Here is a 230686-nt window from a genome sequence, read left to right as displayed (position 1 = left end):
CAGGGCAAAGGCCTTATCGCTTTCGACGCCTAAACGGCGGCGCAATCGCTCAATGAACGCCTTGTGGGTATCGAATGCCTCGCTCGGTGCCAGGGCCTTGGACAGCGAGGACACGGTGAAGCGGCGCGGGCCGTGGTTTTCCAGCTCCGCAATATTGACCTTGCCTTCGCACAACAGATAGTGCTTGGAGACCTGTCCTTCCAGGCCGGCATCGGGCAGATCGAAGACCGCGCCGGCTGTAACGGTGTTGCCCATGCCATCGTCGTAGCTGAGCACAATGGCGCTCCACGTCGCGCCGGGGCGCTGGTAGACAGTGCCGGCGCTGGTTTTGAACTTGCGCCCGCGCATGTAGGAGAACGTGGTGCGGCGGTCTTCGCGGGTCGCCGCGTCATTGGCCGATTCGTTCAGGCGGGGCGTTGCAAAGAATACGTGGCCCATCGCATCGAACAAGGTGGATTTGCCCACGCCCGGATGGCCGGTGACCAAGGTGCCGGCGCGGTCCACGGCCAGATCATGCAAGCCGTGGAAGGTTCCCCAGTTAACTATTTGTACCCGGCTCAGACGATGCTGGCCTGGGTTGAGTGCCCCGCCCAGCGGGAGAGTCATTTCAATGCTCATCGGTTACTCCTGCACCAACTCGGGGGTCTGCTCTGCGAGGTCATCAGCTTCTTCGGCTCCCAGGCTGAAAGCTGGATCATTAGCGTCGATTGCCGCGATGTAGCGTGGTATGTCCTGGATATTGGTGATCGGCAGCGCCATCGCCAGGGCCGGGGAAATGCGGAACTCGTTCTCCAGCTCGGTGCCGGTGAGCAAGCGCAAAGCCTGCAGGCGGGTTACCGCAGCATCGCAGGATTCGGCAAAGCGCTTGTCATCGCGGTCTGAGGTCTGGCGGTGCTCGGCCAGGATCTCGTGCATGCCCGCCCGCGAAATTACGGCATCGCTGCCGCTGCCTGAATGCTGTTCGAGCAACAGCCGCAGCCGCAGGGCGAGCAGGGTTTCATCACGCTTCAGCGGACGGCGCGGAGCGATAGGAGAGGTGTGGACCTGTTCAATCTGGACGGGGGCAAGCATGGCGATCTTGCGGTCCATGTCCAGCTGCAGTGCCAAGAAGATCTCGGAGAAGTAATCGCTGATGCTCTGCTGCTGGTCCAGCAGCAGCTGCCAAGCCGAGGCATCGATGGACCCATCAAGGTACGGGCCACGCAACAACCGGACCAGCAGCTGGCGCAGCGGCAGCGGGAACTTCCCGGTGTCGCCCTCGAACAATGGTTCGGTGATCGGTGCGGCGTATGAATCGCTCTTGGTCATAGCGGCTCCTTCGTAAAGCTTAACGCGGGCAGGATTGCGGTTCGCATCGAACCATCGAGTTGCTGGAAATGGATGCTGAGCAGATCGCTCTCGTTCAGCGATTCGCCATTGGTGCGCCCGATTTCCACGAGGGCACGAATGGAATTCAAGTGCCGCTGCTCGGCATCCAAGGATTCGAAGACTTCATCCAACCGGATCGAGCCGGAACTGGACTGGCCCAGATGCCGGGTGATCGATGCACGCAGCAATGGCATGTCCGCCTGGGGCGTCGAGGGATTTCGTACAATGTCGGCTTCGCTGAATTCTGGCGCTTGAGCCAGCGGAGGCGGAGCCACATGCTCGGATGGGTCGTAGATTCCAAGACCGGAAAGGGTGACGAACTGCGGAGCGAAGAGCTCCATCGGGGCCAAGCCGCTGCGGGGTTTCAGGCTCATGGACTTGCTGATCGCCAGTTCAGCTTCGCGGACCGCTTGGCGCAATAGCTCGGCCTGCTTGTAGTCCTCGGACTGCACGAATGCGTGCAGGGATTCAGAGAGCTTGCCATAGGAGGCATGGACTTCAGCTGCCTGGCGGCGCAATTCACGCAACAGGTTAGTGAGGATCTGGCGTTCGGGCGTTTCCAGATCATCTACGAAGTCGCGGTCCAGGACTTCGGCCAAGGCGGCGCGGAAACGCTGCTGCGCTTCCGGGGAGTTCAGGAATTCAGTGAATCCGCTGAAGGTTTCGCCTTCGGCAGTGGAACGCAACTGACGGTCAGCTTCAAGAACCTGGCCCACAGCTACGCCCTTGGCTGTGGAGGCATCCAGAATGCCTTCACGCAATGAATGGAGCATATCCTGGACGCCGTCGCGCATGCGTCGGAAATCTGCTGGCAAACTCGATGCCAGATCGAGTACGGAACGGGTTGCCGACAACGCGGTCGTGCGAGAAAGCACCGCCGGGTCATCCCCGCTGCGCAGCTGGTCGATTTGGGCTTGGCGCAGCGCGATCTGGGATTCGAGGGCACGGATACGTGCTTCGGGGTCTGGATCGGTTTCGTGGGCCAGCGATTCCAGGGAAGAAAGCAACGTGTTCAGGCGCGACGAGTTCAAATGCGAATCGTCGGTGGAAAAATCCGCCAGGTAGCGCAGGGTGCGCAGGGTCTGCGCACTGGGTTCATACACGAAGCGCCCATCAATCAGCGGACGAGCCAGAATTCCCTGCTTGACCCATGTCTCGGCGAAATCCTGGGCCGAATACGAGGCGGGAATCTGGTCATCGCTCTTGCGCGCTTGCTTCAGGAAGGAATCCAAGGAGGCATGGAAAAGTTCCAATGCGATCCGTGAACGGTCTGCGGTGAACTCTGCGCGGATGAAGGCCACAGCCCACGGCTGGGCGGTCAGAAGCCGATACGCTGCCGAGCTTTTGAACTGCTGGGACTGAAGCCACAAACTATTCGCGCGGTGCGAGGGCTGCATGTACTTCCTTGATCTTTGGGACGCCTAACCAATCAATTCTAAATCATTGGACTCCTTCCAAAATGTGAGCTCCCTAAAAGCTGAATGTTAGACATCGCTCAAGTTCGGTAATTCATCATGAAAGGGTGTTGCCTCCAGCGCTACCTGTGTAGGGTCGAAATAACCAGATGACAACTCGTTTTCTTCCGGCCTGGCGGGCACGGTGGAGGTCACGGAGGTCGCAGCCATTGAAGAATCTACGATTGGTGATTTCGCTCGGGTTGGCGCTGGGCCTTGCCGGGTGCAGTGCTGCACAGGAGCCGCCAACGGCGGCCCCGGATCCTGCTGCCGTTGAAAAGGCTGAGCAGGAAGAAGCACGAGTGGACGGCGTGAGAGCCGAGATCAACCGGCTAGCTGACGGATACGACTATGACGCGGCGATTAAACTCGCCAAGAATGACAGCGCCGAACAGCTGAACCAGATGGCCAGCGGCCTAGAGGAAGAGAAAGGGCAGGTTTCAGCTTGGGAAGAGCCGAAGAACATACCTCACCTGTTCTTCCACTCGCTGATTGTCGATCCCGGCAGGGCCTTTGACGAAGGCAGCAGTTCGCAGGGGTACGCCGACTACATGGTGACCCAAAAGGAATTTGCAGCCATCCTCGACGAGCTGTATGCGCGTGATTATGTCCTGGTCAACCCGGAAGATTTCGCCTCGCTCGACGACCAGGGGCAGATGGAGTATCGGGATATCATGCTGCCCCAGGGCAAGAAGCCAGTGGTGCTGTCCCTCGATGACCTGAGCTATTACGAATACATGGAAGGTGATGGCTTCGCCAGCAAGCTGGTGCTGGATAAGGACGGCAAGGTCCGCAACGAATACGTCGATGCGGAGGGCAAAACGCAGGTTGGCGCTTTTGACGTCACCACGATGGTCGATGACTTCGTAGCTGAACATCCCGATTTCACGTATCGGGACGCTCGCGGCCTGATCGCAATGACCGGATACAACGGCGCATTCGGCTACCGCACCTCTGCCAGCCAGTATCCCCAGAGCAAGACTCTGGAAGCTGACCAGAAGAAGGCGGCGGAGATCGCAGAAGCGATGAAGAACAGCGGTTGGGTTTTCGCGTCCCATTCGTGGGGGCACATTGCCACGGGGACGGTCAGCATGGATCGGCTCAAGCGGGACACCAAACTGTGGAAAGCCGAAATGGAACCGATCGTGGGAAAAACCGGGCACTACATCTATCCTTTTGGATCGGATATTGCCCGGACCCAGCGCTACGCGGGGGACCGGTACCAGTTCTTCAAGGACCAGGGGTTCGATTACTTCTACGGTGTTGACGGTACGACTCGCACATGGATGCAGCAGGGTGATGAGTACCAGCGGCAGATGCGCATCAATGTGGATAGGTTGCAGTTCGCCAAGGAACTGCGCGGTGACCGGCCAGTCTTGGGAAGTTTCTTCAAAGTCGAGGATGTGATTGACCCGGCGCGCGAATGACCGGGCCAATCCAACATCAAGCTACAAAGCCATGAAGGCACCGAGCTGCGAGAGCGCCGATGGGTTGGAAGGCAGATAATCGGTGAGCCTTTCGCTGCGCACGATGATGGCCTTCCATTGGCCGCGGGAAATCGCAACGTTGATGCGATTGCGGTTAAGCAGGAATTCGATGCCACGCGATGCATCGGTGGCGCTGGAACATGCCATGGTCATCAGCACAACTGGTGCTTCCTGTCCCTGGAACTTGTCAACCGTTCCCACCTTGACCGCCGATAGGCCTTCAGCTTCGAGGACATCGCGCACCAGATTTACCTGGGCATTGTAGGCAGCAACTACCAGGATGTCAGCGGCGCCCAATGGACGGGCAGGCATGCCTGCCCCCGGACTCCACATCATCCCCAGATGCTCGCGGACCAATCGGACAATAGCCCCGGCTTCTTCGGCGCTGCTGACCGTATTGCCTCGATGTTCAACGAACACCGTCTCGACCCCGGCCGGTGTGCCTTCGAGCTGCCGCAACCCGGCGGCGTCTGCCGAGAACAGCTGGTGGTCATAGCTCAATGCCGAAACCTTGGCGCAAAGCGCTGGATGCATTCGCCATGAAGCGGCCAGGAAGTACCCTAATTCGGCTGGCAGCACTGGTTCGCCGCCGGAAAGCCAGCCGAGCGCCGATTCGTCCACCGGCTGAGGATGAGTGCCCTGGGTGACCTGGGGCAACTGCTGGGGATCACCGAGCAGCAGCAAATTGCGGGCTGCTCGTGAAACCGCCAAGGTATTGGCCAGTGAGAACTGCCCGGCCTCATCGATCACCAGCAAATCCAGGCTATCCGCGGGGACTTTCGAACCGGTCAGCGTCCAGGCAGTACCTCCAATGAGCCCGCCGCCCGATGCGTGGAGAACTTCAGCCAGGGAATCCTTGGACGTGCCGGCCCAGGGGACCGGATCATCGTGCTTGACTTCCTTGGCTACTGCCTCGGGATCGACCCCGGCCTCCACCGCTTTCCGCAGGACGTTTTCAACTACTGCATGGGACTGGGCAACCACGCCAATCTTCCATCCGTAATCAACGAGTTCACGGATCACATGCGAAGCGACGAAGGTCTTGCCGGTCCCCGGAGGGCCTTGTACCGCAAGATAGGAATTATCAAGATCCTTCAACGTCTCGACCACGGCAGGATAGATCTGCGCCTGTCCATCAACCAGGGCTGGATCCACCGGTGCCGCAAGGGTTTTCAGGCGTGGCGGAATCCGCCGCAGGATGTCGATGCCCGGCCGTTCCGGAAGCACCGGTACGGTGGAGCCCACCCGCTGGGCGATCTCCTTGAGCGCTGCATCGATGCTCATCGTCGCCAACGGCTTATCCGGAGCCAATGCGCATGGATGGGCACCGTAGGCAGGGATCTTGCCGCTGGTTTTCTCCGCAATGGTAATCCAGCCCGGACCGAGCTCGACTACGGTGGCGTTGAATGCGCCGCCGCGCACGGAGTCGTCAACGTCCATGCCTTCAGGCAACGGAGCATCAAACATGGCGAACACTGATGAGCCGGGGGAGAGCAGGGATCCTTCCGCCAGGGTCCCCTGCAATTTCGTCACGCGCGTAGAGGTGCGCGCCCGAGGGGTGGCCTTATGCCAATCCTCGAGTACTTCCGCAGCGTCCACAATGAACACTCCCCGGGCGTCGCTCCAATCATCCATTGGCGCGGACAAGCGGTCGAAGTGTTCCCACCAGAACTGCTTCTTTTCACGACGGTTGTAACCGGTCGCAGCGGCGACCATCGCGATCGCGCGGTCATCGTTGCTCAGCGCGTGGGCGTGGGGAAGCTGCGCAAGGTAGTTTTGCAGCCGAAGCTCTTCGGCGGTGGGCTCGTATTCGTCTGCGGCCGGGCCTGGCTCAGGCATATCCGGCAGGGTGCCAGGCGCCTCATCGCTGAGCGAAAGCAGCCAATCCCGCAAGCGCAAAGTGGAAAGGCAGTCGTACTCGTTGTAATCGGCAATGGACTCGAGGATCGCTTCAGCGGCCCCGTCATTCTTCGAATCCCGCGCCAGCATGTACTGGGCATAGGCGACCACCGATGCTCCGGCATCGGTGACGTCCCCGGAGCGAAGGTGCTCTCCCATGTACAACGGTTCAAGCTTCTTGATGGAGTATGAGCGGGTGGAAACCACCAGGGCATTGCGCACGGTCTCGTAGAGATCGACAAGCAGGTTCTCACGCAGCCACTGGTCGACTTCGTCCTCACCGGCAATGTGCACCTGCGAGAGCTTGCGCAGGGCAGTTTTCTCATAGGGCGCATAGTGGTAGACCTTCATGCGCGGGAACCGCTGGCGGCGTTCTTCGACATAGGCAATGAAGTCCAGGAAGGCTTGGCGTTCTTCGGCGCGGCTATGCGCCCAGAAGGGCTTGAACACCGGTACCCCGGTGTCATATTCGATGACGCCGAAGAGGTATTCCAGGCCCCAGGAGCCGTCGGAAGGTTCCTGGTAGAGCGGGTCGCCCTCGAAATCGAAGAAGATGTCGCCTTGATCAGGTCGCGGCAGCGAAGAGATCGGGCCTTCGTTCTTCACCCGGTAGGAGACGCCGTGGACCATGCCATCGCTCTGGGCCAGCCCCAGCTGCATTCTGGCCTGCTCCGCGGCACGATGCAGCGAGGTGCCGGGTTCAGCCTCTAGCTCGGCGAGCTGGTCAATGGTGTAAATGCCGCGAGCGCGAAGTTTTTCTCGCTGCACCATGGACATGCCAGCGACCAATAGAAGGTCGCGGGTTTCTTGGGCCTGCTCTTCGCAAAAATCGCAACGGCCGCATAAGCGCAGTTCATCGGAGTTCCACCGAACTGGCTGGTTCGCCGCACGGTGTTCCTGCACCATCTCCACGAATCGTTCACGCTGGGCCCGGAAAACTGGCAGCACTTCGTCAACCCGATGCACCGAATGCGTCCCGTCTCCGAGGACCAGCGTTGCCGAGGTGGACACGGGGAACCCTTCTGCCAGCATCTGATCCGCGTAGGCTGCGATCTGGAGCAGGGCACTGACCCTTGCATGGCGGGCGAGCTTGGTATCCCATACGGCCCAGGTGCCGTCCTCCTGGCGGACCAGGAAGTCGGCAAAGCCAATGAAAGCCCCATCGAAGAAGGTGGCCTGGAAAATGACATCGGCGCCGTTGCGAAGCACGTGCATGGTCGCTTCGTGGGCTGCCCGAAGACCGGCCGCAGACATCTGCGGGCGATCAGTGAATTGCTTGACGCCGGTTCCCGTCGCCGGGTCGTATTCGCCGTAGGCAGCTATCAGGTCTTTGAGGACGTTCTGCTCATGGGCGTCGCCGAGCACCGCTGTTCGTTCCAGCATCTCGTCTCGTGCCTTGTCAGGCTTGGGACGCAGGCCGAGTTTCACGTCCAACAGGTACAAGGACTGGTAATTGCAGTCAACAGAGACGGACAGGTCACTCGCTGAGAAAATGAACTGATTATCTAGAAAGAACACGGGGCCTGGGCCTTTCGTTGACTTGGTTCCTACCTAGTCAACGTAGCACCAGACCCCGACAGATTCGCTGATGCCGCTTAGGACAGCTCGTCTTTGTTCTTCTTGGGGCCGCCAAGAACGAGCGAGAGAATGGCAACGCCGGCAGTCACCGAGTTCACCGCTGGCCACGCACCGATTTTCTTGGCCAGCGGATGCGAAGCGCCGAAGCCTCCGAGATAGGCGCTGATCAAGGCAATGGCTTTAGCGGTTCCAGCATCTTTCTTCCAAAGCAGGAAGGCGCCGGCACCTGCAGCACCGAGCACAACGGCAGCCAGCGGGCGCTTCTTGGTGGCACGACCGGTAGCGTAGCCGCCCACTAAACCGGTGGTGGCCAAGGCGGTTGAAACGATGCGAGACATGAGACTCCTCCAGATATACGGCACAGTGTTCCGCTTTGCAGACTATGCCCGTCACCTGTGATGTTTCCCAGAAAGTCGGGAAATGCACTCGCCGGTCACTTTGTGGCCGGTGGGGCTTGCAAGAATGAGTAATACCGAACGCCGATGAGGAGCAGGAATGAATCTAGATATTGCCCAGGCCTGGGAGCGGCTCTCGCAGCCGGTGAACGTGGCCTTGAACCAGTGGCAGTGGCTGATCGTTGCGTTCTTGATCCTGCTATTGGTGGTCCCTCGTCCGGTCTGGCGGATCACCGGCTTGTACTCCACGCTGATTCATGAGCTCGGCCATATCATCGCGGCCTTATTCACGGGCAGATACGTGGCTGGCTTGCGGCTGGGCTGGGATCATTCCGGAGAAGTGCGGAGCATTGGACGGGGCAAGATTTCTGTCATCATCGCCGGGATTTTCGGGTACCCCGCACCGATATGGGTTTCAGCTTTGATGCTGTGGGGCATATCCACGGGCTATTCCGGGCGGGCGTTCGGCATCTACGCGTTGCTGTTCCTGCTGGCGCTGATCTTTGTCCGAAATTGGCCGGCCTTTATTGTGTGCACTATTAGTGCACTCGTGGCATTGGCAGTAGTCTTCTTTGCGCCGGTCGAAGCGTACCTGTACCTGGCTTTGCTTATCGCCGGGTTCTTGCTGCTGGCTGGCCTAAAAGACTTCGTCAAGCTTCTTTCGGTACATGTTTGGAGACGCCACGATATCGCCCAGTCCGATGCGTACCTGATCGCCGAGGCTACCCGGACCTTCGCCTCATTGTGGGTTGTGGTGATTCTTGTTCTGGGTTCCGGCGGCCTGTGGTGGGCACTGCAGAGCTTATCGGGACTATTCTGAGCCCCTGCGCAGATCGCGTTTGGTTTTCATGCGGCTAGCGGTCCAGGCCGCCACGGCAACCAGCCCCATGGGGAGCAGCTTCGTCTTGCGCTTAGGCTTCGTGGATGGATCCCTCTCCATATCTTGCAGCGGGTCGCCACCGTGCTTGATACGGATTTCCTGGGCCTGGACGAGATCCTTGTATGTTGCCAATTCCTGCTTGGCTACCAAAGTGTCATCACGCAGTGGAAGAAGTACGTCATCTATGGCAGGCATGCCCGTGCGAAGCTGGCGGAGGCGGATGAATTCGATATCCACCAAGGCTCCGAGGAGCAAAGCGATGTTGCTGATCCAGCAAGCAAGAATCAAGATGATCACGCCGCCAATGGTTCCGTAGGTGGCGGAGTAGCTGGCGAACTGCGAAACATAAATACTGAAACCGAATACCGACAGTCCCAGGATCACCAGAGCTGTCAGTGTGCCGGGCGAGAACCAGCGGAATTTCGTTGGCTTGACGTTGGGGGTGAAGTAGTAAAGCAAGGCTAGAACCAGGAGCAGCATAATGAGCATCAATGGCGGCTTGGCGATATTCAGCACGAGCACAAAGCTGTCGCCCATGCCAATAATATTGCCGATTCCGCGGGCGACGGAGCCAGAAGCGAGCAGCAGCACCAGGGTCACGACGGCAACCAGCATGATCAGCACCGTAATCAGGAACATCTGAGGACGGCGCTTCCACTGGGGGCGGCCTTCCGGTGCCCCGTACAGCCGGTTCAACGCGCGGCTGAATGCCGTGACGTATCCAGATGTACTCCACAGCGCGCCGAGTGAACCGGCCAGGATTGCCCAGAACGTTCCGCTAGCTTGGGATGCCAAGCCAGCGAGCAACTGTTCGGCCGTGTCGAGCAATTGCTGGGAGTCGCTACTTGCAGATTGTCCGTTCGGGGCGAGGCTCTGCTCTAGCAGCTCCATGATCCATTTGGTGCCGCTTTCGCTGGCACCGGCCAAAGACAGGAGCGAGATCAATGCCAGTAATCCGGGGAACATGGCAAGAACCATGAAATAGGACAGGGAAGCTGCAACGTCTAGTCCATCGTTGCGAAAGAATTCCCGCAGGGCCCGGGGGTAGCAGGTCAAGGATTCCATGAATCGGTCTTTGCTTGTGCTGCCTTGTACTGGCATTGAGTTCCCCTGTCTGACTGATGAAATCAAACCTACAGCGCTGGCTTCTTGAAACAAATTACCTCAGGGCAATTCAGCTGTCCTGTCGCTTGAACGTCGCGGTGTGTCCATCGCCCGGGAGGCCTTGCAGGTGGCAGCGAGGAAAAGGCCGTCTGCCGGAGAAAAATTGCCCCTTCGGATTGCCCGACGCCTTGGGTTTAGGACGCAGCTTTTCCAGCTTTGGCGAAAGCGGAATGCAACCTTGAAGGGAGCTGGGCACGGCCCAGAAATGAATTGCAAGCTATATCACAGCGAACTGGATAATCTCCACTTTTGGAAAGTAACATTTTCGTTGCTTGATATGGGGATCATGGTGATTTTCTGACCCGATTAAAAATTTTTTTCTGGCCAATTGACCTGTATTTACGGGGTTTCTGACCGTTTCCTGAGTTGCGAGGGTGGTGGGTTGGTGCGTTATGGTCATTCATAACGTTTCGATAACACTCGCAGTGTTATGGGGAAACAGGTACTGCCGGGACTTCCAAACCACTCACCAGGGCAGTATTTAATCAAAGTCGAAATGCGACGCTGAGTGGTGCACGAGGATGGTCTAGGAAGACCTGAGCGCGGGAAGAGCAACTGGAGAATCATGATCCAGCAGAAGACCAAGAACTTGATCCGCCGCGGTGGAGCCTCGCTGGCCGCCGTTGCAGTTGCCGGCACCGCAATCGTTGCAGCTTCCGCACCAGCTAATGCCGCAGGCACCTGGGACAAGCTGGCTCAGTGCGAGTCCGGTGGCAACTGGTCCATCAACACCGGCAATGGCTACTACGGTGGCCTGCAGTTCTCGCTGTCCACTTGGAAGGCGTTTGGCGGTTCGGGCATGCCTCACCAGGCTTCGAAGGCCGAGCAGATTCGCGTTGCAACCAAGGTCCAGGCATCCCAGGGTTGGGGCGCATGGCCAGCATGTACCGCAAAGCTGGGCATTAGCGGTTCCCCTTCGGGTTCCGCGACTCCTCAGAAGCAGGCTCCTCAGCAGCAGGCAGCACCAAAGCAGCAGGCCGCTCCTAAGCAGCAGGCGGCCCCAAAGCAGCAGGCAGCACCTAAGCAGCAGGCAGCTCCGGTCCAGAAGCAGGCTCCCAAGCAGCAGGCAGCTCCAAAGCACGCTGCTCCAGCTCCAAAGGCACCAGTGTTCAACATTGACGTGACCGATTCGGGCAAGGACTACACCGTCAAGTCCGGCGATACCTTGGCTAAGGTTGCCGACCAGCTTGGCGTCAAGGACTGGCGTGGCCTGTTCGTCTTGAATGACGACCAGCTGAGCAACCCAGACCTGATCATGGTCGGGCAGACCCTGAACGTTCCAGCGAACTAATTCCGCAGAGCTTCAGATAACCCGTGTCGCGTATTTTTTACGCGACGCGGGTTTTCCGTTTTCCAACTGCCTGCATCGAAGTGGTGATTTTCCGGGTATAGGCTGAGGTTCATGCTGCATTCCGAAGATGAGCGCGTGGCCGAAGGCCATATCCTGGGTTCGGGGTTCACCACGCACCGATTGCTCGAGACGGCAGGTGATTGCCCTGTTACTGGGCCCGCGGTTTGGTGGGCTGGTCCTTTGAACGCGGAGAAGCTCGCAGCTCGATCCGTTGGCTTGGTATGTTCCGCCCTTAATGATCTTGCCGCTGCCTCACCATGGCTCGCCACGGCGACGCCGGATATCGCAGCTGCCTTCGCGTCCTCTGCCCACTTGCGCATCGCGGGGCAGAAACCACAAGGTTTTGCGCGATATTCGGGATTCTACCGAACGGCCGACGGCTGGATCAGAACCCACGCGAATTACCCTCACCATGAACGCTCGCTCCACTCTGCATTGGGAACATCTTCGGGGATTGACATCGCCGACGCAGTGGCAAGCCTTTGTGCCCACGATGCCCAAGAACGCATTATTGCCGCTGGTGGAATAGCCGCGCAGGTGCGATCCCGTCAACAGTGGCTCAGCTCGGCAGAGGGCCAAGCGGCCGGCAGCGGGCACTGGGCTCAATTCCGCATGCGCCCAACAGGTTCGGCTCCGGTCTGGAAATTTGACCCGCGTGCAGCAATGCCCCTTCGAGGGTTGAAGGTTCTGGACCTCACACGGGTCATCGCTGGCCCCACCGCAACCAGGACGTTGGCAGTACTTGGCGCCCAGGTCTTGCGCGTGGACGGACCGCTGCTCCCCGAATTGCCTTGGCAATATGTTGATACCGGATTCGGCAAGCGCAGCACGCTGCTGGATTTGAAAAACGCAGCAGGGCAGGCGCGGATCCACGAACTGCTGCAGGATGCTGATGCCGTCCTCTTGGGCTATCGCCCCGGGGCTTTGGCCAAGGCAGGGCTTGGCGGGGATGAATTAGCCCAGCGGTACCCGCAGCTCGTTGTTGCTGAATTAGGTGCGTGGGGCTTCGAAGGACCCTGGGCCCAACGGCACGGGTTCGACAGTATCGTGCAAGCTGCCACCGGCATCTCGGAGGCTTACCGTGGTAACGGGCAATCACCGGGCGCATTGCCGGTGCAGGCTTTGGACCACGCCACTGGCTACGGGCTCGCTGCTGCCGTCATCGCTTTGGTTCGGGCGCGCAGTGTCCAAGGGCGTACCGGGTCGGTGCGATTCTCCTTGGCTCGGACCGCTCATGCGCTGTTCGCCTTCGACGCCCCGCAACAACCCGTTCAATTCGACGGTGGCGTGCGGCTGAAGCGGGTGGATAGTACTTTCGGCACCCTTGACTATGTCCCGCCGCCCTTCAGTATGGCAGGCCAGGCGCTGGACTACCCTGGTCCGCCTGCTCCGTATGGAGAAGATGAACCAGTCTGGAACTAGGAAGCCAGAAGCGAGCGTGCGAAGAGCGAGGCTGGTTCCTGGAATGCGCTGGACAGTGCCAAGAAGCGTTCCCTGCTTTCATCGCCAGGCCAGTGGGCGGGCAGCATGAACTCCGGCAAGCCGGGGTCAAGGTAGGGAAGAGCACGCCATGAATCGACCATCGTGACATACCCCCGATAAGCGCTGGACGGAGCAATGTCGCTGGAATCCAGGGAAGCGGTGCTCTCCAGGAACGCTCGATGCAACGTGCCCAGGCGCTCAAGATCCCACCACTGCCCGGCAGCCTGCTGCGGTGGTCCGGGGAAGTATGGTTTCTGGGCGGTAAAAAGCGTCGCGTGTTCCCTGGCTCCCAGGGCACTGAGCACCGCCGAGACTTCCTCTCGCAGGTACTCGGGGAAAATCCATAATCCGGAGCCGAGCATGCCGCCGCCAAGCTGCAAGAAATGCTTGCGTACCTGGTGGCGCAAGGAGCGCAAGGTCTCTGGCAGGGAGTAGGCCACCAGGCACCAGGGGTCACTGCCTGACATTTGGCGCGGGGTGAATATTCTTCTGGTGCCACGCTCGAACATCTGTTGCGCCGCGCTCGGAACGCGCAAGGTGGAAGATTGCGCTGCTTCCAGCACTTCCCGGTCAATCAGTCGGGAGATGGCGGTTTGCGCCGCAGGGACCGAGACTCCGGCAGCATGTGCCAGTTCCACTATTCGGGTGCGCGCCACCGGAGTTTTCTCATGCCGTATATAAAGGCCGGTAATCGTGCGGATAATCGATGTGGCGCTTCCGCATCTCGCCTCGAAGTCATCGAGGCTCAGAGCCGTGAGGGAGGTGCTACTTGCCAATTTCGGTACGCACCGCGAACAGCTCTGGGAAAAAGGTCAGGTCCAGGGCGCGCTTGAGGAAGTCAACGCCCGAGGAGCCACCGGTGCCGCGCTTGAATCCGATGGTGCGCTGGACAACGCGCATGTGGCGGAAGCGCCATGCCTGGAAGTTGTCCTCGACGTCTACCAGGTCCTCGCAGGCTTGGTAGAAGCCCCAGCGGGTGTCCTCGGACTCGTAGATATCCTTGAATATTGGCACCAGTGCCTCCTGGAATGCCCAAGGCTTGGTGAAGTCCCGTGAAAGCACGTCTTCGGGAATGTCGTAACCGTGGCGGGACAGGGCGGCCAGGAACACATCGTAGAGACCTGGCTCGTGAAGCAGTTTGGACAGTAGCTCGTGGGCCTTTGGATCTGCCTCGTGGACCTTGAGCATGCCTTCATGCTTGTTGCCCAGAATGAACTCCACGGCGCGGTACTGGAAGGACTGGAAACCGGAGGAGGAGCCGAGGAAGTCGCGGAACTGTGCATATTCGCGCGGCGTCAAGGTCGCCAGGACCGACCACTGCTCGGTCAGGGTCTTCTGGATGTGCTTTACACGGGCAAGGCATTTCAGGGCCTTGCCGAAGTCATCGAGGCCCAGCAGGCGGCGTGCTTCGAGGAGTTCATGGAGCATGAGCTTGAGCCACAGTTCGCTGGTCTGGTGCTGGATGATGAAGAGCATTTCATCGTGGTGCTCGGGAACGCTGACCGGATGCTGCGCTGACAGGATGCGTTCCAGATCAAGGTAGCCGCCGTAGGACATCGTGTTTTTGAAGTCAGTGCGGACGCCATCTTCAATCGCGCGCTGATTCTCGGTCTGTGGCTTCGGAGTGCTCATATGCAGATATTATCAATAAGATTGCGACCGTCACAATAGTGAAAAACCGAATTGAGCCGACGAGGCGAAAAGATCTGCCGATGCCGGGAATACGTCCGGCGCCCCCGCTGTTGATACATGCATACGCATATAAATAGTGAAAGGCAAGAACAGTGAGCAAGTCAGTAGTCGTCATCAGCGGTGGGCTGGGAACCCCATCGAGCTCCTCGCTGCTGGGCCAGCAAATCGGAGAGAATATTGCCGCGCAGCTAGCTGCCGCCGGCGTGCAAGCCGACGTGAGCAATATCGAACTGCGTGAGCATGCTGGTGAAATCACTAATAATATGCTGACCGGTTTCGCCGCCCCGGGCCTGCAAAAAGTTATCGACGCAGTGGTGAATGCCGACGTGCTCGTTGCCGTCACCCCGGTCTTCACGGCCTCGGTCTCAGGCCTCTTCAAGTCCTTCCTCGATATCCTGGACCCTAAATCGCTCAACGGCAAACCGGTCGTGCTCGCTGCCACCGCGGGAACCCAGCGGCACCAGCTCGCGGTTGACTACGCCATGCGTCCGATCTTCTCCTACCTCAGGGCGCACATCATGCCGACAACGGTTTTCGCGGCTTCGGAAGACTTCGGGGGACATTGGTTGACCGGCACGCTGGCAGATCGCGCTCGCCGGGTTGCGCGAGAAGTCGTCCTGGCGCTGTCCCTGAACGAAGGGGAATTCTCCGCTGATGCGGATTTGGGGGATACCCGTTCCATCGCTCCCTCGGTCAGCGAATTCGCCGACCCCGATGATGAACTCTCCTCACTGCCCTTCGAAGCGTTGCTGGCAAACCTCAAATCCGGATCCTGAGTCGGCCGTTCCGCCAGGTTGCGCCCACGGCCATGCACCCGCACCGGGGCTCATGGCGGTGGGCCAAATCTTTTGCGAAAAGGAGCCCGAAGGACCACGAAAAGTCGAGCAGAATGTTAGTACGATGTGCCTTCAATCTCGAACCTCGGTACGATCAAGAACCGTGAGCTAAGTCATCTCTTCGAGATGGCGGCAGCCCCAAGAGGTTTGAACAGTAGTGAAAGGTGTAGCCGTCGATGCTATCCGAGGAAACAATCACGGCCATTGCCGATGAGCTGGTCCAGGCCGGCGAGACGCGGACTCCCGTGCCGCGTCTGACCGCACGCTATCCAGAAATGACGGTAGAAGATTCCTACCGGGTCCAGAACCTGTGGCGCCAGCGCTCCGAAGCCGCTGGCCGCGTGCTGTTCGGCCGCAAGATCGGGCTGACCTCCCGCGCCATGCAGATGGCTACCGGAATCACCGAGCCTGACTACGGAATCATCTTCGATGACATGGTCTACGACTCCGGCGCGAAGCTGAAGTGGGAAGACTTCACCGGTGCCCGCGTAGAGATGGAGCTGGCCTTCAAGCTCAAGAAGGACATCGAAGGCCCGAGGGCGAACATTTTCGATGTGCTCGAAGCTACCGAATACGTCATCCCCGCTTTGGAAATCCTCGATGCCCGCGTGGAGATGGAAGGCCGCACCATTGTGGATACCATCAGCGACAACGCCGCCATGGGTGCCATGGTGATCGGCGGCAACCCGGTCAAGCCGGAGAACATCGATTTGCGTTGGGTCTCCGGGATCTTGTTCAAGAACCAGACCGTCGAAGAAACCGGTGTCGCAGCCGGTGTGCTGAACCACCCTGCCGCTGGCGTGTACTGGCTCGCCAACAAGATTGCCCCGCACGGCGACAAGCTCAAGGCCGGGGAAATCATCCTGGCCGGATCCTTCACCCGCCCGATGTGGGTCAATGCAGGGGATACCGTCTTTGCCGATTACGGACCGCTAGGAACTGTGACATGTCATTTCGAGTAGAAGCGGATCCGTCGCTGAAGGATGCGCTCAAGGACGCCGACCACTCGTTGGCAGGCATCTGGGTCTGTTCAGCTTCCCCGCTGATCGCTGAAATCTGCGCAGGTGCAGGGTTCGATTGGTTGTTCATCGATGGCGAGCATTCGCCCAACGACCTGCAGAACATTTTGGCCCAGCTGCAGGCCGTGCGCAGCTACCCGGTCGTTCCAGTGGTCCGCCCTGCGGTCAACGATCCGGTGGCGATCAAGCAGTTCCTGGACCTGGGCGTGCAGTCGCTGATCATCCCGATGGTCAATGATGCCCAGCAAGCCGCCGCTGCCGTCGCCTCCTGCCAGTACCCGCCCAAGGGCGTACGCGGTGTCGGTTCCGCCCTGGCCCGCTCGGCTCGCTGGAACCGCATCCCCGAGTACCTGACCCGCGCTGATGAGACCATCACCATCATGGTTCAAATCGAAGCGGATGAAGCGGTGCGGAACGTCGAGGAAATCGTTGCCACCGAAGGTGTTGACGGGATTTTCATCGGTCCATCGGACCTGGCCGCCTCCATGGGCGTCATCGGACAGCAGAGCCACCCGGACGTGGTCGCTGCGGTGATCAAGTCCATCAATGCCGCCAAGGCCGCAGGCAAGTATGCCGGGGTCAACGCCTTCGACCAGAAGAGCGCCCGCGAATACATGGCCGCCGGCGCGGATTACGTCGGCGTGGGTGCCGACGTGGCACTGCTGGCGCGTGCCACCGAAGCACTGGCTGCAAGCTTCAATTCCGAGGCCCAAAGCGCTGCTCCGGACAGCTATTAGCCCAGTGTTCTAGGCAACCCTTCAGGTCATCATTGCGCGTCGATCGAGGCCGGTCGGCGCCAATGATGGCAACATTGAAGATGATGAGCCGCGAAAAGAAACCCATGAAGGCAGTGATGTTGCGCCTGCGCAACGGCTGGCCAATGCCCCTGGCGTTGCAGGGGGTCTTCGAGATACTGCAATCCGTGGTCTTTTGCCTTGCCCTGATCACCCTGCCGCTGGTCGCCGTCTATTTCAGCGGAGGCTTCCTCGAAGACTCGTTTGAGGCCATCTTGCAGTTCGGCGGCCTCATTTGGCTGCTTATCCACGGCGTGCCGGTGGAGATCCTGAATCTCGGCCCCGAAGCTGACCCCAGTTCAGTGACCGGATGGGTCACGCTGATCCCGTTGGGACTATCGCTGTTGCCGTTCTTGTTCTGCTTGCGTGCAGGACGGCGCATCGCTCGCGCTTCCTACACCGACCAGCTCTGGCAAGGGCTGCTCGGCGCCTTCGTGGCCTACGGGGCCATCGGTACCGGTATCGGGTTCCTCGCCAATAACGCGCATGCGCGGGTCAATATCATCGCGGCGACCTTCATTCCGCTGATCATCGCGCTCGTGGGCCTGATCATTGGCGCGCGGCGCGAAGCAGGCTCCTGGGCTCGCCTTTTCGGTGTCGATACGGCCGCCTATATCCAGCGGATCTCACCGCATCGCCGCTGGGCCGGATCCTACGTATGGCATGTGATCGTGGCCGGGTTCCTCGGCTATGTCGCTGCCGTGGGAATCTCCGGATTGCTGCTGGCCATCAACCTGGGCGTGCACTGGACCGACGTCGCCAACGTGTCGCAGGAGCTGCGCCCCGGCCCGATCGGCTCGGCCGCGCTGACCACGGTGCAGTTGTCCTTCATCCCGAACGCAGTGTTCTGGGTCTTGTCCTGGATCAGCGGCGGCGGTTTCAGCATCGGTACCGGCAGCACCCTGTCCACCTTGGAAACCACGGTGGGTCCGCTGCCGTCGATTCCGATGCTGGCTTCACTTCCTTCAGGCGAGATGGCCCATCAATGGCTGTTCCTGCTGATTCCCGTGGCCGCGGGCATCGTGGCCGGCTGGTACTTCTTGCGTGTGGGCGAGAACCACCTCGAAGACTGGTTTGCCCGTCGCATTCCGTTCAATGCCCTGTCGCTGGCGGCATCGACCGCGTCCTTGGCGGTCTTCACCGGCATTGTCTGCGGGCTGCTGAGCCTGATCGGTTCCTGGCTGTCATCCGGCTCCCTGGCCATTGGGCGACTGGTTGAGATCGGCCCGAACATGTGGGCGACCGCAGGTGCCTTGGCACTGCAAATCGGTGTGGGCACCGCGATCGGCTACTTGATTGCCCCGCTGTTCGAGACCGACCCGGTACTCGAAGGCTAGAGGCTTGCCGCTGTTGGCCTAGGTCAGGCTGGCCAGGACCAGCGGATCGCCATCGGGGCGGTTGATGATGATCGTCCCCAGCGCACTGGCAGTCGACTCCTCCATCACCAGCAGCACCGAATCATTCTCGGCAACTACCTGGATATCCTCGGCTTCAAGTTCGGGATGCTCGGCGCGAAGCTCGGAGATGGAGTTCTCCACCGTCACGTCGCTGATGCCAGCCGGCATCAGGTAGGTGACGGTCTTGAAGCTGTTTTCGCCGCCATCGACCTTGAGCGGAATACCGTTCTGGACCACATAATCCATCGTCGGGCAGGTGGTCCCGGCGATCTCGTAATCGCCATCTTCTTCCACGGGCTTGGGAACGGCGATCATGCACAGCTGGCCTTCGCTGCCTACTGCGACGTAGTGCCTGCCGAAGTCCGAGGTGGCCAGCAGGTGGCGGGTTTCCGCGTCGTAGGACTCGGTATCCTCAAAGCCTTCAGGAAGCTTGTCTTCATCATCCTGCGTTTGCACCAGAAGCGGCATGTATTCTTCAGCCGATGGGACTGGAGCAGCGGATTCACCGGTCTGCGGAATCCCGGCAGAACACGCAGTCAAGGACAGCAGCCCGGTGAAAGCCAGTGCAGAAATTTTCCCGAAATATGCCTTGGGCATGACTGCCTGGCTCCTTATGTAGAACTGTTTTCGCGCGTACGCCAAGAAGTCTAGCCAAAGGGCAGTGCACCTGCCATTTGGCCCCTTCGTTTGTGTCGGGCGCGCCTAGCTGGTCTGCGGAGCCAGATCCCACAGATGATGCATGACGTCATGCCAGGCATACTGATTCAGCGTTTCAATGGTAAACGCGGCACCGTTCGAGCGCAGGCCGCGGCGGGAATACTGCGCCGGGTCGATGCTCGACAGCTTCGCGGCGTAGCGGGCGGCGCTTTCGCGCAACAGCTCGGCGACCTGCCCTGCAGGCAGCGAATTGTAGTTTCCCTCATCGGCGGCCCGGTCCTGGTCCCAGTTGGGGAACGTCGGGTCATCGTGCTCAAGCATCAGGTCCAGGCGCCCGGTCATCACCTGCAGCATTTCGGCGACGTGGGCCACGTACTCCTGGTCGCTCCAGCGGGCAGGGTTCGTGCGGGTCTGCGCATCGGGGCGCGCGAGCACCTCGATGTAGCGGTCCACGCACACCGGAAGCTGGGTCATGGCATCGCCGGGCGAGATGCCGCGCACATCGACGGCGCACTGCGCGCATACCGTCTCCAGGACAACGGTCCAGTCCTTGTCGTCGGGAACTATCTGGCTCATCAGCATCTCCACTTCGAATGGAACTCTCAAGGCCAGTCTAGGGCCGGCGCGCGACAACGGTGCCGGGAAAAGGCCTGCGGATCGAAACGCCATGCAACATTGCGTCCGGGATGAAGCGCCGGACCCGGCGAACCGTAGAATTGAATTCATGCGCATTGTGGTTTTGGTTTCAGGTACCGGTTCTAATCTCCAGGCAGTCATCGACGCAGTGGCCGACGGCCAGCTGGACAATGTCGAGATTGCGGCCGTGGGAGCGGATAAGCACGGCACCTACGGCGTGCAGCGTTCGGCTGAAGCCGGAATCGAAACGTTCGTCGTGAACTTCAAGGACTACGCGGATCGCGGCGAATGGAACCATGCGCTCACCGGAAAGTGCTTGTCCTACGCCCCGGACTATGTTGTCTCCTCCGGTTTCATGCGCATCGTCGGCGAGGAATTCATCAACGCCTTCGACGGCACCTACATCAACACCCACCCTGCGCTGCTGCCGTCCTTCCCCGGCGCCCACGGCGTGCGCGATGCGCTGGCCTACGGCGTGAAGGTCACCGGCTGCACCGTGCACATTGCCGATGCCGGGGTTGATACCGGTCCGATCCTGCGCCAGGAAGCCGTGCCGATTGAAGAGCACGACACCGAGGAATCGCTGCATGAGCGCATCAAGCTCGTCGAGCGCCGCCTGCTCATTGCCACGCTCGCCGATCTCGCCAAGGGAAAATAGGGCGCTGCCCACCGCGTAAAATTGGTGGGGAGATGACTGAACCTACGCCGCTGCCTTTGCAGGCACCAGAAACCGAACTGTTTACCGAAGCAGAACTATCCGCCGCTTTGAAGGTCCTGTCGGTGGTGCACCAGCTGGATCCCGAGGATGAACGGCACATTGCCGTGCGCAGGGCCACCAGCAACATGTTCAAGGCGGCCAAGCGCTACCGCAAGTCCCAAAAGCGTGCCGAGATCAGTGCCGCGGACAGGGCCGTGATCGAGCGCACCGCCACCGGCTCGCCGCAACGGCTGGATGACGAAACCCTCGGCCTGGACCTGAGCAGTTCAACCGGAAGCGCAAGCGCCGGGGAATTCCGCAAGCCGCGCGGCTGCTACATCTGCAAGCAGCGCTACACCACCGTGGATGCCTTCCACCATTATCTCTGCCCTGACTGCGCCGCACAGGGACGCGAACGCAGGGAGGCGCGCGCGGACCTGAGCGGCAAGCGCGCCTTGCTGACCGGCGGGCGAGCCAAAATCGGCATGCACATCGCGCTGCGGCTGCTGCGCGATGGAGCCCACACCACCATCACCACGCGTTTTCCCAAGGACGCCGCACGGCGCTTCGCGGCACTGGAGGACAGCGCCGAATGGATGCACCGGCTGCGCATTGCCGGCATCGACTTGCGCGACCCGGCACAGGTCATCTCCCTGGCCGACCGCGTCGCTGCCGAAGGTCCGCTCGATATCCTGATCAACAACGCCGCGCAGACCGTGCGGCGCACGGCCAACTCCTACCAGCATCTGGTCGAATCCGAGCAGCAGCCCCTGGCCGCGCAGTTGCTGCCTGGCAACGGGGGACCGGAGCTGTGGGGCGAAGCGAACCCGCCCTCCGAGCATCCCAAGGCCCTGGCCAGTGCCTTCCGCCTGGAAGAATCAGCACTGCTGGCCCCTGCGGTATCGGAAAGCTACGATGCGCAGCAGCTGGCAGATCTGGCCATGCGGGCCGGCTCCGCATCGCTGGAACGAATCGCAGCGGGAACCGCAATCGATGCCGGGGGCTTGATCCCGGACGTGGTGACGGAGAATTCCTGGACGCAGATTCTGGGTGATGTTGATGCCCTGGAAATGCTCGAAGTGCAGCTGTGCAATGTCACCGCCCCGTTCCTGCTCGCTTCGCGGCTGCGCCCGGCCTTGGCCGCCAGCGGGGCCCGGCGCAAGTACATCGTGAACGTCTCGGCGATGGAAGGCCAGTTCTCCCGCCGCTACAAGGGGGCCGGGCACCCGCACACCAATATGGCCAAGGCCTCGCTGAACATGCTCACCCGCACCAGCGCGGAAGAGATGCTGAAGACCGACCGGATCCTCATGAGCGCGGTGGACACCGGGTGGATCACCGATGAGCGCCCGCATGATGCGAAGGTCCGGAAAGTTGCCGACGGATGGCACGCCCCCTTGGACCTGATTGATGGCGCGGCCCGGGTGTACCAGCCGATCGTTGACGGGGAACGCGGCATTGACCTGTATGGCTGCTTCCTCAAGGACTATGAGCCATCACCATGGTAGGGATCGGCGGAAATCCTCCCCGGCTAGGACGCCAAGCCCGGTGATACCAACGGCCAGGGCGTAGGCGGGGTCTGGTATGCGGTTGCTCCGGACGGGAGACTGATCCAGTGATTCCAGCAAGCCAGGACCGTGGATTGCAGCGGGGCTGGACCTTCGCACGCCATGGCGTGCGAAGGGCCAGCCCCGGAACCCGCGGTTACCTGGCCAGGGCGAAGCGCAGGGTGCGCACTTCGAAAGCGCCCAGCTTCAGCGGCACTGCACCATCGGAAAGCTCGATGGCCTGCCCCGCCAGCTCATCTTCCAGCAGGCTCGCGGTGGCTGCAGACAAGGCCTGCGCGTTGACCAACAGGCTGCCGCTGGCGCGGCGCCCCAGGGATTCATAGACGCGCACCACCAAATCGCCGGAGTGGTCCGCAGCCAGCTTCACGCTGGAAAACACCAGGCCTTCGCCGGTAACCGATACCAGCGGGTCCACGCCGTGGGCGCCTTGGACGACGCGCTCTGCGCTGTTGAGCAAGGCGCCGGCTTCTGTTGCCATGGCCACGTCCGCGCCGATGACCAAACCGTAGCGGTGGGCCTGCCGGCCCTGGTCGGTTTCAGGATCCGGGAAGCGCGGGGCGCGCAGCAATGACAGGCGCATGGTTGTCGTGACGGCCGCGTCCTTGGCATCGCGGGTGACATCGAATCCGTAGATGGAATCATTGACCAGTGCCGCGCCGAAGCCGGGTTCCTCGGCCAGCACGAAGCGATGCATGGAAGTTTCGAACTTCGCCGCTTCCCAGCTGGTATTCACGTGGGTAACGCGCTTGTGGTAGCCGAACTGGGTTTCGGCAATTGCATGCTCGGCACGGATATCCAGCGGGAAGGCGACCTTGAGGAATTTCTCTGCCTCATGCCAATCGGTACTCTGCGAGATCTGCACGGTCCGCGAGCCTGGCGCCAGCGATAGTTCCTGGACCAGCGTGGATTTGGAGAAGCTGCGGGCAATCGTGATGACCTGGCTGCCGTCCTCGCGCGATGACAGCTCCAGGCTATCGAGCTCGCGCAGGTCGGTGACCTGGTTGCGGTAGTACTTGTCCACGTCCCAGGCATCCCACATGTTCGGGAAGTCCTGGTGCAATTGCAGCAGGTTCGCTTCCTGGCCCTCGGCGATAGTTTCACGGCCGGTAGCCAGATCCACCGCGGAGGCAATCAGGCCCTGGGCATTGACCGCCACCCGGATGACCGAGTTATCCAGGATGTAGCCGCCATCGGCTGCCGTTGCCCGGACCGCGGAAACAGGAACGGCTTCCACTTCCCTGGCCTGGCCGAAGGCCAGGTCATTGCGCGTGAACGCCGCACCGTTGAATGCAATAGGGGTGGAGCCCTCGCCAGCCAGCTGCTGCTGGGCGGCGCGGATCAGCGACTCGGCCTGCTCGATGACCTGGGCGTAGCGTGCCACCACTTCGCGGTGCACCCAGGCGATGGAGGTGCCGGGCAGGATGTCATGGAACTGGTGGAGCAGCACGGTTTCCCACAGTTCGTCGAGCTGCTCGTACGGGTATTCGGCCCCGGTGCGGATGGCTGCGGTAGCTGCCCACAGTTCGGCCTCGACCAGCAGCTGCTCGGTGCGGCGGTTGCCGGCCTTGGTCTGGTGCTGGCTGGTCAGCGTGGCGCGGTGCAGCTCCAGGTAGAGCTCTCCCACCCATACCGGAGGGTTGGGCAGCTCGGCCTTGGCCCGGTCGAAGAAGTCGTTCGGGTGTTCCCACCGGACTTTCGCACTGCCTTCCAGGTTGGCCAGGCGCTTGGCTTTGCCGGTCATTTCCCGGGTGGTGCCGCCGCCGCCATCGCCCCAGCCGACCGGTGCGATGGAGTTGTTGGCAAGCCGGGCTTCGCGGAACTGGCGCGAGGCCTTGGCGACTTCCTCCCCGGAGAGCTGCGAGTTGTAGGTGTCCATCGACGGGAAGTGGCTGAACACGCGCGAGCCGTCGATGCCTTCCCAATCGAAGGTGTGGTGCGGGAATTTGTTCTGCTGGTTCCAGGAGATCTTCTGGGTGAAGAACCATTCGAAGCCGGCCCGGCGCATCAGCTGGGGCAGGGCAGGGGAGTATCCGAAGGAATCGGGCAGCCATACGCCCTTTGAAGCGATGCCGAATTCGTCGCGGAAGAACTTCTGGCCGTAGAGAAACTGGCGGACCAGCGATTCGCCCGAGGGCATCACGGTATCGGACTCGACCCACATGCCGCCCAGAGGCAGGAAGCGACCATCGGCAACGGCCTTCTTCACCCGATCCCAGACCTCGGGGCGATGGGTCTTGAGCCACTTGTACTGCTGGGCGCTGGACATGCCGTAGAGGAATTCTTCCTCGTCGCCCAGCAGCTCCACCATCGAGGAGCAGGTGCGGGAGACCTTGCGGATGGTTTCGCGCAGCGGCCACAGCCAGGCCGAGTCGATATGCGAGTGGCCAATCGCGGAAATCTGGTGCGCGCTGTGCTCGGCTGGGGCGGCCAGGACCGCTGCCAGCTCCTTGCGGGCGGCCTGCGCGGTCTCGGTAATCCGCTGCAGGTCGAGCACGTCCAACGCGTTGTCCATGGCCTGCAGGATCTGCATCTTGCGCGGGCCGGCCGGCAGCTGCTCTTGCAGATCCAGCAGCACTTCCAGATCCAGCGACAACTCGTGTACTACGGATTCAAAGACCGCCAGGTCCATGCGGCGGGTGGTGTACAGCCGGCGCGAAGACGAGGTAAGGATATCGCCCTGCTCGGTGGGGAGGAACGGGTGGTAGTCCAGCAGCACCGGGTTGGATGCCGCTTCCAGGTACAAGTCGATGACCTCATCGCCTTCGGCCTGACCGGCAATGGGCACCCACTGGTTGCGCGGGTTGATCGCCTTGATGGTGATGCCATCGGGCCGGTAAACCAGGCCCTCGCACTGGAAGCCGGTCATGTTGACGTCAAAGCCCAGATCAATCACGGCTTCCACCCGGCGTCCGGCCCAATGCGCCGGAACCTGGCCCTGCAGATGGAACCATGTGGTGCCCCAGGCCGCGCCCCACGGGGTACCAACCTCTGTGGGCTGGTAGTCCAGTGCAAGGCCCTGCGCAGGAGCTATCGGCTCTCCCGGCAATTCGTGCCAGGAGAGCGTCAATGGCATGGTTTCCGAATATATCGCGGGAAGGATACGTTCGGTCAGAACGCGGCGGACGCGTCCGGTGGTCAGGGAAATGTCGTCGTGCATGAGGGCCTTCCGTTTGTGCGCTCAGCGGAAAATGAGCTCCCCTGCCAGACTACCGAAAAAATAGATGCTGAGTTGGTGCAACTCGCGATCCCCGGTGGAGCGGGGTACTCAGGGGATACCGTCCTCGCCACCCGTAACGTCCTCGGTGAGAACATCGCGAACGAAGTCGCCACCGAGCGGTTCTGGATTCCACCGTTCCAAGGCCCACGTTCCGCCGATGCCCAATTCCAGCAAGGAGCCACCGGTATTCTCGATATGCAGCTCTGCGGCATCGGCAGGCGCCATCTTCGTAGCCCATGCGCTGAAGACGCGAATGGCGGCGCCATGGCTGAATACCGCGACCGTGCCGGAGTAGTCCTGTGCCCGGGCGATGGTTTCCAGGGCCTTGGAATATCGTTCAAGGAAGTCGTAGCCGTTCGGCCCGCCGGGCCTCTTCTGCTCCCAGTTGCCATGCATCCACGAATGCAGGCACATGCCGTAGGCATAGCGTGAGGCCTCGTCGGCCTGCATCTCCAAGGTCCCGGCTGAAATCTCCTCGAGGCCGTCAATGACCTGCAGCTTCTGTCCGGTGGATTCGCTCAATGGCTGGGCCGTCAGCTGCGTGCGGTTCAGCGTCGAGGCATAGATGGACTGCAGCTGCCCGCCACTGAATGCCTGCGGCAGGGCACGAGCCTGGCAATGCCCCAGCGGAGTGAGGCTGGCATCCGGGTAAGCGGTATCAAGCTGCCCGGCAACATTCGATGGGGTTTGTCCGTGCCTGATGAGCTGAAAACGCATATCCGAGGATTCCTTGGCCTTGAGGTTCTAGATCCTAGGGATAGCACGGTTTCTGGAAATGCGGAATGGCTGGGCGCGGGCGCGGGGAGCAAACTTTTCGTTCTGGAAAGTTGATTTCCGCTTCGTCAGAGCATTGCCTGTCCGCTATCGTGAAATCGTCAGGTGGCAAGTCGTGCGCCAGAATTTCCTTCAGATCGGATTCCACTCATGCGTTCAGATGCTCTTCGGCGACGTGAGAACATCCTTCGAGCAGCTCGTGAATTATTTGCAGAACACGGCGCCCAGATTGCGATGGAAACTATTGCAGAGGCCAGCGGAGTGGGCATCGGCACACTGTATCGAAACTTTGCTGACCGGAATGCGCTGGTTGAAGAAGTCACCCTCGGCACGCTTGGGGATATCCGAATCGCTTCCCAATCAGCGGTTCAGCGGCTTGAAGACGGTGACACGGACGCTTGGGAAGTTCTGCTTGGTACGCTGGTCCAGCAGAATCTCGGGGCACTGAGCGAAGCGCTCGGGCTGCAATTACCACAGAAGATCAGCCCCCGCATTCTGGAGGTCCAGGCAGAGGCCGGCCAGTCCCTGAACTCCGCCTTGGACTTGGCCAAAAACGCGAATTTGGTCCGCAAAGACGTAACGGAGATAGAACTGATTGCCACCATCGGGGCCATGACCCGTCCACTGCCGCGGGCCTTCAGCAAGAGCCAGCCTGGTTTGGAGGACCGCATCGTGCAGATCATGCGCGATGGCTTGCGCCCGCAGACTACGCAGGACTAGCAAATGCCAGCACCAGAAGGTGCTGGCATTCGCCGCTGGCCGATGATCCTTAATCCAAACTCATGCCGCGGGTTTCTGGAGCGAATCGCGCCATGAAGACGACGGCGACCAGCACCAGCGCAGTCGCGCCGGCAAAGAGCCAGCCCAGCCCGACCACTGGCCACAGGGCCGCGAAGAGCAGGGGACCGAAGCCGGCGGCAAAGCGGGACATGGTCGAGGCCCAGCCGAAACCGCTGGCGCGCAATTCGGTGGGGTACAGCTCGGAAACGTAGGCATACAGCACCGGAATAGCGACCTGGACCACCACGCCAAAGACCAGCACCCAGGCAATCGCGGTCGCTGGGATATGCAGGTTCTGGGCTACGATCACAAGCACGATGCCTGAGATTGGCGCGGAGATCGCCAGCAGCCATTTACGGCCAACCCGCTCCACCAGCAATGCTGCCAGAACAACGCCCACCAGCCCCATCAGGGCCATCACCGCGGTAGCGAAGAACGACGCTGACTGGGCCATTCCGGCCTCGGTCAGAATCGATGGCAACCAGGTCAAGGCCAGGTAGTAGACCAGCAAAATGGTCATGAACAGCAGCCAGCTGGTGGCGGTGATCTTCCAGGAGTACCGCCACAGCGAGGCGACCTGCTCCCACCAGCGCGGAGCCTTTTCCAATTCCACAGGTGCAATTACGTACTCGCGCGCAGTGGCCCCGGTGCGTTCCACGAGCTGGTCGATGACCGCACGGGCCTCGGCATCGCGGCCCTTGGCTGCCAAGAACAGCGGGGATTCGGGCATGGAGCGCCGTACCAGGTACACCATGAACGCGGGCAGGATCATGACTGCCAGGATCAGCCGCCAATTATCGGCGGTGGCCATCACCCACCCCGAAACGAAGAAGGACAGTGCCGCGCCCACCGGCCACCAGCCATCCATGGCGGTGAGCACGCGTCCGCGCAGCTTGGCAGGGGTGAACTCGCCGACGAGCGCATAGTCCACCGGGATGCAGCCTCCCAGGCCGACGCCGGCCAGGAAGCGGAAGGCGACGAAGAAGCCGAAATTCGGAGACAGCGCGCCGAGGATGGTGAATAGCGAGAACATCAGAAGCGTCAGGCTGAAGGCGTTCTTGCGTCCATAGCGGTCGGCGATCCCGCCCCAGAGGAAGGCGCCCAGGGCCATGCCCACCAGATTGGAAGTGCCCAGCAAGGCCGCGGTGGGACGGTCAAGCCCCCACTCTTCGGCGACCAATGGAATCAACGCGCCGTTGAGGGTCACGTCCCAGGCATCGAACATGAAGCCGAGTCCGCCGATAATGAAAATGGTGCCCTGCACCTTCCATTTGAACGGCAGCTCTTGCACGATCGATGTGCCAGAAGGCAGGGGTGCGGAAGACACAGTGGTGCACCTTTCGGTGTGCGAGCAGAAATGGTTTGTACCGCGTGAAGCATAGCCGAAAACCAGGTTCCAGGTGTAGCTCTCTACGCTTCTTCTCCCGCCACGTCAAGGCCTGTTGTCTGCGCCGGCAAGGGGGTAATCTCTGGACATGGGAGTAGATTGGACCGCTCTCGAAGAGGCTATACGGGTGACTGCCCTTCGACACGCAGCGGAAGTGATAGCTGGACACCCCGACCAGGACTTCTATGCCATTGCCTTGCATGGAGTCAGCACCGAGGAAAGCGAAAGCATCGCCATGCCGTTGCTGGCCTTGAACTCGGTGCAGGCCCTGGAGCGAGATCGCCTCACGGAGTCTCGCGAGCAATTGGTGGAACGCGGTGAAGACGCCGATGAGCCTGCCGATTACGAAGACCGTCCCGATGCCGACGGCGATGGAAGCCTTGAACCTGAAACCGTCACATTGGAAGACGATTCGCTGCTGATCACGGATTCCGGTGATGAAGACGAAGACCAGCCGGATGACGAGGATTCCGACGGGGAAGATCTCGACGACGTCTTGGCGTCCTTGGAAGCGGATCTGGAAGACAGCGACGAGGAGAGCTTCTACTCGGATAAGTGGGAACCCAGCGATTGGCACTGGTCATCCATTGATTTATGCGAAGATCCCGCGGCCACGCTATGGTCCGAGGCGATGACCGGACTGGCAGCGCGTGATGGCTGGGAACCTACCATCAAGCGCTACTATCACACGCTGGTTGCGGTAGCCCGGTCGTTGCGCGAAGAGTTGGGCGAACGGACCAAGGCAGATCTCGTGGCCTATGTCGCAGATGAAGAACATGCAGAAAAACTTCTGCAGCTTTGCCTGACTGACAAGCAGCTTTCTTCATATTTCCCGCACCTTTCCTCATTGCCGGAAGGGGCTTGACACGAACTGAAATTCCGGTGCCTTCCTTGGTTAGAATGAAGGCGGTGGCCTCTGCGCTGCCCGCCCCATTCATTCTCACCGCCGGGAGAAAAATTTCGTGAGTAAGACCGTGCTGGACAAAGTCGCTATCCGTCGCGCACTGATTTCCGTCTACGACAAGACCGGCTTGGAGGAGCTGGCCGCTGGACTGCACGCCGCAGGCGTGCAGCTGGTATCCACCGGTTCCACGGCCAAGAAGATCGCTGCCGCTGGAATTCCCGTGACCGAGGTCGAGCAGGTGACCGGTTCTCCTGAGATGCTCGATGGCCGCGTCAAGACCTTGCACCCGCGCATCCACGGCGGCATCCTTGCGGACCGCCGCGTCACCGAGCACATGGACACCCTCTCCTCGATGGATATCGAGCAGATCGACCTGGTGGTGGTGAACCTGTACCCCTTCGTGCAGACCGTCGCCTCGGGTGCCTCGCAGGATGAAGTTGTCGAGCAGATCGACATCGGGGGCCCAGCCATGGTCCGCTCGGCAGCGAAGAACCACGCCGCCGTTTCCATTGTGGTTGATCCAGTTTTCTACCCGCAGGTCATCTCCGCAGCAGCCGAGGGCGGCTTCGATCTGAAGACCCGCCAGCGCCTGGCCGCCAAGGCCTACGCTCACACCGCAGCCTACGACACCGCGGTAGCCTCGTGGACCGCAAGCCAGTTCCTGGATGAGGACGGCGACGGCGTCATCGACTGGCCAGCCTACGCAGGCGTGGCCCTGCAGCGTGCCGATGTGCTGCGCTACGGCGAAAACCCGCACCAGCAGGCAGCGCTCTACGTTGACGAAGCCGCTCCAGCCGGCATCGCCCAGGCTGATCAGCTGCACGGCAAGCCAATGAGCTACAACAACTACGTGGACGCAGATGCAGCACTGCGTGCCGCCTACGACTTCGAGAAGCCGGCTGTGGCCGTGGTCAAGCACGCCAACCCTTGCGGTGTGGCCGTCGCCTCGGATGACGCGGCAGATCCAATCGCTGACGCGCACCGCAAGGCCCACGCTACCGACCCGGTGTCCGCATTCGGCGGCGTCATCGCCGCCAACCGCACGGTCACCAAGGAAATGGCAGAAACCGTCAAGGGCATCTTCACCGAGGTAGTTATTGCCCCGGACTTCGAGGCCGAAGCGGTGCAGATCCTCTCGGCCAAGAAGAACATCCGCCTGCTGGCCCTGCCCGAAGGCTACGGCCGGAACAAGAACGAGTTCCGCCAGGTAAGCGGTGGCATGCTGGTCCAGGCCGGCGACAAGATCGACGCCGAGGGCGACAACCCGGGGAACTGGACCCTTGCTGCCGGCGAAGCCGCTGACGCTGCTACCTTGGCAGATCTGGAATTCGCCTGGAGCGCCGTGCGCGCTGCCAAGTCCAACGCGATTCTGCTGGCCAAGAATGGTGCAGCAACGGGCATCGGCATGGGCCAGGTCAACCGCATCGACTCCTGCAAGCTGGCCGTGGAACGTGCCAACACACTGGGCGTGAAGGTCGAGTCCGGCGCGGATGCAGCCGGTGGCGCTGAGAACGCTGACGCGGCTGCTTCGGAACAGCGTGCCGTGGGCTCCGTGGCCGCTTCGGATGCGTTCTTCCCCTTCGCCGACGGCCTGCAGATCCTGATCGATGCCGGCGTGAAGGCTGTCGTCCAGCCCGGTGGTTCGGTGCGCGATGAGGAAGTCATCGCGGCAGCGAACGAAGCCGGTATCACGATGTACTTCACCGGTGCACGCCACTTCTTCCACTAAACCCGATTAGTGTCCCGCGGCCGCGGTCCCGGCGAATTATCGCTGTGACCGCGGCCGTGGTGTTTTAAGTGCCGAATCAAGATGGAACCTTCCGGTTGCGCTGACGCGAGCCACTTGATGGAAAAAATTTTCGAGGAGTCCAGTGGGCTGCTGGGCCTCGAGTATATTTAGGGAATTTGCTAGTCAGCGCTCAGCACCAAAACGAATAAATGGTGATTTGCAATGGGATCGGAGGAGGCCTGCAAAGTAAATTGTTCAACAACCTGTTGCCAGAGTTGTTCAACAACCTGTAAAGTCTTGTCCATCACATTGACCTTGTGACGGTTGTCACCACTATCGCATTGGAACGTCATCATGGCACTTCCTGAGTCAACATCCCAAAGCAGCAAGGCGCGGCGCACGGCGCTCCTAGGCGCCATGTTCCTGATGGCCACCAGCGCCATTGGACCGGGCTTCATTACCCAGACCACAGAATTCACGGTCCAAATCGGCGCGGCCTTCGCCTTCGCCATTGTCGTCTCCATCCTTGTGGACATCGCGGTCCAGCTGAACGTCTGGCGCGTGATCGGGGTATCCGGAATGCGTGCCCAGGAACTGGGCAACAAAGTCGTCCCTGGCATCGGTTGGGTACTGGCCGCACTGGTATTCATCGGCGGCATGGTCTTCAACATCGGCAATATCGCCGGCACTGGCCTGGGCCTGAACGCCATGCTGGGTGTTGATGCCAAAATTGGCGGCGCCATCTCCGCGGCCATTGCCATCCTGGTCTTCTTGTCCAAGAAGGCCGGCATGGCATTGGACCGCATTGTGGTGATGCTCGGAGCCGTCATGATCCTGCTGATGCTGTACGTGGCAATTGTCGCCGCCCCACCAGTGGGCGATGCGATCCGCAACGTGGTGCTCCCCGAGAAGATCGATTTCCTGATCATCACCACCCTGATCGGCGGCACCGTTGGCGGCTACATCACCTACGCCGGCGCCCACCGCATGATCGATTCGGGCACATCGGGCGTGGAGCATGTCAAGTCGATCTCCAACATCTCGACCCTGGCAATCATCGTCACCGGTGTCATGCGCGTGCTGCTCTTCCTGGCGATCCTCGGCGTTGTGGCTGGCGGCGTAGCGCTGACCAGCGACAACAAGGCTGCCGAAGCTTTCGGCCACGCCGCCGGCCCCATCGGCATCCGTGCTTTCGGTATCATCCTCTGGGCTGCCGCGCTGACCAGTGTGATCGGTGCCGCCTACACTTCGGTTTCCTTCATCACCAAGCGCACCACCCCGGAGCGCACCCGCAACCTGATCACCGTGGCTTTCATCGTGGTCTGCGGGATCATCTACCTGTTCCTGGGCAAGGCGCCGGCAACCCTGCTGATCTTCGCCGGAGCCTTCAACGGTCTGATCCTTCCTGTGGGCTTCGCAGTACTGCTCTGGGTCGCATGGCGCCGCCGCGACCTGATGAACGGATACAACTACCCCAAGGCCCTGCTGGTCATCGGTGCCTTGACCTGGCTGCTCAGCGTCTACCTCGGCTGGAACTCGATTTCGGGTCTGGCAGCCCTCTGGAACGGCTAGGAGCCAAGCAATCATGAAGGACCTGAAGAGTCTCGGACATTCCGAACGTGCGGCGATGGCCCCAAGCGAAGCTCGCGAATTGTTCCGTGCCGGGCAGGTGCTGCCTACCGCCGGGATCAGCGCTGGATATGCGCAGGCAAATCTGATCATCGTTCCCCAGGAGCTGGCCTTCGATGTGCTGCTCTTTGCCCAGCGCAACCCCAAGTCCTGCCCGATCCTCGGTGTCCTGGAGGCGGGGCAAACCAGCAATGAATTGCTGGCAGGCGGAGATATCCGCACCGACGTGCCGAAGTACATGGTTTACGAAAACGGGGTCAAGGTGGATGAGCCCACCGACCTGTCAGAGTACTGGCGGGATGATCTGGTGACCTTCATTGTCGGCTGCTCGTTCACCTTCGAGAGCGCACTGATGGAAAGCGGCATTTCCATCGCGCATATCGACCAGGGCGTGAACGTGCCAATGTACAAGACCAATATCCGCTCGCAGTCGGCCGGAGCGATGTCCGGTCCGATGGTGGTCTCCATGCGTCCGATTCCTGCCTCGCAGGTTGCCGACGCGGTACGCATTACCTCGCGCTATCCAGCTGTGCACGGGGCTCCAGTGCATATCGGGAACCCCCAAGAGCTGGGCATCAAGGATTTGGGCGCACCGGACTTCGGCGATGCAGTGCAGATCCCGGAAGGGACGATTCCGGTGTTCTGGGCCTGTGGCGTCACGCCGCAGGCAGCAGTGATGGAGTCCCGCCCGGCCTTGGCCATCGGCCACGCACCGGGGCACATGCTCATTACGGATATCAGGGATTCCAAATACCAGGTTCCCTAGCCCATAGACCGAACGAGGCGGCCTCACCCCAAGGGGGGGCCGCCAAGTTCCCGCCAGGGCCTTTGGCCCTGGATCGAACGCGGTGGCCTTCCCCCAAGAGGCCGCCGCGTTCCCATGTCTAAAGGCTTTGCCGCTGAACCCAGGCCTGGACTTCGGCAAGCAGTACCTGCTTGGATTCTTCATCCAGGAATGCGGATTCAAAGGAATTCCTTGCCAGCGTAGCCAGCTGCCCGGTGCTGAAGTTGAAGCTTGCCATGAGCGAGGCAAAATTGGCATCCATGTATCCGCCGAAGTAGGCAGGATCATCGGAATGCACCGAAACCTTCAAGCCCTTTTCGAGCATCTGCGGCAATGGATGATCGGCCATGGTGTCCACCGCACGCAAACGGATGTTTGATAGCGGGCAGACAGTCAAAGGCATCTGCTCGTCGACCAAGCGCTGAACCAGCGTCGGATCGTCCAGGCAACGGATGCCGTGGTCCACGCGCTCAACCTCCAACAAGTCCAGCGCTTGCCAAATGTAGTCAGCAGGGCCTTCCTCGCCCGCATGGGCAACGACGTGCAGGCCGTGGGCGCGGGCATAGGCAAAGACTTCCTGGAACAGCTCGGGCGGGAAACCCACCTCCGAGGAATCCAGGCCGATGCCATCGATATCGTGCTTCTCGGCGACCAGCACCTTCATCAAGTCCATCGCTTCTTCCGCTGGGGCATGGCGCCAGAAGCACGCGATGAGCTTGTGGGAGATCCCCCAGCGTTCTGCGCCCTCGGCCAGGCCGGAACGGATGCCGGCGATGACCTCGCCCAGGCCCAGTCCGCGCTGGATGTGAGCCTGCGGATCGAAGAACAATTCCACATGGCGCACGCCGGAGTCATGGGCGCGCTGCAGGTAGGCCACGGTGATTTCGCGGAAGTCTTCAGCAGTGCGCAAGACCGCCATATTCGCATAGAACAGGTCGAGGAAGGACTGCAGATTGCTGAACTGGTACTTGGCACGCAACTGGTCAACGGAGGCATAGGGCAGCTCAGCACCGTTTTTTGCCGCCAGCGCCATGATCATTTCTGGCTCCAGCGTTCCCTCAAGGTGGATGTGCAATTCGGCTACAGGCAATTTCACGGGTGGTGCGACCTTCCAAGCAGGGGACGAGGGCCTAGGCCGTGATGAAACGGCGGTGGCGCGCAATGGTTTCGTTAAACCATACGTTGGCTATCTATGTGCTTGCTTGGCTTGTCCGTGCGTCGAGGAAACCCGCAGGGCGCTGGGCTTGCGGCTGCCCGCACCGGTGTGCAGGCGGCGGCGAATGCATCAAGGATCCGGAAAAACCGGTGATCGCAGTGGAAATTCCGCGGGGCAAGCCCGGATTTGGCCTCTGCGGCATCCGTGGAAGACAAGGGTGCGCAACCCGATGAGGCATGCGTTGGAGGCTGGCATTTGCCGCAGAGCAGTGAGGAATGCACGGCGCGGATGAGATGGAAGTCGCAAGTGGATTGGGCCGAGTCCCTGCTCCATGCCTACTCCGGGCGTTGGGCGATGTGGCTGAGCAATTCAGCTTCAGCGGTGTCGAGATAGCCGCGCAGGGTCTGGGCGGCTTCCAGGCGCTCTCCGGCGCGAAGCATGGCCAGCAGATTCGCATTGCGTTCTACGTAGTGCGAATGGAAATCCGGGGCGTCGCTCATGGCGTGGAAGACCAGGCGCATACGAGCCAGCACGCGGCTCATCAGCTCCTGGAGCAGTTCGCTATCGGAGGAGGCCACCAGCTGCTTGTGGAAAGCCTGATTGGCATTGGCCATCCGCGGCACGTCGCCGGCAGCCAGACCTGTGCGAGCCTCCTCGATGATTTTGCCCAACCGGTCCAGATCAATGTCTTGGCCCCATGCCAGGCATGCAGGCTCGACCGTGCGGCGCACCGCATAGATTTCCCGCACATCATCAGCATCCGGAGAAGCCACGAAAACGCCCCGGTTGGGGATCCGGGTGATGATCAGCTCGCTATTGAGCAGGGTGAAGCTCTCGCGCAAGGTATTGCGCGAAAGCCCCAACGATTCAGCCAGGGCCTGCTCGGAAAGCTTGTCACCGGGCAATAGCTCGCCTTCGGCAATGCGGCGGCGCAGCTCATTGGCAGCCCAGAGCCCGCTGTGCGCGTGTGGGGCCTTGGCTGGATGCGAGGTGCTGCTGGTGGCTTTCATGCTTCCAATTTATCCCAACTGGCCTGCGGCTACGGATTCCATGGCCTGGACGCTAGCCGATGGTGCCCAAGGTGTCGCCGCGGCGTACGGCTGAGCCTGCGCTCAAGTCCGCTGCACGGAAGATGCCGTCACGGTGCGCGGTGATGGTGGATTCCATTTTCATCGCCTCGACGATGGCAATGCTCTGCCCTTCGGCGACTGCACTGCCATCTTCAGCAGCGAAGCGGACGAGATTCCCGTCCATGGTGCTGCGTATCGCGGCGGCATCGACCTCGCCGGCAGCATCATCCTGGGTGGCGGCGGCGGTGCCGGCTCCCGGGGTATTGCGCAACGCGTTGGTCAGTGCAGCGGGAAGACCCAGCTGGACGGCCTTGCCGTCGAGCTCAATGGTGATGGTTTCACGGCTGGTATCGCGCTGGTCCAGATCCATCTCGTCGCTGGCCTCCACCTCGTTGAGGAACTCGTCCTCGATCCACGTGGTGTAGACGCCCAGGGATTCGCCGTTGAATGCTTCGTGCTCGATGACGGCGCGGTGGAATGGCAGGACCGTGGGTACACCGGCAATGCTGATTTCTTCCAGTGCCAGGCGGGCACGGCGCAACGCCTGGTTCCGGTCGGCCCCGCGCACAATCAGCTTGGCGATCATCGAGTCGTAGAACGGCGGAATGACCGAGCCGCTGCGCACGCCCGAGTCCACGCGCACGCCGGCGCCGGTTGGCGCTTCGAACCGCTCCACGGTGCCGGGCGCAGGCAGGAAGCCGCGAGCCGGGTCCTCGGCATTGATGCGGAATTCGATGGCATGGCCGGTGGCCTGGGGGTCCTCGGTAATGGACAACGGCAGGCCATCGGCAATGCGGAACTGCTCGGCCACCAGATCGACGCCGGAAGTCTCCTCGGTGATCGGGTGCTCCACCTGCAAACGGGTATTGACCTCCAAGAAGGAGATCAGACCGTCCTGGGCCACCAGGTATTCCACGGTGCCGGCCCCGACATATCCGGCTTCCTTGCAGATCGCCTTCGCGGACTCGTGGATCCTGGTCCGCTGCTCATCGGTCAAGAACGGGGCAGGCGCCTCTTCCACCAGCTTCTGGTGGCGGCGCTGCAAGGAGCAGTCGCGGGTGCCGACGACCACCACATTGCCGTGGGTATCGGCCAGCACCTGGGCCTCGACGTGGCGCGGCTTGGCCAGGAAACGTTCCACGAAGCATTCGCCACGGCCAAAGGCGACGGTGGCTTCGCGGGTGGCGGACTCGAAAGCATCGGAGATCTCATCGAGCGAGTAGGCGATCTTGATGCCGCGGCCACCGCCGCCGAAGGCCGCCTTGATGGCGACCGGCACGCCGTACTCTTCAGCGAAGGCCCGCACCTCGCCGGCGTCCGCCGCCGGGCCGTCGGTGCCCGGGGCCAGCGGCGCACCTGCGCGCACCGCGATCTGCCGGGCCGTGACCTTGTTGCCCAGTGCCTCGATGGCCGCGGGGGGCGGACCAATCCAGCTCATGCCGGCTTCGATGACGGCGGCGGCGAAGTTCGCGTTCTCCGAGAGGAAACCGTAGCCGGGGTGCACCGCATCGGCGCCGCAGCGCTTGGCAATCTCGATGATCTTCTCGATATCCAGGTAGGTGTCCGCGCCGGTGGAACCATGCAGCGGGTACGCTTCATCTGCGCGGCGCACGTGCAGGGCGTCGGCATCCGGGTCCGAGTAGATGGCTACCGACGAAATATTTGCGTCGGTGGCCGCCCGGGCAATGCGGACCGCGATTTCGCCTCGGTTGGCGATGAGAACTTTTTTCATGGCAATTCCTTAGGCGTCTGATGCCGCGTGGCCGGCAGCGGGATGGAGTTCGAATCGAATTCTGCTTCCGGGCGGAAGCTGCGCGGCTGCGCTGAGGTCTTCGGCAATGACGGTGGCGATCACCGGATAGCCGCCGGTGACCGGGTGATCTGCGAGGAACAGCACCGGCAGGCCGGAGGGCGGCACCTGCAAGGATCCGCGGGCTACGCCTTCACTGGCCAGTTCCCCGGAGCGGACGCGCTGCAGCGGCTGCTGCCCGGTATCCAGGCGTACACCCACGCGGTTGGATTCGCTGGTGACATCCCAAATCTGGGCGGCCAGCTGGTCCAGGCCCGCCTGGCCAAACCAATCGGCACGCGGACCGGGCATGGCGCGCAGCGTGTACACGCCGTTATCGTCGGGGACCGGCAGGGTGCTCGGTTCGCTGTTGCCAACGATGTGGCCCAGCTGCGGGCTGTTCACCGGCAGCATGCCGCCGGCTTGCAGAGGCTGGGGACCGACGCCGGAGAGGGTGTCGGTGGACAGCGAGCCGAGGACCGGTTCCTGCTCGATGGTGCCGCGCACCGCAAGGTAGCTGCGCAGTCCGCGGCCGGCGGGTTCAACCTCCAGGCGCTCGCCGTGCAGCAGCGCGAACGGTGCATTGGCCGCGGCCTGGCGCGGGGTGCGGACCTGGTCGTCTTCGGCCGGGGTGATCCAGAGTTCTGCTTCGGCGCCGGTAAGCGCCAACACCTGGTCTTGCTCGGCTTCAACGGTGATGCGGCTGCCGAGGTTCTCGATCACGGCCTGGCCTGGTTGGTTGCCCACCAGGCGGTTGGCCTGGTGGAAGGCGGCCGGGTCTGCGGCTCCTGCGACGCCAACTCCGAGGTTGCCGTAGCCGATGCGTCCGGCATCCTGGAGCAGGGACTGCAGGCCGGCGTCGATGATTTTCAGGCCACCGGCAAGTGCCTGCTCTGATGCTTCGTCTTGTGCGGCGGGTGCCTGGCTCACCGATATTTTCCGGGTGGCCCGGACGAACTGCACGGTATCCTGCGGCCGGATCAATGCAGGATTTTCGCGCTGCAAATGCCACATTTGCAGATCGGTATGCCCAATCAGCTGCCAGCCTCCTGGGGATTGGCGCGGATAGACGGCCGAGTACTCACCGGCGAGCGCCACCGCTCCGGCGGGCACCTTGGTGCGCGGGGAGTCTCTGCGCGGGACATTCAAGTCCTGGTTTTCGCCGAGCAGATAGGCGAAGCCGGGAGCGAATCCGCCAAATACTGCACGCCACCTCTGGCTGGTGTGCGTATTGATTACAGCCTCGGTGCTCAGCCCGGTCAGCTCGGCCACGGCGGCGAGGTCTTCGCCATCGTAATTCACTGGTACTTCAACCAGCTTGCCCGCAGCGTGGAGTGCAGAGGCTACTTCAAGTTCTGGCAGTGCTGCCATGGCCCGTTCGGCGCTCTGCGCGGAATCGAATTTCAGCAGTACCGTTTGCGCGGCGGCCAAGAGGTCGCGCTGTCCGGACAGGGGAGAGGTTTCCAAGGCGGCGTTGAGCGCCAAGACAGCATCGAGCGAGTCCAGGTCGATGAGCAGATCATGGGAACCTGCCCGGTGAATGGCGCGGATGCTCACGCGAAGCTCCGGATCTGCACGCCGGCATGTTCCAGTCCTGCGCGCACGGCGCTGGCCATGGCCACTGCACCGGCAGTATCGCCGTGCAGGCAGATGCTTTCGGCTTCCATCTTGATGGTGCTGCCGTCCACGGCAACAATGGTGCCTTCGGTGGCCAGACGGACCATGTTCTCGGTGACCTGGGCGGGGTCGTGCAATACGGCGTTGGATTCGCGGCGGGAGACCAAGGTGCCCTCGGGGGTGTAGTTGCGGTCGGCGAAGGCTTCTGCGACGCCGCGCAGGCCCGCGGCTTCGGCCTTTTGCAGGGCGACAGAACCTGGCAGCAGCAGGACCGGCAGGTCGGTGCCGAAGGCCTTGATGGCATCGATGACGGCCTGGGCATGCACCTGGTGGTGCACGATGGTGTTGTACAGGGCGCCGTGCGGCTTGACGTACTTGATTTCGCTGCCTGCGGCGCGTGCCAGGGCTTGCAGGGCTCCTAGCTGGTAGAGGATGTCATCGGCCAATTCGGTGGCCGAGCAGTCCAGGAAGCGGCGGCCGAAACCGGCCAGGTCGCGGTAGCCCACATGGGCTCCGATGGTGACGTTGGCGCTGACCGCATCGCGGCAGGTCTGGGCGATGGTGCTGGGGTCTCCAGCGTGGAACCCGCAAGCTACATTGGCCGAAGACACGGAGGTGAAGATGGCGGCGTCGTCGCCCATCGTCCAGTTGCCGAACGACTCGCCTACGTCTGAATTCAGGTCTATGTATGGCATTGTGATCCCCGTCTCGTGAAAACCTCTTGGTAAAAGAATGCCCCACTTTCGGTAATTGTTCAACAATCTTGGCAAGGTTTTTGAGCATCGCTTCCCGGAATTCCGCTGGAGTGGTGCTCCCATCTGTCATCTGATCAGGCATTTTGCACGTGGAATAGCAAAGCCCGAGGCCAGGAATCCTTGCGGAATCCTGGCCTCGGGCAGGTCTTGTGGCTGGCGGTGCGGCTACTGGCCTTCTTCGCCGTCGGAATCTTCATGCCCGAACGGAATAGGCGCGTTCTGGGCCGCATCCGGATCAGGGACAGTAGTGTTCTTGCCCTCTGGGTCCGGAGTCTGAGCTGGACCTGTGGTTTCGTCGTGGTTTTCGGTTCCCATGGTTATTTCCCTTCATCCGTGCCTTGCTTGATTGCCAGCTATCGGGTGCTGGTTCACATAGCCTAGCCGTGAATCGTGGCGAAAAGCGGTGCGATCAGGGAATTACCATGTTCGCCCGCCGTGGAATCCTGGCACGCTGGCGATCCCCGCGGTCTTGCCCGGCCGCTAGGACAGTCCGATGGCGTTGCCGTGCTCGTCGACATCCATGTGCAGGGCCGCTGGCACCCGCGGAAGTCCCGGCATCGTGGTGAGCGCCCCGGTGATGGCCACGATGAATCCGGCACCGGTCTTGGGGATCAGCTCGCGGACCTGCACGGTGAAGCCGCTGGCGGCGCCTAGCAGCTGCGGGTCATCGGAGAAGGAGTACTGGGTTTTGGCGATGCAGACCGGCAGGTGGGACCAGCCATTGTCGTGGATCTGCTGGAGCATCCGCCGGGCCTTGGGGGAGTACTCGACGCCTTCGCCCCCGTAGACGCCGCGCACCAGGGCCAGGATCTTGTCCTCGACCGGCTGCTGCAGCTCGTACAGCGGGGCAAAATTGCCCGGTTCCCCGATGGTCCGCAGCACCATGGCGGCCAGCTCGCCTGCTCCGGAGCCGCCCTGGCCCCAGACATCGGCGATGGCGCAGGCAATGCCCTGCTGTTTTGCCCAGCCGGTGACCGCTTCCAGCTCGGCGTCGGTGTCCGTGGTGAAGCGGTTGATGCCGATCACCGGCTGGATGCCGAACTTCGTGATGATCGAGGCGTGGCGTTCCAGGTTTGGCAGCCCTGCCCGCACGGCCGCGACGTTTTCTTCCCCCAGCTCCTCCTTGGGGACCGAACCATGCATCTTCAGTGCGCGGACGGTGGCAACGATCACCACCGTGTCCGGCGGGCACCCGGCGTAGCGGGCCTTGATGTCGATGAATTTCTCGGCGCCCAGATCGGTGCCGAAGCCGGCTTCGGTCACCACCACGTCGGCCAGTGCGCGGGCGGTGTTGGTGGCGATGGCCGAGTTGCAGCCGTGGGCGATGTTGGCAAAGGGCCCGCCGTGGATGAGCGCGGGAGTGCCCCCGATGCTCTGCACCAGGTTGGGCTTGATGGCTTCCTTGAGCAGCAGCGCCATCGCACCCGCCGCGCCCAGGTCATCGGCGGTGACCGGGGCCTTGGCATAGGTGTATCCGACGGTGATCCTGCCCAGCCGGGCGCGCAGGTCCGCCAGCCCGGTGGCCAGGCAGAAAACAGCCATGACCTCGGAGGCAGCGGTGATTTCGAAGCCTGTTTCGCGGGGCACCCCGTTGGCGGTACCGCCCAGGCCGATCACCACGTGGCGCAATGCGCGGTCGTTCATGTCCAGCACCCGCTTGAAGGTGATGGATCGCGGGTCGATGCCCAGCTCGTTGCCCTGCTGCAGGTAGTTGTCGAGCATGGCCATGAGCAGGTTGTTCGCACTGGTGATGGCGTGGAAATCCCCGGTGAAATGCAGATTGATCTCGTCCATGGGCAGCACCTGGGATTGGCCTCCGCCCGTGGCTCCGCCCTTCATCCCGAAGCTCGGGCCGACCGACGGCTCGCGCAGCGCGATGATGGTCTTGGTCCCGGTGGCAGCCAGCGCGTCGCCCAGGCCCACCACCATGGTGGATTTGCCTTCCCCTGCCGGCGTCGGGGACATGCCGCTGACCAGGACAACTTTTCCGGGCCGGCTTCCGTTGGCCGGCAGCAGGGCAGGATCAATTTTGGCCTTGTACTTGCCGTAGGGCTCCAGCGCGTCCTGCGGGATTCCGGCCGCCTCGGCAATCCGGGAGATCGGCCTGAGCACTGCCCGCGAGGCAATGGCCAGATCGCTCATATCGGTTTCCGGCACTGCTGCCATGTTGCCTCCCCTATTTGGCTGCCCGGTGACCCGGGGATGAGGAAGACCAAGGCTCCTGGTTTTCCCTGATTGGCCTTCAAGCTATCACCTTGCAGGCGAGGCGAGAAGGCTGCACCGGGCAGAACATGGATCGGTGTCTACCCGAGCCGGGCCTGGCGAAGTGGTAACAATACCTGTTCCACATTTCACGGAGAAGGTGCCCCTCTATTGAAGCCAGCGATTCTCAGCTCCGAAACGGCACAGAACCAGCTGTGAGGCGTCATTGCAAGCAATCTTGATAGGCGTCGGATGGTCAACACGATGAGCGCTTGGTTAGGACGTTTGCCGCGCTCACGTTCCCGGACATAGTGTTTCCGGATTGTCGGATCCAAGCGGAATGATGCAGTGAAGAGTGGTGAAGCGATAACGTGATTCGAGGATCAACTGAAAACCTTACGACTGAGCTGCCATGAACTATTAGAGCACGTTGCTCTCCGGACGAGTCGAAGTAGACGAGAGCCTTTTCGGGGCCCCCGCCCCGGTCGTACAGGACGTGGTGCGTCCGGAAAGACTCTGGTGGCGGGTGCTATTGAGATTTCAGATGATGGGTGGGGCCGAGCCTGACTGGCAATTATCCCTGATGCTTCGTCGGCATCGCTGCGCAAGTTCATCACCGCGAATGTTGATACAACATAGTGAACAGTGCGGGTTTGCGACGAGGCAGCCTGGAATTCGAGTAGTGCGGGCAACGATAATTCATTGCCGATGGGAGAGCATCACTGGAAATCTTCAGACGTTCGGATCCGTGCGGTTGCCGCTGAGCTCGGCGGTGCCGGCGGAAGGTTTAGCTGTCAGCGCTGCGGGACCAATGCTGCATGAGTCTTTGCTGGGCTTGCTGTTCGCTCAATCCTGAAATCTCTTGTGTGGACAGATGAAGTTGTTCTACGAGCGCAGCTTCCATCCACTCGGGCAAGACAGATCCCCGTGCGGGTTCAGGTTGAGCTTCAACGGATTCGTAGAGCCGTCCCATCTGGACAATGACGTCTTTGAGCGATTGAATCTTCGGGTCATCGCCCATGCGTGCGACCCGTGAGGTGAGCTCATCGTAAACCTCGCCATCCGAACGAGCTCCAACAGCCCAGACCTCAGAAATATCAAGAATTGGGCGGCCGGACGCGTCTTCGGTAATGCGCCATACGATTCTCCAGTCGCGATCGCCAACGACTAACTTGCGGAAACCGACTAGCGCACCGAGCAAGGGCTCGCCAGCCTCAGGAGATTTTTCGAGCAGCAGCATCTTCTTGAAAACGGATCGCACGATCTGCGGATCCTTTTTGTGAAGACGATGTAGGTCAGATACTGCGTCTTCAGTTAGCTGGACGATGCACAGGCGGTCTTGAGGCTGATTCACGAATTATCAGACTGGGCTTCTTCGACATTTTCCGCCTCAAGTTCTGCGCGGTTCAAATTGAAGAATTCCATCGCTTGGTCGAGCGTCGTGCGCACGCCGCTATCAGTGGCAAAGCGTGCCATCACCAGCGCAGCATCGCGAAGAGTGTCCCGGTCATGACGCAGCTGAGCGATTTCCTTGGCGGAAACGACTTCGGCCACGACCTTGCCATGGCGCGACAAAGGGGTATCCCGGCCCTCTTCGGCGGCGGCGACAAGCGCAGAGAGCCCCGCGCGTGATGCTTCGGTGATGCTCAAAGTAGTCATATGAAAACTATATAGATTTCTACCTAGATTTTCTAGTTTGCCTTCCGTGCCTCGTTAAAGCAAAAGCTGGGTCGCCACCCTTGGTAGCGACCCAGCTTGAGAGAGCGGAGTATCCGTTAGCTTGAATGCTTCCGTTCAAGGAACTGATGACGCAACGAATTCACGGACTGGAGGGCTTGGCTTTCGTCGGTTCCAATGTTTTCTTCGACCCATGAGTAGTAGCGGTAAGCTTCATCCAGGATTCCCGGAATAAAGTCGTCGGGATCAACAATGTTTGTTTGGCGATTAACAGTGAAAAGTGTAGATCGTCCTTTCACTTCCAGTCGAAGGGGCACTGGCTGGCCAGGAAACAGCCTTTCAGCTGACCCTTTCTCCATGAACTCTTCTACCAGTTCAAGGAGCTCAAACCAGATTCCTGTAACTTCATCCCACAGGTCACCCGAGATCAAATCGATCCCGTAGTAAGACAGAGAAAGAAAACCTTCACTGCCGTAGGGATTTTCTTTGAGTCGATTCCGCCACATCTCGGCAGCCCGTTCGGGTTCCTGAAACATGCTTACCAAGTAGTTTTCGGGATTAGCGACGAAATCCTCGATATCCGTGACCGTGTGCGGAACCAGAATGTATGGTTCGCTATGTACGGCTTGTTCTTTCATCTCACCTTGATTCTTATCGCGGGTAGAATTGGACAACTCGGCCTCTGTCAATGACCATCTTGTACTTCACGTTGTTATAGGTTCCTTCGAGCTGTATTCGCTTGTTGGTTCCACCGCTTTTCAGTTTACTTTGGTTCTGCTTCATGGCGCCATGAACCAGATTTCGTACATCGCTGATTGACATCTTCGGATTGAAAAATGTTTGGCTACTCTTAGAAGAACCATCCCAATATTTTGGATGATGCCGCTGAAGAATATGCTTCATTCCGCTCTTATCAAGTTTGAACGTATGTGAACCCGTTCTGTAAGAAAGGGTCTTGAAGGAAGACAACGCGTTGACAACTCGTGAAGCGGGAGCCTTAGCGTACTTGACGGTTTTGGAGCCTACCTTGATTACGATGCTGGTAACCCTGATAGCGATAATAATTGCTGGGATCCAAAACGGATCAGCTACGACTGGGTATTCATGGTCTTCCCCAATGTCTACTTTTTGGACCAAGTCACCATCGTGAAGCTCATACCAAGTTCTGACTGTTTCGCCACTTGCATCAACTGCCCATGCAGGTTCAAATCGACTGGTCAGGAAGGATTCGTTTTCATCGGGGAAAGATTGAAAGACGTCTACTCCGCCATCTTGGGCAATCTCAGCGAATGACCCTTCCGGTAGCCCCAGTTCATACCGGAACTCATGAGGCGCATCGGCATCGTGAATAATTGTCTGTGCACGTATAGCTCCATCGTCATGAGTCTGCAGTGCAAGATCTATTTCATCATCGCTGAATACAGCAGTGCCATCGTCGAGCATTTGCACATCACTTGGCGCACTCTCAATGGGTAGTCCGAAGCTGAACTCTCGTTCCACATTCTCTGCGCCAATTGCAAGCGATTTACCTTCTTCAGTTGCTTGGACGAATACCGCGCCCTCGCCGGTGCCGAACTCCAGAACTTCAGAGTTCAGCGTCGGTTCAACTAAATTGGCTTCAGTTTCTCCCGCTGCCGCTAAAGCATCCGACAGGAGCTCTTGTGTCGTTACTTGGCTCGGCTCGGAGGGGTCCGCGAGGCTGGCTGACGATGCAGTTACAGAGACTGCGCAGGCGATGGCTATCGCCGATAGGAGCCGAGAACGAGTCCGGCGGAACAAAGTGCTATTCATTTTCTTCTTTCCTATGCGCCAGGTGAATACCGGGTGCATGGTTGTGGCATGCCTAGGAATATCCAGCGACTTTGCATTCAAGTCAGATGCAAATGCATCCAGGGCAGCACTCCGGACACGGGATTGTCCGAAAGTCCCTACTCAGCCCAGTATGAGTCGCTATAATAAATAGTAATGGTTTAAACCCGATGCAGTGGGGTTTTTTGTGAGAAGGAGAGAGCTTTCGCTTAAAGGGTGCACTTGCCTACCGGGAAATAGGGCTGTTCGCTGGAAAGTTGGTCTCGGCAGATCCGACAGTTGAGTGAGAATTCAGCTGCTATTGGGATAAATGAGTTGGAAAACGATCAATGACCTGCCGCTGCTCGCTAATGAACGGCGCGGAATCGGGCGGCGTCCGTGGCAGTATGCACCCAGGTGTGCAAAGAATGTGGCCGTCGAGTGTCGGTAGCAGATTATGACGTATGTGGTATCGGGTTCCCTTTCCGGTGCCCAGTAGAAGCGCCTAGGCAACTGTGTGCTTCCCAACATGAATCGCGGACCAGGCGGTTTCCTGGCCAGCCTTGCGTTTGGGGAACTTATGACGTCGTCGTAGCCATGCAACTGCCCAGAACCCAACGGGCAAGGAAGCGGCCTGCAGTCCGAGGTGCCTCCAAGGACAAGTGAAGCCCGAGCGGAGGAATTCCTCCGCTCGGGCTGATCGCAGTCTTATCCGTGCTGCCTGCCGCTCTTCTGGATACCAGCGCCCGCGCGATTTCAGACCTTCCTGGCGTGCTGCGCCGGGGGTAGTGCGTTAGTGATTGGCGTTAGGCTTTTCGCCCTTGATCATGAAGGCGAAGACGATCCCGATCGTGGCCAGCACGGCGCCGACGATGAACGAGATATGCGCGCCAGAGAACAAGGCCTCGGCCAGCTCGGACCCGGCGTCCAGCTGGACCTTTGACAGCAGCGACATCACGGTCACGAAGACCGTGGTGCCGATGGCGCCGCCCAGCTGCTGCGCGGTATTGAAGATTGCCGAACCGTGGCCGAACAGGCGCGGATCCACCGAAGCCATCGCGGAGGACATCAGACCGGTCATCAGCAGGGCCAGTCCGATGGAGAAGATGATGTGGCAGAGCATGAACATCCACAATTCGGTCTGCGCGGTCACGGTCGTGTACATCCACTGACCGGCGGCCAGGAACACGGCGCCGGGGATCAGGACCGGGCGCGGGCCGCGCTTGTCGTAGATCCGCCCGAAAATCGGCGAGGCGATGGCCTGTGCCAGCCCGCCGGGAAGCAGCATGATGCCGATCTGCAGCGAGTCGATGCCTTGCCCGGATTCCAGCAGGATCGGCACGATCATCAGCGAACCGAGCAGGGTGCCGAAGGCAATCATGATCATCGCGATCGCGAAGCTGAAGCTGCGCGAGGCAAACGGGGTCAGGTTCAGCAGTTCGCGGCCGCTGGCGGCCAGCTTGACCTGGCGAATGATGAACAGTGCCAGGGCCACCAGGCCGATGGCGAAGCTGGCGATCATCATCGTGGCGTTATCCGCGGCATGCTCGATGCTGGAAATGCCGTACACCAGGAACCCGAAGGCCAAGGCGGATAGCAGGACCGAAGCGGAATCCACCTTGATCTTGCGTGCACTGGAAGGGATCTTGAAGAAGATGGCGCCCAGTACCAGGACCGCCACGGCGATTGGCAGCATCAGGATGAAGATGTAGTGCCAGCCCAAGGCGTGCACGATGGCCCCCGAGGCGGTAGGCCCGATAGCCGGGCCGACGCCGATGACGATCGAGTTCAGGCCCATGATGGTGCCGCGCTGGTGGACGGGCACCAGCGTCAAGGTGGTGGTCATCAGCAAGGGCAGGACGATGGCCGTGCCGACGGCCTGGATAACGCGTGCCAGCAGCAAGAAGCCGAAGCTCGGCGCCAGCACCGCGATGACGGTGCCGAGGATGAAGCTGATGATGGCGAAGAAGAACAGCGACCGGTGCGCGAAGCGCTGCAGCAGGAAGCCGGTGGTGGGGATGACTACCGACAGGGTCAGCAGGAATCCGGTGGTGAGCCACTGGCCGGTGGACGCCGAAATGCCCATGTCCTGCATGATGCCGGGCAGCGCTACCGTGAGCACGGTCTCGTTCAGGATCATCATGAACGCGGCCAGGGCCAGCGAGGCGATGATGCCTGTCAGGGTTCTGGCGGAGAGCTGCCCGGCGGGCGCCGCGCCTGGTTTGGCGCTGGTTCTAGCGGAATCTGTAGTCACGAAGTCTTCTTCCTATGGGGTGTCAACCGCTAAATACTGTCACACTCTGCCACTTTTTCGTAAGCGAATCTGTCAGACTGTGACAGGAAACAATTTCGGCGGACGCGGCCTGCACAGCGCAGGCGGCCGTAGAGCAGTGGAGGGCGCCATGGGGATTCGCGAGGAACGCAAAGCGGCAACGATCCAGTCCATCCGGGCAGCAACCCTGGACCTGGTGGAACTCCATGGCCTGGATTCGGTGACCGTGGGGCAGATCGCTGCCCGGGCCGGCATCTCCGAGCGAACCTTCTTCCGCTACTGCGAATCCAGGGAAGCGGCCATGGTGCCGGCACAGCATGAATTGATCGAAGCCGTGACCGAATGCGACATCGCTGACGGATCCACGAGCGCGCAGATTTTCCGGCTGCTGGCCAACGAATGCCGCCGGATCCTTGTTGCCGAAATCCGCGGCAATGAATACCGCCGCATTTCCCGGTTGATTGCCATGGAGCCGAAATTGCTGTTGGCCATCAGCCGGCAAGATCAAGCCTTCTGCGCCGCCACGGCCCAGGAGCTGCGGCGCCGGGGGCTGCTGCCAGCCTTGCCCGCGTTGATGGTTGGCGAGGCCTTGGCCGCCGCCTGGCGCGTGGCATGGCAGAGCTTCGGCCAGGCCGAGCGAGCCGGGGAGCCTGCGGATCCGGTCGAGCTCTTCGATGCTGCCATGGCAAATCTCAAAGCGCTGGCCGGCGGAATAGCCGAATAACGAATAACTCTCTTGAGTTATCGCCGATTAACTTAAATGTGACGAACTGCTTGCGCGCTGTCCAGCCCGGCATTTCGGTGAATATCAGGGATTGCCGCGCGTATTTCCCGCTGCCGTAAAGTGTGGTGCAGGGCAAAATCAGGTAGATTTGGAACGTTGAGTTCAGGGCGGTAACACCGCTTCCGCACGACGTTCAGGGAGACGCCACACCTATGGCAAAGATTATTTACACCCACACCGACGAAGCGCCAATGCTGGCGACCCACTCGTTCCTGCCAATCGTGGAGGCCTTCGCGTCGACTGCTGGTGTGGAACTTGAGACCCGCGATATCTCGCTGGCAGGTCGCATCATCGCTACCTTCCCGGACTATGTCACCGAGGAACAGCGTATCGGTGACGCTCTGGCGGAACTTGGCGATCTGGCCAAGTCCCCAGAGGCAAACATCATCAAGCTGCCAAACATCTCGGCTTCGATCCCGCAGCTGAAGGCTGCCATCGCCGAGCTGCAGGCTGCCGGCTACGCATTGCCTGACTACCCGGACAACCCGACCTCGGATGAAGAGACCGATGTCCGCGCTCGCTACGACAAGATCAAGGGTTCGGCCGTGAACCCAGTGCTGCGCGAGGGCAACTCGGACCGCCGTGCACCACTGAGCGTGAAGAACTACGCTCGCAAGTACCCTCACTCCATGGGAGCATGGGCTGCGGATTCGAAGACCAACGTGGCCACCATGGGCGTCGACGACTTCGCTGCCAACGAGAAGTCCGTAGTCATCGACGCGGACAAGAAGATCTCCATCCGCTTCGTGGGCGAAGACGGCGAAGTCAAGGTCTTGAAGAAGCCTTTCGATGTGCTGGCCGGCGAAGTTATCGACGGCACCGTCATGCACGCCGCGGCCCTGTCCGAGTTCCTGAAGAACTCCGTGGCCCGCGCCAAGGAAGAGGGCGTGCTGTTCTCGGCTCACCTGAAGGCCACCATGATGAAGGTCTCCGACCCGATCATCTTCGGCCACGTGGTGAAGGCCTACTTCTCCGAGCTGTTCGACACCTATGGCGACGAGCTGGCAGCTGCTGGCCTGAACCCGAACAACGGCCTGGCAGCCATCCTCGGCGGCCTGGACGAACTGTCCGACGAGGTTCGCGCCGGCGTGGAGAAGCTGATCGCCAAGGGCCTGGAAGAAGGCCCGGCAGTTGCCATGGTCGATTCCGACAAGGGCATCACCAACCTGCATGTTCCATCGGACGTGATTGTTGACGCTTCGATGCCGGCAATGATCCGCCTGGGCGGCAAGATGTGGGATGCCAAGGGCAACACCGCAGACACCCTGGCTGTTCTTCCGGATTCCTCCTACGCAGGCATCTACCAGGTCGTCATCGACGACTGCCGTGCCAACGGCGCGTTCGACCCGACCACCATGGGCACCGTGCCAAACGTTGGCCTGATGGCTCAGAAGGCCGAGGAGTACGGTTCCCACGACAAGACCTTCGAACTGGCTGCTAACGGCCACGTGCAGATCGTCGACGCGAACGACACCGTGCTGATCGAGCACCAGGTCTTCGCCGGTGACATCTGGCGTGCCTGCCAGGCCAAGGATGTTGCCATCCGCGACTGGGTCAAGCTGGCCGTGAACCGCGCTCGAGCTTCGCAGACTCCTGCGGTCTTCTGGCTCGATGAGAAGCGCGCACACGACGCCGTGCTGATCACCAAGGTCACCGAATACCTGAAGGAACTGGACACCGATGGCCTGACCATTGAGATCCTGTCCCCGGTTGAGGCTACCCAGTACACCATCGATCGCATCCGCAAGGGCGAGGACACCATCTCGGTGACCGGCAACGTGCTGCGCGACTACCTGACCGACCTGTTCCCGATCCTGGAACTGGGCACTTCGGCCAAGATGCTCTCGATCGTTCCGCTGCTGGCTGGCGGCGGCCTGTTCGAGACCGGTGCCGGCGGTTCGGCTCCGAAGCACGTGCAGCAGCTGGTGAACGAAAACCACCTGCGCTGGGACTCGCTGGGCGAGTTCATGGCTCTGGGTGCTTCCTTCGAGCACCTGGCTGTCAACAACGACAACGCTCGCGCCCAGGTGCTGGCAGACACCCTGGATGCCGCAACCGGTACCTTCCTGCTGGAAGACAAGTCGCCTAAGCGCAAGGTTGGCGAGCTGGACAACCGTGGCAGCCACTTCTACCTGGCCAAGTTCTGGGCTGAAGAATTGGCCAAGCAGGACAAGGACGCTCAGCTTGCGCAGGCCTTCTCCGCAGTTGCCAAGGCACTGGGCGAGAACGAAGAAGCCATTGTTGCCGAGCTGGCTGCCGTACAGGGCCAGGCCGTGGATATCGCTGGTTACTACCGACCAGACGAAGCCAAGACCGCCGCTGTAATGCGTCCAAGCGCAACGCTGAACAAGGCTCTGGAACTGCTGACCAAGTAGTCCCTGCAGCTAAGCAGTTGGCCCCAATCCTCGCTGAGGATTGGGGTCAACTGCTTTAACGCGCGATGGAGCTACAGATACCAAGCATCGAGATTGCCTGAATTCGGCGAAGACCCGCGGCCGTGAATTTCTCGTTGGTTGTTCCACTAGCGCGGCAATAACGGGAAGATCATTTTCCGGGTACCTTGCGATTTTCTCCGGTACTTACGGAAATCTCTGTTGACGATGCTGGCCAGATTAATGCCGTTTCAGGACATTGCCTGGGCTAGTAAAGGAGTCGAACGATTGCAAGAGGTCGGGCGGCAGGTCGGCATCCGTGTACTAAGTAGCAGTAGCTAGTTCGGCAGTCAAGAATTTTCAGGTAAATCGTTCATTGCTTCTGTGTAAAAAGTTTCTAATATTCTCTAAATTTGCTCTTGTCAGAACCATGTTGAGTTAGTGTTATACGTGTCGGAACGAGTCACTCGTACCAACGCGAAATATAGATAAGACGAGAATGAATGAGGTAATTTGATGTTGAGCGAACTTCTTGCAACCTTGGTAGAACTTATCCGCAGCCTGGGTCTCTAACCTTCAGACCTCGGTCATTGAATCGATGCCATTGATCGCCGCTCGTGAAAATGAGTGGCGATCAATGAATTTAACACGGCAGATAAAATGCCTTGCTTGAACGGATAGGCCGGATCGGGAGTTCGGCTTGAGTCCTGCATTCCCAAGGGATCCTTTTGGAAAAAGAATCCATCATTCAACTAATTTCGTGCTGCACGACTTCCTGGCCTACCCGTTCCCGGTCCTGGAATTGGGCACCTCGGCCAAGATGCTGACGAGCGTTCCGCTGCTGGCGACTCCGCTCCGAACCACGTGCAGCACCTGGCATCCGAGAACCACCTGCGCTGGGATTCGCTGGGCGAGAACTAGCAGGGCATTGTGTTCGAGCACGCCGAGGCCCAGAGCCAGGCTATGGTCACCACCGGCTGCTACCGTCCGGAGGAGGCTAAGCTTCGGCCGTGATGCGCCCGGGCCGCCACGCTGAACAAGGCTCTGGAACGGCTGACCAAGTAGTCCGCAGCGTACTGCAATTCATGCGCCGAATCCTTGGGTAGGTTGCCTGAACTTTTACTCCGGAACCGCAAAGCTTCGCGGTGCCCGCACTAAAAAGATCGAGCCCGCCGGAATCCGGGCTCTTCGAAGGCCGGGGTCCATGGCGGGCCGCTGACCGGGCCCGGGGCTAAATCGTAGGTACCAGCCGATAGGATCGCCTCACATCACCAAAACAGGCAGGAGGAATCCCAATGCTGGTGTCAGTTCCACGGCCGCAGATGCCCATTGCGCTTGAATCGGATGGCGTGCGGAGATTGGCCGGCGCACAGCGGCAGCCGCAGCCATCGCGGCTGATCGCCGTTCTCGAACGTTCAGCGTTCATTCGAGATGCCCACGGGAAGAAGCAGCAGTACGTTCCATTTGCGGAGCGGATTGTCGAGGAAAAGCACCTCGCCCAGCGAAGCACGCACGGCCTCCACTTCGATTTTGCGCTGACCTTGTGCGATTTCGTGAACCGTCCATTGCTGACTCTCACGGGTACTGCTGTCAACGGGGAATTAAACCAGGCCATCCTGCAGGCTATTGCGGAGTTCTCCGGTACCTGCAAAATCTCGCAGCCGTCATCGATCGACCTGTTGGTCCCGGACTATGACGACCTCGGAATGGCAGAATTATCGATGAATCCCGTTTTCTGCCTCAATCCGTCGTGGCAATTCGGCCTGGATCTGGGCGTTGCCAACGAGGCCAATAGCCAGGCGCTGGCCCCGCTGGTACAGAACTACACGGCGAACCTTCCAGTCATCGCCTATACAGACGGTTCGGTGCCGCGGAACAGGAAGTTCCGCAGCGCAGGAGCGATGGTGACCTCGCAAGGCCATTGGGCCTGCGCAATTTCGCCGAAGCACTACGTCCAGGACACCCTGCTGGCAGAAACCACAGGCGCCCTGCTGGCGCTGACCCACGCCCCGCTCGATTCGGACCTGACCATTTTCAGCGACAGCCGTTCCCTGGTGAAAGCGGTCAATGATCTTGTGCAAGGACGGCAGCGCACTGTGAAGGCGCATCATGAGTTGCGCGAGAGTCTTGAACTTCGTACCGGGCGCACCCGAGCCCGCTGGGTTCGAGGCCACGATGGAAATCGGCACAACGAAGCGGCCAACCGGATGGCCATCCTGATGTCGCGGCATTTCAGCGCCCGGATCAATCCGCAACTGACACAGTCAATGATGACAAGGATCGTGTTCGAGGAGCTGTCTCAGCAGGCTCTCGCGGCATGAAACATGCCGCGATTTGTGGCCGGGTGCTGCACCGAGCCGGCGGGCTATCCCGCCGGCTCGGTGCCGCACCCGGCCGCTACAGCCCGCGGCCGGCCTCCCAGAGATTGTCCGAGGTACCGGTGAGCAGCGAATTCAGCGAGACGGCTTGGGCATCGGTGAAGGAAGCAATGTAATCGACGATGGCCCGGGCTTGGCCCAGCCGTTGGATTTCATGCGGGCCGGACTGCGAGAACAGCTCTGGGGTGCTCTCGCGCAGCTGGCGGTATTCCTCGGTGGTAGCTTCCACCGAGTCCAGCAACCGCCGCGGTGCACGACCGGCATCCTCCGGGTCGTTGAGCCAGGTGTTGAAGCCTTCTGCCAGGGAACGGATAATTCGCGTTTGCCCGCGCTGGTAGACCGCCAGATCTGAACGGTCCAAGACGAAGCGGGCATGGACAAACTTGAGAACCACGACGTCATGCCACGCTTCATCGCTCAAGCGGATATGGCCGCTGCGCACATTAGGCGTGCGTTCAACGGTGATGGATTCCTGCAACCGGTCAATCCATCGCCGCGTGAAGGCGGTAACCGCGCGGTCTGCCTGCAGGCCGCCGTCGTAGGGAACCGCGAGCAAGCCATCGACGAGGTCATGGCCGACCCGTTGCACCGAGGCGCGGAATGCTTCGGGATTGGCAATCCAGGGATCCTTGGCAAGGACATGGCGCCACGTAATTTCCAGTGCATGGCCCGGCTGCCGTTGGTCCAGTTCTGGAGCCTTCAGGGCTTGGAAGCGGACGGAGCTGTCCAGCCACGCTCGCAGTTCAGCGGAGACGCTGGTGTATTGCAGAATACCGGCTCGATAGAAATCATCGAGGTCATGAACCGCGTAGGCGATATCGTCTGCGATATCCATAACCGAGCTTTCCAGTGTCTGCTGGTATTTTCCGATGCCCGGGAAGACCGAAAGGACATCGTCCATTTCCACGGCCTCGATATCGTAGGCCGAATACTTCATGGCGCCAGTAGCCGGATTCGCACCGACGCCGCGGGGGAGCAGCTCCGGAGCGACCGGGCCTTGGCTGCGCCATTCATTGCGCGTCCAGGGGTATTTGAGCACTGCCGCGCGAACCGCGCGAGTCAGGTTCATGCCACGCGGTGTGGCATCGCAGCTATCGAGGGCGGTGAGGATCCGGAAGGTCTGCGCATTCCCTTCGAATCCATCAGGAAGCCCCAAGGTATCGCGGGCAACCCGGTCGAGTTCCTGCTCTCCCAGATGGCCGAAGGGCGGGTGGCCCAGATCGTGGGCCGCTGCCGCCGCCTGGACGACTACCGGGTCGCACCCTCCCAAATCGGAGATAAGTCGCCTAGTCGGTTCGTCACTTCTTCTGAGGCTGATCGCGATGGAACGCGCCACAGCGGAAACCTTGAGCGAATGGGTCAGGCGGTTGTGGACCAGGGTCCCTGAACCCGCCTGTGGAATCACCTGCGTCACCGAGGACAAGCGGGAGAAATATGGGGAGAAGCGGATGCGCTCAATATCAATGCGGAAGTCATCTTCACCGGTGCGATTCCGCTCGACGATAGCGCGGTCGCGGCCGCCGGTTTGATGCGTCTGTGCTCTAGTTTCCATCGTATGAACTAGCCTAGGCGAAAGGCCGCGAGATACCACGGGATTGTCATGCGAGTTCTTTAGCGGAACTGCCTCTACCACCAATCCTATCCGCAGGTTCCTACTGAAATAAGGCGCCTAATGAGGGCAATAAGATCAGCGAACGAGATTCAGTGGTGTCTGACCCGAAGAAAGCAACTGAACCTGTCGAGTTGCTAGTTCTGAAACCATTTCCACGAACTGTCCTGTATCACCAGCCATATGCGGGGTGATGATGCATCCCGGGGCGTTCCACAGCGCGTGGCCAACCGGCAGCGGTTCTGGGTCGGTAACGTCCAATGCAGCACGCAGTCGCCCGGTCTCCAGCTCTTTAATCAGAGCTGCCGTGGCAATGATTGGTCCTCGCCCAACATTGACCAATAGAGCACCGTCGCGCATCCGATCCATGAACTCCTTGCCAATCAGTCCTTGGGTTTGGGGCGTATGGGGCAAGGCGCAGATGACTATTTCCGCTGAGGGCAATAGCTGATGCACGTTTTCAATGGAGACAACGTCGATCCCGCCGTTGATGGTGCGCGCTGTGCTGGCAACTACCGTGATCTTTGCAGGCTTGAATGGCTTGAGTCGTTCGATGATGGCTGTGCCCACGCCTCCAACGCCAAGTACTACAACATTCGATCCGTGCAGTGATGAGGTCCAAAGCCGCGACCAGGATTCTTCCGTCTGGAGCTGATAAGCCCTGGGAAGTTCGCGCAGTGAAGCAAGAATCAATGCCAGGCAATGCTCCGCAGTTGAGTCTTCAACCGCGCCCTTGGAGTTTGAGAGCGCCACATCCTCGGGCAAATGATCCAGCACCCATTCGTAGCCGATGGATAGCAAATGGACGTGCTTCAATCCAGCAATTCTGCCCACCCTCATTCGGTGCGATGGATCCAGCGGTCGCTCGGTAACGAGCACATCAGCCGCTGGAGGCTCGCCATCGTTGATATTCCACAAGACGGGTTCGACCCCGGGAATCTGCATGCTGTCGACCAAGCTCTGCCACGGAACTAATACACGCAAACCTTGAGTCCAATCGTGAGATGAGATATTGCCGGGGTTGCCCGGGCTTTGAATTCCACCGTACCAAGGCGCTGGATAAAATGATCAGTTCCGCGTCCAACCTGATTTAGAAGGCAGATCATTTCACGGAATCATTTTCCTGAGAACTTGGCCCTGCGTCTAAACTGGCGATATGACTCAGGGTGTGAAGAAAACACGGCAGGCCGGACTGGGAATGACGACAGGAGCAATGTTCATCGCGTGGACCTTGGGCCTTGTCGGTGTAGTCATGCTGATTCTTGGAGGGGCCACTGCAGCCGCGCTAGTCATTCTTGCGGCAGCGATTCTGCAAGCAGGCGCCATGATCGCCGAAGCGATTTACCGCTCCAGAAGCTAGCGCTCAGCAGCACCATCCGCGTAGTGCCATACCGGAGCAAGGATCAGCCTTCTGGACCCTGCTCAAGTTCTGCAACGAACCGTGCCAAGCGGGCAGTCCTCGTTTTCTCTGTCCGGGCAATCATCAACTGATGCAGGATGTGATAGCGCGGTTGGGATTTCAAAGCCGCAAAATTCGTGGCCGCCACGGTCGAGTGATCCAGCGCTTCTTGCAGATCCGGAGGAACCTGGGCGGTGGCCTGGCCCTGGTAGGCACGCTCCCGCCGTCCATCTTCCTTGGCCTTCTGGATTTCCGCGAAGCCCCGTGGCCGCATGCGTCCTTGATCAATCAATTCCTGGGCGAATTCAGTGTTCTTCTGGGACCATGCAGAGTTCTTCCGGCGGGGAGTGTAGCGCTGGAGGAAGGTCGTGTCATCGCGCTTGCGGCGGATGGCATCGATCCATCCGCTGCAGAGCGCCTCGGGCAATGCTTGTGCGACAGCGAGCGAGGTTGGAGAAGTTATTCCCTTCTTTGCCACTACCAGCCAAACGCCATCGCTGGTTTCTTCGTGTTCGTCGAGCCAAGCGCGCCAAGCGGTGGCATCAGGAAGAATCAAAGCATCTTGTGGATCCATGGAACCTATCCTGCACCTCGTTGCCCATAGTTGCTAGAGCCTGGACTCGCCGTCGGGATGGTGCCTGCCATTGCTTGCCCGAAGCACGGCGGGCCGTGGCTGGAGACCGTGGAGCAATTTCCTGCTCCGGAACATCATGAAATGACATGCCACGGATCATGGCGAAGAGCGCGGTCAGCCGTCGGCCGGCCATAGCGTTGAGGGCTCGAGTGCGGCATTTTTCCAGCACCAGTTTGTGTCCGCAGTCCTGGTCATCGCCAAGCCCAGCATCAATGCCGGGAGGCTAAGTGGAGCTTGCCACACCATGGCTGTGCGCCAGCGCGACAGCTTGGGCGCGGGAGCTGACGCCCATCTTCTTGAAGAGATTGCGCACGTGGAATTTCACCGTGTTCTCGCTGATCCCCAGCGCTTGTGAAATAGCCCGGTTGCGCTGCCCCGCTGCCAGAAGCTGCAGGACCTCGAATTCCCGGCCGCCCAGGCTCCATTCGGCGATGTCCGCCGCGTCTGACGGCGGGGCGTCCAGCGGGAGCCTCACCGAGACTTCCGTGCCCCATCCGCCCATGACCTCGATCTCGATCAGCCCGTTCAACGCCTCCACGCGCCGCACGAGGCGGTCCAAGGCCGCCGCGGAGGGATCGATGCCGCCGCGTGCATCGTCGCGGACGTTGATCAGCAAATTCTCACCGTCGCAGTCCCACTGCACCCGGATCCGCTGGATGTCTTCCTGCTCCATCATCGCCAAGGCCAGGCCGCGCACGATGGCCCGGGCGGCATGAGCCACCTCTCCGGGCAACGCCCTGCCGTTCTTGGGCGGCTCGACGAATTGCAGGTCCACGCCGCTCAAAGTGGTCAACGGGCGCAGGTCATCGCGCAAGCGGGTGAAAGCCGAAGCAACCGGTTCCTCCACGATGCTATTGGTGCGGTCATCCACGGTCTTGAGCCCAACCAGGGTCTTGGCCGCAAGGTCGATGGCGGCAACGCGCGCGGCCGCATCGTCCAATTGCGTGGAGCGCAAGGTCGCCAGCAGGATATCGAGGCTCGTCGCATACTGTTCCACCAGCTCGCCGGTCACCCGGACACGCTCTGCCGAGACCGCGCGCGATTCGCGCAGATAGGACGGAGGGGCATCGGCCACCTTCTCGCGGATCCGGTTGGCGGCCAGATTCCACAGGTATTCGACCAACTCGGGCTGGCCACCGGCGGGGCGGGGCTCGATGAGCACTAGCAACGCATTGCTGGGCGGGTAGCGCAGGGCAAGGATCTCCCGCGGAGCTCCGCCGATCTCGGCACGCTCGCTCCAGCGGTTCTCACCGGGATGGGAACCGCGGATCCGATCCAGTTCCGCTATGCCCACCAGATCTGTGATGCGTTGGTCGCCGGCAAGCTTCCTGGGCCTATCGGTGCACTCCTCGGTGAAAATGGCCAGGGCCGCGCAACGGATTTCCGGAGCCAGGGCATCACGCAGGCGAACGGCGATCTGCGGCAGCGCAGCCGTGGCCAGCCGCGCGATCGATTCGAGCACCCCTGGTGCCGGTGCGGCAGCTTGCAGGCCAGGGGCGATAGAGGAGTCCAGAATGCTCATGCAGGCCAGTGTATCGCAGCTCGGGGGACCAGCTACTATCCGAAAGGATAGGTTCAACTGCCTGTAAATGGCGTAGCGGCCACCCCTTTCTGGCCGGAGAATTGACTTATGCCCATCAAAGCCTATCCGGTCCGCCGGGAGGCGCTATCGAAAGGAATGGCATGAACACCATGGCTGAACCCCTCGCCGAAGGGATATCCCCGCAGGATGTGCTGGACACCATGGACCTGGTCCACTCGGAGATCGAGGCAACCGTGCGGGGCGTGAAGCCGCGGCAGGTCATCGAGCTCGCAGCGCAGCTGCGCGCGGCACCTAGGGTGTTCGTCGCCGGCGCCGGGCGCAGCGGGCTGGCCTTGCGCATGGCGGCGATGCGCCTGATGCATCTGGGCCTGGCCGTGCACGTCGCCGGGGATGCCACCACGCCGGCCATCGCCGAGGGGGACCTGCTGCTCGTGGCCTCCGGATCCGGAACCACCGCAGGCGTGGTCCAGAGCGTCCGCACCGCCCAGCGGGTCGGTGCCCGGATCGCGGCCATCACCACCGATCCATCCAGCCCCATCGGGTCGGCCGCCCACGTTCTCGTAGAAGTCCCGGCCGCCGGGAAAACGGACCACGGATCGTCCATCACCCGCCAATACTCCGGCAGCCTGTTCGAGCAGGCGCTGTTCCTGATCACCGAAATCGTGTTCCACACGCTCTGGAGCGCGGATGATGCCACCGCGCAGCAGCTGTGGCAGCGCCACGCGAATTTGGAGTAGGCCGGCGCTTTGGCGCCAATACCAACCCACCACCAATAACCCCTGAAAGGGACCATCATGAAAATCCAAGTTGCCATCGATCTGCTCAGCACCGCCGAAGCCCTGGAGCTGGCTGGAAAAGTCGCCCCGTATGTGGACATCATCGAGCTGGGCACCCCGCTGATCAAGGCCGAAGGGCTGTCGGTGATCACCGCCATCAAGCAGGCCCACCCGGACAAGACGGTCTTCGCGGATATGAAGACCATGGACGCCGGGGAACTGGAAGCGGATATCGCTTTCGCCGCTGGCGCGGATCTGGTTTCCATCCTCGGAGCCGCCGATAATTCCACGATCGCCGGCGCGGTCAAGGCCGCCACCGAGCGCGGCAAGGGCATCGTCGTGGATCTGATCGGCATCGCTGACAAGCCAGCCCGGGCCCGCGAAGTTGCTGCGTTGGGCGTCCAGTTCGTCGAATTCCATGCTGGCCTGGATGAGCAGGCGCAGCCGGGCTACGACCTGGATGTGCTGCTGAGCGCTGGCACGGCATCCCAGGTGCCGTTCTCGGTGGCTGGCGGCGTCAGCATCAGCACGATCGCCGACGTCCAGAAGTCCGGCGCGCAGGTAGCCGTGGCCGGCGGCGCCATCTACTCCGCCGCCGACCCGGCACTGGCAGCCAAGGAACTGCAGGCCGCACTGGTCTAGACGCGGTTCCCCTTGGGGTCGTGAACCCGATCGGACCGAGTAAGTGCACTGATCCTGGTGTGGGGTCGACGATGCACATAATGGTGAGGCCAGGCGCCGCAAGCTGCGGCCCTGGCTTCATTGCTGCCGTGAGGGTGGCATAGGCCTATTCTTGCGCCGGTGTCTGTCTGAACTGTTCGACTTTCCCAGGGGCCTTGGCCGGTACGGTTTGGTGCGGCGTTGCTTCGCGTCTGAACCCGGCATCTGGGCGCACACTGCGGTAATGGCAATGTCCGCCCTAGCGAAGAAACCGCGGGCTCGTTCCCAGAGGCCAGCCGCGGTTTCCTTCAGTATTTGTGGGATTGAATATCCGGATCATGTTCAGAAATTTTTGAACGCTTCAGAAACCTGACTCAGATTGACGCAGAGAAAGTGCTCCCTCGGTAGGCCATTGACAACCCAAACTTGTTTTCGGATTTTGGCGCCGACCATGGCACGGCTGCTGGGTTTCCAATGCGCCGACAGCCACCAGGGCTAGGCAGGCGCACAGGGCCACATAGGTGTCGGCAAGCTTCATGGACGTCCACGCGCGGATCACGATGGCGAAAATGCCAAGGGTCAGTGCCCCGCGGTTCCGGGTCCGCCGGGTGTGAAGACCAAAAACCGCTGGAATGATCCAGCACATCCGACGTTTGCACGGCTTTCCCGGCTTCGACAGTGCCGGGGCGCTCGCCGGTTTGCGGTAGCAGACCACGGTCATTTCAATCTGTATGCCGCCCCGCGGATGGATGTAATGCGTTCGGTGCCGATTTCATTGCGCGGGGTGCGCATGGAGACGTCCACCACGTTGGAAGCCGGGCCGAGGTCCATCAACAGTGGGACGAACAGAATGGCACGGTTGTGGGAGCCGTAGGAAAACAAGCTAAGGAGCCTCTGCTAACCCCGGGTCTTGACACTATGTCAATTCGTGATTTGGCTGGCAAGTTCTTCACCGTGCGCAAAATCTATGACCTGATTTATTGCCAGCTCTGAGACCAGCGAGATGAACTGTCCAGTGTCTCCGGCCATGTGCGGAGTGATGATGCAATTCGGTGCGCTCCATAATGCGTGGTTTGCCGGCAGTGGCTCGGGGTCGGTGACATCCAAGGCGGCGTGCAGCCTGCCGGCTTGCAGCTCCGGCAACAGGGCATCTGTGTCGACGATGGGCCCGTGTCCCACATTGACCAGCAGTGCTCCGCCCTTCATAGCTGAGAGGAATTCGGCATCGATAAGCTGCTCGGTTTCTGGGGTATGCGGCAGGGCAACAATCACCACATCGGCAGTTGGAAGAAAAGCCCAGAGCCGGTCGAGAGAATAAATGGGGTGGCCTTGCCCATGGACCCGTTCGGTACGGGCAAAAGACGTCAGCTCGGCAGATTTGAAGGGCAGAAGCCGCGAACGGATTTCGCTACTTACTCCACCAGCCCCGAGAAGCGCTACCTTTGACCCGTGCAGCGAGCTGGTCCATGTCCTGATCCATTGCCGCTCACGCTGCTGCTGGCCGACTTGCGGCAGCTGGCGCAGGGATGCGAGGACCAGAGCGAGGCAGTGTTCTGCGGTGGCATCTTCCACAGCGCCCTTGGAATTGGTCAGTGACACTTGTGCAGGAGGATGCTCCAGAACCCACTCGTAGCCGATGGAGAGCAGGTGGACATGCTTCAGCCCCTTGATGCGGGAGACCCTTGAACGCAGCTCAGGATTGCTCGGACGTTCGGTAACCAGGACGTCGGCCGGTGGGGCGTCATGGGGGTCATCATCGATGTGCCAGAGGATCGGTTCGATTCCCGGAAGCTGTAGCCGGTCGACAAGATCCTGCCAGGGGAGCAATACACGTAATGCCATAAGACGAATGTCCTTTCGGGTGCTATGACTATTGTGTCCGTGGGCTGGTAGCGATGAAAAATTTGGTGACCGGCCCATTGCTCCGCATCAGTTATTCCAGATTGCAGATCAAATAACTCGTAGACTGAACGCATGACTCACAAAGGGATTGTCGGAACAACCATACTAATGGGGCTTGGATGGACGGTGTTTGCCCTTGGCCTTGTCGCGCTATTCTTCGACCCGCTGGTCGGCGCGCTGTTGGCGATCGCCGGCGCGGTACAGGTCAGTGGCGGCATGATCACCGAGGCGCTGAATAGGAAGCGGGACGCTTTCGAGGTACTGCAAAACAGCAGGGAAGAAGAATCGCCTGCAACCAATTCGTAGCTGCCGGCCGCGCTCTACCGCTACCGAGAGCACATCAGAGGCATGTGGCAGGCTGGCGAATCACTGATTAGAAGCTGCTGGCTTACGGCGTTGGGGCCAACGGGATCGGCAGCAGCCTTCTGACCGGGGCAGCAGATCGTCGCTTTCCTGTGAGCTAGACCTTTGATCTTTGTATGCGAAATGGTTGTGATGAGTTTCCTAGGCCGGTTTCTTCTTGCTTAGCCCTCGCGCTTTTGGTTGCAGTAAAGATCTAGGGAGAATCTCGCTTGTTCACCTTAGTCTGATGTGTCGGACAGCTGCCGAACGAATTTCTCCAGTCTTGCCGACCGGGTCTTGTCAGTCTTGGCGATCATTAGCTGGTGCAGAATGTGATAGCGCGGCTGGGACTTCAGCGCTTCGAAAGCGGCTTTGGCAATCGGGATCGCGTCTAGAGCGCGCTGTAGGTCTTCGGGCACTTGGGCTGTGGCCTGTCCTTGGTACGCGCGGTCCCACCTGCCATCGGCTTGGGCCTTATCGATTTCCGCTTGCCCGCGAGGGCGCATCCTGCCTTGCACGATTAGTTTTTGGACGAACTGCGTATTCTTTTCGGACCAGACTGAGGCCTTGCGCCGAGGCGTGTATCGCTGCAGGAATGTTGTTTCGTCGCGGCTTCGGCGTTGGCCGTCAATCCACCCACTGCACAATGCTTCCTGCAGAGCATCTGCAACCATCAGCGAGGTCGGCTCGAGGGTGCCCTTTTTGGCTACGAGCAGCCACACTCCATCGCTGGTTTCTTCGTTTTCAGCAAGCCAAGCACGCCATGCGGCAACATCTTTGAGGATTAACGGGTTGTCATAGTCCATGGCAACTATTGTGCTGGTCATGAGCGCTTAGCGCGAGGGGGACTCTTGACGAATCCTGATAAGTCTTCGTCGAGAACAACCGCACGAACTTGCAGTTTTGCTCTGATGTTGATTTCGTCGGTGAACGCACTACTTTTCGTCCTCCAGCACATCGAAACCTGCCTACAGTGCCGTATCGGCTCACTCGAAGGCTCTGGTTCCGACGGAACGTTGCTGGCTGGAATTTCCTCAGACGACTATGCCCCACTGACCGGTTCTAGTCATCCAGTATCTGACCCATCTGCTTGACGGTGTTCCGTACTGACGAACGGTCGCTGATGACCAACCCCGGACAGGAGGATATTCAAAGTCTGTTCTAGCCGCTGCACTTCGCGCAGGTCCTTGAACCACACGGCCATGATCAATTCGTGCTGTCCCACGGTTTGGGAGACCAGCCGAACCACCGGCAGGTTTTCAAGCCTTCTTCCGACGTCTTCGAGCCTGGCGGCTGAGACGCGCATGAGATGCACGCCCTCACCGGCCAACTGGGCAGCGAACGCTCCATGCCGGTGAGCCGGATCAGCACCCCTCCGTGTTGCATCATGGCCGTGCGTTCCCGGACATACCGGGGGTCTCGTCCAGTTCCGTGACGAACGTTGTCGGGCTGGCTCTGCCGTAGCAGTTCTGCAGCTCCAGCATTCGCCGCTCAAGCTCGGGGTGGCATGTTGCGTTGACCGGCCCTTGACAAGCAACTGCAGGTTCACAATTTCTGCACTTCCCTGTGCGTCAAAAGCACGCACTTGCCAGGACCGCCCGTCGATCAGCGTACGGGCGATGGGGCGGCTGCGCACCGAAGCACCGCAGGTGTCCTCGGCAGTTTTTCGAGCAAGTAGTGTCCCCCCGCATGCTGGTCCCTTGCGGCGACGGTGGCGACGACGTCCCGCCCATTGGCCATGAGATTGTTTAGCGAGGCGACGGATATGGAAGTGTATTTCTGTGATCCACACAGTCCTTGGCAGCGCGGATCTAATGAGATGGCAAGCGGCTAAGAACTAAAGTTTTCAGTCATGACCACACGACTGACAAAGCACTCTCTAATCGTTCTTGAACTTCGTCTTGCCGGTTCCTTTGGACTTTTTCCATATTAAATTCGACATGCCTAACGTACCTAACGCGGTCATCCCACGGGTTGCGTTATTCATGTTGACACCAAAGCCCGTGCCCTTCGCGCTGCTTCGTCCGCCCGACTGCAAGAACTCTACGCTTACGTTTTCACTACGACATTTAATGCACTTCAAGAGAAGTCTCCATGATATATATTCTCCATAAATGCGAATGGAACTTCCCTTTTCCTCGAAAGCTCATTCTGTCGAAATTATAGTGTTTTCTGCGGCCGAATACGTTTCATCAGAACCGTCACCTGCCCGGGAAGTGTTCGGAGTCCGCACCTTTCTTTCCCGAAATGCAACGAAAGTAGCGTTCCTAGCATGTTGACGAGTTAACTATTTGAATAGTAGCATAATTGATATGACAGCGATTGATGTAGTAAGGATCAAGATAGCCAAGGAGCAGCCGGCCGTGGAAGGGGATGCCCGTGAACTCATTGGGTATCGTGACGGTTTGAGCGCAGATGAACTTTGGGAACGTGGGCGTGAAGCGTGGCGTTTGCGCGCAGAGAAAGTTCTGGCCTGCGATCACCTCGTAATCGCTCACCAGGGCATCGTTCGAATGGTCGGGACGATTGAAGGCGTTCGAAAAATAGAGGGAAGAGGCGATCGACTGGGGATCATTGGAACGCCTAGTCCCGACCACCCACTAATTGGACAACCAGACCCCCTCGACAACACCTCACAGAATCCAATTTCATACGGACGAATTCACCTCGACGACCAATAAGAAAGCTAAATTCACCGTGAAAAGCAGCTACGAACTCATCACCAAAGCACAAAACATCGGCCGCTACGCAGCCGATCTTGCCCACGACGTCAGTGCCGCTGACCTCTCACCAACAACACACCACCCCGGCGACGACACCGGCAGAGTAGTCCTGGAAGCCTTCCGAAAATTCGGCGCCAATTCAGTACGCGACGTGGTGGAAGCCTACCAAAGCGGCTACAACAACAAAGCAGCAGACCTCGGCGACCCCGTAGTACGCATGATCCAAATCAAAAACGGAATACACTACGCCCTGCCGGGCGCAACAGACGAAGAGATCCAAGCAATCAAAGACCAGCTATAAACTAACGGCAACGGACAACGACCGCACCGCCGCACAAGAAGATTCCCATGTACGTTTTCAAAGTCACAGCCACCATCGCAATGGCTACCATGTTGGGCATCTTCGCCGTATGCCATCTAAGTAACCGAAATCGATGGAATCTTCCAAACGTAGCGAGATTCCCGGAGTCTCGTGGCGTTGGAGGGCTTATTCTGCACCTTCTTGAATGTACTGGATAAGTAGCCGCTCGGTAACAAGGGTTGCAGCTTCCCCGGAGATTCTCGACATACCTCGCTGTAGGTGCGCTGTGTTGAACCCAGTATCTTTCTGCAGATTATTAATGAACGGGAGGAATAGCGGGGTGGAATTTTCTAACTGAACAACCATTGGCACAACTGCAGTAAAACGTTCAGTACCTCCTATCCAAGGGGCATCAGCTTTGGTTAGGGGTCTTCGTGGTTGACCTGTTACGACCCCGTATCCGATGTATCCTTTTCTGCCAATCCAGAACAAGAGATGATCTCCTGGGACACACTTTGGCATCCCTCTCGTATACCCCCATAAGCCATACTCTTTGCACAGGCTCCAATTGCGGGGCTCTTTTGGAGAGATTGTGCATAGGTACCAGTCCATTACGTCGAATCCCTCGTGTAGATACTAGCCCGCGTTAGGGGGCATCCAAGTCAATCACTCAACTATACCGAGGATTCCTAGCGCTCGTTTCACTCACCTTTATTGTCCCAAATAGATGGGTAGAATGGTTAGCATGATTAACCCAGTCGAACCGCGGCAGTATGCCGATATCGCTAATGATCCATGGCCGGACTGGAACCGTGAATTTGAAGCAGTGAGTACAGGACGCGAACGGGTCGGATACTTACAAGGCGATTCTCTGCAAGTATTGTCCGGTCTCCCCAAAGAGTCTGTTGACATGATAATTACGTCGCCTCCATATTGGGGGCAACGGAAATATGACTCAGAGGGCATAGGCGCAGAAAAGTCACCAGCAGAATTCATTGAAAATTTGCTGAAAGTCACTCAAGAGTTGCATCGTGTGCTGAAGTCAAATGGGTCGTTTTGGCTCAATATAGGTGATAGTTACCAGAAGAAAGCACTTACTGGTGTCCCGTGGCGACTTGCAATCAAGATGATTGATGAGCAGGGATGGATATTGCGCAACGAAGTGGTTTGGAACAAGCTGAAAGGTGGAATGGACCAATCCAAAGATCGACTTGCCAATACCCATGAACTCATTTTCCACTTTGTGAAGAAGTCTCAAGGTTATTACTATGATGTCGATTCAATTCGGACAACTGCGCGTGAAGCAAAGGTAGTCAATGGGGCGGTGGTGTCAGCTACCGGTGTCTCTGGAATTCGGTACAGGCGACAGATCGAGCTATCTACAGTGCTCACGGAGGAGGAAAAGCGTAAAGCCAACCTGGCACTTGAAAACATGCTTAAGGATGTCGCTGAAGGGCGTTATTCCGACTTTCGCATGGTCATACGCGGTCAGCAACGCGTGACTCATTCTGACCAGATCAAGGTTTCAGGAAGAGCCAAAGAACTGGTTGAAAAAGGATACTATTTTTTACGGTATCACCCTAAGGGTACCAAGCCATCAGACGTGTGGGATATTCTTCCGGAGGACACACAAGCGCGGGGAGCGGGTCACTTTGCCGTATATCCGGAAGAGCTGTGTTACATCCCTATCCTTGCTACATGTCCACCCGACGGGATAGTGCTAGACCCATTCTGCGGAACTGGAACAACTATGGTTGCGGCATCGCGTCTTGAACGTCGATCTGTTGGCATCGATATATCAGCGAACTATTTGAGTTTGGCGCAGGAGCGGATTGGCGTGACGCTGTGGTAGCAATTCCTCCACGCACTGTGATTGAACTATTTGGCCGTGACGCAACAGACCAAGATCAAAAATGGGAATCTGTCATTAACGACCAGGAATGCCCCTTCACACACAAACGGTGCTACAAGGTTCGCAAATCTGAGCCTGAAATTTCGATTGGTACATGCACGGTCAGTTTTGGTAAGCCTCCGTCTCCGATCATGATTTGTCCGTCTCGTCTCCTGGATAGAGGGCAAATATTTATGGATTGTATGCATCTGTTAACTTTGCACGAGCCAGGAAACGAGCTTCATCTGATCCCTGAGGTTAAGATTCCTGGAGGGAATGTTGACTACTTCCTTGCTTCAACCAAAAATGGCAAGGTTGTAGATTTTGTTGGCATTGAGCTGCAAACACTCGACACTACTGGCTCAGTTTGGCCTGAGCGGCAGCGAGTAGTGGAGCGCCTCGGAATTAAAACTGATGACCCTGCTGTAACGCTTAACAAAGCGTTCGGTATGAATTGGAAGATGACTGCGAAAACAATTCTCGTGCAGATGCATCACAAGGCATCAACTTTCGAGCACGTAAACCGAAAATTGGTGCTCGTTATCCAGAATGAATTTCTTGATTACATGCGAAAGGAATTCAAATTTGATCACTTCCACGAGCCAACGAGTATATCTGACACCGTTCATATGCATGCGTATGGTCTAAAAGATCCAGTAGATGGACATCGCGCACTTGGGCTTGCTTCTCGCATTAGTACTGATGTCAGTGGTATAGGGGCGGCATTGGACGTTCAGGCCGAGACTAGAGTGGAGTTCCAAGCAATTGTCTCAGCACTTGAAGCAAAAATTTCGGACAGTACAAGATTCTCGCCATTCAGTGCTACTGAAGCGGTTCAGAATGCGTCTCCCGATGCCGCTGAATAGGTGGCCAACTTTGTTGAGTCCTATGACAGATCATTTAGCCCGATGCTTGGCTTCTAAAACATTGACGCACTGCGTAGTTGTTTTTTTGGGCTAGACCGTAAGTTTTGTTCGCAGGGTAGAGCCCTGTGGAGGCATGGATGTTCATTGATTTTCGGACAACAGCTCAGAGATTCAATATCGGTCGTTTTTGGGGTGAAGAAAACCGCCGTTCGAGCAATCGCGCGAACGGCGGTTTTTCAACGTTTTCGGTTTCCCGAAACTCTGAACCGAAATCTCGTGGCCCGGAGCAGGGATCATAGTGTTTTCGGGAAGAGTCCTTGAGTTGCGCTATGGCTTGAAGAGGCGCATTTCGATGCAGTCGGAGCGTTCTGCTTCCGGTAGGTGTTCCATGACGATATTGATGAGTTCTAGGTAGTCTTTGTACTCCGATGGAGTCCACCAGGCTTTGTTGGGCCAGCCTATGGATGTTGCGACTTTCTTGTCTAGAATGAGGTGGCGCATTTTCTGGCTATCTGTGGGGCCGGCTGCGAAGTACAAGAGCTTGGTGAAGAAGGCTGGGCCGAGATATTTGAGCCTGTATTGGTCGCTTGTCCAGAAGGATCGGTAGGCTTCTTCTGCTTCGACATTCGGGTCTTGGGCGAGCATGATTCCGCCGAGCAGTTTTTCTCCAACGTCTGGTTCGCTCAATGTTGGAATTCGACGGTAGATATCTCGGGCCTTGGTGCCCGCGCCCCATGAGCAGACCGCGACGTAGAAGTTGATCGCATCTTGTGCAGTTTTCACTTTGTTACCCAGAGTGAATAGGTCGCCTCGGCTCAGGGTGAGTCGACCTTTGCTGTCCTTTTCTCCGCTTTGGAGAATGGAAGGAATATCCGGCATGATTTCGTTCCACCGGTTCAGCCAGTGCCGAGGGTAGAACCGAATAGCGTGGATCTCGACCTCTGAGGCAGTGGGTATTCCTTTGCCGTTGTGTAGGAGGTCTACGACTTCGGCGGTGGTCTTTCTTGTTCCGGGCAAGATCCAGCTCCAGTCGTGGAAAGGTTGTATCGTATGCTGCTCAGCGTAGTCTATTGCTCCGACGAGTGACCTAGGCTCTAGAGCGATATGTAAGGGGAATAAAGGCTATAACCCTTGTCGAGCACCGGTTGGTTGTGGAAGCTCTTTGATCCGTCGGTACAGGGTTGCTCGGGACACCCCCAAGTCTTTCGCAACTTGTGTTGCCGGTTCGCCGGCCTGAATAAGTTTCGCTGCAGTGCGGGTTTGGGAATCGGTGAATGTGGAGCGCCGACCGCCGAGGTCGCCGCCGGTGGAACGGTGTTTGGTCACGGAGTCGGTGATGCGTTCGCGTTTGATCTCCAACTACATTTGCGCCAGGGCGGCCATGACGGTTGCCGAATAGGGCGAAATGGTACGCCCGTTCCAGCGACTTGGTGTGAAATCTCGTGACTTCGTAGACACTGAAACTCACTACTTCGTGGACACTGGATCTCAATACTTTGTATGTCCTGTCTCATCACTTTGTGGACACACGAACTCATGACTTCGTGCACAGCATGTCTCAACAGTTCATGGACAAATCAAAACCGCTTTCTGGCACTGTCATGAACATGACAAGTGCCCTTCCGCCACGCGTGCGATCCATGATCATCAACTTCGATCCCACACAACCAGATGCCCTGAGCATCAGCGAATTCTGCAAGACCCAGAAAATCTCCCGAAGCATTTTCTACCGCCTACGACGTAGAGCTGTTAGCGAATCGGCTGCAGCTCTCCACCCGCAATCCAGAGCACCGAGAGAGCCAGCCAGGAAATACGGCCCAGAAGTGATCAACGAGCTGGTGAAGATCCGCCAGAAACTCAAAAAGGATGGTTGGGACTACGGTCCCAAAACCATTCATTACGAAGCAACGATCAACGAAGACACTTTCCCAGGCGGCAAGATACCGTCGGTTGCCACGATAGGCCGATTGCTGGCCGGCGTCGGCCACGTGGACCGCAACCCCCGCAAGCGACCAAAATCTTCCTATGTTCCCTTCGCAAGGTCAACGGCCATGGCCCTGTGGCAACTTGATGCTTTTGAATACCGCACCGCCAAAAATCAGCTCATCACCGTGTATCAACTCATCGATGATGCCAGCAGATTCGATGTGGGCTCCCAAGCTTTCCAACGCCACGAAAACAGCCAAGATGCTCAAGAAGTACTCGTGCGAGCCATCGCGGAGTACGGTGCACCACAAGAAGTTCTTAGTGATAATTCCAAAGCATTCAACCAGTTACGTAGCGGGACATTCGGTTCAGTAGAAATGTTTCTCGCATCCAAGGGAAGCATGCCGACCACTGGGCTTCCAGGACGGCCTACGACTCAGGGGAGAACGAACGTTCACACCGGACGTTGCAACGTTTCTTGACGGCGAACAAGCCACAGGATCTGGCCGATGTGCAGAGGCTGCTCAAACGCTATCGTGAGCATTACAACAAACGCAGACCGCATCAATCCTTGAACCAAGCGACCCCACAGGCTGCTTGGGAGCTGCTGGAGCATACGCCAGCGACCGAACCGATTCACTTATCAATGTTGGAGGCGAAAGCCGCCGAATATCTCAGTAAACGTCGATTAGCCCAGTCTTCGGTCAGCAGGTTGGATGTGGTGGTGTCGAAGTCGGGTGAAATCATGAAAAGCCCTCATGACGCATCGGATCCAGTGCCCCTCTTGGAATCAAATCAGATGCTTGTGGAAGTGACGAAGGAAAACCGAAGAACGTTCTACCAGGGGTTCCACATTTCGTTGCCCACATCGTTTGCTCACCGCCAGTTCGTCAGGACGATTACGGACACAGAATTTTTATTGTCGGACCCTGAGACGAGTGAAGTTGTCATGTCGTTCCCGTTACCGATGGTGGCCTTGAAAGTTGAGGGGAAGTTCGTTTCATCGTATTCAATCAGAGGTATTCAGATGACTCTGACGACTCGTCAATGGGAGAAGAAAGCTGAGCAGTATCGTGCTGTCATCCAAGCTCGTGAGGATCAAATGCCGGCGTTCTTTGACCACCAGTAGAAGTGGGACAGCTACCAACCGTTCCGGCCTGTTGGTAGCTGTGTACAAAGTATTGAGATCCAGTGTCCACGAAGTAGTGAGTTTCAGTGTCTACGAAGTCACGAGATTTCACACCTTCTTGCAAGAACAGAAGTACCCGGAAGCGCTATTCGGCAGCGCACGGCTTTGTCGTCGGTTATTGGAGTCTATTTGATCACTGATACCAGTGATGGACGCCTATACGTAGGCAAAGCTGACGGTGCGGAGAATATCAGCCAACGAAGGGGTGTCTCCGCGTCCAACGGACACGGCGGTAACGTCGAACGGGCAGAACGCCTTGAAAAGAGAACAGCACGTGCAATGACTTGCTAAAGACGGATATTGGAGAGCGACAATCACCTGTATCTGTCCAACTTGATATTACCGTTTCGTGAACGGTCATAGATGGCCAGAGGGCCCACTTCGATGTTTCGAGTATTTAACTCACGGGCGAAGGCGCTTTATATGACCAGTATTTCGTGAGGGGTGCCCTTCTGGAACCATGATTGATGAGGCAGGAAAGGGGAGTTGGCCGCGTAGGGGCCTAACCTTGACTCCTGCATGGATAGCAGTCAGCGGACGCCCGTTGAATTCTTCGGGAGAATAAGTGGATATGGCTTCATCTAATCCTGAGAGGTCGGGTTCTACAGCTGGTGGCTCGGCTAGGGTTAGTGATTCTTCATCAGGGTTGTAGAGGTACCACCTGTGACGGCCGCCTGGGTGGAACGCCACCACTGCAACAGCTTCGCGCGGCGCACGCTTTGGCCACAAACGCTCATCGAGTCGTCGAAGCTCGGCACGAATTTCTGACCAAAAGAGGACGAGATGTCCTGTTCGTTCACGGAGGTCCTCGGCCTCCCATAACCCCGTGCGTTCAGCTAGCACCTCGGTGATTCGGTAGAAAGCAGTTAAACCCTCAATCCACGCCAGCGATGCGAGTTCAAGATCCGGTCCTGTCCGATGTATTTGCCTTCCATCAATGATTCGAGTGACTCCTGACATGGCCCCGCTAGATCCATGAATTACTGACGAGAGGATTCGATAACCGTCGTACCCATCTTCAGCGTCATATAGCTTAGCTCGATTGAAAAGAGAACCTTGGGCCCACTGTCGAGAAAATTCATTACCGTATTTATCAAGTGCTACAGCCGCTTTATTGCGGGTCGACTCAGCAAGCTTATCTAGACGTTTTCGCTCTCTCTTTTGTTCTCTGTCCGATAACAATTCAAGGGCCCCACGGTGTTCGGCCACTCTTTTTTGAGTAATGTATTTGTGGTAGGTGTAGCGATCAGGCGTGTTTACCGTCGAATCACAGACATCGTGGAAATTGATTAGGTGTTCAAATAGAGCGCGGGCGGAGTACGCGGCAGAGCGGCCGTCCAAGGCGTAGGCTCGGGTAACGAGCGACACGATATCATTTACCGCAGCGGTGAGGATCAATTTTTGAGCGTGATTTTCAAGCTCTGAGTAGATTGAGACAACAAGATGGCTTACCGCAGAGGGGAAATCTAGTACCTCATTGAGCATCGCTTCGGGAAGCCCATCAAGTTTTCCTGCAGCAGTAAACATATCCGGCATTTCGCGGCCCGTTTTATCAGCCGTCGTCCAATCCTGCTTAGGGATTCCGAAGCTTTCTCCTGATGCGTTTTTACGCTTCTGACGTTGCTTGGAGTTCTGACTCATATATGCACTGTCCTTTCGTATATTCTCTTTACTGACACTATTTCCATAGTATCGTTGCCACCTTGTTTCTAGCGCAGTGAAAGAGATGGTCGGAGGAACATACTGAGACTCGGCGTTAATTGGACATGACTGATACCAGTCTGGAAACTAGGCGCAAAAGGATAACTTGCATTCGGACGCAACGCAGTGGAATGAGTTTTGATTCCGAAGAAGACGCCAAGATTCGTACTCGTTGCTAATGCGAACTCTGCCTATGGAATTCTTTCTAATACTGTGTGGCAGAGATTTACCAGGCCTACTGACGTCTTTATCATCAACAGCTAAGACTCATCGATGGTGAATCGTTGGTCCTTGAGTGTTTGATAATCGGGTTACCGGGAAATCCGTCTGACGTCACGATACGTCGGATTCGTGGGTAGCCGGGAGTCCTCGCAGCTATTTCCGCTCCCGTACTTTTGTATCGTTATTGTCCAATGCTAGGTGAAGTTGTGAGTAATCTAATCGCTTCCATGGCAAATGGTGAAGTTTCAGATACGCATCGCATTGTTTCTCAACTACTTTTTGGCGTAGTGCTATCCTGAGTGGAGGCCGGCAGGCTGGCGATGCCTTCAACGCTTGGGCCAATGGTTTGGTTCGGAAACAATACTGTCTTTGACGTGCCATCTCTAGCTGAGCAATTGTGGCTTATGCGAATTAACAACAGCTAAATTTGCTCTACCGGATAGAATCCTGTGCCTGTTAGGACGGACCCACTTGCGATTCATCGATAAGCAAATCGATCTCTCGTGCTACCCGTGACGCGGTTCGAATGTATTCTAAGGCCGACTCCAGGCTGATGTCCCCTACCCCATGCGCAGCAGCATTTCGAAGTGTTGCCAGTTCCCTCACTGCGCTTTTCAATTGATTTGGTGCACCGCTGTCTCTCTGGAAAGCCCAGATCGCACTCTTGCGAAATTCATTCCATTCTGTAGTCCTGAGGTACCTTCTGACTTTCTGCTCTACTTCAAGGAAGGCGTCAATAACGCCTGCAGCTGGCTTTAACTTCGCGAGCTGCGTGGGGATGTCGTCTTGTGGTTGGGTAGTGATGAGTGCGGTATGACCAAAATTATCGACTTCCTTAGATAAATCTTCGACAGCCGAAGTGCTCCAAGACGCTTCAATCAATGGTGTCTTGAGGCGCTCCATATTTGGCATACGATCTTTAATGGAATCTAGGATACTCGCGACCCCTTTGCGGAATACTAAAAGTAAAAAAGCGAGGGTCACAGGCCAAGCAAGCGAAGCAACTAAAGAAGAAATGAGAACGAATAGATCAGGCCAGAGGGCAGGCGATAATGATGGTATCGGAATGAATATCACATGTAGAGCTTAGAATAATTCCGATTTATATGCATTTGTCGAATTCTCTGATCCATTTCAGTAGTAAAAGTGTCATTATTGTCGCCCATATTGGAGCTAGTCGTAGACTGTTGCAAGTCTCGTATTTTGTGACGAGTACTCAGACTGACGACCTATTTGCAGCGTATTGAGTTGGGGTTTCGGAATCTGACGCACTTTATCGCACGCTCGCCACTGGAAGAAGGTGGGTTTGGAGGGCATCTGAACTCTGAATCCTTAAGATCCCATAAACCCCTGTTCAATATGTCAACTAGGTCAATACTGCTCGGATGCCGTACTTGGTGTGGCATCTGTTAGTTACGGGCTCGTTAGCATACGCGCACGGGGCATCGAATTGTATGAAATAGTGCTGAATATCGTGCCGCCATTAGGAGGTCTGCTGTTTCGAACACTGTTCGTTCTCATAACTGATGCTCTTTCCCTATGGGCGTGAACAGACTGCCGTCCCATGCGGTTTAACGCCACCGGCAAAGTAGCCATCGAGTAAAACCTCATAGGAACATTAGCCTTGCGATCTAGCTCAGAGCGCGAGCTTGGAATGCTCATCGAGCTGATACCAGGCACGGTTGTGATAGACCAAACCGTCGCTGGGCTGGCCAGGTTCGCTGTCGCGTTCAATGTGCGACTGGAGCGCCCGGGCCACAAAAACCGTGGACGTGCCAGCCTGGACTCGCTCAATGGCCTCGCAACGAACCCAGGCCCGGACGCCATCAAATACCGGTTCGCCGGTGCTCAGCCTTGACCACGTTTGCTTCTGTGCGAAGCGATCGATGCCACTGGTTGCCCCTAATTTAGCCACCTCGATGTCATGCGCATCCAAACTGTGAACGACAAGAGAATTTGCTCGGGTGAGCACTTTGGCCGCCGAGGATAAGGCAGAAATCGAGAAGACGAGCAATGGCGGATCAACGCTGATCGATGCCACGGACGTTGCCGTGAGGGCAACAGGGCCGTCTCCGGCATCAGCGGTAATCAGGCTGACGCCGCCGGGGTGCCCGCGGAAGATCGCTTTGAAGTCTTCCGCGGGCAACGAAGGTGTCGCCGATTCTGTCACTTCAGACGCGGGCACCAACAAGCTCCTCGCGCAGGATGTCAGCCCCTGCGCTGAGTGCGCTGAGCTTGGCCAGGGCAACGTCGCGACGGAATGGAGCCATGCCGCAGTTGGTGCTGGCGATCAGCTTGTCCGCATCCACAAATTCGAGTGCGTTGCGCAGGGTCTGCGCCACTTCCTCGGGAGTCTCCACAGCATTATTGGCCACGTCGATAGCTCCGAGCATCACTCGCTTGCCGCGCACCAATTCGACGACCTCTAGCGGGACCTTCGAGTGGTGGGACTCCAGCGAAACAGTGTCGATGGAGGAAGCCTGCAACAGCGGGAAGGACTTCTCATAGTGGCGCCACTGGGCTCCGAGGGTGGCCTTCCAGTCATTGTTCGCCTTGATGCCGTAGCCGAAGCAGATGTGAACAACTGTCTCGGCTTTGAGCCCCTGGCAGGCGCGCTCCAGTGCGGCGATGCCCCAGTCGGCCACTTCGTCGAAGAAGACGTTGAAGGCAGGTTCGTCGAACTGGATGACGTCCACCCCGGCGGCTTCCAGCTCGCGGGCTTCTTGGTTCAGGATGGTCGCGAATTCCCAAGCCAGCTTTTCGCGGCTGCGGTAGTGCGCGTCGTACAAGGTATCAACCATGGTCATCGGGCCAGGTAGGGTCCACTTGATCTGCTTGTCGGTGCAGGAACGGAGGAACTTCGCGTCTTGGACAAAGACCGGCTTTTCACGTTCAACGGCACCGACGACGGTGGGGACACTGGCGTCGTAGCGGTTGCGGATGCGCACGGTCTCGCGTTTTTCGAAGTCGACGCCGCTCAGGTGCTCAATGAAGGTCGTGACAAAGTGCTGTCGGGACTGCTCGCCATCGGAAATGATGTCGATGCCGCGCTGAGTCTGTTCAAGAACCGCAGCACGCATGGCGTCCTGTTGGCCTTCGCGCAATTGCGCGCCTTCAAGCTTCCATGGTGACCAGAGCTTTTCAGGCTCGGCAAGCCATGAAGGCTTGGGCAGGCTGCCGACAATTGACGTGGGGATAAGCGGGGAAGTCATGGGATATCTTTCGGGATCTTAGGCGACAGGAGCCGGGTAGGAAGAAGACCACTGAGCGAGCAGCTCGCGATTCGGAATAATGAAATGCTCTTCGGTGAACTTCCCTTGGATCTTGCCTAGCTGGGTTCGTTCTTCGCGGTCATAAAAAACGCGGGTGGGGGAGAAATCCTGGGCGCCGAGACTCGGGTGGTACACAGCAGGCGCTCCTGAGTTGGCGTTGTAGATCTCGGGGCGGTAGATCTTCTGGAAGGTCTCCATGGTGCTGATCAGGCTGATCAGCTGCAGATTGGTGTAGTCGTTGAGCAGGTCACCGCGGAAGTAGAACGCCAGCGGTGCCACGGCACCTGGCGGCATGAAGTAGCGGACGCTCAAGCCCATTTTCCCGAAGTACGCATCGGTCAATGAATTTTCGTCCTGCTGGTATTCCAAACCGAGCACTGGATGGCTGTTGCCGGTGCGGAAATAGGTCTTGGAAGTCGAGACGCTGATGCAGATCACCGGCAGCTGGGCAAAACGTTCACGGTATGCCTGTGAGTTCAAAAAATGTTGGAAGAGCTGTCCATGGAGATCACCAAAATCTTCTGGCAGCACCGGAGCTCCGCTGTCATTACATGAGGCTGGAAGCACTACGCTGAAGTCGTAATCGCGGACATAAGAAGAAAAATTATTGCCGACTATTCCCTGGGTTCGAGTGCCTAGTAGTTTATCCACGATCGTGGTTTCAAGGACTTCTAAAAGGGGAAACTTCTGGTAGTTATTATCGGCAGTGAAATGCACATTGGCAGAAATGATTTCCAATTCCAGCGCATAGCGGTCTCCCTGGGGATTGTCCCAGTGAACCAGGGAATTGAAGCGGCGGTTGATCATTGTTAAAGCATTGTTCAGGTTCTCTTCGCGGCGCTCTCCACGCGCCAAATTGGCGAAGTTCGTGGTGGTGCGCGAATTTGTCGAAGGGGAGTAATTCTCGTCGAATTTAGTGGTGCTAATGCTGAAGGTCAACGCGTCTGCCATGATGGCCAATCTGTTTCTGAGGGGACCGTGGTGGGCCGAGGGGAAGTCGTTGCGTCAATCATGCAGGGTGATTCTTGATATCAGGTAACTCGATATAACTATGGATTGATATAGACTCTGGCTATGGTTCAGGGAACAAATGGCTTGACGCTGCAGCAGCTGCGCTATTTCGTGGCGGTAGCCTCCGAGGGGTCCATCTCGGCTGCCGCCGACTTGATTTACGTCGCGCAGCCCAGCATGTCGGCGGCGATGAAGGAGCTCGAATCGCGGGTGGGGCGCACCTTGCTGGTGCGCTCGGCCAGGGGAGTGACGCTCACCGCCGAAGGCGCAGAATTCCTGGGCTACGCCCGGCAGGTGCTCGAGCAGGTGGAGCTTCTTGAGCACCGCTACCTCGGCCGCCCTTCCGCCAGACGACTGCTGGGCGTCTCGACCCAGCACTACTCCTTTGCGGTGGATGCGTTTGTCCGGATGGTGCAGGCCAGTGGAGCCGAGGAATACCAGTTTTCGCTGCGCGAGACCCGCACCGAGCAGATCATCGAGGACGTGCGCACGCTGCGCAGCGACATCGGGATCCTGTACCGCAACGACTTCAACCGGAAGGTCATCGACAAGCTGCTGCGCGAATCGCGGCTGGTCTTCCACCCGCTGTTCCTGGCCGATCCGCACATTTTCATCTCGCGCAGCAACCCGCTGGCCACCCGTGACCAGGTCACCCTCGAAGACCTCGAAAACCTGCCCCGGCTGACCTTCGATCAAGGCGCGAACAACTCGTTCTACTTCGCCGAGGAAGTGCTCTCCACACGCTCCAGCCAGCGGGAAATCCAAGTCTCGGACCGTGCGACCATCTTCAACCTGATGATCGGCCTGGGAGGGTACACGATCTCCACCGGCATCATCAGCGACGAGCTGGATCCATCCATCGTTGCCATCCCGCTGGACATCGACGAGCGCATCGAGATCGGCTGGATCGATCACGCCGCGATCCCGCTCACCGACCAGGCTCAGCGCTACCTGCAAGAAGTCCGCGCAGTGGTGGCCAGCTTCGGGGTGGAAGTGCTCGGCTGAGCCGCCAACAGCGTAACCCCCGGTCATCGAGTGCCGCTCCATCGTCATAAACTTCCGGGAAAACCTTGAAAGTCTCGGGGTTTTTCTCATTTTGGTGCGTCATAAAGTGGCGCCAGCCACCGCGTCATCATGACAAGTGCACGACATATGAAGCTTGGCGGCCTTGTATGAAGCCGGCCGCCCGATAGCGCTTGCACCCCTCGCAGCCCATGGCCAACCATGGAAGAACAACAAACCATCAAGAGCGACTAAGAGATCTGGCTCGTTGACGTCGCAGCAACCATCGGGAAACCGAAAGGTGCTAATGCCAGGAACGATGGAGCAGTTCCGAACGCGTTTTTGCGCGTTGCGCTTCGTGTTGCCACACGACGCCAATCGGTGCACTCCCTCGCAGAGAATCGAGGAGGAGCTATGAGCCAAGGAACCGACGCGGTGCACGCAGGGTACCGCCCGAGCGGAGACTTCCGCCCGATGCTGCCGCCATTGCACAATTCTGCAGCCTACCAATTCCAATCGCATGCCGAAGCGATCGAGAAGTTCGCGCTGCGCCAGGCCGGCTTCACCTACTCGCGTACCGGCAACCCCACTGTCTCGATCCTCGAGCAGCGCGTGGCCGCGCTGGAAGGCGGGGCCCAGACGGTAGCCACCGCTACCGGCCAGTCCGCCGTCGCCCTGTCCCTGCTGGCCCTGACCCAGGGACCCAAGCACATCGTGGCTTCCTCCTCGCTCTACGGCGGCACCGTGGACCTGCTCACCGACACCTTCGCCGACTTCGGGATCCGCGTCAGCTTTGTCGACCAGGCCGATCCTTTGGCTTGGGCTGCGGCCATTGAGTCGGACACCCGGGCGTTCTTCCTGGAGTCGGTCTCCAACCCGCTGTGCACCGTGGCCGATATCCCGGCCATTGCGGCGATCGCCCACGAGCACAACATCCCGGTGGTAGTGGACAACACCCTGGCCACCCCGCTGAATGTGCGCCCGCTGGAACTCGGTGCCGACATCGTGGTGCACTCGGCCACCAAGGGCCTGGCCGGACACGGCTCGGTGCTCGGTGGGGTCGTGGTGGACTCGGGGAAATTCGACTTCTCCGATGCCGCCCGCTGGCCGCAGATCGCCGCCCCGCGGGTGCGTCTGAACAACACCTCGCTGCTTGAGCGCCACGGACCGGCCGCCTACGCAATGCTGGTGCGCTCCAAGTTCCTGCACGATCTGGGCCCGACCCTGGCCCCGGCCAGCGCCCAGGGAATCCTGGCCGGAATCGAAACCCTGCCGGTGCGCGCCGCCCACGTGCAGCGCAGCGTCACCAGGCTGATCGACGCGCTTGCCGAGTATCCGGGCATTGCCGCCATCCACCACCCCGCGCTGCCCGAGCACCCCAGCCACGAGCTGGCCCGGGCGCTGGCGCCGAAGGGCACCGGCTGCGTGCTGGCCATCGAGCTGGCCCACCCGGCCCTGGTTTCCCCGGTGATCGACGGGCTCAAGCTGATTTCCCTGGCCGCGAATGTGGGGGACACCCGCACCATGGTCTCCCACCCGGCGACCATGACGCACTGCCGGCTCTCGGAGCAGCAGCTGGCCGACGCCGGCCTGAACACCTCCACCCTGCGCCTGTCGGTCGGTCTGGAAGACCCCGCCGACCTGCTCGCAGATATCACCCAATCGCTGGATCTTGCATTGGCCGCAACCCAGGCCACCGCCGGCACCAAGGAAGTGAGTTTCGCATGAGCGGCTTCAACACCCTCGCCGTCCACGCCGGCCAGCACAAGGACCCGCACACCGGTGCGGTGATCCCGCCGATCTACCAGACCAGCACCTTCATCCAGGACGGCATCAACGTGCTGCGCGCCGGGCACGAATACTCGCGCGGCTCCAACCCGACCCGCAACGGGTTCGAATCCCAGCTCACCGCGCTGGAAGGCGGCGCCGCCGGCTTCTCCTTCGCTTCGGGGATCGCGGCCGAAGATGCGCTGCTGCGCGCGGTGCTTCAGCCGGGCGACCACATCGTGCTGGGCGCCGACGGCTACGGCGGCACCAACCGGCTGATCTCCAAGCTGCACGGCAAATGGGGGATCACCTCTTCGGCGGTGGACATCACCAACCTGGATGCGGTGCGCGCCGCGCTGCGCCCGAACACCGCGCTGCTCTGGGTGGAAACCCCGTCCAACCCGCTGCTGGGCATCGCCGACCTGGCCGGGTGGGCGGCCATCGCCCGCGAACACGGCGCCCTGCTGGTGGTGGACAACACCTTCGCCACCCCGTACCTGCAGCGGCCGCTGGATTTCGGCGCCCACGCAGTGGTCCATTCCACCACCAAGTACATTGGCGGGCACTCCGACGTGCTCGGTGGTGCGGTCATCGTGGCCGATCACCTGCACCGCGGGCAGAGCCTGGCCGAAGCCGTGGGCTACCAGCAGTTCGCCGGGGGAGCGGTCTCCGGTCCGCAGGATTCCTACCTGGCCGCCCGCGGGCTGAAGACCCTGGGCCTGCGCATGGAACGCCACGGGGCTACCGCCTCCACCCTGGCCCGCTGGCTCGATGACCAGCCCGAGGTCACCCGCGTCTACTACCCGGGACTGGAACGCCACCAGGGCCATGAACTGGCCAAATCCCAGTCCGCGGCCGGCCGTGGCTTTGGCGGGATCCTCTCGTTGCAGCTCTCCGATGAAGCCGCCGCCCGCGCCTTCGCCCAATCCATGGAGTACTTCCAGCTCTCGGTCTCCCTGGGCGGGGTGGAATCCCTGGTCTGCTATCCGCGCGAAATGACCCATGCTTCGCTGATCGGCACCCCGCTGGAAATCCCGGCCAACCTGGTCCGCCTCTCGGTGGGCATCGAGGAAGCCGACGACCTGATTGCCGATCTGGAACGCGGGCTGGCCGCGGCCGCGAAAGCAACCAGCGCGGACAGCATCCAGCACCGCAGCCTGGCCACAGCCTGACCTAAGGGCAAGTGGATTGAAACATGCCGTGTAAGGAGGACACTGACATCGGCGAACTGCCGATCCTAGTCTCCGCCTGCGATTACCCAATTTTGAAGGTCTGCCACGAAATACTGGTAATCAGATTCGGAGATTCCTCGGAGCTGTGGCCGAGTCGGGGACTGCGATATGTAGTAATGCCGTTGATGCTTGACTTTCAGGCTCACTCTCACGCTTTTCTAAGGTCCGTCCTCAGCGGTGGGAAGTTTAGGGATTTCAGCACACCGGTCTGCCAAGACCCGTAACCGGGGATGGCGAGTGATTGCCTGAATCAATTTCTCATCCGGGATTCTCAATTCCGAGAGGGCAGCGAGGTAGGTAATCAGATGAACAGAGTCGGAAATGATTTTGAGCTGGTAGAAGTTACTGATGTCGCGGTGCTTCTTCGTTCCGCCATGGGCGACGTGATGCCGTGCCCATACGGCCCAATCGACCCACTTTTCGACATCGAGTTGGAGTTGTGTTTTGAGCTCTGCCGGGAGCTTGTCATGCAATCTGATCAGACGGTTTTTCAACTCAGTATTTTTTCCTCCGTCAAGGCACCAGGTATCGAACCCCTCAGCGGCTGCGAGAACTTGGCTTAAATGCTCTTCTACCATGAGTGGCGAGTGGCCGATGAGTCCAACTACCAAATTCCACGCATACTGCGCCTGTGCTCCAGAGGTTAGCCGTTGCCAGGCCTCCAAGAAGTTACCAAGCGACACATCGTTGAAGGTGAAGACGGTGCCACCAGCCTCGGTGTAAAGATCCGGTTCGCTTTGATGTCCCGTATAGCACAAAAGGGAGACTTCTTCACCGTCAACAGTCTGCGCCTTGATCGACTCGACACCGCTCGTATTGAACGTCGCCAGACTCATCAGGCCCAAGAGCGGGCTGGTTCTGTGGAGTAGCTCCTCAGCAGAACTGGACAAATCATCGATGAGTGCAACTTCTGCATCGGCACTGGCGAAAAGCTCGATACTTGCCCCACGACGCCGCCGGTTTGTCATGAAGCTTAATTTCAGAGCAGGGTCAGCTTCGGTTGCTGGAGAGATCCAAGGTCGTGTTGCATACGTATTGATGCTGTAAGTCGTGTCCGCTATTGAACCTGTGGCCCAACCTGCCCGATAACCACCAATTACTGGCAGCGTGAATGGGCAGAGGTAAGTCCCGTCCTCCTGTTTTTCGCCCGGATGCTCGACTCCCTCGATCTGTGTCCACAGCGGTGCACCGAATCGTCCGTCGCTTGTTAGATAGTAGAGATTATCAAGCGCGACCCTGAAGCTGCGAAACTCGCGGCAGTCGGCGGAGGCCACATGCGCGCCAACGCAGACCCACGAGGAGTGCCAGAATTCTTCTTGGATCTGACTTCCCATTTTTGCCTTGTAGCTTCTGCGTTCTGCACCCCATATGCAGACTTTTTTCCCAGAATCGAGCTCGCCATAGATTGTGCTTGGCAAAGTGTCGCTTTCGAATTCACGGCTACGCTGGAACCATTCGTTGGCTTGCTCTTTCTGTGGCTCCGGAGGGAGCCCTCCAATGAGTTCCAGATCTGCACCTGAATTCTGACTCCAAGTAATTATTCCGGGCACGCGATTAGCTGGTGATTCAGGAAAGTAAAACCAGCCCTTGAGCCGGTGGTCATCGCTTGTCTTCATGGTACACAGCCTAGCTGCTGCAAACATCACTCGAATATTGATCTAAAGTGACGCTGATTGATTTACCATATTGGGCGGACAATCGCTCCATCAGGGGTGGACACTACGTCACTGGTTATAAAGCTGAAAATTGAGTTTCTCCGTAGGTTCGGAGCGTTCCGACATAGATTGGATAGATCCGCTGTGGAGTCAAGTGCCGGAATCTTTTTATCTACTCAAATCGACGGCATCGGAAGCCGCGAGGGCATTAGGAAAATAGGGGTGCCCATGGAATGTGAAGAGGTTCTCGTGACAGCACTAAGCCGCGGTGAGCCCCTGGTCGTTCAAGGCCAACCAGCACTCAGGTACAGACTGAACTGCGAAGGGAGGGTCCTCATAACTGAGAATATTGTTGAAAGACTAGGTATCCAGTTGGTGGGTGAGGCGGCCTGAGCGCCGTAGATTCGCGAAGAAGGCGATGCACAGACCCAATTTCATGTCGTATCATTACCATTTGCCGAACATGCCAGGTTTAAGAAATCGAGCAACACTGAACTGGCCAGTCTGATAAATATTTGAGCCAACCTGGATGCCAATTACAGGAAGGGAACCAACCGAAGTACTTGCATGAGTAGCCGTGCTCGATGGGCAGGTAACTGAGACCCTGAGTGCCATTGTCGTTCCAATCAGTACCAAGGCGGAGTTCCGTTCCTTAGGGTCCTTTATTGAGGCACCGCAAAATGACTGGGCTTCCATCGCAACGCAGAAGTTCCCCTCGAATCCGTGGATTCTGCGAGAGGAGCTGTCCATGGTGGCGGTGCTGGATCGGACCGAGCGTTTCAGCACCATAACTGGCGAGCTGTGGCTGCTCGTGGAGCCCGATTCGGGCAGCCGGCCACACAAATCAGGCGTTGGCTTCCAGATGCTTCGCTGCCAGCACGAGGTAGTGGTCAGCATTGGTCTTCAAGCCGGCGACTTCCTCATCGCTCAGCTCGCGGCGGACCTTGGCAGGGACACCGGCAACCAGCGAACGCGGCGGAACCTGCGTGCCTTCCAGCACCAGTGCACCGGCAGCAACCAGCGACTGCTCGCCGATGAGGGCACCGTTCATGACGGTGGCGCTCATGCCGATCAGGCAGCCATCGCCCACGCTGGCACCGTGAACCACTGCCGAGTGGCCTACCGAGATGCCCGCACCCAGGGTGCAAGGAAAACCTTCATCAGCGTGCAGCACGACGTTGTCCTGCAAGTTGGTGCCTTCGCCTACGCGAATCGGCGCTGAATCGCCCCGCACGGAAACACCGTAGAAAGCGCTGGAACGGTCAGCCAGCTCGACATCGCCGCTCAAGGTGGCGGTAGGTGCTACGAAAACGTCCTGGCCGACCTTCGGGGTCGCGCCGTCAATAGTAATGATGTGCGTCATTTCACCTACTGTAATGGCCAAGCATTGCAACGGCGAGTTCGCTACCGAAGATCTCAAGTCCGCGTGCGGGCCGCGGCCACCAGCGCACGCTGCCAATCCCGATCCTCCTCGTCGGCGCGCAACGACAGTCCCAGTTCCCGCGCTGCATCGAGGAGCAGCAGCTGGCTGGTTGGTACCGGTGCGGCAAAATCCACCTGCGCGAAAGGGCCTTCAACGCCGGTGAGCACGGTGGTCCGGTTCGCGTCGTGGGCATCATCCAGCGCACTGTCCCGCTGGGCGCGCCAGAACCAGCGCGCGGTATCGAATGCGTTCGCGAATTCATCCCACGAACCATAGGTTTGCTGCGCATACGACGCTGCCTGCGAGGCGACGTCCTGAGCTACGCGCTGATCCAAGAAGCCGCAGGAGGCGGCGGAGCGGGCGACCATGACGGCTCGTGAAAGATCCCACGCCAGGAAGTCCAATTCCTGCACACCGCGCTCATTGCGCTGCAACCGGCGCAGCGACAGCAATTCTTCGCGCGCCTGCGCGGACGTCCGTGCCTGCCTGCCAAGCGCCTTGCGGTGCTGGGCCAGAACTGTGCCACCAGCATTGACCAGCTCCCGGGACTGCTGCCAGCCAGAGCGATGCCCCTGGGACAGCAAGGACCAGAGCTCCTGCACGGCATCCTCAGCATCGAAGATGCCCCACGCTTCGGCCAGGATGATCCGTTCTTCTTCCGGATCGGGGAAGAGGAAGGTATCGAGGTTCGCCCCTCGGCACAGTGCATAGCCGCTGCTCATGGCCAGGGGAAAAGCCAGCGGATCGCCGGCCAGCGACTGCCGGTAGCGCGGCCGATGGTGCTCTGGCAGCTGCAGCGCCTGGACCTTCAACGCCTCGCGGCGCTTGCTTGACGCCTTGAGCAATGGCCAGCACGCCGAGGCGGCAACCAGCAGGGCGAGGACGGCCAGTGCTGCATAATCCATGCTTAGGAGAAGACGATGGTGCGCTGGCCGTCAAGCATTACCCGGTGCTCGGCATGCCATTGCACGGCGCGGGTCAGCGTCCGTCCCTCCACGCTGCGGCCCAGCTCAACGAGCTGCTCGGCGGTGCGGGTGTGCGAGACGTGGGTGACTTCCTGGTCGATGATCGGACCTTCGTCGAGGTCCGCGGTGACGTAGTGCGCGGTGGCACCGATCAGCTTCACGCCGCGAGCATAGGCCTGGTGGTACGGCTTGGCGCCCTTGAACGAGGGCAGGAAGGAGTGGTGGATGTTGATGACCCGGCCTTCCATGCGCTCGCAGAGCGAATCCGAAAGGATCTGCATGTAGCGAGCAAGCACCACCAGTTCGATGCCGTAGTCCTCGGCGAGCTTGAGCAGCTCAGCCTCGGCCTGCGACTTGTTCTCCTTGGTCACCGGCAGATGCACGAAGTCCACCCCGTAGAAGTCGGCCATCGGCTTCAGATCCAGGTGGTTGGAGACGATCACCGGCACATCGATGGCCAAGGTGCCGGCACGCTGGGCGAACAACAGGTCGTTCAGCGCATGCCCGGCCTTGGAGCACATGATCATGGTGCGGGTGCGCTTGGTGCCATCGTCCACACGGAGGGACATATGGAAGTCATCGCGGATGGGCGCGAGCCCTGCGCGGATCTGTTCCAGGGACTGCTCGGTGGCTACCTCGATGCGCATGAAGAAGGTGCCGGTTTCGGGCGAGAGGAACTGCTGGGACTCGGTGATATTGCAACCGGCACCCAGCAGACCTCCGGAAATGGCGTGGACGATGCCGGGGCGGTCGATGCAAGATAGGGTGACGATGTACTGGTTCATGGATTCTAAGGTAGCGCCCGCCAGCGATGTTCTGCCAATTCCGTGAGCTACATTGCGCTTGCCGCGAGCCGCTGAACGTAGTGCGCCGCCGCCATCGCGGCCTTCCTCCCGGCCCGGGTAGCACCCAAAGTCGAAGCCGACGCGCCATAGCCGACGAAGAACAGCCCGGGCACCGCCACGGCGGCCACCCCGTCCTCCATCAGGATGCCGCCTTGAGCCGTGTGCAGTTTCAGATCGCGCAAATGCCGGTGGGCATGCCGGAAACCGGTCGCCCATAGGATCGCATCGATCTTTTCGCGTGACCCGTCGGAGAAGACGACGGCGTCGGATTCCAGATGGTCGATCTTCCCCCGCGAAACCAGCGCCCCGGAGGCGATCCCGGCACGCATCTTCTCGGTGAGCAGCAACCCGGTGGTGCCCACCACCGACTTCGGAGGCAGTCCCGCACTGGTGCGCTCGTTGACCTGGCCCTCCACTTCCTGGCCCCATTCGGCACCGGTGGGAACGTCGCGCCAGTCCGGTGCGCTGCGCGTGGACCACAGGGTATCCACGCCGGCAGCACGCAACTGCACGATGAACTGGGTGGCACTGGCACCGGCCCCGACCACCAACACGCGTTGCCCGGCGAATTGCTGCGGGGAGACGAAGCCATTTGTGTGCACCTGCGGACCATCGAAATGCCCGGGGTAGACCGGCCAGAACGGATTGGACCAGGTGCCGGTGGCGTTGATGATGGTGCGCGCCCGGTAATCCGCATCGGCGTGCACCACGAAGTACTCTCCGTCCTGCTGCACCGAGGTCACCGGTGCGCCGTGGCGTACCGGCAACGCGAAGCGCTGTTCGTATTCCGCATAGTATTCGGACACCACTTCCGAGGCCGGTCGGGTGGAATCCTGCACTTCGAGCGGGAAATCGGGCAAGGGGTGGATATGATGCGCGTCGCCCAGCGTGAGGGTATCCCAGCGGTGCTGCCAGGCCCCGCCGGGTGCTGGGTTCGCATCGAGCACCAAGAAGTCGATGCCGCGCTTGGCCAGATGGTAGGCGGCGGCAAGCCCGGCTTGCCCTGCGCCGATCACGATTGTCGAGTACACGCTTAAGGTAACCCTGCGCACTTCAAAGTCATTCCCGAAGCCATTTTCGCTACACTGGAACGCGTGACTGGCGTTAGGTGGGTAACCACCAGGGAGCTAATCGTGCGAGCCGCGCGCCTGGGTTTGCACACCACCCGCCTTGGGAACAGGGCACCTACGGAAGGAACAGCGTGAGCGCACGCATTCTCGACGGCAAGGCCACCGCGGCCGCCATCAAGCAGGAACTGGCCGAACGCGTTGCCAAGCTCAGGGCTGCCGGGCACACCACCGGACTGGGCACCATCCTGGTCGGCAACGACCCGGGCTCGGCCTGGTATGTCGGCGGCAAGCACAAGGACTGCGCCGAAGTGGGCATCGAGTCGATCCGCGTGGACCTGCCCGAGGAAACCACCCAGGACGAGCTGCTGGCCAAGGTGCGCGAGCTGAACGAGAACCCGGACTGCACCGGCTACATCGTGCAGCTGCCGCTGCCCAAGCACATTGATACGGACGTGATCCTCGAAGCCATGGATCCCGCCAAGGACGCCGACGGCCTGCACCCGATGAACCTGGGCCGCCTGGTCGCCAACGTCAACCGCCCGATGTCCTCCCCGCTGCCATGCACCCCGCTGGGCTGCGTGGAACTGCTGGCCCGCCACGATATCGACCTGAACGGCAAGCACGTGCTGGTCCTGGGCCGCGGCGTGACCATCGGCCGTCCGGTCGGCCTGCTGCTGACCCGCCGCGACGTGAACGCGACCGTCACCCTGGCCCACACCGGCACCACCAACCTCCCCGAGCTGCTGGCCCAGGCCGATGTCGTCATCGCCGCTGCCGGCGTGCCGCACATCATCAAGGCCGACGCCATCAAGGAAGGCGCGATCGTGCTGGACGTGGGCGTTTCCCGCGTGGATGGCAAGGTCACCGGCGACGTTGATCCGGCTGCCGCCGAGGTCGCGTCGTGGATCTCGCCGAACCCGGGCGGCGTAGGCCCGATGACCCGCGCCATGCTGCTGAACAACGTGGTCGAAGCCGCCGAGCGCAACGCCGCGAAGTAAACGCGAAAACCGGCAGCCCGCCACTGGCGGGCTGCCGGTTTTTTGATCCCTACAGTGCGTCCTGGGGCACGGGCTGCGCGGCGCTGCGCTTGTCGAAGACCAGCGCGCCGACTTCCTGCTCGGCCTGGTTGCCGATGCCCAAGTCGATGCCGCTGCGATCACGCACCATGCTGACCGCCGCCAGCGATACCGCGGTGAGCGCGAACAGGTACCAGCCGACCGCCGTGGTCCCGCCGGTGGCCTGCACCAGCGCGGTGGCGATCATCGGGGCGAACGCCCCGCCCAGGATCGCGCCGAAAGCGTAGGAGATGGAAACCCCGGAGAAGCGCACCGAGACGGGGAACAGCTCGGAGTACAGTGCCGCCTGCGGCCCGTAGGAGAAGCCCAGCCCGATAGCGAACAGTGAAAACGCCACGTAGAGCAGCGGCAGGCTAGCGGTGTTGACCAGCCAGAACAGCGGGAAGATGCACAGCAGCTGGCTGATGAAGCCTATCTGGTAGGTGCGCTTGCGCCCGATCCTGTCGGCCACGACCCCGGAGAGCAGGGTGAAGGCGAACCACATGACCGCGCCGAAGGACACCGCCAGCAGCACCTCGGTGCGGGTGAAGCCTACCGGCCCCTCAGGATCCGTCATGTAGGCCTGCAGGAATCCGCCGGTGGTCATGTAGCCGGCGGCATTGTTGCCGGCGAAAATCAGCGCGGCAATCAGCACCAGCAGCCAGTGTTTCTTGAACAGCACCACGATCGGCACCCGGGTCTGTGCCTTCTTCTGCGCGATCTCCTCGAAGACCGGGGACTCGTCCACCGAGCGGCGGATGAAGTAGCCCACCACGATCAGCACGAAGCTGAGCAGGAACGGCACGCGCCAACCCCAGGCCATGAACTGCTCGCCGGGGGAGATCACGCCGGTCATCAGCGCCATCATTCCCGAGGCCAGCAGCATGCCCAGCGGCACGCCGAGCTGCGGGTAGGCGCCGGCCCGGGCGCGACGGTCCTTCGGGGCGTGCTCAACGGCCATCAGCACCGCGCCGCCCCATTCGCCGCCGGCGGAGATGCCCTGGATGATGCGCAAGAGCAGCAGCAGGATCGGGGCCAGCACGCCCGCGGTCTCATAGGTGGGCAGCACGCCGATCAGCGTGGTGGAGGCGCCCATGAGGGCCAGGGTGAGCACCAGCATGGCGCGCCGGCCGATTTTGTCCCCGTAGTGCCCGGCTAAGAACGCGCCCAGCGGGCGGAAGAGGAAGGAAATGCCGACGCTGGCGAAGGAGAGCAGCAGGCCGATCTGCGCGCCGGCTGGTTCGAAGAACAGGTGGGCGAAGATCAGCCCCGCTGCGGTGGCGTAGATGAAGAAGTCGTACCACTCGATGGTGGTGCCGATGACGGTGGCGAAGGCGACGCGCCGCTGGCTGGTGCCGGGGTGCCGCTGGGTGGGTGTGCTCATGAGCTGACCTCATTGGGATAGTAGTGGGGGTGCTAGGCCGCGACCGGTGCGGCGTTGGCCAGGTCCTTCAGGGATGCTCCAGCGAGCATCGCTTCGGTGATGCGCTCGCCGCGGGCCAGCAGCTTGCGTGCGGCAGCGTGGTCGGCGGGACGGTTAATGGATTCCACCGCGACCAATTGCCCGTCGCGCAGCCGTGCGATGGAGAATTTTTCGCTGCCCGGGTCGCCCAGCAGCACGCTGCTGTCGGTGGGCTCGGCCAGCCCGGCGATTTGCAGCCGGTGGCGGCCCTGGATGCTCCAGAACCAGGCAATCTCCGAGTACGCCGTGGGCTCGCCGCACAGGGTGCGGGCCAGGCTGCGCGCCTGGTCCGCGGCGTTCTGTACCGATTCCAGGCGCACCCGCGTGCCGTCGCTGTCGAAATTGGCACAGTCGCCCACCGCATAGACACGCTCATCGGTGGTTCGCAGCGCAGCATCCACCAAGATGCCGTTCTCGCACGCCAGTCCCGAGGCTTCGGCCAACTCAATGTTGGGGAGCACGCCGATGCCGTAGACCACCAGGTCCGCCCGGTAGCTTTCCCCAGCGGTGGAGTGGACCTGCAGGTCCCCATGTGCGTCGATGGATTGCACGCCTTCGCCCAGGCACAGCTCGATGCCGTCTGCCCGATGGGCCTGGGCGAACCAGTCAGAGAGCTGGCGGGAGACCGAGCGGTTCAGCACCCGGGGCGCGGAGTGCAGCACCGTGGCATCGATACCGCGGGCCCGGGCAGCGGCCGCGAACTCCAGGCCGATGAATCCGGCGCCGGCCACCACGACCCGCTGGGCGCCGGTAAGCTGCCGGCGCAGGATTTCCGCGTCCTGCAGCGTGCGCAGCCCGATGACCCGCGGGTCCTCGGCGCCGGGGCAGGACAGCACCCGGTTGCGTGCGCCGGTGGCGAAGACCAGCCGGTCATAGCCGCGTTGCTGTCCGTCGGACAGGGCCACGGTACGCGCGGCACGGTCTACCGCGGTGGCGCGCACCCCGGTCAGCAGCTCGATGCGTTGCTGGGCGTAGAAGTCCTCCGAGCGCAGTGGCAGCGCCTCGGGCGCCTTTGCGCTGGCCACGAAGTCTTTGGACAGCGGCGGACGCTGGTAGGGCTGCTGCGCGCCCTGGTCGACCAAGGTGATGGGGCCGTCGTGGCCGTTGTCGCGCAGCGATTCGGCCAGCTGCACGCCGGCGTGGCCGGCGCCGATGATCAGGATGCTCTCGTTCATTTCACACCTGTTCGGAAGGGACGGTGACGTGGATGGACTGCAACGCGCCGCCCAGGGAAACCTGGCAGCCCAGGCGGCTGTGTTCCGTGCGCTCTGCGGTGGTGCAGTCGAGCATTTCGTCTTCGTCTTCCGAGAGTTCCGGAAGGCTAGCGGCATCCTCGGGGTTCACGTAGACGTGGCAGGTGGCGCACATGGCTTGGCCGCCGCATTCGCCGACGATTCCGGCGATGCCATTGGCGACGGCGGCGCGCATGATATTGCCGCCTTCGGCGACCTCGACGTCGGTGGCGGTGCCGTTGGGCTGTTCAAAGGTGATGGTAGGCATGGAAGGCTCCTTGTTTTAGGCGTCCCAGAGGACGGGCATTTTGGTCATGCCGCGGAAGACCCAGCCGGCATCGACGCTGGCGGTGGCCGGATCCAGCCGCAGGTTGGGCAGCTTCTCGAAGACTGCCGGCAGGGCGACCTGGGCGACTTGGGCCCGGGCGATCCAGGTGCCGGCGCAGAAGTGCACGCCGCCGCCGAAGGCCAGATGCGGCTTCTTCTCGCGGAAGATGTTGAACGTTTCGGGGTCCTCGAAGACCAACGGGTCGCGGTTGGCCGCGCCTAGCACCACTCCGAGGCGCGCACCGGCTGGCAGGCTGATGCCCTCGAGCACCAGCTCCTGGGTGGTTTCACGCGGGTACATGCCGATCGGGGCGACCCAGCGCACCGATTCCTCGAAGGCCTTGGGGAGCAAAGCCGGGTCCTGGCGTACCGCCTGCAATTGCTCGGGGTTCTCCAGCAGCGCCCAAACGGTGGTGGCCAGCACGTCGCGCGGCTCGTTCAGCCCGCCGCCGATGGTCATCTTCAGGTTGGCGCGGATGGCTTCCAGCGGGATCGGCATGGAGGCCAGGTTGGAGAGCAGCGAGTGGTCCGGGTTCTTCGCCAGATAGGGGAGCATCTCGTCGATGGCCGCGTCGACCTCTGCCGAGGAAGCCTCTGCCTTGGCCCAGACCTCGGGGTCATCGGCGTAGTTGCCGGTGCCGTCGATCATGGTCTGGCTCCAGCGCTGCATGTCCTGCTGGGTGGCATTGTGGAAGCCGCAGATCAGCCGCAGGTTCTCCGCGGTGTACGGTGCGGCGTAGTCCCAGACGAAGTCCGAACCCGGCCCCTTGGCGAGCAGCTGGCCCAGGTACTTCTCGTTGTTCTGCGCGAAGATCCCGTTCCAGTGCTTCTTGATGGTGCCCGGGCGCAGGGTCGCTCCGTAGGAGTCGCGGTCCACCTGATGCTCCGGGTTGTCCTTGCGCAGCATCGAGTGGCCCATGGACCGCTTCATCAGCGAGTTGCGCTCGTTGGCGGAGAAGCGGGCTTCGTCCTGCTCGATCTCGTGGCAGGCGGCGTAGGAGGTCACCATGTAGCGGTTCACCGCCGGGACCCAGTGCAGCGGGGCCTCGGCGCGCAGGCGCTGGTAGATCGGGAACGGATCGCGGTACAGGTCCTCGATTTTTACCCAATCGGCGACCGGGGCCTCGCGGACTGCGGATTCGGTGCTGGCGTGCGGCACTGGTGCGGTGCCGGGGGTGGCCTGGGCGCCGGTGAACGGGCAGGTCGCTGGGGCGGTGCTCATGCTGTCTCCTTAGTGGTTCCTTGTTCAATCACTAGTGTGAGGCAGGCCATAACCACGGGTAAAATGGTTATATTCGAGGAATATCCACTGAATAAGCGAGGAATAGTGCCGAAATTTACGCTGCGTCAGCTCGAATGCCTGGGCGCCGTAGGGCAGCTGGGCTCCATCACCGCCGCCGCGCAGTCACTGAATTTGTCAGCCTCCGCGGTGACCGGCGGGCTCAACGAGCTTGAACGCGTGCTGAACACGCAGCTGACCATCCGGCGCAAGGCCCATGGCGTGAGCCTGACCCCGGCCGGGCGCTACGTGCTGGACGAGGCACAGGGAATCCTGCAGGCCTCCGGGGACCTGGAGCAGATGGCCAGCGGTGCCGGGGAAGTGCTGGCCGGAAAGGTTCGGGTGGGCTGCTACTCGTCGCTGGCGCCCACGGTGCTTCCGGAGCTGCTCGCCGAATACGGGCAGCGCTACGCGCAGGTGGAAGTCGATTTCTTCGCCGGCACGCAGCAGGAGATCTTCCAGATGCTGGCCGCCGGGACGCTGGATCTGGCCTTCGTCTACGACTTCGGCCTGCCCGAAGGTATCGAGCGCACCCAACTGTTCCGCACCGAACCCTATGTGCTGCTGCCCGCGGGGCATCCGCTGGCCGAAGAGCCGAAGGTGCCGCTGGTGCGGCTGGCCAGCGAGCCGATGATCCTGCTGGATGTCCCGCCGAGCCGCGAGCACACGCAGAACCTGTTCGAATCCGCCGGGGTCGAACCGTGGATCCGCTACCGCACCGCCGACTTCGAGGTGACCCGCTCCATGGTGGCCCGCGGGCTCGGCTACGCGGTGCTGGTCCAACGCCCGGCGGTGGATGTTTCCTACGAGGGTCTGGACCTGGTGGTGCGCCCTATCCACCCGGTGGCCCGAACGGTGCGCGTCGCACTGGCCCGCCCCCGCGCCGTCGCCCCGTCCAAGGCGGCCACCGCCATGCATGACCTGGCACTAGAACTGCATTCGACGGACCCCGCTCACTGACCGGGCTACTGTCTGGCGGAGCAGGCAGCCGCATCCGCGGGCCAATGCCGCAAGGCCAACGCCCGGAGTATCCTCGGTGCCGCTGGTGGGCTTGGGGCGCAGCCGCCGGGAGGACCGCATTAAGACAGCGGCCGAACGCCAACGCCGCGAGCGCGACGAGGAGGGGAACGGCTGGTGCTTGCCCGCGGCATTCATGGGCACGGCCCGGGCTGGTAGCCCCGACCTTCTGGATCCTGACTGATCGGTGCAATCATCTTCGCAGCCCGCCGACGGCATGTGGCCCGCGCTGCGGCCGGTGCCGAATCGGTGCGGCGCGAACGCAATGCCCGCGGCGAGATCGAATAGACCGAGTTCCGCAAGCGACTGGATGTGCTGCGCACCAAGCTGAAATAGAAAAGCCCGATGGTCCGTTCGGAAACGGGCCATCGGGCTTATGCTTGCAGCGCCTAGGCGTCCTGGGTCGCCTTCACCGCATCAGCACGGCGCTTGTCGAAGATCAGCGCGCCGACTTCCTGCTCCGCTTGGTTGCGGAAGGACAGGTCGATGCCCGAGCGGTCGCGGATCATGCTGACCGCGGTGAAGGAAATTGTGACGACAACCAGCAGGTAGATGGCCACCGCGGTGGTTCCTCCGGTCGCCTGCACCAGCGCCTGGGCGATGGTCGGGGCGAACGCGCCGCCGACGATCGCGCCGATCGCGTAGGAGATCGATACGCCCGAGAAGCGTACCGAAGCCGGGAACAGCTCCGAGTACAGTGCCGCCTGCGGGCCGTAGGTCAGCCCCAGCCCGATGGAGAACAGGCCGAAGGCCGCATACAGCAGGACCAGCGAGCCGGAGTTCACCAGCGCGAAGACCGGGAACAGGGAGGCGGCGAGGATGACGAAGCCCAGCTGGTAGGTGCGCTTGCGCCCGATCTTGTCGGCCAGGAAGCCGGCCACCAGGGTCATGACCAGCCAGACCGCGGCGCCGAAGGCCACTGCGATGAGCACGTCGGTGCGCTCCAGGCCTACCGGGCCCTCCGGATCGGTGGTGTAGGCCTGGAAGAAGCCGCCGGTGGTCATGTAGCCGGCGGCGTTGTTGCCGGCGAAGACCAGGGCCGCGATGATGACCAGTGGCCAGTGCTTCTTGAACAGCACCAGGATCGGCACAGCGGTCTGGGCCTTGTTCTCGCTGATTTCCTCGAAGACCGGGGACTCGTCCACCGAGCGGCGCACGAAGTAGCCGACGGCGATCAGGATAATCGACACCAGGAACGGAACGCGCCAGCCCCATTCGAGGAACGCATCGCCGGGGGAGATCACCCCGGTCATCAGCGCCATGGTGCCCGAGGCCAGCAGCATGCCCAGTGGCACGCCCACCTGCGGGTAGGAGCCTGCGCGGCCGCGGTGGCCGTCGGAGGCGTGCTCGACGGCCATCAGCACCGCGCCGCCCCATTCGCCGCCAGCGGAGATGCCCTGCAGGATGCGCAGCAGCAGCAGCATGATCGGCGCCCAGATGCCTGCGGTCTCGTAGGTCGGCAGCACGCCGATCAGCGTGGTGGCTGCACCCATCAGCGCCAGGGTCAGGACCAGCATCGCACGGCGGCCGATCTTGTCGCCGAAGTGCCCGGCCAGGAATGCGCCCAGCGGGCGGAAGAGGAAGGACAGGCCGACCGAGGCGAAGGAGATCAGCAGCGCGATGTCCTGGCCAGCTGGCTCGAAGAACAGCTGGCTGAAGACCAGGCCTGCTGCGGTGGCGTAGATGAAGAAGTCGTACCACTCCACGGTGGTTCCGATGACCGTCGCGAAAGCTACGCGGCGCTGGTTGGCCTTGGCGGCCTTGGATTGTGTCATAGTGCTTCCCTTGCGAGTGGTACCGAGGCGTCGATCACTGGCACCTGAGTTTTGGGTCACTCCAGTGTGGCACCAAGCACAAGTAAGGTAAACTTCAAATGTCTGCAATACTTCTGAAGGTCGGCTTATGTATTCGATGCGCCATCTGGAAATCATGGCTGAACTGCCCGTCCACAGCACGCTCGGTTCGGCGGCCAGCGAATTGAGGATCTCGGAATCGGCCTTGTCGCAGGCAATTACCGCCATCGAGAAGCGTGCCGGGGAGACCTTGTGCCTGCGGCGCAAGGCCCACGGGATCCGGCTCACCGCCTCGGGGCAGCACTTCGCCGCCATGGCCCGGAAGATCCTTTCCGATGTCGGCGAATTGCGTGCAACATTCCCGCAAACCGAAGGAGCGCTGCGCGGGCCGGTGCGCTTCGGCTGCTTCGCTTCGCTCTCTCCGCACCTGATCCCGGCCACGCTGGAGGGGTTCGACCACCCCGAGGTGCAACTCGATGTGCGCGTGGGCACCCACGAGGACTTGCTGCCGGCCCTGCGCGAGGGCGAGATCGACGTTGCTTTCGTCTATGACCTCCAGCTGCCCGCCGATATGGACAAGCAGTCGATCTACCAGACCGAGATGCAGGCGGTGCTGCATCCCGAGCACCGGCTGGCCAAGCTCGCCCGGCCGCTGGAACTGGCCGACCTGGTCGACGAATCGCTGATCATCTACGAGTCCGACCCGAGTACCGAGCACCAGAAGCAGCTCTTCGCCTCCCAGGGCCTGCAGCCCAGGATCGCCGCCTCGGTCCCGCAGATGATCTTGGTCTCCGCGATGGTGGGCCGCGGCCTGGGATACGGGCTGCTCATGCGCCGCCCGAACAATGCCGAGGTCTCCATCGAGGGCCGCCCGCTGGCCTTCCGCGAGCTCAAGGCTCCCAACTACCCGAATGCGGTTGTGGCCATCACCCCGCGCGGGGTGCGCATTCCCGCGCGCGTCCAGGCGCTGATTGACCACTGCACCTGCGCAATGGCTGAGTCCTGGTAGACGCGCACCCCCGGGGCGCGCATAATGGCCACATGATTGGCACGTGGCAGGCCATGGTCATCGACTGCGAGGACCCCGACGCACTGGCCGGATTCTATGAACAGCTCCTCGGGATGGTGCGCATCGACAACGAGCCCGACTGGGTTTCCATTGGCGATGCGCCGGACCATCCTGCGCTCGCCTTCCAGGCGGTCAGCCCGTACGTGGCCCCTCAGTGGCCTGGGCATGTGCACCCGCAGCAGGCGCACATCGATGTGAAGGTCAAGGATTTGGACCTGGCCGAAGAACAGGTGCTGCACCTCGGTGCGCGCTCGACCGGCGAAGGGTCCAAGACCTTCAGGGTCTATCTGGACCCGCAAGACCACCCGTTCTGCCTGGTGAGCTGGTAGCCGCGTAGGCGATCTTCGCCGCCTGCAGCCGGGTCGAGACCCCGAGCTTGGCCAGCACCTGGGAGACATGCGTCTTCACGGTGCTCTGCCCGATGCCCAGCCGCTGCGCCAATTGCGGGTTGCTCAGCCCTTCGGCCAACCCGTCGAGCACCTCGCGTTCCCTGCCGGTCAAGCCATCGGGCAGTTTCGCGGTGCCGGGTTCCGGCGCCAGCGCCCGGGCCAGGATCCGCGAGGTCACCTGCGGATCCAGCACCGATTCGCCGCGGGCCGCGGCCCGCACGCCGATGATGATCGCCTGCGGTTCGGCGCTCTTGAGCAGGAACCCGTGCGCCCCGGCCTGCAGTGCGCCAAAAAGGTACTGGTCGTCATCGAAGGTCGTGAGCACCACGACGCGGCAGCTGCCATGCAGTGCCTTGGTGGCCTCGATGCCATCGAGCACCGGCATGCGCAGGTCCATCAGGATGACGTCGGGGGACAGGGCACGGGCCATGGAAATGGCCGATCGCCCGTCGGCCGCTTCGCCCACGACTTCCAGGTCTTCCGCGGCCTGCAGCACCAGCCGGATCCCCATGCGCACGGTCGCATGGTCATCGACGATCAGGACTTTCACGGCTTCTCCATTGCTTCAATTGGTCCGGGGAATTCCACGCGCACCTCGAAATCCGGGCCGGTGCGTACCCCGAACCGGCCATCGAGCGCGGCGACGCGGGTGCGGATATTCTCCAGCCCGGTGCCCGCCCCCGGGCCGCGGCTGGCATCGTGCCGCAGGCCATTGCTCGCCGTGATCGCCAGGCCCTTGTCCTGGACCACGCTCAGTTCCAGGGTAGTGCCCGGCGCATGCTTGGCGTGGTTGACCAGCAGCTCGCAGACCGTGCGGTGCGCGGCGGTATGCACCGCAGGACTGAAGCGCTGCGGATGCGCGACCCGGTACTCCCAGCGCACCGGGCTGCCGAATCCGGCCACCAGCTCCGGCAGATCCTCGATCCGCGCCTGCAGCGCAGGGCCCCCGGCATGCAGCATCCGCACCATCGCGGCCATGTCTTCCAAGCCGGACACCGACTCATCGCGGATGCTCTGCAACGGAGCCCGCACCTCCTGGGGTGCGGCCGGAAGCAGGGCGCCGGAGAGCAGCGCGATTGACGAGAACCTGGCCGAGAGCACGTCATGCATCTCGCGGGCCAGCGCAGTGCGCTCCTGGACGCGGGAAAAGTCGTGCTCGGCGACCAGCTGGTCCTCGCGGGCATCGGCCGCCGACTGCACAGCCTCTGCCCGCTGGGCTTCGGCTTTGGCCAGCTCCTTGGCGGTGCGCACATTCTCCGCCCAGAGCATCGGGGTGAAGAGGATGAAGCCGGCCATGAGCAGGGCCAGCACCACCTCCTGCGGATTCCCGGTGACCAGCCAGGCGGCGATGGCCAGCGAGATGGCCGCCAGGCACAGCAGCGCCAGCGCCACCGTCCGCGTGCGCACCGAACCGAGCAGGAACAACCCGAAGACGCATTCGAAGACCAAGAAGTACCCGCCCAGGCTTCCCACGGCCAGCAAGCCGGCCCCGGCGAACAGCATGGCCACGGAGCTGGCTACGAGAAAACGGCGACGGACCAGCACAGCGGCCAAGCCGATGAGCAGCAAGACGATCCATTCGTACCCGCGGATCGCGAACCATGGGGGATTGGCCAGTCCCGAAAGATGCAAGATGGCGGTGAGCACCAGATAGGTGCCGACGACCTCGGGTTCCTTGTCGCCGCTGCCCATCCGCCGAATGAAGTCCATGCTTCCAGCATCCCCGAACTGGCTGCCCGCCGGTATCCCCCTTAAGGAGGAGAAGGCACAGCCCACTGGCCGATACCGCGATCCGGCAGGCCGCGGAACAGTGGAACCCATGGACATCATGACAAGCAATCCCGAACTATCCCTGATCATCCTGGCGCTGATCGATTCGACCAGTATCGGCACCCTGGTCATTCCGCTGTGGCTGCTGCTGCGGGGACGCCGCGCGGCCATTGCCAAGGTCCTGGCCTATCTGCTGGTGATCGCCGGCTTCTACTGGGTGATCGGCGTGCTGCTGCGCAGTGGACTGCTGCTCATCGACCCGGCCATCTTCGAGCACCGGTTCTTCCGGCTGGCAGGAATGGCCGCCGGGGCGCTGATGATCATCTGGGCGCTCACCTACCGCACCGATGCGCAGAAGGAAGCCAGCGCACGGAAGAAAGCCATCGCGCATAGCGGCGCGGCACCGGCAGCGCCGGAACCGGCGGATGCAACCGAACAGGTGCCGCTGCGCCTGCGCAGCCGCTTGGGCACTGCGCTGGATACCCGCACCGGGTTGATTGCCCTGGCCCTGTTCGCCGGCCTGCTGGAACTTCCCACGATGCTTCCCTACCTCGCAGCCGTTGGCGTCATGCAGGGCGCCGGCTGGGGCACCGGCCTGCAGCTGCTCGCGCTGATCGGCTACTGCCTGGTGATGATCGTCCCGGCATTGGTGCTGGTTGGCGCGCTTGCGCTCGCCGGGCCGCGCATCGAGGCCTGGCTGCAGAAAATGGGGGCCAAGGCCTCGGCCTACGCCCAGGAAACCCTTGGCTGGGTGGTGGGCATCGGCGGATACCTGCTGATTCGCGCGAGCCTTTCCGGGCAGGACCTGCACAGCCTGTTCGGCTAGCCACGCTGTGGGCGAAAGGGCACGGTTCCAATTGGCTTGAAGCGGGGTAATGATGCGAGAATTGACGGCATGGAACCTCTAGGCAGCAGCGCGAAGCAGGGCAGGAAAGTCACCCTGAACGCATCAACTTTGGCAATGTCCGTCATGGTCATCGTCCTTCTGGTGGCAGTGGTATTCGCTGCCAACTCCAACCAGATCGTCGGCTGGTTTGTAGTCGTCATCTCCGCCGGTTGGCTGCTGCTGGCCGCATTCATGATGTTCGGCCTCAAGCGGGGCGCCGAGAAGATCAACAACTCGCTGCGCGAAGCCACCGCGGCGGCCACCCCGCGCGCCCAGCCCGGCACCGTGGTGGTTGACGAAGCCACCAGCCAGCGCGACATGAAGCTGGATCATTCGTTCAAGATCGTCCAGGTCCAGGCACGCGTGATCGCCGAACAGCGCCAGAGCCGGGGCGAGGATCACGAGGGCATGATCGACCGGGCGCTGGAGACGATCCAGATGACCGCGACGAATGCGCGGGACATGATCAAGCCGGCCAAGCCGATGGATGGCGAAATCATCGACTAATTGTCCAGGGCAACGCGCAAGCGTTGCCCTTTTTCGTTGCCCGCGTTCCGGCGCAGGCCAGATCAGCGCGTAATCGATCGCATAATTTTGTAAGCTGGAATAGTGATACCTACCAGTGTGGAAATTCTCAACAAGGACGCCGGCGCGCTGCGCGTCGCGTCGGTCAACGTCAACGGCATTCGCGCGGCCTACAAGCGCAATATGGCGGACTGGATCGCCGCCCGTGACGTGGACATCCTGTGCCTGCAGGAAGTACGCGCACCGGACAAGATCCTGCGCGACCTGATTGGCGAGGGTTGGCATATCCTGCATGCCGAGGCCAAGGACAAGGGCCGCGCAGGCGTCGCCGTCCTCTCGCGCACCGAGCCGGTAGCCGTGCGCGAGCACATCGGCGAGGACTACTTCGCCGAATCCGGCCGCTGGGTCGAGGCGGACTTTGATATCAACGGCGAGAGCTTCACCGTCGTCTCGGCCTACGTCCATTCCGGCGAGCTGGGCACCCAGAAGCAGGAAGACAAGTACCGTTTCCTGCAGCGCATGAACGTGCGCCTGGTGGAATTGAAGAACGAGAAGGACCACGTCCTGGTGGTAGGCGATTTGAACGTCGTGCACACCGAAAAGGACATCAAGAACTGGAAGCCGAACCACAACAAGCGCGCCGGCGTGATGGACGAGGAGATCGCCTACTTCGACGGGTTCTTCGGTGAGATCGGCTACAAGGATGTGGCGCGCGAGCTGGCCGGCGACGTGCAGGGACCGTACACCTGGTGGTCCTTCCGCGGACAGGCCTTCGACAACGACGCCGGTTGGCGCATCGACTACCACATGGCCACTCCGGCGCTAGCCGCCAAGGCCATCAAGTCCCACGTAGACCGTGCCTCGGCCTACGATTTGCGCTTCTCCGACCATGCACCGCTGGTCGTCGACTACCAGTTCTAAGGAAAACCATGGAAACTTCCCGTCCCCGCGTCCTGTCCGGAATGCAGCCATCGGGCGATTCGCTGCACCTGGGCAATTACCTGGGCGCGCTGGTCAACTGGGTCAAGACCCAGGATGACCACGACGCATTCTTCTTCATCCCGGACATGCACGCGATCACCGTCTCGCAGGATCCGGCGGAGCTGCGCGCGCGTACCCGCAAGACCGCTGCGCAGTTCATCGCCGGCGGCATCGACCTGGACAAGTCCACCCTGTTCGTCCAGTCGCAGGTCCCCGAGCATGCGCAGCTGGCCTGGGTGCTGAACTGCATCACCGGTTTCGGCGAAGCCAGCCGCATGACCCAGTTCAAGGACAAGTCCTCCAAGGGCGGCGCGGATGCCGCCAGCGTCGGGCTGTTCACCTACCCGGTCCTGATGGCCGCGGACATCCTGCTCTACCAGCCCGAAGGGGTCCCGGTAGGCGATGACCAGCGCCAGCATGTGGAGCTGGCCCGCGATCTGGCCAAGCGCTTCAACCACCGTTTCGGGCAGACCTTCACCGTGCCAGAGGCGTTCATCCCCAAGGAGGGCGCACGCATCTACGACCTGCAGAACCCGACCTCGAAGATGTCCAAGTCCGCCGAATCCCCTGCCGGCTTGATCAACGTCCTGGATGAGCCGAAGCTGATCGCCAAGCGCATCAAGTCCGCGGTGACCGACGCCGGGTCCGTCGTGGCCTACGACAAGGCCGAGAAGCCGGGCGTTTCGAACCTGCTCGATATCCTGGCTGCCGTGACCGGCAAGCATGTGCCAGAACTGGTCAACGAGTTCGAAGGCAAGATGTACGGGCATCTGAAGGTGGCTGTGGCAGAAGCCGTGGTGGAGCAGCTGGCTCCCATCCGCACCCGTACCCTGGAGCTGCTCGATGATCCGGCGGAGCTGGATCGCCTGCTGCTTGCCGGTGCGGCCAAGGCGCGCGTCGTCGCGTCGAAGACCGTTGCCGATGTCTACCAGAAGGTCGGCTTCCTGCCGCCGCTGGGAGTCTAAGAGCCAATGGTTTTCGAGTACACCCTGGGCGTGGTGATCCCGGTGCCGCAGCCGCACCGCGAGACTCTGCGCGCGTGGCGCCAGGAATACGGGGGAGAGGCCACCGCGCCGATTGCCCCGCATATCACCTTGGTGTCCGGGTCGTACCTGAATTCCTGGGAGAAGGCGGCTGCCCAGGTGCGCCGGGTAGCCGCCACGGCGGAGCCCTTCACCATCCATCTGGGTCCGGCCCGGACCTTCCGGCCGGCCAGCGAAGTAGTCTTCCTGCCGCTGGAAACCGGAGCGGACGAATGCTGGAAGCTGCACCGCGCGCTGCTGGGCGACGCGCTGAGGCACGAATCGGCTTTCGCCTACCATCCGCACCTGACCATCGCGCAGAACGTGGCTGCACGGCAATTGGACGCCGCGCAGGCAGCATTGGGCGAGGCGCGCCTGTCCTTCGCAGCGGATCGTATCCATTTGTTCGATACCCGTGGCGGGGATTGGAACTTCAGCGAGCAGATTCCGCTGGGTTCCTCGCTTGCCTAGTTCACCCTGCAGAAAACGCCAGCCTCGCGGCTGGCGTTTTCCGTGTCGGCTGGCGAGTCACTTCTGGCGGACGTTGGCCTCGATCTTCGCTCCGGTATCGGCGTCGATGTTCTTCCAGTATTGGATCGCGTTGGACAGCACCGGCTCGATGACCCCATCCAGCGCCCCGGTGACGGTGTCCACCAGTTCGGCGCGCTGGGCATCATCCATCACCTCGCGGACCAGGATGCCGGGTTGTACGAAGTCTCCGTCGTCCTTGCGCAGCGTGTAGGCCTCGCGGACCAGTTCGCCGTCGGACTCGAAGGAATTCTCCGCCGGTCCGGTTTCATCGCTCCATGAATCCCCGAAGGAGTTCGGCGCGTAGACGCTGCGATCCCCGGTGTGATCGTAGGTCATGCTCCCCTCGAAGTTGTACGAGTGGACCGGGCACTTGGGCTTGTTCACCGGCAGCTGCTGGAAGTTGGTGCCGATGCGGTAGCGCTGCGCATCCGCGTACGCGAAATTGCGTCCCAGCAGCATCTTGTCAGGACTCATCCCCATGCCCGGGACCATGTTCCCGGGGGAGAATGCGGCCTGCTCGATTTGCGCGAAGAAGTTCTCCGGGTTCCGGTTCAGCGTCATGGTGCCGACCTTGATGCGCGGATAGTCCTTCTTGGACCAGACCTTGGTCAGGTCGAAGGGGTTGAACCGGTAGGTCTTGGCTTCCTCGTAGGGCATGATCTGCACGTACAGGTCCCACTGGGGAAAATTTCCGTCCTTGATGGCATCGAACAGGTCGCGACGGTGGAAGTCGGCGTCGGATCCGGCCAGTGCCTCGGCCTGCGCCCCGCGCATGGTCTCGAACTTCTCGGACTGCTTGTTCAGGAAATGGTACTTGACCCAGAATTTCTCTCCGGCAGCATTGACCCAAATGTAGGTGTGCGAGCCGTAGCCGTTCATCTCGCGCCAGGTCTTGGGCAGGCCGCGCTGGCCCATGATGTAGGTGACCTGGTGGGCGGATTCCGGATTCTGCGTCCAGAAGTCCCACTGCATGGTTCCATCGCGCAGCCCCGAATCGGGCAGGCGCTTCTGGGAGCGGATGAAGTGCGGGAACTTCATCGGGTCGCGCACGAAGAACACCGGCGTGTTGTTCCCGACCAGATCGAAATTGCCTTCGGAAGTGTAGAACTTCATCGAGAAGCCGCGCACATCGCGCCAGGTGTCGGGAGAGCCGAGCTCGCCGGCAACGGTGGAGAAACGCATCAGCGTTTCGGTTTTCACGCCAGGCTGGAACAGGGCCGCCTTGGTGTACCGGGATACGTCCTCGGTGGTTTCGAATTCGCCGAAGGCTCCGGAACCCTTGGCATGCGGGCGGCGCTCGGGAACATTCATCCGGTTGAAATGCTGCAGGGTCTCGACCAGATGATGGTCGTGCAGCACGATGGGGCCGTTGGCGCCCACGGTCAGCGAGTTGCGATCGCTGGCTGCCGGGATTCCTGCTTGGGTTGTCGAGGTGGGATCTTCACTGGCCATGTTTGCTCCTCAGCTATGTGGTGCATTGGGAAAAGGGCGAGTACTGCCCATCATGCCACGCGAAGCGGGGGCGTTGAAGGGATGCAAAAAGGGCCCGAACCGTTGAACGGTTCGGGCCCTCAGCGCGTCCTTAGACGGTGCGCGCCAGAATTGCCTGCTTGACCTCGGCGATAGCCTTGGTCACCTGGATGCCGCGTGGGCATGCTTCGGTGCAGTTGAAGGTGGTGCGGCAGCGCCACACGCCTTCCTTGTCGTTCAGGATCTCCAGGCGCATGTCGCCTGCATCATCGCGCGAGTCGAAGATGAAGCGGTGGGCGTTGACGATCGCGGCCGGGCCGAAGTACTGGCCATCGGTCCAGAACACCGGGCAGGAGCTGGTGCAAGCAGCACACAGGATGCACTTGGTGGTGTCGTCGAAGATCTCGCGATCCTCGGCGGACTGGTAGCGTTCCTTGGTTGGCTCGTGGCCCTTGGAGATCAGGAATGGCATGATCTCGCGGTAGGACTGGAAGAACGGTTCCATGTCGACGATGAGGTCCTTTTCAAGAGGCAGGCCCTTGATGGCTTCAACGGTGATCGGCTTGGAGGTGTCCAGGTCCTTGAGCAGGGTCTTGCAGGCCAGGCGGTTGCGGCCGTTGATGCGCATGGCATCGGAACCGCACACGCCGTGGGCGCAGGAGCGGCGGAACGACAGCGAGCCGTCCTGCTCCCACTTGACCTTGTGCAGGGCGTCCAGCACGCGGTCGGTGCCGTACATGGTCAGCTTGAAATCTTCCCAGTATGCGTCCGCAGTAGCCTCTGGCAGGTAGCGGCGAACGCGCAGGGTGATGTCGAAGCTCGGGATCTCTCCGCCGCCGCCAACGCCTGGCTTCAGGTCGATCTTTGACGGTGGTTCTGGCAGTTCGGTGCTCATTAGTACTTACGCTCCATTGGCTGGTAACGGGTAAAGACCACTGGCTTGGTCTCCATGCGGATGCCCTTGATGTCCTCGGTGACGGCTTCTGCGTCACGGTAGGACATCGAGTGCTTCATGAAGTTCTCATCGTCGCGGTCTGGGAAGTCCTCGCGGTAGTGGCCGCCGCGGGATTCCTTGCGGTGCAATGCAGCAACGGTGATGACCTCGGCCAAGTCGAGCAGGAAGCCCAGCTCGATGGCTTCGAGCAGATCCAGGTTGAAGCGCTTGCCCTTGTCCTGGATGCTGATGTTCTTGTAGCGCAGGCGCAGATCCTCGATCACGTCGCGCGCTTCCTTCAGCGAACGCTCGTCGCGGAATACCTGGACGTTGGCGTCCATGGTCTCCTGCAGGATCGAGCGCAGGTCCGAGACGCGCTCGGTGCCGTTGCCGGTCAGCACGCCGTCGATCTGCGCGGTGACGAATGCTTCCGGGTTCTCCGGCAGCTCGACGAAGTCGGCGGTCTTGGAGTACTCGGCAGCGGCAACGCCGGCGCGCTTGCCGAACACGTTGATGTCCAGCAGCGAGTTGGTGCCCAGGCGGTTCGAGCCGTGGACCGATACGCAAGCAACCTCGCCGGCGGCGAACAGGCCAGGAATGACGGTGTCATTGTCCTGCAGCACTTCGGTGTTGATGTTGGTTGGAACGCCACCCATTGCGTAGTGCGCAGTGGGGTAGACAGGCACCGGATCGGTGAATGGCTCGACACCCAGGTAGGTGCGGGCGAACTCGGTGATATCCGGCAGCTTGGATTCGATGTGCTCTGGTTCCAAGTGGGTCAGATCCAGCAGCACGTAGTCCTTGTTCGGGCCGCAACCGCGGCCTTCGCGGACTTCGTTGGCCATCGCGCGGGCCACGATGTCACGTGGTGCGAGGTCCTTGATGGTCGGCGCATAGCGTTCCATGAAGCGCTCGCCATCCGAGTTGCGCAGGATCGCGCCTTCGCCACGTGCGCCCTCGGTGAGCAGGATGCCCAGTCCGGCAAGGCCCGTTGGGTGGAACTGGAAGAACTCCATGTCCTCCAGCGGCAGGCCCGAGCGGAAGGCGATGCCCATGCCGTCACCGGTCAGGGTGTGCGCGTTGGAGGTGGTCTTGAAGACCTTGCCGGCGCCGCCCGAAGCGAAGATGACCGACTTGGCCTGGAAGACGTGCAGTTCGCCGGTAGCCAGGTCGTAGGAGACGACGCCGGCAACGCGCTTCTGCTTGTAGGCGGTGCCGTCCTCGCGGTAGGCATCTTCTTCGACCATCAGCAGGTCGAGCACGTAGTACTCGTTGTAGAACTCGACGTTGTGCTTGACGCAGTTTTGGTACAGGGTCTGCAGGATCATGTGGCCCGTACGGTCAGCTGCGTAGCATGCGCGTCGCACGGCGGCTTTGCCGTGGTCGCGGGTGTGGCCGCCGAAGCGGCGCTGGTCGATCTTGCCCTCTGGGGTTCGGTTGAATGGGAGGCCCATCTTTTCCAGATCCAGCACGGCGTCGATGGCTTCCTTGGCCATGACCTCGGCTGCGTCCTGGTCAACCAGGTAGTCGCCACCTTTGATGGTGTCGAACGTGTGCCACTCCCAGTTGTCTTCCTCGACGTTGGCAAGTGCTGCGCACATGCCGCCCTGGGCCGCACCGGTGTGCGAGCGGGTTGGGTAAAGCTTGGTTAGCACTGCGGTGCGTGCGCGCTGACCGGATTCGATCGCTGCACGCATGCCTGCACCACCGGCACCGACGATAACAACGTCGTACTTATGTACCTGCATTCTTGATGCTCTCTTTTCTAAAAATCTGTGTGGCTATTGGCTGGAACTAGGGGAGTTCCAATTAGCACTGCGGCAGGGTGCTGCCGGCTACGCATGGATCGAAGGTGAAGATCACCAGGGAACCAAGCACGATGATGAAGATCGTGGCGACGTACAGGATGCCCTTGAGCCATGCACGGGTAGCGTGCTTCTCTGCGTAGTCGTTGATGATGGTGCGCACGCCGTTGGTGCCGTGCAGCATTGCCAGCCACAGCATGGCCAGATCCCAGAACTGCCACAGCGGCGAGGCCCACTTGCCGGCCACGAAGCCGAAGCTGATGCCGGAGATGCCTTCGCCGACCATCAGGTTGGAGATCAGGTGTCCGAAGATCAGGACGATCAGAACGACGCCGGAGAGGCGCATGAACAGCCATGCCAGCATTTCGAAGCTTCCGCGGGACTTTGGTCCGCGCTTGTACTTTGGATCAATGCGCTGGCTGCGAGGAGCAGGAATAGAAACGCTCATGGCTTAGTGGCTCCCAAATGCGATCGACAGGTGACGGATGGCGAAGCCCGCAAAGACGATGACCCAGAGGATCAATACGCCCCAGAGCAACTGGCGCTGGTACTTGGTACCCTGCTTCCAGAAGTCGACCAGGATCAAGCGCAGACCGTTGAATGCGTGGAAGAGGATTGCTGCAACCAGACCGGTTTCACCAAGTGCCATCCACGGGGTCTGGTAGGTGCTAATGATTGCGTCGTAGGCGCCGGCATCGACACGGACCATGGCCGTATCGAGCACGTGCACCAGCAGATAAAGAAAAATAACGACACCGGTGACTCGGTGTCCCACCCAGGACCACATGCCTTCATGGCCGCGGTATAGGGTGCCTGACGAAGTCTTCGACACTGAACTAAACCTCCAAGGCTCGCAACGGCGCATGTGTATATTGCACACAATGAGATTTGACGCACTTGTGCGAGCGTTCCTTGTGCGAGTCTAAACCACTTGGCTAGCTCCAATCTATTTCGTGTCTCGTTCCTGTGAGCATGTTCACCGAAAAGGGGTAATTATGCGCTAAAAGGCCGAAATCCCGCCCGTAATACCTCATGCGATGTTTTCGTATTTAATCTGTTGCACAGGTTTCAATGGACAGGATTATCCACCGAATGAATTAGTCTGGAAGGCGTGAATGCAGACCTATTAGCCCGATTCCACGGCGTGATCCCCGCCGGCGGCGTCGGCACCCGATTGTGGCCCCTCTCCAGGGCTTCCGCTCCGAAGTTTTTGCACGATCTGACCGGATCCGGATCCACGCTGATCCGCGCCACCTATGACCGCCTGGTCCCGCTGGCCGGCGAACGGATCATGGTGGTCACCGGGCGTGCGCACCGCGGAGCCGTAGTTTCCCAGCTGCCCGAGCTGTGCGACGAGGACCTGGTGCTCGAGCCGGAGCCGCGCGACTCGGCCGCCGCCATCGGCCTGGCCGCCGCGATCCTGTACCGCCGCGACCCGAGCATCATCATGGGCTCCTTCGCCGCGGACCAGGTCATCGAGCCGGTCGAGGTGTTCCAGACCGCGCTGAGCGAAGCGATCCACACCGCTGCGACCGGCAAGATCGTGACCATCGGCATCCACCCGACGCACCCTTCCACCGGTTTCGGCTACATCCAGACCGGCCAGCCGCTGGATGTGCCCAATGCGCCGTCGGCGCGCGGGGTGGTGCAGTTCGTGGAGAAGCCCGATGAGGACACCGCCCGCAAGTACCTGGCCTCGGGCGGGTTCCTGTGGAATGCCGGCATGTTCGTCGCGCCGGTGAGCCTGATGCTCAAGCACCTGGAAGCCAACGAGCCGGCGCTGTACGCCGGCCTGATGAAGATCGCCGATGCCTGGGAAACCGATCAGCGCGAAACCGTGATGCGCGAAGTCTGGGCCGATCTGCCGAAGATCGCCATTGACTACGCGGTGGCCGAGCCGGCCGCCGCGGCCGGCGACGTAGCGGTGATCCCGGGCGTTTTCAACTGGGACGACGTGGGCGACTTCGCCGCGATCGGCCGCTTGAACAAGGCCAGTGCCGAAGAGGGCATCATCAACCTGGGCGGCGAGTCGGTGCGCGTGTATGCCGACAGCGCTACCGGCGTGGTCTATTCGGACCGCCCGCGCGTGGTGGCCTTGGTCGGGATCGAGGATGTGGTGGTGGTGGATACCGCCGACGCGTTGCTGGTGACCACCAAGGAGCATGCGCAGAAGGTCAAGCAGACCGTGGAGGCCTTGAAGGCCGACGGCGCTACCGAGGTGCTCTAGCACAGCAGGATTGCGAACGGGGCGAGCTGGCCGGCAACGGGTCGGCGCGCCCCGTTTCCCTGCCTGATGTTGCGCAATGCGCCCGAACATTACGGAAAACTGTCATTTTTTGCACCGTGCCGAGTATCTTCAAAAGGTGTCCACCGTGAATGAAAATGGCAATCCGGCTTCCGTCAGCGACTTCACCGAGCCGCTGATCGACCAGCTGATCGGCTTCCGCAGGGAACTGCATCGCAACCCGGAGCTGTCCTTTGCTGAGCACCAAACCACCGAGCGGATTCTCGAAACCCTGCGCGCTGCCGGGCTGGCGCCGCAGAAAATGGCCGACACCGGCGCCTTCGTGGACATTGGCGAAGGGCCCATCCGCATCGCCTTCCGTGCCGACATCGACGCGCTGCCGGTGGTGGAGGAAACCAACCTGGACTTCGCCTCGATGACCCAGGGCGTGGCGCACGCCTGCGGCCACGACATCCACACCACCGTGATGATCGGCGTGGCCTTGGCACTGGGAAGGATCCATGCCGCCGGCAAGCTCGATGGCTGCGTGCGGGTGATCTTCCAGCCCGCCGAGGAGAAGCTTCCCGGCGGGGCGCTGTCGGTGATCGAGCAGGGCTTGCTCGATGGCGTGCCGCGGGTGCTCGCGCTGCATTGCGACCCGCGGATCGACGCCGGGCATATCGGCACCCGCATCGGTGCGATCACCTCGGCCAGCGACACCATCCGCATCGAGGTCAACGGCCGGGGCGGGCACACCTCGCGCCCGCACCTGACCGAAGACATCGTTTTCGCGATGAGCCAGATCGCCACCCAGGTCCCGGCCGTGCTCGGACGCAAGGTCGATGTGCGCTCGGCCGTCTCGGTGGTCTGGGGCCAGATCCATGCCGGCAGCGTGCCGAACGCGATCCCCGCCACCGGATACCTGGCCGGAACCATGCGCTGCCTGGACGGCGATGTCTGGTACGAGGCCGGTGAGCTGCTGGACCAGGCCGTGCGCCAGATCGCCGCTCCCTACGGAGTGGAAATCAAACTGCAGCACACCCGTGGAGTGCCTCCGGTGGTCAACGCTCCGGCGGAGACCGCATTGATCGAGGACGCCGCGCGCCGCGAGTTCGGGGCCGAGGCCATCGAGCTGACTCCGCAGTCCATGGGCGGGGAGGACTTCGCGTGGATGACGCAGAAGGTTTCCGGTGCGATGCTGCGGCTGGGAACCCGCACCCCGGGCGGCAAAACCTATGACCTGCACCGCGGGGACTATATCCCGGACGAATCGTGCATTGGCGTGGGGGTTCGCATCATGGCGGCCGCCGCCATGCAGGCTGTGCGCGAGGCAAACGCCAAATAGGGCGTTGGCCACATCAAACCCGAAAGTTTTTAACATTTCTTTGACGCTTTAACAATTCGGTCAGTGACTTGGGCGTTGGCGTTAAGCGCTTGCCGTTTTGCGGCCCGTAAGTTATCTGTTTGTAATCTTTATCGTCTTTACCTGTGACATATCTCCGATAGGCTATGGAAACGATGGGAATGCTATGACTTTTGGTGTGCTCGAGTAAGGCCTAGGCAATGAAGCCTTGCACGAGGGTCAGGTGTCTTGCCTCCCGCATTATCTCGCAAGATTCTTTGGAGGAACAGATGCGCTTCGTATCGCGCAAGACCGGTATGGCTGCAGCCATGCTCGGCATCTCGGCATTAGCTTTGAGCGCCTGCGGCGCTGCACCGGAAGAGACCAGCTCGGCTGGCCAGTTCCCGGACTACGTTGGCTGCATTGTGTCCGACTCCGGTGGATTCGACGACCAGTCCTTCAACGAATCTTCCTTCCGCGGCTTGAAGAACGCCGAGAAGGACCTGGGCATCCAGACCAAGGATGCAGAATCCAAGTCGAACGCCGACTTCGCGACCAACCTCAACGGCATGGTCAACGCAGGCTGCGACCTGACCGTCACCATCGGCTTCCTGCTGGGCGACGCAACCGCTGAGGCTGCCGCGGCCAACCCGGACAAGAACTTCGCCATCGTCGACTTCCAGTACGAGAAGCCGATCGAAAACGTCAAGCCGATCATCTACGACACGGCCCAGGCTGCCTACCTGGCAGGCTACGCAGCAGCTGCCGCTTCGAAGACCGGCACCGTTGCCACCTTCGGCGGCATCAAGATCCCTACCGTCACCATCTTCATGGACGGCTTCGCTGACGGCGTGGCCAAGTTCAACGAAGACAAGGGCAAGGACGTCAAGCTGCTGGGCTGGGACAAGAAGAAGCAGGACGGCACCTTCTCCGGCGACTTCGAGAAGCAGGATAAGGGCAAGCAGATCACCAAGAACTTCATCGCTTCCGGCGCTGACGTTGTCATGCCTGTCGCCGGCCCAGTGGGCAAGGGCGCTGGCGCTGCAGTGGTCGAGGCCAACGACGGCGGCAAGGAAGCCAAGCTCGTGTGGGTCGACTCCGACGGCTTCCTGACCGCTCCCGACTACAAGGACGTCATGCTGACCTCGGTCGTGAAGACCATGGACACCGCAGTCGAAGATGTCATCCGCACCGACGCCGAGGGCAAGTTCGACTCGACCCCGTACGTGGGCACCTTGGAGAACGAGGGCGTTGCACTGGCACCGTTCCACAACTTCGATGAGGAAATCGGCGAAGACACCAAGAAGGAGATCGATGCCCTGAAGCAGCAGATCATCTCCGGTGAGCTGGAGATCGAATCGGCCTCCAGCCCCAAGTAGGTCTAGGCAAACCAGCCATGGAGCGCGTCACCGCTCGCCGCAATACAGCGGTGGGCAGGTGACGCGCTTTATGCCTGCCTAAGGGCCAAAACAACCTGCAAGCAAGAACCTCGCCAAACGAACAATGAAGATGGTGGAATCGTGAAACTCGAACTACGAGGAATCTCGAAAGCCTTCGGTTCTTTCTACGCCAACAAAGATATCGACCTGACGGTCGATGACGCCCAGATTCACTGTCTGCTCGGCGAAAACGGTGCTGGAAAGTCCACGCTTATGAACGTGCTCTACGGGCTGTACCAGCCGACCGAGGGCCAAATTTTGCTGGACGGGAAGCCCGTCGAGTTCTCCGGACCGGGCGACGCCATGGCCTCGGGCATCGGCATGGTGCACCAGCACTTCATGCTGGTCCCGGTCTTCACCGTGGCAGAGAATATTGCCCTCGGCGCAGAAACCACCAAGGCTGGCGGCGTGCTTGACCTGCAGGTCACCCGCAAGAAGATCCGCGAGATCTCCGACCGCTACGGCTTCGACGTGGACCCGGACGCGGTCGTCGAAGACCTGCCCGTTGGCGTGCAGCAGCGTGTCGAGATCATCAAGGCCCTGGTGCGCGAGGCCAAGATCCTGATCCTCGATGAGCCGACCGCGGTGCTGACCCCGCAGGAAACCGACGAGCTGCTGGACATCATGCGCCAGCTCAAGGCCAACGGCACCTCCATCGTCTTCATCTCGCACAAGCTGCGCGAAGTGCGCGCCGTCTCCGATGTGATCACCGTGATCCGCCGCGGCCAGGTCATCGATTCGGTCTCCCCGGAATCCTCCACCACCGAGCTGGCCAACCTCATGGTCGGCCGCGCCGTGGAACTGAACCTGAACAAGGCCGCAGCCACTCCCGGGCAGGCGGTACTGCAGGTCAAGGACCTGACGGTCGTCGACCCGGCGGGCACCACCACGCTGGACTCGGTCACCTTGGATATCCATGCAGGCGAGATCCTGGCGATCGCCGGCGTGCAGGGCAACGGCCAGACCGAACTGACCGAAGCGATCCTGGGCACCCAGCCGGTGACGGGCGGCTCGGTCAAGCTCGCCGGCCAAGAGCTGGTTGGAAAGTCGGTCAAGCAGATCCTGCGCTCGGGCCTCGGCTTCGTTCCCGAAGACCGGTCGGTGCACGGCCTGGTCACCCAGTTCTCCATCGAGGAGAACCTGGTGCTGGACCTCTACGACCGCCCGCCCTTCGGCAAGGGCATCTCGATGAACCTGGAGGCGATCAAGAAGAACGCCGCGCAGCAGATCCAGGGCTTCGACGTGCGTACCGATAATCCGCTGAACCCTGCCTCCAGCCTCTCGGGCGGCAACCAGCAGAAGGTCGTGATGGCCCGCGAACTGAGCCGCGATTTGAAGCTGTTCATCGCTTCGCAGCCGACCCGCGGCGTGGATGTGGGATCCATCGAGTTCCTGCACCGCCGCATCGTGGCCGAGCGAGACAAGGGCACCCCGGTGATGATCGTTTCCACCGAGCTGGACGAGGTCATGGAATTGGCCGACCGCATCGCCGTGCTCTACAAGGGCAGGATCAACGGCATCGTGCCGGGCGACACCTCCCGCGAGGTGCTGGGCTTGATGATGGCCGGCGTTTCGCAGGAAGAAGCCCTGGCCCAGGCCGAATTCGCGAAGGCGGAGAACGAGCCGGTTGAAGCCCAGCCAGCTAGCGAGCATGACAACCAGGAAGGAGAAGCGCAGTGAGCGAGAAAGCACCTGTGGTTCCCGGCTCCGGCAAGCCGGGCAATGACCTCTTGCGCCAAATCACCCAGGGACCAGGCCTGGTCTCGGTCCTCGGCGTCATCGTCGCACTGGTCATCGGCGGCCTGCTGATTGCGGTCACCGATGAGAAGGTGGGCGAAACGGCCGGCTACCTCTTCGCCCAGCCTTCGGCCTTCTTCGGCGAATTCTGGCGTGCGGCCACCGAAAGCTATGTGGCGCTGTTCAACGGCTCGATCTACAACTCCTCGCAGGGGTTCAAGCCGTTCCTGGAGACCCTGACCGTCTCCACCCCGCTGATCTGCGCCGGCTTGGGCGTGGCCGTGGCATTCCGCGCCGGCCTGTTCAACATCGGTGCCCAGGGCCAGATCATCATCGGCTCGGTGCTGGCCGCCTACATCGGCTTCGCCTGGCACCTGCCCATCGGCCTGCACCTGCTGCTGGTGATCGTCTTCGGCCTGCTCGGCGGCGCGATCTGGGGCGGCCTGGTCGGCCTGCTCAAGGCCAAGACCGGCGCCCACGAAGTGATCCTCACGATCATGTTCAACTACGTGGCCGTGTACCTGATCGACTTCCTGATGAACACCCAGGGGTTCCGCCGTCCCGGCGAGACCAACCCGATCTCGCCGATCCTGGACAGCTCGGCCATCTTCCCGGCGATCCCCGGTTCGCGTTTGCACCTGGGCTTCGTGATGGCGGTGCTGCTGGTGCTGGCCGTGTCCTGGATGTTCAAGCGCTCCACCGTGGGCTTCGAATTCCGCGCCGTGGGCCACAACCCGGAAGCCGCGCAGACCGCCGGCATCAACGTGGCCCGCACCACCATCATTGCGATGGCGCTGGCTGGCGCCTTGGCCGGTGCCGCAGGCGTGGCACAGGTGGCAGGCACCGAAAAGGTGCTCACCGGCGGCATCGCCGGCTCGCTGGGCTTCGACGCGATCACCGTGGCGTTGCTGGGCCGCTCCACCCCGTGGGGCACCTTCTTCGCCGGCCTGCTCTTCGGAGCGTTCCAGGCCGGTGCGGTGAACATGCAGATCACCACCGGCACCCCGATCGACATCGTGTCGGTGGTGCAGTCGCTGATCGTGCTGTTCATCGCCGCCCCGCCGCTGGTCAAGGCCATCTTCGGCATGAACCGCAAGAAGAAGCGCAGCTCCAAGCTCGAACCTACTAAGGCAGGTGCCAAGTGACCTCTTCCACCTTGCAGCCGGCAATCAACGTCCTGCCCAGCAAGAAGACCCCGATCATCCTCTCGGTGATCGCAGTGATCGTCTTCTTCAGCTTCGGCCTGCTGGGCAACGACCAAGCCGCCCACTTTACGCTGAACAGCGCGGGCGACGCCTTCGAGCTGCCCGAACTGGTCTTCCCGGGCCGCATCACCAACATCGTGTTCGGCGTGCTGCTGCTGGCCATTGCCGCCTACGCGTGGATGCAGCGCAAGCAGGGCAGGATCCTGGCCACCTGGATGGTCGCCATCGCGGCGGTCCTGTTCGTGCTGGGCTTCCTGATCTGGGTGGTTTCCGGCGCCAACATCAACAGCATTTCGCTGGCCAGCCTGCTGGCCGGTGGCGTGGTGCTGGCCGTGCCGCTGGTCTTCGGTTCGCTTTCGGGCGTGCTGTGCGAGCGTGCCGGCGTCGTCAACATCGCCATCGAGGGCCAGCTGCTGGGCGGTGCTTTCACCGCGGCACTGGTCGCCTCGCTGACCCAGAGCGCCTTCGCGGGCCTGGTTGCCGCCGGCCTGGCCGGCGCCATGGTCTCGCTGGTCCTGGCGGTCTTCTCCATCAAGTACGTGGTCAACCAGATCATCGTCGGCGTGGTCCTGAACGTGCTGGTTTCGGGCATCACCGGCTTCCTGTTCACCACCGTGATGCAGGAGGACCCGGAGCGCTTCAACTCGCCAGCGCACCTGCCGGTCATTGAAATCCCGCTGCTCTCCTCGATCCCGGTCATCGGCCCGATCCTGTTCAAGCAGTCGGTGATCGGCTACCTGATGTACCTGGCCGTCTTCCTGGTCTGGTTCGGCCTGTTCAAGACCAAGTGGGGCCTGCGCGTGCGCGCCGTGGGCGAGCATCCGAAGGCAGCCGATACCCTGGGCATCAAGGTCAACGCGATCCGCTTCTGGAATGTCACCCTCGGCGGCATCGTGGCCGGCATCGGCGGTTCCTTCTTCACCCTGGTGGCCATCGACTCCTTCACCAAGGAAATCTCCGGCGGCCGCGGCTTCATCGCGCTGGCCGCAGTCATCTTCGGCCGGTGGAACCCGATCGGCGCCTTCCTGGCCGCCCTGCTCTTCGGCTTCGCCGATAACCTGCAGGTGATCCTGACGATCATCGGCACCCCGGTACCGAGCCAGTTCATGGCCATGATGCCTTACCTGGTGACCATCTTCGCGGTGGCCGGATTGGTGGGGCGTTCGCGCGGACCGGCAGCTGCGGGCGAACCCTACGTGAAGGAATAGCGATTTCCCATGAATAGCAACAACGCGCCGTGGCCGCAGCTCGAAGCTGCGGCTGCGGCCGCGCTGTCCCAGGCCTACGCGCCCTACTCCGAGTTCCGGGTGGGTGCGGCGGCACTGACCAGCGACGGCCGCCTGATTTCCGGGTGCAACATCGAGAACGCCGCCTACGGGGTCACCCTGTGCGCTGAATGCGCCATGGTGGGCCAGCTCTTCGCCACCGGCGGGGGCACCATGGAATACTTCCTGTGCTTCGGCCAGCTGCGCGAGGGCGAGCTCGAACTGATCACCCCGTGCGGCCGGTGCCGCCAGCTGCTTTTCGAGCACCGCGGGGCGCAGCTGCTGATCAAGACAGCCCGCGGCATCGTGGGAATCGACGACCTCTTGCCTGACGCGTTCGGGCCGCAGAATCTCAACTTCTAGCGCCGGAGCACACCGGCCAACAGCAGAATGGAAGGTGCCTGATATGGCTACCGAGCAATTCAGTGCCGTCGAAGTCATCCGCGCCAAGCGCGATGGCGGCGAACTGAGCAACGAGATGATCGACTGGACCATCGACGCCTACACCCGCGGGGCCATCGCCGAAGAGCAGATGTCCGCGCTGAATATGGCCATCTACTTCCAGGGCATGAACCGCAACGAGATCTCGCGCTGGACTACCGCGATGATCAACTCCGGGGAACGCATGGACTTCTCTGCCCTCACCGACCCGTCGGGCAAGAAGCTGGCCACCACCGACAAGCACTCCACCGGCGGCGTGGGGGACAAGATCACCTTGCCGCTGGCTCCGCTGGTCGCCAGCTTCGGCGTGGCCGTCCCGCAGCTCTCGGGCCGCGGGCTGGGCCACACCGGCGGCACCCTGGACAAGCTCGAAGCCATTCCGGGCTGGAAGGCGGACCTGTCCAACGAGGCGCTGTTCTCCCAGCTGTCCAACGTCGGCGCGGTCATCTGCGCCGCCGGCACCGGACTGGCTCCGGCGGACAAGAAGCTCTACGCCCTGCGCGATGTCACCGCCACCGTGGAAGCCATCCCGCTGATCGCGTCCTCGATCATGAGCAAGAAGATCGCCGAAGGCACCGGCACCCTGGTGCTGGATGTGAAGGTCGGCTCCGGCGCGTTCATGAAGGACGAGGCCATGGCCCGCGAACTGGCCGAGACGATGGTGAACCTGGGCACCGATGCGTCGGTGAACACCGTGGCGCTGCTGACCAACATGGAAACCCCGCTGGGCCTGACCGCCGGCAACGCCATCGAGGTCGAGGAATCCGTTGAGGTCCTGGCCGGCGGCGGACCAGAGGACGTCGTGGAGCTGACCGTGGCCCTGGCCACCGAGATGCTTGCCGGGGCAGGCATCAAGGATGCGGATGTCCCCGGTGCGCTGAAGAACGGCAAGGCCATGGACATCTGGCGCAAGATGATCGCGGCCCAGGGCGGCGATCCGGATGCCAAGCTGCCGGTAGCCAAGGAATCGCACACCGTGGTGGCGCCCGCCGAGGGCGTGCTGATCAAGCTCGACGCGATGGACATCGGCCTGGCCGCGTGGACCCTGGGCGCAGGACGTGCCCGCAAGGAAGACAGCGTCCAGGCCGGCGCCGGCGTGCGCATGCACGTGAAGCCAGGTGCCTTGGTTCGCCGTGGCGAGCCGATTGCCACCTTGCTGACCGACACCCCGGCCAAGATGGAGCGTGCCATCGAGCTGGTCCAGCGCGCCATCATGATCGGTTCGGCCGATGACCGTCCGGACACCCGCCTGATCCTGGACCGCATCGCTGCCAAGTAGCCGAATCCGGATGGGCGCACAAGGAGCCGGGAAACACGTTGCCGTGTTTCCCGGCTCTTTCGCTTGCCGGCGACCGATCCGCTGGCAATCAGTGCCCCGCTCCAGAAGCATCGGGAGCCTGGTCGCCCTGCGAGTGCTCTTCCCCGGCCTCGCTGCCTGCAGCAGCTGGACTTTTCTTTCCGGAGGGCCGTGCAGGTCCGTTCGTCTTCGAAGTTGCGGTAGCAATGGCCTGGCATCCTGGTGGTTCCCAGGCCAGCTGCCGCAGTGGAAGTTCCCAGAAAGTTCCCGGGAACAATAACGGCGTAGTCAAACGTTAGTCAGTTAACTCCTACCTGGGTAGCAGATGGGAATTGTCCACAACGCAACGTAAGCAGGATGCGCGCAGGTGAGTTCTCGAGCGAAAATGGAGAGACATTCAGCGCATGGAGCGCCTTGGGAAAGTAGATGTAGGCACGCATGGAATTAGTCAATGAGGCAATCACGCAGGCCGCCAGCGCATGGTGGATCCTGCCGTTATTGTTTCTGTTCTGCATGATCGATGCGATTTTCCCCCTTGTCCCGAGTGAATCATTTTTGGTTTCACTGGCCGCGGTCGGCGTCCACACCGGTGTTCCCAACCTTGTCCTGATCGGCTTGCTCGGTGCCGGCGGTGCCTTGCTCGGCGACCAGATCACGTACGCCATCGGACGCAAGATCGGATCCAGGGGCTTCAAGTGGATGCGCGGGCAACGCGCGCAGCGGGTGCTGAACTATGCCGAGAAGAAACTTGAAACCTCGGGCGCTCTGCTGATTTTCACGGCCCGATACATCCCGATTGGCCGAGTGGCCGTGAACCTGACCGCGGGCGCCACCGGATTCAGCCACAAGCGCTTCACCCTCTTCGACACCATCGGCGTGCTGACCTGGGCCGCCTACTCCGTCAGCATCGGTGCGCTGGCCGGCAACTGGATGCACGACAACAAGCTGCTGGGCATTGCAGTTTCCATTGTCATCGCCGTAGTGCTCGGATTCGTCATCGACCGGATCGTCAGCTGGGTGCTGGATCGCCTGCATCGGCGCGCGGCGAAGCGCGAAGGGCACCCGGTGCAACCAGCCAGGCAGACCGTCCCGCCAACCCCTGACGAGGGTTAACCTCCCGTATTGATCAGGGTCACATAGTGGCTCGCAGATCTTTACCCGTAGGAGCTGTCAGTTCCACGAAAATGCGACTAGGCTCAGTGGTGTGACTGAAGAAATGATTCATACTGACTACGATCCCGAATTCGATTTCCGGGATCTGCCTAAAGTTTCGCTCCATGACCACCTCGACGGTGGTTTGCGCCCTCAGACGATCATCGAGCTGGCCGCCGAGATTGGACACGAGCTGCCAGAGACCGAAGCAGAAGCTTTGGGCGAATGGTTCCGTGAATCAGCCGACTCCGGCTCGCTGCCACGCTACCTGGAAACCTTCGAGCACACCGTCGCGGTCATGCAGACCCGAGATGCGCTGATCCGCGTTGCCCGCGAATTCGTAGAGGACCTCGCTGAAGACGGTGTCATCTACGGCGAAGTCCGCTATGCACCAGAGCAGCACCGCCGCGAAGGCTTGAGCCTGGACGACGTCGTCGACGCCATCCAGGAAGGCCTGGACCAGGCCTGCGAGCAGCTCAACGCCGAGGGCCACCCGATGCAGATCGGCCAGATCGTTACCGCCATGCGCCACAGCGACCAAGGCGTGGAAATCGCCAAGCTGGCCCTGCGCCACCGTGGTCGCGGAGTCGTCGGTTTCGATATCGCCGGTGCTGAAGATGGCTTCCCGCCCTCAGTGATGAAGGAAGCTTTCGACCTGCTGGCCGAGAACCTCTTCCCAACCACCGTGCACGCTGGCGAAGCAGCCGGCCTGGATTCCATCAAGGAAGCCATCCTGATCGGCCGCGCCCAGCGCCTGGGCCACGGAGTCCGCGTAGCCGAGGACATCGAGATCGAGTTCGGAGCTATCGACGAGAACGGCGAAGAACTCAGCGACGATACCGGCCTGGTATCGCTGGGCCCGGTAGCGAACTGGGTCCGCGAACGCGGCATCCCGCTGGAAGTCTGCCCGTCCTCGAACCTGCAGACCGGTGCTACCTCCAAATTCGGCGAAGGCATCGGGAACCACCCGATCGACCTGCTGGTCCAGACCGGTTTCAATGTCACCATCTCGCCGGATAACCGCCTGATGTCCGGCACCACCTTGTCCGATGAGTTCGAATTGCTGGTAGAAGCCTTCGACTACGACTTGGAAGATCTGCTGGATCTGACGCTGAACGCCGCCGAAGCTGCCTTCGTCCCGCTGGAAATGCGCGAGCTGCTCGTTGAGTACATCAACGACTACTACGACAACCTGCTGGATGACGAGGACTACGACGAAGACGAATACGAAAACGTCGCCGACTAGTTCCAGGACCCAGCCGCCAGGCAACCACCGAAGCCGTCCCTTGCCCAAGCAAGGGGCGGCTTCGCTGGTTCCAAGGGCAGGTGGTTCCTAGAACGGGTACTGCTTCTTGGTGGACTGCACGCCGACCCAGTGATCGGTGGTGAATTCCTCGATAGCCCACTCGCCGTTGAAACGGCCCAGACCCGAATTCTTCTCGCCACCGAACATCACATGCGGTTCATCATTGACGGTGATGTCATTGACGTGAGTCATCCCGGCCTTGATGCCGCGGGCAAAGGCGACGCCCTTCTCCAGGTTTTGCGTGAAAACGGCCGAGGACAAGCCGAATTCGGTGTCGTTGGCCAGTTCCAGCGCATGCTCTTCGGAGTCGGCCTTGGCGATGCCCACGACCGGACCGAAGATCTCCTCGCGGAACAGTTCCATGCCGCTGGTGACATCTGCGAAGACGTGGGGAGAGACCACACGGCCTGTGATCGAACCTGCCAGGACTTCGCGGGCGCCCTGGCCACGTGCGGTCTTGATCTTGCCGCTCACCGACGCCAACTGCGCATCATTGATGATCGGTCCCACGAGGTTGGCTGGATCGGCGGCATCGCCATAGCCGAGCTTGCCGACCTGCTCGATGAACTTCTCGATGAAGGCCTCGTAGACCGGAGCCTGGACGATGATGCGGTTGATGGCCATGCAGATCTGCCCCTGGTGCAAGAACTTGCCCAGGGTCGCGGCCTTGGCTGCTTCGTCAAGATCAGCGTCTTCGAGCACGACGAATGGCGCGTTGCCGCCAAGCTCCAGCGCCACGCGTTTCATGTGCTCGCCGCTGACCGCGATTTTCCCGACGTTCTTGCCCACCGGAGTCGAACCGGTGAACGAAACCAGCGACGGGGTCCGATGCGCCACGAAGTAATCGCCGATTTCCGAACCGGACCCAACCACTGCGTTCAGCACGCCATCTGGCAGGCCAGCCTCGGCGAAAGCCTTGGCCAGGACCAAGGCTCCCACCAGCGGGGTATCCGAGGCGGGTTTGAGCACCACCGCATTGCCCAGGGCCAGGGCGGGCGCTACGGACCGGGCCGACAGCAGCAGCGGGAAGTTCCACGGGCTGATGACGCCCACTACGCCGACCGGTTCGCGGTAGACCCGGTTCTCCTTGCCCTCGGCATTGGAGGGCAGGATCTTGCCGTGCACCCGGGTGGGGAAGGTGGCTGCTTCGCGGATGGCAGCGATGGTGCCGCCCAGTTCGATGTTCGCCTTCAACTGCGTGGAACCGGACTCGGCGGTCAACAGCGCCAGGATGCCCTCGAAGTTCGACTGCAGGTAGTCGGCGGCCTGGTTCAGGACCTTCGAGCGCTTGCCGGGGGAGAGCGCCGCCCAGCCTGGCTGCGCAGCGGCGGCAGCGCCATAGGCGTCGTCGACGTCTTGGGTCGAGGCCTGGCGGATCTCGGCCAGGAGCGAGTCATCGAAAGGGTTGGCAGTGCGCAGGATGCGCTCGGAGCGCCCCTCAACCCACTGGCCGCCGATGAAGAGTTTGGCTGGAAGCTGATCCAGGAATTCCAGCTGGGCGGTGTCTTGGACGGTCATTGGCAATCCTTCGCGTCGTCGGGATGAACTACGGCCATGCTAGCCCGAATGGGCAGCAATGGGCAGCTCCTGGGCCGCAGGCTGAAAGCCCGCTTCGATAGCATGTTCCTATGCCGGAGAACAGAACGCAGCTAGACCAGCTCAACGCCACCGTACGGACCCTTCGCAGCAGATGCGCCTGGACTGGCGCGCTGACTCACGAGTCGCTGCGCACCTACCTCATTGAGGAAAGCTATGAGGTGCTGGACGCCATCGCTGAACGGAACCCGGATCTGTTGAAGGAGGAGCTGGGGGACTTGTTCTTCCAGATCCTGCTGCATTCGCTGATCGCCGAGGAGCAAGACCATTTCGGCCTGGAAGATGTCGCCGAAACGCTGAATGCGAAGCTATTGCGCCGCAACCGGCATATTTTCGACGAGCAGGGCCAGGTCCGCCAGGACGTCATCACGGATGTGGATGAGATTATCCGCGTGTGGGATGCGGCGAAGCAGGCCGAACGCGCCGGCCAGCCGAAGAAGCGGAAGAACGCGGGACTGCCCGCTGGGCTGCCGTCCCTGGCGCTCGCGCAGAAATTGCTTGATCGCCATGCCAGAGCAGGATCGGCACAGCCCGCGGCCGGGCTTGTCACCGAGCAGGTTCGTGAGCGAATCGTCGACGAGTTCTCCCTGGCTAAGGAATTAATGGCCCTGTCAGCGAGGGCCGAGGAGCTGGGCCTGGATGCCGAATCGGTGCTGCGCGCGGCCCTGGGCCAGCAATACGGCGCGGAAACTGGCGCAACAACATCGCCCAAATCACCTTCGAAGCGCTAGGCTAGAGACAGGCAATGGCGCCGACGGTCTTATCAGCGACCGCTGGTTGACCTGCCCCAAGACCACCCCTTTTCTACAAGGAGTCCATACTCATGGCATTGATTGACGCCATTCACGCGCGCGAAATCCTTGATTCCCGCGGCAATCCGACCGTCGAGGTCGAGGTCCTGCTATCCGACGGCTCGCATGGCCGTGCTGCTGTTCCTTCCGGTGCATCCACCGGCGCTTTCGAAGCAGCTGAGCGTCGCGACGGCGACAAAGACCGGTACCTCGGCAAGGGCGTACTGGGTGCTGTAGAGTCCGTCATCGACGAAATCGCCGACGAGCTGGAGGGCCTTGACGCCACCGACCAGCGCGCCATCGATGCCACCATGATTGAACTGGACGGCACTGCCAACAAGTCCAAGCTGGGTGCAAACGCCATCCTCGGCGTCTCCCTGGCAGTGGCCAACGCCGCTGCAGTGAGCGCCAACCTGCCACTGTTCAAGTACCTGGGCGGCCCTAACGCGCACGTACTGCCAGTGCCACTGATGAACATCCTCAACGGCGGCTCCCACGCCGACTCCGACGTGGACATCCAGGAATTCATGATCGCCCCGCTCGGCGCGCCGACCTTCTCCGAGGGCCTGCGCTGGGGCGTCGAGGTCTACCACAACCTCAAGTCCGTGCTGAAGGAGAAGAACCTCTCCACCGGCCTGGGCGACGAGGGCGGATTCGCTCCGAACCTGCCAAGCAACCGCGCGGCTCTGGAACTGATCACCGAAGCGATCAAGCGCGCTGGCTACACCCCGGGCGAAGACATCGCCCTGGCGCTGGATGTCGCTTCCTCCGAGTTCTACGAGAACGGCGCTTACCAGTTCGAGGGCAAGGCGCTCTCTGCCCAGGAAATGAGCGACTACTACGCTGGCCTGGTTGCCGACTTCCCATTGGTTTCGATCGAGGATCCACTGGATGAAGACGACTGGGATGGCTGGAAGACCCTGACCGACGCCATTGGCGATAAGGTGCAGCTGGTAGGCGACGACCTGTTCGTCACCAACCCGCAGCGCCTGGCCGACGGCATCGCCAAGGGCACCGCCAACTCGCTGCTGGTGAAGGTCAACCAGATTGGCACCCTGACCGAAACCATCGATGCAGTGACCATGGCGCAGCGTGCCGGGTACACCACCATCACCTCGCACCGTTCGGGTGAAACCGAAGATGTCACCATCGCTGACATCTGTGTGGCAACCAACGCCGGGCAGATCAAGACCGGTGCACCAGCTCGCTCCGAGCGCGTAGCCAAGTATAACCAGCTGCTGCGTATCGAAGAAGACCTGGGCGCCTCGGCGGTCTACGCTGGCCGTAGCGCGTTCCCGCGTTTCAACAGCTAATTTTCAGTAATAGCGAATAAGCTCGTCGGTAGTGGATACCGGCGGGCTTTTCGTTATTTAATGGAATTATCTTGCCAAGTCCACGGCAACACCGCACGAAAAGCACCACGGGAATTGGGGGAGTATGGCTCAGCGACCACCGCGAATGCCTCGCCGTAATACTCCGGATCCGGCCGAAGAAGCCGTAATAACCCCGGTTGACCAGACGAAACATGACGGCGCAGGTTCCGAAGCTGAACCGCCTACCGACGCTCTGCGCATCGTCAGGCCACAAGTGCAGGCCAGGCAAACTCCTGCAACGCCGCGCCCACCGAAGGCCGCTCCCGCTGCGCAGAAGCCCAGAAGCGTTGCCGCGAAGCCGAAAGCGACGGCACGCCCAGCGTCAGATGCGTCACGTGAGCCGAAAGAATTTGCAGGAAATTACGCGCCGAAGCCGAAGGTGCCGCTGCGCGAACGTGCCAAGGAAAAGCAGAACGAACGCCGACGCGATGACCGGGTGAAGTTCTCTGCTGCCGTACGCCGCAAGCCGGGGCAGAAGCCGTCTGGCCAGAACCACGTCCCCGAGGGCGAACCCGTTGCTGCGCACCGGTTTTCCGGCCGTATCGCCGCCTTGATCGTGGTCCTGGCCTTCTTCGCAGTGATGCTCGTGCCCACGGTGAATTTCTACCGCACGCAGATGGCGGAGCTGAATGAGCTGAATGCCTCGATCGAAGCGCTGGAGACGCAGCGCGATGACCTCAAGGCAGAGATCGCGCGCTGGGATGACCCGCTGTACATCAAGCAGCAAGCACGCGAGCGGATAAACTTGGTAATGCCTGGTGAAAAGCTCTACATGGTGGTGGGTGAACGCCCTAAGGATGAAGAGACGCCCGCCGACGGCAACGGAAGCACCTTCGAGGTGCGCCAGGAACTTCCATGGGTTGATGCTCTGCTCGACTCCGTTCGACGTTCTGCCACTGACTAACCACTTTAAACACGAAGAGACTTATAACCGTGACTGAACAGCCAATCCGCGAAGCCCTTGACGCCGCCGGACGAGTACCCAGCGAAGCTGACCTCGACACCCTGTCCCGCCAGCTGAACCGCCCGGTGCGCGATGTGGTGGAGATCGGTGCGCGCTGCGTTTGCGGAAACCCTCTGGTAGCCACCACGGCACCGCGCCTTTCCTCGGGTATTCCCTTCCCCACCACCTACTACCTGGCGCACCCGGTGATCACTGCGGCAGTGTCGCGGTTGGAAGCTGCCGGGTTGATGAACGAGATGAATGACCGCCTGGGTGAGGACGCGCAGCTGGCGCAGGCTTATGTAGCTGCCCACGAGTCGTACCTGGCCAACCGCGATGCGATTGGCCAGCGCTCGGGAACCGGGGCCGTTCCGGAAATCGCTGGGGTCTCTGCTGGTGGCATGCCGACCCGCGTCAAGTGCTTGCACGTGCTGGTAGGGCACTCGCTGGCTGCCGGCGAGGGCGTGAACCCGCTGGGTGATGAAGCGCTGGCTGGGATTGCCCAGTGGTGGACCAAGGACAAGTGCTACTGCGTAGGTGCTTGGGATACCGAATCCGAGGCGCCGAGCCGTGACCGCTCGCGCCACGTGAAGACCCAGGAACAGCAGGACCCAGCGGCCAAGCGCGCAGAACGCGCCCGGAAGCGTGCCGTGCGTGAATCCGCACAGGGCGCTGACCAGGATGACGCCTAATGCGCGTGGCCGGTATTGACTGCGGAACCAACTCCATCCGTCTGCTGATCGCGGACATCGGGGCCGATGGCCAGCTGGTCGACGTGCTGCGCACCATGCGCATCGTGCGCTTGGGCCAGGGCGTTGACGCTACCGGCGCTTTCGCTCCCGAGGCCTTGGAGCGCACCTTTGAAGCTGCTCGCGAGTACAAGAAGCTGTGCGATGAGCATGGGGTGGAAGCCATCCGTTTCGCAGCGACCTCGGCGGCCCGCGATGCATCGAATCGCGAGGTCTTCACCGAGCGGATCACCAAGATCCTGGGCGTCGCCCCGGAAGTGATCAGCGGTGAAGAAGAAGCCTCCCTGTCCTTTGCCGGTGCGGCTTCGGTTCGGGACGGGCAAAGCGGCAAGAGCCTGGTGATCGACCTCGGTGGTGGATCCACTGAATTCGTTCTCGGTGATGCCACCGGCCCGTTGGCAGCCAAGAGCCTGGACATGGGTTGTGTGCGCGTTACCGAACGGTTCCACCAAGCGGGATTGCGTTCGGACCAGGCCTTGGAATTCATGGACAGCACCTTGGAATCCTTGGCCGGATCGGTTGACGTTGCGCAGGTCGACGCGGTGATCATGGTTGCAGGCACTTTCACGACGCTCACCGCCCAGGCCCTGGGATTGAAGCAGTACGAGTCGGAAAAGATCCATGGGGCGCAGCTGAGCTTCGCCCAGATGCGCCAAGCCACCGCCAGCATGCTTTCCTACAGCCGGGAAGAGCGCGCGGCACTGGGCTTCATGCATCCGGGACGAGTTGATGTGATCCAAGCTGGCGCAGCCATTGTGCAACGCATCCTTCATTACCTTGAAAAGGCCAGCGGGAACCGCGAAATGGTTCTGATTGCTTCCGAACACGATATTCTCGACGGAATCGCGGCTTCAGCTGCCGCCGCCTGAACCTGTCACCCAGTCACCGACCCAAGGAGATGTCTTGAGCTCAGCTTTGCGTGCCAGGAAAAGAATGGGCTTCCTCAAGCTCGGCTCTCTGCTTGTCGCAGCGCTGTTGGCCTTCACCCTGCTCAGCGTGGGCGTACCTGCCCGCGCTGACAACATGCGTGAGTCCGAATACTGGCTCAAGTCGTTGGGCGTGGCCGAAGCGCACAAGACGACAAAGGGCGAAGGCGTCAAAGTCGCGATCATTGATACCGGCATTGATACCGCGCATCCAGACTTGAAGGGTGCCGTGGTTGGCGGTGCTGATATGTCCGGCTCAGGCGGAGACAAGGGCAACAAGCCCATAGGCGTCATGAGCGAGCACGGCACCTTGGTGGCTACCTTGCTCGGCGGGCGCGGCAACAACAAGGGCGAAATCAAGCGGGTTAAATCCGAGAACGAGCGCTTGAAGGCCGCGTGGGAAAAGGCCAAGAAGACCGCCGAAGACGAAGACGAGGACATTCCCCAGGAACCTGAGTACGAAAAGGTGCCAAAGCTGAAGAGCGGCAAGGACGGCGTGCTCGGCGTCGCTCCGGCAGCAGACCTGCTGTCTGTGTCGCTGTGGATGGGCGAAGGCAACCCGGCGAAGATTCCAGTGGAAACCCAGATCCCCCGTGCCGTGAAATGGGCCGTGGATTCCGGGGCCAAGGTCATCAACATGTCTCTCGGTTCAACCAGCCCGGCATGGCCGGAAAGCTGGGATGACGCCTTCAAGTACGCAGAAGACCATGACGTGGTTATTGTTGCCGCTGCAGGCAACCGTTCGGGCGGCATGAGCCAGGTGGGCGCCCCGGCCACCATTCCGGGAGTGCTGACCGTGGCCGGCGTTGATGCCAGCGGCAAGGCTTCGCAGGATTCCTCGACCGAAGGCATTTCCATCGGCGTTGCAGCCCCTGCCGAGCAGTTGGTCGGCGGCTTGCCAGATGACGGCTACGCGCGCTGGTCCGGTACCTCTGGCGCGGCTCCTTTGGTGGCGGGCGTGGCCGCATTGATTCGTTCGGAATACCCGAACATGAAAGCTCCTGAGGTCATCAACCGCATCCTGAAGACCGCCAAGGACACCGGCACAGCCGGCGTGGACAACCTCTACGGCTACGGAATCATCGATGCGCAGGCGGCAGTGACGGCGAGCGTCCCCTCGGTATCCGAGAACCCGCTGGGCACGATCAGCGAGTGGATTCGCGTGCACCGCCGCGACACCCAGAAGACTGCTGATACCCCAGCTCCGGGCGTCTCGATGGAGAAATCGGACCTCAAGCAGGTCGCGGCGCCAGATCCGGTTCTTCCCGATGACTCGGCACCGGCGCTTCAGCCGTTGCTGATCGTCGGCGGGGGAGTGCTCTTGCTGCTGGTGATCATTGCAGGCATCGCCCAGACCCTGGTGCGTCGTCGACGCGAGAAGGCTGCGGCGCGGCTTGGTTCGGCTTCCTTGAGTTCATTGAAAGTCCCGGATCAAGCTGGCGGCCGGGATCTGTTCGACGAGATTCCCGAAGAAGAGAAGTAAATAGCGGACAAAGCGGGGTGGAAACTGAAGATCCACCCCGCTTTTTCGCGCCTTCCGATGCTTAATTCGACAGGTTGGCGCGAACCTCGGCAGTCGGAAACGCCCATGCCTGGCGACGACGTGACACACCGAACGGAAATAGTTAGTGAATGTTTTCACTAACTCGAAAAATCCGCGTAGAATCAACAGTATGTCGATCATCGAAACCTCCCAGAAGCGTCCGCGCATTCTTATCGTCGGCGGTGGCTACGTAGGCCTGTACGTCGCGATGAAGTTGCAGAAGAAGGTCAAGGCACACGGCGGCATCGTCACCGTTGTCGACCCGAACCCGTACATGACTTACCAGCCATTCCTGCCAGAAGTTGCCGGTGGCCAGATTGAACCACGCCACGTTGTGGTCTCGCACCGTCAGCACCTGAAGCACTCCGAGCTGGTCAACGGCCGCGTGCTGAGCATCGACCATGCCAACAAGAAGGCTGTCATTGCTCCGGTCAACGGCGAGCAGTTCGAGCTGGAATACACCGATGTCGTGATGTCCGCTGGTGCGGTCACCCGTACCTTCCCCATCGCTGGCCTGGCTGAAACCGGCATTGGCCTGAAGACCATCGAAGAGGCTGTCGCCCTGCGCAACAAGGTTGCCGAGCGCATCGAGTCCGCTTCGAACATGACTGATCCAGTTGCACGCAAGCGCGCCCTGACCTTCGTGGTCGTCGGCGGCGGCTTCGCCGGCATCGAGACCATCGCCGAGCTGGAAGACATGGCCCGTCACTTGATCGGTCTCAACGACCGCATCGATGCGAAGGAAGCACGCTTCGTCCTGATCGAGGCCATGGGCCGCATCATGCCAGAAGTCACCGCCGAGCAGGCGGAGTGGGTTGTCGATCACCTGCGCAGCCGCGGCATCGAGGTCTTGCTGAACACTTCGCTGAACAATGCCGAAGAAGGCAACCTGGAACTGATCAACATGGCCGACAAGTCCCCAGCGGGCGAGTTCGGTTCCGACACCTTGATCTGGACTGCTGGCGTCATGGCCAACCCGATGGTTCGCTCCACCGATTTCCCAATCGAGCAGCGCGGCCGCATCGAGACCCGCACGGACCTTCGTATCAAGGATGCCAACGGCGAACCTCTGGAAGGCGCCTGGGCAGCCGGCGATATCTCGGCAGTCAAGGACGTCACCGGCGGCCTGCCGGACGGCACCTGCGTTCCCAACGCACAGCACGCAGTGCGCCAGGCCAAGCTGTTGGCCAAGAACCTGTACGCTGCGCGCTACGGTGTTGGCACCATCAAGGAATACAAGCACTCCAACCTGGGCGCAGTTGCCGGCTTCGGCCGCAACAAGGGCGTTGCCAAGGTTGTTGGCATCAAGCTCAAGGGCTGGCCAGCATGGATGGCACACCGCGGCTACCACGGCATGGCCATGCCGACCTTAGAGCGCAAGTTCCGCGTCGTTGGCGACTGGCTGGTTGCACTGGTCTTCAAGCGCGATGCCCTGCAGCTGAACAACCTCGAAGCACCACGCACTGCTTTCGAAGAGTCGGCCAAGCCGAAGAAGTAGGCTTGAGCCGTAGTTGATCGACGATGATGCGAGGGGCCAAGCAATTGGCCCCTCGCATACGTCAGCAAAGAAGGATTTTCTATTTGCTTTGCCGATCACGTAAAATTTGAGAGTCTTGCCCCTATGGTGGAATTGGCATACACGGCTGACTTAAAATCAGCTGCCGAAAGGCTTGTGGGTTCGAGTCCCACTGGGGGTACCAACACATAAGGCCTCTACTTCCCTTTATTTACAAGGGAGTAGAGGCCTTTGCTGTTTCTGAAAACAATCAAAAGGGCACATTTAGGGCACATTCATCCGTGAAACAGCCTCATTCAAGGCCACTGCAACACCGTCTAAATCGTCATCAAACAGTTCCGCATACACGTCTAGAGTCATCGCAGCAGAGCTATGCCCAAGCATCCTCTGAACCACTTTCACGTTCGCCCCAGCACTGACCGCGAAGCTTGCAGCGGTGTGCCTTAAATCGTGTGGTGTCACCCTGGGCACGCCTGAATCTATGACCGCTGAACCGAACCATGATTTCCGTTCGCGCATGTCGATATGACGCAGGTAGGTTCCATCAGGATTTGGGAACACCAGGTCTTCACGGTGCTTGCTTTTGCACAGTTCACCGATGGCCGGGACCATGAATGCCGGGAATGAACTGCTCCCCGAAAGTTGGACTGTAAAAGTCAACAACTTTAGGGGAGCATTTTCATGCACGCACTAAGCACACTATCCGAGTACCAACGCGAGCAACTCGTGGAACTCTTCGAGCAAGGCTATGGATATAGGTCTGTGGCATCAGTGATTAAAGTCGGTGTATACGCGAGCAAGCGCCTCTACAATCAGTGGCGGTTACATGGCAGGCTATGCCTCATGGAGAAACCAGCAAAAAAGCAGTATTCCTTCGAGGCCAAGAAGGAAAACGTTGACCGGTTCCTTGCAGGTGAAACTGCCATGGAACTTGCCGCAAAGTTCAACGTCAGTTCCGACGTGTTGGTTGCCGATTGGGTGCGGTTATGGCGAAAAGGCGGCGACGACGCACTGATGCCCAAACCTAAAGGACGCCCAAAGGGCTCCGTACCTAAATCGCCTTTGAGCGAAGAAGACAAGCTCCGCCAAGAAAATAAACGACTGCTAGCCAAGGTCGCTTACCTGGAAAAACTCCGAGACTTGAGGGATCAGGGGCATCGCTGAAAACCCAGGTGATTGTCACCCTCAAGTCAGAACACGACCTCGCAGACCTGCTGGCCGTAGCTGGCTTGGCCAGGTCAACCTATTACTACCATCTGAAGTTGATGGATCAGACAGATCCGTATGCGGACCTCAAAGCAGCCATCACCACGTCGTTTGAGAACAGCAAACGACGCTACGGGTACCGAAGAGTCCACATGGACCTGCGCGCTCAAGGATGGGCCATCGGCATAAAGCTGGTCCGTAAGCTCATGAGAATCCTAATTTTTCAGTCCAAAGCGCACCCTAAGCGACGCTACAACTCGTACCAGGGCGAGCAGAGCAAGATCGCTGAAAACCTGTTAGCGCGGCACTTTGACGTTGATACACCGGACACTGTTTACGTCAGTGACGTGACCGAGTTCAGGGTTGACCAGGAGAAACTGTATTTGTCTCCCATCATGGATCTGTTTGACCACAGCATCTTGAGCTACACGATCGCTTCGTCACCAACTACGGCGTTCACTAATCAGAGCTTGGCTCAAGCCTTAGGTTCGAAAGATTTCGGGAAGAAGCTGCTGCTCCATACGGATCAAGGATTCCAGTATCAGCATTGGTCGTGGAAGGCTTTGCTGCAGGAGCATGGTGCGGTGCAGTCCATGTCTCGTAAAGGGAACTGCTTCGACAACTCGGTCATGGAGAATTTCTTCGGTCATCTCAAGTCGGAGATGTTCCATGGAGAGCACTTCGCAGATTTCGAGGATCTCAAGGTGGAGATTGAGACGTACATCGATTGGTACAACGTCAGTCGGCGTCAGGAACGACTGAAGGGTATGACGCCGATGGAATATCGATGCCATACCCTTGCAGCCTAAGCAGGACTATTATTTAGCTCGTCCAACTTTTGGGACCCAGTTCACGCATTGTGAACCGTCCCGGAAATCATGCCGCCGTCTTATGTGCGGCTGCGTCGGGTAACGAGCCTGTCATTTCATCATAGTAGGCTCGCTCAAATTCCTCTGGAGTTTGGTGATCCAGCGAGGAATGCAAGGGATCATTGTTGTACCAAAAGACCCAGCCGAAGGCGACCTCAACGACGTCGGATTCGGTCTTCAACGCACCAGTACGGAACGGTGAACCCTTGGCCACGGCCTCGTTCTTGAACAAGCCCATCACCGTCTCCGCGGCGGCATTATCGTAAGCGTCGCCGACACTGCCAATCGACGGAACCAGCCCCTCAATTTCCAAAGTGTCGGTGTACCGGATCGAGGTGTATTGGCTTCCCGCGTCCGAGTGATGCAAAAGCCCCTTGTCAACCGGCCTATTGCTGTGTTTTCGGCGCCACAGGGCCATTTTCAGGCACTGCTCCACGAAAGCGGCGTCTTTCACAGTGGAGGTTTCCCAGCCGACGATGGCCCGCGAATACAGATCGATCACCAACGCCACGTAGACGAACCCGGAATACACCGGCACGTAGGTGAAGTCCGTGACCCAAATCCGGTTTGGTGCCTCTGCCGTGAAGTCTCGGTTCAGCAGGTCACCGGCCCTGCGTCCGTCCTTGCCAGGGATCGTGGTGCGGGTCTTGCGGCCCCGGATCATGCCGTTCATGCCCTCGTCACGCATGAGCCGGTCAACGGTGTGTTTGGAGACCGCGGGGAAGCCGTTGCGCCGCAGCCAAGCGGTCATCTTTCGCCGGCCATAAAGGATTTCTGGCTTCGGTCTTCCTTTAGCGTCTAACACTTTGAGGCTGCGTAACGTGTCAATGACCTTCGCATCTTCAACTGCTCGCAGGGCCGGAGGCCTTGTTTTCCAGGCCCGGTAGGTTCGTGCGGTAACCTGCACGCCCTGCTCACGCAGGACGGCGCAGATCGACTCGACCGCATGACCTTCGGCCCGCTGCTCATCAACGAATCGGCAGATTAGCGGCGGCGAGGGTCGAGTTCCCTCGCGAAGAAAATTGAGGCAGCTTTCAAGATTTCGTTGGCTTCCTTCAAATCCCGATTCTCCGCCCGCAACGCCTTGAGCTCATCGAGTTCGGTAGTGGTTGGGCCGTCCTTCTCACCGGTGTCGGCCTGGTCCTGGAGCACCCAGCGACGCAATGATTCGGGACCGACATCCAGCTTCGGAGCCAGGGCCTTGCACGCTGCATATATGGAAGGGTACTCGGAGAGCCGGTCCACAACCATCGCTACGGCGCGTTCACGAACTTCGGCAGGGTATTTCTTGGGCATGGTTGCTATCTTTCTCTCGAAAGACAGCGGCATCAAATCAGGGACGGTTCAGTCGCTGCATTTCGTGTTTAAGCAAGTGAAGTAGTCACTCACTTTTCCGTTTTGTGCGGCGTGTCAGAAATCAAACATTTACAAGTTGCGAGCTCACGCATCCTTGCACTATGCTCAAAGTAATCGTTCAGCCCGCCCAGAAATATTTCTGGAGTGGGCTGGATTTCTTTTTACCCGAGGTTTAAATGTCTGCGCCGATCAAGCCGTTTAAGAGCATTGAAGATCAAATAGGGCTCTTGCGAGAACGTGGAATGGAATTGCAAGATGATGCATTCATTCGTCGCTGGCTTGAGTCGGTCGGGTACTACCGGCTCAGTGGTTACTGGTACACGTCTCGGCAGGTTACGGATTTGGCTGTCGATGGGAAGAAAACTGTGCCAATTCGGTCGGACTTTTTCGAGCCCGGGACCTCGTTCTCAGACATAGCCGCGCTCTATGAATTTGACCGCAAGCTCAGGACTGCAATACATGACGTGGTGGAGCGCTTGGAAGTTGCCCTTCGCACAGCTATTGCCCATGAACTGGCATCCCACGATCCGCTGGCATTATATGAGCGTTCGTTATTTCGAGAATCGGAAGATAATTCGGGCAGTCTCCAGCATTATGGCCTTGTTACGCAAATTACTCAGCGCATCAACAGGGCAGCGCGAGGCGGGGACGATCATATTATGCACAACGTGGAAAAATATGGATCGCGGTTGCCAACGTGGGTTGTGGTGGACGTCCTGGACTTTAGCGATTTGTCTAAAATCTTCGCCGCATTGAAGCTTACGCATCAAACTAAAATAGCTGCATGCTTAGGGCTTGATCTCACCCATGTTTCACTGACGCGTAGAGAACGCGACAAGCTCAAGACGGGACACCCGCTAGCGCCGTGGCTCCGTCAGTTATCGCTCCTGAGAAACAAATCTGCGCACCATTCACGGGTTTGGAACTGCACTTTATCTCCCGCAGGAACAGGGCTGATCGGCAAGATTGATGGCCTACAAGCATTGCCGACAGGACATAGTGAACGTATTTTCGGATGCTTAACAGTGCTCGGGAAGGTGCTAGAAACTACTTCGCCAGGAGCATCGTGGGTGCAGAAGGTTAGGACGTTGCTCATTGATGCACTTGATTCAATCCCTATGGTTACCGAAGCTTCCTTGGGCGCTCCTTCAGGTTGGAGAACTCAGGGCGTTTGGGACATTTGACGACTATCGGCCCGTTTTGCTGTCGTAGCTGCAAACTGGGGGCACAAAAGGGGCACATATCCTCTTGAATCTGGGTGCTTCAACGTTATCGAACGTGCTCAAAACCCCCTAGAATCCGGGGGAGTGGTGCGTTCTCAAGTCGTTCGAAAGGTTTCGAGTCCCACTGGGGGTACAGAATAAGGCCGTTGCTGTTCCGGATTTTCCGGTCAGCAGTGGTCTTTTCTTTTGCCAAAAGTGGGAGCGCATCCATCGTTCAACCTCAGGCATCGTGCATTCCACCAAAATCGGCTGCCAAGGCAACCTTGATGGTAGAACTTTCAAGAATATCGCTGACAGAGTAGTTTTTCTTCGGAAAAATGCCCTATATCATCCTTCCGACTGAGTGATTTCACAGCAATGCTCAATAGGATTAAGCAAAAGATCTTCAGCTAGCCACGTGCCGGCGCAATCGCAATCTATGGGGGAATGACATTGGGCAATCCAATTTTTGGTTCCAGCAGCCGCTCTGATGCTTGGGGAACCAAGCCTGGAAGTGCTGTTGGATTCCGTGACACCGCAAATATGAGCGCAGACCAGCTGCAGCAGATGTACCAGCAGCCTGCTGCAACCAGCGCCGACACCGGCCGCATGACCATCGGAACCACGATCAACAAGACCGTGCTCTGCCTGGCCTTGGTTGTTGTTGGCGCCGCGATTGGCTGGGGCATGCCGGCCCTCATGTTGCCAGGTGCCTTGGTTGGCTTTGTCCTCGGTCTGGTTAACGCATTCAAGAAGCGCCCATCGCCTGTGCTCATCCTGCTGTACGCCGCGGCCCAGGGCCTGTTCCTTGGTGGTCTCTCCGGCTTCCTTGAAAGCCGGCCGGGCCTTGAGGGAATCGCTATCCAGGCTGTGCTGGCTACCCTGTGTGTTGCCGGCGTAACCTTGGCGCTGTACCGCTCGGGCAAGTACCGCATGACTCCCAAGCTGAACAAGATGTTCATGATCGGCATGGTCGGCCTGATCGTCTTCTCGCTGCTCAACATGGTTCTGATGCTCACCGGCGTCATCGATGGCATGTTCGGCATGCGCGGCGGAGTGCTCGGCTTGGTTATCGGTGTAGTTGCCGTTCTGCTGGCAACCTACGCACTGGTTGCCGACTTCACCATGATCGAGGAATTGTCCGACCAGGGTGCTCCAGCCATCATGGCATGGCGCGGCGCCTTCGGCCTGACCATGACCCTGATCTGGCTGTACACCGAGATCCTGCGTATTCTCGCGATCCTGCGTGGCGACGACTAGCCGCAATAGCATAGCTCGCAAGGACCAGTGCCCATTTCGGGCACTGGTCCTTGTGCGTTAATCGCCTGTTCAAATATGAATTTTTATGATCGACTGCAACCGCCTATGCCATGGAAAATGACAGCTGATTTGGGCGCTCATGCGAAACTTTGGTTAGATTCTCCTGTAGCTATTCAGTTACTCAACTCACAGCAGATTTGGCAGAAAGAACGCAATGAGAGTCGATCAAACATCAGGAAAGCCGCCGGGCTTGGTGAAATCCCTGGGCAACTTGGATGCCCTGGCCCTAGGGTTCGGTGCCATGATCGGCTTCGGCTGGGTAGTGCTGACCGGTGGGTGGCTGGATAACGCCGGCACCATGGGGGCGGTACTGGCCATGCTCGTTGGCGGTGGCATCATGGCCGTCGTTGGCCTGACCTATGCCGAACTGACCGCGGCCATGCCCAAAGCCGGTGGCGAGCATAACTTCATCCTGCGCGCCCTGGGCGCCCGGCCTTCCTTTATCGGATCGTGGGCAATTACCGGCGGCTATGTCACGATTGTGGCTTTCGAGGCGGTTGCTTTGCCACGAACCGTGGAATACATCTTCCCGGGCATGAGCCAGATCCCCCTGTGGACTGTTGCCGGTTTTGAAGTAAACCTGACCTGGGCGTTGGTAGGCGTGCTTTCAGCGGTGGTGATCACCTGGATCAACATCCGCGGCGTGAAGCAAGCTGGCGTATTGCAGACCTTCGTGGTGCTCTTCCTGATGGTTATCGGCGTCTTGATGATCGTGGGAGCCTTTGCCGGCGGCGAAGCCAAGAACATGGAACCGTTCTTCACCCCAGGAACCAGCGGCTTCTTCGCCGTGCTGGTGGCGGTGCCATTCCTGTTCATCGGTTTCGACGTGATTCCGCAGTCCGCGGAAGAAGTGAATATTCCGGCCAAGCAAATTGGCAAGCTCGTAGTCGTCTCCGTAGTCTTGGCCACCATCTGGTACGTCATGGTTGTCCTGACCACAGCGTCAGCGATGCCAGCTGCTCAACTGGCCGGAGCTGACATTGCAACGGCGGATGCCTTCGGGGCCATGTTCGGTTCGGAGCTGATGGCCAAGGTGCTGATTGCCGGTGGCATCGCCGGCATCTTGACCTCATGGAACTCTCTACTGCTGGGAGCCTCCAGACTGGTCTACTCGCTGGCCCGAAGCGGCATGCTTCCTTCCTGGTTTGGCACATTGCATCCTAAATACCGCACTCCAGCCAACGCCCTGGTCTTCATCGGCGGAATCTCCATGCTGGCCCCATTCTTCGGCGCTGAAATGCTGGGGTGGCTCGTGGATTCGGGAGCGCCAAGCATCATCGTGGCATACTTCCTGGTCTCGGTCACCTTCCTCGTGCTGCGCAAGCGCGAACCCATGATGGATCGGCCGCTGCGCGTTGGCGGCAACGGAATTGCTGGGACTATCATCGGCTGGACTTCAGTCCTGCTCACCGCTGCGCTCTTCAGCCTCTACATGCCCGGCATGCCGGCCTCGCTGAGCTGGGAACCGTGGGCCATCTTCGCCATTTGGTGGGCACTGGGGGCAATTTTCTTCTTCAAGGTACCCGCGGGCATCAAGCCCGGTGAAGAAGCTGAGGAGAGGGTCCTTGAAGCGGTCATGCGCCGCCGGAGATAGCATGTGCGAAGCGCCTGATGAGCCGTGTTTTCAAGTTGGCGTGAGCAATAAGAGGCAGCCTGTGCAATCTGGTTACCCTCGGCAAGGGCAAATAAACATATTGAATTAGATTTCTAGGACCAGTGCCCATATCGGGCACTGGTCCTTGGTTTTTGTCACAATTGAGACATGGATCAAGAAGCTGTCTGGCAAACGCGATAGCGTGGTTCCATGAAGAAGAGCCGGTTGGAACGTCTACGCCGTTTTCGTGTTTCACTTCCGAGTCAGCCGGCGGAAACTCCTGCCACACCAAGGCCAGATCTGACGGATTTCAAAAGCGCCGAGGATATGCCGTATGCCATGCGCATGGCAGCAGCGTGGGCTTGGCGTTTCCTGATCATCGTCGTAGCCTTGGGCGTGCTGGTGTGGGCGCTGTCAAAAGTCTCCTTGCTGGTCATCCCGGTTTTCATCGCAGCGCTGCTAGCAGGGCTGCTCTCACCGGTTGTGCATACGATGAACTCCAAGCTTGCTGTACCTCGCGGGTTGGCCGTCGGCATTACTCTCATCGGCTTCCTTGCGCTGGTCACCGCAGGGCTATCGGTAGCAGGGCAAAAACTTTCGGCCGGTTTTACCGCCCTGTGGACCCAAGCGCTTTCGGGCATCGAGCAGGTCCAGGACTGGCTGTTCAATGGCCCGCTCAAGCTGACCAACGACGACCTGCAGAAGGTGCTGGACGATACCCTCGTCCAGCTTCGCGGCAATGCCACCAACATCCTAAGTGAAGCAATCAGCTGGACTTCCGCGATCGGGCAGATCCTGACAGGCACATTGCTGGCCGTCTTCGCCTTGATTTTCCTGCTGCTTGACGGGCGCAAGATCGGTTTGTTCCTGGTGAACCTCTTGCCGCGCCGCGCCCGCCCGGCGATGGACGGCGCCTTGACCCGGGGCTGGGCCTCGCTGGTCACCTATGTGCGAGTCCAGATGATCGTTGCGCTGATCGACGCCATCGGCATCGGATTCGGTGCATTCTTCCTGGGCGTGCCACTTGCCATGCCACTGGGCGTCCTGGTCTTCATCGGCTCCTTCATCCCGATCGTCGGTGCACTGTTTACCGGTGCCCTGGCAGTTTTGCTCGCGTTGGTAGCCAATGGCTGGGTCAACGCATTGATCATGCTGGCCGTAGTGCTGCTGGTCCAGCAGGCGGAGTCCAACATCCTGCAGCCACTGATTATGGGCAAGGCAGTGAGCCTGCACCCACTGGCAGTGGTCTTGTCAGTAGCCGGCGGCACCATGCTTGCAGGCATTCCGGGTGCGCTATTCGCCGTACCGCTGCTGGCGGTGGTCAACGCGGTCGTGAAATACCTGTCGGGCCGAACCTGGGAAACCGACCAATTCGTGATTGAGCACTACGGAAACCAAGTAGTGGCGCAGAGCCCCAAGGCGAGCGACCCAGCGAAGGCCGACCCGCCGGCTGCAGCTGCAGGACCTGCCGCCGCACCAACAGCTTCGCCGGAAACCCGGCACCCTGAGTCCACAGCAGATGAGGAATAATCCATGAGCACCGAACCTACTTTGCCGGTTACGCTGGCTGATATCGAAGCCGCCGCTGAAGTACTCAAACCGGTTATTGCCCGCACCCCGGTGGAGCATTCCCGTGTTTTGTCCCAGCATGTTGGCGCCGAAGTTTTCCTCAAATGCGAGAACATGCAGCGCGCCGGATCCTTCAAGGTCCGCGGTGCCTATGTACGCATGTCCAAGCTCAGCGACGACGAGAAGGCCCGAGGCGTGGTCGCCGCGTCGGCAGGCAACCACGCGCAGGGCGTTGCCCAGGCCGCCAGCCACCTCGGAATCAAGGCGCGCATCTACATGCCCCGGGGCGTCGCCTTGCCGAAACTGACCGCGACGCGTGATCATGGTGCAGAAGTCGTGCTTTTCGGTGACACCGTGGATGAAGCGCTGGCCGAGGCGCAGCGTTTTGCCGACGAGTCCGGGGCAGTCTTCGTGCATCCTTTCGACCACCCGGACATCATTGCCGGCCAAGGCACCATCGGCTTGGAACTGCTCGAACAGCTTCCTGAGGTGGACACCGTGCTGATGGGTGTTGGCGGCGGTGGACTGCTGGCCGGCGTCGCCATCGCGCTGAAGGCCAAGGCCCGCGAACTGGGCCGCGAGATCAAGGTGGTGGGTGTCCAGGCGGAGAACGCCGCGGCCTACCCGCCATCCCTGGCCGCTGACGCGTTGGTTCCGCTGGATAACGTGCACACCATTGCCGACGGCATCGCTGTAGGCAAGCCAGGGCAGCTGCCTTTCGCGATCATCAAGGAATTAGTTGATGACGTGGTGACGGTATCGGAAGATACGCTCGCACGAGCTCTGGTGGTGCTCCTGGAGCGCAACAAGCTCGTGGTGGAACCAGCCGGTGCGGTGGGCGTCGCGGCACTGCTGGAGAACAAGCTGGAAGCGCACGGGATCAATCCGGCAACCACCGCGGTAATCCTTTCTGGCGGCAACATCGATCCGCTGCTGATGCTCAAGGTGATCCAGCGTGGCCTGTCAGCGGCCGGCCGCTTCTTGACCATACGCATGATGCTTCCAGACCGCCCCGGCTCGCTCGCGCAGATCTCCAACATCATCGCCGAATCGGATGCGAATGTCACCCGTCTGGACCACACCCGTATCGGTGGTTCGCTGTCCATGGGCGATGTCGCGATCACCATCGACCTGGAAACCAAGGGCCATGAGCATTCCAAGACGGTGCTCAATAACCTGCGCGCCGAAGGCTTCGACCCGCAGATCACCAATACTGCCGGCGGTTCAGTCGCCTAGCGCATAAGCAGCAAAGTCCGAAGGCCGCCAACCCAGATGGGTTGGCGGCCTTCGGACTTTGCATAGCAGCCTAGTTGCTAGGACTGGTAAGGCTTTGCAGAGATGATCTCAACCTTGATGTCGCGGCCGTTTGGAGCCAAGTACGACAGCTTGTCGCCGACCTTTGCGCCGTGCACGGCAACGCCAATAGGGGACTGCTCGGAGTAGACCTTGAGGTCGGTGTCGCCGGCAACTTCGCGGGAGCCGAACAGGAAGGTGGTCTCGTCGCCAGCGATATTGGCGACAACCAGCATGCCTGGCTCAACAACACCGTCATCGGCAGGAGCATCGCCTACATCGGCGCGGCGCAGCAGATCCTTCAGGTAGAGGATGCGCGCTTCGGCCTTGCCCTGCTCTTCACGGGCGGCGTGGTAACCGCCGTTCTCCTTCAGGTCACCTTCCGAACGTGCCTGCTCGATACGGGCAACGATCTCGGCACGTCCCGGGCCTGAGAGGAAAGTCAGTTCGTCCTGGAGCCGATCGTAGGCTTCCTGAGTCAGCCAAACGACAGGTTCGTTGCTGTTGGTGCTCACGTTGTACTTCCTTTGGTCAGTTAGGACTTCGCTTGGCCTTGGGACCGATAAGTGGTCCTAAAGCCGAAAGCCACCGAAACGGTGGCGTCGACGAAGTCGGATTCGGTACGGATCTGAGGGCTCACACGTTATGGGCGATGCAAGCAAAGACCCCGCCAGGCTCATGTCCTAGTACTCAGCTAGAACCATGCGCCGATGCGGGGCGAAACGTATCTTTTCAACGATAGTAGTCGCCAAAACGATTTAAGCCCAATAGATTCAGCTATTAGGGGATGAAGAAGCTGAAATATTAACCCTTGTATTCCTGCGGAACCTCGTAGCAGGACTCCACGCCAGCGGTGGTCGCCAGGTTGTCGGTGTGCAGGTCAATCTCCAGGCGTTGGGTGATGTGCCCGGTAGCTTCTCCAGGATCAAGCAAAATGGTGTCGTATCCGACGATGGCCTTGGATTCGTTCATCGCACGAATATCGCACTGCACGCGGTGCTTGGTGTTGTATTCGACTGCGACAATGGCCTTGGCCTTCGTTGCGGAAATGACCTCGAACTCGATGTCCTGCGCGCTGATGGCGCTGTAGTTGTTGAAGCCGACATAGGCGGCCCCCGCAACGCCGACGGAGAGCGCGGCAGCAATTAGCCAGTTACGCGTTTTCCTGGGAAGACTGCGTTTCTTGGGGTTGTTGTAGCGAGCCGTTAAGCTTGGATCAGACATTATTTGCCTTGCACCACTCTCTTGCCTGGCGGCATTTGAACTGGGAATGCCGTACGTTGGTTCCTTACTCAAGTTTACCGTCTTTCAGCATGGGGGAATAACCGGTGGTCGGCTGTGAGTTGTTATGGATGACGGACAGATTCGAAGCTTCGGGCCGTCCAAAAACGTGGCATAAGGAAAGAAGATAAGTGGAGATTCACGACGTGAAGAAAATTGCTCCTTCGCAGGGTCTGCGGCTCATGGCTATTCACGCGCACCCGGACGACGAATCTTCAAAGGGTGCTGCAACGATGGCTGCCTATGTTGATGCTGGCGCCGAAGTGATGGTCGTTTCCTGCACCGGCGGTGAGCGCGGGGATATCCTCAACGCCGCCGCCGGCGAACTCGCCCATGCGCACCGCGACCTGGCGGGCGTCCGGCGTACCGAGATGGCCGAGGCCGCCGCAGTGCTGGGCGTCAAGCACCGCTGGCTGGGCTATGTGGACTCCGGCTTGCCGGAAGGGGATCCGCTGCCGGAGCTGCCCTTTGGCGCCTTCGCCTTGCAGCCAGTAGAAATCGCTGCTGCCGGCATCATCAAGCTGATCCGTGAATTCCGTCCCCACGTCATCACGACCTATGACGAAAACGGCGGATACCCCCACCCGGACCACATCCACTGCCATAAGGTTTCAACCTTTGCCTTTGAGCACGCGGCTAATCCGCAGATGTACCCGGAACTGGGTGCGCCGTGGTCGGTGAGCAAGTTGTACTACGACCGTGCTTTCGCACCGGATCGTTTCCGCACCTTGCACTACGCGATGCTGGAAGCAGGTTACGAGTCCCCCTACACCGAGCGCGTTGCGCTGTGGGAAGCGGACGAGGAAAACCAGATGTTCAAGTGGGTTTCCCCACACACCACGACCACCCAGATCAACTGCGCGGATTTCTTCTCGCAGCGCGATCAGGCGTTGCTGGCCCACAGAACCCAGATCGACCCGGAAGGTTTCTTCTTCGCCGTACCGGAACACGTCTACGCGGAGCACTGGCCGTGGGAAGACTACACGCTGATTTCCTCCAAGGTAGCTACCGAGTTGCCCGAGACCGACCTGTTTGCCGGACTAAGATAGTACTAAGCGCTTTCCAGTACTAGAAAAGAGTTGTCTTTACATCGTGAATACGATCTTCGAATCCCTGGCTCTGACTTCCTCGACCCTCGGTGTCGGTACGGAGACCAGCAGCGAATACGGTCCAGGATTCCTTGGGTTCATTTTCACCGCAGCCTTGGTGGTTGCCGTGATCTTCCTGATTCGCGACATGGTCCGTCGAGTGCGCCGCGTGCGCTACACCTCGGAAGCCGAGGCAAAGCAGCAGGAAATGGTGGCCAAGGGCGAAGAGCGCAAGCTTCAGGAATCCGAAGAGCCGCACGACCCGAAGACCGACGAACAGCAGTAGGCGCTTTGTGAGCTGCGCGATAGCATGATTGCGTGGCTCAACGACTCGCTGGCTCATCCAGCCAATACCTCAGACAGCATTCGCACCAACTTGTCGACTGGTTCCCCTATGGGGACGAAGCCTTCGAACAGGCCCGGTTACGCGACGTACCGGTCATGCTTTCCATCGGCTACGCTGCCTGCCATTGGTGCCACGTGATGAGCCACGAGTCTTTCGACGATCCTGAAATCGCGGCGCTGCTGAACGAAAACTTCGTAGCTATCAAGGTGGACCGCGAAGAGCATCCGCTCGTGGACGACACCTACATGCTGGCTACCCAGGCGCTCACCGGTGCCGGTGGTTGGCCGATGACGATTTTCGCCCTTCCTGACGGGCGTACCGCGCATGCCGGCACGTACTATCCGAAGACGCCCCGTGGCAAGACCCCAAGCTTCCGCCAAGTGCTCAACGCCGTCCACGAGGCCTGGGAAACCAAGCGCGCTTCGCTGGAAGAGCAGGCCCAGATGCTCGCCACGCATTTGGCCGAACTCGGAAGCCGCCAGAGCTCGCTGTTGTCGCTGCAGTCGCAGCAACCAGCAGAGCAGGCCTTCGGCGCAGCACTTGATCGATGGGTTGCCGCCACCAAACCAGAAGGCGGCTTCACCCCGGCGCCTAAATTCCCGCCGACCTGGGCTCTGAAGACACTGTGGCGTGCAGTGGTCACCACCCCGGACTGCGCTGCCGAGGCCTTCGCCGCAGCGGCCATCCATCTCGAAGCGATGTTCCTTGGCGGCCTGCAGGATCATGTTGATGGTGGTTTCGCCCGTTACTGCGTTGATGAGAACTGGTCGGTCCCGCACTTCGAAAAGATGCTCTACGACAATGCCGGCCTGCTTTCACTGGCGGCTCGCACCAGTGTCCTGGCGGCAGAATTCGCCCGCAAGTCCGAAGGGGAGATAGCCCAGCGCGCGCAGAATCTCGCCTGGCTCGCCCAGCGCAGCGCCCAAGGCATTATCGACTTCCTCAGCGAGGAACTGCTCACCGCATCTTCGGACGCTCCAGCCTTCGCGGCTTCCCTGGATGCCGATTCATCCCGTGATGGCCAGCAGATCGAGGGCGCGTACTACACCTTTAGCCGCGAGGAAATCGCACTGGTCACCGACCCTTTGATTCAGCGGCTGCCCAAGGGGTTGTTGCGTTTCGCGCCGGTGGCCGAGGACCCGCAGAACTTCTGCTTCTCGCTGTTGAGGGTTCCTGAAACGAACGAAATCGGTGTTCTCCATGAACTGCGGGATGCAATGCGCACGCTGCGCCGCTCGCGAATTATGCCGGTCCGCGATGAGAAGGTGATCGCCGGTTGGAACGGGCTGGCCATCGAAGCCTTGTCTGAAGCCGCGCTGCTCCTGGACCAGCCAGAAGCCTTGGCGCTCGCCGAGAAGGCAGCAACCTCGGTGTGGACGATGCAGTGGGATGAGAATGCCGGACGGCTGGCTCGCGTGAGCTTCGCCAATCGTGCTGAGCACGGCAATGAAGGCACCTTGCAGGACTATGCCGCCCTGGCCCTGGGATTCTTGGCGTTGGGCCAAGCCAGCGGGCACAAGCAGTGGGCTGAGCGTGCCAGTCGCTTACTGGGACGCGCTGCCGACTTCGTAGACCCGGAAACCGGGGTGCCGCGTGACGCGGTCCAAGCCGATGCGCGCATCGCAGCCCAGCGCAGCAACATTGCTGCCGTCACGGTGCTTGATGATGCGTTGCCGGCCTCGGGTGCGCTCTACGCCAAGGCGCTGGCGATGCATGCCCTGCAGTCCATGGCGGCGGGAGACTACACCGAAGCAGATGCGGCGGACTTGGAAAGCGCCCGCGTACTTTCTGCCCACGCCCTGGCTTTGGCCAGCGACGCGCCAACACAGGTAGCGACCGCCTTGGAAGTGCAGTGCATAGTTTCCAGCCCGGTCCAGTATCTTGCGCTGTCGCAGTGGGATTCGGCAGAAGCCAAGCGCGTGCGTTCGGTGGCGTTGAGCCTCGGATTGAATGTGCGCCACGATCCGTCGCTACCTGGTGCGGCCCAGACCGTCCAGATCCAGCCTTGCCGCGAAGAGCTTTGCCAGATGCCTGTAGCCGGGATGGACGGATTGTTCTCGCTGTTCGCTTCCGGAAAGGGTGCCTGAGCCCGGGAGAATGTGTCCATCGTGGACGCGGTGAAGCGGGCAGATACCCATGCTGGGCGATAAATAGCGGTAGATTTAGAACCTAGAGTTTTTGGAATCTATCGAAAGGCAGGGACAAGGTGCAGCTTCCGAACCTTGCGTACCGTTACTACGAACGGCGCTTGGCGAAGTCCCTCCCTGCCGACAAGCTTCCGCACCATATTGGCGTGATGGTCGATGGCAACCGCCGGTGGGCCAAGCTGGCCGGCACCCCGACCATGGCAGGCCACCAGGCCGGTGCGGACAAGATCCTGGAGTTCCTCGATTGGTGCGAGGACCTGAACATCCAGATGGTTACCTTGTACATGCTCTCCACCGACAACCTCAATCGAGAAGCCAGCGAGTTGCGCGACCTCTTGGAAGTTATCGGCACGACCCTGGACCGTCTGGGAGAGACCAACCGGGTCAAGGTCCAGCAGGTGGGAGCCAAGGACCTGCTGCCTGAAGACCTGGCGCAGAAGCTTGCCGCGCTGGAAACCGTTACGGCCAACCGCACCGGCGTTCATGTGAATGTGGCCATCGGCTACGGCGGACGCCGTGAAATCCTTGATGCTTTCAAGTCACTGCTTTGCAAGGCCGCCGAGGATGGACGCACGGTCGAGGAACTTGCCGCCGGACTGTCCACTGAAGACATCGAATCGGCACTGTACACCAAGGGCCAGCCAGACCCGGATTTGGTGATCCGCACCAGCGGGGAACAGCGTCTCTCCGGCTTCTTGACCTGGCAAAGCGCCTACTCGGAGTTCTACTTCTGCGAGGCATTGTGGCCGGATTTCCGCCGCGTGGATTTCCTGCGTGCGTTGCGCGACTTCGCTGATCGCCAGCGCCGCTTCGGCACCTGAGCCCCGAATCGTGCACCCGGCTCAGCTGTTCAGCTAATCGTTACCTGAACGTAGTCCCCCGGTAGCGCTTCAAGGTCTATGGTGATCATAAGGCCGGGGCAACAAGACCCAGCTGATCGAAGGGTTCCTCACTAGATGACCAAATGCAGCGCCAGCCGGAGCAATTGCCGGAATCGCCTTGGACATCCGGTGTCGGGATTCCCCACTTACGCGTGGGGAGAGTCCCCACGCCGGATTCGAGAATGGGTGCGCTGCCATGACACGAACAGCCGAACAGGGTGTACGAACCTACGTCATTGATACTTCGGTCTTGCTTTCTGACCCGAAAGCCATGTTCCACTTCGATGAGCACCATGTCGTGATCCCGCTGACTGTCGTCACCGAGCTGGAACATAAGCGCAAGGATCCTGATCTGGGCTTCTTCGCACGCCATGCCTTGCGTGTGCTTGACGAGCTGATTGCCAGCCATGGGGGATTAGCCCAAGCGGTGCCCGTGTCCAAAACTGGTGGAACACTGCGCATTGAACTGAACAACATCGCCCCGGAAGTCCTGCCGGTAGGCATGCGCTCAGGCGATAACGATTCACGCATCCTGGCTGTCGCCAAGCACCTGCTGGATGCTGGCCTCGACGTTGCGCTGGTCACCAAGGACCTGCCGATGCGCATCAAGGCCTCTGCCATGGGCATCCATGCCGAGGTGTACCGCAATGAGCTGATCGCCTCGACCGGGTGGACCGGCATACAGCAGCTGGAACTGGGCGAAGAGACCATGGCCAAGCTCTACGAACATGAACAGCTTCTGAACCACCCTGCGGTCGCCGATGAACCGATCAACACCGGATTCGTCATCACATCCCCGCGCGGAAGCGCCCTGGGCCGCAAGGTTGATGCGAACACCTTGAAGCTGGTGCGCGGCGACCAGCAGGCCTTCGGATTGCATGGACGCAGTGCAGAGCAGCGCATCGCCTTGGATCTGCTGATGGATCCATCCGTGGGCATCGTCTCCCTGGGCGGCAACGCCGGAACCGGTAAATCGGCGTTGGCCCTGTGCGCCGGAATGGAAGCAGTGCTTGAACGCAGGGAACACCGCAAGATCACCGTGTTCCGTCCGCTCTATGCCGTGGGCGGCCAGGAACTAGGCTACCTGCCGGGCTCCGAGGGCGAAAAGATGGGACCTTGGGCCCAAGCGGTCTTCGATACCCTCGGCTCGATCGTGTCGAAGAATGCCATTGATGAAGTCGTCGAACGCGGGATGCTTGAAGTCCTGCCGCTGACCCACATCCGCGGGCGTTCGCTGCATGATTCCTTCGTCATTGTTGATGAAGCCCAGTCGCTGGAACGCAATGTTCTGCTCACGGTGCTATCGCGCATCGGGCAGAATTCCAAGGTGGTGCTCACCCATGACGTGGCTCAGCGCGATAACTTGCATGTAGGCCGCTACGACGGCGTCGCCGCGGTCGTGGAACAGCTCAAGGGACATGCCCTCTTCGGGCATGTGACCCTGACCCGTTCCGAGCGCTCTGCTATCGCCGCGCTAGTCACCAACCTGCTCGATTCGCCCACCTTGTCCTAGGATTGGCGCTCGCTGCGCAGCTCCCACGGAATCGGCGCCCGCACGTCGGTAAGCGTGGGAGCTGGGGCGGTGAACAAGGAATCGATGTAGTACTCGTTCTGGGCCAGGACCTGAAGTGACAGCTCCGGGGCCACAGGCATCCCGGCGTGGGCGGAGAGCACCCGGCGGTTCAGGCAGACGCCTGTTGCCAGATCCAGTACCACGAGGGTTCGTGTCCCGGCGGGAACGAGAGGACAGTTGGCCAGTGCGGGCTGGTAGTTGTGTCCCGCAGTGAGAACGGCGGCTAGAGCAGGCCGGTTGCCATGGGTGATCTCTGCGAGCTCGTGAATGTAGGTGGGGTGGTCGAAAGCGAGATCATGGGCGGCAGGCTCGGTGCCGGCAAGTTCCACCGGATCGAGCATTGGTTCCCAATGCTCCAAGGGCAGCAACCCATTGAAGCCAGAAATTTGTGGACGGCGCAAGATCAGGTGGTCTGAGGTATAAACCGGGGAGGTCAGCGAGGCCGGCAGCTTCCATGAGGTATTAGTGGCTGCGACGTAGCCTCGGCTCCGGTCTGCGGTGAACTTCTCCTTTTGGTACACCAGTTGCCCCTCGGCCGAGCGCACGGCTATGGCTTCTCGCTGGCGGAGGATGGCGGTCAGCTGGCCTTCCAGGCCTTCGCCCGGTTGGGCGTAATGCTCCGGGACCTGGACCTGGAACTGCAAGGAGGTGCTCAGCCATGGGGCGGACCGGGCCAAGGCACGGAAACGACGACGGGCCGCCGACTCAGGGGCGGAGTGCCCGGGGAAAAGAACTGGAACTGCTGGAACGTCCATACTCCAATTGTAGAAGCGGCTGAATTATTCACAAGAGGAAGACCCCTCTGCCGAAGATCCAATGAGATGCCTATGCTCTATGCATGTCAGAAATTTGGAACGTGGCACAGGAAAGCCCGACCACCGCAGCACTGGTTCTCCTCCAGCTGGCCTGCTTTCTTGGTTTCGGGTTCCTCCTGTCCAAGGAAGACATGGCGAGGCATCGTTTGCCCAACCGGCTACTGGCCTACTGGTTGGCAGCCAGCATCGTGGTGATCGCGCTGCTGGGGATCTTCCGTTCTGATGGGCATGGGCTGCTGATGAGCCTTTTGGGGTTGCTGCTGCTTGGCGGAGGCTATCTGCTCCTCGCGCTGATTTCCGCTGGGGCAATGGGCATGGGCGATGTGAAGCTGGCCGGCGTGCTGGGGATGAATCTCGGATACTATTCCTTGCCCAGTTTGTTCTTCGCGACCTTGCTTGCCTTCCTGCTGGCCACCGGCTGGGTTATCGGGGGCGTGGCGGTGCGGAAATTGACGCTGAAATCAGCGGTCCCTTTCGGTCCCTTCATGCTCATTGGGTCTTTAGCAGTGCTGCTTATGGCACGATGAAATCATGGCAACTCCAGAATTCGTAACCCATCTTCGAGAACGCATCGGTCATGAACTGCTATGGCTCTCCGGGGTGAAAATAGTTGTCCTCCACGACAGCCGGGTGCTGTTGGTGCGACGTGCTGACAATGGCAAATGGACCCTGCCGGCAGGAATTATTGATCCAGGCGAAGAGCCTTCGCATACAGCACACCGCGAAGTGCTGGAAGAAACCGGCGTCGAATGCGAAATCACGGACCTGTTGGGGGTCGGGGTGACAGCTCCCACGGTGTATCCCAATGGGGATCACGCGCAGTACCTGGATGTAGTTTTCAAGGCTCGGCACCTTTCCGGCACGGCGAAGGTCAACGATGACGAGAATTTGGAAGTGGGGTACTTCGAACTGGCTGACCGGCCAGAACTCCCGCCGCTGCACGAACGGGCGCTGCAATGGGCACTGGACCCTCGGCCCGGTGGCTATTTCGCCAGTTGACGTTTTCTGCCTTCAAATCCGCTGTGGCATGCGTGAATGCCGCCGGCATGAGCTTAGACTTGCTCCATGACCGGGATTGGACTGATTGAACCTTCTGCCGCACTGCATGCTTCCTTCATGCGGAGCACAACCGAATGGGCGGGGGCGGAGCAGGACGGGGCCTCGGTCTTCTACACTGCCAAATACGGTTGGGATCTGCGCAACGCAGAAGACTTCGCGCAGTGGGTCCAGCTGCTCAAGGATCTGGAAAAGCCGCACTTCACGCCACCGGAAGGCTTCGTTGCGCAAAGCACCCTGTGGCTAGCGCACGACGATGAGTACTTGGGCGCGGTCAGCTTGCGTCACGAGCTGGGCAATGATTTCCTTCGCGAAGTCGGCGGGCACATCGGCTACGGCATACGCCCGGACGCCCGTGGCAATCGCCTGGCCAGAACCGCGCTCGCCGGATCCCTGGAACAAGCCCGCAGCCTTGGCCTGCCGCGGGTCCTGCTTACCTGCAACGACTCCAATACTGCTTCGGCGCGAACCATCGAAGCTTGCGGCGGAGTCCTCGAACGCGTCACTCCGGTTGCCGAAATCGGGCCCCGCTTCGGCTCCACTGAGGACCTGCGACGCTATTGGATTGAACTGAGCTAGTTCGCTGGAAGCACCTCGCGGAATACGCGCAACGTATTTCCGCCCATGATGGCCGCGATTTCCGTATCCGAATAGCCGCGATTCATCAGTTCCTGGGTGATGATAGCAATCTGGCTGGCATCCCATGCGACGGTAGTTGCACCGTCGAAGTCGCTGCCCAAACCGACGTGTTCGATTCCTGCGACTTTGATGACGTGCTCCATCGCATCCACCACCGAATCCACATCCAGGGTGCAGACCGCAGCGTCCCAGTAGCCAATTCCGATAACGCCGCCGGTCTCGGCTATGGCCTGGATCTGATCGTCAGTGAGGTTCCGGTTCACATCGCAGGTGGCTTGGACACCGCCGTGGCTGAATACCACGGGTTCAGTAGCCAGGGAGAGGACTTCATTGAAAGCCGCGTCGCTGGAATGCGCCAGGTCGACGATGACCCCCAGCTCTTCCATGCGCTTGAGTGCAGCACGGCCAAGGTCGGTGAGCCCTGATTTCTCGACCCCGTGTTTGGAGCCGGCCACCGAGTTGTCGAAGAAGTGCGTGAACCCGGCCATGCGCATGCCATCGTTGAACAGGACATCCACGTTCCTGACGTCGCCCTCAAGATTATGCAGGCCCTCTACCGAGAAGAGGCCTCCGGTGACCTGCTGGCCGCTCTTGCGGTCCTTGAACAGTTGGTCGAGCTCGGCGGTGGTGGTGATGGTGCGCAGGGTGCCTTGCGAGTCGGCGGCGTCGTCGCGCAGCTTCTTGGCCTGGTAGCGCGAACGCTCCAGGAGCGAGAACCAGGTCTGAGGCGGTTGCAGCTGGACAATGCCCAGCAGCGTGATGTTATCCGATTCGGCGCTATTGGAGTCGTAATTCTGGCCGACGGGCGACTTGGATACCGAGGAGAAGACCTGCAGGGCGACATTGCCTTCTTCCATGCGCGGCAGGTCGACATGGCCGCGGTCCGAGCGCTTGAGCAGCGAACGGTCCCACATCAAGGTGTCGGCATGCATATCGGCAATCTGCAAGCGCGAATGCAGTTCCGCGGCGTCGTCGCCGACCGCTGGCAGACCCGTGGCCTCGATCTTATTGCGGGTGTTTTCCACGATGCCGGGAGCAAAAGCGAAGAATGCGGCCAAGAGGACGACGAGCGTGCCGGAAATCCAGAGGCCAAGACGTTTAAAAGTGCGAGATGTGGTGCGGGTCATAGGTGGAGGCTAGCAGATGTTACCGATAAGTAGGAGTCTGTTTTCCCGGGTTAAAGTACGCTACCGCGACCCGATGCCGAGCATCGAGCCGCGGTAGCAGCAGGGGTGGAGCAGCAGGGAATTAGTGCTTGCCCACCATGGTGGAAACATCCAGAAGCTGGTCGAGCTGTTCCTCAGTGACTTCACCGCGTTCAACGAAGCCCAAAGCGATGGTTGCTTCGCGTACGGTCAGCCCCTCGGCGACTGCCTTCTTGGCGATCTTGGCTGCGTTTTCATAGCCGATCAGCTTATTCAGCGGGGTGACAATCGATGGGGAAGCCTCGGCCAGGAAGCGCGCGCGTTCCACATTGGCCTTGATGCCGTCGATCATCTTTTCGGCCATCACCGTTGAGGTGCTGGACAGCAGGCGAATGGATTCGAGCAGGTTGGAGGCCATGACCGGGATGCCCACGTTCAGCTCGAAGGCGCCGTTGGTTCCGGCCCAAGCGATGGCGGTGTCGTTGCCGATGACCTGGGCTGCTACCTGGATGGTTGCCTCCGAAATGACCGGGTTGACCTTGCCGGGCATGATGGAGGATCCTGGCTGCAGATCAGGGATCGCAATTTCTCCCAAGCCGGTGTTGGGGCCGGAGCCCATCCACCGCAGGTCATTGGCGATCTTGATCAGCGAGATAGCGATGGTGCGCAAAGCTGCGGAGGCCTCGACCAGTCCGTCGCGGTTGGCCTGTGCTTCGAAATGGTTGCGCGCCTCGGTGATGGGCAGGCCGGTGTCTTCGCGCAGGAACTCGATGACCTGCTGCGGGAAGCCGTCTGGGGTGTTGATGCCGGTGCCTACCGCGGTGCCGCCCAGGGGAACTTCGGCAACGCGTGGCAGGGCCGCTTCGATGCGTTCAATGCCGTAGCGTACCTGTGCTGCGTAGCCGCCAAATTCCTGGCCAAGGGTGACTGGGGTGGCATCCATCAGGTGGGTGCGGCCGGATTTGACCACATCCTTGAACTCGGCGGACTTCGCCTCCAGCGAGGAAGCCAAGGTTCCGAGGGCCGGGACCAGGTCATTGAGCAGAGCTCCGGTGGCGGCAACATGCACGGACGTCGGGAAGACGTCGTTGGAAGATTGCGAGGCGTTCACGTGGTCGTTCGGGTGGATCTCGGTGCCGCTGTCCCGGGCCTTCAAGGCACGGGTGGCCAATTCGGCGAGAACTTCGTTGGTGTTCATATTCGAGCTGGTTCCGGAACCGGTCTGGAATACGTCGATGGGGAAGTGCTCGTCGTACTGCCCGGTAGCGACCTGATCGGCTGCGGCCACAATGGCCTCAGCGCGTTCTTCGTCGAGAACGCCGAGCGCCAGGTTGGCTCGTGCGGCGGCCTTCTTGACCTGGGCCAGGGCCTTGATATGCGAGGATTCCAAGGTCTTGCCCGAGATCGGGAAATTATCGACGGCACGCTGGGTTTGCGCGCGGTACAGGGCCTGAGCCGGAACTCGGACTTCGCCCATGGTGTCATGTTCGATACGGAAATCGTCACTGTTAGTCATGAGCCCAGAGTACGCCCGAACCGTCATCGAATGACAGGTCTCTGACGTAAACATCACAACCAACAGTGACGCTTCACCGATTTGGGAATAAAAGCCGTTTTACAAGGCTTTTCCTGAAGCTTGGAGCTTCTAGTCGAGGCCCAGGCTGGAGACCAGCTGGGCACGGCCATCGTGCAGGTGGTAGGCAACGCCGGCGACCGCGGTGCGGCCCTCTTCGATGGCCAGCGCGATGATGCTGGACAGGTCGACGAGACGGTCGGTGGTCTGCTTGACGTGCTCGACAACGGTGCCGTTCACGTCGGTGATGCCCTTGCGTTCGGCGGCATGGACTGAAGGGGTGATGTGCTCGACCAGGTCGCGAACGAAGCCCTTGGGCATGTTGCCAGTTTCCTTGGCTTGGATGGCGCTGGTAATCGCACCGCAGGAGTTATGCCCGAGGATGACGATCAACGGCACGTTCAGGGCGTCAACGGCGAATTCCAATGAACCGAGGCTTGCTGGATCCAGGACATGGCCTGCGGTACGCACCACGAACATGTCGCCCAAACCCACATCGAAAATGATCTCTGCCGCAAGGCGGGAATCAGAGCAGCCGAAGATGACAGCGAAAGGTTCCTGGCCGGAGATCAACTTCTGCCGCCGAGCACTGTCCTGGTTGGGGTGCTGGGTATCTTCGTTGACGAAACGGAAATTGCCGGCGCTGAGCTTTTCCCAAGCCTCTTTAGGCGTCAGGGTCGGTTGTGTTGATTCAGAGAGCATGACTCAGATTCTACGGGATGCTGTTCGAATATCGAATATATGACTGGCTTTTCCCGTGAACGTGACTTAATCCAGCTCGCTAGCGACCTGTTCGGCAACACTGTTCAGCTGTTCGGCCGAGGTGTCACTGGAAAGTACGACGGTGGAGTCCTTGAACTCGGAGATCAGGTACGTGCTCTGGTCCTTGATGCGCACTTCCCACTGCGCTCCGCCGATGGTGCGAGTTTCGGTTGGCGTCGCCGCATCGGTGATCAGGGCAATCCATGTCGGGTTGGCGTCAGCAGCCTGGCGAACCCACACGAAGTTCTTGTCTTCGAAGACGAGGCCGCATTCCCAATAGGGAACACCCTGTGCAGTGTTAGCCTGCCAGCGAGCGAAGTTCGCGTATTCCTTCTCGCCCAGTTCCGGGGCGAAGATCTCAAAGCCAGAAATCTGTTCCGTCTGTTCCGCGGTGGCCTGCAGGTTGACGTCGCTTTCAAACGCGTCGTCCTTGGGCGGCGGGTTGAGCATGAGCACCGGAATGAGTATGGCAACCGTGAAGCCGATGGACAGCACCATGCCCTTGAAGGTCTGGTTCGCGCGCTTGGCCTGCTTCTCGGTGAGCTGCGGCTTGTACGGCAGATCCTCGAAGGTGGCATTCGGATCGTCGAGGCTTCGAGGGGACGCAGCAGGCGTCTGGGTACCGTTGGCCGTGTTGCCGGTAGCCGGGACGCTGTTCTCGGTGTTCTTCTCAGGTTGCACGCCTTCTATTCTCCCCGAAGATTCTGTGGAATTCGAACCAGAGTGCCCAAACGCACGTCGAACTATGAGCAGGCACTCCCGACACGAACTGTAAAGCGAAAACTCTAGAGGATAGAATGTCCTTGTTTGCATAGGCGCAATGACTACGACTCAGTGATGGGATCTTTCGTGACCGAAAAGAACAATTATGCCCACCTTTCTCCGCGACTGTCGGTTTCCGACGCGGAGCCGGACCGCAACCTAGCACTGGAGCTGGTGCGTGCAACCGAAGCGGCAGCCATCGCTTCCTCGCCGTGGGTCGGATTCGGTGACAAGAATGCCGCAGACGGTGCCGCAGTCGACGCCATGCGCGGCTTGCTGTCCACCGTGAACTTCAACGGCGTTGTCGTGATTGGCGAAGGTGAAAAAGACGAAGCTCCAATGCTGTTCAACGGAGAACAGGTTGGCAGCGGCACCGGCGCCGAATGCGACGTCGCAGTCGACCCGATTGACGGAACCCGTCTGACCGCGCTGGGCCTGAACAACGCCCTGTCCGTGTTGGCCGTAGCCGACCGCGGTTCGATGTTCGACCCCTCCGCCGTGTTCTACATGGAGAAGCTGGTCACCGGGCCAGAGGCAGCCGAGCTCGTTGACCTCCGCCTGCCAGTGAAGCAGAACCTGCATCTGATCGCCAAGGCCAAGGGCAAGAAGGTCAGCCAGGTGACTGTGACCATCCTGGACCGCCCACGCCACGCTGGCCTGATCGAGGAGATCCGCGCGGCTGGTGCCCGCACCAAGCTGATTATGGACGGTGACGTTGCCGGCGCCATCGCCGCAACCCGCGAAGGCACCGGCGTTGACGCGCTGATGGGTGTCGGCGGCACCCCTGAAGGCATCGTGACCGCCTGCGCTATCAAGGCGCTGGGCGGCGTGATCCAGGGCCGCCTGTGGCCAACTGATGACGACGAGAAGCAGAAGGCCATCGACGCCGGCCACGAATTGGGCCGCGTGCTGACCACGAACGACTTGGTGACCTCGGATAACTGCTACTTCGCAGCGACCGGCATCACCGATGGCGACCTGCTGCGCGGTGTCCGCTACAAGGACAACCGCATCCACACCCAGTCGATCGTCATGCGTGCCAAGTCCGGCACCATCCGCTTCGTCGAGGGTGAGCACCACCAGGATAAGTGGGAAGCCTACACCCGCTAATCCGCATCTGATTGCAAAACTGCGAGCCATGGACTTGATTCAAGTCCATGGCTCGCAGTTTTGCGTTTGGCCCCTATAGTGCCACGAAGGGCCTCAGTGCAGTGCAGCTAGTCGATCTGGGCGCTGGCTGCGAAGAGCTGGCCCGGAACGGTGCCCTGCAAGATGGCGGTGGCTGGCAGTTCGGCCGCGGTGAGGAACAACGACTGCCCGCGGCTGATGCTGCGTTCGCCTTCACGCGTGGCTACCAGGAACTCACCGGCGGTGCACAGCAGCACAGCGGCACCGTGCAGCTGCAGATCAGCGGCAAGGCCCGGCTCTATGGGATCGAGTACCTGCAGCTGGAACTCTTCGAAGTCGGGCTTGTACAAGCGGTCATGGGTATCAAGGGCCACCGGCTCCAGGATCGGGGCAGGGGAGGGGGCGGCAATGGTGACGTCCAGCAGTTCGGGAACATCGATATGCTTGCTGGTCAGGCCTCCACGCAGCACATTATCCGAATTGGCCATGACCTCGATTCCCAAACCGCGCAGGTAGGCGTGGACGTTGCCGGCGCCCAGGCTGATGGCCTGGCCAGGCTCCAGGAAGATCAAATTCAGCAGCAGTGCGACCAAGACCCCCGGATCGCCAGGATAGATCTTGTTGATCGAGGCTAGCTCGGCGAAATGGGCATTGCCGTGCAATTCGGGGCTGCCTGCCACTGCTTCGCTGATCTGCGCTACCAGCTGGGAAATTTCGTCCCCCGCGGTCAGCACATGCTTGAAAGTCCGGGCCAGCGGATCGGTGCCCTGCAGCAGGTCGAGCAGCTGGCCTATCGGGGCATGCGCCGAGTCCGGCAGCTGCGCGGCCAGGATCTGCAGGTCTTCAACAATCTGCGCTGGTTGGCGGAAGCCCGATAGCGCCACGAAGTCGGTCAGGGCAAAGAGCATCTCCGGCTTGTGGTTGTCATCGCGGTAGTTGCGGTCAGCAGCATCCAACGGCTTGCCGTCCGCGTTTTCCTGGGCGAAACGCTCTTGGGCCTGCTTCAGCGTGGGGTGAGTCTGGATCGACAGCGGCTGGGTCGCCGAGAGCACCTTGAACAGGTAGGGCAGACGTCCGTAGCGCTGGGCGACTGCTGAACCCAGTATGTGCTCTGGATCCTCGGCGATGAAATCATTGAGCGCTGTCCCGCTATCGGAGATCCGGCTCGGGCACCCGGGATGGGCACCGAGCCACATCTCGGCCTGCGGGGTGGTTTCCGCGGGCAGATCGAGCAGATCGGAAATCTGCGAAGCAGATCCCCAGTGGTAGTCCCTAATCGCGTTTTTCAACTCGAACACGTCTTTTGACCATAGCCTTTCAGGAGCGGTAGTTGGGTCGCATGGCGGTCGGGGGGTCTTAACCGTTTACGGAACCGAGCATTCGTCGTTATTGGCCGCGATCTCTGAAATCAACGTGCGGTAGCCGGCCATTTCCAATTGCACCAGGTACTCTTCGGTGATCGGGCTGCCATCTGGCTGGGTGATTTCCGGGCTGTCCTCTTTCGACAGCTTCGGAGCATTGTTCACGTCAGTGGTTTCCGGCGCTTCTTCGGAAGCCTGGGTTGTTTCTTCCGGAGCCGAGGACTTGGAGGTGTCCTCGCTCTTTTCAGGATTGTCCTTCTTCTTTTCCTTCTTCTTCTCCGGCTCGTTCTGCTTTGCGATCAACGTCTGGATACGCTCTTGCAGCTTGTCGAAGTCGGGGTAGGTGGAGAAGCTGCGTTCGAAGTCCGGCGCACCGAGGGTCAAGCGGGCCATTGGCTCCTTGGAGACCTTCTCGGCCAGGGATACGAAGGAACCGAGCTGACCTGCTGGAATGTCGGTTTCAACCAGCTGTTCACCGGCGGACATGATCGAAGTGAAATTGCTCAGGATCGTTTGCGGCTTGAACTGCTTGATGATTCCCTGCTGCAAGCACTGCTGGCGCTTGATGCGGTGGTAGTCATCGGTGAAGTCGCGTGAGCGAGCAAACCACAATGCCTGCTTGCCGGTGAATTCGTGGGTGCCCGGTGCGAACCAGTGCGTGCGCACGGTGCTGTTTTCGTGGTATTTCCCGTTGTAGGGAACCCATCCGCCGGAGTCGATGGTGACCCCGCCCAATGCGTCGACAAACTGCTCGAACCCGGCCATGTTGATCATGACGTAGCCCTGGACAGGTAGCCCTGTGGTGCCTTCCAGCGCGTCCATGGCAGCTTGCGCGCCGACGTTCTTCACGGACTCGGGGAACGCATCGGCGTGCTCGGTTTCGGCATTGCGGTAGATGGCGTTGAAGATGCATTCGTCGCCGCAGTTGTAGCCTTCGGGCCAGATCTTCTCCATGGGCGAGCCCGGGGCGAAGCGTGCGCTCTGGAAGTTGCGCGGCACCGAGATCAGCAGGCTCTTGCCGGTTTTGGCATCAACAGAAAGCAGAGCCGCAACGTCGGTGCGGACGCCTTCGCGGTTGGCACCGGAGTCGGCACCGAACACTGCGATGTTGTAGCGCCCGTCGACTGGCTCGAAGGCGGGTCCTTCATCGAATACGGCCACAATGGTTTCGCGTCCGGTATTCAGCAGCGAGGCGCCGTAGATGAAGACACCGCTGGTGGCCACCACGGCTGCCAGGGTGAAAATGGTAACGATCGCACGCATGCCAGGGGCCAGCAGCTTAGGCCGGATAATCACCAAGGTGTTGATGAACATGATCAGCCAGCCCAGGGCCAGCGTGCCGAGCACGATGATCAAGAACAGCTGGAAGTTCGGGTGGGCAACCCAGCCGAGAATGATCGAACGATCAATGAAGTACAGGGCAACCAGCGCAAGAATAGCCAGCCAGCAGGCCATGGTGATGGACACTGCGATCCGTCCAAGCTTGCGATTTCCCGCGACCAGCTGAGCGCCGCCGGGGAAGAAGATGGTCAGCAGGACCAGGATCAGAGCCCGCTTGCTGCGCTGCGGAGAGCTGATGGTCTCCGGCTGGCGCAACGGACTTGGTGCGCGGTGACTGGCAGAACCCATGTACTTTTGGACTTTCCCTAGGAAGCGAAATTCTCGTTGGCAACTTCAGCGCGCAAAGCCGAACCTTTGGCATGGGCTTGCTCGCGCAGTGAATCTGCAAACTGAAGCAACTTTACCTGTAACGATTCGGCTAGCTCATCGGTTCCCGCTGCGAGCATGCGCACAGCCAGCAGGCCGGCATTGCGTGCTCCGCCAATGGAAACAGTTGCTACGGGGACTCCTGCAGGCATCTGGACGATGGAGAGCAGGGAGTCCATTCCATCTAGTTTAGCCAGTGGAACTGGAACTCCGATCACCGGCAGCGGTGTAACAGCTGCAAGCATGCCCGGAAGATGCGCTGCACCGCCTGCGCCGGCGATGATTGTGCGCAGTCCGCGTTCGTGGGCATTCTTGCCGTAATCGATCATTTCTTCTGGCATGCGGTGCGCCGAAACGACGTCCGCTTCAAAAGGGATTCCGAATTCGGCCAGTGCTTGTGCGGCCAGGCGCATGACCGGCCAATCGGAATCAGAACCCATTACGAGGCCGACCAGTGGTGCTTCAGACATGAGATATTTCCTTGCGGTGTTCTAGTAAGAGCCGCTGCCCGGTACGCGGCAGCGGCTCTTGATCAAAATAAAGTCTAGACGGCGGCTTCGATGCCGTCGCGGATGAGCGCGGCAACCTTATTGGCCTGCGAACGAAGTTCATCTACGCTTTGCCCGGCGTTAGCCACAACGTTGACGTGGCCGATCTTGCGGCCCGGGCGCACGGACTTGCCGTAGGCATGGACTTTGACTTCTGGCGCTGCGGCCAAGGCGGCTTGGAAAGCCGAGTAGAGGTCCTGGTTGGCGCCGCCGAGGTAGTTCTTCATCACAGTCACGCCCAGCTCGCGGGTTTCGCCCAGCGGCAGATCCAGAACCGCACGCAGGTGCTGCTCGAATTGGCTGGTGACCGAACCGTTCATGGTCCAGTGGCCGGTGTTGTGCGGGCGCATGGCCAATTCGTTGATCACGAAACCGGCTCCTGAACCCGGGGTTTCAAAGAGCTCTGCGGCCATGACTCCGGTGACGCCGAATTCTTCGGCGATGCGCAAGGCCGCATCGGCTGCGGTGGCCGCGGTGGCTTCGTCAATATCCTGGGCAGGCGCGATCACTTCATCGCAGACTCCATCAACCTGGATGGTGTGGACCACGGGCCAAGCCTTGGCCTCGCCTGAAGGGGTGCGGGCTACCAACGCGGAAAGTTCGCGGGAGAACTCGACCTTGTCCTCGGCCAGCAGCGGGCCATGGGCGAACCAGTCGGCGGAATCCTTGGCGTCTTGGGCATTGTCCAGCATGCGCACGCCCTTGCCGTCGTAGCCGCCGCGCGGGGTCTTGAGCACAATGGGCCAGCCGGTCTGCTCACCGAAAGCGATCAGGGCATCGACATCGTCAACCTTGGCCCACGCAGGGTTCGGAAGTCCGAGGCGTTCGATGGCCTCGCGCATGACCAGCTTGTCCTGGGCATGGATCAGCGCAGCCGGACGGGGCTGGATGTTGACGCCCTCATTGATCAGGGTGGTCAAGAATTCGTTGGGCACGTGCTCGTGGTCAAAGGTGACAACGTCCTTGCCCTTGGCGAATTCACGCAGGGTTTCGAGGTCTTTGTAGTCGCCTACAGGAGCGTCGGGAACGCTTCGCGCAGCTGAAACATCAGGACCTTCGGCAAGAACATGCAGTTCGAAACCTAGGTTCAGGGCCTCGGGGGCCATCATTCGGGCTAGCTGCCCGCCACCAATCACACCAATTTTTGGAAAGCTCACGATTACAAGGGTATCGAAAGCGACGTTGAGAATCGCATGCGCGTTGTCTGATTACTCTCACAATTCGGTCAATTTCCAGAAAGTGCCGATAAAATAGCAAGATCGCGCGCTTCTCGTAGTGCTTAGCGCGCCTTGTTACTGCTAGCCAGACGGGAACAATATTCCCTGGAGGACAATTGCTCGAGCGCATCAAACTCAAAATAGCCGGACTCATCTCGTTGCTGTGGCGCGAGGTGGCGAAGTTCGGCGTCGTCGGTGGCGTTGCGTTCATCATCGACTCGGGGATCTACGTCTGGCTCCTGCACGGTTCCATGAGCGATTCCCAGGTTAAAGCGAAAATCATTGCTGGCGTCGTCGCGACGATGTTCTCTTGGGTGGCCAACCGCTACTGGACCTTCCGCCACCGCCGCCAGGCCAATGTGGTGCGCGAGCTCGTGATGTTCATCATCATGAATGCCATCGGCTTGGGCATTGCCGCGGCCTGCGTATGGGTCACCAAATACTGGCTGGGCTTGACCGATCCCACCTCGGTGTTCATTGCCGGTTCGGTAGTCGGCTTGGTGCTCGGCACCATCTTCCGTTTCTTCGCCTACCGTTTCTGGGTCTTCGGCAGCGCGATGGATGCGGAGGAAGAATTCGCCCACGACCACGAAGTTCTGGGCAATCACAAGGCCGATACCGGCGCTGACGCAGCGCACTCCGCTGGCCAGGCCGATACCGGCACGGTACCGACGGTGGCTCGCTAATCCGCTGGTTGGTAGTCGAAGTTAATGCGTTCGCCGTCGCGCAGGCGCTGGGTCACTTCCATCCCGTCTTCTACTAGCACAATTCCGTCACCCGCTGCCCACTGGCCAATGGCGAAGGGCAGCAAGGAGAGCACGGGTTGCTGAGCACGCACTAGAATTGTTCCTTGCGCCTTAGCTTCGGTATCGAATAACGCAGCAAGGCTGACCGGGGTGTCACCATTGGTTGCGATGGCTGAGGCATCACCAGTTACTGGCGAGGGATAGAACTGATCCCCGTAGGTACGCACGGAGGCATTGAAGTCTTCTGCGACAGGGCCGAGATCCGAGCCGAAGGACAGCGCGAGAGCTGCCGGGTTCACGGCAAGGATTTCAGAGCTGCTGGGGATGCGCTCATCATCCGGTTGGGCTGTCACCCACACCGATGCCTGCTGTGCATCATCATGCCCAGCATCGACCAGCGTGGCGCCATGGTGCAGCGCGGCCAGGGCCACGACCAGGGACTTCCAATGCGCCGGCAAATCGAGCACCACGATCGAGTCTTCATCGAGGTCGAAAACCTCGCCCAAGAGATTGGCGCTTTTCGCGACCCAATTGTCAAATACCCGTCCGGACAGCTCGATGCGTTCCCCGCTGACGGAGTACCAGGTGAGCCATGGGGAGGCTGAACTGCGCCGCGGCGCGAGAAGATTCTCGACAAATGTTCGTGATTGTAGGCTATTGCTCATTGGATGTCCTTAAATTTAATTACTGAGAATTCACCGAGAATTCAGCCAAGACGGGACTCGCCCACCTCATGTGCGTCTTTTGACGGCGTGTTGTGCCGGGAGTTTCCTGAGAACTCTTCTTAGAATGACCTCCCCGCTTGACTCTAGCGGAGTTACACGGCTGTAATTAGATGGTGAGTCCGGGCAGGTTCATCACTTTTCGCTAGTTCGATGGAATAAATGCTGCCGGATGGATCGGGAGCAATGACGGCCCGATCTCCTCAAACCAATCGAAAGGTCAACATCACCATGGCGAATCTGGAGCAGGGGTACTCCGAATTTTCGACCTCGGCTGTTGCGTCGGCTCAATACGGGCTGGAGGACGCACCATCCGACTGGTTTGTCGATCCTCAAGCCGGTGAGTCCGCACGGGTTGCAGTTGCAGCCGATCTGGAGACCGCGGCCGACAGCTTCCTGAAAGAGCACGACACGTTATCCGACACCGAAGAAATCTCCTCGGTTGGCTCGTGGGCTCCTGAGCTCGACGAGGATGACGAAGTGCGCGAAACCATCAAGGCAGTTTGGCTTGGTGTTGGCGGCGAAGTTGACGAGGGCGAGCTGGGCTGGCAGGCCCGTGCTCTGTGCGCACAGACTGACCCCGAAGCGTTCTTCCCTGAAAAGGGCGGATCGACTCGCGACGCGAAACGTGTCTGCGGCGCATGTGTTGTCCGTTCGGAATGTCTAGAATATGCCTTGAGCAATGACGAGCGCTTCGGAATCTGGGGAGGGCTCTCAGAGCGCGAACGTCGCCGTCTACGGAAACGAGCAATCTAATTCGTCCGCCAATTCACGTCACCGCCATCGTTGCTTCGCACGATGGCGCTGACTTTTTACCACGCACTTTGGCCGCACTGCGAAACCAGTCCCGGCCTATCGAACGCTTCGTCGGAGTTGACGCTTCGTCCTCTGACGCATCGCTAGAGGTCCTGCGGGCGAACTTGCCTTCCAACTCCGCCTTGCTGGTCGCCGATGAAGGATCCTTGGGGCTGTCGCTGGAAGTAGCGGTGTCGCAACTGCCCGAAGCGCGTTTGGACCGTGATGAATGGCTATGGATTATCCATGATGACTCCATGCCTGCTCCCGACGCGCTGGAACAGCTGACTCGGACCGTTGAGGCCTCCGAATCGGTATCCATTGCCGGTTGCAAGCTGCTGGACATCGATAACCCGCGCCATCTGGTCGAGGTGGGGTTGAGCGTGGACCGCAAGGCCCAGCGCCTGACCATGATCGATATCGACGAAGTCGACCAGGGCCAGTACGACGGACGAAGCGATTACTTTGCCGTGTCCTCGGCCGGCATGTTTATCCGGCGCGAGGTCTTTGAGCAGCTGGGCGGATTCGACCCGGCTATTCCGGGCCGTGGCGACGACGTGGACCTATGCTGGCGCAACCGCCTGGCCGGTCACCGCGTGGTCGTGGTGCCAAGTGCCAAGATGTACCACCAGGTCGAGGTCGTCGACTCGCTGGCAGGCCCGCGCGAAGCCAAGCGCTCGGAGGTCTTCCAGCGCTTGAAGTTCGCTTCGCCTTTGGAACTGCCGTTCTTGTGGATTGGATTGCTGCTCGGCGGCATCGGCCACTTCCTCGTAGCATTGCTGGCCAAGGACCCGGGCCATGGCTTCAGCCACCTGGCTTCGGTCCTGCGCGGACTGTTCTCCCCGGGCAAGCTGGCCGCTTCACGTCGCAACGTCGCCCAGATCCGCGAAATTCCACGCCGCCAGGTCCGCAAGCTGATGGTCTCCGGCGCACAGGTGCGCGAATACCGCCGCAATGTGAACACCGGGCGTGCCGATGGCGAGGTCTACGGGGATGGCAGTGGCGCCGACGCGATGGTTGAACCTAGCGGTGACAACTTCTCCGACTTCGTGCGAATCGCCCGTCCGCCGCGCACCACCGCAGTACTCTCGCTGATTCTGGCACTCTTGCTCTCCGGGGCCGCTTCGCTGGTTGCTTGGCGCAGCCTGCTTGGATCCACTGCTTTGTCCGGCGGCGCGCTGCGCCCGCTGTCCAACAGCAACCAGGAAATCGGCGCCAATGCCCTATCGTGGTGGCAGAACATCACCACCGGATTGAGCGCTCCGCCGGATAACTCCGATGTGCTGTTCTGGCTTTTCTCGCTGGTGACTTTCAACCATGCCAACGAAGCTTCGATCTATCTCTTCTTCGCCGCGATGCCGTTGGCCGCGCTGACCGCGTGGTGGGGCATTGGCGCGGTGAGCCGTTCGCGTGCTGTCCGGTTCTTCGCCGCATTGATCTGGGCCCTGTTGCCTTCGCTGGTCTCTTCGCTGGCCTCGGGACGAGTCGGCTCGGTATTGATCCACATCTTGCTGCCGCTGTTCTTCCTGGCAATTATCCGTGCCATGAATGCCCATGTGGCCATCGAAGGCGCGAAGCCCAAGAACCCGAAGCAGCAATCCGTATCCGCATGGACCGCTTCGGCTAGCGCCGCCGTGCTGCTCTGGGTGATCTCCGCCGGTTCCGTTTCATTCTTCCTGACCGCCAGCATCCTGATTTACGTTTTGGCCATCTTCTCGGTGCGCCGCGCACGCAGCCTGTGGTGGATCCCGCTGCCTGCAATCGTGTGGAATCTTCCGCTGCTGTTTGCCGGCCTGGGCGATCTGCGGCTGCTGTTCACCGAGCCCGGTGCGGCGCGCGCGTTCTCGCCAGCTGCCCCATGGCAGATGCTGCTGGGCTTCCCGGAATCCTTCAACGCCAACGCCTCGCTGGTGGGTTGGGACTTCCTGCCCGCCGGTCCGTGGGCTTTGGTCGCCGCACTGCTGGTCGGGGCTCCAATCATCGTGCTGGCTGTTTTCGGGACCTTGAGTTCTTCGCTCAGCCACAGTTCCAGCATGCGCCGGAACTCCCGCCGCCTGCTGTGGGGCGCAGTCCTGTCGCTGGCAGCGGGATGGGCCGTCGGTTTTGTCCCGTTCACCTTGGACTCGCACACCGCGGTGAGCGCCTACACCGGTCCGTTCGTCTCCTTTGCCATGTTTGCATTGCTTGCAGCTGCCGCCAACGCGCTAGCTGCCCTGCGCCATGAAGATCAGCCGCGCTCGATGCGGACGCAGGGTTCTCGTCCAGCGATGAGCCTGATGGCCGCATTCAGCGTGCTCGCGGTTCTCGCTTCCGGCGCCGTGCTGCTTGGCGCCCAGCTGAATCCGGCCGCGGAGTCCGAAACGCTGACGTCCCTGAATTCGGCTCAGCAGGTCCACAGCTCCCAGCCTCGCACCCTGCCTGCCACGGCAGCCGATGCGGGCCGCTCCGAATTCCAGAAGCGCACCTTGGTGCTCAGCCCGCGTTCCTCCGGTGAAATCGACAGCCAGTTGGTTTCGGGTTCCGGTGAAACCCTGGACAGCATCAGCCGCTACTCGCAGGTCAAGCAACTGACCGGACCGCTGCTGGATCCTGAACGCAATGAAGCTTCTGCCACCGCGCAGGTTCAGAGCAAAGCCGTAGCGATGCTGCTCTCCGAGTCTGCATTGGATTCGCGCGAATCGTTGCGCGACTTGGGCGTGGGCTTTGTCGTGCTCAACGAGACTGGTGAATCTGTCCCAGCGACCGTTCGCATCCTGGATGCGGCCACTGGGCTGGCATCGGTCGGCCAGACCGACAGCGGCTGGTTGTGGCGAGTGGATTATGAAGCCGATGAAGAGAATCAGGGCGCTGGATTTGCCCGCGTTGTCGCTGAAAACGGAGACGTGAGCGTATTGCCGACCCAGCGTGGCAAGATCGCCAATCTGGAAATTCCGGCTTCTGATGCCAAGCGGACCCTGGTCCTTGCAACAGCGTCGGATCCGAAGCTGCGGGCCAGCGTTGATGGCGAATCCCTGCGTTCGGTGTCCTATCCCGAGGATTCGGAAACTCGATGGGCCCAGGCTTACGAGCTTCCTGCCGAGGGCGGCAAGCTGACGTTGTCGCACAAGGACTCCACGGCCATACCGGTTCTGGTGCTCAGCGCGATAGTTCTGCTGATTACCGTCCTCTTGGCCATTCCGGTGCCAAGCTCGCGGCGATTCGCCAACTACCGCAACAACGAATACCGCTTCCGTGAACCACGCGACGAAAATGAAGAACTCGCCGACGGCTCGGCCGTTTTGGCGGCCGCCGAAGTCCAGAGCCCGGCTACCGGCACCATGCCACTGAGCCGACGCGAGGCACGCGAACGCGCCAGCGAGATGCGTGAGAACTTGACCCCGAAGCTCAGCGACCGGATTTCGGACGCCGATGCCGAGCAGGAGAAGAAGTAGTGAGCGACGAGAAGAACGTGAACTCAGCGGATTCTGCTGACAAGCCAACTGAACAGACCCCGGCCCCGAAACCGGCCTCCGCGCAACCAGAAGCCAAGGACACCACCCCAGTGTCGGCGACACTATCGCGTGCTGAGACAAAGGCTGCCAAGGCCCGGGCCAAGGTCGATGCCAAATTGGACAAGGCCCGCGCCAAGGAAGCCCAGGCCCGGTCCAAGGCCGAAGCGAAGAACGCCGAGAAAGCGGCGAAGGCTGAAGCCAAGGCCGCTCAGCGGGAAGAACCAAAGGCAAAGCCGCAGCCTGAGGCGAAGTCAGGGAACAAGGACGCCAAGGAAACGGTGCCCACCGCGCAGGCTGCCGGGGCAAAGTCTCAAGGCGAACCGGCGGAACAGAAGCCGGCTCCCAAGCCGGACTCCGTTCAAGCCGGATCGGAGCAGCCCGAGGCTGCGCACGCCAAACTGCCTGCAGCTGATGCAGCCGCCGCGGGCACCACTGATGCAGCTGCGCAGCCGGAACACTCCCAGGGCGCCGAGCCTGCCAAGAACGCCGGCCCAGCCGCGGCTGGAAGCAAGACGGGGCCTGGTGCCGCCCAGGACGCTGGACCGAAGAAGCCTGCAGCCCAGGACCCTGTAGTTGTTCCCGAACCAGTCAAGCCGCCGGCCGCAGAAGCGGCTAGGGCTTCCGGGAAGCAGAACGATGCCGGGGACTCCTCGGGGCAGCAAGGCGCAGCTGGCGCTGGTTCCACCGAGGCTGAGAAGAACCAGCCGGCCGGCCCGAAGCCTGGAGAAGAAGCCGCAAAGGCATCAGAACCGGAAGATCCGAAGGCTGCCAAGCGCCGCCATCGGCTGGAGAAGGTTCGCGCGCGGAACGCCGCGAAGGAAGAACTTGCCGCTGCCAGTGCGCTGGATGCGCCCGCAGCCGGGCCGCAGGCGGAATCGGTGGACGGCAACGTCTCGAAGCGTCGCCAGAAGCTGGACAAGGCCCGCGCCGCGGCCTCCAAGGATGCGGCTGCCGCGCCGACGCGCAAGAAGACCGGCGCGGTTCTGCTCAGCCTGGTAGCCGTCGCGGCTGCTGGCGCTGCAGTGGGTGCCGGATCAATTTTTGCCCCGGCACCGGCCGAAAAGTCTTTGCCAGCTGCCGTGACGAACCTGCCCGCAGGTGACTCCAGCAGCGTTTGCTCGGCAACCCCGCAGCTGCTCAAGGGCGTGGAAGGCACCGATGCGCAGTTCGCCCCAGGTGCCAAGGACATTTCCAGCAACTTGCGCAGCATTGCTGTTTCAGATCTGGCCAAGCGCATTCCGGGCTCCTCCTTCACCAAGCTCGATGGCAGCGGCGCGCATGAGCTGACTGGACGCATCGCTGAGGATGAAGCTGCCGAGGCCCGTGGCGCTGATGATGAGGGCCTGACCGGCCGCGCCAGCAAGATTTCAACCGCCAACGATATCGATGATGCCCAGGTCTACACCTTGCAGCCGCTGGGCGAACTCGCTTCGAAGGGCAGCGCCGTGCGCAGCTACCAAGCCAAGGATGGCGACCTGGCAGGGCTTGCTGCCGCAACGTGCCAGGCCCCGGCGTCCAACTGGCGATTCACCGGCCTGCAGACAAGTACCGGATCCACCAGCGTGATGCATTTGGCCAACCCAACGCATACCACTGCCCAGGTGTCCCTGCGGCTTCGAGGTCCAGACGGCTTGATCGACACCTCGACGCTGCAGAACATTGTCCTGGCAGCGGGGGAGAGCCGGGCCATCGTGCTCGGCGGCTACGCGCAGAACCTGAATTCTGTTTCGGCTGAAATCACCAGTGTTGGCGGAAAAATCACTGCATCGGTCCAACAGGCCGCCCTGCGCGGTTTGACCCCGTCGGGTGTTGAACTGGTCAGCGCCAACGCGACGGCTTCCAATAGCCAGGTGATTCCGGGAGTGTGGATCGAGAGCAAGGAGAATATTTCCAAGCTCAGCAAGGACAACAAGTCGTTGGTTCCACAGCTGCACGTTGCGGCAACAGGCTCCTCGGGCGCTGGATTCAAGGTGAAGGTCCTGGGCGAAGACGGCGAAGTCGCCGCCAGCTTCGACGATAACCTCGCCGTCGACTCCGACGCGACGAAGATTGTGGATCTGACCCAGCTGGCTGGTGGCTATTACACGGTAGTTGTCGAGTCCGATGCTCCGGTCACCGCAGCGGTGAAGATGGTTCGCGGTGCGGACCCGAAGGACTCCTCGGACACTGCCTGGGCGGTGAGCTCCAACGCGCTAGCCGGTACGCAGGCCATGCCGCTGTCGGCTAATGGCACTGGGAAATTCGCCATCGCCGCCGTAGCTGCAGACTCAGCGGTGGAAGCAGTGGTGGTTAATAAGGACGGCAAGCTGGAGGAACCGAAGAAACTCCAGATCAAGGCCGGGCAGAATGTTGTCTTTGATCCGAAATCTGTCTCCGAAGATGCCCAAGCAGTCATCTTCTCGACAGATGCCAACGCTTACCTGGCCCAGCTGGTGCTCGGTTCCGAACGTTCCATCGCTTGGGCTGCCATGCCACAGGCGAATGCCGGACGCGACGGCATTGTGGTGAACATCGGCGGCTAGGAATCCGCCATTAAGGAACTGGATAATTGAAGACCCCTTTCGCATGGCTGGCTGAGCGGATCACGCTGGAACGTAGTTCGCTCAAGGCAGCTTCGCTATCGGCAATGATCGCAGCGATTCTGATTATTGTCGGCGGCGGTGTCGTTCGAGTCACCGGGTCAGGACTAGGCTGCCCCGACTGGCCAACCTGCACCGGCGGCTTCATCGCGCCAACCGCTGAAATGGGGATTCACGCGACCATCGAGTTCGTCAATCGGCTGCTCACCTTTGTCCTGTGCGCAGCGGTTGGTTGGGTCATCATTGCCGCCCGACTGCAACGCGAACCAGTTCCGGGCATCACCCGATGGGCGTGGTTCCAGTTCTGGCTTGTTGTGCTCAATGCGGTCATTGGCGGGATCACCGTCTGGGTGAAACTGAACCCCTACGTAGTTGCCGCCCATTTCCTGGCTGCGACCTTGCTGCTCACTGCCGCTGCGGCCACCTGGGACAAGGTGCAGAATCTGGGAAACGCCGGCTCAAAAGCCAGTACGGATTCGCTGAAGTCGCTGGGAACCTGGTTAGTTGTTCTCAGCGCCCTGCTCGTCATCATTGGCACCGGGGTGACCGGCTCAGGTCCGCATGCCGGAGACTCGGCCGAGGTCCCGCGGATGGGCTTCGACTGGCTGCAGATCACTCTCGTGCATGCCGCAGCAGCCGTGGGCGCACTGGTTGTTGCTTTGGTGATGTGGCGTCAAGCAAGAAAAGAACAAGTACCGGACGTGGCGCACAAAGCCAAGCTCTACCTCTGGGTATTGGCCGGACAGGGGCTGCTCGGAGCGATCCAGGCCATGACCAGCCTGCCAGAGCTGCTTGTGGTCGCCCACCTGGTTGGTGCTGCGCTGGTATGGATCGGTGCCGTGCGCGTTGGCCTGGCCTCCCATGCGCCGGGACGTGAAAGCCGGATCCAGGCCAGCTAGAGAAGATGGCCCTAGTAGTCCGGATCCTCAGGGAAATATGCGGGGTCCACTTCCGAGATGGGTTTCATCCAAAGCTGCGCGACCTCGTGCACCACGCACTGATGGACCAGATCCAAGAGTTCGCCGGTGTTTTCCGCAATCTGCTCAATGGGCAAGCGATAAATGATGATGCGCGCTGGGCGGATAGCCGAAGCTGATTTTGATGATGCAAGCGGCACCCGCTCGCCCAGTGCAGCAGCCTGTTCCAGCAGCTTGTCACTGGGCACCGGATCAATCAGGAAATCGATCTTTTCAATTTCTCCGGGCCAGCGTTCCGAGAGCCTTTGCGCACTGGCCATCACGGCATCATCAAATCGTTCCGGCCGTGAACGGTAAGCAGGAAGATGCATGGGCATCAGCGGGCCACGCCGCCCGCGTCCGTGGCGGTGGCGACGGGAACCGCTTGGCGGATCAGGCAACTTGGAGTTCATTAACTCAGCCTAGCGCTTGCGACACTGTGCCGGTGCCCATCAGCCCGCAAATGGGCGAAGATCCCAAGGATGTGCTGACCAGCCGAGTAGAATGGCAAACGTGGAAGGTCTTCGTCTTTGTTCTCGCCCAGCCTGCCGTGAAACGGCCCGCGCTACTCTTACCTACGTATACGCAGATTCAACTGCTGTTCTTGGGCCTTTGGCGACGTACCCGGAACCGCACTGCTATGACCTGTGCGCCCGCCATGCGAACCGTCTGACAGTTCCCAGCGGGTGGAGCCTGATCCGTGGCGCCATCCCAGATGTGCTTGAACCAGAAGATGAGCTGAACGCGTTGGTGAATGCCGTCCGCGATCGCGAACCAAAGGTTCGCGAACCTCGCCATGCATCGGATTCGCCCATTGATTCGGTCCGTCCCCGCGATATCCGTGCACAGCGCTTTGACACTCGCGTCCGCTTGGCTGTGCTCCCAGCTGGCGACGAAGAAGCCTAGACCTTCTTCTCGAAGAATTCTTGAACCTGCATCGGCACTTCGGCGGCATCTGCAGCACCTCTTTGTGTCCTAGCTGAAATCCAATTGTGGTGTGGTAATCCGTCAGATGACTCGCCTCGCTGGATATGCTAAAGGCGCGTGCGCCGTACTCGGCCCGTAAAGCAACCCCAAAACAGCACACCATCGCGCGAATTGCAGGAGGACTCCTCATGGCTGAGGCGGCGAAAAACCCCACTGGAGGGCAAGGAACTACGGGCCAGCCGGCACCGGCTGCCACTGGCAACATGCCAGGCCCACAGACCAGCCTGAGCCAAAAAGCTGAAGAGCTTACTGCGCGCCTGGAAAAGCACAAGAACCAGGCCCAGGCAAACGCCGCTGCCCAAAAGGAAGAAGCCCGCAAAGAGGCCATCCGCCGCGCGATGTCCGGCAAAACCGACGCCGAGACCAAGAACCCAACTGCAGCTCCTGCAGCCAAGGCGCAGCCTGCCCCCGTGAAGCCAGCGGCAGACAAGCCTGCCGCGACCCCTGCGGCCAAGCCAGCTGAGGCCAAGCCTGCTGCGGCCAAAGCCCCGGCAACCAAGCAGCCGGTCAAGCCAGCGCCCGTCAAGCCCGCGGCGTCCAAGCAGGCAGCCGCCAAGCCAGTTGCGGCCAAACCTGCGGCCGCGAAGCCTGCCGCCAAGGCGCCCGCTGCGAAGCCGGCCGCTAGAGAGCCAGTAGAAGATGTCATTCGCGCCATCAAGCTACCGCACGAAATCGAAGCGGAGAAGCAGGTGCAAAGCGAAGCCGCCGCCGGTGCCGGGAAGTCCGCTGAGCCGCAGGCCAGCGAGAAGGCAACCACCGCGCAAAGCGTGCCACCGGTGTCTGCTGCTCCGAAGACCGGATCCCTGCCAACAACAAAGGCTGCCGTTGCCCAAGCACGTAACCGCGTCTTTGGCAGCTACGCGCCAGAACCGGAACCTTCCGAAGCGGCCGTGAAGCGCCGGGTTGCGCGCGAACGGGCACTGAACTCGAAGCCGGCCCTGGGCCGTACTGCCCAGGTGATCGTGGCTCTGGTCTTCCCGTTGCTGACCTTGATCGCTGCCATCCGTTTGGTCGCGACGCCGGCTTTCCTGGCTCTGTCCTACGGCCGCCCTGGATTCCCGAGCGATTCCTTTGGTTTCACCGATTCTGAACGCCTGACCTACGGCAGCTACGGTGTGGATTACCTGAACAACTTTGCCGGCCCCGAATACTTGGCCGGCTTGAAGCTTTCCACCGGTTCAAGCATGTTCACCGAAGGGGAAGTCCAGCACATGGTGGACGTGAAGAACCTCATCGGGTTCGCCTATATCCTCGGAGCTGTTCTAGCGGTCATCTTGATCATCGGTGTTTGGTACCTCGCCAAGCGCTATGCAGGCGGCGTACGGCGTGCATTGTTCTCGGGAGCGATCTTGGCCTTGGCGGGCATTGCTGCGCTTGCCGTCTCCGCGATTGTGGGATGGGACAATTTCTTCACCCAGTTCCATGCCCTCTTCTTCTCCGACGGCACCTGGACCTTCAACGTCAGCGATACGCTGATCCGCCTGTACCCAGAGCAGTACTGGCTCGATAGCGCCATTGGCATCGCCGTGCTGGTGCTGGCCACGATCGTCACTGTATTGATCAGTTGCTGGCCAACCGGCCGCCGCCGTGAGGCGGCCCGGCTGCGCCAGGAGGCCCGTGCGTTCGGCATTGGCAACTAGCTGGCACAAGGCTTAAAGCACTGGGGGAGCAGTTCATGGCGAACTGCTCCCCATTGCTTTACCCAGTGGGAATTACTGGCGGTAGAGGGCTTCCACGCGGCCTTCGAATTCTTCGAGAACGCTCTGGCGCTTGAGCTTCAACGAGTTGGTCAGGTGCCCGGAAGCTTCGGTGAATTCCTCTTCCAGGACCACGAACTTGCGAATGGACTCAGCCTTGGAAACGGTCAAGTTAGCGGTATCCACGTAGCTCTGGACCTCGGCGATCACTGCTGGGTTGATGGCCGCCTCAGCCAGGGTCATTGCTTCAAGCCCCTTGGCCTTGGCCCACAGCACCAGTTCTTCGGGATCGAGGGTCATCATGGCCGTAATGAATGGGCGCTGTTCGCCAGCCAGTACGCACTGGGAGACGATGCGTCCGGCGCGGACCATCTCTTCCAACGGGCCAGGGGAGACGTTCTTGCCGCCGGCGGTGACGATCAGTTCCTTCTTGCGGCCAGTGACCTGGAGGAATCCTCCATCATCCAGGACACCGGTATCACCAGTCTTGAAATAGCCGTCTTCATCGAAGACTTCAGCCGTGGCGGCAGGATTGTTGTGATAGCTCGCGAAAACCCCAATGCCCTTGACCAGGATTTCACCGTCATCGGCGATCCTGATGGAGGTGCCGGGAAGCGGACGTCCCACGGTGCCCACGCGGATTCGTGATGCTTGATTCACGGTGGCTGGGGCGGTGGTTTCGGTCAGGCCGTAGCCTTCGAGCAGTTCAATGCCAGCGCCGCGGAAGAAATGAGCCAAGTCCGGGTTCAATGCACTGGCTCCGGAAATCGCGTAACCGCAGTGGCCGCCAAAGACGGCCTGCAACTTCGGGTAGAGGACCTTGCTGAACAAGGCATGGCGGGCACGCAGGCCCAAGGGCATGCGAGTCTTGAGGCCACGCGCACGCGCATCACGGATCTTGGAAACCTCGATGGCTGCCTGTTCTGCCTTGAGGAACAGCTCAGCCTTGCCGCCACGTTCGGCCGTGGCCAAAGCGGTGGTGCGAATTTTCTCGAAGACTCGCGGCACGGCCAGCAGGAAGCCAGGCTTGACTGCGGACATATCCTCGACCAGATTGGCCATGGAACTGGAATGCGCGATCACCGACCCGCCGTGGATGCAGGTCTGCTGGACGGCACGAGCCAATACGTGGGCCAGCGGCAGGAACATCAGCGTTCGGCGCTCTTCTCCGAGCACTTCGAGCATATGCCCGGCCAGGTTGTGTGCCACCATGGCGAAGTTCGAGTGGGTCATATTGCAGCCCTTGGGACGTCCGGTGGTACCCGAGGTGTAAACCATCGTGGCCACATCCTCAAGGGCCATGGAAGCACGGCGGGATTCGACCAGCTGCTCATCGATCTGCGTGGCAGGAACCATCAACTGGTGCAGGCCAGCGGAGGGGATGAGCGTCTTGTCCGCTGCATCGGAGCCTTCAAAGATGTGGGTGCGCACCGATTCGCCGAGTTGAGCCGCCGCCTGGCGGACGTTAGCGCGTAGCTCGTGGTTTTCCGCGAAAACCACGCGCGCACCGGAGTCGCGGAGGATCCATTCGATCTGGAAGGCGCTGGAGGTTTCGTAGATAGGCACCGTCACGCCTCCGGCGAACCAAACCGCTTCCTCTGCCAGGGCCCACTCATAGCGGGTGCGGGAAATAATGGCGACCTTGTCACCGGGCTGCAGCCCATCATTGATCAGCGTCATTGCCAGGCGCTTGACGTCAATGAGGAAATCACTGGCACTGAGATCATGCCAGGTGCCGTCGCGCTGCACGCTGAACAGTGGGCGTTGCGCACCACGCGCTACGCGGTCAAGGAGTAGGCTCGTCGTGTTTACCTCTGGTGCTAGATCAGTGAGTAGCTCGACGGTTACTTCTTGCATTGAAGGATTGTCCTTTGAAAATCGTTGGTCGTCTTAGTGGCCTATTTCATGGAAATAGGTGGCCAAGCCACAGGTAGCCTAGCCCCAGCTAGGGAGCCACACATGCAAGCGCCAGTAGTCATCCGCGATCATTTCCCCACTCCATATCGGCCAGAAAAAGGCCGACGTGACTAGGAATAACGCCATGAATATGGTGAGTACGATGATGCGTGATCGGTGCGCGGCACTGGAATTAGGGTCGCGTGGAATGAACCTGCCAATCATATACGTCAACGCGAGCACCATGAACGGAACCAGTGGCAGGGTGTAGAAGAAGAACATCGTGCGTTCTGGGTACATCAGCCACGGCAGGAACCCGGCCGCCACCGATGAGAGGACCGCTCCGGCGCGCCAATCACGGGCGCCAATCCACCACAGAATCAGCAAGAACATGCTGATGGTGCAGGCCCACCACATCAACGGGTTAGGCAGGTCGGTAATGACCTCGGTGCAACGTTCCAGCCCGCAGCCGTTGGCTCCCTTGTCGTAGCCTTCGAAGTAGAACAGCACTGGACGTCCGGCGAAGGGCCACGTCCACGGCGAGGATTGCCAGCCATGCTCGGAGTCGAGCCCGGTATGGAATTCGTAGCCAGCCTGGTGATAATGCCACAAGGAACGCAACGGCGAGGGCAGCCAGCTAATGCCTTCGCCGGGATTCTCCTCGGCCCAATGGCGGTATCGGCCGCCCTGGGTGATCAGCCATCCGGTCCACGTGGACAAATAGGTCAGCAGCACCAGCGGCAGCATGGTGAAGAAGGAATAGATTCCGTCGCGGATGAATGCCGCCGACTGCCACTTGTGAACTCCTGCGGTGCGCCGCGCACCAAAGTCCCAAAGCACCGCCATGAGGCAGAATACAGCTACGAAGGACAGCGCCGACCATTTAATGCCAACTGCGCCGCCGAGCATGATCGCTGCGATCAGCCGCCATGGGCGCCACCAGAGCATGGGGCCATGAACGAGCAGGAAGTCATCTGGCCGGTTACCCTCGGGCACTGAAAGCTTCCGGGCAAGCACGGTTCTGCCATGTATCCGGTCTTTGAGCAGGGCATAAAACGCGGCAATCACAAAGAACATCAAGAAGATGTCCAGCAACGCGGTGCGCGACATGACTATGGAATGGCCGTCGATGGCCATGAGCAAACCGGCGATGCCGGCAAGGACGTGGGAACCGAAGAGCAAGCGGGCGCACAGAGTGACTAGCAGGACCGAGAGGGTGCCGACCAGCGCTGTGGAAAAACGCCAGCCGAAGCCATTGAAATCACCGAAGAGGAGCATGCCCACGCCGATCATCCACTTGCCCAGCGGCGGATGGACGACAAAGGAAGATTCAGCTTCCAGCTGCGGGTCGCCTGCGATGAACTTCCCATCGCTGTCGTCAGCCCATTCGCGCTCGTATCCGCTTTGCAGCATCGCGAATGCGTCCTTGACGTAATAGGTTTCATCAAAGATCAGCAAGTGCGGGTGCGCCAGATTGACGAAGCGCAAGAGGCCGGCAATCAGTGTCACGACCAGCGGAATGATCCACATCAGCGGGCCGCTGGGAGCCACCACAGGCAGGAGCCGTTGTTTCAGGCTCTCGAAAGTGAAGGCCTGTCGCGCCGAGCGTACGTGGCCGGAGTCCGGAGTGTCTAAAACCGAGGTGCCCATCACCAATTCATGCTACCGGTGGAAAGTCCAGAAAGTGGGCTTTTCCTGCGTCGCGTAGGCTTAAGAATGTGCAGAACTCAGATAATGAGGGCGTAATCGTCCTGGGAGCCACCCCGATTGGCAATTTGTCCGACGCCTCCCCGCGTCTGCGGGAGATTATGGCCAGTGCCGATATCATCGCCGCGGAGGACACCAGAAACTTCCACCACCTGGCCCATGCCCTGGGCATTAAAATCACTGCGAGGGTGATGAGCCTGCATGAGCATAACGAGGCTCACAAGCTCTCCGAGGTGATTGACCTGGCCGCCGAGGGCGCGACTGTGCTGGTGGTTTCCGATGCAGGAATGCCGGCGGTATCGGACCCTGGCTACCCATTGGTGGCCGCTGCCTTGAGTGCTGGCATCCGTGTCACCGCGGTACCGGGCCCTTCTGCGGTGCTCACCGCGCTGGCCCTGTCCGGATTGCCAACTGGCCGTTTCACCTTTGAAGGCTTCCTGCCGCGCAAGGCGGGGGAACGCCGCAAGCGCCTGGATTCCTTGCTCGCCGAAGATCGCACCATGGTGTTCTTCGAGGCTCCTCACCGGCTGAGCGACTTCCTGGATGCCGCTATCGAAGCATTTGGCCAAGACCGCCAGGCCGCCGTAGCCCGCGAGCTGACCAAGAAGTTTGAAGAGGTCCGTCGAGATTCACTGGCAAATCTGCGCGCATGGGCAGAAGATGGCGTACGCGGAGAAATTGTTGTGGTTGTCCACGGAGCCCCGGAAGCCGAGGCCGCATCCATCGAGGATTTGCTTCCCAAGGTTGCAGCCCTCGTGGAGGAAGGCATGCGCATGAAGCAGGCCGTGGCCGAAGTCGCCGAAAAATTCGGCGTGCAGAAACGCGAGCTTTACGAAGCTGTTCTGGCAGCACGTCACGAAGCGGGAAAATAGCCGAAGTCGCATAGGCTAAATGCACAATGAATGCTCGCGTTTATCGTGCAGACGGCAATTTACAGCCACCACCTGCCAGGAATAGCGTAGACATCAAAGACGATTAGTTTTCATTATTTTCTATCAGGAGATGCTCGTATGTCGATTACTGCCCAGCGCGAAGCGGAACTGCTTGCCAAGGTGCCAACCGGCCTATTGATTAATGGCGAATGGAGGGATGCCTCCGACGGTGGCACCTTCGACGTGCTCGACCCGGCTACCGGCGAGAAGTTGCTGACGCTGGCCAGTGCTACGAGCGAAGACGCAATGGCTGCACTGGATGCAGCTGACGCAGTCCAAGCCGAATGGGCACTGACCGCACCACGCGAACGCGCGGAGATCCTGCGCCGTGCTTTCGACCTTGTCACCGAGCGCAAGGATGACTTTGCGCTGCTGATGAGCCTGGAAATGGGCAAACCCCTGGCTGAGGCCTATGGCGAAGTAACCTATGGCGCCGAATTCCTGCGCTGGTTCTCCGAAGAAGCCGTACGCCACTACGGCCGCTACCTCACCACCCCCGAGGGCAAGAACAAGGTCCTGGTCCAGCACAAGCCGGTTGGCCCATGCCTGCTGATCACCCCATGGAACTTCCCGCTGGCCATGGCTACCCGCAAGGTCGGCCCGGCAGTAGCGGCAGGCTGCACCATGGTGCTCAAGCCAGCCAAGCTGACCCCGCTGACTTCCCAGCTTTTCGCAGCCACGATGATGGAAGCAGGCCTTCCAGCTGGCGTGCTGAACGTGGTCTCCGGCGCTTCGGCCTCGAAGATCTCCGGCCCGCTGATGCAAGATGACCGCCTGCGCAAGGTTTCCTTCACCGGCTCGACCCCGGTGGGCAAGCAGCTGATGAAGGACGCCGCAGACAAGGTCCTGCGCACCTCGATGGAGTTGGGTGGCAACGCACCATTCATCGTCTTCGAAGATGCCGATCTGGATGCCGCTGTCGAGGGCGCCATGGCAGCCAAGATGCGCAACATGGGCGAAGCCTGCACCGCTGCTAACCGCTTCCTGGTCCATGAGGACGTTGCCGAGGAATTCACCGCCAAGTTCGCTGCAGCGATGAAGGCCCTGAAGCCAGGGCGCGGCACCGAAGCCGACACCACGGTAGGCCCGCTGGTCGAGGAAAAGGCCCGCGACGAAGTCCACTCGCTGGTTGAAGCCGCCGTCGCCGCCGGCGCGACTGCCATCACCGGCGGTGCGCCAGTTGACGGCCCGGGCTACTTCTACCAGCCAACCGTGCTGGCCAATGTCGCCAACGACGCCAAGATCCTGAGCCAGGAAATCTTCGGCCCAGTGGCACCAGTGACCACGTTCAAGGATGAGGCCCAAGCTATCAAGCTGGCCAACTCCACCGAATACGGTTTGGCTTCCTACATCTACTCGCAGGACTTCAACCGCATGTTCCGTGTTTCGGAACAGATCGAATTCGGCCTGGTTGGATTCAACGCTGGCGTGATCTCCAACGCCGCGGCACCATTCGGTGGCGTGAAGCAGTCGGGCCTGGGCCGCGAAGGCGGCGCCGAAGGCCTGGAGGAATACACCACCGTGCAGTACATCGGCATTGCCGATCCTTACGCAGCCAAGAAGTAGATTCTCCAGCTCGCGCCAAGGCCCGACCGGATTCTTCCGGTCGGGCCTTGGCCGGTTAAACCGATGGCTACATGTCGATTCGCGTGGATTCTTCCGAGCGCGAATGACGCGGGTGCACCGAAGCAGGGAACAAGAATGCCCTGATTCGTTGGATAAAGGACAGCTCGCCGCGCAAATTGCCCTGGATCGCGTGCAAGGCGTCAAGCAGCGGAGCGGCATCATCAGCGCTGGGATGCCTGTTGGCGTAGAAGCTCTCTTGGATGACAGTTTTCAGGGACTGCAAATCCTTGGCGACTTGGGGATGGTCTTCGCCCAGCCGGGTAGTGTAGTCACCGGCCGACTCGTGGCTGCCGGCCGGCCCCCGGTAATCGCCCCCAATAGCCTGCAGCTCGGCCAGCAGAGCTGGAGCGGCATCAGCGCCGCCACGGCGCACGCGTCCTAGCCGCTCCTCACGCAGGCGATGGCGACGCCACGGAGCAACTCCCAGTGCGAGGAAAGCCAGCAACAAGACCACTGGCAACAGCCACACTGCCTTTGCGCCCTGGGTCCCAGAATCTGCGGACGGTGCCGGTGCAGAAGGCGCGGCGCTGGCCGGGAGGCTCGGGTTGCCGCGCTCGGTGGGCACTTGGGGTGCAGTGCTTTCTTGCGGGTTCGACGTAGGAGTTGGTTCCGGCGCGTAACTTGGCGAGTAGCCCCGACCCGGGGTGGGCTCGAACGGAATCCAACCCAGCCCGTTCAAATACAATTCTGGCCACGCGTGGGACTGTTTCCCGCTGACGGTATATCCGGTGAGCTCGGTACCTTCTTCCAGGCGCCGTTCCAGCATGCTCTGGGCGGTGTCCCCGGTGATTTCGAGAGTGTCTCCGCTGGCTTCACCGGGTGCATACCCCACGGCAATGCGCGAAGGGATTCCGGCTTCACGAGCCAGCAGGGCCATCGCCGAGGCGAAGTGCACGCAATACCCCTGGCGCCGGGCCAGGAATGCTTCAACAACTCGACGATTGGCCCCGTCGTAGCCTTCGCGCAGCGGGGTGCGTTCGGAGTACACGAAATTCCCGGAACGGAAGAAATGCTGCAAAGCCACGGCGGTATCAATGTCGTTGGCAGGCTTCCCCTTCTTGCCGAAAACCTCATCGAGGGTTTGCTGCAGCAACGGTTCCAATCCGTTGTCAGGATCCTGCGGAAGACGCAGGTATTCCTCGGGCAGCTGGTCGCTGGCGTCGACTCCCATGTGCCCGACATTGCGGACCATTTGCGTGCTGATGGCCAAATCCGCGTAGGCCACTGAAATGTCGTTGGTCGATGCCATGGCGTCGCCAGTGAGCCTAGCCACCGAGGTCTCGTAGGTCCAGTTCCAATCCCCGACGATGCCCTGCACGAAATAGGATTGGTTGGGCAAAGGAAGGACCGGACTGCTGATGCCATCAGGCCAAGTCATTCGCAAGACTTCGTCGGTGCTGTTGAACGTGCTGAAATTCGTTGACACCGCGGAGGTGCCATCAAGCGTGTGCTGCATGGAGCTTTCGCTTGGTTCCCAGCGGTCTGCGGAAAGATCCTTGATCACCTGAGTGCGCAGGTAAGGCGCTTCTTCAGCAGTTGTGTAGTAGTCCAGGATGGGAACACCGCTGTTCGAGCGGAGGTCTCTCCCGAGGTTGATCAGCGGATCGACATTGCTGGCCAGCAGATCACCCGAAGGACGTTGCCCTTCGGAGAACATGCCGCTGCGGAAACCAGGCATCCAGATGCTGGCCGCCAAGAGGGCACCGACACAGGCCATCACGCTGACACCCAGAATTCCCAGCGTCCTGGGCGCAGGAAGCATCACTTGGGAATGCTTGGAAGATGCAGGGGCAAAGAGATAAGGAATCAGCGCAATATAGCCGAGCACTGCCGACAACAGCAGCGCGAGATAGCCAATTCCGGCGCCTTCCTGCTTGAACAGCGACGCGATGATCGGCGCCAGGGACAAGGGAATGATGATCAGCATGGCCATGCGCCGCGAGCTGGCCAGCATTTCCACGATCAGGCTGATTGCCAAAGTGAAGCACAATACGCTGAAAGCCACAGAGCGGGAATTGGCTACCGGCGGCACCTGGGTAGCTAGCTGGATTCCCGCTTCACCAAGCACATTCCACACCCATTGGGCGAGAGGCAAACCGTAGATGTTGCTTTCCCGGGCATCGCTGAGCGCAATGGATGCCACTGCGACGATTGCTGCAGCAGGAACAGCGCTCCAGCGCAAGCGGCGGACTGCGCGCAGCAGACCGGCACACAGGTGCAAGGCGAAGACCGGGAGGACCAAGGCCGGGAACCAGCTGGAGCCTTCAATGACCCCGGACAGCGAGGCGGCACCCGCTAATACAGCGACTGCCAGGCAGCAGGCAGCAGCAACCCGCACGAGCAGAAGCCGCATCGCGGGAGCCGAGCCAACGCTCGGGTCCGGATTTTCAGGAGTCGGGGCTAGAGTGTTTGCCCCAGCACGGCCAGCGCTCATTATCCCCACATCTCGTCTATCGCCATATCGCCGGGAAGAATGTGCACTTTCCAGCTGGTGCGAGCCAATTTATGTTGTATCTGTCCATAGCGTTCAGGGTGGCTGACCAGCAGGAAAACCTCGACATTGCGCACGGTGCGCGAGAGCGTAGCCAGCCAAGCTGCCTGCGGCGCAGTGAGCTCTCCGAGGATCATGATGACCGGTTCTTCGCGGAACACCAAGAGCTCCTTGCGCAGGGTATTGCCCAGAATCTCGGAACCGTTGGCTTCAACTGTTCCGTTGGCCAAGGCCAGGTCCGAAGTTGCGGCATGGAAGTCTTCAAAACTGTTCAGCGCGCCGAGCTCGGAGACGCTTTGCGGGTCCCGTTGCGCCAACGAGGCCCCGGTGAGGTCCCGGAAGGCGAGCTGGTAGCCGCTAGTGGCATATCTCAGGCCGATGCTGCTGGCCAACGACAACGCATTTTCAAAGCGGCGGCTGCTGGTGAGTGCCTCCGCGTGAGCCTGCGGCAACGAGATCCTCAGATCCGATCCGCTGTGATTCCAATGCTCGAAGGAAGTGTCCAGGACCAGGAGCGCCTGCGCGGTTGCCACGTGGTTTTCCTGGCGGACCATGAGCTTTCCGTGCCGGGCGCTGGCTTTCCAGTGCACCTGGCGGACGGAGTCGCCTTGCTGGTAGTCGCGCGTCGCGACATCGTAGTAGTCGGTGGTGGTGCTCCTGGAGAATTTCGCATCGCCAGTGAGCGTTCGTTCGCCGAGCGGGGCGAAACGATCCAACCGGTGCAATTGGGAACGCACGGGGATCTGCAGGCTCGCTCCGGTGCGCACCATTCCCTGTATCAGCCCCAGAGGGTCCACGACTATTTGCTGGGCTGGTCCCACAAGGTGGATCCCGCGTGTGCGGAACACCAATTCGTATTCGATTGAACCCGGGGCCTGGAATCGTGGGCCGGGTCCGAAATCCTCCGGCAATTGTTCCTGGATGATGGAACGCTCAGCACACGACAAGCGGAACTTGCTGACCTCGCCAACGCTGGGAACCGCCGAGAGCAGCTCCCGGTGGATAATCGTGCGTCCGCGCAGGCGCAAGGCCAAACCCCAGTTCGCCAAAGCCAACGCCACCAGGGCCAGGCCCAAAGCCATCATTTCGTGCCGGCCCAGGAGATATGCCACGAACACCAGCAGGCCGCCAGCTCCGGCAGTGCACCAACCGCGCACGGTGAACAGGTCAAGGTGCCAACGCCGCAGGGCTGTCGCCGAATTTTCGGTGCGCGTCCAGGAGAGGGCATCGCGCGAATCGTAGCGGGGAATCTTCTCCATGGCTGCCCGTTAGCTCACTGGGGTGCTGGCAACAAGCTCTTGGATCACGGCGCTGGCATCCAAGCCGTCCGCAACCGCTCGCCGGGTCAGGATCAACCGGTGGTTCAGCACCATCTGGGCCACGCTGCGAACGTCTTCTGGCAAGACGTGGTCGCGTCCATGAATCGCGGCATGGGCTTTGGCCGCGCGAACCCACTGAATCAGTGCGCGAGGCGAGGCCCCCAGCGCCACCTGCGGGTGCTCGCGTGTGGCTCGGCCCAGATCCACCACGTAGGCGCCTAGCCGTTCGGTGACCGTCACCGCTTTAACCTGCTCAATCATGTATCCCAGATCAGCCAGCTGCACCACGGCTTGCAGTGCTTCCAATGGGTCGAACTGGTGCCGGCCGGTGAGCATGGTGATTTCGGCATCGCGTTGTGGGTAACCCAGCGAAAGCCGTGCCATGAATCGGTCACGCTGTGCCTCGGGCAGGGCGAATGTGCCCTCGGATTCCACCGGGTTCTGCGTGGCCACAACCATGAAAGGCTGCTCCAGCCGATGGGTGATCGAATCGACGGTGACTTGCTTTTCTTCCATGCATTCCAGCAATGCCGACTGGGTCTTGGCATTCGCACGATTGATTTCATCGGCGATGACGATATTGGCGAAGACCGGTCCGGGATGGAAAGTGAATTCGTGAGTCTGCGGGGAGTAAACCGAGACACCGGTGACGTCACTGGGCAAAAGGTCCGGGGTGAACTGGATGCGGTGCACCGAACCATTGACGCTGCGCGCCAATGACTTGGCCAGCATGGTCTTACCGACCCCGGGAACGTCTTCCACCAGCAGGTGGCCCTGTGCCAGCAGAACCGTCAATGCGCTAGTCACCGCCTCCGGCTTGCCGGTGATGACGCTCTGGACAGCATCGAAAATGCGCTGGCAATTGGACTGGAATGCCGAATCAAGCGACGGCACTGTTCGGTTTGCACTCATGCGCGGTTCCTCCTGAAGAACGAATCGTTGGCAAGATCGATCGCCGCAGCATTCATTCAATTGGGTCTTGCATCACATCATATGGGGATCTTTTGTCCAGCAACAGAGCCTAACTACCGGGAGCTGAGCACCTGATTGTCGTTGCTACCCCTAGTGGTGTCACAATTAACCACAGATTCGATCCCAGTATTCACGCGCAAAGGATAACCGTGTCCAAGAAGAAGCACACTGATCCCACCCTGGTTCCCGAGGCCTACCGCCCGACGGAGCAAGCCGCTGCAGCAGAGCAGGGGGAGCGGTCGCGTGCTTCTGGCAACGAAAAGGGCGGAAGCCAGCGCAATTTGCAGTACCCGGAAGCGCCAGAAGCGCTTCCAGTGCCAGTGGTCGATAACCATACGCATCTGGATTTCCTTGACGGAACTGTGAAGGTCACGGCTGCCGATGCCCTGGCGGCGGCGGCAGCTGTTGGCGTGAAAGGGCTGATCCAGGTCGGCTGCGACGTGGAGTCATCGGAATACGCGGTCCAGGTAGCTAACGAGTACTCGAATATCCTGGCCGCGGTAGCCATTCACCCCAACGATGCCGCGCGTCTGGCTGAACGCGGGGAGCTGGAAGGAGCGATCGCGCGGATCGAAGAACTTGCCGCGGATCCGCGGGTGCGTGCAATTGGCGAAACCGGGTTGGACTACTTCCGTACCGGTGAAGACGGACGGGGCGCCCAGGAGCATTCCTTCCGGGAGCATCTGCGCATTGCGGTGGAGCAGGGCAAGGCCCTGCAGATCCATGACCGGGATGCCCATGAGGACGTGGTTCGTGTGCTCAAGGACGCGCCATTGCCGGGGAAAGTGGTCTTCCACTGCTTCTCTGGGGACGCGGCATTAGCCCGGATCTGCAACGACAACGGCTGGTACATGTCGTTCTCTGGAACTGTGACATTCAAGAATTCGCATGATCTTCGCGAGGCCTTGGCGCTGGCGGATCCAGAACTGCTTCTGGTAGAAACCGACGCACCGTTCTTGACGCCGCACCCCTTCCGGGGCCGCCCGAACGCCAGCTACATGATTCCGTACACGACTAGGTTCTTGGCGGAAACCAAGGGGATCGATCTGGCCGAATTCTGCACCCGGATCGATGCGAATACGCGAGAAGTGTACGGAGAATTCTAGACCCGGAGGTTGTGTGTCTCGTTACAGGACACTTGCCACAAATATAACAATTCGGTTACGGTGGATGAGATGTCCGGTACCGCCCCCGCCTATTTTCGGCACGGTGTGTTCAGGACAGCCTGATCCTCACGCCTTGCTGCAAGTGGAAACACGGCGCAACTTTGACTGAAGGACAGGCAGCGAACACTGCCGGGCCCAACCGGAGATCCTGACAGGATTCCCGCAGTTGGGTCTACAAACGATGGGGACCTCATTACCGTGACTCACTTGCTCAAGAAGACCTGGGTGAAATACCTGGCTCAGGCGCTCGCCGTAGCTGTGGTTATTGCCGGTGCTGTTTTCTATATTTCTGGCCAGAAATCGGTCGTCATGTCGGTGGACGGCCAGCGCCAGGAAATCACCACCCGTGCTGCCACCGTTGGCGCACTGCTGGAACAGCAGGACGTTGCCTTGGCTGAGCGCGACGAGATCTCCGCAGCACTGGATTCCGAGCTTGCCGACCAGCAGCTTGTTGATATCAAGCGCAACAAGTCGATCGAAGTAACCGTGGATGGCACCGAGCGCGTTGTGCACACTACCGGCATGACCGTTGCCGACGTGGTTGAACAGCTCGACCTGGATAAGGATTCCGAGGTTTCCCTCGATGAGGACATGCAGCTCGCAGCCTTGAGCGATGAATTGGAAGTCATCACGCCCAAGGAAATGACCCTGGTCGTCAAGGACAAGAAGAAGAAAATCGCAACGACTGCCTTGACCGTCAAGCAATTGCTTGCCGACGAGAAGATCAAGGTCGACGGCAACGACGAAATCAACGTCAAGATCAAGGACGAAACCGACAAGGACGTCAAGGACAGCGTCAAGCTGGCCGCGGGCACCACTGTCGAGGTGATCGACGTAACGGTCAAGACGTGGGACGAAACGCGCGACATCGACTTCGAGACCAAGAAGGTCAAGGACAGCTCGTTGGATAAGGGCGACACCGAGGTCAAGACCGAAGGCAAGAAGGGCGAGCGTGAGCTGACCCTGCGCCAGGAAACCCGCAACGGCAAGAAGGGCGAGGAAGAAGTCCTCAAGTCCAAGGTCACCAAGAAGCCCGTTGCCGAGGAAATCCGTGTTGGCACCAAGGAAGAGAAGAAGGAAACTTCAACTTCCAAGAACACTCCAACCCCGAGCAGCATCTCCTCGACTTGGGCTGCCCTGGCCAAGTGCGAATCCGGCGGCAACTGGTCGATCAACACCGGCAACGGCTACTACGGCGGACTGCAGTTCTCTGCATCGTCGTGGCGCAATGTGGGTGGCACCAAGTACGCACCGCTGCCGCACCAGGCAACTCCGCAGGAGCAGATCGCTGCAGCTGAAGTGCTGCGTCGATCAGGCGGCTGGGGCCACTGGCCATCGTGCTCGTCCAAGCTGGGCCTGCGCTAAAAGCAAAAGCCGAATAACAACGCGACGCGTCCACCATCACGGTGGATGCGTCGCGTTGTTATGTTTGGATCAATCTAGCTGAACTAGAATTGGATTTGTGATGTCTAAGGAATCTTTGCCGCTGCTTGGGGCCACCGAAATCCGTCGTCTGGCCGAAGAGCTGGGGATCCGCCCTACCAAGACGCTGGGGCAGAACTTTGTGATCGATGGGAACACCATCCGCCGCATTGTCGCCGCCGCCAAAGTCGACCCATCCGAAACAGTGCTGGAAGTAGGCCCGGGCCTAGGTTCCCTGACCCTGGGCATCATGGATGCCGCCGCCAAGGTCGTGGCCGTGGAGATCGATCCACCCCTGGCAAAGCGACTGCCGCAGACCATGGCCGAGTTCCGCCCTGGCCGAGAAGACGATCTGACCGTGATCCTTTCCGATGCCATGAAGGTCACCGAACTTCCCGGCGAGCCAACCTCGCTGGTCGCCAACCTTCCCTATAACGTTGCCGTCCCGGTGGTGCTGCACCTGCTGGAGCACTTCCCGTCCATCCGCAATGGCTTGGTCATGGTGCAGGACGAAGTTGCCGACCGGATGGCCGCCACCCCGGGCAATAAGATCTATGGCGTCCCATCGGTGAAGGGCGCCTGGTACGGAACCATGCGCAAGGCTGGCGTGATCGGCATGAACGTCTTCTGGCCAGCTCCGAAGATCCACTCCGGCCTGGTGGGGTTCACCCGCGACAAGGACCGCAGCGATGCCCCGGATCGCAAGGAAGTCTTCGCCATCATCGATGCAGCCTTCGCCCAGCGCCGCAAGACGCTGCGTGCTGCCCTCTCCGGCTGGGCAGGCTCCGGTGCTCGTGCCGAACAGATCCTGGTAGCAGCAGGCATTGATCCGAAGGAACGCGGCGAGAAGCTGGATATTGACCAGTACATCGACATTGCCCGTGCCGCACAGGATATTCCGGCTGAAGCTCCAGCTAGCGAGGCATAAGCATGTCTAAGCAGCGTGTCATCGCGACCGCACCGGGCAAAATCAACTGCTACTTCAAGGTCGGTCCTCCTCGCGAAGACGGATACCACGAAGTGGCGAGCCTCTACGTTGCGGTTTCCCTGGCCGAGCAGATTGAAGCGACGCTGCGCACCGACGGGGAATTGCAGCTGAGCCTGGAACCGAATTCCCCTGTGGTCTCCGAACCGGAAAGCTTTCCGCTGGGTGCAGGCAATCTGGTGCACCAGGCAGCCCAGCTGCTTCGCGAGCACACGGGCTGCAGCCTTGGAGCGAACCTGCACATCACCAAGCGCGTCCCGATCGCCGGCGGAATGGGTGGAGGCTCTGCAGACGCGGCGGCCACCCTGGTAGCCTGCAACGAATTGTGGGGAACCGGGCTGGACCGGGAAGAACTCGGCCGCTTGGGCGCACGCCTCGGTGCTGACGTGCCTTTCGCCTTGATGGGCGGGGCCGCCATCGGCCTGGGCATCGGCGACAAGCTTGCCCCGTTGCTGACTCGTGCCAAGACCCATTGGGTGCTGATCCCGGCCAGCTTTGGCCTATCGACCCCGCGAGTCTATGGCATGCTCGATCGCTTGCGTTCCGGCACGGAGATCGAAGTCCCGCAGGAAATCGATCCAGCGGTCATCGAAGCGCTGATGGCTTCGGACGCGCCAGCGTTGGCCCAGGTACTGGCCAATGACCTGACCCAGGCTTCCTTGGCCCTTGCCCCGGAACTAGGCACCATGCGCGATATGGCAGAAGGCGCCGGTGCCCTGCGAGCCATGGTTTCCGGTTCGGGGCCGACCCTGGCTCTGCTGGTCGAAGATGCCGAGCATGCTGAAGAGGTCATGGCCCAGTTGGGCGATGAGGTGGGTGTCGCTACCATCCCGGTGACCGCTCCAGCGCCCGGAGCGCACATTACCGTTTCCGAATAATTTTTCCGGAAGTCCCTGTCTGGCCTTGGGCCGGGCAGGGATTTCCTGCATCATTTTCCGCCACCCCTCTTGTTGCGCCCTGGGCCCGGCCCTAGGCTGAGTCCCAAGGCAATTATTGAGAGCCATTCATTTTGGATCTGGGGCGGAATACAACATGCTCAATGGACGCGTCTCGCACTGGTGGGAAGACATCGGCCTGCCAGAGCCACGCCAGCAATTACACGGTCAGGGCACCGCAGATGTCGCCATCATCGGTGCCGGGTTCACCGGACTGTGGACCGCCTATTACCTGGCCAAGGCCAACCCGGATCTTCGCATCACGATCCTCGAAGCCCGGCACGTGGGCTACGGCGCCTCGGGGCGCAACGGGGGATGGCTGACCAATACCATCACCGCTGGGCGCGAACGCTACCTGAAATCCCACGGCAGGCAATCAGTCAATGACTTCCAGCTGGCCATGAACCGGACCGTCGCCGAGGTCATCGAGGTGTGCGCTGCCGAGGGGATCGATGCAGATATCCTGCAGGGCGGCGAACTCGAAGTTGCCTACACCCCGGCCCAGGAAAAGCGCTTGCGCGCCGATGCCATGGCCGACGCGCAATGGGAACACACGCACACCGAATTGCTGGAAGCCGAGGCAGCGCAAGGCAAGATCAACGTCGCCAATGCCCGGGCCGGGCTGTGGCATCCGCACGCGGCCAGAATCCATCCTGCAAAATTGGTACGCGGACTCGCCGAAGCCGTGGAGCGGCTCGGCGTACGGATCTATGAAAACACCCGCGCCACCACACTGCGCGCACGCCGCATCGAATTCGACGGTGGGTCATTGGACGCCGAGTACATCATCCGTGCCACCGAAGGGTTTACTGCCGGGCTAGCAGGACACAAGCGCTTGTGGCTCCCGATGAATTCGTCCTTGATTGCCACCGAACCGCTAGCTCCATCCATCTGGGACGAACTGGCATGGAACAACGGCGAGGTGCTGGGGGACTACGCCCACGTCTACATGTATGCCCAGCGCACCGCGGATAACCGCATTGCCATTGGAGGCCGGGGAGTGCCGTATAAATATGGTTCGCGCACGGATGCCGATGGCCAGACGCCGCAAAGCACCGTGGAGGGACTGCAGGAAATCCTGCACCGCATGTTCCCGCAGACCCGGAATTCGAGAATCGATCATGCCTGGTCCGGGGTACTGGGCGTGCCGCGGGACTGGGCCGCTACCGTCGGGCTGGACCCGGCGGCCGGACTGGGCTGGGCCGGCGGCTATGTCGGCACCGGGGTCGGCGCAGCGAACCTGGCCGGACGAACCTTGCGCGACTTGATCCTCGGGGAAAGCACTGAATTGGCCAATCTGCCGTGGGTCAATCACCAGGTGCGCAAATGGGAGCCGGAACCACTGCGCTGGCTGGCAACCAAGGGGCTCTATGCAGCCTATGGTGCCGCAGATCGAAGCGAACTGAAGGGGCGGGGGAGCTCCTCGCCGCTGGCCGTGCTGGCCGATAGAATCACCGGAAAGCCTTGAGCGCTGGCACACTGGGGCATAGGCTGTGGCCATGGGACTTGATAAACGTGGAATCTATGTGTGCGCATTAGCACTTGTGCCCATTATTTTTGGCGTCTTGATGATCACGCTGATGCAGGCCGGAATTCTTGGCTGGGCACTGCAAGCGGCCGGAATCTTCGTCATGGCCATCTCGGTGGGTGCTGCGCGTACGCCCAGGGCCCGTGCCTGAGGTGCGTGAGGAGCCCATGAGCGCCTGCAGCTTGTCGGCACGCGGCCAGAACTACCTCCTGCGCGAAGCACGGGCTACGGATCTTGAACAGATCATTGCCTTGATGGCAGATGATGAGATCCGTCGTGCAGAGCATGCGGACGCTGGGGACGCCGGGGAACAGTATCTGGAGGCTTTCAACGAGATTCACGCAGACCCAGCGCATACGCTGATCGTGGTGGAGGGCAATGACGGAGCCATTGCCGGCACGATGCAGCTGACCATGTTGCCGGGTCTTGCGCGCAGGGGAGCGAAGCGGATGCAGATCGAGGCAGTGCGCGTGGCCAGCGCATTGCGCGGCGGTGGCCTGGGAACGGAAATGATCCGCTGGGCCATTTCCGAAGCCGAAAGCAAGAGAATTCCGCTGGTCCAGCTGACAAGCGACGCGCAACGCCAGGACGCGCACCGCTTTTACGAGGGGCTAGGATTTACCGCGTCGCATGTGGGCTTCAAAATGCACCTGGCTATAAGCCCTTGATCTTGTAGATTCGTTGCAATCCGGAGGTCGTCTGGCCCCATTCGCTCTTCGCGGCCCGCTGCTGGTGGGCCTCGAAAGCGGCACTGTCTTCGAATTCCTCGTGCACCAGCCAGACCCAGGGATCGCCGGTTTGCGTGACAGAGAAAGAAATGCAGCCGTCTTCCGCCTTGGTGAGGCGTATATGCTCCGGCAGCAATTTCTCCACCAATTCAGCCTCAGCCGCGTCCGCGCACAGCAACCGGCCCTCCATGATCACAATTCCCATGTTCGCCAGTCTGCCACGATCTTGAGTGGATTGGGGAAAAATCACAGTATAAGGAGATGGCCCGGAAACCAGTATTTCCGGGAATTCTTTTTGGCCGACTTACGCAGGTGTGATTGTTAGCTTCGTTTGACGGTTAAGTCGTAACTTCGATTGGCGGCTTTCCAGCAACGAGGCGGATATGAACCACTAAAGTTCACCTCCTGGCGGATTGGCTGCGGCATAGCTTACGACGGCTTGAGCTGCGGCCTGGACGGCTGCTCGTGTTTGCCGTTGAGACACCAGCCACATCGTAATCTCGAGCGGGAGGCCAAGTATTGGCCGCCAACGCCAACCAGGCAACTGGCGTTGGGCTGTCATCTGGCTGACCAGCGCCACATCGGCATCTGCAACCTCCGCACTTGCCCTGGCGTGTTCAACGAACTGCGCAAACTGCCACTTTGGCTGCACGCCCGCCTCCAAGGCACTGCCGAGAATCCCCTCCTGTTGCGGCGTCGGCACCTGATCCCGCGAGTGGATAAGCACACGAACGCCGTCCAAGGAGGGCACAGTCAGCTCGGCCTCATGCATGAGCGCCGAACCAGGTCGTATGGCCAGGCCAAAGGCTTCCTGGCGTAGCTTCCACGAGGCGTATTCGTCAGGGGGTTGCTGATGGAGCATCGCCAAGTTTTGCCTGCCCTCACGAAGCATGCGTAATTGAACGGAGCTGTTGGCTTCGATCAAGGTCGGAGTGCAGGCTGGCGCAAGGGACGCACCGCCGAAGACGCAGCACGCCTGGTCGGGTGGAGCCGTGCCACGTTCTACCGTCATCTCGGTGATCCAGGGATAAACACGGGCACAGAGTAACTTTTCAATTCACAAATGCATGCAAGTATTCACATCGACCGAAATTCCATGTCAGCAAGGTCTCGCAACGGGCTTGTACGCACGACTAGATGTTGCTACTTGAAGCCCATGGTTGCGAGACTTTCGAAGCGTTGAATTTTCAGTGCTTTTGATGCGGGGGAGCGGTGTTCGAAGAGACGTCTTGCAACCTATTGGTTACAAGACATGTCGCCGAATGTATTTACCTTGTTTGTCTTCTTATTTAGGTAGCCCCCGGGTCTATGAAAAAAGCAACCGTTGCATCGAGGGGTTCACTTAGAATCAGCCCATTGCATTCGACGATCGAGTGGCCGATACAGTCGTCAGCAGTAAGGCGCTTTTAGAGGTGCCGGAAATTAAGAAACCCGCCGGATGCCGGCGAACAGCCTTTGTACGCGTACTTGGCCACGAGGGATTTACTAAATAACTGAGTCAGCAATAACTGTGTCAGCGGAAATGATCGACCTAGCACTCGTGAGTTAGAGATTTAGCGCTCATGGGTTAGAAAGGGTGAATTTTGGGGTGAATTTAACCCGTGAGCCGACGAAAGGTTATTTTCAGTTGGACACCCTTGAAGTACTTGCAGTTCTGTGAAGATGGTAGATAATTCACGAGCTCCAAATTGGGAAGAATCACATCACTTCTGACGCGTGATTATTTCACCTTCCCTTCGTGCTCCAGTGTCACGAAAAGTGAAATCCTCTGGCGCGAATGACTTCAATTGCTACTCACCGAGAGAGCTGTTCTAAATATAGCCATGTCAAAATCATTTTCCAACGCCAAATTTAGTAAGGTATGAAAATTTTCAAATCGAAACGCGTACTTGGCTCAGCATGAATGTATCTGAGAGAGAATAGCGATCTTCGATCATAAAATCCGTGGTTGCGAGCTTCTGGAAATCTAGCTCGTATGCATAACGCGCAAATTCGCATAGTAATCCTTCCCTGACCTCAGCTATTTCCAACCTGATAGTCCCATTTATCACCTTGCTAGACTCGCGATGTCCACAGTGGGGGAAGTCTGCGTTTAGGGAACCAGACGGGTGTTTACCACCCTGCTAAACAACGGTAATTGGGAATATGAAAATGCGAATAGAGCACGAATCTGGCGTATCAAAACGCTGGAAATCTATGCTTGCCTCGTTCCTTGCGATAACCGTCGGAATTGGAATGGCAGGTGTAGCGCCAGCAGTGGCCGCGCCTTCCTCCGATTCGTCTGTAGCAGATACAGCTGTCGCAAGCGCCGACTCGCAAGAAGGCGGACCGGAAGGTCAAGAAGCAAGTGATTCAAGAGCGGACAAAGAGTCCACAGCAGTCAATAATATTCAGGGCACAATAGCACCGCAAGTTGGTACTCGTGCCGCCGCCGGTGCTGGCATGTTCTTGGAAAAGAATCTGACCAGTAATGAAGTGATTCGTCCGGGCGATTTCGTCAACTACGAGATCAAGCTGGGCTGCTCCTCAAACACTGAACCGTGTAGCGATGCGTTTCTGATTGATGCCCTTCCTGAACCATTGGTGCTGGAAAGCATTAATTACAACGGGTTCGCGAAGGATATTACCGAAGAACCCTCGGAAGATGGCACTTCGGTAAAGCTGACTTTCAATGAAACCTCTGAGGACCGCCCCGGGAAAATCGGTATCAACGATGGCACCGACTACACGATAACCATCGTGGCAAAGTTCCCCGATAACGCGGACCCAAAATTCAACGGCCAGCAGCTGATTAACGAAGCAGAACTCACTTCTGACCTTGGATCCATCAAGGACCCAGCCGAAGCTGTTGTTCCGAACATTGATCTGGCTCCCAACGCCGAAATTACTAAGCAGTGGTCCGAAGATGTGCTGGAGCAAGGAGCTGATAAGAACATCAGCGCGACGCTCGGAGGAATCAAGAACACCTCAAAGGTGGGCGCAACTTCGCTGATCATCGAGGAGCCATCAGGCAATTCCGCTCCATTCGCTTCAGTTGAATTCACCGGATTCGGTGACATTGTCTACCCCGAGGGTGCCGATGAACTCGTCGTTTCCTACTTCGTGGGTGACGCGCCAGAACCTCAGGTTCTAGAAACCGCCAACCCTAACGCACCGCCTGTATTCCCGGAGAGCTTTGATCTAAAAACCATTACCGGGTTTAAATTCGTCTTCACCTCAACGAAATCAACCGACACCGAAGGCGGAATCATCGCCAACGGTACAACTGGATCGATTCCACTGAACACCGTCCTACGCGATGGTGCCGAAGCCGCTGTGGTCGCGAATGAAACCAACATCATCGCTGTACTCCCTAACGGCGAACAGAATGACCCTTTCACTGCTGAAGATAGCTTCGTGATTGAGTCGGCAAACTACACGGTAGATGCCACGAAGTCCTTCTCCCCGGAGTTGGTCGTTGCTGGTGATGCCGCAGAAATTGGTGAAGGGCGCAATGCTTCTACGGTGAAGCTTGGACTGACCAACACCTCAAATCGAAATCTCACTAATCTAACTTTGAAGGAACCCGCAACGGGTACTTCACCGTTCGGCGAAGGTATTGATTTCGACCAGTTCAACGGCGGCACCTGGCCAGCCGGAGCCACCGCGGGTGTGCTGACGGTTGACGGCATAGAATACCTACTTGAGAACAATGACGGAAAGATCTCCTTGCCTGACAATCTTCCTGCGGGTAGTGACGTCAAGGGCTTTGAAATCTCCTTCGACGGCACTTTCGCCCCTGGATCTGGATACGAGTTCGAATTCGGTGTTCTGGCAACCGCAGTTTCTCCCGACGGCTACAAGAACGTTGTTCTGGGCCAGGGCACTCCCTCTGGAAACCAAGATGTCGTCGAAGACGAAGCCGATGCGACCTTGCTGGTCCAGGAGCCAAAATTCGCGTTGATCGGTGGCAAGGGATTTACCCCTCACCGCATCGAAGGTATACCGGGCGACAAGACTACCGTTTGGCTAAACACCAAGGTTGATCAGAACAACACCAACATGGACGTCCGCGAGATCGTGCAGACCGACGACTTCTCATCAATGGCCCCCGCACTCAAGGCCAACAGCATCTCGGTGCCGGCTACCCAGGGGGCCACTAAGGTCGTTGTAAAATATAAGGATGCCAGCGGTGATTGGCATGACTTGGTCATCTCCGAAGACGGCAAGGCAATCGAAAACACCATCTTGCCCGAAGGTGCTACCGGAGTTCAGATTACCTACACTCGCGATTCAGGCTCGTTCCCGCACGACAAGGATGTGCAGGCATTAGTCAACTTCGAGGTCATTACGGAGCTATCCGATGAGTTGAAGACCGACAACGTCTTGGGTGTCAACAACGGTGACGATACCGAAGGGTCAGTCTGGGTCGACAAGAAGATTCAGCTGCAAAGTTCGAAGTCTTGGGACCCGAGCGTCATCGTTCAGAAACCTGTTTCCGAGGCGCCGACGAACAAGAACCCAACGAGCGCCTTGAGCCTATGGGCGAAGAACACTTCAACCTATGGTGTCGACAAGCTGTCGATCGTTGATTCGAAAGACGGCGAGGTTAATCCTTTTGACTACGTTGACATTACAGGTATCAGTGTGCGACTGTCTGACGAAGCACTCCAGGATCTAGCCCACCTGACTTTGAAGACCGCTGCTGGGGACCTGAACTTCACCGGTGCGGACGCTCTGACCCCAACGCTTTCAGACGGACGCAGCTGGGAAGAAGTCACAGCATTTGAATTCAGCCTCGCGAAGGACGGCGAAAAGCTGGTTCCACGCGACGCCGAGTTCTGGGTCTCTGTTGGCACCAAGCTGCGCGATGACCTTCGTGGCTCGGATCCGGCACAACCCATCGACGCAGCATTGGCCGAGCTTGACCGTATTGACGGCAAGCGCGGCTACGTTCTGCCTAACACGGCTGTAGCGACCGTTCAGCGCGGTGACGAATCGGCTGTCAAAGAACCACAGGCACCGCTGGAGATCATCACCGAAAACTCGGTGGATCTCAATGCAACTTTGACCAAGACGTTCAACCCCGAAGGCCCGATCGACTTCTTTACCAGCAACGGTAACCCCGCACCGGTAAACGTCACCTTGAACGTTAATAGCGGAACCCACAAGGCCGACTATGTTCAGATTGTTGATCAGGATCCAACATTCTGGAACACCTTCGACTTCGCCGGGTGGGATCCCGTCCCAAACAGCCGTGTCTACGATGTCACCATCGAGTACTTCACCGGTGCGGAGTATGTGTCGAAGGATGGAACGCTGGTCGCTGAAGGCGGCGACTGGACTACTACTGCGCCTGCTAATGATCAGGTTCAAGGCGTTCGAGTCACTGCTGAAGGTCGGAACTTTGAAGAACTTGTCAGCAATGACACGACCATCAAGTTCAATGTTCTGCCGCGGTACACCCTGCGCAGTGGTGAACTGATTGCACTCGAAGACGGTCAGAGTAATCCTGGCGAAACCCAGGCACTGGCAACCGAGAACACTGCTTCGGCAGAGGTCTCCCGTCTGGGCAAGGATCGTGACACCGACGACGCAACCGACGATCTGGTATTCAACCCGGGAAAGACCCATTCCGAGGTTTCTAAGATTTCGGATGCTCGCAACGGTCAGATCGCGCCGGGCCGTGAGTTGAACTACACGTTCACGGCCACCAACAACGGTACCGACGCGATCTTGAATCCTGTCATTACCGATATATTGCCAAGCGATGCTCAGGGTCCGAAGCTGATTCTTGATCCTGAATGGCAGTCGCTGACTACGTATTCTTTTGACAAGAAGTTCAACCAAGCGCCGGAAGGCAGCGCGGTTGATACCTCGAAGGTTGTTGCGGTTGAAGAAGGCAACTCTCTGAAGTTCAGCTTCCCCGAGGGAACCAAACTGTACCCGGGCGAATCGATCACCGTGAAGCTCCCAACCACGGTGCGTGGAGGGCTGAACGCGAAAGAAAAACTGGAGAACAAGGTCACCTTCAGCGGTGACAACTCCGAAGAGAGCAGCGATGACAATCTCGTTTCGATCATCGAAGGCCAAGCCTACTCATCACGTAAGCTCGTTCGCGAGGTTCTGACAGGTGGACAGACCGAGAAGACCGGCGTGTACAACGTCAACTCTAAGGTTGAAAACGCTGACACCTGCTACGAATTTGAAGGCGGATTCTATCGTTACCCATGCATCGTGGAGACCAAACCGGGCGGTATTGCCGAGTGGAACCTCAGCGTCACCAACACCGGTAACGTCAACGCGCAGCACATGGAAATTCTGGATATCTTCCCCTACATCGGTGACACCGGTGTAACGGGTTCCCAAGCCAGCACCCCGCGTGGTTCCCAGTGGATTCCAACCCTCTTGGACATCAAGCTGCCAGAAGTGCCTGCAGGAACCGACATGGTGCTCTCTTACCTGACCGGCGACCCTGCGCTGTGCAAGCCAACCGGCGCAAATATGCAGGATCCATGGGCTGGTTGCGACGGAAACTGGACCACCGAGCGTCCCGCTAATCCGAAGGAAATCAAGGGCATCAAACTTGTCCTGGATTCGTCCGAAGGGTTTGCGCCAGGCGAGAGAGTATCGCTGACCTTCACCACCGTTTCGGAAACTGAAATGCCCGAGGGCGCTTCGGACTTCGCGCCGGCGTGGAACTCCTTTGGTTACGCAGCCCAGGCTCAGGTAAATGGCCAAACCGATTACCGCAGCCAGGAGCCAATCAAGACTGGTATCACCTTCAAGCCTGAGGAGAAGGAGAAGGTCTCGGTCGGTGACTACGTCTGGATCGATGAAAATCGTGATGGTCTGCAGGATGAGGATGAGAAGGGCATCAAGGATGTCGTTCTGACCCTCGCCGGGCCGGATGGCAAGGAAGTTACCGATGTCTTCGGTAACCCAGTGCTGCCGACCATGACCGATGAGAACGGCCTTTACATCTTCGAGAACCTACCAGTCCTCGAAGACGGACAGTCCTACAAGGTGAGCATCGATCGCGAAGCGTCGAAGGAACCGTTGGCTCCTTACATTCCGACCATCGAGACAGATGATAGCCGTGAGAATGACTCCTCGACGTGGGAAGCAACCTCTACCGGTCTGACCGAAGACGGCCAGCATGATCCAACTTTGGACTTCGGATTTGTTACCCCGAAGGTCTCCGTTGGCGACTATGTCTGGATCGATGAAAACCGTGACGGAATCCAGGATGAAGATGAGAAGGGCATCAAGGATGTCGTTCTGAAACTCGCTGGACCTGACGGTGAACCAGTAGTTGATATCAACGGCAACCCCGTTGAAGCAACTATCACCGATGAGAATGGATTCTATGAATTCAAGGACCTGCCGGTACTCGAAGATGGACAGTCCTACAAGGTGACTATCGATCGGGAAGCTTCTAAGGAACCGTTGGCTCCTTACATTCCGACCATCGAGACTGACGACAGTCGTGAGAATGATTCGTCGACATGGGAAGCCATTTCACAGGGGCTGACTGAAGACGGGCAGCACGATCCAACCTTGGACTTCGGATTTGTTACCCCGAAGGTTTCCGTTGGTGACTATGTCTGGATCGATGAAAACCGTGACGGAATCCAGGATGAAGATGAGAAGGGCATCAAGGATGTCGTTCTGACCATCACCGGGCCGGATGGCAAGCCAGTAGTGGATGTCAACGGGAAGCCTGTTGGGCCAACCACCACCGACGAAAACGGCTACTACGTCTTTGACAACCTGCCGGTTCTCGAAGATGGACAGTCCTACACGGTGAGCATCGATCGTGAAGCGTCGAAGGAACCTTTGGCTCCTTACATTCCGACCATCGAGACTGACGACAGTCGTGAGAATGATTCGTCGACTTGGGAAGCCATTTCGGAGGGTTTGACTGAAAATGACGATCATGATCCAACGTTGGACTTCGGTTTCGTCACGATTCCGAAGGTTTCCGTTGGTGACTATGTCTGGATCGATGAAAACCGTGACGGAATCCAAGATGAGGATGAGAAGGGCATCAAGGATGTCGTTCTGAAGCTTGTTGGACCAGATGGTGAGCCAGTAGTGGATGTCAACGGTAACCCTGTTGAACCGACTACTACCGATGAGAATGGTTTCTACGAGTTCAAGGATCTTCCTGTACTTGAAGAGGGGCAGTCCTACAAGGTGATCATTGATCAGGACGCGTCGAAGGAACCATTGGCTCCTTACGTGCCAACCAAGGAAAACGGCGCCGATCGAGATAAAGATTCCTCGACTTGGGAAGCTGAGTCGGGTGACCTGACTGAAGACGGTCAGCGTGATCCAACCCTGGACTTCGGGTTCATTGCTCCGAAGGTCTCCGTTGGTGACTACGTCTGGGTCGATGAAAACCGTGACGGAATCCAAGATGAGGATGAGAAGGGCATCAAGGATGTCGTTCTGAAGCTTGTTGGACCAGATGGTGAGCCAGTAGTGGATGTCAACGGTAACCCTGTTGAACCGACCACTACCGATGAGAATGGTTTCTACGAGTTCAAGGATCTTCCTGTACTCGAAGAGGGGCAGTCCTACACGGTGAGCATTGATCGAGAAGCGTCTAAGGAACCGTTGGCTCCTTACGTGCCAACGATTGAGACCGATGGTAGCCGTGAGAATGATTCGTCGACTTGGGAAGCCATTTCGGAGGGTTTGACTGAAGATGGCGAGCATGATCCAACGTTGGACTTCGGTTTTGTTATTGCTCCAGAGGAACCACGGGTCTCCGTTGGTGACTACGTTTGGGTTGATGAGAACAACGACGGACTACAGGATGAGGATGAAAAGGGCATCAAGGATGTTGTTCTGGCTCTTGTTGGTCCAGATGGCAAACCTGTAGTGGATGTCAACGGTAATCCTGTTGAACCGACTACTACCGATGAGAACGGTTTCTACGAGTTCAAGGACCTCCCTGTACTCGAAGAAGGTAAGTCCTATACGGTGAGCATCGACCGAGAAGCATCTAAGGAAGCTTTGGCTCCTTATGTGCCAACTGTTGAGACGGAAGATAGCCGTGAGAATGATTCATCGACTTGGGAAGCCAAGTCGGAGGGTCTGACCGAAGATGGTCAGCACGATCCAACCTTGGACTTCGGTTTTGTACTGAAGCCTGAGCCGGTCAAGACTTATGCCGTGGGCGACTATGTCTGGGTTGATAAGAACAATGATGGGTTGCAAGGCGATTCTGAAGTTCTTGATGGCGTCAAGGTAATTCTGCTTGACGGTAACGGTGAGGAAGTTTCCTCGACGACTACCGATAAGAATGGCCGCTATATCTTTGATGAGCTGCTGGCCGGCGATTACCAGGTCAAGTTCGAGCTGACTGCCGAGCAGGCTGAGAAGTATGAATTTACTTCGCAGGATGCTGGGGAAGATGATGCGAATGACTCGGATGCTGATCCGAAGTCTGGCCTGACTATCAAGTTCACCTTGGATGACGAGAATTCTTCGTTGACCAAGGATTACGCCGATCAGGAGTTCAAGGCTACTGAGGGTATCGACCCAACGTGGGATGCCGGTGTGGTTCTGAAACCAGAACCAGAGCCGACTGAACCAACTGTTGAGCCGACGGAACCGACGGAACCTACGACTCCGACGGAACCTACGACTCCGACGGAACCTACGACTCCGACGGAACCGACGGAACCTACGACTCCGACGGAACCTACCGTGGAACCGACGGAACCTACGACTCCGACGGAACCGACGGAACCTACGACTCCGACGGAACCTACGACTCCGACGGAACCGACGGAACCTACGACTCCGACGGAACCGACGGAACCTACGACTCCGACGGAACCTATCGTGGAGCCGACTGAGCCGACTGAGGAACCTTCGGTTTCCTTGGGCGATTATGTATGGGTCGATAAGAACCGCGACGGAATTCAGGATAAGGACGAAGACCCAATTGAGGGTGTCGTGCTGAAACTGATCGGCCCGGACGGCAAGGAAGTTGTTGATGTCAACGGGAACCCAGTCGGTCCGGTAACCACTGACGAGAATGGCTACTACAACTTCAAGGATCTTCCGCTCTTGAAGGATGGAGAGTCTTACACGGTGGTCATTGATCGGGAGGAATCCGCTGATGCTTTGGATGGCTACCTGCCAACCAAGGAAAATGGTACCGACCGGGATAAGGACTCTTCGACTTGGGAAGCTAAGTCTGAAGGTCTGACCGAAGATGGGGATCACGACGGGACTCTCGACTTCGGCTTCTATCTAGACGAAGATCCTGAACCGACTCCGACGGATCCAACTGAGCCGACTCCGACGGATCCAACTGAGCCGAGCCCGACGGATCCAACTGAGCCGAGCCCGACGGATCCAACTGAGCCGAGCCCGACGGATCCAACTGAGCCGAGCCCGACGGATCCAACCGAGGAACCTGCAGAAGATTCAACCGAGTCGCCAGAGAAGAGCAAGGATCCTTCACAGGATCCAACCTCTGCTGAGAAGTCTGATCAGCCTTCAGGCTCGGACTCTGTGGATGGTTCCGAGGAACCGCAGCAGACGCAGAAGCCAAAAGACGATGGACTGGCTAGCACCGGTTTCACTGCCTTGTGGCTACTGGCGCTTGGTTTGGTCTTGACGGCGGCTGGTTTAGTTTTGGCTCGACGCACTCGCGGACGTCACAGCTAGTCAGCTCTTGAAGTAATACAAAAAGCAATGCCCGGATTTCCCATTTAGGAGATCCGGGCATTGCCCTATTCCTAGCAATATTTCTCGACCGTGTGAGCTAAAGTCCGGCGGTGCCCCTGTGTCAAAAAACTACCCGGAACTCCTTCCGAAAGATCCCAAGTCAAAAGATATAATTTGGGCATGGACCCCCAAACGCAGTCAAGGCCTCCCGCTGAAGAACTTGTTGCCGAGATTTTATGGGACCGGATAGCCCCAAGCCTCGATCCGGAGATACGCTTGTTGTTGATCTATGCGCCGCAAGAATCGAATCGGCACCGGGTGGCTCTACGATGGCTCGATGGCCAAGGCGAGCTGATCAACGTGGGTATTCCGCCCGAGGAGATCTTCGATAAAATTGCCGAACAGCAGATGCGTGCACCCAACACACGCATAGCGGTCATTCTTCCTGCTGATTTTCCCGCCGCCAAGATGCTGCGCCATTTCAATGCTCACGTTGTTGATTTCAAGGATCTTTTCTTAACCGCTTCAGATATATCCACGTTGACCGGAGAAGATTTCCCTGATGCAGAAAGATTATGGCAACTGACCGGTGGTTGGCCTGGTTGTGTGCGTAGTCTCTTGGCGGATTCCTCTAATCAAAATGCTGCAGTCAATGCGCTGCGTCGTGCAGCCTTGCCATGGATTGATGCTCTTGATCCTGAAGGCATATTGAGGGAGTGCGCGTTCCTTCCTGAACTTACTGAAGATCTCATGGTAGCTTTCTATGGCGATCGTTATCCAAACCCTCCAAGTATCTCGGCCCTTAGCCGCGCGGCCATGGCACAACGCTCCCTGTCCGGGGACTGGGCTATGCCCCAATTGCTTCGGCAGGTGATTATTGACGACTTGGAGTGGCGGGAGCCCCAGCGTGCACAGTGGCTCCACGAGCACGCCATCGAATCCATGCATGCGGCTGGAAGAACCGGCGAGGCCGTACGTTCAGCACTAGGCAGACATTCGTGGCGGGCTCTTTCCACCGTCCTCGTCGATGGGTGGGTGGACCTTTTTACCACTGAGCCACGTCTCCTATTCGAGGCAGGCACCCGGTTGCCTCGATGGGCTACTCGACGATCGCAAATCTATGGTCCTGCGATGAAGATCGCTGCCGCGGCCGTTAAAGACCGGATGGTTATTCCTTTTCCGACAACGGAGCCTGACTATTTGACGGATCAGACTGCCCAATTGCTACGCGAGCACACCATCGAGCTCTATAGGCAACCGAAATCTGAGGCTATCTTCGCGGGCTTGGTTGAGTTGGGAATACTGAGGTTCCACGGCCACTACGGTTCCGAAGGGGCAGATGCCGCACGCCGTCTACGTCGTGCGGTCCGGCAGGCAACAGCTGCTGGCAATGTCAGACCATCGTTGGCAGCCATGGCTGAATTACATGCCGGAATGTCGATGGATATCGCCAACGAACGCCCTGCGGCGGCAGCCGCTTACGAATCTGCGTGGTCCTTGGCCGAGGTTACGGAAAACCATTTTATTGCCGCGGATGCAGCATCCAAATTGTCGCTGGTTCATGCTCAGGAAGGCAACACCCGTGCTGCTCGTCGCTGGCTCGTAAGCTTCCGCCATCATCATTCCAAGGTTCGTTGGGGTTCGGCAATGGTCGGTCGAGCTGCAGAACTTGCCGAAGCATTCGTGGCTTTCGCCGAGTTGGATATCGGAAAATTGGGTTCAGTACTTGGTCAACTGCCAGATGAGCCTGATAACGATGAGTTTTGGGCGGTGCACGCGCTGCTACTTGCCATCCATGCGGCATCGACTGATCGAGCAGAGGCAGCGCACCGGATTCTGGGGGCACTTGTGCTCTCCCGCCCCTATGCAGCCAATTCACCCATGGCCGGTAGAGCCTTGCATCATGCCGCAGCATTTCTGGGTGTTGAGGGTGGTTTCAATGCGTTGAACCATCAAGGCGCGTCCACAATACCCGCTTCTTCACCTGAACTCATTGCAACCCGTGCGCTGTATCGACTGTATCGGGGGGACCGCAACGGGGCTCTTGCTGTTCTGGCGGCAACGCCGAGCTTAGTGACTGGAGCCCGGCACGATAATCTGATCCGAAATACGCGGCTAGCAGCACGTTACATTGGGGTGCTGCCGGAAGGCGTCCTGGAGGACATTGCAAAACGACATGCATTGGATGGTGAGCTGATTGATTTGGCCCCGTTTTGGATGAGCGGGAGCATGTTGGAATTGGAAGAGTTGCTGCAACTTACTTCCGATCAGCTGGGCAGATTGAAGATTTTTATGCCACCCACCAGTGTCGAAGTCAGGCCTGTTTTGACTGATCGTGAACTCAGTGTGCTCGCAGGCCTGCGTGCGGACCGTTCACGCGGACAGATCGCAGATGAGCTTTTTGTCTCGCCTAATACTGTTAAATCCCAGATTAGTTCTCTATACCGCAAGTTGGATGTGAATTCAAAAGCAGAAGCACTAAAAATTGCCACACGTTGGGGGTACTAATCAGCGCCTGGTAAGCCCCAAGAGATATCCAATGAGCCTAGATGTATCTATACTCATGGGAAGAGTGCTTTACGGATAGGCGGTTTATGGAACTGGGTTTAACTACGAAATGACTTGGAAAATCTGTTGATTTTTCAACTGTCGAAAATATCGTCAAGGGAAGTTGATTGATGTGTCGTAAACGACGATTTTGACACGCACCGCCGATGCTTTAGTTTTCAATTGAAACTGTCCATATGTATATTGTGTACACAAATGATATCGTAGAAGAATGAACTCCATCACCTCCTCTGTCACGATTCGCGCACTTCGCGATGGTCTTGCTGATGCTGTTAGCCGTGCTAGCTATGGGCATGAGCGTGTGCAGATTACGAAGAATGGAAAGCCTGCTGCGGTCCTCATTGGACCTGAAGATTTTGAGCTTTTGGAGCAACTGGAGATGTTCCGGGATGTCGCCGATTATCGAGCCGCCAAGCTGGTCGATGATGGCGAGCGCATTAGCCTCAGCGAACTGCGCGCTGAGCTCGACGCGTGACCTCTTGCCGCGTCGAATTTACCACTTCGGCTGCTAAAGAACTGAAGAAGCTAGACCCTGGTATACGGCGTCGCGTTTTGTTAGGTATTGCTCATCTGGAGAGGGATCCTCGTCCTAGCGGGTGTAAGAAACTAGTAGGTGAAACTAACGCGTGGCGGATTCGTATTGGTGACTACCGGGTACTCTATGAAGCGATGGACGAGGTTCTTGTCGTCACGGTCGCCCGAGTGGCGCATCGTCGCTAGGTTTATAGGTAGTCGTCGCCTGAATTGTCAGCTAGCCGCGTCTGGGGCTCCGTTATCAATGATTTCTAGTCGTTGAGCGATTCATTCGCTTTGGCCTTATTTAGGCGGATCGCGCATGGTTCATGCAGGCATTGCGAGATATCAATGCCGTTGCTCGACCTTCGCCCGCTGCGGGGTGAATGATCCTGAGACTTTCAGCTGTGTGTAATCACTCCACATAACCGGCGTACGAACACAATTCCCCGTGGCGCGCTCAGCGCCACGGGGCAGTTGCCAGTATTCAGCTCAGGTCGTCGCGTGCCCTGAAACCGACATCAGCGCCCGTGCCGTCAAGCCCATGGTCAGGCGCCACTTGGGGGAACCAGGCCAAGGGTTCTTGATCCATTCCCCCTGTGCTTCGACTGGAACGATGGGCAGATTCACCTTGGAACCGGTTACGCCGGACAAGATGTCGTTGTGCGAGACGACCATGTCATCTTCGGTGCACGTGTTCAGGTCGATGAAGCTGCCTGGGTTGCGTTCGTAAGTGGGGAACTTGCCGCCCGAGATGGCAATTTCAATCCGTTCACCGGGCTGGACTTGGACCGAGGTCGGGCGCATCTCGAAGGAGTAGGTGACTTCTTCGCCTGGCACCACGGCCTCGGGCTTGTCCCGGCCGTTACGGTACCGTGCGCGGGTGATGCCTTCGCTGTAAAGCCGCGAGGTTCCGTCGGCTGAAACGACATTCAACTCTACCAGCCAGTCGACGTCTGTGGAGGAGGTTCGAGCTTTGAGCTCGACGCTTGGCCATCCGGTAATCTCGACCGGGACAGTAAGCACGTCCGATTGGTAGACCAGGACACCAGGATGGTCGTGATGCGCTCCGACATCGGGCAGGCCGCCAACGACGGACTTGGCATCGTATGGGTTGCGCGGATCGTAGTCGAATGAGCATTCACCTTCTGGACCTGGATCTACGCTGAGCCTGTTGTCGGCGCCAAGGTAGTGGGAGGTGATCTTTGTTCCAGCGATGGGCCACTGTTGCTCAGCGCGCCACTTGTTGGCACCCAAAACGTAGATGTACGCCGATGGGCTCGACTCATCTCGCTTGCTGTCTCGATTGCGCGATGCGATCCAGTCGAACACGATCTGGTTGGTATCCACCGTGCTGCCAGGAAGTTTGACGTCAGACAATTTTTCGCTGACGAAGTTTCCGTGCTGCCACGGGCCGACGACCAGGAGCTGATCGGTCGATGTCATCTCGCTGGCCAGCTCGAACTGCCGCACCGTATTGCGGGTAAAGAGGTCGAACCAACCGCCAATGTGGGCGATTGGAACTTCGATGCGTGCCGCTTCCTCGCGCCCGACGCAGCTCTCGGAAAAGAACTGCGGATCATCTCGGTGGTTCAGGCGGTCTTCCAGCAACGTCGGGAAATGGCGGAAGAAGGGGAAATCGGTCATTGGAAGCCTACGGTATTTTGCCGCTGGATCTGCATTCAAGGCGTCGAGTTTGTCCTTGATCGCAGCACGCTCCGGCTCGGGCTTGGTCGCGATCATGGCTGGCCCGACGATTGGGTTGGTGGCCCATCCCAAGACGTCCTTGATCGACATCACTCCATTTTGGAAAGTGCGGGTGGTGTATTCATTGTTTGCAGTATATTTTTTTCCAGTCGAAACGTCAGCGCACGATCTTTGGCCCGACGTCTTCGTCTCTATTTCGTCGGTGGTAGCTTCTCTTGCTCGGCCACTGGCCGTCATTTTTCTACTCATGAAGTTCCGCACTGGATTAGAAAGTCTCTTGGAAGCGATAAAAGACCGTTTGCCCAGCATGGAAAGCCTGAAAAGTCCTTGGCTTGAGGCTTCGTGGAGCACCGCTGCAGTCAAAGTCCTGTCCGAAGGAATCAAGAGTTTAGGTCAAGAGCAGACTGTTGGCTCTGAGCCATCGGACGAGCTCTCATCGCAACTCGCGAAGGTGAAACCATCGGCCGGGGTTATTAACGCATTTCTCGAGGTTGAGCGGCAAGTCGGAAAGTATCTTAAGGCTGTTGGTTCCAAGCCCTCACGTGCTGGATCGTCCATCACCACCTTTCGACGAGATTCCTCCGCCCCCAGTAATCTGAAAAAATGCTGTGACCGAACTAGCTTCGCTTCGAAATGCCGCCGCTCATGGGGTGGGAGATATAAGCCTTGAATCAGCTCTGGAATACATCCGTGTGGCGTCGCAAGTAGCTGGAGAGCTGGATTCCCTCACCAATGAATCGTCGACGGGACTGTCGCAGGGACCCTTCTAAAGACGCACGGCAGTGATATTTTAGGAACCGTACACAGCCAGTAACGTGGCAAGCCAGTACCAAATAAACTAACAGTAGCGTCGCCTTAACTCGTCTGCGTGTGTCTCAACAACGACCGTTTCCGGACCCTCCAGCTCAGTCACAGTACGCAGACGCTATCCGAGCAGCTCGGACAGTTCCAGCCACCGTTCTTCCAATTCGTCGATCTGCGCTTGATACTCGTTGATCTCAGCGGTGAACTTGCCCAGCCCTTCATAGTCGCTCTGGTCATGATCGGCCATCTTGGCGTGGACCTTGGCGATCTTTTCCTCTAGCTGGCCGACCTTGCGTTCATTGGCATTCAGTTCCTTCTGCGCGGCACGCAGCTCTGCGCCCGAAGGGCCAGCAGGCTTGGCGGCAGTTTCGGAAGAAGCCTGCGAAGGATTGGACCCGCCAGTGGAACCTTCGGCAGCTCGCAGCAACAGGTACTCGTCCACGCCGCCGGGCACGTGGCGGAAGTTGCCGTTCAGGATCGCGTACTGCTGGTCGGTGACGCGTTCGAGCAGGTAGCGGTCGTGGGAGACCACGATCAAGGTGCCGGGCCAGGAATCCAGCAGGTCTTCCAGGGCCGCCAGCATGTCGGTATCGACATCATTGGTGGGCTCATCGAGGATCATCACGTTGGGCTCATCCATCAGGATCATCAGCAGCTGCAAGCGGCGGCGCTGGCCGCCGGAGAGTTCAGCAACCTTGGTCGACAGGTGTGCCGAGGAGAAGCCCAAGCGCTCCAGCAGCTGGGCCGGGGTCAGGTCCTTGCCATCCACGTTGAACGTGGTGCGGTAGCGGGCGAGGATTTCGCGGACCTTGTCCTGGCCGATCTGCTCCAGTTCGCGGAACTGCTGGTCCAGCACGGCCAGCTTCACGGTCTGGCCGCGCTTGATCTTGCCGCCAGTTGGCTCCACGGTCCCGGCGATCAGGCCCAGCAAGGTGGATTTGCCGGCACCGTTGGCACCGAGCAGGCCGGTGCGTTCGCCCGGGCCGATGCGCCAGGTGAAGGGCTTGAGTACTTGCTTGGCGCCGAAGGAGACCTCGGTGTCCAGCAGGTCGATGACGTCCTTGCCCAGCCGGCTGGTGGCCATCTTCTGCAACTCCAGCGGGTTGCGTGCCGGCGGGACATCGGCGATCAGCTGGTTGGCTGCCTCAATGCGGAACTTCGGCTTGGAGGTACGGGCCGGGGCGCCGCGGCGCAGCCAGGCCAGTTCCTTCTTCATCATGTTCTGGCGCTTGTTTTCGGTGACCGCGGCGATGCGGTCGCGTTCCACGCGCTGCAGCACGTAGGCGGCGTAACCGCCCTCGAAGGGCTCGACCAGGCGGTCGTGCACTTCCCAGGTGGTGGTGCAGACCGCGTCGAGGAACCAGCGGTCGTGGGTGACGACCATCAGGCCGCCGGCGTTCTTGGACCAGCGGTTATTGATGTGCTCGGCGAGCCAGGAGATGCCTTCGACATCCAGATGGTTGGTCGGTTCGTCCAGGATGACGACGTCCCAGTCCTGCACCAGCAGCGCGGCCAGAGCCACGCGGCGGCGCTGGCCGCCGGAGAGGGTGCTGACCTTCGCTTCCCAGTCCAGGTCTGCAACCAGCCCGGAGATGATGTCGCGGATGCGCGCTTCGCCGGCCCACTCGTGGTCGTCCATCTCGCCCACCACGCAGAAGTGCACGGTCGCTTCGGGATCCAGGGTGTCCGACTGGTCCAGCACGCCCACGCGCAGGCCGTTGCGCTTGGTAACACGCCCGGAGTTGGGCTCGATCCTGTCGGAGAGCATGCCGAGCAGCGAGGACTTGCCTTCGCCGTTGCGACCCACCAGGCCGATGCGGTCGCCATCGGAAATGCCGATGGTTACCGAGTCGAAAACGACATGGGTGGGATATTCCAGATGTAGGGCTTCGCCCCCGAGTAAATGAGCCACAATTTCCATTTTACGTTCCGGGAGCAAATCGAGGCCCTGGCAGGACCATCTGAGCGTGTGCCGTGCCAGGGGGCTTGGGCAGTTTAAAGCAGAGAATAAAAGTGAGTTTAGCTACGGTGTTTTGCGATTTCGCACATTGGGCTGATCATGGCAGAATAATTAGCGTGCTTGTCGGGCATGACCTGCGCAAGCCATTTTCCGCCCTGGTGTAATGGCAACACGCCAGCCTTTGGAGCTGTGCATTCTAGGTTCGAATCCTAGGGGCGGAACCAATGATGAAGCGTCACGCAAGTGGCGCTTTTATTTTTTAACCAGTTTCAGCGCACCCCGGAGCTCGCGATAGACTTGCTTTGAGGTTTTACTTCTCTGCCCAAAACCTTGAATCCAATTTGCAGGAGAATGCACTTGAGTGATCAGGTCAACGCACCAGTAGCTGTCATCGTCCTAGCCGCCGGCGCTGGCACTCGCATGAAATCGGCGAAGCCGAAGATCATGCATGAAATCGCAGGTCGGTCGATGATTGGCCACGCACTCTACGCGGCTTCCGCGTTGGAGCCGCAGAACCTGGTAGCGGTGGTCCGCCACCAGCGTGATCTGGTCGCAGAGCACATTCTGGGACAGTTCCCTTCCATCACCATTGCCGACCAGGATGAAATCCCGGGTACCGGCCGCGCCGTGCAGTTGGGCTTGGAAGCCGTGGACCCATCGCTTGAAGGCACCGTTGTGGTGACCTATGGCGATGTGCCGTTGCTCACCAGCGAGGTGCTCCAGGAACTGGTTGCTACGCACGAATCGAACCGCAACTCCGTGACCGTGCTGACCACCGAATTGGATGACCCTAACGGCTACGGCCGCATCCTGCGCGATGAACAGGGCGAGGTGGCAGGAATCCGCGAGCAGAAGGACGCTTCGGCAGAAGAACTGCTGATCAAGGAAATCAACTCCGGCATCTACGCTTTCGATGCCCAGATCCTGCGTTCGGCGCTGACCGAGGTCACCACCGAAAATGCGCAGGGCGAAATGTACCTGACCGATGTGCTCGCCATCGCCCGCGCACGCGGTGGCCGCGTCGCCTCCTCGCAGATCGCTGACCGCTGGCAGATCGAGGGCGCCAACGACCGCGTCCAGGTTTCCAATCTGGCCCGCATCTACAACGAGCGCAAGACCGAATTCTGGATGCGCCAGGGCGTGACCATCGTTGATCCGGCGACCACGTGGATCGACGCTGACGTCATGATCGGCCAGGACGCCACCCTCAAGCCAGGCACCCAGCTGCACGGCGAGACCATCATCGGCGCCAATGCCACTGTTGGCCCGGACAGCACCCTGACCAACGTGGTTGTTGGCCAGCGCGCTACCGTGAAGCGCACCGACGCCACCGACTCGCGCATCGCTGATGGAGCCTCGGTTGGCCCGTTCGCCTACCTGCGTCCCGGCACCGACCTCGGTGCGGATGGCAAGATCGGCGCCTTCTACGAAACCAAGAACGTCACGATTGGCCGTGGCTCCAAGCTCTCGCACCTCGGCTACGCCGGAGATGCTGAAATCGGTGAATTCACCAATATCGGCTGCGGCAACATCACCGCAAACTACGATGGCGAAAAGAAGCACCGCACCAAGATCGGTTCGCATGTGCGCACCAGCTCCAACACCGTATTCGTTGCCCCGGTTGAAATCGGGGACGGCGCCTACACCGGAGCCGGAGCCATCGTCCGCAAGAACGTCCCGGCCGGTGCCTTGGCACTGTCTGTGGCACCGCAGCGCAACTCCGAGGGGTGGACGCTGGAAAAGCGCCCAGGCACCTCCTCGGCTGACGCAGCGTTCAAGTCCTCGCTGAACTCTTCGGCTTCCGAGTAATTCAGCTACAGACTTCATTTCCTCGACAACAACCTCATACGTGATAGCGAAGCGAGCGAGAAAGCAAACCCCATGAGTGAAATCAGCCATAACGTCGACAAGAAGCTGGTGCTGGCCACCGGTCGTGCGCACCCTGAGCTGGCTGCAGAAGTAGCCAAGGAACTCGACACCGAACTGCTGCCGTTGAACGCCTACGACTTCGCCAATGGCGAGATCTACGTGCGTTCGGATGAGTCGGTTCGCGGCAAGGACGTTTTCCTGCTGCAGTCCTACCCAGCACCAACGAACAACTGGCTGATGGAACAGCTGATCATGATTGACTCGATGAAGCGTGCTTCGGCCCGCCGCATCACTGTCGTGGCGCCGTTCTACCCTTACGCGCGCCAGGACAAGAAGGGCCGCGGCCGCGAGCCGATCTCGGCCCGACTGGTTGCCGACCTGTTCAAGACCGCCGGTGCTGACCGCGTGATTTCCTGCGATCTGCACACCGCGCAGATCCAGGGCTTCTTCGACGGTCCGGTGGACCACCTGTTCGGCTTCCCGCTGCTGGCTGACTACATCAAGTCCAAGGTCGATGTAAATGAAGTCACCGTGGTTTCCCCTGACACCGGCCGCGTGCGCGTTGCCGAGCAGTGGGCAGATCGATTGGGCGGCACCCCGCTGGCCTTCGTCCACAAGTCCCGTGATCTGACGGTGCCTAACCAGGCCGAGTCCAAGACCGTAGTTGGCCAGGTGGAGGGCCGCATCGCGGTCCTGATCGACGATATGATCGACACCGGCGGAACCATCGCAGGCGCTGTGCGCGTGCTGAAGGAAGCCGGCGCCAAGGACGTCATCATCGCGGCTACCCACGCGGTCTTCTCGGATCCGGCTGCCCAGCGTTTGGCTGATTGCGGTGCCCGCGAGGTTGTTGTCACCAACACCCTGCCAATCCCTGAAGAGAAGCGTTTCGAGAACCTCACCGTGCTCTCGATCGCCCCGACGATCGCCCGCGCGATCTCGGAAGTATTCCACGACGGTTCGGTCACGAACCTGTTTGACGGCCGCGCCTAGCAGCCCTCGTTTCGCAACGCCTCTGGCCGGCACCTTAGGGTGCCGGCCAGAGGCGGTTAAGCGAACGCTAGGCTAGACCAAGACCCGGAAAGGCCAGCATGGAATTTGGAATACGGCAGGTGGCCATCGGAGGATTCGAACGTGCGCAGCTGCAGCAACGATTGGTAGAAGCCGGGGTCCAGCTCAATGACTATGCGAAGCAGTTGCTGCGGCACCCAATGTTCGATGAGGTTGTGACGGCGAACAATCTCACCCTGATAAGCCGGAATCTGCAACAGCTGGGCTTGGACGCCGGAGCAACATTGCCCCGGATATTCGAGCGCGCCGTCAGCAGGGGAATGCAGCTATGCCCCGCCATGACCGGCCCGTATCTGCGACTGGATTTTCTGGACCAAGCGTCTTCCAGCAATTCAGTGCTCAGTGATGGGAAGAAGCCGGCTGATTCGTTGACCGTCGCTTCCGCGGCACCCGGCGATCAGGAATTCCCGCGCGGATTCTATCTGCGGATGGTGGATGGAGTGCCGTGGCTGCGCGGTTATCGCTGCGATGACGCCCACGGCTTTACGCTGGACGATACTTTTATTTTCCAAAGCCGTTGAGCGGAATCCAGGAATAGTGGCGTTCGCTACAGGTTTTCCCGTTGGCGATGGCAGCTGGTAGAATTGTTGACTGTGCCCAGGCGAGGGAAACACCAGCAATGGTGGGACCGTTATCGACAAGGCCGGAAAAGCTCTTTCATCTCCTAGATGTTGGATGCTTCCCGAGTCCACGCAAGGGCCTTAACGAAGCATTCATTTCCTAAGGAGAATTATCATGGCATCTGTCAACCTTGACGCCGTTGTACGTAGCGATTTCGGCAAGGGCGCTGCCCGCCAGGCTCGCCGCGATGGCCAGATCCCAGCAGTTGTCTACGGTGCAGGCTCCGAGCCACAGCACGTACTGCTTCCAGGCCGCGAAACCACCCTGGCCGTTCGCGACCGCGGTGTTGAGCTGGTTCTGAACATCGAAGGCAAGACCGTGAAGACCACCATCAAGGACATCCAGATCCACGCGCTGAACCGCACCGTTGATCACATGGACCTGATCATCGCTGCCTAATTACAGCGAACTAGGTTTTAGCTGAGCATCATGAGTGATGGAACTTGGCTCGTAGCCGGACTCGGGAACCCCGGGTCCGGCTACGCTGGCAATAGACACAATATCGGGCAGATGGTGCTCGATGAGCTGGCACATCGAGTCGGCTCGAAATTCAAGACCCACTCCTCGCGTTCCCAGGTTGTCGAAGGACGCATGGGGGTTGGCGGTCCACGCATCGTGCTGGCCAAGCCCATGGTTTTCATGAATCTTTCGGGCGGGCCGGTAGCTAACGCGGCGAAGTTCTTCGGAATCGATGCCGCCCGGCTGATTGTCGTGCACGACGAGATTGACATTCCCTTCGATACCATCAAGCTCAAGCGCGGTGGCGGTGAAGGCGGGCATAACGGCCTGCGGGATATCTCAAAGGCCATGGGCTCCAAGGACTACCTGCGCGTGCGCGCAGGCGTTGGGCGCCCTCCGGGCCGCATGGATACTGCCAAATGGGTTTTGCAGGACTTCTCCAAGACCGAAAAGGCCGATCTTCCGTTTCTGATCGACAATTGCGCTGACGCAGTGGAATTGCTGATGAACTCGGGATTGGAAGCTGCCCAGGCAAAATTCCATATTAGCTGACCGCTGATCCCTATGGGGCGCGGTGAAGCCAAGCGGGGACCGCTGGGGACTTGAACGGTCCGCAGAGGTCCTCGACTTCATTAAATTAGGAAAGCTATGGACCGAGGCGTTCCTTACTAAGGCCTAACTTAGATGTGCTTCGAGGCCCGGAGTGGAATAATTACCCAATGTACCCCTTGCCTAATAGGCCTGTGACGATTCTTTGCCACGGCCTGTCCGGCATCCATGACAATTATTCGGAGGACCACGTGCACACGATGACCGGTCAGCCAGAAGCCCTTGAGGCGTTGACAGCTGGAGAAGTTGAGCGCATCAAGGCCGACTTTGAAATTCTGGAGCACCAAGTCAACGGCGTTGACGTTGTGTACCTGGACTCCGGCGCCACCAGCCAGAAGCCGCGTTGCGTCTATGAAGCCGAGCAGCACTACTACGAGAACGCCAACGCAGCAGTACACCGCGGTGCGCATTCCTTGGCAGTTGAAGCTACCGAGATCTATGAGGAAGCACGCGAGAAGGTCGCCAAGTTCATCGGTGCACGCACCAACGAACTGGTGTGGACTGCCAATGCCACCGAAGCGCTGAACCTGATCAGCTACTCGATGTCCAATGCCTCCTTGGGGCGCGGGGGAGAGGCCGCGGCCCGATTCCGCTTGGGCCCGGGCGATGAAATCCTCACCACCGAACTTGAACACCACGCGAACCTGATCCCGTGGCAGGAACTGGCTTTCCGCACCGGTGCTACGCTGCGCTATGTGCCCGTCACCGAAGACGGTGCACTGCGCTACGAATTGCTTGATGAGCTGGTTACCGAGAAAACCAAGCTCGTTGCCTTCACCCACGTTTCGAATGTGCTGGGCACCATCACCGATACCCAGAAGTTCGTTGACGCTGCCCGCAAGGTCGGCGCCCTGACCGTGCTGGACGGATGCCAGTCCGTGCCTCACCTGCCGGTCGACGTGAAAGCCCTGGACGTTGACTTCATGGCCTTCTCCGGCCACAAGATGCTCGGCCCAACCGGAATCGGCGCACTCTACGGGCGTGAAGAACTGCTCAACGCAATGCCACCGTTCCTCACGGGTGGATCGATGATCACCGTGGTGGACATGGAGCACGCAGAGTACATGCCATCGCCGCAGCGTTTCGAGGCCGGTACCCAGCGCATCGCCCAGACCCACGGCTTGGCTACCGCAGTCAGCTACCTGGATGAAATCGGCATGGGCCGTATCGCGGCCTGGGAAGAGCACCTCGGAGCGATGCTCTATGAGGGCATCTCGAAAATCGAAGGCGTGCGCGTTTTCGGTCCGGCCGACGCGCAGCGTATCGGTACTGTCCCGTTTGAAGTGATCGGGGTGCACCCGCATGATGTCGGCCAGTACCTCGACTCGCGCGGCATTGCGGTACGCGTGGGCCACCACTGTGCGCAGCCGCTGCACCGCGCCCTGGGCGTGAATTCCACGACCCGCGCCAGCACCTATCTGTACAACACGGAAGAAGACATCAAGGCCCTGCTTGAGGCCTTGAGCTCCGTGCGCGAATACTTTGGAGTTTAAATGAACGAATTGGATCAGCTATACCAACAGGTCATCTTGGACCACTCGAAGCGCCGTATCGGTTCGCCGCTGGTCGAGACCACCGAAGGATTGCTGCACGGCGAGTCCCACCAGCACAACCCGATCTGCGGCGACCAGATCCGTGTCCGCGTAGAGCTCGATGGCCAGGAGCATTTCACTTCGATGAGCTGGGAAGGCGATGGCTGCTCCATCTCCATGGCCTCTGCTTCGGTGCTGGCCGAGATGCTGCCTGAACTGACCAAGGAAGAATTTCTTGGAAAGCGGGACTATTTCCGCGAGATGATGCGCTCCAAGGGAAACTTCCAGCCGGATGAAGAGGTGCTGGAAGACGCCGCTGCCTTCGTCGGCGTCTCCAAGTTCCCCGCACGCGTCAAGTGCGCAATGCTCGCTTGGGTAGCCGCTGAGGTCGCCATGCACGAGGCCCGCAAATAGTAGCAAAACCAAATAGCTCGGGCGCCGGCTTCCACATGTGGAAGCCGGCGCCCGAGCTATTTCTTCAGGATTCCAGAAGGCTACTTTCCTTCGTCGTCCTGCTGGTACACATCAGGGATGCCATCCTTATCGGCATCGCGGGTCTCGCGCTCGTGGATGACCTTGTATCGGCGGTTACGGGGAATCAGCCACAGGGCACCGAGGATCGCGGCAACGAATGAACCAGCCAGGATTGCTACCTTGGCATGCTCATAGTGCGCCGACTCCAACCCGAAGGACAATTCGGAGACCAGCAGGGATACGGTGAAACCGATACCTGCCAGCAACGTGACACCCAGCAGGTCGCCCCAGCGGGCATCCTTGTCCAGCGAGGCCTTGGTGAACCGGGTCAGCACCCAGGTCGAGCCCATAATGCCGATCGGCTTGCCGAGCACCAGACCCAGCACGATGCCCCAGAACACCGGATCGGTGAGCAGGCCGCCGCTGCCATTGTCAGGGGAAATCACGGTCACGCCGGCGGCGAAGAAGGCGAAGATGGGAATGCATATGCCGGAGGACAGCGGGCGGAAACGGTGCTCGAATCGTTCAGCCAGGCCGATGCCGTCACGGCCATCGGTGCGCTTGACCGGGACACAGAAGCCCAAGACCACACCGGCGATGGTGGCGTGGATGCCGGAGCCGAAGACGAAGATCCAGGTAATGACACCCAGCGGCAGCAGGATTGCCCACGCGGCCCACGCACGCTTGGCGAAGAACTTGCCAAGGAAACGGGCAAGGACCGTGAAGAGAATGATGGGGATCAGCGACAGGCCCAGGTAGGACAGCTTCAGGTCATCGGTGAATACGACGGCGATAATGACAATAGCGATCAGGTCATCGACTACAGCCAGAGTCAGCAGGAAGATGCGCAGCGCTGCGGGAAGCGCCGAACCAATCACCGCGAGCACAGCCACGGCGAACGCAATGTCTGTTGCGGTTGGAATGGCCCAGCCACGCAACAACTCACCGCCACCGGACATGGAAGCGATAGCGACAAAGATCAATGCCGGCACCAGCACGCCGCCAAAAGCGGCCGCTACCGGTACGGCTGCCGTTTTCGCATTGCGCAGATCGCCAATGACGAATTCTTTTTTCAGCTCCAAGCCGGTCAGGAAGAAGAACACCGCCAGCAGAGCATCGGCAGCCCAGTGGCCGATGGACAGATTCAGATCCACACCGAAAAGGGTCGGTCCGAAGTGGAAATCACGCAGAGCGAAGTAGGACTCGCGCAACGGGGTGTTAGCCCAAACCAACGCCAGCAAAGCGCCGGCGATGAGAACCATGCCACCGACGGTCTCCTTGCGCAGGATATCGCCGATACGGACCGATTCTTTATAACTGGGGCGCGAAAACAGGTTCTTGCTGGAACCCGAAGACGGAGTTTGGGTCATGCTTTTAACTCGCTTACTTCGTTAAATGAATATTTCTCGCCGACCAGACTTCCCGGCACACCTGTCACCAACCCTAGCGCGAACAGTGCTTCAGAGCACAAATCCCCGGACGCTTTGCGAGAAATCGCACGTCCCGGACTGAATGTGAAACGTAACTATTCGGAGTGGCTTATTTCGAAAGCCAGGCATTGACCTGAGCAGCCTGCAAATTCAGTGCCTTGCCCAGGTAAGGCTCCGCAGCCGAAGCCAACTTGCCGCCGATGAATGGAATCGACGAGGAAACCTTGGCGTCGATGGAGAATTCGGAAGTTTCGCCCTGGGCCTTGAGCTGTTCGGTGCCGCTGACGGTCACCGGAACACCGGCAACGGAGATCTTTACCGTAGCCGAGCGGTTGCCGGCAGCATCTGGTGCTGTCCACTGGTCTACCTGGGTGATCTCGATGGTCGCGCCAACGAACTTGCGGGCGATATCCGGAACGCGATCGGTGGGGACCGAACGAACGGTGGTCACGGTGAAGGCGCCTGCGGTATCGCCGTTCACGGAGAAATCGGTCAAGGAACCGTTGGCGACCTTGGTCAGGTGCTCGGCAAAGCCACGATCGCTAAGCGTAGCGATGACCTGGTCTGCAGGGTGGGCGATCTGAGTGCTTGCGTTCAATGCCATGAAAGCTAATCCCAATCTGGAAATCTAAGTGGCCGGGCAACGAAATCGCAGGCCCGGCAACGGACAGTATTAACACTATCTGCAAAGCCGCATTGGGTAGGCTAGGACTGCACCCAAAACAGCATATTGACGTTTCCGGCCGTGGAAAAACATTTACGGTCGGCGTTCGTGGTGTCGTTTCGACGTAATACAGTATGAATGCACCCGGCCAAGCGTCTGCATGAGAGGACCCGAACCCCCATGAGCCTAAGCGGACTTCATGATTTCCTGCGCGAGGAACCTTCCTTCAGGCGTATTGGGCAACGCGCAGCTCATGACTACCCGACGCGCAGCGAAGAGCTGGAAATCGCGGCCCCGCAGGGCATGCGACCGATCCTCTCGGCGCATATCAGCCAGGCGCTGCGTGAAAGCAAGCATTCGGGGGTGACGCTCATCGTCACCGCGACCGGCCGTGAAGCCGAAGAAGTCTCCAGCTCACTGGGTGCCTACCTCCCGGCAGGCCAGATCGCCGAGTTCCCTTCTTGGGAAACCTTGCCCCATGAGCGCTTGTCGCCGCGAAGCGATACCGTGGGACGCCGCCTGGAAGTGCTGCGCCGCCTGCACGACCGGGATGAGAGCCTAAACATCATCATTGCTCCAATTCGTGCCGTGCTGCAGCCGTTGGTCGCCGGCCTTGGCGAATTGCGCCCGGTCATCCTGGAACTGGATGCCGAGCCGGGCTTCGATAAAGTCATCAAGGACTTGGCTGCTGCGGCTTATGCCCGAGTGGACATGGTGACGCACCGCGGCGAGTTTGCGGTGCGTGGTGGCATCATCGATGTTTTCCCGCCGACATTGGACCATCCGGTCCGCATTGATTTCTTCGGGGACCAGATCGACTCGATGCGATTCTTCGCCATCGCAGATCAGCGGTCCACTGATGATCCCGGTCCCACCCGGATCATTGCCACGCCCTGCCGTGAAATGCTCATCACCCCGCAGGTGATGAGCCGGGCAGCGAATCTGAAGAACCATTTCCCGGCGGCCCAGGAAATGCTCACCAAGATTGCCGGCGGCATCGCTGTTGAAGGCATGGAATCCTTGGCTCCGCTGCTGGTGGACAAGATGGTTCCGCTGCTGTCCTTGTTGCCGGAATCGTCCATTGCGCTGGTGATGGAGCCAGAGCGCGTGCGCGCCCGCGCGCATGACCTGAACGCCACCAATGCCGAATTCCTGGCTGCCGCGTGGGCTTCGGCTTCGGATGGAGCCAGCGCTCCGTTGGATCTGACCACCGCGGATTCCGAGCGAAAGCTGGCTACCGGCGATTTTGCCTCGCTGGCAGAAACAGTAGAACACGCACAAGCCGCCAAGGTTTCCTGGTGGGCTATTACCTCCCTGGGTGCCGATGACGAGCTGGATTTGGGCGCGGCCACCATCCGTGTCCCGGCCCGTGAACCGCACGGCTACCAGGGCGACATCGAGGCGATGATGGAATTCATCGCCGGACGCGTCAAGGACCAATGGCGTTTCGTCGTGGCTACCGAGGGTCCCGGCCCGGCAGCCCGCCTCTCGGAGCTTTTCGCCGAGTTCAAGATCCCGGCACACAGGGTGGATGACCTGTCCGCGGAACCCACCGCTGGACTGATCGAGATCACCCAGGCCACCGCCGGCCGCGGGTTTGTCTTCGAGGAACTGAAGCTGGGACTGCTCACCGAAGCAGACTTGCTGGGCCGCTCCAGCGCGTACCCGAACCGCAAGGGCCGCAAGCTGACGGTCAAGCGCAAGCGCAATGCCGTTGATCCGCTGAGCCTGCAGGCCGGGGACTACATCGTCCACGAACAGCACGGCATCGGCAAGTTCGTCGAGCTGGTGGCCCGCAAGGTCAATGGCTCGGGCAAGGATGCCAAGCGCGAGTACCTGGTGGCGGAGTACGCCTCTTCCAAGCGCGGAGCCCCGGGGGACCGTCTGTTCGTCCCGATGGACCAGCTGCATATGGTCACCCGGTATGTCGGCGGCGAAGCGCCGACCTTGTCCAAAATGGGCGGTTCGGACTGGGCCAGCACCAAGTCCAAGGCGCGCAAGGCCGTCAAGGAAATTGCTGGCGACCTGATTAAGCTCTACTCGGCACGCATGGCCAGCCGTGGCCACGCCTTCGCATCAGACACCCCGTGGCAGAACGAGCTGGAGGAAGCCTTCGCGTTCATCGAGACTCCGGATCAGCTCACCGCCATCAACGAGGTGAAATCCGATATGGAGAAGGAAATCCCGATGGACCGGTTGATTTCCGGTGACGTGGGCTTTGGCAAAACCGAAATCGCGGTTCGCGCCGCCTTCAAGGCCGTCCAGGACTCCAAGCAGGTTGCCGTGCTGGTTCCTACCACCCTGCTGGCTTCCCAGCACCACCAGACCTTCACCGAACGCTATTCGGGCTTCCCGGTCCGCGTGAAGACCCTCTCGCGTTTCCAGAGCGCCAAGGAATCCAAGGAAATCCTGGCCGGCCTCAAGGACGGCAGCGTGGATATTGTCATCGGCACCCACCGCCTGCTCTCCAAGAACGTGGAGTTCAAGAACCTGGGCCTGGTCATCATTGACGAGGAACAGCGCTTCGGAGTGGAGCACAAGGAAGAGCTCAAGAAGATGCGCACCAACGTGGATGTGCTGGCGATGAGCGCCACCCCGATCCCGCGTACCTTGGAGATGTCGCTGACCGGCATCCGCGAAACCTCCACCTTGGCGACCCCGCCCGAAGAACGCCATCCGGTGCTGACCTACGTGGGTCCACGCAGCGACAAGCAGATTTCCGCGGCCATCAAGCGTGAGCTGATGCGTGATGGCCAGGTGTTCTTCGTGCACAACCGGGTCAGCTCCATTGAGCGGGTGGCGGCCGAATTGCGCGAGCTGGCCCCCGAAGCGCGCGTGGAGGTAGCCCATGGCAAGATGAGCGAATCCCGGCTGGAGCGGATCATCCAGGACTTCTGGGAGAAGAAATTCGACGTGCTGGTCTCCACCACCATCATCGAAACCGGCCTGGATATTTCCAATGCGAACACGCTGATTGTGGACCGCGCGAACAACTACGGCCTGTCCCAGCTGCACCAGCTGCGCGGGCGCGTTGGGCGCGGCCGTGAGCGTGCCTACGCCTACTTCCTGTGGGATGTAGAGAAACCGCTGGGGGAGGTCGCCCTGGAGCGCCTGAAAGCCGTTGCCGCGCACAACGAGCTTGGCTCCGGCTACCAGCTGGCCATGAAGGACCTGGAACTGCGTGGAGCCGGTAATCTGCTGGGTGGCGAGCAGTCCGGGCATATCGCCGGTGTGGGCTTCGACTTGTACCTGCGCCTGGTAGGCGAGGCCGTGGCCGATTACAAGGGCGAAGGCGAGGAAGAAGCCGCCGAGATGAAGATTGACCTGCCGGTCAATGCCCACCTGCCACACGACTATGTACCTGGTGAACGACTGCGTTTGGAAGCCTATCGCAACATTGCCCAGGCCGAGACCGACGAGGCGCTGGGTGAAGTCCGCGATGAGCTGGTGGATCGCTATGGCAAGCTTCCAACTCCGGTGGAGAACCTCATGCGCGTGGCGGCCCTGCGTATTCGCGCGCGTGCTGCGGGGCTGCATGATATCCAGCAGGTCGGCAACCACATCAAGCTGGCTCCGGCCAGAATTGAAGACCTGCCAGCTTCGCGCCAGGTGCGCTTGGAACGCCTGTACCCGGGGGCTGCGAACAAGCCGGCGCTGAATTCGATCTTCATCCCGAAGCCCAAGACCTCGCCCATTGGCGGACGGGACTTGGCCGACGGGGAGATCCTGGAGTGGGCGGAGAAGCTGCTCTACGCTATTTTCGAGCCAACACCCGCACCGGCAGCAAAGGACTGATTCGGTTGAACTCGCGGGCCAGTAGCATGCCTTTTCCGGCAGGCTGCTGGCCGGCGTTTGCTACCGCTGGCCCGAGGCAGCAGGCGAGGCCAGTTCTCCGGCGTAGCCCTTGATCGCCCGGGCGTAGAGCGAGGCATGGCGCGCTAATGCGCTGACCGCCAGCTGGACCGCTTCGGTGGATTGCCCGGCATCGTGCAGGGCCAGAACCAGGAAGGCCTGGGCGTCGGTAAAGATCGGTGAATCGGCAGTGATCTGCTGCAACAGTTCGATGGACTGGGTGTGCTGCCCGAGATTGCGCAGCGTGCTGGCTAGCTGGAGCAGCGCTTCATCGTGCCTTGGCGCTTCCAGCCCAGCTTCCAGTGCCGCCCGGTAGGGGCCGACCGCTTGTTCTTCTTCCCCTAGGTAGTCGTGCAGGGACGCGACCTCGAAGAGCACCCGCGGATCCTGCGGATCCTTGCCCTGCACCAGGAGTGCCAGTTCGGTGCGCAACTGTTCAGAGCGTTTGCCATTGGCTGAGTTCCAGAATTCTTCGATGCGCTGATCCCATGATTCCATGGGGCCAGTCTAAGCGAGGCAAGGCAGCTTAAACGCAAGAGAGGGAAACCCGGACACGGGTTTCCCTCTCTTGAAAAGTTCTAATTAATTCTGGTGGGCGTTAGCTGCCGCAACCAGATCCTCAGCCTTTTCCGCGCGACCCATCAGGTGCATCGGGATAGCGAAAGCCAGGAACATCAGAGCGAAGCTGACCAGGGTCGGCCACCAAGCAACCTCAAGGGTCCAGTAGCCCAAGGTGTAGACGCCAGCCGAGAACATCACGAAGAAGATCACGAGGTTGACGATATTGCCGACAAGGCGGCCTTCACCGGAATGGGCAGTGTTCTTGCCGTTCGAGTACACTTTTTCTCCTTGGGAAAACGGATTGGTGCGATTTCCTAGTAGCTGGAACCGCTTTGCTCTCCCTCTAGGATAGCAACTCCTGAGCTAGAACCTAGCCGGGTCGCACCGGCCGCAATCATGGCGCGCGCGGTTTCAACACTGCGAACGCCGCCCGAGGCCTTGACACCCATTTCCGGGCCGACGGTCTTGCGCATCAGCTCGACGTCTTCGACGGTCGCGCCGCCGGTGGAGAAACCGGTGGAAGTCTTGACGAAATCAGCGCCAGCGGCCTTTGCGGCCTCGCAGGCCAGGACCTTGGCTTCCTCGGTGAGCAAGCAGGTTTCGATGATGACCTTCAAGATGGCTCCACCTTCATGCGCGGCCTGCGCAATGGCGAAGATCTCGTTGACCAAGGCATCCCGATCGCCACGCAGGGCGGCGGCAACGTCGATCACCATGTCGATTTCGTTGGCACCGTCTGCAACTGCGTGCTTGGTTTCGAATACCTTGGTATCGGTGGCCGAGGCACCCAGCGGGAAACCGATGACCGAACAGGTCAGTACGTCCGAGCCTTCCAGCTCGCGCGAAACGGTGGAAACCCACAACGGGTTGACGCAGACCGACTTGAAGCCGTACTTCTTGGCTTCCTCGCAGATCTGCACAACTTGTTCGCGGGAAGCATTCTGAGCCAACAGGGTGTGATCGATGTAGCTTGCGATCTCGCGGGCGCTTAGTTCAGTCATCATTTCCTCTAACAATAAAGATTTCAATCATTTCAAATGAAGGTCTCGAAGGGGTAAGCCTAGTTGGCATTCAGGTAAGCTGCCAATTCATCCTTGATTGCCAAGACCTGCGCGGTAGCGCGTTTGCGGGCTTCAGGGACCTCGGCCAGATCATCGACCGGCTCAATAGTTTCCAAGTAGCACTTGAGTTTCGGTTCCGTTCCCGAGGGCCGAACGATCACGCGTGCACCGGAAAATGTATGCAAGACCATGGCGTTGGTCGCAGGGAGCTTCTCGGTGCCCATCGACAGGTCGGTCACCTCGGAAACCTCGGAGCCGCCCAGCGAGGCCGGCGCGTTCTTGCGGATCTTTTCCATGAGCACCGGGATCTGCGCCAAGTCGGTGAAGCGCAGGGAGAGCTGGTCGGTGACGTGCACGCCGTGCTTGGCGGCCAGTTCATCCAGGCGGTCCGGGATGGAGCTGCCAGAGGCCTTCAACTGCGCAGCCAGATCGGCCAGGACGATCCCGGCAGAAATCCCGTCTTTGTCGCGCACCAGTTCCGGGGCTACGCAATAGCCCAGGGCTTCTTCGTAGCCGTAGCCCAGGTCCTCAACGCGTGAGATCCACTTGAATCCGGTCAAGGTTTCTTCGTGCTCGCGTCCGGCGTCCTTGGCGATGGCTGCCAGCATGCGCGAAGACACGATGGAATTGGCCAATTTCTTGCCCTCTGGCAAGGTCTTGGAGACCTGGTCTCCGAGCAGCCAACCTACCTCGTCGCCGCGCAGCATCCGCCAGCTGCCGCCGTCGAGGATGGCAGCCGCGCAACGGTCGGCATCGGGGTCATTGGCAATGACCAGATCAGCGCCGACCGTGCGGGCCAGTTCCAGCGACAGGTCGATGGCCCCTGGCTCCTCGGGGTTAGGGAACTTCACGGTAGGGAAAAGCGGATCGGGGTGTTCCTGCTCAACGACCATGTGCACGTCGTCGAAACCAGCGTTCAGCAGGGCTTGGCGCATGGTGTGGCCACCCACGCCGTGCATTGCCGAAACCACAATTCGCAGATTCTTGCGTACCAGGCCCTGCGGCTGGTTAGCTTCGATGATCGGGTGGATGGAAGCGAGATAGGCTGCCTCGATATCGCCTTCTTCGCCTGGGGCCGGGAGCACTTCCCAACCGGACTGTGCCAGCGGGATCTGCGCCACTGGCTGGTCATGGTCAATCAAGGAAGCGATCTGCGCATCGATCGGGGAGACGATCTGGGCCCCGCGGCCCGACGCATCGGTGATCCTGCCGCCAACGTATACCTTGTAGCCGTTGTCCCGTGGGGGGTTGTGGCTGGCCGTGACCATGACACCGGCTTCCGCGCTGAATTCACGAACGGCCCAAGCCAGCACCGGGGTCGGCAAGGCCGAGGGCATCAGCAGCACCTCAAAACCGGCAGCGGCGAAGACGGCGGCTGAATCCTTGGCGAAGGCATCCGAGTTGAAACGGGCATCGAATCCGATGACGACCTTCGGGACATATCCGCCGTTGGCCTTTTCGCCCAGGAAACGGGCGATGCCCGCAGCGGTGCGCAGGACCACCACACGGTTCATGCGCATCGGGCCGGCGCCCAATTCGGCACGCAGGCCTGCGGTGCCGAATTCCAGGACGCCGCTGAAGCGGTCGGCGATGTCCTCGAAGGCCAGCGCGTCGCCGTCGGTGACGCGCTGGATCAGTAATTGCAGTTCTTCCTGCGTTTGCGGATCGGGATCCTGGGCTGCCCATTGGCCCGCCGCATCAAGCAACTGGATTTTCTGCGTGTGATTCACTGATTTCCCTTCGAAGGACACTGACTGCTTCTTTGCGCCGATAATGCGAGGCTTAGAGCTTCGCGATGATCTGTGCCAGCAACTTGGAGATGCGCGGACCGGCGGCCTGGCCGGCCTCGATGACTTCCTCGTGGCTCAGCGGCACCGGGCTGATGCCGGCGGCCAGGTTGGTCACCAGGGAAATACCGAAGATCTCCATGCCTGCATGGCGGGCGGCTATTGCTTCCAATGCGGTGGACATGCCGACCAAATCAGCACCGATCACCTTGGCGTACTGGACTTCGGCCGGGGTTTCGTAGTGCGGTCCGGTGAACTGCGCGTACACGCCCTGATCCAGGGTCGGATCAACTGCGAGGGCAATCTCGCGCAGGCGCGAGGAGTACAGGTCGGTCAGGTCAACGAAGGTCGCGCCCTCCAAAGGGGAGGCGGCAGTCAAGTTGATGTGGTCCGAGATCATTACCGGGGTGCCTGGGGTCCAGTCCGGATTCAGGCCGCCGCAACCGTTGGTGAGCACCAGCTGCTCGCAGCCGGCAGCTGCCGCGGTGCGGATGGGGTGGACGACAGCGCGCACGCCGCGCCCCTCGTAGTAATGGGTGCGGGCACCCAGAACCAGGACCCGCTTTCCAGTGGACGTCAGGATCGAGGAGATGCTGCCCTTGTGCCCGGGTACGGCCGGGGCATGGAAGCCTGGAATGGAGGCGGCATCCAGGGTGTGGGTGGTTTCGCCGATGAGTTCGGCGGCCTGGCCCCAACCGGAGCCCAGGACCACCGCGATGTCGTGTTTTTCGACGCCGGTCTGTTCGGCGATTGCCTGGGCAGCTTGTGCCGCCAGGACCTGTGGGTCATTTTGCATATCAGTCACGGGAAATACGCTACCGGTAGCGGGGCGCTTTGTCAGGTGAAACTAGTGCTTCAGATTCAAAATCACGTTCCGGGATCGTGCTTCGATGTGCGCAATCACCGTGCATGGTGAACAATAGTGAATGTGAGCGCAGATCGTAGGAATGAAGCAACCCGTTTAGTTATTCTCGGCGGAGGACCTGGCGGCTACGAAGCTGCCATGGGTGCAGCCCAGCTGGGCGCCAATGTCACCGTCGTGGAGCGTGCAGGCATGGGCGGTTCAGCGGTGCTGACCGACGTCGTGCCCTCCAAGACCCTGATCGCTACGGCGGACGCAGTGCGCCGGGTGAAGCACGCAGAGACCTTTGGAGTCCACGTTGACGGCCTCGACTCGGCCGTCACCGACTTCTCGGTGGTGAACCACCGCCTGCTGGATCTTGCCAAGGAGCAGTCCTCGGATATCCGCACCACCCTCGAACGCGCTGGCGTGCGCATCGTGATCGGCGAGGGCCGCTTGCTGGACGACCACACGGTTGCCGTATCGCACCCGGATGGTTCCGAGCAGGAAATCGAAGCGGACGCCATGCTGATTGCCGTGGGAGCCCACCCGCGCGAACTGCCTACCGCCAAGCCTGATGGCGAGCGAATCTTCAACTGGACCCAGATCTACAACATGAACGAGGTGCCTGAACACCTGATCGTTGTAGGCTCCGGCGTTACCGGTGCAGAATTCGCTTCGGCGTACAACTTGCTCGGTGCCAAGGTCACGCTGGTTTCCTCGCGCGACCGCGTGCTGCCCGGCGAGGATGCAGACGCAGCTGGCGTGCTGGAAGATGCTTTCAAGGACAACGGCGTTAACGTTGTTTCCCAGGCTCGCGCCGAGGGCGTGGAGCGCCAGGGCGACAGGGTGCTGGTCACCTTGGCGGACGGTCGCGTGCTCGAAGGCAGCCACTGCCTGGTTGCAGTGGGCGGCATCCCCAATACCGCCAACATGGGTCTGGAAGAAGCCGGTGTGCAGCTGACCGACTCGGGCCACATCAAGGTCGATGGCGTTTCGCGCACTACCGCAACCAACATCTACGCTACCGGCGACTGCACGGGCGTCTTCGCCCTGGCTTCGGTAGCAGCCATGCAGGGCCGCATTGCCGTGGCCCACCTGCTCGGCGACTCGGTAAAGCCATTGAACCTGGATCTAGTGGCATCCAACGTCTTCACCTCCCCGGAAATCGCTACCGTGGGTGTGACCCAGCGTGCGGTTGCCGAGGGCAAGTACCAGGCCAACATCATCAAGGTTGACCTGAACACCAACGCTCGCGCCAAGATGATGAACGTGGACCAGGGCTTCGTGAAGATCGTTTCCCGCAAGGGCTCGGGCACTGTTATCGGCGGTGTTGTGGTTGCTCCGCGTGCCAGTGAATTGATCTTCTCGCTGGCACTGGCGGTCCAGAACAGCCTTCATGTTGATGACGTGGCTGAAACCTTCACCGTTTACCCGTCGTTGTCCGGTTCGCTGGCCGAAGCGGCACGTCGCCTGCACCGTCATCGGTAGGTTCTGAAGAACTTTTCCAGGGCGGCATTTCCCTTGCATTCAGGGAGATGCCGTCCTTTTGCCATTAATGCCGTAATACAAGCTCTTGTGACGCCATTCACTTTGGCTACCGACTCTGATATAAGTGTAAAAACCGTTTTCTCAGGTCACGTCTCAATATGTGGAAGCGCATATTCCTGCTAGTAGGCCCGTGAATTGCCGTTTGCTGTTCAGTTTCATTTCATCTGGTGTCCAAATGCTGGACATCAATATCCGAATACTGGTCACCGAGGTTTACGATTATGGCAACGTAAATGAACATCTGACTCGTACTTTCACTCTAAGGAGCAGCCTCCATGTCGCAGGCTAACCAAGCAGTGGCGCCGAAGGAAAACACCCGCGGTCGCGTGCTGTTTGCCAGCATGATTGGCACCACTGTCGAATTCTTCGACTTCTACGCCTACGCCACCGCGTCGGTTCTCGTTTTCCCGGCGTTGTTCTTCCCTAACGCCTCCACCATCAACGCGATCCTTTCATCGTTCGCGATCTTCGGCGTGGCTTTCGTGGCTCGTCCACTGGGTTCGATCATCTTCGGCCACTACGGCGACAAGCTCGGCCGCAAGGGCACCCTGGTGGCGTCACTGCTGCTGATGGGCATTGCCACCTTCCTGATCGGCTTCCTGCCGCCGGCCGCGGGCAACTGGACCGTTTTGGCTCCGACCGCACTGGTGCTGCTGCGCTTCGCACAGGGCCTGGCGCTGGGCGGCGAATGGTCCGGCGCTGCGCTGCTGGCCACCGAGAATGCGCCGAAGAACAAGCGCGCCATCTACGGCACGTTCCCCCAGCTGGGCGCACCCATCGGCTTCATCATCGCGAACCTGATGTTCGTGGCCCTGCAGACCTTCTGCACTGCAGAGCAGTTCATGGCATGGGGCTGGCGCGTTCCGTTCTACTTCTCGGCAGTCATGGTGATCATCGGCCTGTGGGTACGCCTGAAGCTGGTTGAATCCGCGTCCTTCAAGAAGGTCCTGGACCAGAAGAAGGTAGTGAAGTCGCCGTTTGCGGTGACCATGAAGAAGCACTGGCGCCCAACCCTGGCCGGTACCTTCATCATGCTGGCAACCTATGTGCTGTTCTACCTGATGACCTCCTTCACCCTGACCTACGGCACCCAGCCAGCTACCGTCGAGCAGGCGACTGCTGCCGCTGAAGCCAAGGGCAAAACCTTTGACGCCGCAGGCTTCGTTCCGGGCTTGGGCATTGAACGCCCGACCTTCTTGACCATGCTGATCATCGGTGTCGTCTTCTTCGGCATCTTCACCGTGGTTTCGGGCCCGTTGGCTGAGAAGTTCGGCCGCCGCAAGTTCCTGATCTGGGTTACCGCGGGCATCTTCGTCTTCGGACTGTCGTGGACCCTGTTCTTCGGTCCAGGCCAGGGCGCTGCCATGGCCGGGCTGATCATCGGGTTCACCCTGATGGGTCTGACTTTCGGCCCAATGGCTGCGTATCTGCCTGAGTTGTTCCCGTCCAATGTCCGCTACACCGGCTCGGCTGTTGCCTACAACATGTCCTCGGTGATCGGTGCGGCTCCTGCTTCCTTCGTGGCTGTAGCCCTGTGGAAGGCCGGTGCGGGCAACACCACCGGCGTTGGCCTGTACTTGGCACTTGGCGCGGTACTGACCTTGGTCGCGCTGTTCATGACGCGCGATACCTCTGACATGGACATGGAAGAGTGGGTCGAGTAGTTCGACAGTCTTGCCGAGGGAACGGCTCGGCGAATCATCAAGCCATGATGATTCGCCGGGCCGTTTCCCGTTTCCGTGCAGCCTGGATGAATACGAGCTGAAAAGGGCCATCACCCCCTGACAACTTGATGCGCGGCATGGAAGCATGGGACGCGGAATATCCAATACAGAAGGGGAATGCTCATGCGTATTGCAGTTGCGGGAGGCACCGGCGCTATCGGCACGCTGGTGGTCGAAAAACTCAAGAGTGCTGGCCACGAACCAGTGGTGCTCGCACGGTCCGTGGGATGCGACCTGGTGAACCGCAACGCGGTAAAGCAGTGGCTGGTTGACTGCCAATCGGTCATCGATGTTTCCGGAGTTTCCACCACCAGCTCTGCTGCATCCATGCGGTATTTCACCCACTCGACGGCCAACCTCGTCAGCGTGGGGCGCGAGTCCGGGGTGCAGAACCACGTGGCGCTCTCGATCATCGGAGCGGCCGAAGTGGATTCCAGCTATTACGCGGGCAAAGCCGTGCAAGAGCGGATGCTGCACATGCTTCCCGGTGGCTATACGCTGCTGCGCTCGACCCAGTTCCACGAATTCATTGGCCAGAATATCAAGCGTCTGGGCGCGGGTCCGGTGCAGATGGCGCCGAAAATGCGGATGCAGCCCATCGCGGGCATCGAAGTGGCTGCAGCACTAGTGGATCTTGCCGAGGGGCCGGCGCAGGGCGTGGTGCAAGACCTTGCTGGGCCGCAAGAAGAATACGCTCCCGACCTCTTTGCCAAGTACCTGCAGGCCCAAGGCAGGTCTCCAAAGATGGTTGAAGTGCCTGTTCCTGGCCCCATGGGCAAGGCCATGCGTGATGGGGGACTGCTGCCAGGCGGTTCCGCCCGGTTGGGCCACGAAACCTTCGATGCCTGGCTAGCGCGGCAGTAGCCCGAACCAGCCTCCTTATTCAGTATCCATTGGCTGGCGTGCGGGAACTTCCAGCATCCGAATAGCCGTGACAAAACAAGTGGATTCTGGAAGCATCACGTCATGGACGAAAAAGAACCGCATGTTCCCTACAATCCCACGCCTCGGGACTTTCCCGGCTTTGCGATGCCAGCTTCAGTGCCGCAAGGCATGCGTCTGGAGCTGAGCCGTTCAAGGATCAAGGATGGGCAGGATGAGAACTTTGGCGCCTGGATGGACATGCTCAATGCGCGCTACGAGGAATGCGAAGCATCCTTATCGGCACAACGGGCAGCGCTGGAAGCAACATTCAGGCATGTGGAAGCCGATGGTTCAACATGGATCTACCACCTGAGCCTGGTAGGCGAGAACGGCGGCGGGCTCGATACGCAGCAGGAGATCGATGCGGTGCACGAAGCAGCTAGCCGCCAAGCGAAAATGCCTGGCTGGGAAGAACTTGAACCGAAGTTCCTGCTCATGCCCGATCATCTGAAGGCATCCATGGCGCACCGGGCAGAACATGGACAGGTGCCAGAGTAGAAGATTCCAGTGACAGAACGACGCAGGGCCTGGACAAATCTGTCCAGGCCCTGCGTCGTTGCCAACGAGTGCTACTTGGCTTCTTCGATCGAAGCTATGACGGCGCCCGATGACAGGGTCTCGCCCGGGGCAACTTCCAAGCCGCTGACCACGCCATCACGGTGCGCAGTAATTGGCTGCTCCATCTTCATCGCTTCCAGCACGACAATCAGATCGCCCTGGGCCACGGCCTCGCCATTCTCAACGGCAACCTTCACGATGGTGCCCTGCATCGGCGAACGCAGTTCTGCGCTGTTCGCGCCAGCGGAGCTGGCTGCCTTGCGGCCCGGCTTGCGCTTCTTCTTGCCTGCGGCCTTCTCGGCACCGTTGGAGGATACCGATCCCAGCGACGAAGGAAGGGTGACTTCCAGGCGCTTGCCGCCAACTTCAACGGTCACGCTGGTGCGCTCGTCTTCGGCTGCGTCCTCGCCGCCCATTGGCATTGGGTGGGGCTCGATGGCGGTATCGAATTCGGTTTCGATCCAGCGGGTGTGGACCTTGAATGGCCCCTGGACCGGAACGAACGAAGGGTCGCTCATCACTGCGCGGTGGAATGGCAGTACGGTAGCCATGCCCTCGATCTGGAATTCTTCCAGCGCACGACGGGCACGAGCCGCAGCCACTTCACGGGTGCTGCCGGTGACGATCAGTTTGGAGATCATCGAGTCGAAGTTCCCCGAAACGCTTTCGCCCTGCTCGATGCCCGAGTCAACGCGAACGCCGGGCCCCGATGGCAGGTTCATCTTGGAGATGGTGCCCGGGGTCGGCATGAAGTTGCGGCCGGCATCTTCGCCGTTGATGCGGAACTCGAAGGAGTGGCCGCGGATCTCCGGGTCGGTGTAGCCCAGTTCTTCGCCGCGGGCGATGCGGAACTGCTCGCGAACCAAGTCCAGGCCGGTGACTTCCTCGGAGACCGGGTGCTCAACCTGCAGGCGGGTATTGACCTCGAGGAAGGAAATGACGCCATCCTGGCCTACCAGGAATTCGCAGGTGCCTGCGCCGTTGTACTTCGCTTCGCGCAAGATGGCCTTGGATGCTTCGT

Annotated in this window: 191 protein-coding genes, 2 tRNA genes, 7 pseudogenes and 1 riboswitch (2 of these 201 running past the window's edge); of the genes and pseudogenes, 108 read left to right on the top strand and 92 right to left on the bottom strand. The window is 60.1% G+C overall.

Annotation, left to right across the window (positions count from 1 at the left end; translation table 11 throughout):
* The 3 genes in view from ACP3TE_RS04145 to ACP3TE_RS04135 are tightly spaced (at most 3 nt apart) and all read right to left on the bottom strand, a layout consistent with a single transcriptional unit that may run on beyond the window.
* A protein-coding gene (locus ACP3TE_RS04145) for an ATP-binding protein (protein ID WP_426735456.1) crosses the window boundary here: on the bottom strand, nucleotides 1-618 show its 5' end (the start). The gene continues 2709 nt to the left of window position 1, outside the view; only the first 618 of its 3327 coding nucleotides appear in the window; its start codon is at nucleotides 616-618; the stop codon falls past the left edge of the window.
* Between the two features lie 3 nt (nucleotides 619-621).
* Nucleotides 622-1308, bottom strand: coding sequence for a DUF4194 domain-containing protein (locus tag ACP3TE_RS04140; RefSeq protein ID WP_105661625.1), 687 nt, complete (start codon nucleotides 1306-1308; stop codon nucleotides 622-624).
* Nucleotides 1305-2765, bottom strand: coding sequence for a DUF3375 domain-containing protein (locus ACP3TE_RS04135; protein WP_400343612.1), 1461 nt, complete (start codon nucleotides 2763-2765; stop codon nucleotides 1305-1307). Before ACP3TE_RS04135 ends, ACP3TE_RS04140 begins: the two co-directional genes overlap by 4 nt.
* A gap of 245 nt (nucleotides 2766-3010) precedes the next feature.
* Here ACP3TE_RS04135 and ACP3TE_RS04130 point away from each other — a divergent pair, with 245 nt between their 5' ends.
* Nucleotides 3011-4249, top strand: a complete 1239-nt coding sequence (locus tag ACP3TE_RS04130; RefSeq protein ID WP_426736195.1) for a polysaccharide deacetylase family protein — start codon at nucleotides 3011-3013, stop codon at nucleotides 4247-4249.
* 21 nt (nucleotides 4250-4270) lie between these two features.
* Here ACP3TE_RS04130 and ACP3TE_RS04125 read toward each other — a convergent pair whose 3' ends face one another.
* Together ACP3TE_RS04125 and ACP3TE_RS04120 are read right to left on the bottom strand one after the other, a co-directional pair.
* Nucleotides 4271-7726, bottom strand: coding sequence for a TM0106 family RecB-like putative nuclease (locus ACP3TE_RS04125; protein ID WP_426735454.1), 3456 nt, complete (start codon nucleotides 7724-7726; stop codon nucleotides 4271-4273).
* A gap of 77 nt (nucleotides 7727-7803) precedes the next feature.
* The gene (locus tag ACP3TE_RS04120) at nucleotides 7804-8124 is read right to left on the bottom strand and encodes a hypothetical protein (protein WP_105661629.1); all 321 of its coding nucleotides are present in this window, start codon (nucleotides 8122-8124) and stop codon (nucleotides 7804-7806) included.
* A gap of 157 nt (nucleotides 8125-8281) precedes the next feature.
* Here ACP3TE_RS04120 and ACP3TE_RS04115 point away from each other — a divergent pair, with 157 nt between their 5' ends.
* On the top strand, nucleotides 8282-9001 hold the full coding sequence (locus ACP3TE_RS04115) for a M50 family metallopeptidase (RefSeq protein WP_426735453.1): 720 nt from the start codon (nucleotides 8282-8284) through the stop codon (nucleotides 8999-9001).
* Here the strand turns inward: ACP3TE_RS04115 and ACP3TE_RS04110 are convergent.
* A complete protein-coding gene (locus tag ACP3TE_RS04110; protein ID WP_166650682.1) occupies nucleotides 8993-10126 on the bottom strand; it encodes a YihY/virulence factor BrkB family protein in 1134 nt (377 codons plus the stop codon). The two genes, ACP3TE_RS04115 and ACP3TE_RS04110, sit on opposite strands and share 9 nt — an antisense overlap.
* 664 nt (nucleotides 10127-10790) lie before the next feature.
* Between ACP3TE_RS04110 and ACP3TE_RS04105 the strand changes: the two genes are divergently transcribed.
* A complete protein-coding gene (locus ACP3TE_RS04105) occupies nucleotides 10791-11516 on the top strand; it encodes a transglycosylase family protein (RefSeq protein WP_105657352.1) in 726 nt (241 codons plus the stop codon).
* Nucleotides 11517-12047: 531 nt separating this feature from the next.
* Nucleotides 12048-12998: a CoA transferase gene (locus tag ACP3TE_RS04100; protein ID WP_426735450.1), complete on the top strand. Its 951-nt coding sequence runs from the start codon at nucleotides 12048-12050 to the stop codon at nucleotides 12996-12998.
* Here ACP3TE_RS04100 and ACP3TE_RS04095 read toward each other — a convergent pair.
* The gene (locus ACP3TE_RS04095; protein WP_146112260.1) at nucleotides 12995-13714 is read right to left on the bottom strand and encodes a PaaX family transcriptional regulator; all 720 of its coding nucleotides are present in this window, start codon (nucleotides 13712-13714) and stop codon (nucleotides 12995-12997) included. The genes ACP3TE_RS04100 and ACP3TE_RS04095 overlap by 4 nt on opposite strands.
* Nucleotides 13715-13823: 109 nt before the next feature.
* Nucleotides 13824-14690 carry a tryptophan 2,3-dioxygenase gene (gene kynA / locus ACP3TE_RS04090; protein WP_105657355.1) on the bottom strand — a complete coding sequence of 289 codons (867 nt, stop codon included), beginning with the start codon at nucleotides 14688-14690 and terminating at the stop codon, nucleotides 13824-13826.
* Nucleotides 14691-14842: 152 nt separating this feature from the next.
* Here kynA and ACP3TE_RS04085 point away from each other — a divergent pair, with 152 nt between their 5' ends.
* From ACP3TE_RS04085 to ACP3TE_RS04070, 4 genes are all read left to right on the top strand, one after another.
* Nucleotides 14843-15526, top strand: a complete 684-nt coding sequence (locus ACP3TE_RS04085) for a CE1759 family FMN reductase (RefSeq protein ID WP_426735448.1) — start codon at nucleotides 14843-14845, stop codon at nucleotides 15524-15526.
* A 236-nt stretch (nucleotides 15527-15762) separates the two neighbouring features.
* Entirely contained in the window at nucleotides 15763-16548 is a 786-nt protein-coding gene (gene hpaH, locus ACP3TE_RS04080; RefSeq protein ID WP_426735446.1) for a 2-oxo-hept-4-ene-1,7-dioate hydratase, read from the top strand.
* Entirely contained in the window at nucleotides 16533-17342 is an 810-nt protein-coding gene (locus tag ACP3TE_RS04075; RefSeq protein ID WP_426735444.1) for an aldolase/citrate lyase family protein, read from the top strand. The genes hpaH and ACP3TE_RS04075 overlap by 16 nt, the downstream gene beginning before the upstream one ends.
* A gap of 62 nt (nucleotides 17343-17404) precedes the next feature.
* On the top strand, nucleotides 17405-18736 hold the full coding sequence (locus ACP3TE_RS04070) for a cell division protein PerM (protein WP_286172070.1): 1332 nt from the start codon (nucleotides 17405-17407) through the stop codon (nucleotides 18734-18736).
* 18 nt (nucleotides 18737-18754) lie between these two features.
* Here ACP3TE_RS04070 and ACP3TE_RS04065 read toward each other — a convergent pair whose 3' ends face one another.
* Nucleotides 18755-19393 (bottom strand): hypothetical protein, encoded by a 639-nt coding sequence (locus ACP3TE_RS04065; RefSeq protein ID WP_402735697.1) that lies wholly within the window; start codon nucleotides 19391-19393, stop codon nucleotides 18755-18757.
* A gap of 105 nt (nucleotides 19394-19498) precedes the next feature.
* The gene (locus ACP3TE_RS04060) at nucleotides 19499-20029 is read right to left on the bottom strand and encodes a DinB family protein (protein WP_426735442.1); all 531 of its coding nucleotides are present in this window, start codon (nucleotides 20027-20029) and stop codon (nucleotides 19499-19501) included.
* Nucleotides 20030-20177: 148 nt separating this feature from the next.
* On the opposite strand from ACP3TE_RS04060, the gene purN reads away from it, so the two are divergent.
* The 3 genes and pseudogenes from purN to ACP3TE_RS04045 form a co-directional block, all read left to right on the top strand.
* Nucleotides 20178-20747, top strand: a complete 570-nt coding sequence (purN, locus tag ACP3TE_RS04055; protein ID WP_133833195.1) for a phosphoribosylglycinamide formyltransferase — start codon at nucleotides 20178-20180, stop codon at nucleotides 20745-20747.
* A 32-nt stretch (nucleotides 20748-20779) separates the two neighbouring features.
* On the top strand, nucleotides 20780-22294 hold the full coding sequence (locus tag ACP3TE_RS04050) for an SDR family NAD(P)-dependent oxidoreductase (RefSeq protein WP_426735440.1): 1515 nt from the start codon (nucleotides 20780-20782) through the stop codon (nucleotides 22292-22294).
* Nucleotides 22295-22324: 30 nt separating this feature from the next.
* Nucleotides 22325-22405 (top strand): annotated as a pseudogene (locus tag ACP3TE_RS04045) (hypothetical protein); the annotation flags it as partial.
* Between the two features lie 85 nt (nucleotides 22406-22490).
* On the opposite strand, the gene ACP3TE_RS04040 reads toward ACP3TE_RS04045, so the two are convergent.
* Entirely contained in the window at nucleotides 22491-25511 is a 3021-nt protein-coding gene (locus ACP3TE_RS04040; RefSeq protein ID WP_426735438.1) for an alpha-mannosidase, read from the bottom strand.
* 108 nt (nucleotides 25512-25619) lie between these two features.
* Entirely contained in the window at nucleotides 25620-26288 is a 669-nt protein-coding gene (locus ACP3TE_RS04035; protein WP_426735437.1) for a histidine phosphatase family protein, read from the bottom strand.
* Between the two features lie 207 nt (nucleotides 26289-26495).
* On the opposite strand from ACP3TE_RS04035, the gene ACP3TE_RS04030 reads away from it, so the two are divergent.
* On the top strand, nucleotides 26496-27065 hold the full coding sequence (locus ACP3TE_RS04030) for a TetR/AcrR family transcriptional regulator (protein ID WP_426735435.1): 570 nt from the start codon (nucleotides 26496-26498) through the stop codon (nucleotides 27063-27065).
* Between the two features lie 49 nt (nucleotides 27066-27114).
* On the opposite strand, the gene ACP3TE_RS04025 is transcribed toward ACP3TE_RS04030, so the two are convergent.
* The gene (locus tag ACP3TE_RS04025; RefSeq protein ID WP_332504607.1) at nucleotides 27115-28452 is read right to left on the bottom strand and encodes an MFS transporter; all 1338 of its coding nucleotides are present in this window, start codon (nucleotides 28450-28452) and stop codon (nucleotides 27115-27117) included.
* A 187-nt stretch (nucleotides 28453-28639) separates the two neighbouring features.
* On the opposite strand from ACP3TE_RS04025, the gene ACP3TE_RS04020 reads away from it, so the two are divergent.
* The gene (locus ACP3TE_RS04020; protein WP_426735434.1) at nucleotides 28640-29377 is read left to right on the top strand and encodes a hypothetical protein; all 738 of its coding nucleotides are present in this window, start codon (nucleotides 28640-28642) and stop codon (nucleotides 29375-29377) included.
* Nucleotides 29378-29474: 97 nt separating this feature from the next.
* Complete coding sequence (purH, locus tag ACP3TE_RS04015; protein ID WP_332595201.1) at nucleotides 29475-31145, top strand: bifunctional phosphoribosylaminoimidazolecarboxamide formyltransferase/IMP cyclohydrolase; 1671 nt, start codon at nucleotides 29475-29477, stop codon at nucleotides 31143-31145.
* 179 nt (nucleotides 31146-31324) lie between these two features.
* Here purH and ACP3TE_RS04010 read toward each other — a convergent pair whose 3' ends face one another.
* Nucleotides 31325-31501 (bottom strand): hypothetical protein, encoded by a 177-nt coding sequence (locus tag ACP3TE_RS04010; RefSeq protein WP_166650681.1) that lies wholly within the window; start codon nucleotides 31499-31501, stop codon nucleotides 31325-31327.
* On the opposite strand from ACP3TE_RS04010, the gene ACP3TE_RS04005 reads away from it, so the two are divergent.
* The gene (locus tag ACP3TE_RS04005; RefSeq protein WP_105661644.1) at nucleotides 31500-32717 is read left to right on the top strand and encodes an NRAMP family divalent metal transporter; all 1218 of its coding nucleotides are present in this window, start codon (nucleotides 31500-31502) and stop codon (nucleotides 32715-32717) included. The genes ACP3TE_RS04010 and ACP3TE_RS04005 overlap by 2 nt on opposite strands.
* A gap of 13 nt (nucleotides 32718-32730) precedes the next feature.
* Complete coding sequence (locus tag ACP3TE_RS04000) at nucleotides 32731-33540, top strand: putative hydro-lyase (protein WP_426735432.1); 810 nt, start codon at nucleotides 32731-32733, stop codon at nucleotides 33538-33540.
* A 118-nt stretch (nucleotides 33541-33658) separates the two neighbouring features.
* On the opposite strand, the gene ACP3TE_RS03995 is transcribed toward ACP3TE_RS04000, so the two are convergent.
* The 7 genes from ACP3TE_RS03995 to ACP3TE_RS03965 form a co-directional block, all read right to left on the bottom strand.
* Nucleotides 33659-34654, bottom strand: coding sequence for an adenosine deaminase (locus tag ACP3TE_RS03995; protein ID WP_426735430.1), 996 nt, complete (start codon nucleotides 34652-34654; stop codon nucleotides 33659-33661).
* A 395-nt stretch (nucleotides 34655-35049) separates the two neighbouring features.
* Nucleotides 35050-35724, bottom strand: coding sequence for a GntR family transcriptional regulator (locus tag ACP3TE_RS03990; RefSeq protein WP_426735428.1), 675 nt, complete (start codon nucleotides 35722-35724; stop codon nucleotides 35050-35052).
* Between the two features lie 52 nt (nucleotides 35725-35776).
* Nucleotides 35777-37516 carry an acetyl/propionyl/methylcrotonyl-CoA carboxylase subunit alpha gene (locus ACP3TE_RS03985; protein WP_426735426.1) on the bottom strand — a complete coding sequence of 580 codons (1740 nt, stop codon included), beginning with the start codon at nucleotides 37514-37516 and terminating at the stop codon, nucleotides 35777-35779.
* A gap of 9 nt (nucleotides 37517-37525) precedes the next feature.
* Complete coding sequence (locus ACP3TE_RS03980; RefSeq protein ID WP_426735424.1) at nucleotides 37526-39130, bottom strand: carboxyltransferase domain-containing protein; 1605 nt, start codon at nucleotides 39128-39130, stop codon at nucleotides 37526-37528.
* Nucleotides 39127-39885: a 5-oxoprolinase subunit PxpA gene (locus ACP3TE_RS03975; protein ID WP_332595324.1), complete on the bottom strand. Its 759-nt coding sequence runs from the start codon at nucleotides 39883-39885 to the stop codon at nucleotides 39127-39129. Before ACP3TE_RS03975 ends, ACP3TE_RS03980 begins: the two co-directional genes overlap by 4 nt.
* A 225-nt stretch (nucleotides 39886-40110) precedes the next feature.
* Nucleotides 40111-40260 carry a hypothetical protein gene (locus tag ACP3TE_RS03970; protein ID WP_181149023.1) on the bottom strand — a complete coding sequence of 50 codons (150 nt, stop codon included), beginning with the start codon at nucleotides 40258-40260 and terminating at the stop codon, nucleotides 40111-40113.
* A gap of 165 nt (nucleotides 40261-40425) precedes the next feature.
* Nucleotides 40426-42111, bottom strand: a complete 1686-nt coding sequence (locus ACP3TE_RS03965) for a formate--tetrahydrofolate ligase (protein ID WP_426735422.1) — start codon at nucleotides 42109-42111, stop codon at nucleotides 40426-40428.
* Nucleotides 42112-42571: 460 nt separating this feature from the next.
* Here ACP3TE_RS03965 and ACP3TE_RS03960 point away from each other — a divergent pair.
* Nucleotides 42572-42774, top strand: a pseudogene (locus ACP3TE_RS03960) (transposase); the annotation flags it as partial.
* Nucleotides 42775-42934: 160 nt separating this feature from the next.
* On the opposite strand, the gene ACP3TE_RS03955 reads toward ACP3TE_RS03960, so the two are convergent.
* The 5 genes from ACP3TE_RS03955 to ACP3TE_RS03935 all read right to left on the bottom strand — a co-directional run bounded on the left by ACP3TE_RS03955 (nucleotide 42935) and on the right by ACP3TE_RS03935 (nucleotide 47866).
* Nucleotides 42935-43501 (bottom strand): type II toxin-antitoxin system RelE family toxin, encoded by a 567-nt coding sequence (locus ACP3TE_RS03955; RefSeq protein ID WP_426735420.1) that lies wholly within the window; start codon nucleotides 43499-43501, stop codon nucleotides 42935-42937.
* Nucleotides 43498-43806 carry a type II toxin-antitoxin system Phd/YefM family antitoxin gene (locus ACP3TE_RS03950; protein WP_133833180.1) on the bottom strand — a complete coding sequence of 103 codons (309 nt, stop codon included), beginning with the start codon at nucleotides 43804-43806 and terminating at the stop codon, nucleotides 43498-43500. The genes ACP3TE_RS03955 and ACP3TE_RS03950 overlap by 4 nt, the downstream gene beginning before the upstream one ends.
* A gap of 116 nt (nucleotides 43807-43922) precedes the next feature.
* A complete protein-coding gene (locus ACP3TE_RS03945; protein WP_133833179.1) occupies nucleotides 43923-44462 on the bottom strand; it encodes a hypothetical protein in 540 nt (179 codons plus the stop codon).
* Between the two features lie 13 nt (nucleotides 44463-44475).
* Nucleotides 44476-45615: a hypothetical protein gene (locus tag ACP3TE_RS03940; RefSeq protein ID WP_426735418.1), complete on the bottom strand. Its 1140-nt coding sequence runs from the start codon at nucleotides 45613-45615 to the stop codon at nucleotides 44476-44478.
* Nucleotides 45616-46405: 790 nt separating this feature from the next.
* The gene (locus ACP3TE_RS03935; protein WP_426735416.1) at nucleotides 46406-47866 is read right to left on the bottom strand and encodes an MDR family MFS transporter; all 1461 of its coding nucleotides are present in this window, start codon (nucleotides 47864-47866) and stop codon (nucleotides 46406-46408) included.
* 79 nt (nucleotides 47867-47945) lie between these two features.
* Here ACP3TE_RS03935 and ACP3TE_RS03930 point away from each other — a divergent pair, with 79 nt between their 5' ends.
* From ACP3TE_RS03930 to ACP3TE_RS03915, 4 genes and pseudogenes are all read left to right on the top strand, one after another.
* Nucleotides 47946-48608, top strand: coding sequence for a TetR/AcrR family transcriptional regulator (locus tag ACP3TE_RS03930; protein WP_426735414.1), 663 nt, complete (start codon nucleotides 47946-47948; stop codon nucleotides 48606-48608).
* 212 nt (nucleotides 48609-48820) lie between these two features.
* Nucleotides 48821-51043, top strand: coding sequence for an NADP-dependent isocitrate dehydrogenase (locus ACP3TE_RS03925; RefSeq protein WP_426735413.1), 2223 nt, complete (start codon nucleotides 48821-48823; stop codon nucleotides 51041-51043).
* Between the two features lie 748 nt (nucleotides 51044-51791).
* Nucleotides 51792-51955 (top strand): annotated as a pseudogene (locus ACP3TE_RS03920) (NADP-dependent isocitrate dehydrogenase); the annotation flags it as partial.
* 386 nt (nucleotides 51956-52341) lie between these two features.
* Nucleotides 52342-53361: an RNase H family protein gene (locus ACP3TE_RS03915; protein WP_426735411.1), complete on the top strand. Its 1020-nt coding sequence runs from the start codon at nucleotides 52342-52344 to the stop codon at nucleotides 53359-53361.
* A gap of 76 nt (nucleotides 53362-53437) precedes the next feature.
* Here ACP3TE_RS03915 and ACP3TE_RS03910 read toward each other — a convergent pair whose 3' ends face one another.
* Both ACP3TE_RS03910 and ACP3TE_RS03905 read right to left on the bottom strand, forming a co-directional pair.
* On the bottom strand, nucleotides 53438-54970 hold the full coding sequence (locus tag ACP3TE_RS03910; protein WP_426735409.1) for a deoxyguanosinetriphosphate triphosphohydrolase family protein: 1533 nt from the start codon (nucleotides 54968-54970) through the stop codon (nucleotides 53438-53440).
* 135 nt (nucleotides 54971-55105) lie between these two features.
* Nucleotides 55106-55828 carry an NAD(P)-dependent oxidoreductase gene (locus ACP3TE_RS03905; protein WP_426735407.1) on the bottom strand — a complete coding sequence of 241 codons (723 nt, stop codon included), beginning with the start codon at nucleotides 55826-55828 and terminating at the stop codon, nucleotides 55106-55108.
* A 355-nt stretch (nucleotides 55829-56183) separates the two neighbouring features.
* Between ACP3TE_RS03905 and ACP3TE_RS03900 the strand changes: the two genes are divergently transcribed.
* The gene (locus ACP3TE_RS03900) at nucleotides 56184-56387 is read left to right on the top strand and encodes a hypothetical protein (RefSeq protein WP_134780712.1); all 204 of its coding nucleotides are present in this window, start codon (nucleotides 56184-56186) and stop codon (nucleotides 56385-56387) included.
* A 43-nt stretch (nucleotides 56388-56430) separates the two neighbouring features.
* On the opposite strand, the gene ACP3TE_RS03895 is transcribed toward ACP3TE_RS03900, so the two are convergent.
* Nucleotides 56431-57000 (bottom strand): YdeI/OmpD-associated family protein, encoded by a 570-nt coding sequence (locus tag ACP3TE_RS03895; RefSeq protein ID WP_426735405.1) that lies wholly within the window; start codon nucleotides 56998-57000, stop codon nucleotides 56431-56433.
* Nucleotides 57001-57283: 283 nt separating this feature from the next.
* Entirely contained in the window at nucleotides 57284-58582 is a 1299-nt protein-coding gene (locus ACP3TE_RS03890; RefSeq protein WP_426735403.1) for a LuxR C-terminal-related transcriptional regulator, read from the bottom strand.
* A 161-nt stretch (nucleotides 58583-58743) separates the two neighbouring features.
* Between ACP3TE_RS03890 and hxlB the strand changes: the two genes are divergently transcribed.
* Complete coding sequence (gene hxlB / locus ACP3TE_RS03885) at nucleotides 58744-59340, top strand: 6-phospho-3-hexuloisomerase (RefSeq protein ID WP_426735401.1); 597 nt, start codon at nucleotides 58744-58746, stop codon at nucleotides 59338-59340.
* A 57-nt stretch (nucleotides 59341-59397) separates the two neighbouring features.
* Complete coding sequence (gene hxlA / locus ACP3TE_RS03880) at nucleotides 59398-60021, top strand: 3-hexulose-6-phosphate synthase (RefSeq protein ID WP_426735399.1); 624 nt, start codon at nucleotides 59398-59400, stop codon at nucleotides 60019-60021.
* A gap of 735 nt (nucleotides 60022-60756) precedes the next feature.
* On the opposite strand, the gene ACP3TE_RS03875 is transcribed toward hxlA, so the two are convergent.
* Both ACP3TE_RS03875 and ACP3TE_RS03870 read right to left on the bottom strand, forming a co-directional pair.
* On the bottom strand, nucleotides 60757-60921 hold the full coding sequence (locus ACP3TE_RS03875; protein WP_426735397.1) for a hypothetical protein: 165 nt from the start codon (nucleotides 60919-60921) through the stop codon (nucleotides 60757-60759).
* A 39-nt stretch (nucleotides 60922-60960) separates the two neighbouring features.
* Nucleotides 60961-61881, bottom strand: coding sequence for a 2-hydroxyacid dehydrogenase (locus ACP3TE_RS03870; RefSeq protein ID WP_426735395.1), 921 nt, complete (start codon nucleotides 61879-61881; stop codon nucleotides 60961-60963).
* A gap of 132 nt (nucleotides 61882-62013) precedes the next feature.
* On the opposite strand from ACP3TE_RS03870, the gene ACP3TE_RS03865 reads away from it, so the two are divergent.
* Entirely contained in the window at nucleotides 62014-62247 is a 234-nt protein-coding gene (locus ACP3TE_RS03865; protein WP_426735393.1) for a hypothetical protein, read from the top strand.
* Nucleotides 62248-62522: 275 nt separating this feature from the next.
* Here the strand turns inward: ACP3TE_RS03865 and ACP3TE_RS03860 are convergent, their stop codons facing one another.
* The 3 genes from ACP3TE_RS03860 to ACP3TE_RS03850 form a co-directional block, all read right to left on the bottom strand.
* Nucleotides 62523-63089 (bottom strand): YdeI/OmpD-associated family protein, encoded by a 567-nt coding sequence (locus tag ACP3TE_RS03860; protein ID WP_426735392.1) that lies wholly within the window; start codon nucleotides 63087-63089, stop codon nucleotides 62523-62525.
* Between the two features lie 260 nt (nucleotides 63090-63349).
* Complete coding sequence (locus ACP3TE_RS03855) at nucleotides 63350-63589, bottom strand: Lrp/AsnC ligand binding domain-containing protein (RefSeq protein ID WP_426735390.1); 240 nt, start codon at nucleotides 63587-63589, stop codon at nucleotides 63350-63352.
* Between the two features lie 961 nt (nucleotides 63590-64550).
* Nucleotides 64551-64781 carry a hypothetical protein gene (locus tag ACP3TE_RS03850; protein WP_426735388.1) on the bottom strand — a complete coding sequence of 77 codons (231 nt, stop codon included), beginning with the start codon at nucleotides 64779-64781 and terminating at the stop codon, nucleotides 64551-64553.
* 106 nt (nucleotides 64782-64887) lie between these two features.
* Here ACP3TE_RS03850 and ACP3TE_RS03845 point away from each other — a divergent pair, with 106 nt between their 5' ends.
* The 3 genes from ACP3TE_RS03845 (at nucleotide 64888) to ACP3TE_RS03835 (ending at nucleotide 68064) form a co-directional block, all read left to right on the top strand.
* Entirely contained in the window at nucleotides 64888-65307 is a 420-nt protein-coding gene (locus ACP3TE_RS03845; protein WP_426735386.1) for a hypothetical protein, read from the top strand.
* Between the two features lie 745 nt (nucleotides 65308-66052).
* The gene (locus ACP3TE_RS03840; protein WP_426735384.1) at nucleotides 66053-67159 is read left to right on the top strand and encodes a DNA-methyltransferase; all 1107 of its coding nucleotides are present in this window, start codon (nucleotides 66053-66055) and stop codon (nucleotides 67157-67159) included.
* 17 nt (nucleotides 67160-67176) lie between these two features.
* A complete protein-coding gene (locus ACP3TE_RS03835) occupies nucleotides 67177-68064 on the top strand; it encodes a hypothetical protein (protein ID WP_426735382.1) in 888 nt (295 codons plus the stop codon).
* A gap of 327 nt (nucleotides 68065-68391) precedes the next feature.
* Here ACP3TE_RS03835 and ACP3TE_RS03830 read toward each other — a convergent pair whose 3' ends face one another.
* Nucleotides 68392-69081 carry a hypothetical protein gene (locus tag ACP3TE_RS03830; protein ID WP_426735380.1) on the bottom strand — a complete coding sequence of 230 codons (690 nt, stop codon included), beginning with the start codon at nucleotides 69079-69081 and terminating at the stop codon, nucleotides 68392-68394.
* Nucleotides 69082-69186: 105 nt separating this feature from the next.
* A pseudogene (locus ACP3TE_RS03825) lies at nucleotides 69187-69453 on the bottom strand (helix-turn-helix domain-containing protein); the annotation flags it as partial.
* 218 nt (nucleotides 69454-69671) lie between these two features.
* On the opposite strand from ACP3TE_RS03825, the pseudogene ACP3TE_RS03820 reads away from it, so the two are divergent.
* Nucleotides 69672-71119, top strand: a pseudogene (locus ACP3TE_RS03820) (integrase core domain-containing protein).
* Between the two features lie 462 nt (nucleotides 71120-71581).
* Here the strand turns inward: ACP3TE_RS03820 and ACP3TE_RS03815 are convergent.
* From ACP3TE_RS03815 to ACP3TE_RS03795, 5 genes are all read right to left on the bottom strand, one after another.
* Nucleotides 71582-72820: a DUF5677 domain-containing protein gene (locus tag ACP3TE_RS03815; protein ID WP_426735379.1), complete on the bottom strand. Its 1239-nt coding sequence runs from the start codon at nucleotides 72818-72820 to the stop codon at nucleotides 71582-71584.
* Between the two features lie 738 nt (nucleotides 72821-73558).
* On the bottom strand, nucleotides 73559-74086 hold the full coding sequence (locus tag ACP3TE_RS03810) for a hypothetical protein (RefSeq protein ID WP_426735377.1): 528 nt from the start codon (nucleotides 74084-74086) through the stop codon (nucleotides 73559-73561).
* 652 nt (nucleotides 74087-74738) lie between these two features.
* Entirely contained in the window at nucleotides 74739-75287 is a 549-nt protein-coding gene (locus ACP3TE_RS03805; protein WP_426735375.1) for a flavin reductase family protein, read from the bottom strand.
* Complete coding sequence (locus ACP3TE_RS03800) at nucleotides 75274-76314, bottom strand: methionine synthase (RefSeq protein WP_426735373.1); 1041 nt, start codon at nucleotides 76312-76314, stop codon at nucleotides 75274-75276. Before ACP3TE_RS03800 ends, ACP3TE_RS03805 begins: the two co-directional genes overlap by 14 nt.
* A gap of 18 nt (nucleotides 76315-76332) precedes the next feature.
* Nucleotides 76333-77325, bottom strand: coding sequence for a DUF1852 domain-containing protein (locus ACP3TE_RS03795; protein WP_426735372.1), 993 nt, complete (start codon nucleotides 77323-77325; stop codon nucleotides 76333-76335).
* A 123-nt stretch (nucleotides 77326-77448) separates the two neighbouring features.
* On the opposite strand from ACP3TE_RS03795, the gene ACP3TE_RS03790 reads away from it, so the two are divergent.
* The 3 genes from ACP3TE_RS03790 to ACP3TE_RS03780 all read left to right on the top strand — a co-directional run bounded on the left by ACP3TE_RS03790 (nucleotide 77449) and on the right by ACP3TE_RS03780 (nucleotide 81326).
* Complete coding sequence (locus ACP3TE_RS03790; RefSeq protein ID WP_426735370.1) at nucleotides 77449-78390, top strand: LysR family transcriptional regulator; 942 nt, start codon at nucleotides 77449-77451, stop codon at nucleotides 78388-78390.
* 232 nt (nucleotides 78391-78622) lie between these two features.
* Nucleotides 78623-78713, top strand: a riboswitch (SAM riboswitch).
* A gap of 88 nt (nucleotides 78714-78801) precedes the next feature.
* The gene (locus ACP3TE_RS03785; RefSeq protein WP_426735368.1) at nucleotides 78802-80115 is read left to right on the top strand and encodes an O-acetylhomoserine aminocarboxypropyltransferase/cysteine synthase family protein; all 1314 of its coding nucleotides are present in this window, start codon (nucleotides 78802-78804) and stop codon (nucleotides 80113-80115) included.
* Complete coding sequence (locus tag ACP3TE_RS03780; protein WP_426735367.1) at nucleotides 80112-81326, top strand: cystathionine gamma-synthase; 1215 nt, start codon at nucleotides 80112-80114, stop codon at nucleotides 81324-81326. The genes ACP3TE_RS03785 and ACP3TE_RS03780 overlap by 4 nt, the downstream gene beginning before the upstream one ends.
* A 218-nt stretch (nucleotides 81327-81544) precedes the next feature.
* Here the strand turns inward: ACP3TE_RS03780 and ACP3TE_RS03775 are convergent, their stop codons facing one another.
* The 5 genes from ACP3TE_RS03775 to ACP3TE_RS03755 form a co-directional block, all read right to left on the bottom strand.
* Nucleotides 81545-83002, bottom strand: coding sequence for a HEPN domain-containing protein (locus ACP3TE_RS03775; protein ID WP_426735366.1), 1458 nt, complete (start codon nucleotides 83000-83002; stop codon nucleotides 81545-81547).
* An 883-nt stretch (nucleotides 83003-83885) separates the two neighbouring features.
* On the bottom strand, nucleotides 83886-84404 hold the full coding sequence (locus ACP3TE_RS03770) for a gamma carbonic anhydrase family protein (protein ID WP_426735364.1): 519 nt from the start codon (nucleotides 84402-84404) through the stop codon (nucleotides 83886-83888).
* 53 nt (nucleotides 84405-84457) lie between these two features.
* Nucleotides 84458-85369 (bottom strand): DUF1266 domain-containing protein, encoded by a 912-nt coding sequence (locus ACP3TE_RS03765; RefSeq protein WP_426735362.1) that lies wholly within the window; start codon nucleotides 85367-85369, stop codon nucleotides 84458-84460.
* A gap of 2 nt (nucleotides 85370-85371) precedes the next feature.
* Nucleotides 85372-86214, bottom strand: coding sequence for a formyltetrahydrofolate deformylase (gene purU, locus ACP3TE_RS03760; protein ID WP_426735360.1), 843 nt, complete (start codon nucleotides 86212-86214; stop codon nucleotides 85372-85374).
* A gap of 47 nt (nucleotides 86215-86261) precedes the next feature.
* Complete coding sequence (locus tag ACP3TE_RS03755; RefSeq protein ID WP_426735358.1) at nucleotides 86262-87305, bottom strand: flavin-containing monooxygenase; 1044 nt, start codon at nucleotides 87303-87305, stop codon at nucleotides 86262-86264.
* 170 nt (nucleotides 87306-87475) lie between these two features.
* Between ACP3TE_RS03755 and ACP3TE_RS03750 the strand changes: the two genes are divergently transcribed.
* Nucleotides 87476-88342: a bifunctional methylenetetrahydrofolate dehydrogenase/methenyltetrahydrofolate cyclohydrolase gene (locus ACP3TE_RS03750; RefSeq protein WP_426735356.1), complete on the top strand. Its 867-nt coding sequence runs from the start codon at nucleotides 87476-87478 to the stop codon at nucleotides 88340-88342.
* Nucleotides 88343-88391: 49 nt separating this feature from the next.
* Here ACP3TE_RS03750 and ACP3TE_RS03745 read toward each other — a convergent pair whose 3' ends face one another.
* The 4 genes from ACP3TE_RS03745 to ACP3TE_RS03730 are packed head-to-tail and all read right to left on the bottom strand — an operon-like array spanning nucleotide 88392 to nucleotide 92642.
* Entirely contained in the window at nucleotides 88392-89783 is a 1392-nt protein-coding gene (locus ACP3TE_RS03745) for an MFS transporter (protein WP_426735354.1), read from the bottom strand.
* Between the two features lie 32 nt (nucleotides 89784-89815).
* Nucleotides 89816-91036: an NAD(P)/FAD-dependent oxidoreductase gene (locus ACP3TE_RS03740; RefSeq protein WP_426735352.1), complete on the bottom strand. Its 1221-nt coding sequence runs from the start codon at nucleotides 91034-91036 to the stop codon at nucleotides 89816-89818.
* Between the two features lies 1 nt (nucleotide 91037).
* Nucleotides 91038-91361 (bottom strand): 2Fe-2S iron-sulfur cluster-binding protein, encoded by a 324-nt coding sequence (locus ACP3TE_RS03735; protein WP_133833105.1) that lies wholly within the window; start codon nucleotides 91359-91361, stop codon nucleotides 91038-91040.
* A gap of 15 nt (nucleotides 91362-91376) precedes the next feature.
* Nucleotides 91377-92642: a cytochrome P450 gene (locus ACP3TE_RS03730; RefSeq protein WP_426735350.1), complete on the bottom strand. Its 1266-nt coding sequence runs from the start codon at nucleotides 92640-92642 to the stop codon at nucleotides 91377-91379.
* Between the two features lie 105 nt (nucleotides 92643-92747).
* Here ACP3TE_RS03730 and ACP3TE_RS03725 point away from each other — a divergent pair, with 105 nt between their 5' ends.
* Nucleotides 92748-93659, top strand: coding sequence for a LysR substrate-binding domain-containing protein (locus ACP3TE_RS03725; RefSeq protein WP_166650666.1), 912 nt, complete (start codon nucleotides 92748-92750; stop codon nucleotides 93657-93659).
* Nucleotides 93660-94105: 446 nt separating this feature from the next.
* Here the strand turns inward: ACP3TE_RS03725 and ACP3TE_RS03720 are convergent, their stop codons facing one another.
* Nucleotides 94106-95491 carry an MFS transporter gene (locus ACP3TE_RS03720; protein WP_426735348.1) on the bottom strand — a complete coding sequence of 462 codons (1386 nt, stop codon included), beginning with the start codon at nucleotides 95489-95491 and terminating at the stop codon, nucleotides 94106-94108.
* A gap of 127 nt (nucleotides 95492-95618) precedes the next feature.
* Here ACP3TE_RS03720 and ACP3TE_RS03715 point away from each other — a divergent pair, with 127 nt between their 5' ends.
* Both ACP3TE_RS03715 and ACP3TE_RS03710 read left to right on the top strand, forming a co-directional pair.
* Complete coding sequence (locus ACP3TE_RS03715; protein WP_426735346.1) at nucleotides 95619-96518, top strand: LysR family transcriptional regulator; 900 nt, start codon at nucleotides 95619-95621, stop codon at nucleotides 96516-96518.
* Between the two features lie 32 nt (nucleotides 96519-96550).
* The gene (locus tag ACP3TE_RS03710) at nucleotides 96551-96907 is read left to right on the top strand and encodes a VOC family protein (RefSeq protein WP_402472644.1); all 357 of its coding nucleotides are present in this window, start codon (nucleotides 96551-96553) and stop codon (nucleotides 96905-96907) included.
* On the opposite strand, the gene ACP3TE_RS03705 is transcribed toward ACP3TE_RS03710, so the two are convergent.
* A complete protein-coding gene (locus ACP3TE_RS03705; RefSeq protein ID WP_426735345.1) occupies nucleotides 96855-97517 on the bottom strand; it encodes a response regulator in 663 nt (220 codons plus the stop codon). The genes ACP3TE_RS03710 and ACP3TE_RS03705 overlap by 53 nt on opposite strands.
* On the bottom strand, nucleotides 97514-98677 hold the full coding sequence (locus ACP3TE_RS03700; RefSeq protein WP_426735343.1) for a sensor histidine kinase: 1164 nt from the start codon (nucleotides 98675-98677) through the stop codon (nucleotides 97514-97516). The genes ACP3TE_RS03705 and ACP3TE_RS03700 overlap by 4 nt, the downstream gene beginning before the upstream one ends.
* 109 nt (nucleotides 98678-98786) lie before the next feature.
* Between ACP3TE_RS03700 and ACP3TE_RS03695 the strand changes: the two genes are divergently transcribed.
* The 5 genes from ACP3TE_RS03695 (at nucleotide 98787) to ACP3TE_RS03675 (ending at nucleotide 102622) form a co-directional block, all read left to right on the top strand.
* Nucleotides 98787-99563 (top strand): GAP family protein, encoded by a 777-nt coding sequence (locus ACP3TE_RS03695; protein ID WP_426735341.1) that lies wholly within the window; start codon nucleotides 98787-98789, stop codon nucleotides 99561-99563.
* Between the two features lie 69 nt (nucleotides 99564-99632).
* A complete protein-coding gene (locus ACP3TE_RS03690) occupies nucleotides 99633-100130 on the top strand; it encodes a hypothetical protein (protein ID WP_105661688.1) in 498 nt (165 codons plus the stop codon).
* 102 nt (nucleotides 100131-100232) lie between these two features.
* Nucleotides 100233-101069 (top strand): exodeoxyribonuclease III, encoded by an 837-nt coding sequence (locus tag ACP3TE_RS03685; RefSeq protein WP_133833097.1) that lies wholly within the window; start codon nucleotides 100233-100235, stop codon nucleotides 101067-101069.
* 8 nt (nucleotides 101070-101077) lie between these two features.
* Nucleotides 101078-102094 (top strand): tryptophan--tRNA ligase, encoded by a 1017-nt coding sequence (trpS, locus tag ACP3TE_RS03680; RefSeq protein ID WP_426735339.1) that lies wholly within the window; start codon nucleotides 101078-101080, stop codon nucleotides 102092-102094.
* 6 nt (nucleotides 102095-102100) lie between these two features.
* Nucleotides 102101-102622: a 2'-5' RNA ligase family protein gene (locus ACP3TE_RS03675; RefSeq protein WP_426735337.1), complete on the top strand. Its 522-nt coding sequence runs from the start codon at nucleotides 102101-102103 to the stop codon at nucleotides 102620-102622.
* 57 nt (nucleotides 102623-102679) lie between these two features.
* Here ACP3TE_RS03675 and ACP3TE_RS03670 read toward each other — a convergent pair whose 3' ends face one another.
* The 5 genes from ACP3TE_RS03670 to sdhC form a co-directional block, all read right to left on the bottom strand.
* Nucleotides 102680-104134 (bottom strand): catalase, encoded by a 1455-nt coding sequence (locus ACP3TE_RS03670; protein WP_426735335.1) that lies wholly within the window; start codon nucleotides 104132-104134, stop codon nucleotides 102680-102682.
* Between the two features lie 130 nt (nucleotides 104135-104264).
* Nucleotides 104265-105047 (bottom strand): succinate dehydrogenase iron-sulfur subunit, encoded by a 783-nt coding sequence (locus ACP3TE_RS03665; protein WP_105661693.1) that lies wholly within the window; start codon nucleotides 105045-105047, stop codon nucleotides 104265-104267.
* Nucleotides 105047-106834 carry a succinate dehydrogenase flavoprotein subunit gene (gene sdhA, locus ACP3TE_RS03660; RefSeq protein WP_105661694.1) on the bottom strand — a complete coding sequence of 596 codons (1788 nt, stop codon included), beginning with the start codon at nucleotides 106832-106834 and terminating at the stop codon, nucleotides 105047-105049. Before sdhA ends, ACP3TE_RS03665 begins: the two co-directional genes overlap by 1 nt.
* Nucleotides 106835-106895: 61 nt before the next feature.
* A complete protein-coding gene (locus ACP3TE_RS03655) occupies nucleotides 106896-107339 on the bottom strand; it encodes a succinate dehydrogenase hydrophobic membrane anchor subunit (RefSeq protein ID WP_105657424.1) in 444 nt (147 codons plus the stop codon).
* A 3-nt stretch (nucleotides 107340-107342) separates the two neighbouring features.
* Nucleotides 107343-107756 carry a succinate dehydrogenase, cytochrome b556 subunit gene (gene sdhC, locus ACP3TE_RS03650; protein WP_388025151.1) on the bottom strand — a complete coding sequence of 138 codons (414 nt, stop codon included), beginning with the start codon at nucleotides 107754-107756 and terminating at the stop codon, nucleotides 107343-107345.
* A gap of 246 nt (nucleotides 107757-108002) precedes the next feature.
* Here sdhC and ACP3TE_RS03645 point away from each other — a divergent pair, with 246 nt between their 5' ends.
* The 10 genes from ACP3TE_RS03645 to ACP3TE_RS03600 all read left to right on the top strand — a co-directional run bounded on the left by ACP3TE_RS03645 (nucleotide 108003) and on the right by ACP3TE_RS03600 (nucleotide 120239).
* The gene (locus ACP3TE_RS03645; protein ID WP_426735332.1) at nucleotides 108003-109118 is read left to right on the top strand and encodes a mannose-1-phosphate guanylyltransferase; all 1116 of its coding nucleotides are present in this window, start codon (nucleotides 108003-108005) and stop codon (nucleotides 109116-109118) included.
* Between the two features lie 145 nt (nucleotides 109119-109263).
* Nucleotides 109264-110460, top strand: a complete 1197-nt coding sequence (locus ACP3TE_RS03640; protein ID WP_105657427.1) for an amidohydrolase — start codon at nucleotides 109264-109266, stop codon at nucleotides 110458-110460.
* A 287-nt stretch (nucleotides 110461-110747) separates the two neighbouring features.
* Nucleotides 110748-111836 (top strand): BMP family lipoprotein, encoded by a 1089-nt coding sequence (locus ACP3TE_RS03635; protein ID WP_105657428.1) that lies wholly within the window; start codon nucleotides 110748-110750, stop codon nucleotides 111834-111836.
* Between the two features lie 141 nt (nucleotides 111837-111977).
* Nucleotides 111978-113576, top strand: coding sequence for an ABC transporter ATP-binding protein (locus tag ACP3TE_RS03630; protein ID WP_105657429.1), 1599 nt, complete (start codon nucleotides 111978-111980; stop codon nucleotides 113574-113576).
* Nucleotides 113573-114778: an ABC transporter permease gene (locus ACP3TE_RS03625; protein ID WP_105661697.1), complete on the top strand. Its 1206-nt coding sequence runs from the start codon at nucleotides 113573-113575 to the stop codon at nucleotides 114776-114778. Before ACP3TE_RS03630 ends, ACP3TE_RS03625 begins: the two co-directional genes overlap by 4 nt.
* Nucleotides 114775-116046: an ABC transporter permease gene (locus tag ACP3TE_RS03620; protein ID WP_105657431.1), complete on the top strand. Its 1272-nt coding sequence runs from the start codon at nucleotides 114775-114777 to the stop codon at nucleotides 116044-116046. Before ACP3TE_RS03625 ends, ACP3TE_RS03620 begins: the two co-directional genes overlap by 4 nt.
* Nucleotides 116047-116055: 9 nt before the next feature.
* Nucleotides 116056-116466: a cytidine deaminase gene (locus tag ACP3TE_RS03615; RefSeq protein WP_105657432.1), complete on the top strand. Its 411-nt coding sequence runs from the start codon at nucleotides 116056-116058 to the stop codon at nucleotides 116464-116466.
* Between the two features lie 43 nt (nucleotides 116467-116509).
* A complete protein-coding gene (locus ACP3TE_RS03610) occupies nucleotides 116510-117823 on the top strand; it encodes a thymidine phosphorylase (RefSeq protein WP_105657433.1) in 1314 nt (437 codons plus the stop codon).
* A gap of 456 nt (nucleotides 117824-118279) precedes the next feature.
* Nucleotides 118280-118954 (top strand): DedA family protein, encoded by a 675-nt coding sequence (locus tag ACP3TE_RS03605; protein WP_105657434.1) that lies wholly within the window; start codon nucleotides 118280-118282, stop codon nucleotides 118952-118954.
* A 103-nt stretch (nucleotides 118955-119057) separates the two neighbouring features.
* Nucleotides 119058-120239 carry an adenosine deaminase gene (locus ACP3TE_RS03600; RefSeq protein ID WP_105661700.1) on the top strand — a complete coding sequence of 394 codons (1182 nt, stop codon included), beginning with the start codon at nucleotides 119058-119060 and terminating at the stop codon, nucleotides 120237-120239.
* An 87-nt stretch (nucleotides 120240-120326) separates the two neighbouring features.
* On the opposite strand, the gene ACP3TE_RS03595 is transcribed toward ACP3TE_RS03600, so the two are convergent.
* Nucleotides 120327-121817 (bottom strand): aldehyde dehydrogenase family protein, encoded by a 1491-nt coding sequence (locus ACP3TE_RS03595; protein WP_426735328.1) that lies wholly within the window; start codon nucleotides 121815-121817, stop codon nucleotides 120327-120329.
* Between the two features lie 110 nt (nucleotides 121818-121927).
* Between ACP3TE_RS03595 and ACP3TE_RS03590 the strand changes: the two genes are divergently transcribed.
* From ACP3TE_RS03590 to ACP3TE_RS03555, 8 genes are all read left to right on the top strand, one after another.
* On the top strand, nucleotides 121928-122626 hold the full coding sequence (locus tag ACP3TE_RS03590; RefSeq protein ID WP_105661702.1) for a MazG nucleotide pyrophosphohydrolase domain-containing protein: 699 nt from the start codon (nucleotides 121928-121930) through the stop codon (nucleotides 122624-122626).
* Nucleotides 122627-122718: 92 nt separating this feature from the next.
* Nucleotides 122719-123999 carry a phosphopyruvate hydratase gene (gene eno / locus ACP3TE_RS03585; protein ID WP_105661703.1) on the top strand — a complete coding sequence of 427 codons (1281 nt, stop codon included), beginning with the start codon at nucleotides 122719-122721 and terminating at the stop codon, nucleotides 123997-123999.
* Nucleotides 124000-124144: 145 nt separating this feature from the next.
* Nucleotides 124145-124963, top strand: a complete 819-nt coding sequence (locus ACP3TE_RS03580) for an FtsB family cell division protein (RefSeq protein ID WP_426735325.1) — start codon at nucleotides 124145-124147, stop codon at nucleotides 124961-124963.
* A 29-nt stretch (nucleotides 124964-124992) separates the two neighbouring features.
* A complete protein-coding gene (locus tag ACP3TE_RS03575; protein WP_105657439.1) occupies nucleotides 124993-125694 on the top strand; it encodes a DUF501 domain-containing protein in 702 nt (233 codons plus the stop codon).
* A complete protein-coding gene (locus tag ACP3TE_RS03570) occupies nucleotides 125694-126620 on the top strand; it encodes a Ppx/GppA phosphatase family protein (protein WP_105661705.1) in 927 nt (308 codons plus the stop codon). Before ACP3TE_RS03575 ends, ACP3TE_RS03570 begins: the two co-directional genes overlap by 1 nt.
* A 34-nt stretch (nucleotides 126621-126654) precedes the next feature.
* Complete coding sequence (locus ACP3TE_RS03565) at nucleotides 126655-128160, top strand: S8 family serine peptidase (protein WP_105657441.1); 1506 nt, start codon at nucleotides 126655-126657, stop codon at nucleotides 128158-128160.
* A gap of 190 nt (nucleotides 128161-128350) precedes the next feature.
* Nucleotides 128351-129718 (top strand): NAD(P)/FAD-dependent oxidoreductase, encoded by a 1368-nt coding sequence (locus ACP3TE_RS03560; RefSeq protein WP_426735323.1) that lies wholly within the window; start codon nucleotides 128351-128353, stop codon nucleotides 129716-129718.
* A 117-nt stretch (nucleotides 129719-129835) separates the two neighbouring features.
* Nucleotides 129836-129920, top strand: a tRNA-Leu gene (locus ACP3TE_RS03555).
* A gap of 80 nt (nucleotides 129921-130000) precedes the next feature.
* Here the strand turns inward: ACP3TE_RS03555 and ACP3TE_RS03550 are convergent.
* Complete coding sequence (locus ACP3TE_RS03550; protein WP_426735321.1) at nucleotides 130001-130423, bottom strand: tyrosine-type recombinase/integrase; 423 nt, start codon at nucleotides 130421-130423, stop codon at nucleotides 130001-130003.
* Nucleotides 130424-130579: 156 nt separating this feature from the next.
* Between ACP3TE_RS03550 and ACP3TE_RS03545 the strand changes: the two genes are divergently transcribed.
* Nucleotides 130580-130900: a helix-turn-helix domain-containing protein gene (locus tag ACP3TE_RS03545; RefSeq protein WP_426735319.1), complete on the top strand. Its 321-nt coding sequence runs from the start codon at nucleotides 130580-130582 to the stop codon at nucleotides 130898-130900.
* Nucleotides 130901-130908: 8 nt separating this feature from the next.
* Nucleotides 130909-131751 (top strand): IS3 family transposase, encoded by an 843-nt coding sequence (locus ACP3TE_RS03540; protein ID WP_426735318.1) that lies wholly within the window; start codon nucleotides 130909-130911, stop codon nucleotides 131749-131751.
* A 67-nt stretch (nucleotides 131752-131818) separates the two neighbouring features.
* On the opposite strand, the gene ACP3TE_RS03535 is transcribed toward ACP3TE_RS03540, so the two are convergent.
* Nucleotides 131819-133107, bottom strand: a protein-coding gene (locus ACP3TE_RS03535; protein WP_426735316.1) for an IS3 family transposase whose coding sequence is annotated in 2 segments (ribosomal slippage) — nucleotides 131819-132834 and nucleotides 132834-133107 — 1290 coding nt in all. Because the reading frame shifts where the segments join, the coding sequence is not laid out codon by codon here.
* Nucleotides 133108-133343: 236 nt separating this feature from the next.
* On the opposite strand from ACP3TE_RS03535, the gene ACP3TE_RS03530 reads away from it, so the two are divergent.
* The 5 genes from ACP3TE_RS03530 (at nucleotide 133344) to ilvA (ending at nucleotide 140088) form a co-directional block, all read left to right on the top strand.
* A complete protein-coding gene (locus ACP3TE_RS03530; RefSeq protein WP_426735315.1) occupies nucleotides 133344-134351 on the top strand; it encodes an Abi family protein in 1008 nt (335 codons plus the stop codon).
* Between the two features lie 471 nt (nucleotides 134352-134822).
* Nucleotides 134823-135629, top strand: coding sequence for a Bax inhibitor-1/YccA family protein (locus tag ACP3TE_RS03525; RefSeq protein WP_426735313.1), 807 nt, complete (start codon nucleotides 134823-134825; stop codon nucleotides 135627-135629).
* A gap of 214 nt (nucleotides 135630-135843) precedes the next feature.
* Nucleotides 135844-137283, top strand: a complete 1440-nt coding sequence (locus ACP3TE_RS03520; protein ID WP_426735311.1) for an APC family permease — start codon at nucleotides 135844-135846, stop codon at nucleotides 137281-137283.
* A 339-nt stretch (nucleotides 137284-137622) separates the two neighbouring features.
* A complete protein-coding gene (locus tag ACP3TE_RS03515; RefSeq protein ID WP_426735310.1) occupies nucleotides 137623-138813 on the top strand; it encodes an AI-2E family transporter in 1191 nt (396 codons plus the stop codon).
* A gap of 3 nt (nucleotides 138814-138816) precedes the next feature.
* Complete coding sequence (ilvA, locus tag ACP3TE_RS03510) at nucleotides 138817-140088, top strand: threonine ammonia-lyase (RefSeq protein ID WP_105657446.1); 1272 nt, start codon at nucleotides 138817-138819, stop codon at nucleotides 140086-140088.
* Between the two features lie 77 nt (nucleotides 140089-140165).
* Here the strand turns inward: ilvA and greA are convergent, their stop codons facing one another.
* Together greA and ACP3TE_RS03500 are read right to left on the bottom strand one after the other, a co-directional pair.
* Complete coding sequence (gene greA, locus ACP3TE_RS03505) at nucleotides 140166-140660, bottom strand: transcription elongation factor GreA (protein WP_426735308.1); 495 nt, start codon at nucleotides 140658-140660, stop codon at nucleotides 140166-140168.
* A 289-nt stretch (nucleotides 140661-140949) separates the two neighbouring features.
* On the bottom strand, nucleotides 140950-141369 hold the full coding sequence (locus ACP3TE_RS03500) for a DUF4307 domain-containing protein (RefSeq protein WP_105657448.1): 420 nt from the start codon (nucleotides 141367-141369) through the stop codon (nucleotides 140950-140952).
* A gap of 239 nt (nucleotides 141370-141608) precedes the next feature.
* Here ACP3TE_RS03500 and mca point away from each other — a divergent pair, with 239 nt between their 5' ends.
* The 5 genes from mca to ACP3TE_RS03475 all read left to right on the top strand — a co-directional run bounded on the left by mca (nucleotide 141609) and on the right by ACP3TE_RS03475 (nucleotide 147401).
* A complete protein-coding gene (gene mca / locus ACP3TE_RS03495; protein WP_105657493.1) occupies nucleotides 141609-142475 on the top strand; it encodes a mycothiol conjugate amidase Mca in 867 nt (288 codons plus the stop codon).
* A 43-nt stretch (nucleotides 142476-142518) separates the two neighbouring features.
* Nucleotides 142519-142800: a hypothetical protein gene (locus ACP3TE_RS03490; RefSeq protein WP_105657449.1), complete on the top strand. Its 282-nt coding sequence runs from the start codon at nucleotides 142519-142521 to the stop codon at nucleotides 142798-142800.
* Nucleotides 142801-142832: 32 nt separating this feature from the next.
* On the top strand, nucleotides 142833-144947 hold the full coding sequence (locus ACP3TE_RS03485; protein ID WP_426735305.1) for a thioredoxin domain-containing protein: 2115 nt from the start codon (nucleotides 142833-142835) through the stop codon (nucleotides 144945-144947).
* Nucleotides 144948-145066: 119 nt separating this feature from the next.
* On the top strand, nucleotides 145067-145828 hold the full coding sequence (locus ACP3TE_RS03480) for an isoprenyl transferase (protein ID WP_105661709.1): 762 nt from the start codon (nucleotides 145067-145069) through the stop codon (nucleotides 145826-145828).
* Nucleotides 145829-146084: 256 nt separating this feature from the next.
* On the top strand, nucleotides 146085-147401 hold the full coding sequence (locus ACP3TE_RS03475; RefSeq protein ID WP_105657452.1) for a PhoH family protein: 1317 nt from the start codon (nucleotides 146085-146087) through the stop codon (nucleotides 147399-147401).
* Here the strand turns inward: ACP3TE_RS03475 and ACP3TE_RS03470 are convergent.
* Nucleotides 147398-148216, bottom strand: coding sequence for a hypothetical protein (locus tag ACP3TE_RS03470; RefSeq protein WP_426735303.1), 819 nt, complete (start codon nucleotides 148214-148216; stop codon nucleotides 147398-147400). The genes ACP3TE_RS03475 and ACP3TE_RS03470 overlap by 4 nt on opposite strands.
* An 83-nt stretch (nucleotides 148217-148299) precedes the next feature.
* On the opposite strand from ACP3TE_RS03470, the gene ACP3TE_RS03465 reads away from it, so the two are divergent.
* From ACP3TE_RS03465 to ACP3TE_RS03455, 3 genes are all read left to right on the top strand, one after another.
* The gene (locus ACP3TE_RS03465; RefSeq protein ID WP_426735301.1) at nucleotides 148300-148803 is read left to right on the top strand and encodes a prepilin peptidase; all 504 of its coding nucleotides are present in this window, start codon (nucleotides 148300-148302) and stop codon (nucleotides 148801-148803) included.
* A 4-nt stretch (nucleotides 148804-148807) separates the two neighbouring features.
* Nucleotides 148808-149275 carry an NUDIX hydrolase gene (locus ACP3TE_RS03460; RefSeq protein ID WP_105657455.1) on the top strand — a complete coding sequence of 156 codons (468 nt, stop codon included), beginning with the start codon at nucleotides 148808-148810 and terminating at the stop codon, nucleotides 149273-149275.
* 117 nt (nucleotides 149276-149392) lie between these two features.
* The gene (locus tag ACP3TE_RS03455) at nucleotides 149393-149911 is read left to right on the top strand and encodes a GNAT family N-acetyltransferase (protein WP_426735299.1); all 519 of its coding nucleotides are present in this window, start codon (nucleotides 149393-149395) and stop codon (nucleotides 149909-149911) included.
* Here the strand turns inward: ACP3TE_RS03455 and ACP3TE_RS03450 are convergent.
* The 4 genes from ACP3TE_RS03450 to ACP3TE_RS03435 all read right to left on the bottom strand — a co-directional run bounded on the left by ACP3TE_RS03450 (nucleotide 149908) and on the right by ACP3TE_RS03435 (nucleotide 154132).
* A complete protein-coding gene (locus ACP3TE_RS03450) occupies nucleotides 149908-151098 on the bottom strand; it encodes a dipeptidase (protein WP_426735297.1) in 1191 nt (396 codons plus the stop codon). The genes ACP3TE_RS03455 and ACP3TE_RS03450 overlap by 4 nt on opposite strands.
* Nucleotides 151099-151219: 121 nt before the next feature.
* Entirely contained in the window at nucleotides 151220-152632 is a 1413-nt protein-coding gene (locus tag ACP3TE_RS03445) for a class II fumarate hydratase (protein ID WP_400342557.1), read from the bottom strand.
* A gap of 129 nt (nucleotides 152633-152761) precedes the next feature.
* Nucleotides 152762-153391 carry a carbonic anhydrase gene (locus tag ACP3TE_RS03440; RefSeq protein ID WP_105657459.1) on the bottom strand — a complete coding sequence of 210 codons (630 nt, stop codon included), beginning with the start codon at nucleotides 153389-153391 and terminating at the stop codon, nucleotides 152762-152764.
* 66 nt (nucleotides 153392-153457) lie between these two features.
* On the bottom strand, nucleotides 153458-154132 hold the full coding sequence (locus tag ACP3TE_RS03435) for a DUF4245 domain-containing protein (RefSeq protein WP_400342560.1): 675 nt from the start codon (nucleotides 154130-154132) through the stop codon (nucleotides 153458-153460).
* Nucleotides 154133-154288: 156 nt separating this feature from the next.
* Between ACP3TE_RS03435 and glpX the strand changes: the two genes are divergently transcribed.
* The gene (gene glpX, locus ACP3TE_RS03430) at nucleotides 154289-155323 is read left to right on the top strand and encodes a class II fructose-bisphosphatase (RefSeq protein WP_105657461.1); all 1035 of its coding nucleotides are present in this window, start codon (nucleotides 154289-154291) and stop codon (nucleotides 155321-155323) included.
* A gap of 107 nt (nucleotides 155324-155430) precedes the next feature.
* On the opposite strand, the gene manA is transcribed toward glpX, so the two are convergent.
* From manA to ACP3TE_RS03410, 4 genes are all read right to left on the bottom strand, one after another.
* Entirely contained in the window at nucleotides 155431-156639 is a 1209-nt protein-coding gene (manA, locus tag ACP3TE_RS03425) for a mannose-6-phosphate isomerase, class I (RefSeq protein ID WP_400342562.1), read from the bottom strand.
* A 66-nt stretch (nucleotides 156640-156705) separates the two neighbouring features.
* Nucleotides 156706-158331: an LCP family protein gene (locus ACP3TE_RS03420; protein ID WP_426735294.1), complete on the bottom strand. Its 1626-nt coding sequence runs from the start codon at nucleotides 158329-158331 to the stop codon at nucleotides 156706-156708.
* Between the two features lie 17 nt (nucleotides 158332-158348).
* Nucleotides 158349-158879, bottom strand: coding sequence for a 5-(carboxyamino)imidazole ribonucleotide mutase (gene purE, locus ACP3TE_RS03415; RefSeq protein ID WP_388024158.1), 531 nt, complete (start codon nucleotides 158877-158879; stop codon nucleotides 158349-158351).
* A 74-nt stretch (nucleotides 158880-158953) separates the two neighbouring features.
* Entirely contained in the window at nucleotides 158954-160114 is a 1161-nt protein-coding gene (locus ACP3TE_RS03410; protein WP_105661717.1) for a 5-(carboxyamino)imidazole ribonucleotide synthase, read from the bottom strand.
* Nucleotides 160115-160290: 176 nt separating this feature from the next.
* Between ACP3TE_RS03410 and ACP3TE_RS03405 the strand changes: the two genes are divergently transcribed.
* The gene (locus ACP3TE_RS03405; protein WP_105657466.1) at nucleotides 160291-160860 is read left to right on the top strand and encodes a GtrA family protein; all 570 of its coding nucleotides are present in this window, start codon (nucleotides 160291-160293) and stop codon (nucleotides 160858-160860) included.
* On the opposite strand, the gene ACP3TE_RS03400 is transcribed toward ACP3TE_RS03405, so the two are convergent.
* Nucleotides 160857-161585, bottom strand: a complete 729-nt coding sequence (locus tag ACP3TE_RS03400; protein WP_146112920.1) for a TIGR03089 family protein — start codon at nucleotides 161583-161585, stop codon at nucleotides 160857-160859. The genes ACP3TE_RS03405 and ACP3TE_RS03400 overlap by 4 nt on opposite strands.
* 288 nt (nucleotides 161586-161873) lie before the next feature.
* On the opposite strand from ACP3TE_RS03400, the gene ACP3TE_RS03395 reads away from it, so the two are divergent.
* From ACP3TE_RS03395 to ACP3TE_RS03380, 4 genes are read left to right on the top strand one after another with little or no spacing between them, the layout of a single operon-like run.
* A complete protein-coding gene (locus ACP3TE_RS03395; RefSeq protein ID WP_105657494.1) occupies nucleotides 161874-162398 on the top strand; it encodes a WhiB family transcriptional regulator in 525 nt (174 codons plus the stop codon).
* On the top strand, nucleotides 162344-165868 hold the full coding sequence (locus tag ACP3TE_RS03390) for a glycosyltransferase family 2 protein (protein ID WP_388024195.1): 3525 nt from the start codon (nucleotides 162344-162346) through the stop codon (nucleotides 165866-165868). Before ACP3TE_RS03395 ends, ACP3TE_RS03390 begins: the two co-directional genes overlap by 55 nt.
* Nucleotides 165868-168450, top strand: a complete 2583-nt coding sequence (locus ACP3TE_RS03385; protein WP_388024157.1) for a DUF5719 family protein — start codon at nucleotides 165868-165870, stop codon at nucleotides 168448-168450. Before ACP3TE_RS03390 ends, ACP3TE_RS03385 begins: the two co-directional genes overlap by 1 nt.
* Before the next feature lie 26 nt (nucleotides 168451-168476).
* The gene (locus ACP3TE_RS03380; protein ID WP_388024155.1) at nucleotides 168477-169406 is read left to right on the top strand and encodes a COX15/CtaA family protein; all 930 of its coding nucleotides are present in this window, start codon (nucleotides 168477-168479) and stop codon (nucleotides 169404-169406) included.
* Between the two features lie 11 nt (nucleotides 169407-169417).
* Here the strand turns inward: ACP3TE_RS03380 and ACP3TE_RS03375 are convergent, their stop codons facing one another.
* Nucleotides 169418-169876 (bottom strand): metallopeptidase family protein, encoded by a 459-nt coding sequence (locus ACP3TE_RS03375; protein ID WP_105661721.1) that lies wholly within the window; start codon nucleotides 169874-169876, stop codon nucleotides 169418-169420.
* A 91-nt stretch (nucleotides 169877-169967) separates the two neighbouring features.
* On the opposite strand from ACP3TE_RS03375, the gene ACP3TE_RS03370 reads away from it, so the two are divergent.
* Both ACP3TE_RS03370 and ACP3TE_RS03365 read left to right on the top strand, forming a co-directional pair.
* Nucleotides 169968-170369, top strand: a complete 402-nt coding sequence (locus ACP3TE_RS03370; RefSeq protein WP_208294212.1) for a DUF3499 domain-containing protein — start codon at nucleotides 169968-169970, stop codon at nucleotides 170367-170369.
* 284 nt (nucleotides 170370-170653) lie between these two features.
* Nucleotides 170654-172090 (top strand): TIGR01906 family membrane protein, encoded by a 1437-nt coding sequence (locus tag ACP3TE_RS03365; protein WP_426735289.1) that lies wholly within the window; start codon nucleotides 170654-170656, stop codon nucleotides 172088-172090.
* Between the two features lie 72 nt (nucleotides 172091-172162).
* On the opposite strand, the gene ACP3TE_RS03360 is transcribed toward ACP3TE_RS03365, so the two are convergent.
* The gene (locus ACP3TE_RS03360; protein ID WP_426735287.1) at nucleotides 172163-174004 is read right to left on the bottom strand and encodes an AMP-dependent synthetase/ligase; all 1842 of its coding nucleotides are present in this window, start codon (nucleotides 174002-174004) and stop codon (nucleotides 172163-172165) included.
* Nucleotides 174005-174082: 78 nt separating this feature from the next.
* A complete protein-coding gene (locus tag ACP3TE_RS03355) occupies nucleotides 174083-175693 on the bottom strand; it encodes a dolichyl-phosphate-mannose--protein mannosyltransferase (RefSeq protein ID WP_426735285.1) in 1611 nt (536 codons plus the stop codon).
* 68 nt (nucleotides 175694-175761) lie between these two features.
* On the opposite strand from ACP3TE_RS03355, the gene rsmI reads away from it, so the two are divergent.
* Nucleotides 175762-176622: a 16S rRNA (cytidine(1402)-2'-O)-methyltransferase gene (gene rsmI, locus ACP3TE_RS03350; RefSeq protein ID WP_105657475.1), complete on the top strand. Its 861-nt coding sequence runs from the start codon at nucleotides 175762-175764 to the stop codon at nucleotides 176620-176622.
* Between the two features lie 138 nt (nucleotides 176623-176760).
* Nucleotides 176761-178248, top strand: coding sequence for an NAD-dependent succinate-semialdehyde dehydrogenase (locus ACP3TE_RS03345; protein ID WP_105657476.1), 1488 nt, complete (start codon nucleotides 176761-176763; stop codon nucleotides 178246-178248).
* A 67-nt stretch (nucleotides 178249-178315) separates the two neighbouring features.
* Here ACP3TE_RS03345 and ACP3TE_RS03340 read toward each other — a convergent pair whose 3' ends face one another.
* The 3 genes from ACP3TE_RS03340 to ACP3TE_RS03330 all read right to left on the bottom strand — a co-directional run bounded on the left by ACP3TE_RS03340 (nucleotide 178316) and on the right by ACP3TE_RS03330 (nucleotide 183030).
* Complete coding sequence (locus tag ACP3TE_RS03340; protein ID WP_426735284.1) at nucleotides 178316-180661, bottom strand: transglutaminaseTgpA domain-containing protein; 2346 nt, start codon at nucleotides 180659-180661, stop codon at nucleotides 178316-178318.
* Nucleotides 180662-180741: 80 nt separating this feature from the next.
* Nucleotides 180742-182058 carry a DUF58 domain-containing protein gene (locus ACP3TE_RS03335; RefSeq protein WP_426735282.1) on the bottom strand — a complete coding sequence of 439 codons (1317 nt, stop codon included), beginning with the start codon at nucleotides 182056-182058 and terminating at the stop codon, nucleotides 180742-180744.
* A gap of 9 nt (nucleotides 182059-182067) precedes the next feature.
* Nucleotides 182068-183030 carry an AAA family ATPase gene (locus ACP3TE_RS03330; protein ID WP_105657479.1) on the bottom strand — a complete coding sequence of 321 codons (963 nt, stop codon included), beginning with the start codon at nucleotides 183028-183030 and terminating at the stop codon, nucleotides 182068-182070.
* Between the two features lie 209 nt (nucleotides 183031-183239).
* On the opposite strand from ACP3TE_RS03330, the gene ACP3TE_RS03325 reads away from it, so the two are divergent.
* The 7 genes from ACP3TE_RS03325 to ACP3TE_RS03295 all read left to right on the top strand — a co-directional run bounded on the left by ACP3TE_RS03325 (nucleotide 183240) and on the right by ACP3TE_RS03295 (nucleotide 189794).
* Nucleotides 183240-184196 carry a TatD family hydrolase gene (locus tag ACP3TE_RS03325; RefSeq protein WP_105657480.1) on the top strand — a complete coding sequence of 319 codons (957 nt, stop codon included), beginning with the start codon at nucleotides 183240-183242 and terminating at the stop codon, nucleotides 184194-184196.
* 258 nt (nucleotides 184197-184454) lie between these two features.
* Nucleotides 184455-185621, top strand: coding sequence for a resuscitation-promoting factor (locus ACP3TE_RS03320; RefSeq protein WP_105657481.1), 1167 nt, complete (start codon nucleotides 184455-184457; stop codon nucleotides 185619-185621).
* Between the two features lie 100 nt (nucleotides 185622-185721).
* On the top strand, nucleotides 185722-186606 hold the full coding sequence (gene rsmA, locus ACP3TE_RS03315; protein WP_105657482.1) for a 16S rRNA (adenine(1518)-N(6)/adenine(1519)-N(6))-dimethyltransferase RsmA: 885 nt from the start codon (nucleotides 185722-185724) through the stop codon (nucleotides 186604-186606).
* Nucleotides 186607-186608: 2 nt separating this feature from the next.
* Entirely contained in the window at nucleotides 186609-187541 is a 933-nt protein-coding gene (locus tag ACP3TE_RS03310; RefSeq protein WP_105657483.1) for a 4-(cytidine 5'-diphospho)-2-C-methyl-D-erythritol kinase, read from the top strand.
* A gap of 154 nt (nucleotides 187542-187695) precedes the next feature.
* Nucleotides 187696-189066 carry an NAD(P)/FAD-dependent oxidoreductase gene (locus tag ACP3TE_RS03305; protein ID WP_426735280.1) on the top strand — a complete coding sequence of 457 codons (1371 nt, stop codon included), beginning with the start codon at nucleotides 187696-187698 and terminating at the stop codon, nucleotides 189064-189066.
* A gap of 31 nt (nucleotides 189067-189097) precedes the next feature.
* Nucleotides 189098-189277, top strand: a complete 180-nt coding sequence (locus tag ACP3TE_RS03300; RefSeq protein WP_426735278.1) for a hypothetical protein — start codon at nucleotides 189098-189100, stop codon at nucleotides 189275-189277.
* A 16-nt stretch (nucleotides 189278-189293) separates the two neighbouring features.
* A complete protein-coding gene (locus tag ACP3TE_RS03295; RefSeq protein WP_105657485.1) occupies nucleotides 189294-189794 on the top strand; it encodes a GNAT family N-acetyltransferase in 501 nt (166 codons plus the stop codon).
* On the opposite strand, the gene ACP3TE_RS03290 is transcribed toward ACP3TE_RS03295, so the two are convergent.
* Both ACP3TE_RS03290 and ACP3TE_RS03285 read right to left on the bottom strand, forming a co-directional pair.
* A complete protein-coding gene (locus ACP3TE_RS03290; protein ID WP_208294223.1) occupies nucleotides 189781-190059 on the bottom strand; it encodes a putative quinol monooxygenase in 279 nt (92 codons plus the stop codon). The genes ACP3TE_RS03295 and ACP3TE_RS03290 overlap by 14 nt on opposite strands.
* A 186-nt stretch (nucleotides 190060-190245) precedes the next feature.
* Nucleotides 190246-190788: pseudogene (locus tag ACP3TE_RS03285) on the bottom strand (LysR substrate-binding domain-containing protein); the annotation flags it as partial.
* A 1508-nt stretch (nucleotides 190789-192296) separates the two neighbouring features.
* Between ACP3TE_RS03285 and ACP3TE_RS03280 the strand changes: the two are divergent.
* The 4 genes from ACP3TE_RS03280 (at nucleotide 192297) to ACP3TE_RS03265 (ending at nucleotide 203813) form a co-directional block, all read left to right on the top strand.
* Complete coding sequence (locus tag ACP3TE_RS03280; RefSeq protein ID WP_426735275.1) at nucleotides 192297-200525, top strand: SdrD B-like domain-containing protein; 8229 nt, start codon at nucleotides 192297-192299, stop codon at nucleotides 200523-200525.
* Nucleotides 200526-200705: 180 nt separating this feature from the next.
* Complete coding sequence (locus ACP3TE_RS03275; RefSeq protein ID WP_133833059.1) at nucleotides 200706-203033, top strand: helix-turn-helix transcriptional regulator; 2328 nt, start codon at nucleotides 200706-200708, stop codon at nucleotides 203031-203033.
* Between the two features lie 271 nt (nucleotides 203034-203304).
* The gene (locus tag ACP3TE_RS03270; RefSeq protein ID WP_105657093.1) at nucleotides 203305-203568 is read left to right on the top strand and encodes a type II toxin-antitoxin system Phd/YefM family antitoxin; all 264 of its coding nucleotides are present in this window, start codon (nucleotides 203305-203307) and stop codon (nucleotides 203566-203568) included.
* The gene (locus ACP3TE_RS03265; protein WP_105657094.1) at nucleotides 203565-203813 is read left to right on the top strand and encodes a type II toxin-antitoxin system RelE family toxin; all 249 of its coding nucleotides are present in this window, start codon (nucleotides 203565-203567) and stop codon (nucleotides 203811-203813) included. Before ACP3TE_RS03270 ends, ACP3TE_RS03265 begins: the two co-directional genes overlap by 4 nt.
* 285 nt (nucleotides 203814-204098) lie before the next feature.
* On the opposite strand, the gene ACP3TE_RS03260 is transcribed toward ACP3TE_RS03265, so the two are convergent.
* A complete protein-coding gene (locus tag ACP3TE_RS03260; protein WP_426736191.1) occupies nucleotides 204099-205550 on the bottom strand; it encodes a CocE/NonD family hydrolase in 1452 nt (483 codons plus the stop codon).
* A gap of 688 nt (nucleotides 205551-206238) precedes the next feature.
* Complete coding sequence (locus ACP3TE_RS03255; protein ID WP_105657291.1) at nucleotides 206239-208029, bottom strand: ABC-F family ATP-binding cassette domain-containing protein; 1791 nt, start codon at nucleotides 208027-208029, stop codon at nucleotides 206239-206241.
* Between the two features lie 197 nt (nucleotides 208030-208226).
* Here ACP3TE_RS03255 and ACP3TE_RS03250 point away from each other — a divergent pair.
* From ACP3TE_RS03250 to sufU, 8 genes and pseudogenes are all read left to right on the top strand, one after another.
* Nucleotides 208227-208301 (top strand) — tRNA-Gln (locus tag ACP3TE_RS03250).
* Between the two features lie 133 nt (nucleotides 208302-208434).
* Nucleotides 208435-209886, top strand: coding sequence for a bifunctional UDP-N-acetylglucosamine diphosphorylase/glucosamine-1-phosphate N-acetyltransferase GlmU (gene glmU / locus ACP3TE_RS03245; RefSeq protein WP_388024133.1), 1452 nt, complete (start codon nucleotides 208435-208437; stop codon nucleotides 209884-209886).
* A 72-nt stretch (nucleotides 209887-209958) separates the two neighbouring features.
* Nucleotides 209959-210939 (top strand): ribose-phosphate diphosphokinase, encoded by a 981-nt coding sequence (locus tag ACP3TE_RS03240; RefSeq protein WP_332499429.1) that lies wholly within the window; start codon nucleotides 209959-209961, stop codon nucleotides 210937-210939.
* Nucleotides 210940-211058: 119 nt separating this feature from the next.
* Nucleotides 211059-211538 (top strand): hypothetical protein, encoded by a 480-nt coding sequence (locus ACP3TE_RS03235; protein ID WP_426735272.1) that lies wholly within the window; start codon nucleotides 211059-211061, stop codon nucleotides 211536-211538.
* Nucleotides 211539-211752: 214 nt separating this feature from the next.
* Nucleotides 211753-212025, top strand: a pseudogene (locus ACP3TE_RS03230) (50S ribosomal protein L25); the annotation flags it as partial.
* Between the two features lie 42 nt (nucleotides 212026-212067).
* Nucleotides 212068-212649: an aminoacyl-tRNA hydrolase gene (gene pth, locus ACP3TE_RS03225; RefSeq protein WP_105657104.1), complete on the top strand. Its 582-nt coding sequence runs from the start codon at nucleotides 212068-212070 to the stop codon at nucleotides 212647-212649.
* Between the two features lie 257 nt (nucleotides 212650-212906).
* Nucleotides 212907-214199 (top strand): SufS family cysteine desulfurase, encoded by a 1293-nt coding sequence (locus ACP3TE_RS03220; protein ID WP_105657292.1) that lies wholly within the window; start codon nucleotides 212907-212909, stop codon nucleotides 214197-214199.
* A complete protein-coding gene (sufU, locus tag ACP3TE_RS03215; RefSeq protein WP_426735269.1) occupies nucleotides 214200-214652 on the top strand; it encodes a Fe-S cluster assembly sulfur transfer protein SufU in 453 nt (150 codons plus the stop codon). It abuts the gene before it with no gap.
* Nucleotides 214653-214732: 80 nt separating this feature from the next.
* On the opposite strand, the gene nhaA is transcribed toward sufU, so the two are convergent.
* Both nhaA and ACP3TE_RS03205 read right to left on the bottom strand, forming a co-directional pair.
* The gene (gene nhaA, locus ACP3TE_RS03210) at nucleotides 214733-216082 is read right to left on the bottom strand and encodes a Na+/H+ antiporter NhaA (protein WP_426735267.1); all 1350 of its coding nucleotides are present in this window, start codon (nucleotides 216080-216082) and stop codon (nucleotides 214733-214735) included.
* Nucleotides 216083-216251: 169 nt separating this feature from the next.
* The gene (locus ACP3TE_RS03205; protein ID WP_105657107.1) at nucleotides 216252-216746 is read right to left on the bottom strand and encodes a DUF2505 domain-containing protein; all 495 of its coding nucleotides are present in this window, start codon (nucleotides 216744-216746) and stop codon (nucleotides 216252-216254) included.
* Between the two features lie 240 nt (nucleotides 216747-216986).
* Between ACP3TE_RS03205 and mfd the strand changes: the two genes are divergently transcribed.
* Nucleotides 216987-220601 (top strand): transcription-repair coupling factor, encoded by a 3615-nt coding sequence (gene mfd / locus ACP3TE_RS03200; protein ID WP_105657108.1) that lies wholly within the window; start codon nucleotides 216987-216989, stop codon nucleotides 220599-220601.
* 60 nt (nucleotides 220602-220661) lie between these two features.
* Here the strand turns inward: mfd and ACP3TE_RS03195 are convergent, their stop codons facing one another.
* The 5 genes from ACP3TE_RS03195 to ACP3TE_RS03175 all read right to left on the bottom strand — a co-directional run bounded on the left by ACP3TE_RS03195 (nucleotide 220662) and on the right by ACP3TE_RS03175 (nucleotide 224863).
* On the bottom strand, nucleotides 220662-221156 hold the full coding sequence (locus tag ACP3TE_RS03195; protein WP_105657109.1) for a tetratricopeptide repeat protein: 495 nt from the start codon (nucleotides 221154-221156) through the stop codon (nucleotides 220662-220664).
* 84 nt (nucleotides 221157-221240) lie between these two features.
* Nucleotides 221241-221498, bottom strand: coding sequence for a hypothetical protein (locus tag ACP3TE_RS03190; protein WP_105657110.1), 258 nt, complete (start codon nucleotides 221496-221498; stop codon nucleotides 221241-221243).
* Between the two features lie 35 nt (nucleotides 221499-221533).
* Nucleotides 221534-222220 (bottom strand): deoxyribose-phosphate aldolase, encoded by a 687-nt coding sequence (gene deoC, locus ACP3TE_RS03185; protein ID WP_402696468.1) that lies wholly within the window; start codon nucleotides 222218-222220, stop codon nucleotides 221534-221536.
* A gap of 59 nt (nucleotides 222221-222279) precedes the next feature.
* Nucleotides 222280-224010, bottom strand: coding sequence for a phospho-sugar mutase (locus ACP3TE_RS03180; protein WP_426735265.1), 1731 nt, complete (start codon nucleotides 224008-224010; stop codon nucleotides 222280-222282).
* A gap of 52 nt (nucleotides 224011-224062) precedes the next feature.
* Complete coding sequence (locus ACP3TE_RS03175) at nucleotides 224063-224863, bottom strand: purine-nucleoside phosphorylase (RefSeq protein ID WP_133833244.1); 801 nt, start codon at nucleotides 224861-224863, stop codon at nucleotides 224063-224065.
* A gap of 126 nt (nucleotides 224864-224989) precedes the next feature.
* Between ACP3TE_RS03175 and ACP3TE_RS03170 the strand changes: the two genes are divergently transcribed.
* From ACP3TE_RS03170 to ACP3TE_RS03155, 4 genes are all read left to right on the top strand, one after another.
* Nucleotides 224990-226399, top strand: a complete 1410-nt coding sequence (locus tag ACP3TE_RS03170; RefSeq protein ID WP_181148819.1) for an NAD(P)H-quinone dehydrogenase — start codon at nucleotides 224990-224992, stop codon at nucleotides 226397-226399.
* A 335-nt stretch (nucleotides 226400-226734) separates the two neighbouring features.
* Nucleotides 226735-228123: an MFS transporter gene (locus ACP3TE_RS03165; protein WP_105657113.1), complete on the top strand. Its 1389-nt coding sequence runs from the start codon at nucleotides 226735-226737 to the stop codon at nucleotides 228121-228123.
* 183 nt (nucleotides 228124-228306) lie between these two features.
* Entirely contained in the window at nucleotides 228307-229047 is a 741-nt protein-coding gene (locus ACP3TE_RS03160) for an SDR family oxidoreductase (RefSeq protein WP_400342592.1), read from the top strand.
* 102 nt (nucleotides 229048-229149) lie between these two features.
* Nucleotides 229150-229605 (top strand): DUF6176 family protein, encoded by a 456-nt coding sequence (locus ACP3TE_RS03155; protein WP_426735262.1) that lies wholly within the window; start codon nucleotides 229150-229152, stop codon nucleotides 229603-229605.
* A gap of 71 nt (nucleotides 229606-229676) precedes the next feature.
* Here ACP3TE_RS03155 and ACP3TE_RS03150 read toward each other — a convergent pair whose 3' ends face one another.
* Nucleotides 229677-230686: the 3' portion of an acetyl/propionyl/methylcrotonyl-CoA carboxylase subunit alpha gene (locus ACP3TE_RS03150; protein WP_426736190.1), read on the bottom strand. 772 nt of this gene lie beyond the right edge of the window; only the last 1010 of its 1782 coding nucleotides appear in the window; the start codon falls outside the window, past its right edge — the gene reads right to left on this strand; its stop codon occupies nucleotides 229677-229679.

It is taken from the genome of Glutamicibacter sp. 2E12, from assembly GCF_050030965.1.
In the GTDB taxonomy this organism is placed as follows: domain Bacteria; phylum Actinomycetota; class Actinomycetes; order Actinomycetales; family Micrococcaceae; genus Glutamicibacter.
Note: the sequence above shows the minus strand (reverse complement) of the source record. Positions and strands in the feature narration are given on the sequence as shown.

Bases quoted from the DNA above. Each gene is read 5' to 3' on its own strand.
- ACP3TE_RS04140 (WP_105661625.1), bottom strand. From the start codon at position 1,308: ATGACCAAGAGCGATTCATACGCCGCACCGATCACCGAACCATTGTTC.
- ACP3TE_RS04135 (WP_400343612.1), bottom strand. From the start codon at position 2,765: ATGCAGCCCTCGCACCGCGCGAATAGTTTGTGGCTTCAGTCCCAGCAG.
- ACP3TE_RS04120 (WP_105661629.1), bottom strand. From the start codon at position 8,124: ATGTCTCGCATCGTTTCAACCGCCTTGGCCACCACCGGTTTAGTGGGC.
- ACP3TE_RS04115 (WP_426735453.1), top strand. From the start codon at position 8,282: ATGAATCTAGATATTGCCCAGGCCTGGGAGCGGCTCTCGCAGCCGGTG.
- ACP3TE_RS04110 (WP_166650682.1), bottom strand. From the start codon at position 10,126: ATGGAATCCTTGACCTGCTACCCCCGGGCCCTGCGGGAATTCTTTCGC.
- ACP3TE_RS04105 (WP_105657352.1), top strand. From the start codon at position 10,791: ATGATCCAGCAGAAGACCAAGAACTTGATCCGCCGCGGTGGAGCCTCG.
- kynA (WP_105657355.1), bottom strand. From the start codon at position 14,690: ATGAGCACTCCGAAGCCACAGACCGAGAATCAGCGCGCGATTGAAGAT.
- hpaH (WP_426735446.1), top strand. From the start codon at position 15,763: ATGCTATCCGAGGAAACAATCACGGCCATTGCCGATGAGCTGGTCCAG.
- ACP3TE_RS04075 (WP_426735444.1), top strand. From the start codon at position 16,533: ATGTCATTTCGAGTAGAAGCGGATCCGTCGCTGAAGGATGCGCTCAAG.
- ACP3TE_RS04070 (WP_286172070.1), top strand. From the start codon at position 17,405: ATGATGGCAACATTGAAGATGATGAGCCGCGAAAAGAAACCCATGAAG.
- ACP3TE_RS04065 (WP_402735697.1), bottom strand. From the start codon at position 19,393: ATGCCCAAGGCATATTTCGGGAAAATTTCTGCACTGGCTTTCACCGGG.
- ACP3TE_RS04060 (WP_426735442.1), bottom strand. From the start codon at position 20,029: ATGAGCCAGATAGTTCCCGACGACAAGGACTGGACCGTTGTCCTGGAG.
- purN (WP_133833195.1), top strand. From the start codon at position 20,178: ATGCGCATTGTGGTTTTGGTTTCAGGTACCGGTTCTAATCTCCAGGCA.
- ACP3TE_RS04050 (WP_426735440.1), top strand. From the start codon at position 20,780: ATGACTGAACCTACGCCGCTGCCTTTGCAGGCACCAGAAACCGAACTG.
- ACP3TE_RS04040 (WP_426735438.1), bottom strand. From the start codon at position 25,511: ATGCACGACGACATTTCCCTGACCACCGGACGCGTCCGCCGCGTTCTG.
- ACP3TE_RS04035 (WP_426735437.1), bottom strand. From the start codon at position 26,288: ATGCGTTTTCAGCTCATCAGGCACGGACAAACCCCATCGAATGTTGCC.
- ACP3TE_RS04030 (WP_426735435.1), top strand. From the start codon at position 26,496: ATGCGTTCAGATGCTCTTCGGCGACGTGAGAACATCCTTCGAGCAGCT.
- ACP3TE_RS04005 (WP_105661644.1), top strand. From the start codon at position 31,500: ATGGCACTTCCTGAGTCAACATCCCAAAGCAGCAAGGCGCGGCGCACG.
- ACP3TE_RS04010 (WP_166650681.1), bottom strand. From the start codon at position 31,501: ATGATGACGTTCCAATGCGATAGTGGTGACAACCGTCACAAGGTCAAT.
- ACP3TE_RS04000 (WP_426735432.1), top strand. From the start codon at position 32,731: ATGAAGGACCTGAAGAGTCTCGGACATTCCGAACGTGCGGCGATGGCC.
- ACP3TE_RS03990 (WP_426735428.1), bottom strand. From the start codon at position 35,724: ATGAAAGCCACCAGCAGCACCTCGCATCCAGCCAAGGCCCCACACGCG.
- ACP3TE_RS03985 (WP_426735426.1), bottom strand. From the start codon at position 37,516: ATGAAAAAAGTTCTCATCGCCAACCGAGGCGAAATCGCGGTCCGCATT.
- ACP3TE_RS03975 (WP_332595324.1), bottom strand. From the start codon at position 39,885: ATGCCATACATAGACCTGAATTCAGACGTAGGCGAGTCGTTCGGCAAC.
- ACP3TE_RS03970 (WP_181149023.1), bottom strand. From the start codon at position 40,260: ATGGGAACCGAAAACCACGACGAAACCACAGGTCCAGCTCAGACTCCG.
- ACP3TE_RS03965 (WP_426735422.1), bottom strand. From the start codon at position 42,111: ATGGCAGCAGTGCCGGAAACCGATATGAGCGATCTGGCCATTGCCTCG.
- ACP3TE_RS03950 (WP_133833180.1), bottom strand. From the start codon at position 43,806: ATGACTACTTTGAGCATCACCGAAGCATCACGCGCGGGGCTCTCTGCG.
- ACP3TE_RS03945 (WP_133833179.1), bottom strand. From the start codon at position 44,462: ATGAAAGAACAAGCCGTACATAGCGAACCATACATTCTGGTTCCGCAC.
- ACP3TE_RS03940 (WP_426735418.1), bottom strand. From the start codon at position 45,615: ATGAATAGCACTTTGTTCCGCCGGACTCGTTCTCGGCTCCTATCGGCG.
- ACP3TE_RS03925 (WP_426735413.1), top strand. From the start codon at position 48,821: ATGGCAAAGATTATTTACACCCACACCGACGAAGCGCCAATGCTGGCG.
- ACP3TE_RS03910 (WP_426735409.1), bottom strand. From the start codon at position 54,970: ATGGAAACTAGAGCACAGACGCATCAAACCGGCGGCCGCGACCGCGCT.
- ACP3TE_RS03900 (WP_134780712.1), top strand. From the start codon at position 56,184: ATGACTCAGGGTGTGAAGAAAACACGGCAGGCCGGACTGGGAATGACG.
- ACP3TE_RS03895 (WP_426735405.1), bottom strand. From the start codon at position 57,000: ATGGATCCACAAGATGCTTTGATTCTTCCTGATGCCACCGCTTGGCGC.
- ACP3TE_RS03890 (WP_426735403.1), bottom strand. From the start codon at position 58,582: ATGAGCATTCTGGACTCCTCTATCGCCCCTGGCCTGCAAGCTGCCGCA.
- hxlB (WP_426735401.1), top strand. From the start codon at position 58,744: ATGAACACCATGGCTGAACCCCTCGCCGAAGGGATATCCCCGCAGGAT.
- hxlA (WP_426735399.1), top strand. From the start codon at position 59,398: ATGAAAATCCAAGTTGCCATCGATCTGCTCAGCACCGCCGAAGCCCTG.
- ACP3TE_RS03870 (WP_426735395.1), bottom strand. From the start codon at position 61,881: ATGGCATTACGTGTATTGCTCCCCTGGCAGGATCTTGTCGACCGGCTA.
- ACP3TE_RS03865 (WP_426735393.1), top strand. From the start codon at position 62,014: ATGACTCACAAAGGGATTGTCGGAACAACCATACTAATGGGGCTTGGA.
- ACP3TE_RS03860 (WP_426735392.1), bottom strand. From the start codon at position 63,089: ATGGACTATGACAACCCGTTAATCCTCAAAGATGTTGCCGCATGGCGT.
- ACP3TE_RS03855 (WP_426735390.1), bottom strand. From the start codon at position 63,589: ATGCGCGTCTCAGCCGCCAGGCTCGAAGACGTCGGAAGAAGGCTTGAA.
- ACP3TE_RS03840 (WP_426735384.1), top strand. From the start codon at position 66,053: ATGATTAACCCAGTCGAACCGCGGCAGTATGCCGATATCGCTAATGAT.
- ACP3TE_RS03815 (WP_426735379.1), bottom strand. From the start codon at position 72,820: ATGAGTCAGAACTCCAAGCAACGTCAGAAGCGTAAAAACGCATCAGGA.
- ACP3TE_RS03800 (WP_426735373.1), bottom strand. From the start codon at position 76,314: ATGACTTCCCCGCTTATCCCCACGTCAATTGTCGGCAGCCTGCCCAAG.
- ACP3TE_RS03795 (WP_426735372.1), bottom strand. From the start codon at position 77,325: ATGGCAGACGCGTTGACCTTCAGCATTAGCACCACTAAATTCGACGAG.
- ACP3TE_RS03790 (WP_426735370.1), top strand. From the start codon at position 77,449: ATGGTTCAGGGAACAAATGGCTTGACGCTGCAGCAGCTGCGCTATTTC.
- ACP3TE_RS03785 (WP_426735368.1), top strand. From the start codon at position 78,802: ATGAGCCAAGGAACCGACGCGGTGCACGCAGGGTACCGCCCGAGCGGA.
- ACP3TE_RS03780 (WP_426735367.1), top strand. From the start codon at position 80,112: ATGAGCGGCTTCAACACCCTCGCCGTCCACGCCGGCCAGCACAAGGAC.
- ACP3TE_RS03775 (WP_426735366.1), bottom strand. From the start codon at position 83,002: ATGAAGACAAGCGATGACCACCGGCTCAAGGGCTGGTTTTACTTTCCT.
- ACP3TE_RS03770 (WP_426735364.1), bottom strand. From the start codon at position 84,404: ATGACGCACATCATTACTATTGACGGCGCGACCCCGAAGGTCGGCCAG.
- ACP3TE_RS03765 (WP_426735362.1), bottom strand. From the start codon at position 85,369: ATGGATTATGCAGCACTGGCCGTCCTCGCCCTGCTGGTTGCCGCCTCG.
- purU (WP_426735360.1), bottom strand. From the start codon at position 86,214: ATGAACCAGTACATCGTCACCCTATCTTGCATCGACCGCCCCGGCATC.
- ACP3TE_RS03745 (WP_426735354.1), bottom strand. From the start codon at position 89,783: ATGAGCACACCCACCCAGCGGCACCCCGGCACCAGCCAGCGGCGCGTC.
- ACP3TE_RS03740 (WP_426735352.1), bottom strand. From the start codon at position 91,036: ATGAACGAGAGCATCCTGATCATCGGCGCCGGCCACGCCGGCGTGCAG.
- ACP3TE_RS03735 (WP_133833105.1), bottom strand. From the start codon at position 91,361: ATGCCTACCATCACCTTTGAACAGCCCAACGGCACCGCCACCGACGTC.
- ACP3TE_RS03730 (WP_426735350.1), bottom strand. From the start codon at position 92,642: ATGAGCACCGCCCCAGCGACCTGCCCGTTCACCGGCGCCCAGGCCACC.
- ACP3TE_RS03720 (WP_426735348.1), bottom strand. From the start codon at position 95,491: ATGACACAATCCAAGGCCGCCAAGGCCAACCAGCGCCGCGTAGCTTTC.
- ACP3TE_RS03715 (WP_426735346.1), top strand. From the start codon at position 95,619: ATGTATTCGATGCGCCATCTGGAAATCATGGCTGAACTGCCCGTCCAC.
- ACP3TE_RS03710 (WP_402472644.1), top strand. From the start codon at position 96,551: ATGATTGGCACGTGGCAGGCCATGGTCATCGACTGCGAGGACCCCGAC.
- ACP3TE_RS03700 (WP_426735343.1), bottom strand. From the start codon at position 98,677: ATGGACTTCATTCGGCGGATGGGCAGCGGCGACAAGGAACCCGAGGTC.
- ACP3TE_RS03695 (WP_426735341.1), top strand. From the start codon at position 98,787: ATGGACATCATGACAAGCAATCCCGAACTATCCCTGATCATCCTGGCG.
- ACP3TE_RS03690 (WP_105661688.1), top strand. From the start codon at position 99,633: ATGGAACCTCTAGGCAGCAGCGCGAAGCAGGGCAGGAAAGTCACCCTG.
- trpS (WP_426735339.1), top strand. From the start codon at position 101,078: ATGGAAACTTCCCGTCCCCGCGTCCTGTCCGGAATGCAGCCATCGGGC.
- ACP3TE_RS03675 (WP_426735337.1), top strand. From the start codon at position 102,101: ATGGTTTTCGAGTACACCCTGGGCGTGGTGATCCCGGTGCCGCAGCCG.
- ACP3TE_RS03670 (WP_426735335.1), bottom strand. From the start codon at position 104,134: ATGGCCAGTGAAGATCCCACCTCGACAACCCAAGCAGGAATCCCGGCA.
- ACP3TE_RS03665 (WP_105661693.1), bottom strand. From the start codon at position 105,047: ATGAGCACCGAACTGCCAGAACCACCGTCAAAGATCGACCTGAAGCCA.
- sdhA (WP_105661694.1), bottom strand. From the start codon at position 106,834: ATGCAGGTACATAAGTACGACGTTGTTATCGTCGGTGCCGGTGGTGCA.
- ACP3TE_RS03655 (WP_105657424.1), bottom strand. From the start codon at position 107,339: ATGAGCGTTTCTATTCCTGCTCCTCGCAGCCAGCGCATTGATCCAAAG.
- sdhC (WP_388025151.1), bottom strand. From the start codon at position 107,756: ATGCGCCGTTGCGAGCCTTGGAGGTTTAGTTCAGTGTCGAAGACTTCG.
- ACP3TE_RS03635 (WP_105657428.1), top strand. From the start codon at position 110,748: ATGCGCTTCGTATCGCGCAAGACCGGTATGGCTGCAGCCATGCTCGGC.
- ACP3TE_RS03615 (WP_105657432.1), top strand. From the start codon at position 116,056: ATGAATAGCAACAACGCGCCGTGGCCGCAGCTCGAAGCTGCGGCTGCG.
- ACP3TE_RS03610 (WP_105657433.1), top strand. From the start codon at position 116,510: ATGGCTACCGAGCAATTCAGTGCCGTCGAAGTCATCCGCGCCAAGCGC.
- ACP3TE_RS03605 (WP_105657434.1), top strand. From the start codon at position 118,280: ATGGAATTAGTCAATGAGGCAATCACGCAGGCCGCCAGCGCATGGTGG.
- ACP3TE_RS03600 (WP_105661700.1), top strand. From the start codon at position 119,058: ATGATTCATACTGACTACGATCCCGAATTCGATTTCCGGGATCTGCCT.
- ACP3TE_RS03595 (WP_426735328.1), bottom strand. From the start codon at position 121,817: ATGACCGTCCAAGACACCGCCCAGCTGGAATTCCTGGATCAGCTTCCA.
- ACP3TE_RS03590 (WP_105661702.1), top strand. From the start codon at position 121,928: ATGCCGGAGAACAGAACGCAGCTAGACCAGCTCAACGCCACCGTACGG.
- eno (WP_105661703.1), top strand. From the start codon at position 122,719: ATGGCATTGATTGACGCCATTCACGCGCGCGAAATCCTTGATTCCCGC.
- ACP3TE_RS03580 (WP_426735325.1), top strand. From the start codon at position 124,145: ATGCCTCGCCGTAATACTCCGGATCCGGCCGAAGAAGCCGTAATAACC.
- ACP3TE_RS03570 (WP_105661705.1), top strand. From the start codon at position 125,694: ATGCGCGTGGCCGGTATTGACTGCGGAACCAACTCCATCCGTCTGCTG.
- ACP3TE_RS03560 (WP_426735323.1), top strand. From the start codon at position 128,351: ATGTCGATCATCGAAACCTCCCAGAAGCGTCCGCGCATTCTTATCGTC.
- ACP3TE_RS03545 (WP_426735319.1), top strand. From the start codon at position 130,580: ATGGAGAAACCAGCAAAAAAGCAGTATTCCTTCGAGGCCAAGAAGGAA.
- ACP3TE_RS03530 (WP_426735315.1), top strand. From the start codon at position 133,344: ATGTCTGCGCCGATCAAGCCGTTTAAGAGCATTGAAGATCAAATAGGG.
- ACP3TE_RS03520 (WP_426735311.1), top strand. From the start codon at position 135,844: ATGAGAGTCGATCAAACATCAGGAAAGCCGCCGGGCTTGGTGAAATCC.
- ACP3TE_RS03515 (WP_426735310.1), top strand. From the start codon at position 137,623: ATGCGCATGGCAGCAGCGTGGGCTTGGCGTTTCCTGATCATCGTCGTA.
- ilvA (WP_105657446.1), top strand. From the start codon at position 138,817: ATGAGCACCGAACCTACTTTGCCGGTTACGCTGGCTGATATCGAAGCC.
- ACP3TE_RS03500 (WP_105657448.1), bottom strand. From the start codon at position 141,369: ATGTCTGATCCAAGCTTAACGGCTCGCTACAACAACCCCAAGAAACGC.
- mca (WP_105657493.1), top strand. From the start codon at position 141,609: ATGGCTATTCACGCGCACCCGGACGACGAATCTTCAAAGGGTGCTGCA.
- ACP3TE_RS03475 (WP_105657452.1), top strand. From the start codon at position 146,085: ATGACACGAACAGCCGAACAGGGTGTACGAACCTACGTCATTGATACT.
- ACP3TE_RS03470 (WP_426735303.1), bottom strand. From the start codon at position 148,216: ATGGACGTTCCAGCAGTTCCAGTTCTTTTCCCCGGGCACTCCGCCCCT.
- ACP3TE_RS03465 (WP_426735301.1), top strand. From the start codon at position 148,300: ATGTCAGAAATTTGGAACGTGGCACAGGAAAGCCCGACCACCGCAGCA.
- ACP3TE_RS03460 (WP_105657455.1), top strand. From the start codon at position 148,808: ATGGCAACTCCAGAATTCGTAACCCATCTTCGAGAACGCATCGGTCAT.
- ACP3TE_RS03455 (WP_426735299.1), top strand. From the start codon at position 149,393: ATGCGGAGCACAACCGAATGGGCGGGGGCGGAGCAGGACGGGGCCTCG.
- ACP3TE_RS03450 (WP_426735297.1), bottom strand. From the start codon at position 151,098: ATGACCCGCACCACATCTCGCACTTTTAAACGTCTTGGCCTCTGGATT.
- ACP3TE_RS03445 (WP_400342557.1), bottom strand. From the start codon at position 152,632: ATGACTAACAGTGACGATTTCCGTATCGAACATGACACCATGGGCGAA.
- ACP3TE_RS03440 (WP_105657459.1), bottom strand. From the start codon at position 153,391: ATGCTCTCTGAATCAACACAACCGACCCTGACGCCTAAAGAGGCTTGG.
- glpX (WP_105657461.1), top strand. From the start codon at position 154,289: ATGGGATCTTTCGTGACCGAAAAGAACAATTATGCCCACCTTTCTCCG.
- ACP3TE_RS03420 (WP_426735294.1), bottom strand. From the start codon at position 158,331: ATGGGTTCTGCCAGTCACCGCGCACCAAGTCCGTTGCGCCAGCCGGAG.
- purE (WP_388024158.1), bottom strand. From the start codon at position 158,879: ATGTCTGAAGCACCACTGGTCGGCCTCGTAATGGGTTCTGATTCCGAT.
- ACP3TE_RS03400 (WP_146112920.1), bottom strand. From the start codon at position 161,585: ATGAGCAATAGCCTACAATCACGAACATTTGTCGAGAATCTTCTCGCG.
- ACP3TE_RS03395 (WP_105657494.1), top strand. From the start codon at position 161,874: ATGGCGAATCTGGAGCAGGGGTACTCCGAATTTTCGACCTCGGCTGTT.
- ACP3TE_RS03375 (WP_105661721.1), bottom strand. From the start codon at position 169,876: ATGAACTCCAAGTTGCCTGATCCGCCAAGCGGTTCCCGTCGCCACCGC.
- ACP3TE_RS03370 (WP_208294212.1), top strand. From the start codon at position 169,968: ATGGCAAACGTGGAAGGTCTTCGTCTTTGTTCTCGCCCAGCCTGCCGT.
- ACP3TE_RS03365 (WP_426735289.1), top strand. From the start codon at position 170,654: ATGCCAGGCCCACAGACCAGCCTGAGCCAAAAAGCTGAAGAGCTTACT.
- ACP3TE_RS03360 (WP_426735287.1), bottom strand. From the start codon at position 174,004: ATGCAAGAAGTAACCGTCGAGCTACTCACTGATCTAGCACCAGAGGTA.
- ACP3TE_RS03355 (WP_426735285.1), bottom strand. From the start codon at position 175,693: ATGGGCACCTCGGTTTTAGACACTCCGGACTCCGGCCACGTACGCTCG.
- ACP3TE_RS03345 (WP_105657476.1), top strand. From the start codon at position 176,761: ATGTCGATTACTGCCCAGCGCGAAGCGGAACTGCTTGCCAAGGTGCCA.
- ACP3TE_RS03340 (WP_426735284.1), bottom strand. From the start codon at position 180,661: ATGCGGCTTCTGCTCGTGCGGGTTGCTGCTGCCTGCTGCCTGGCAGTC.
- ACP3TE_RS03335 (WP_426735282.1), bottom strand. From the start codon at position 182,058: ATGGAGAAGATTCCCCGCTACGATTCGCGCGATGCCCTCTCCTGGACG.
- ACP3TE_RS03330 (WP_105657479.1), bottom strand. From the start codon at position 183,030: ATGAGTGCAAACCGAACAGTGCCGTCGCTTGATTCGGCATTCCAGTCC.
- rsmA (WP_105657482.1), top strand. From the start codon at position 185,722: ATGTCTAAGGAATCTTTGCCGCTGCTTGGGGCCACCGAAATCCGTCGT.
- ACP3TE_RS03310 (WP_105657483.1), top strand. From the start codon at position 186,609: ATGTCTAAGCAGCGTGTCATCGCGACCGCACCGGGCAAAATCAACTGC.
- ACP3TE_RS03305 (WP_426735280.1), top strand. From the start codon at position 187,696: ATGCTCAATGGACGCGTCTCGCACTGGTGGGAAGACATCGGCCTGCCA.
- ACP3TE_RS03300 (WP_426735278.1), top strand. From the start codon at position 189,098: ATGGGACTTGATAAACGTGGAATCTATGTGTGCGCATTAGCACTTGTG.
- ACP3TE_RS03295 (WP_105657485.1), top strand. From the start codon at position 189,294: ATGAGCGCCTGCAGCTTGTCGGCACGCGGCCAGAACTACCTCCTGCGC.
- ACP3TE_RS03290 (WP_208294223.1), bottom strand. From the start codon at position 190,059: ATGGGAATTGTGATCATGGAGGGCCGGTTGCTGTGCGCGGACGCGGCT.
- ACP3TE_RS03280 (WP_426735275.1), top strand. From the start codon at position 192,297: ATGTTCTTGGAAAAGAATCTGACCAGTAATGAAGTGATTCGTCCGGGC.
- ACP3TE_RS03275 (WP_133833059.1), top strand. From the start codon at position 200,706: ATGGACCCCCAAACGCAGTCAAGGCCTCCCGCTGAAGAACTTGTTGCC.
- ACP3TE_RS03270 (WP_105657093.1), top strand. From the start codon at position 203,305: ATGAACTCCATCACCTCCTCTGTCACGATTCGCGCACTTCGCGATGGT.
- ACP3TE_RS03260 (WP_426736191.1), bottom strand. From the start codon at position 205,550: ATGACGGCCAGTGGCCGAGCAAGAGAAGCTACCACCGACGAAATAGAG.
- ACP3TE_RS03240 (WP_332499429.1), top strand. From the start codon at position 209,959: ATGAGTGAAATCAGCCATAACGTCGACAAGAAGCTGGTGCTGGCCACC.
- pth (WP_105657104.1), top strand. From the start codon at position 212,068: ATGAGTGATGGAACTTGGCTCGTAGCCGGACTCGGGAACCCCGGGTCC.
- ACP3TE_RS03220 (WP_105657292.1), top strand. From the start codon at position 212,907: ATGACCGGTCAGCCAGAAGCCCTTGAGGCGTTGACAGCTGGAGAAGTT.
- sufU (WP_426735269.1), top strand. From the start codon at position 214,200: ATGAACGAATTGGATCAGCTATACCAACAGGTCATCTTGGACCACTCG.
- nhaA (WP_426735267.1), bottom strand. From the start codon at position 216,082: ATGACCCAAACTCCGTCTTCGGGTTCCAGCAAGAACCTGTTTTCGCGC.
- ACP3TE_RS03205 (WP_105657107.1), bottom strand. From the start codon at position 216,746: ATGGCATTGAACGCAAGCACTCAGATCGCCCACCCTGCAGACCAGGTC.
- mfd (WP_105657108.1), top strand. From the start codon at position 216,987: ATGAGCCTAAGCGGACTTCATGATTTCCTGCGCGAGGAACCTTCCTTC.
- ACP3TE_RS03195 (WP_105657109.1), bottom strand. From the start codon at position 221,156: ATGGAATCATGGGATCAGCGCATCGAAGAATTCTGGAACTCAGCCAAT.
- deoC (WP_402696468.1), bottom strand. From the start codon at position 222,220: ATGACTGAACTAAGCGCCCGCGAGATCGCAAGCTACATCGATCACACC.
- ACP3TE_RS03175 (WP_133833244.1), bottom strand. From the start codon at position 224,863: ATGCAAAATGACCCACAGGTCCTGGCGGCACAAGCTGCCCAGGCAATC.
- ACP3TE_RS03165 (WP_105657113.1), top strand. From the start codon at position 226,735: ATGTCGCAGGCTAACCAAGCAGTGGCGCCGAAGGAAAACACCCGCGGT.
- ACP3TE_RS03160 (WP_400342592.1), top strand. From the start codon at position 228,307: ATGCGTATTGCAGTTGCGGGAGGCACCGGCGCTATCGGCACGCTGGTG.
- ACP3TE_RS03155 (WP_426735262.1), top strand. From the start codon at position 229,150: ATGGACGAAAAAGAACCGCATGTTCCCTACAATCCCACGCCTCGGGAC.